Source organism: Eggerthella sp. BIOML-A1 (assembly GCF_009875595.1).
GTDB classification, from domain to species: domain Bacteria; phylum Actinomycetota; class Coriobacteriia; order Coriobacteriales; family Eggerthellaceae; genus Eggerthella; species Eggerthella lenta.
In genome coordinates, this window is sequence record NZ_WWRZ01000003.1 from 120344 (window position 1) to 351029 (window position 230686).

Sequence of the window (230686 nt, forward strand, 5' to 3'; positions counted from 1 at the left end):
AGCGCACGCTGCAGCGCGGTTACCGCGGCGCGTTCGCCATCATCGACCTCGACGACTTCAAGCAGGTGAACGACCGCTACGGCCACCTGTCGGGTGACACGGTGCTGGCCGACGTGGCGCAGCATTTGTGCGGTGCGTTCAGGAAGGGCGACCTTATCTGCCGCTGGGGCGGCGACGAGTTCGTCGTGTACTGCGAGGACATGGAGCGCGACGATATCGAGAGGCGCCTGGTCGAGCTGTCGGAAGGCCCTTGGAACGCGACGCTGCCCGACAACCGCGTGATCGAGCTGTCGGTGTCGACCGGCATCGCCATGGTGCCGCAGGACGGCATCGCGTTCAAGACGGTGTACGAGCGCGCCGATCGCGCGCTGTATCGAGCGAAATCGAAGGGCAAGGCGCACTTCTGCTTCTTCGAGGCGGACAAGGACTCCTAGACTTATACGCCCAGACCCACCGTCATGTGCATCATGTAGAACGCGAACCGCATGACGAAGATGCCGGCCAGCACGAGCACGGCAGCTCCCGCCGCGCGCCCGACCGACAGCCGAACCCGTCGAGGCCACAATTCGACGGCGTCCAGGCCAATGCCCGCCATGCCAAGCACGCCGAACGCGCATACCATCAAACCGTACGAGGGCACCAGTTCCGCCGCCGTAAGATACGAGTTCTCGATCGAGGCCAAATCCGCACCCTGCATGCCGAACGTCACCACGTTCACGGCCAACGCCGCAGCGGCCACCATCGTCAGCGCGCGTCCCATACGGCCTTCAACCGGCTCGTAGCCCGCGGCGCGCAGCCCCGCGATGGCGAGTATGGGGCCGCCCACCAGCGCGTTCAGCATCAAATTGAGCGGCACGTACACCGTGTACCACGACACTATGGTGTCGGCGGCATAGGCACAGCCCACCGCAGCCACGAACACCGCGCCCGCCAGCATGGCCAGAACGAGCCACGCTCGCTGTAACTGCGGTTTGGGATGCTCGACGAAGTTGTACAGCCAATACAATCCGGCCAGCGCCAGAAACACCACCGCGCAGAACACCTCGGTGGACAAGGGGCTGCGTCCCACCCCAAGGAACACGTACAGCGCGTTAGCGGGGTTGCCCAGGTGGGTGGCCGAGGCGACGAGACCCACCATGGCAACCACGAGGGGCAGCCCCAAGAACACGTTGAGCCGCTGACGCAGGACAACGGACGCGCCGCGCCCCAGCACGGGAAGCCCCATGCAGATGAACGCAACCACGCCCGACGGCGCCAACGTCGTGAACAGCACGAGCGTAATCTCGCCGAGCGCGGTATCGAATCCTGAAATCATACAGGCTATCCTAGCGGTAGAACCTCGGGTAGACGACGTCCAGGCCCAACTCGGCCTGAATGCCTTCGAGCGAAGCCTTCGTGAGACGCGCGAGACCTTCATAGAAGGGCTGGCCGGCCGCCTCGATCAGCTGGTCGAGGAAGTGCGACGACCAGGTGAGCAGATGCAGCCGCAGAAACTCGCCTAGATCCTGCGGCTGGTTGCGCGCGATCCAGGCCATGAGCACCAGCATGAGGCCCATATGGTCCTCGGGCGTCTTGTCGTCCGTCTGACGCGCGATGCCGTGAGAGCGCATCCACGCGCGCAGCTCCAGCGTGGTCGCACCGAACACGACGCATTCGCGATCCGTGTACACCGAGCCCCAAGGCGGCGCGGGCTTCGGCGCGGGACCGATGAACAGGCGGCGGTATTCCCACACCAGGCCGTCGGCGTCGATGCCTTCCGCCAACCCCGAGCGCATGAGATCGAGGTCGCACCGCGCCTCGGCTTCGTCGACGAACGGCCACTCCACGGCGGCCTGCGCAACGTCGATCGCGGCCATGGCCGCGAAGGCCGGGCCGGCATCGCCCTTCACCGGGTCTTGCAGGTAGAACGGCCCCAGCGTCTCGCCGACGAACGCGATGGCCTCGCGCACATCCTCGGACAGCGGTACGGTTGCTTCTTCGCTCATACCATGATCTCCTTATCGGTTGCCCGAAATCCAACTTCCAACAGGTTCGCCACGACGCCGTCCTTCGATTCCGCAGGACGGGCATCGGCGGACGGCTTGACGAACAGGTTCGGCACGGTCGCCTCGGGCCGGGGCAACGGCGCGATGGCCGCGCGCTCGCCGAGCTTCTTCATCTCGCCGACCGGCCCGAAGTCCAGCGCGCGAGCCGGGCAGGCCTCGACGCACACCGGCTTCTCGCCCGCGGCCACGCGTTCGATACAGCCGTCGCACTTCACCGAGTGCCCCTTTACGCGATCGACGCGCGGAGCGCTATACGGGCACGAAAGATGACAGTATCCGCAGCCGATGCAGTGCCGGTCGTTGACGCTGACCAGCCCGGTCTGCTCGTCTTTGTGCATGGCCTCGGTGGGACACACGCGCACGCACACCGGGTCGTCGCAATGGTTGCACGCCACCGACACGTTGTACGAGAAGCAGGTGGAGCCGAAGGTGCCGTCGCCGTTGCGAACCGTATCGCCTCCCGTGTATTCGAACACGCGGCGGTAGGCGGTGCCGACGTCGAGGTCGTAGGCGTCTTTGCAGGCGAACATGCACGTTTTGCACCCTGAGCAACGCGTTCCATCGAAGAAAAAAGCCTGCTGGGACATGTGGCGACCTCCTCTCGTCAACACGGAACCGCAAGCGCTCCCCCTATCCCAAAAAGCGGGGTACGCTGTATTTTAGCGTACCCCGCCAAGACGTGCTCCTCGCGCCGCAGATTGCCACGAGCCCCTCACGGAGGGAAGAGGGGCCGTGGCGTCGTACGCGAACAGTCCTGCTACGCGACCTCGAGCGGGTTGGCGATTTCCGCCGCGCCCACCGGCTGAGCGTCCGCGGATGCCTTGATAAAGATGTTCGGGGTGGTTTCGGACGGGTCGGGAAGCGGAGCGATGTTGCCGCGCTCGCCCATCTTCGCCATCTCCTCGGCGTCGCCGAAGTCCAGCGCACGAGCCGGGCAGGCCTCGACGCACACCGGCTTCTCGCCCGCGGCCACGCGCTCGGCGCACCCGTTGCAGCGAACCGCCTTCTTCTTCTCCTCGTCCACCTTCGGCGCGTTGTACGGGCACACGATGGCGCACGTTCCGCAGCCGATGCACTTCTCCTCGTCGATGGACATGAGGCCCGTGTCGGCGTCCTTGATGATGGCGCTCTGCGGGCACTTCTCGAAGCAAACCGGAGAATCGCAGTGGTTGCACGACATGGACAGCGGGTAGCTGACGCAGGTGGTGCTGAAGGCGCCGTCGGCATCCTTCACGGTGTCGCCGATGGTCACCTCGTACACATGGCGAAACGAGATGCCCAGATCGATGTTCTTGTAGTCCTTGCACGCCATCTGGCAGGTCTTGCACCCCGTGCAGCGCGTGCCGTCAAAGTAGAATGCCTGTTGAGACATGATATATCACCCTTTCTGCGGCTCGTCGCCCTACGCCTTGGTCACCTGGCAGATGTTGCTGTGCTGGGGGTTGCCCTTAGCCAACGGAGACGGACGATGCGTCGTCAGCGTGTTGATGCAGCCGCCCTTGTCAACGCGATCGCCGTACATGTCGGCGTCGTGCCATGCGCCCTGCGAGATGCACACCGTGCCGGGAACCACGCGCGGCGTGACTTTCGCCAGGATCTCGATTTCGCCGAACGCGTTCTTCACGCGGATCTTGTCGCCCTGCTTGATGCTGCGCTCTTTAGCGTCGGCGGGGTTGATCCACGCCTCCTGCGGGTTCACTTCCTTGAGCAGCTCGATGCCGCCCCACGAGGAGTGCGTGCGACCGCGATAGTGGAAGCCGCTGCAGCGCAGAGGGAACTCGTCGGTGGGCACGTCGGTCTCGGTGAAGCCGTGCGTGTACACCGGGATGGGCGAGATGAGGTCTTCCTCGCCAAGCTCCCAGGTGGAAGCGATGCCGGCCAGCGTCTCGGAGTAGATCTCGATCTTGCCGGTGGGAGTGTCCAGCGGGTTGGCCGCCGGGTCGTTGCGGAAGGCCTCGAACGCGATAGTCGCGCCCTTCGGGTTCTTGCGCGTGTAGACGCCCATTTCCATGGCCTCGTCGTACGTCGGCAGTTCGGTGTCCTTCTCGCGCGTCTTCTCGTAGAGCTCCTTGATCCACTCTTCCTGGGTCTTGCCCTCGGTGAACTGCTCCTTCACGCCCATCTTGTCGGCGATGAGGGTCAGGGCGTCGTAGAGGGTCTTGCGCTCGAACTTCGGCGTGGTGCACGGCTGGCCGCTGATCATGTACGCGTTGTCGCCGCCGGTGCCGATCTGCGACACCTGCTCGAAGCGGAACAGGTCGGGCAGCAGGATGTCGGCGTACTTGGCGGAGTCCGTCATGGCCGTCTCCCACACCACGATGAATTCGCACTTGCTCTCGTCGGCCAGGATGTCGTGCGCGTAGTTGATGTCGCCATGCTGGTTCGTCAGACAGTTGCCGGCGTAGTTCAGCATGCACTTGATGTTCTGGTTGAGCTTGTCCGCGCCCATCACGGCGGAGTTGAGCGCCGTCATCTCGGTGCCGTGGTCGATGGCCTCGGTGAACAGGAAGACGGGGATCTTCGCCTTGATGGGGTTGTCGCCGGCCGGCAGGGACGTCAGGCTGATGGAGAACGAGCCCTCGCGGCAGCCGTTGCTCGTGCCCGGCAGGCCGACCTGGCCGGTCAGCAGCGGCAGCATCATGATGGACCAGCAGTTCAGCTCGCCGTTGCTGCGGCGCTGCGGGCCCCAGCCCTGCACGACGTACAGCGGCTTGGCCTCGCCGATCTCGGCGGCCAGCTCCTTGATGCGGTCGGCGGAGATGCCGCAGATGGGGGCGGCCCACTCGGGGGTCTTCTCCACCATGTCGTAGCCGGTGCCCATGATGTAGTCCTTGTAGGACTTGTTCTGGCCCTTTGCGCTCTCGGGCATGGTGTCCTCGTCGAAGCCGACGCAGTACGTGTCCAGGAACTCCTTGTCCACCTGGTCGTTCGCGATCAGCTCATGCGCGATGGCGGAGCAGAGCGCGGCGTCGGTGCCGGGGTTGATGGGCTGCCACTCGGCGGAACGGCCCATGACGGAATCGTTCATGCGGGGGTCGATGTAGATCATCTTGCCCTTCGTGGTCTCGCGCAGATGCACCCAGTCGTAGTGCGACACGGCGCCGCCCTGGCGCGTCTCGGTCGGGCTCGTGCCGAACGCGAGGATGAGCGCGGCGTCCTCGGCGGCGTTGAGCGTGCTGCCGCTGAAGCCGGATGCGCCGTAGGTGTGGGGCACGATCATTTCCATCTGCATGGCGCTGTAGTCGCCGTACGACCCCAGGAAACCGCCGAGGCAGTTCATGAAACGCGGCAGCGAGCGCGCCGTCGTGGAGCTCACGCCCGTCGCGTAGGGAATGTACACGGACTCGTTGCCGTACTCGTCGATGATGCGCTTGAGCTCGCTGGCGATCGTGTCGACGGCTTCGTCCCACGAGATCTGCTCGAACTTGCCCTCGCCGCGCTTGCCGACGCGTTTCATGGGGTAGTTGATGCGATCGGGGTTGGCGAGCCAGCGGCGATACGTGCGACCGCGCAGGCAGGCGCGCGGCTGAACCTCGTCGAAGCCGGCGTCCTTGCTGGTGTAGGTTTCCACCCAGGCGACCTCGTCGTCCTGCACGTGGAACTTCAGGCTGCAACGGCCGGGGCAGTTGATGGCGCAGTGACCCCACGTCGTGGTCTCCTCGACGGCCTGCGTCGCAGCGTCATTGCCCTTCGCGCCGTCGGCGCTCGGCGAGCAGCCGAACAGCGACACGGCACCCGTGCCCATCGCGGCCGCACCCAGGCCGGCCAGCGCCGAGCCCTTCATGAACGTGCGGCGAGACACCTGAGCGTTCTCCAACATGTTCGTCATGGTCCCTCCCTCTTTCCTCTCTCGTCTGGCGCTCCGCTTCCCGGGCGGAACGCCTCGCATTGTGGCACTCCCCCGCGACCGCCGTGTCACATAAAATATGCGAACTTATCGTTTCCCCAGGTCACAAGACAGCACTTTGGGTAATGCGTCGCACGATACTTCTGACAATACCGTTATACTGATGCAACGGGAACAGTGTGCGGGAACGGAAAAACCGCATATGCGCGCGGTCTCGGGGGAGGATCTTTGAACGCAGCCACCATCGTCAGCATCATGAAGCCGAACATCACCTCGCTCGGCTACGGCTTGTTCTTGGCCATCAACGCCGCGGGCGTATGGGGCGGCGTGTTCCCGTTTCTTCCGATGGAGTTCCAAACCACCGAGATCGTGTTCTGGTTCTTCCTCGCGCAATCGCTCGTGTTCTCGTTCAGCTACTTCGCCAGCGCCCTGGGATCGTACTTCTTCCCCGGCCCCACGCGCACATTCATCGTGCGGCTGGCCACCATGCCCTACCTTCTGGGATGGTGCTGCCTCATCGCGGCCATCTATCTGGACGCATGGGCGCTGCCGCTCGTCGTCGGCGGCGGCGCGCTCCTGGGCCTGGGGTCGGCCGGTTTCTACATGCTGTGGCAACGCCTGTTCGCCAGCCAGGATTCCGACACCGGCAACCGCGACCTCATCAAGGGTACCCTATACGCGGCGGTGCTGTACTTCTCGCTGTACCTTATTCCGCAAGCGGTGACGGCGTTTCTCATCCCGCTCGTGTTCCTGCCGCTATTCGGGTTGACCATCGTGCTGAAAAGCCGCGAGATCGACCTCGATCAAGCCATGTTCCAGGACGTGCCGCGCGACCATCCGCTCGTGTACCAGCGCCTGGTGAACGACTACTGGCGAAGCGCGCTATGCGTGGGCGCGCTGGGGTTCTGCACGGGCATCATGCGCTCCCTGGCCATCGGCGAGCCGGCGGCGGGATCGCTCGTGAACGTGCTGTCGATGGGCGGATCGTTGACCGCGGCTATATCGCTGCTGGTGTTGTGGCAGTTCAAGAACCTCAGCGTGAACGTGGTGGGCGCCTACCGCGTCTTCTTCCCGTTCGTCATCACCTCGTTTCTGCTGCTGCCGTTTCTGCCCGAGGAGTACGCGCGCTGGCTGGCCGGCGGCCTGTACGCCGTGTACAGCGTGGCTATCATGCTCATGATGATTCAATGCGCGCAAGCTTCGCGCGACCGCGGCATCAACCCCGTGTTCATCTACGGGTTCTTCGGCGGCATCGTGTACGCGCTGCACGACGTGGGCTTCATCGGCGGCACGTTCGCCGAGCAGACCATGATCATCGGCATCGCGCCGCTCGCCGTGGTGGCGCTCGTGGCCGTGTACCTGCTGGGGCTCATGTACTTCATCGGACAGGGCGGGTTCCGCCGCATCTTCAAACACGACAGCGATGCCGCGGCCAGCATCGAGCTGGTCGCCCTACGCGCGCATGCGCCCGAGAAGAAGCCTGCAGGGGCGAACGCGGAGGGCGAAAAGCCCGACGACGCGGTGCCGAAGAAGGCGGGCAAGCGCGGCGATCGGCCGCCTCGCGCGAGCCGCAAGCCGCAGCGCGAACGCAAGCGCGAGGAGCGCGTGTACCTCGACCGCATCTCGAAGCAGGCGGCGCTGTTGCAGCAGCATTACCGTCTGAGCGAGCGCGAGACGGAGGTCATGGAGCTCATCGCGCGCGGCAACACCGTGGCGCGCATCGCCGAGGATCTCGTGGTCACCGAGAACACCATCCGCACGCACTCGAAGCGCATCTACGCGAAGCTGGACATCCACAAGAAGCAGGAGCTGCTCGACCTCATCGAGTCCTTCGACCCCAACGACTTGCAGGAATAGAAACGCTGCAGTGCGCGGAAGCCCGCTTCGAGACCCTTTGCCTAAGGTCGCGCGCGACCCCGATTGTTGTACATCGATTCTCCTTGCGGAGCACGGCCGTTTTTGTATAATAAGGGCGAGCCGCAGGGAGCGCTAACTCCCCACGGCTCTCGAACTCGCTTCGGCGGTTTGGGTTTACTGTGAGCGCTCCTTTCCCTTGCGGGTTTGGAGCGCGTCTCTTATCATCAGGAAAATCTCGATGATTCGGGACATCAGCCTCATAAGCACTTCAGCCAACACCAGCAAATCCAAAACGGTCATGGTCATCACCTCCAATCGTCTAGAATATTGAGAGGGAGAGGCACCAAGCCGCCGGATCGAATCCGTACCTATAAGTATAGCGACGCCGTCTCACGTTTCCATGGCACGCATCACCGTGGAAAACCTTCCCGACCTTGCCCGTTTCCAACGCCGCTCCCACGCGAATTCCATGCGCCTTGCCATCGTTTCCAACGCGGATTCCACACGCCTTGCACGCGGTTCCAACGCCGTTTCCACGCAGCGGGACGAACGCGCGAAAACGCACCGGGCGAGCTCTCGCGACGTAATCAAGACCGTCCCTCAGCAAAGTCTCACCTGATCGCATGCTATACTTCTTGCCATCTTGGTTCGCCGCACGTTTCCCTGATCGGAGCTGCCATGAACGCTGCATCGCATGTCGAATCGCCAATATCCGGACGGAAGCTGTGCGCATTCGCACTCGCCGCAGCGCTCGCGCTCATAACGGGAGCACAGTTCGTTCCCGCGCATTACGCCTGGGCTGAAGACGAGCCGGCGGCAACGGTTCAGGCGGATGCGACCCTCCCTGACGCGGCCCCGCTCGAGGAAGCCCTGCCCGAGGTGGCAGCCTTGGCGCCCGTAGAGAATGCGCCGCACCTCGACCTGGCGAACGGCTCCATCATCTTGAAGGACTCCGGCTCGAACCTCCAATACAGCCAGGACGACGAAGCAACGTGGACGTCCTATTCCGGCAACGTGACGATCGGTGGAACGGCAGGCAGCGGCACGAACGTGCAAGTGCTCAACGGAACCCATACGATACTTCTCAACGGCGTTACCATCAACGAGCCGCGCGCCAATCACGCGGCGATTGAAATCGGCAGCGACACGCAGGCTGCGCAGCTTACGCTCTGGCTGTATGGCTCGAACAAGCTTTCCGGTTCGAGCGGGTATCCCGCAATTTTCGCACCTGGTAAGGCTCATCTGATTTTCAAAGGCGATCTCTACGGCAGTCTGGAAGCGCAGGGAGGATACGAGGCTCCCGCCATCGGTGCGGACAGCGCGGTTTCAAGTTGCGGCACCATCGAGTTTTGGCAACCCGGCAACGTAACCGCGCGAAGCGGCAACGGCGCCCCTGCCCTCGGCGACCCGACCTCGAGCGCTGTGGATGCAACGGGGTCGGTGTCTTTCTTTTCGGGAACGGTGACCCTGCAATCCTCAGGCACCTGCGACGTTACCGCGAAAAGCATCGTCACCGGCGGCGGCAACATTCACCTCTCGCAGCGCCCGCCCGCCAACACGACGCTCGCCGTCGATCAGGGCGGCTCCTTCCCCGGTTCCGCGTATGTTCTGGTGTCGGGCTTGGCGGCAGGCGAGAATCTGCTCGGAGCCAGTTTTGATGAGAAAGGCCCTGTCTTTGTCAGAGGCGATCGGTGGGTGGATGCCAAGCATTACATCGTAGACGGCTTCGCCACTTGGATGGACGACGGCGATCTGGGACTTTTTCTCGACAGAAACCTGCTTAAGGACGGCAGCTCCGTCAAGATGAGCTTTAGCGAATCCGGCAACGTGTACGAAGGCACGATCAAGGGTTCTGCCGAAGCCGGATACACGCTTCATCTGGCCATTCCCGACCCGCCTGTTGAAAACCCCGTCGTCAGCATGCACGAAAAAAAGGGCTGCAAGCTCATCGTCGATGTGAGTTCGGAGGGCATTCCGCAGTACACCCTCGACGGGGGAGTGAGTTGGACGCGCTACAGCGGGTACCTGGCTGTCACGGGAGCCGCAGATTTCACCTCCTTCCCCGTAAGCAATCAGGTGATCGTAAGGAAAGGTACTCACGCACTGCGCTTTCAGGATCTGAGCGGCGTTGCGGCTTCAATCGAGGGATCCTCGAACGTGACGCTCACGCTGGTGGGAAGTAATTACATATGCGGCCACAGACTGGAGGCGTCGCCGGGGGTGGCGGTTCGAGGTACCTCGTCTCTTACCATCAACGGCAAGGGAACCTTGAATGCCGTGGGAGCAGGCACAGGTCGTCAGCCTTGCATCCTGGGAGAGCCGAACACGACCATCTCGATAGCGGGCGGCACGGTTCTCGCTCATTCGGGAGTAACGGGCGGTAATGGCATTACTGCAGGAAAGCTCGTTGTTTCCGGAGGCACTGTCGAAGCGCTCAGTCAGTCGAGTGGAAGCGCAGCGATCACGGCGAGCAAGTCCATCGCCGTCAGCGGCGGGTCGGTTACCGCCAAAGGCTCCAAGTTCGTCGCTGGCATCGGGTCGGACCATTACGGCTCGTGCGGCTCCATCACCATCAGCGGCGGCATAGTGAACGCGCACGGCGGCGACCTGTCTGCAGCCATAGGTTGCAGTGTCGGCGGCTCGTGCGGGGAAATCAAGATCAGCGGGGGCACCGTCAACGCCGTCGGCGGGCTGGGCACTCATGGAGCCGGCCGGGTCGCGGCTATCACAAGCTCCGTCAAGGCGCCCGTCATCACCGGCGGGACGGTAAAATGCAACGAGGCGGTTTCAACGAGGGCGGCGTCTTTGGCGTCGGCATCAGCTTCGCCGGCTCCGGCAGCGTTGAACTTCCTGCTCGCCTCCCCCGTCGCGCTCGCGTCCGACCTGGACGAGGAAGCAACGTCTCTTGCCTCCGAGGACGAGCAGCGCTTCGTCAACGAAAACAACGACGACCTCTCGCTTGTAACGATACACGGGCTTCCGGCGAACACGCCCATCTCCTCCTTGCAGATGCGCCTGCTCGACACGGAATTCGTGGAAGAGCCGACCGGCGGCAGCACCTACGGCATGCGCGACGTCCAGACCGACGACCAAGGAGCGCTCTACCTGCACCTCACGCCGCTCGAGGCGACGGACAAGCTGGTCGTCGCCTCGTGGAACGGCCGCGATTACAGCGGGCTGAGCGAGAGGAACCTGGACGGAACCTTCGCCATCGCACTCGCCCCCACCGAGGCCGCCGTGTACTACCAGTGGCACAGCTTCGAGGACGGCTGGGCCTACGAGGACGCCGGCGTCGATTGGAGCATCGACGGGCAGACGAGCGGAAACGCCGCCGGCCACGACGTGACCGCGCTGCGCATCGAGACGTCCATCGGCGGCTTGAACGTTTCCTACGCGGTCGACAACGGAAGCGGGTGGAGCCCGGCGGTTGAGAACGGCGACATCGCGGGCGAGATGGAGCAGCCCGTGCAGGCGCTGCGCGTCAGCCTGTCGGGCGACGAGGCTGCGCGCTACACCGTCTACTACCGCCTGTACGTGAAAGGCGTCGGCTGGATGGCTTGGGCGCATGACGGCACCGCCAACGGCACGTCGGGATACGGCTACCCCGTCAAGGCGTTCCAGGTGGCGATACTTCCTGCGGGAGCGACGCCCACGACCGGCGAGGCCAGCGCGACCGAGTACGCGTACCTGGTGAAAGACGGCCAAAGCCAGCCGGGGCTCATCGGCGAGAAGCCTTCCGCCGGGCATGAGGAACGCGAGGCTGCGCCCCCTGCGAAGGCGCTCGCCTCTACCGGCGACAGCCCGGCTTTCGCCATCGCCCTGGGCGCAGCCCTCGCAAGCGGCGCGCTGGTTCTTGCGTCGCGCGCCCGTCATCGCAGGTCGCTGTCCTGATCGGAGCTCCTGCCGCTCGCGCGAGACACCGCGCCCGCAGAGGGAGCATCGCCTCTGCGGGCGCGGCAGGGCTTCCGGGCGCAAGCGGCGCGACGAGCGTCACAGGTCGCCGTCTTCGGGCACGACGATGCAGTCGGTAGTCGTTCGGCCGTTCTTCATGGAGACGGTCACGGACTTGCCCGGCACCGTGTTCGAGGCCGCCGCCAAACGCTCCATGCTCGTACCGCCTTTGCATCAGAGGAGCCACCCCACCTGCACGGCGCGGGGAAGCCGATGTAGAAGATGGTTCCATGTTACCACATGATTACACCGTTTCGGACGCGCCGAGCCAAGGCCGCGCGCAAGGCGAAAGCGTGGGAAAGAGACGAAGGAACGGGGAGATCTCCCTCCCGCCATCCTCGCCCGGCTCCGGAATGCGCGTTTTTCACCTGTCTGTTGCGTCCCGATCGTTGCGCAACGATCCTCTTGGCGGAGCACGGTCGTTTTTGTATAATAAGGGCGAGCCGCAGGGAGGTGGTGCTCCCCACGGCTCTCGGATCGCTTCGGCGGTTTGGGTTTACTTGTGGCGCTCCTTTCCCCTGCGGGTTAGGAGCGCGCTCCTTATCACCAGAAACAGCTCGATGACGCGGGTAGCGAACTCCAAGAGCAAAATCACCAACGAAGCAATCCCCAAAACGGTCATGGTCATCACCTCCAATCATCTAGAATATTGAGAGGGAGAGGCACCAAGCCGCCGGATCGAATCCGTGCTTCTCAGTATAGCGACGCGGTCTCACGTTTCGTTTGCGCAGATCCAACGCGCGTTGCCGCCAAATCAAGCGCGTTTCCCACGTCGTTCCAACGCGGATTCCACGCGCCTTGCCGCCGTTTCCAACGTCGTTTCCACGCGTGTCACATCCCAATCCAGCGCCGATCAAACGCCGAAGCAGCGGACAACATGCGGTCGAAGGGCTAGCGCGAGCGAAGGGTCGCCGCCGACGCCCGATGAGGCGAAATTTCGTTTCCGAGGGTAAAACTGAGCCGGTTTGGCAATTTCGAGAGCGCGATTTCAGCCCGGTTGGCACCTATCTTGGGCTGAAATGTCAGGCGTGCTTTCAAAATGCCTGATCAGCGCGATGTGCTATTTAATGATTATATAGATCATAATTGCCAAACTGACTTGTTTTTACCGCTCCGCGGGACAATTTGCATCACCAGCGCGCCTGCCCCCTTCGCGCGCCCCCACCGCCACCGCGCGTGCCGCCGCGCGACACGCGCCGCCACGCGACAAGCTCAGGCGCGCGACAAAAACAAAAAAAGCCGCCGACGGCCTTTCGGGCGTCGGCGGCTTGAAGGTCTTCGAGGGCCGAAGCCTCTACACCTGCAGCGCGTAGAACATGAGGCGCGCCACGAAGATGCCGATGAGCACGGCCGCGTTGCCGGCCACGAGCAGCGGGATGGCCGAACGGACGCCCACGGGAGCATCAGCATCGACGTCCTCGCGATCGCGCAGCGGGATGGCCGCCGCAGCACCCGCCGTCCTTCCCATCGCCGCCACATTGCGGCCGCCGGGCATGAGCGTGGCGCGCAGAGTCGCCAGCATAACAACGAACCCCACGATGGATATCACGAGGTACACCCACGAACCGGGAAGCACGTCGGAGCCCGGAAAGAACGCGTTGAACGTGGACTGGGCGAACAGCAGCTGCGCGCTGACGGCGACGATGGCCGCCACCACGCCGATAAAGGCCGTGACCAGCGCTACCGTTGGCAACCGCGTCAAGCGCGCTTCGGGCATCCCACCCGCGAGAGCGACGACCAGCACGCCGAGCGGCACGCCGCCTGCGATGCAGAACCCGATGATGCCGAGCGGCACGAGCGGAGAGTTCCAGGTGAGCACCGCGGAGCCCATGTACATCACCCCGATGCTAAGCGACAGCAGCAGCGAAGCCGCGCCCACCACAGTGGCGAACACCTTGCGCGGACGCCCGTCCAGATTGCCCGTCATCGCGATGATCCAGTACACCACGGCCAGCGCGATTAACAGCATGCCAGCGATGCCCACGAAGGACAACGGCGCGATGTCGACGCCTTGGAACAAGCTCATCGAATACTGCGGCGACGAGAGCGCCACGAACGACGCGATGTAGCCCACGGCGAGGATCGCCATCGGAAGCAGCGTCCAGCGGTCGATGCGGGCGAGGCGCTCCTTGCTGAAACGCGTGGTCAGAAACGCCAGCGCCAGGCCGATGAACGCGCCCGAAGCCATCGGCACGAGCGTGGTGAACAGAACCATCGGCATTTGAAGCAATGCGAGATCCATACGATTTCACCTCCTCAGGATTCACGACGAATCCCCTAGCTGTCATATAAACAGCCCTCATCCTAGGAGCGCGCACAGGCAGGGCAGCTGACCCGCCGCCCCGTTTGAGAAGGTGTTGCCCGATCGTGACTTCGATGTCAGCGCGTCGCCCCCACCCCTGCAAGGCAAGCTGGTACCGTAGATGCTTCGACGAAAGGAGGGCCGCCATGACCCGCATCCAAAGAGGCTGGGCGGTGGCCGCCGTGCTGGCCGGCGCCCTGTTCGCCTGCACGATCGCCCTGTTCCTCGGTGGCACGATGCCGCTTGCGCCCGCGGCGGCGCTCGCGCTCATCGCCTGCGCCCTCTTCGTGACGGCCGCCCGCCAAGCCCGCCGCCCCTAGAAGGCGGGCGGTACGCTAACGCAGGTCGAACACGTCTTTAATGCTGTAAACGCCCGCGGGCTTTCCTTGGAGATACGCGGCGCAGTCCACGGCGCCGCGGGCGAAGCAGTCGTCGCTGTAGGAGTAGTGGGTGATCTCCAAACGCTCGCCCATGCCTCCGAAGTACACCTTGTGGTCGCTCGTGATATCGCCGGCGCGCAGCGAATGGAAGCCCACGCCGCCCGGCTTGCGCGCGCCGTGGCCCTCGCGGCCGTACTCGGCCAGCTCGTCGAGCGTGGTGCCCTTGAGCTCCGCGATCATGTTGCCGATGATGACGGCGGTGCCGCTGGGCGCGTCCAGCTTATCGCGGTCGTGCTGGTCGATGATCTCGATATCCGTCTCGTCCACGAGCGCCCGCGCCGCGATCTCCACCAACTTCAGCATCACGTTCACCATCTTCGAGGTGTTGCATTTGAAGATGATCGGGATGTGCCGGCCGGCCGCTTCGAATCGTTCGAACTGTTCGGGCGAGAACCCCGTGCTGGCCGTGACGAGAGCTTTCCCATGCGCCACGGCCAAGTCGAGCGTTTCGAGGCACTGCTCCACGCTGGAAACGTCAATGAGCGCGTCGCACGCGTCGATGACGGACGAGAGGTCGTCCGCCACGGGGATGCCCAGATCGCGTCCGAGGCCCACCACCTGGCCGAGGTCGCGGCCGATGTAGTCGCGTCCCGCAGGGCCCACGCCTCCCACCAGCTCCATACCCTCGCGCTCGGCGACGAATCGGCTGATGGGCTGCCCCATCTGCCCGTGGCATCCGACGACGATCACCTTCATGACGTTCTCCCTTCTCGACGCGCACCGATGCGGTTGATGCCGCCAGTATAAGCCCCGGCGCTACTCGGCGCTCGGCTCTTCCTCGCCGAACAGCACATCGAACAGGTAGCGGGTGATGGTGGCGCGGCGCACCATGCCGATGAGCCTGCCGTCCTCATCGATGACCGGCACCTTCTTGAACTTCTTCTTCGCCAGCACGTCGGCGATCTCGCCGATGGTCTGGTCGGCCGTGGCGCACAGCACCCGCTGCACGGCCAGCTCCATGACGTTGCGGCGCTTGAGCGCGCGGGCCTTCTCCTCGAAGGACTCGCTGTCGTACAGCACCATGTTGGAGTACCCACCGCTGAAGATGGAGCGCGTCTTCTGCGCGGCGACCGCTTTCATGATGTCGCCGTCGCTGATGAATCCCACCACATGGCGATCCTCGTCGATCACCACGAGCCCGCTCGTGCCCAGCTCGTTGAACAGGGTTACCACCTCGCCGAGGTTCTGGTCGTAGCGGCACGTGTACGCGTCCCGCTCCATGATGTCGCCGATCGTCCGATTCATCGTGCAGCTCCTTCCCGAGCTTCTTCCATTTCGATCTCAAGCGGCGCTTCGGCCCGGGATGCAGGCGAGGCGACCGCCTGCTTCTTGACGTTGCGCACCTTCAAGACGGCTATGACCAGCGCGACAGACGCCACGGCCGCGGAGATCCCGTACGCCACGTCGATGCCCGCCGCCGTGGACAGCACGGGGCCTGCCTCGGCGTTCGCCGCGGTCACCATGGTCATCACCGTCACGATGAGCGCCGTGCTCACTGCGCCGCCCACCTGGCGGCCCGTGTTGCTGATGGCGTTGCCGTGCGCGATCATGTCGTTCGGCAGCGCGTTGATGCCCCAGGTGGTGACCGGCATGTTCGCCAGCGTCAGACCGGAGGACTGGATGACGTAGAACGCTACGAGGTACGCGACCATCGTCTTGTCGTCGACGAGGGACAGCGCCGCCAGCGAAGCGGTGAGCCCCGTCAAGCCCATGATGGCTATGACGCGCGGCCCGAACCGGTCGAACAGCATGCCGCTGACCGGGCTCAGGAAGATGGTGGCCACCGCGCCGGGCGTCATGAGGATGCCGGTTTCGAACGCCGTCAGCCCCAGCACGTTCTGCAGGTAGATGGGCAGGATGACGCTGCCCACGGCCAGCGCCGAGTTGACCACCGTCACGATGACGGCCGAGTACGCGAACGTGGGGGTTTTGAGGGCCCGCAGCTGCAGCAGCGGCTCCTCGATATGCAGCTGGCGATGGATGAACCACGCGAGCGCGACCACGCCCACGACGATGCTGCCGACGACCACGGCGTTGCCCCAGCCCAGCGTGCTTGCACTGGAGAAACCGTACAGCAGGCCGCCGAACGCGAACGTGGACAGGACGATGGACGGCACGTCGAGGTGCGGGCGCTTGAGCTCCCCCACGTTCGTAAGTAGGAAGAAGCTCACCGCCAGCACGAGGATGGCCAGCGGGATCATCGCCCAGAACATCATGCGCCAGCCCCACGCGTCGATGATGCCCCCGGCCAGCACCGGGCCGGCCGCAGGCGCGCAGCTCATCACGATGCCGGCCATGCCCATGGCCGTGCCGCGCTTCTCGGGCGGGAAGATGAGCATGGGAACCACGCCCACGAGCGGCAGCTGCACGCCCGCGCCGGCCGCCTGCAGCACGCGGCCTACGATGAGCAGCTCGAACGTCGGGGCCCCCGCGCACAGCGCCGTGCCCACGATGAACGACATCAGCGAGACGAAGAAGAGCTTGCGCGTGGAGAAGCGGTCGATGAGGAACCCGGTGATGGGCACCATGATGCCGTTGACCAGCATGTAGATGGACGTCACCCACTGCGCGGTGCCGGCCGAGATGGAGAACGCGTCCATCAGCTTCGGCAGCGCGGGCGACAGGACGGTCTGGTTCAGGATGGCAAGGAACGCACCTGCCAGCACGATGCCGATGACGGTGATTTCCTTGCGGGTTACTTTGTGCTGTTCAGCAACCAATTGTTGTTCGTTCAAGAGCGCATCGACTTCCTTTGCGGACGCGTCGACAACCGAGCCCATCCCCTCGCTCGCGCGCAGGTAAGCGCACAAAGAGAACGGCCGGCGATCGATCGGGGAATATGAATGAGGAAAGCGAAAACGCGGAGGCCGTCGAACGAGGTCGTCCGCTTACGAGAGTCCGCTCATCGATGGCCTTGCCACACGCCAGGACCCACTTCGCCCGGCGCGCGGAACGCAGCCGTGCGCGAGCGTCGCCGCGAAAGCTGGCGAAGGCTGGTGTAGCGCTCGAATATGTACAGAAGCGATTTCACAGCGGGCAAGTATAGCGGAAGCCGAAACCCCCGTATCTTCGAGAAAGTGGCCCGCTCCAAGCGAAATTCACAAACCAGCTCGCGCCCAGCGCGCGGCTGCCGCGCCCTCCCTCATAGCGCATCCCCCTCCACGGCAGCGGCAGAGGTTCCGGGGAACCGAACGTCGCACGCCGCGCCGACCGCACGCCGCGCCCATCACGAATCGGCGCGGGGAAGATCGCTGGACCGCATGGCCTTCCCCGCGCCCTAGAGTGCGCCGAATTCCTACACCTTCCGCACGTCCACCCAGAGGTCGAACTGGGCGGCGCCGCCTCCAATAGGATCGGTCACGCCACCGCCTCCGGCAAGCGTTTCCTCGGGCAGCAGCTCGTTCATGCAGAAGCCGCGCCCCCGCCCGCCGGCGAAGCCGGTCTTCTGCTTGCCGGGCTCGTCGCCGTCGAGGATGCCCTCTTCTTCGAGGTAATCGGGAGCCGGGCCCGTCAACATGCCGTCGATGGTGACCGCGCGCGCGGCGTAGCCCTGCTGGCCGAACGAGTAGTTGGCCCCCACCACGCCGGGACGAATGCCCTCGGTCACGCGCACGTGACCGGAAAGCGTGCCTTCAGGCCCCACGACCTCCACGGCATCGCCGTTCTTCAAGCCGCGCTCGGCAGCGTCGGACGGCGACATCCATACGAAGTTCTCGGTGGTCGTCTCGCGCAGCCACGACGCGGCGATGGTGCGGTGCGTGCCGTTCGTGCGCGCTTTCCAGTTGATGAACGCGAACGGTCGGTCGGCCGGCCGCGCCATCGGCGTGCCGTCGGCGAAGGCGATCGGCGCCGTATGGGCCAATCCGTCGAAGTTCTCACCGGTCAACGCGTCTTTCAGCGAAGCCGTCTTCGGGTCGTAGAACGCGCACAAGCCGGCGTACTTCGTCTTGATCAGATCTCCGTCGTAACCGTCGCCCTTCGCAGGGTCGGCCGACGCGAACCGCCCGCCGCGGTTCAGCACGTACACCACCTTCGGCCATTCCTCTTCGGTGACGGCGGCTTTCCACGCCTCCAGATCGAACGCCTCGCCCAGCGCGCGCTTGCGGGCGCGCTCGAACAGGGCGAGCTCGTCGTCGTCGGCGTCCGGCACCGGCTTCTCGCCGGCGTAGGCGATGTTCGCGGCCATCTTCAACCAGTAGTCGTACTCGGTCGAAAGGGCCGCCGTGCCGCCGTCGCCGTCCTTGCCCACCGGCACGGCATGCTCGCCGACGCCCGGCAGCCCGAGGCGTTGCATGATGTCGAAGTACACGTCCTCCACCGAGCGCGGGCCGTCGAAGGCGCGCACCGCCGGCTGCCCCAGCTGGATGAGCTGGTACTGCTGGTTCGGATAGATGGATTCCTGGCTGAAGCGCTCGAGGTACACCTTGTCCGGTAACACGAAGTCGGCAAAGCGCGACGTGTCGCCTATCTCCACGTCGAACGACACCAGCAGGTTGATCTTGTCCTGGTCGCCCAGCACGTCGGCCAGTCGCCGCCCGCCGGGCGTGGAGTCCACCAGCGAATGGCGATGGATGAACAGCGCGCCCAAATGATCGTACACGTAGCCCGCGCGCAAGGTGGGCACGATCTCGTGCGACAGGTTGCCCGGCAGCGGGTACCACGGACGCGGCGCCGGATAGCCGTCCTGCTTGAAGTAGCTGGTCTTCTCGTACTCGGTCTTCTGGCGCGTGATGGGAATGCCCCATCCGGCATGCGCGTCCGGCACGGTCTTCAAGTCGTAGCGGCCCTCGAACGGCGCGAACTTCGCCGCGGCGGCGATGTGACCGCCCTTCCAATCGTGGTTGCCGATGAGGAAGTTGAGATACCCCACGGCGCGCACCGCATCGAAGCCGTTGGCGTGCATAGCCGGGCCGCGGTAGCTCATGACGCAGGCACGTTTGCCGTGCGACGTGAACTCGCGCGCCACCTCTTCCACCACGGAGGGCTCGATGCCCGCATCGGCGGCGTACTCCTCCAGCGTTCGCTCCTCGACGCGCTCTTTCAAAAGCTGGAACACGCTCTTCACGCGCGCAGGCTTTCCCTTGATGTCGATCTCTGCGTCCACTAGCAGATCGGCGGCGCCCTCGGCGGCATCGGCGAGAGTCAGCTCGCCGTCCACCAGCACGAAGCGCGCGTCGTCGGCCAGCGCCTCGCCGTTCGCGCCGACCTCGCCCGCGCGCCCCAGCGCCTTGGCCGTGACGATGGGCCGGTTCGGCAGGTCGACGGCCACGAGGTGCGTCGCATCGGACCAGGTGGGCTCGCCCAGCGCCGCGGCTGCCTTCTTCGAAGGCGCCGACAGGTAGGCCGCATCGTAGCGCTCGTTCGCGATGATCCACGACATCATGGCGAACGCCAGCTCGGCGTCCTTGCCGGGAATCACGGGCAGCCACACGTCGGCCTTCGAGGCGCTACGCCCCTGGCGCGGGTCGACCACGTACAGCTTCATGCCGCGCTCGCGCGCCACCGACAGGCGCGGAGCCAGCCACGACGGACCCTTGTTCGCCGTCATGGGCTCGGTGCCCCAGATGATAAGGCATTCGCAATGGTCGATGTCGGCGTACATGCGCTTATGGTTCGTCGTGGGGTGCGTGCGCACGTTGGCCATGACGCCCGTCATGCCGCACACGCCGCCGTGGTTGAAGTTGTTGACCGAGCCGAACCCCAGCTGCGTCAAGCGGTCCCCGATGAGGAACATGCGGTCGCCGCCGGCCGAGCAGAACAGGTTGGACTTGGGGCCCAGGTCGGGATGCTCCACGTCGATCAGCTTGTCGGCCCATTTCGCCGCGAAGGCGTCCTTGGTCATCTCGCCCGACTCCACAAGCGCGACATCGGCCTCCACCTGCTTCTTCGGCGCGTAGGCGTACCATTCGGCGATGCCCGGCGTGCCCAGCGCGGGCGACCCGTTCACGATCTCGTCGAGGGCCGTGTCCCAGCTGACCGTCTCCCACTCGTCCGACCCGCGCTCCCCCACGCGGCGCAAAGGCTGCGTGATGCGGAACCGGTCGTGCACGAGCTGAATGCCCACCTGGCCCTTGAGGCATATCATGCCCCCGTTCGAAGCGCGACCGGCCACGGCCATGTCGTCGCCGGGGGCGAGCGCTTCCTCGGGCCGCGTAGCGTAGGGGATCGGCGCGTAGGGCTGCGAGTTGAGCGGCGAGTACGGATTGCCCGCGATCTTGCGCACCAGCGCGGTGGCGCCGTCGTTCGCCTGCTTGCCGTCGGCCGCATCGGTCACGCGCACCTTGATGGTGCAGTAGCTGTTGCAGTTGTTGCACATGGACAGGATGACGTCGTCGGCCGCGCACGCGCCGGTGGCGTTGCCGCGCCCGTGAGGCTCGTCGGTCAGCGGGTCATCAGCGGCCATGTACGCGCCCAGCCCGCCTCCGGCGACCAAGGCGCCTGCGGCGACCGCGCAACCGGCGCCGACCACGGCGCGCCGCGAAGGCGTTCCGAACAAGCTCGAACGCTGAGGCTCGCTTGCGGCATCGCATCGCCGTCCGTCTTTATGCTGCGCTTCCATCGCGCACCTCCTTGCCCGTCGAAACCCCGCCGCACGACACGGCGGCCGAACCTGCGCCCTCGTAGGAGCTTTCCAACCGCGCCTCGCCCTCGCTCGCGCTCCTGCGCTCGAGCGGCAGCAGGCGCACAGCCAGTCCGTAGCAGCCGACGGCCAATCCCAGAACGAACAGCGTCACCATCGCCTCGCCCAAAGTGGGCACGTACGCAGGCAGGGGCATGCCGCCCAGAAGCGGAACCGAGAACCCTGCCACCACCAGCACGTAGCGCAGCGCCAGGATGCCCGCCATGGCGGAGACGGCAGCAGCGACCGTCCAAACGCCGCCGGCCGCGCAGCGCGAACGAAACGCCCCCACGGCCAACAGCGCCGCGGGCACCGCCAGTCCCAGGCCGATCTCGCCGATCCAGAACAGCGGCGCCAAAGAACCCGACACCATCACGCCCACGGCCGTCGCCGACGCCGGATCGCCCGACAGCAACGGCGGGGCGATCTGGAAGAACACGCAGAACGCCAGCGCGAACAGCGACGCCGCCAGCACGCGGTTCAGACCCACGAGCGCGCTACCGTCCGGCCGCGCCCCGCGCAGCCGCGCGAGCAGCCGATATGCGACGATCAGGAACGCGGCAGCCGTCACCACGGCCATGACGTAGAACAGCACCGACGTGATGCCGCCCTCCCACAGCCCGCGCGTCTTCACCGCAGCGAAGAACATGCCCGTACCGCCCGGAGGGCCCACGAACGACGTGGCCACGCCCACCCCGGCCAGCACGCGGATGGCCAGGTTCACGTTGCCGCGCCGCCGAAGCGATTCCATGCTGGGCTCGCCAGCAGCCTCGGCAGCTCGCTTGTCGTTCAGCAGCACGAGCACGAACTGTGCGACGGCCACGACCATGAAGAACATATACGCCTTGATCTCCCAGGCCAACGGCGACGACCAATGGAAGAACAGCAGCGTTCCCAGCGAATGCCGGATGGCGCCCAGGTCGATGCCGATGAATATCATCGACACGACAAGCGACACCACGCTCAAACCCAGCGCCATGCGCGCGACGGGCGCGAAGCGGGGAATCCTCAGCAGGTAGACCAGCGCCGAAAGGAGGTACAAGCCGCCCGCCAAACCGGAGAACCAGATGTAGACGACCACCCACAAGCCCCAGGGCACGGAATTCGTGGCTCCCGCCATGCCCAGTCCGTTCGCCAAGCGGTCGTACATGAAGTACGCGCCCGCAACCAGCAGCACGGCTACGATCACCGCCCACACGATGGTAGCACGGCGCGAGAACGGTGCCGGCAGCCAGCGCCTGCGCTTCGTTTCAGATGCCATAGATGCTCACCTCGCTCATTTCAGATAGTAGACGGACGGGTTCGTGCCCAGCTCCTCGCGCAGGCGGAACGCCCGCGGCGAAGCGGCCAGCTGCGCCACCTTCGACGACGGATCGTTCAGATCGCCGAAGTAGCGCGCGTCGCCGATGCACGTCTCGCAGCACGCGGGCGCCTCGCCCTCGGCGATGCGGTGCGCGCAGAACGTGCACTTGCGCACGGTGCCGTACGTGCCCCGGTACTTCCCGCGCGCGCCGTGGTCCACGCCGTACTCGGGCGCCGTCACCTGATCGGCCGCCTGCATCTCGACTGCGTACGACGAACCCTCGTCGGCCGAGCGCGCGCCGTACGGGCACGCGGCGATGCAGTATTTGCAGCCTATGCAACGGTCGGCGTCGATGACCACGATGCCGTCATCGCCGCGGTACGTCGCGCTCACCGGGCATACCGACACGCAGGCGGGGTTCTCGCACTGCATGCAGGGACGGGGGATCGCCTCGATACGCACGTTGGGATACGCGCCCGTCTCCTGTTCCAGCACCACGTTGTACGTGACGCCCGGAGGCGTGCGGTTCTCGGCCTTGCACGCCACGGTGCACGAATCGCACCCGACGCACTTCGCAAGATCGATGACCATGCCCCAATGCGGAACGTGGGATTCTTCCATAGATGCCACCTCGATTCGTCGGAATACAGACGGGCGCGGCGCGGAGGGGGAGTGCGCAGCGCCCATGAAAGAGGAAAAGCGGCCGGAAGAGAAAGGGAGGGGGAATCCGGCCGCCAGCGCCCCGCCAGGGGGTGGGCGGGGCGCACGGGTGAGCTAGAGGAACAGCACGGGCAGGGCGGCCAAAATCACCAGCAGGCGCAGCATGAAGCCGCCCACCAGCACGCCGGCCTCGCCGATGACGCTGACCACCATCGAGGTCGTCGACGTTTCCACGCGCTTGGCGATGAACACCGGGTAGCCCTCGATAAGGAACGGCGCGACAAGACCCAGAAGGACGATGCCGCCCCAGAACGCCGGAGCGTACTGCCCGGCCACGAGCGAGTAGACCGACGCGGCGCCTTCGAAGCTGCCGGCGCTCACGATGATCAGCATCGTGGCCAGCACGACCATTTCAACGGCGGACAGGATGACGTGGCTCTTCTTGATCAGCCACATCTGCTCGAAGCGCTCGCGATCCACGATCAGCCCCACGAGCGACGTGGCAGCGAGGCCCGCCGACAGCGCCGACACCACGAACAGGATGGGCAATATGGCGTTGTTCCACAGCGGGTACGCCTTGACCACGCCCAGCAGGAAGCCGGTGTAGGCCGCCACGGCGAACGCCGCGACGATGCCTATCCACGTGAGCCACTTCGGCACGCGCTTCTTGAGTATCTCGAGAACGGCCACGGCAAGCGCCACCGGCATGTACACGCAGATGAAGTACACGCCCAGCGTCATCACGGAACCGGGGTTCGAGATGAGCCAGAAGAAGCGCAGCGGGTTGTGCAGACCGGCTTCGGCGTCCAACATGAGCATGAGCAGGCCGATGCCGACGAAGATGGGAGCGATGATGCGGCCAGCGACGCGCATCTTCACGCTCTCGGGGTACTTGGCTTCGACGAACGCGGACGTCAGGAACGCTCCCGCCGACGCGCCGGCCAAAAACAGGTACCATGCGATCATAGGTCCCCAAACCATGGTTCATCACCTCACGTAGTAGATTTTCGAAACGGTCAGGTTGTCAGCGAGCGGCTGTGCGTGGTATTTCGCGATAGCCTGGTTGATCTCGCTATCCGGGTCGTCCAGATCGCCGAAGATGCGCGCACCCGAAATGCAGGTTCCCACGCACGCCGGCGGATTGCCCGGTTTTTCGCCGTCCCAGCAGAAGCGGCACTTCTCCACCACACCGGTCTTCTCCTGCACGATGCGGGCGCCGTAAGGACACGCAGCCATGCAGTACTTGCAGCCGATGCACTTTTCCTCGTCCACCAGCACCACGCCGGAATCGGTGATGTAGGTGGCATGCGTCGGACACACGGCAGCGCAAGGCGCGTCCTCGCAGTGCATGCACTGGGTGGGGACGATCTCGTTGTACACGTTGGGGTATTCCCCCGTCTCGATCTCGTGGTACTTGATGAACGATTCTTCGGGATCCAGATGGTTCTTCATCTGACAAGCAATGCGGCAGGCCGAGCAGCCGACGCACTTCTTCGTGTTGATCAGCATTCCGTAGCGGGTCATGTTACGCCTCCACTTTCTTCACCGTGACTGCAACTTCCTGGCTCATCATGGAGCCGACGCCCGGCTCCGCGTCCAGCGGGATGAAGTCGGTCAGGCTGATGCCGTAATGGTATGCGCGGGTTTGTGCAGGCGCGTCGCCGCCGTAGTGCGTGGGAAGGAACACGACGCCGGGCTTGAGGCGCTGCGTCACACGCACTTCCACCTGGCCGGTGTGCTCGCTCGACGACACCTCCACGGTGTCGCCTGTCTGCACGCCCAGGTCGGCAGCGTCTTTGGCGGCCATCCAGAGGCGCTCCATGTGGTATTCGCGCGAGATGGCGTGCAGGGCTTCGATGTTCTGGGTCATGGTATGGGAGTGGATGCCCTGCTTGCCGCCCACGATGGCGAACTCGCCGCTCTGGGGCGTCACCTTGCGCGGAATCCAGCCGATCACCGGATTGAGGCCGGCCTCGCCCACCTTGTCGGTTTTGAACTCGAACTTGCCCGACGCCGTTTTGAACGTGGGCACGCCGTACTCGAAGTGCGGGTCAGGCAGCTCCACCACGCCTTCCTTCTTCATCTGGTCAAGCGACACGCCCACGGTTGCCAGCTGCGCCTCAGCCCAATCCTCGGCGGTGAACTGGAAATACTCGCCCACGCCGCACGCTTCCGCCAGGCCGTTGAAGATCTCGTCGCACGTCCTCGTTTCGGGATGGATCTTCTCCAAGGCCACTGTTCGCATGCCGACGTAGTGCTTCTTACCTCCCACGAACTCCGGAAGCTCCAGGCGCTCCAGGTACGTGACCTCGGGCAGCACGTAGTCGGACTGCTGAGCCGTCTCGGACATCTGCACGTCGATGGTGACCACGAGGTCGGTCTTTTCCAGAGCCTCGGTCCACTTCTTCGGCTGCGCGTAGCCCTTCGCCGCGTTCGAGTTGTAGAAGAACAGGCCCTTGATCTCACCCTCGAGCGTCGCCTGCAACGCAGCCACGTTGGTGCCGGCGCTGGCCAGGACCAGCGGGTACTCCGCATCGCCGATGCGCTTGGCAGCGGGCTTCGCGGGCGCCTTGAAGCGGGCGTCCTCGATAGCGCCGGCCTTCGGCGAGGACGTGATCAGCGCGCCGCCCTTCGCGCCCCAGCAGCCCAGAAGCGAGTTGATGGCCGTGATGGCGCGCGCCGTCTCGAACGAGTTCTTGTACGAACAGCCGATGACCGAGCGCCAACCCGACTCGATGGAAGCCGCCGGAGCCGCTTTCGCCATGGAGCGGGCAAGCTCCTGGATGGTCTCGGCCGGGACGTCGGTGATCTTCTCGGCCCACTCGGGCGTGTACTCCTTGGCTTGCTCGGCGAACTCCTCGAAGCCGTACGTGTTCTGCTCCACGAAATCGTGGTCGTAGAGGTCTTCCTCGATGAGCACGTTCGCCATTGCCATGAGCAGCGCCAGGTCGGTGCCGGGGTTGATGGGCACCCAGTCGCTGGCGAAGATGCCGGAGTTGTTGAGGCGCGGGTCGACGATGACCACGCGGGTGCCGTGCTCGGCGGCGTCGGCCAGGCTCTGCACCGACGAGGGACGGATGCCGTCGCCGTAGCTGCGGCCGATGAACATGACCATCTTCGCATTGGCGAAGTCGTTCGAATAGCCGGTGGCGCCGATGGTCAGCTGGTAGGCGCTCTCCTTCGACAGGTTGCACGAAGAAGAGTGCGCGTACACGTTCGCCGAACCCAGCGCGTTCATGAAGCGGGCGGAGTACTGCTTGCCCGACGGACGCGGATCCTGGATGATAGCCAGCGATTCAGGCCCGTTCTTGGCGATGATGTCCTGCACCTTCGCGCCGATCTCCTTGAACGCGGTGTCCCAGTCGATGGGCTCGAAGGTGCCGTCGTCCTTGCGACGCAAAGGCTGCGTGACCCGCTCGTCGGAGTACGCCATCTGGGCAAGACCGTGGCCGCGCCCGCAGATGCGTCCCTTCGAGTACGGATGGACCTCGTTGCCCTTGAGCGTCCAGAGCTGGCCGTCCACCGTCGTGGCGATAAGCCCGCACTTGCTGGAACAACCGTTGCACAGCGACGGGGCCGTGGCCGTGACCGCCGGTTCGGCCGCTGCCGCGCGCTCGGCCTGCCATGAGCCAAGCGAGATGGAACCCGCGGCGCAGGCGAGCGCAGCCGTAGCGGCCGAACCCTTGAGAAACGTTCTACGCGATACCGTTGTCTCCCTCATTCCTTTCCTCCCTTTCTTATCGTTCACTCGTCTTGCTTGTTCACCTATGGGCACGGCGCCTGCTTGCAGCAGCGGACGCCGGGTAGGTCATACGGCGACGGCCTCTCCTTCGGCGGCGTTCGCGAAGGCGAGCGCTTCGCCCACCGTCCGCTGCGCGAGCGCCGCGAGAGCCCGCAAAAACGCGATGCCGTCCAGCAGGTTCCGGCGGCGCACCGACGGGAGCGCTTCGTTATGCGCCACTATGTCGGCGCGGTCGGCCAACGCAGCGTCGTACTCGTCAAGCCAATCGAGATGGTCGGCAGCCAGCTGGCGGGCGGCTTCTCCGTTGCCCGCGTCCAGCAGCAGCGCCAGCAGCTCCAGCTCCAGCGTCAGATGGTCCGGCATCGAGGCGAACTCCGCGGGGACTTCGATGGCCAGCTCTCGATACACCTGGGACAAATGCCGCGCAGGATCGCCTAAGTACAGCCCGCGCGTAGCGCCGAACGCGTTGCCCTGCTGCGTGGACCACGCCTTGTACAGCGACTCCACCGGCATAGCGGCCAGCGGCATGCCTGGCACCAGCAGTTCATTCTGAAACGACGAGCGAGCGGGCCATGTCGGAAGCGACAGTGCCTCTTGCAGCGGAGCGCCTGCCGCCGCGCGCACGTCCAGCCATGCAAGGTTTTGCTGCATGGAGACGTAATCCTCTTCTTTCAGGTAGGAAAAAAGCGGTGCAATGAGCGATAATATGTAGGCTACGTTCGTCATAACGGACACGATCCGTCCTTTCTCGTCATCGCCAATCCTAGGCGCGACCGGAACGGGTCGGGTAATCAGTTTCTGGTGATTTGAACGTTTTACCTGATGAATAGGGTCATCAGCACGGTTGTTAAGCGGCTTCGACACGGAACGGCTACCCGTTCGTCGACCGGGAAAGGGAGGAATGTGAGCACTCGGATCGCGGTCGCGCGCGACCGCCGCAGCATGCGGATGGTTTGGAAGACGTTGCGATTCCGTCACGTCGGCCTCGCCTTCTTCTGGGCGTGCAGCATGCTCACGTTCCGCAGTTCCATCCTGCTGCAGGGGCCCGCGAACACGCCCGAGCTCGAGACGCTCGTCGTGCTGGTCTCGTTCATCGCGAACATGACCACCTTGTTCGCCATCGCCGCGTTCATGGAACGCGATCCGCATACGTTCGACCGCCTTCCCGGATGGCTGTTCTGCGCGCTCATCATGATCGGTCTCGTGGTCATCGACGTCGCCGGACGCCTGGGAAGCGACGCGACGATGATGGCGCTGCTGGTGGGAGGATCGGTGCTGACGGGTGTGGGTTACGGCTATTACTGGGGAAGCTGGGCGGAGTACCTCGGGCGCATGCACCCCTCGCGCACGTCGTTCTACGTGCCGATGGCGTTTTTGCTGACAGCTGCGCTGTTCCTGATCATCTCGCTCTCGGCCGAATACGAAAGCGCCCCGCCGCTGCTGTTGATGCTGCCGCTTCCCGTGCTGTCGCTCGTCTGCCTGCGCCGGTGCCATGCAGAGGTTCCCGACGGGCGCTACGCGCGCACCGTGGATTCGAAACGCTACCTGACGGCGCTCGCCTCGCTGGTCACGCTCATCGTGGCCAGCCTCGTGCTATCGCTGCTGTTCGGGCTCGTGTGGGAGATGACGGTGTTGTCGGTGGGATCGGTGAACGAGGCGCACCAGGCGCCGCTCGTTGCGAACCTCGTGGTGGCCGTATGCCTGATCGGGCTTGTGCTATACGCCCACAAGCGTCTTGACCTGGCCTTGGCATACCGTGTCATCGTGCCCGTCATCGTCATCCTGTTCGCCGTGCTTCCGTTCTTCTGGGAGACGAGCCCCGTGGTGCTCAACGCCGTGATGAGCGCATGCTACGGGACGTTCGACGTGATCATCTGGTACATGGTGGTGTCGGCCTCCTACGACTTCGCCGTTTCGGGCTTCGTCATCGGCGCTCTGGTGCGCGGATTGTCAATCCTGGCGCGCCTGCTGGGAATCGGCATCGGCTATCTGCTCATGCTCGTGCCGGGAAGCCCGTCGTTGCTGATCGTTGGTATATCGGTGGGCGCAGTGTACGTGCTTGCCATGCTGGGACTGTTCTACCGCACGCGTCGCAAGGGCATGCCGATCGTGGTGGAGGACGAGCCGATCGAAAAGAAGGCGGCCGCACCTGCGACGAACGCACCGCCCGCAGAGCCGGCGAACGCGCCGGCCGCCGTCATCGCCCCCGTCGTGCAGGCGGCTGAAGCTCCCGCAGCCTCCATTGCCCCTGCAGCTCCCGAAACCCGGCCGGACGACGCGCCCCTCAGCGAAGAAGCCGTGTTCGAGCAGATCGCCGAGGACTTCAGCCTGACGCGACGCGAGGCCGAGCTGCTGCCTTTCATCGCGCGCGGCCGTTCGGCGCGCGTCATCGCCGATGCCCTGTTCGTGTCCGAGAACACCATCCGCACCCACACCCGCCGCATTCTGGAGAAAACCGACCTGCACTCCAAACAACAGGTCATCGACCTCATCGAGAAATACCGCTGACATCTCCCCCTCCCCGACGCCCCTCGACATCCGCGCGCCGTGGCTCGAAACGGTCGGTTTCCGCGACGATTCCGACCGTTTCGAGCGACAATCGACCCGCTGGATGCCGCGCGCAAAAAGAGACAGGCGCCGCGGAGGGGTGCGGCGCCTGTCAGGCAATGCTATGTCATGATGCCCGCTCGATACGGCGGCTTCTACAGGTACAGCACCGGCAGCGCCGACAGAACCACCAGCAGGCGCAGCATGAAGCCGCCCACCAGCACGCCCGCCTCGCCGATGACGCTGACCACCATCGAAGTCATCGAGGTCTCGACGCGCTTCGTGATGAACACCGGGTAGCCTTCGATGATGAACGGAGCCACCAGGCCCAGAAGCACGATGCCTCCCCAGAACGCCGGAGCGTACTGACCGGCCACGAGCGAGTACACCGACGCCGCACCTTCGACGCTGCCGGCGCTCACGATGACCAGCATCGTGGCCAGCACCACCATCTCGATGGCCGACAGGATGACATGCGACTTCTTGATCAGCCACATCTGCTCGAAGCGCTCGCGATCCACCAGCAGGCCAACCAGCGACGTGGCCGCAAGGCCGGCCGACAGCGCCGATACCACGAACAGGATGGGCAGCACCGCGTTGTTCCACAGCGGGAACGCCTTCACCACGCCCAGCAGGAAGCCGGTGTAGGCCGCCACGGCGAACGCGAACACGATGCCGATCCACGTGAGCCACTTCGGCACGCGCTTCTTCAGCACCTCCAGCAGCGCGGAAACCAGCGCCACCGGCATGAACACGCAGATGAAGTACACGCCCAGCGTCATCACGGAACCGGGGTTAGCGATGAGCCAGAAGAAGCGCAGCGGGTTGTGCAGGCCGGCTTCGGCGTCCAGCATCAACATGACCAGGCCGATCCCCAGGAAAATTGGGGCGATGATACGGCCGGCCACGCGCATCTTCACGCTCTCGGGATATTTCACCTCAACGAAAGCCGAGGTCAGGAAGGCACCTGCCGACGCGCCGGCCAGAAACAGGTACCATGCGATCATAGGTCCCCAAACCATGGTTCATCACCTCACGTAATAGATCTTGGATTCGGTCAGGTCGCCCGCGATAGGCTGGGCGTTCGTGCGGGCGATCTCGCGCGAGATGTCGCTGTCGGGATCGTCGAGGTCGCCGAACACGCGCACGCCCGAGATGCAGGTGCCCACGCACGCCGGCGGGTTGCCCGGCTCGCCCTCGTACCAGCAGAAGCGGCACTTCTCGATGACGCCGGTCTTCTCGATCTGGATGCGCACGCCGTAGGGGCACGCCGCCATGCAGTACTTGCAGCCGATGCACTTCTCCTCGTCTACCAGCACCACGCCGGATTCGGTGGTGTAGGTGGCGTGCGTCGGGCACACCTGCTGGCAGGGGGCGTTCTCGCAGTGCATGCACTGCACGGGCACGGTCTCGGCGTACACGCTGGGATACGTTCCCTGCTCGATCTCCTTGTAGCTGATGAACGCCTCTTCGGGTTCCAGCTTGTTGATCATCTGGCACGCCATGCGGCAGGCGTAGCAGCCCACGCATTTCTTGGTGTTGATGAGCATTCCGTAGCGGGTCATGTTACGCCTCCACCTTCCTCACCGTGACGGCCACTTCCTGGCTCATGGTGGCACCCGTGCCGGGCTCCATGTGGAACGGCACGAAATCGGTCATGTTCAAGCCGAACTGGTACGCGCGGCTCTGGTACGGCGACGATCCGCCGTAGTGCGTGGGCAGGAACACCACGCCCGGGCGCATGCGCTGCGTCACGCGCGCCGCCACCTGGCCGGTATGCTCGCTCGAGGCGATCTCGATCATATCGCCGTCGGCGATGCCCAGGTCGGCCGCATCCTGCGCCGAGATCCACGCGCGCTCCAAGCCGTACTCGCGCGAGATGGCGTTCATCGTGGCCACGTTCTGGGTCATCGTGTGCGAGTGGATGCCCTGCTTGCCGCCCACCAGGTAGAACTCGCCCTGTTTGGGCTCCACGAGGCGCGGCGTCCAGCCGATGACCGGGTTGAGGCCCGCCTCGCCCACCGCCTCGGACGAGAACTGGAACTTCTCAGTCGGGGTCTTGAACTTGGGGGTTTTGTACTCGAAACCGGGATCGGAAAGCTCCACGATGCCCTTCTCCTTGAGCTCGTCCAGGCTCACGCCCACCGTCTCAAGCTGGGCAGCCGCAAGCTCCTCCACCGTGAACGGAAAGTACTCGCCCACGCCGCACGCCTCGGCCAGGCCGGCGAAGATCTCGTCGCACGGCTTCGTCTCGGGGTGGATGGGCTCGAGCACCTGCGTGCGCATGGCCACGTAGTGCTTCTTGCCGCCGATGAACTCGGGCAGCTCCATGCGCTCGAGGTAGGTGCACTCGGGCAGCACGTAGTCGGACGCGAGCGCCGTCTCGGACATCTGCACGTCGATGGTGACCACGAGATCGGTCTTCTCCAACCCCTCGCGCCACACCTTCGGCTGGGCGTAGCCCTGCACGGCGTTGGAGTTGTAGAAGAACACGCCCTTCATAGCGCCGTCGAGCGCCGCCTGCAGCACGGCCAGGTTCGATCCCATGCCGCTGGGAGCGAGCGGGTACTCCTTGTCGCCCACGCGCTTGGCCTCGGGCTTCGGAGCGGAGGGGAACTTCTGCTTGTCGATGTCGCCCGCCTTCGGCGAGGACGTGAGCAGCGCGCCTCCCTTCGCGCCCCAGCTGCCCAGAAGCGCGTTCACCGCCGTCACCGCGCGGGCGGTGTCGAACGAGTTCTGATGCGCGCATCCGAACGCCGCGCGCCACGAAGCCTCGACGGCCGCGGCCGGAGCGGCCTTGGCAAGCGCCCGGGCGATCTCCTCGATGGTGGCCGCCGGCACGCCGCACTGCTGCTCGGCCCACGCGGGGGTGTACTCCTTGGCCTGCGCGGCGAACTCGTCGAAGCCCACGGCGTTCTGCTCGACGAACTCATGGTCGTACAGGTCCTCTTCGATGAGCACGTTGCAGATACCCAGCAGAAACGCCAGGTCGGTTCCGGGCTTGATGGACACCCAGTCGGTGGCGAAGATGCCCGAGTTGTTGAGGCGCGGATCCACGATGACGATGCGCGTGCCCTTGTCGGCCGCGGCGGCCAGGCTCTGCACCGACGAGGGGCGAATGCCGTCGCCGTAGCTGCGACCGATGAACACGACCATCTTGGAGTTGCCGAAATCGACCGAGAAGTTGCCCGTGCCGATGGTCTGCGCGAAGCCCGCCTCCTTCGAGGAGTTGCAGGCCGCGCCGTGCGTGTAGATGTTGGCCGAACCGAGCGCGTTGATGAAGCGCTTGGAGTACTCCTTGCCCGAAGGGCGCGGATCCTGGACGATTGCCAGGGCTTCGGGGCCGTTCTTGGCCAGAATGTCCTTCACCTTGGCGCCGATTTCGGAAAACGCGGTGTCCCAGTCGATAGCTTCGAACGAACCGTCGGCCGCGCGGCGCATGGGCTGGGTCAGGCGCTCGTCGGAATAGGCGATCTGCGCCACGCCGTGACCTCGACCGCAGATGGTGCCCTTGGCGTAGGGATGCACGTCGCTGCCGCGCAGCGTGAACAGCTGGCCGCCCAGCGTGGTGGCCACGAGGCCGCACTTGCTGGAGCAGCCGTTGCAGAGCGATGCGCCTTCTTTGCGCTCGTACGAGCCTTCGGCGTGAGCCACCTCGGCCTGCCATGCGCCGAGAGAGCACACGCCCGCGCCCGTCGCAGCCAGCGCCGCCGTGGCCGCCGACCCCTTGAGGAACGTCCGCCGTGTTACGGATGAGTTCATTTCGCTTCCTTTCTTTCCTCCCTTGTTGGTGCCGTTTTCGCCTCGTTCGGCGTCGGTGCGCCCTGCCCCGCATGTCGCGCGAGCTCGCCCAGAAGCGCAACGTACGCGCGCACCTGGCCGATGCCGCGCGCCAGAGCGGCGCGCTCCTCCTCGTCGAAGGCCGAAGCCGAGGCCGCCCGCTCCGCGCGCTCGTCGAGCGCCGCGTCGTAGGCGTCGAGCCAGTCGAAGTGATCCTGTGCAAGCAGGCGGGCAGCCTCCTTGTTGCCGGCTTCCATGTAGAGCGCAAGCAGCTCGCACAGAAGAGACAGGTGGTCGGGCATCGCCGCGAAACGCTTCGGAATCTCCACCTTAAGCGCTTCGTAGAGCGCCTGCACATGGCGCGCCGCATCGCCCAAGTACAGCCCTCGCGCTCCGCCGAACTGCGAGCCCGGCAAAGACGTCCACGGCTTGTAGAGCGATTCCACCGGCATGGCCGCAAGCGGCATGCCCGGCGTGAGCACCTCGCGCTCCACCATGCGGCGCGCGACGCTATCCACTGGATCGGGGGCGGTAAAGCCGTGAGCAGCGAGCAAGCGGCGAACGTCTTCGGACAGCCAATCGACTTGGAACCCGTTGCAGCACGAGCCCTCTTCGCCGGCCTCCGCTGCGTCGTCAATCGAGCCGGTCGCGAAAACCGGAGCGCACGCCTGTAATCCTATTACTATGGTATCATTTTGCCCGTCGATCATCGCAGCCCCCTTCCTTCGGCGTGGGCAATGCTATGATGAGGGTCTCGGGACAGTATCATCAATTATTGATGATTTGATTGTTTGCGCTGATGATAAGCTTTTCCAAGATGAAAGGGAGCCATGCGCCGTTCTCAGAGAAACAGGCGGCGCCAAGGACGAGGAGGGATTGTTCATGCCTGAACGCCTATCGCGCCCGCGCGATCGACGCAGCATGCGCATGGTGTGGAAAACGCTTCGTATACGCCACCTCGGCCTCGCTTTCTTCTGGGCATGCAGCATGCTCACGTTCCGCAGCTCCATCCTGCTGTCGGGGCCGGTGAACACCACGGGATATCAGACGCTCGTCGTGATCATCTCGTTCGTCGCGAACATGACCACGCTGTTCCTGGTGGCCTCGCGCACGGAACGCGACCACTCCTTCTACGACAAACTGCCCGCTTCGGCGTTCACGGTGAGCATCGTGACAGGGCTCGTGCTGATGACAGGCTCGGGCATGGCCGGAAGCGCCGGATTGCTGACGGAGACGATGGCCGTCGTCCCGCTCGTGCTGGGCTCCGTTCTAGCCGGCGTGGGATACGGCTACTTCTGGGGAAGCTGGGCCGAGTGCCTCGGGCGCATGCATCCGTCGCGCACTTCGTTCTATCTGCCCGTTGTGCTGTTGTTGACCGCGCTGTTGTTCGTCGCGTTCTCGTTCTGCTCGGAGGAGCTGGGGGTTCCGGCGCTGCTGCTCATGTTGCCGCTGCCCGTGCTCTCGCAGCTGTGCTTGACGCGCTGCAACCGCGAAGAAACCGACGATCGGCCCGCAATCACGGCCGACTCGGGGCGTTACCGCACGGCGCTCGGCTCGCTGGTCAGTCTCATCGTGGCCAGCCTCGTGCTGTCGTGCCTGTTCGGCTACGTGTGGCAGATGACCGTGGCTTCAGTCGACTCGGCTTACGAGGCTCACCGGCTGCCGCTTATCGCCAACATCGTGGCCGCCGTGGCGCTCATCGGGCTCGTGCTGTTCGCGCGACGCCGCACCGATCTGGCGCTTACGTTCAAGGTGATCGTGCCCATTCTCGTGGTGCTGTTCGCGCTCATGCCGATGTTCTGGAGTACGTACCCGGTGGAGCTCAACACGGTAATGAGCGCGTGCTACGGCGTATTCGACGTGATCATCTGGTATATGGTGGCGTCGACCGCATACGACTTCAGCGTGTCGGGCTTCGTGGTAGGCGGCATCGTGCGAGGGGTGTCCATCATCGCACGACTGGTGGGCATCGGCATCGGCTACGTGGTGATGCTCATCCCCGAAAGCCCATCCATGCTGGTCATCGGCGTGTCGGTGGGCGCGGTCTACGTGCTGGCCATGCTGGCGCTGTTCCAGCAGGGCGGCAATCGGTTCTCGTTTTTGAGCTTCGGCGCCAGCAAGGCGAAAGACGCCGAAGGGAAAGCCGCGGCCGTTTCGTGCGCAGCGGGATGCGGAGCCGCCTGCCCCCGCCAGCAGATCGCCTCCGCCGACGAAGCGCGAGGCGACGAATCCGCCTCCGAGCCCGACGGCGACGTGCTCGAGCAGATAGCCTCGTACTACGGGCTGACCCGCCGCGAAGCCGAGGTGCTCCCCTACCTGGCGCGCGGGCGCTCGGCCAAGGTGATCGCCGAGGCGCTGTTCGTGTCCGAGAGCACCGTGCGCACGCACACGCGGCGCATCCTGGAAAAGACCGCCCTGCATTCGAAGCAGGATCTCATCGACCTTATCGAAAAGTACGAGTGATCGCCATGGATACCGTTTTTCACCCCACCTGGACTGTAGGAGTCATCCGCGTCATCACGCAGGATCAAGAACAGGCTGACGCGCATGGGCTGCTCATCGAGCGTGCGTTTCCTCAGGTGCGCGTCGTGTCGCGCTGCATTCCCGATCAACCCGAGGGCGTGCACGATGCCGCTACGAAGCGCACTGCCGAACCTAAAGTGATTGCGCTTGCCTGTCAGCTGGTCGAACAGGAAGCGGACGGCATCATAGTGAGCTGCGCCGACGACCCCGGCGTAGCCGAAGCGCGCGCCATCGTGGGCGTGCCGGTGGTGGGCGCGGGCGAAAGCATGGCCACCGCCGCGGCGCTTCACGAGGGGCCGGTAGGCGTCATCGGCATCACGCCGGACGCGCCGCCCGCGTTCCCGCGCATCTTAGGCGAGCGTCTGTTGGCGAACCTCGTACCCGACGGCGTTCGCGACACGCGCGATCTGAACACGCCCGCAGGTCAACACGCCGCTGTCACGGCGGCTCGACGCCTGCGCGAAGAAGGCGCAGCGGTCATCGCGCTCGCCTGCACGGGGTTTTCGACTATCGGCTTGGCGCCGCAGCTCGAACGAGCCGTCGGCATCCCCGTCCTCGACCCGGTGACCTGCGAAGCGCAGGCGCTGTTGGCGCTGCTAGCGTGAGAATCGCGCGCCCCTGACGCACCTCTGACACTCCCCGTCAGCCCTCGGTGACGTCGCCGGACTGATCGAGGCTGATGGGGTCGCCCACGAACGTCGAAGGTACCTTGAACAGCGTCTTGAAGAAGTCCTTCGTGCGCGCGGGGATCTCGCGCAGATCGTACTGGAGCTGCTTGGAGTAGTCATGGTAGTCGCTGGCCACGCCGAGGGACTCGAGGCCAAGACCCTGCGCGGCGTACAGCGCACGATACAGATGATAGGTCTGGGTGGCCACCACGATGCGCTCGGCGCCGAACACGTGCTTCGCACGATACATGCTCTCGTACGTGGAGAAGCCTGCATGGTCGCAGAAGATGTCGTGGCTCGGCACGCCTTGGGAAATGGCGTAGTCCTTCATCACCTGCACCTCGTTGTACGACACCGTGCTGTTGTCACCGCTCATGATGAGCTTCGGCGCCACACCTTCCTTGTAGAGCGCGATGCCGTCGTCCAGCCGATCCCGCAAGATGCCCGACGGCGTGCCGTCGGCGAACACGGATGCGCCCAGCACAACGATCGCGTCGGCATCGAAGCCGACCGCCGATTGCGGCTCGACGATACGATCTTTGGTCGTGGCGATGGTCGCCACGTTCGTCGCCGCGAACACGGCGACGACCACGAGCATGCATCCGAGCATCAAACCCAGCATCGTCTTCAACCATCCATGTTTCTTGCGTCGCGTCATAAGCGTCGATGATAGCAAATCCCGCACCGAACCCGCTACGCATTCCGCGCCCGTCATCGAAACTTGAAGCCGATTACATGAGAATTGCGCGGGTTCGAGGAGACAAGGGAGACAAGGGAACGAGGTTTACGACTCGTCGCGGGCTATGAGTCGTAAACCCCGTTCCCTTGTCTCATTCCAAGATGCAGCGATGGCCCGGCATCGTGCTGCACTTATCGCACGAAACGCAGCGGGGCTTCGCCTGCGGATCGACCCGCCAGCGTCGCGCCAGTCGCGGTTCGCAGATAAGCGGCCGACAAAGACCGAAACCCGCTATGCCGCCGGCGCTTTCAACAACAAGGCGCTCCATCGCATCGAGCCGCCGATTGCCTCCGGTAAGGATCAGGGGAATGTCGACCTCGCACGCAAGCCGCTTCGCATAGGGAGCGAAGAACGGCTCTCCATCGAAGTCGCGCACACGGCAGTTCCGCCAGTTCCCGCTCACTTCTATAGCCGACGCGCCGTGAGCCGCCAGCAGCTTCGCCGCTTCAATGCTGTCGTCCTCAGTCAGGCCGCCCTCCACGCCGTCGGAGCTGTTCAGCTTTACGATCAGTGGGAACGTCGCGCCCACTCGCAAGCGCACAGCGTCGACGACCTCGACAAGGAAGCGGGCACGGTTCCGCAGGGCACCGCCGTACTCGTCGCGGCGCCTGTTGAGCAAGGGGCTCAAGAACTGGCTGAGCAGGTAGCCGTGCGCCGCATGCAGCTCGACGCCATCGAATCCGGCAGTTTGAGCACGGGCCGCCGCGTCGGCGAATGCTTGGGCGAGCTCATGCAGATCGGCAACCGTGGCCTCCACCGGCACGATGCCGGTCTTCGGGTTGGCGACGGCCGACGGCCCGAGGATGCGCCTGCTGGGCGGCTGGAGCTTCGTCGCCGAGCCGCCGTATACGATCTGCGATACGATAGCCGTCCCATGCGCGTGAGCCATGTCCGTCAATGCCTGGAATTCGGGGACGAACGAGTCGTCGTAGATGCCCAGCATCCGAGGATTCGGCTGTTCGTTTCGCATAACGCGTGCATACCCCACGATGATCGTACCTACCCCGCCATCGGCAAGCTCCTCGTAGATCGCCGTCAGCTCAGGAGTCATATGCCCACCGTCATCGGCTAACGCCTCGTAGGTGGCTGCTCGCACCAGTCGGTTTTTCGCCCGCAACGAGCCTATTTCCATCTCCTCGAACAACACGCTCATCGCGCATCCTCCTTGAGTGCGAATGTCTGCAACAACTCCGACCGCAATGCGCGGTGCTTGCGCGTGAAATCCGGGTCGCTGTACCGAAGCCGTTTGCCCGTCTGCTTGGCCAGCTGATGCGCCAAGCGATTGAACGCGCCGGCGTCCATCACCTGGCCGCGCGTCACCGTGACCACGGTGTAGCCCAACGCGATCAGCGTGCTGCGCCTTCGCGCGTCGCTGTCTTGCCGATCGGGGTCGACGTGGTACCGCGCGCTATCGTACTCGACGCACAGCTTCGCCTCCGGCCAGCAAAGATCGCATACGCAGTACGCGCGATCGGCCAGCCTTTTAGAGCTGGAAGGCACGTCGACACGATGGTTGATCAGCGGCTTCTCCAAACCGTAACCGCCCAGACCGTAGGGCAGGCACAGCATCATGGCAAGCATGGTCTCCATCGGCGAGGCTGCGCCGTCCTGGACGTACCGCACGGCACGAGCCGCCTTCTTGCAACCGCGCGCCCCGGATGACTGCTCGACAAAAGCAGCTAGCTTGGCCTTCGTCGTCAACGGGGCGGCACGGCGAACCGCCGGGGCGCTCCCGACGAGGGCGTACGTGCCGCACAACTCGAATCCCAGCTGAATCAGCTGGACGAGCGACAGGCAACCCGCCATCTGCAGGAAGCAGAATTCCGGCGCGCTCATCAAAAACCCCTCGCCCGCTTCGGCGAATGCGGTGTCGGGAAACGGGCTTCCCCAGGTATGCGTGACCACTCCCTCGGTTTCGGTGCGAACGCATGCATCGGCAATCAGCACGTGCAAGGGAAGGGCGCATCCTGCAGGACGCCGATTCCCTTCGCCTATGCGGGGCTTCTCCTTCGCCGCCATCACGGCGCGGGCCCGTCTCGTAGCGGCTCGGCGCTGGCGACCCGTTCGCAAGAAACGCTCGCCCACCGTGCGCCAATATTCAAGCGCCGATATATGTCCGATAAGCATATCCATGAACGCATGATACCACATTCTGGCACGAATTTGCGGGTAGGGGAATCATCCGGCCGCCAGATTGCCGGGCGCGAGGGGCCGACCTGGCCATACGCTCGTCCCACTCGCTCAAACCTGGCCGATTCGGCCCCTATCATTCCCCTACCCGTGAATTTGTGCCAAAATCAGCCAGCCCGCGTTCCGAATACAGCGAGGGCGGCCCGAATACCCGAGCCGCCCTCGCATTCCTATGTCACAACCCGCGCACCCGCAGGCGCGCCGCCCGTCCTCTACTTCGCGACGATGTTCACCAGGCGGCCGGGCACCACGACGACCTTCTTAACGTCCTTGCCCTCGAGCGCCGCTTCGACGGCTGCAAGGCCTACGGCCTTGATGTCGTCCTCGGCAGCATCGGCGGCCACCATGATCTTGGCCTTCACCTTGCCGTTCACCTGCACAGCCAGCTCGACCTCGTCGGCCTTGGCCTGCTCGGGGTCGAACTCGGGCCACGGCTGCGTGTGCACCGAGCCGTCCTTGCCCAGCACTGCATGCCACAGCTCCTCGGCCCAGTGCGGCGCGAACGGAGCCAGCAGCTTCACCAGCACTTCGGCCACATCGGCATCGACCGCGCGCGACTCTTCGCAGGCGGCGCGCTGCTCGGGCGAGCGCTTGCGCAGGTAGTCGCTCGCCGCGTTCGTCAGCTCCATGATGGCGGCGAGGGCCGTGTTGAAGTTGTTGCGGTCGAAGTCGTCGACCACCTTGCCCACCACACGATGGCGCTCGCGCACCAGCTGTTCGAGCGCTTTGATGCCCTCGTCCTCGGACGCGCCCGGCTGGAACAGCGTTTCCTCGTCGGCGGCTCCCATCAGGTCGTTCACAATGCGCCAAGCGCGGTTCATGAACTTGTAGATGCCCGCCAGGCCGCCCTCGTCCCACAGCAGGTCCTTGTCGGGCGGGGCCATGAACAGGATGTACGCGCGCACCGCGTCGGCGCCGTACTCGGCGATCATGTCCTCGGGGGCAATGACGTTGCCCTTCGACTTCGACATGGTCTCGCCGTGCTCGTCCTTCACCATGCCCTGGCACAAGAGGTTCGAGAACGGCTCATCGAACTCAAGCAGCCCCAGGTCGCGCAGCACTTTCGTGTAGAAGCGGCTGTACAGCAGGTGCAGGATGGCATGCTCGATGCCGCCGATGTACTGGTCGACGGGCATCCAACGGTTCGCCTTCTCGGGCGCGAACGGCAGCTCCTCGTTGTGCGGATCGGTGTAGCGCAGGTAGTACCAGCTGGAGCATGTGAACGTGTCCATCGTGTCCGTCTCGCGCTTCGCCGGGCCGCCGCATACCGGGCACGTCGTGTTCACGAACGCCTCGTGCGTGGCAAGCGTCTCGCCTGCAGCCAGGTCGATGTCCTCGGGCAGGCGCACCGGAAGGTCCTCCTCCGGCACGGGCACGAGACCGCATTCCGGGCAGTGCACGGCCGGGATGGGGTTGCCCCAGTAGCGCTGACGGCTGATCAGCCAATCGCGCAGGCGGAACTGCACGGTCTTCTTGCCCTTGCCCTCGGCCGCGAGGTCGCCGATGATCGCATCGACGGCGGGCGAATGCTTGCCGCCCACCATGCCGGTGTACTTGCCGGACTGCACCAGCACGCCTTCGGCATCGTAGGCCGCTTCCCAATCGACCGACGTCACGCGGCGCTCCTGCACGCCGTTGAGCTCGGGATACAGCGGATCGTCCTCGCCCAGGATGATGGGAATGATGGGCAGGTCGTACTTGCGCGCGAACTCGAAGTCGCGCTGGTCGCCGCACGGCACGGCCATGACCGCACCGGTGCCGTAATCGCTCACGATGTAGTCGGCCACCCACACGGGCACCTTCTCGCCGTTCACCGGGTTCACCATATAGCGGCCGGTGAACGCGCCGTGCTTCTCGCGGTCGCCCTGGGCGCGCTCGACGGCGCTCACCTTGGCGGCGCCTTCCACCACCTCGCGCACGGCGGCTTCGTACTCGGTGCCCTCCACCAGCTCCATGAGGCCCTTGTACTCGGGCGCCAGCAGGAAGAACGAGCAGCCGAACAAGGTATCGGGACGCGTGGTGAACACGGTGATCACATCGTCGGCCGTCGGTTCGGCCGGAGCCTCGCCGTCGGGCCCGCACAGCACGAAGTCGATTTCGGCGCCTTCGGAGCGGCCGATCCAGTTCGCCTGCATCTGCTTGACGCGCTCGGGCCAACCGTCCAGCTGGTCGAGGTCGTCCAGCAGCTCCTGGGCGTAGTCGGTGATCTTGAAGTACCACTGCGTGAGGTCGCGCTTCTCCACCGCGCCGTGGCAACGCCAGCACTCGCCCTCGGTGACCTGCTCGTTCGCGAGCACCGTCGCGCAGTTCGGGCACCAGTTCACCGGGCTGTTGCGGCGCTCGACCAAACCGCGCTTCCAGAACTGCAGGAAGATCCACTGGCCCCAGCGGTAGTACTCGGGGTCGCACGCCACCACGGTGCGGTCCCAGTCGTACGAGAAGCCCATGCGCTTGAAGCTGGCCTTCTGCGTGTCGATGTTGGCGTAGGTCCATTTGGCCGGATGGCTGTTGCGCTTGATGGCCGCGTTCTCGGCCGGCAGGCCGAACGCGTCCCAACCCATGGGATGCAGCACGTCGAAGCCGCGCATCTTGTAGTAGCGCGCGACGACGTCGCCGATGGTGTAGTTGCGCACGTGTCCCATGTGGATGTCGCCCGAGGGGTACGGGAACATCTCGAGCACGTACTTCTTCGGCTTCGAGGGATCCTCGGTCACCTTGTACAGGTCGGCATCGTCCCACTCCTTTTGCCAGCGGGGTTCGATCTCGTGCGGGTTGTACGGTTTCATGGTCATTGGTTTTCCTCGTCAGGCCGTCGCCCGCCCATGCGCGTCCGCACGGGTGGGCCAATTGTTCGCGAATGCTCCTATTATAGTGATATTGTCCGATGCGCGAAATGGCGGCTTTCACATCCACCCGAAAACCGCCGGGATTCGAAAGCTCGATGCACTCCGGCGTGCGCAACACGACAAGACCTCGTCGTCCATGGTGGTCCGCATTCGTCAGGCGATTCACGAGAACTTCTCGCAAAGCTTTGCGCTCAGAGGAGTCATCAATTCGAGTCAAAACCGTTTGTTTGATTATTTGAGGTTATGCATGGCTATTTCTGAACGAATACATAGCAATCGTCGGTCGACCGAGCGGGATCGAACGCGTAGCCGAGCGCATCGAAGGCTTGCAGGTCGGCAGGTTCTTTAATGGCGTTCTCGGCGCACCAGCGCACCATGGTACCGCGCGCGGCTTTCGCGGCGGTGGAGCGCTGCACGAGGCGATCGCGCGCGTCGACGGTGCCGAACAGGCAGGTGAGCACTCTTGCCCCGCAGCGATCCGCAGAGGGAACGACGGCCTTCGCGTATTCCACCGATGCCAGGTTCACGATGACGTCCGTTTCGGCCGCGAGCACGCGGCTCAGGCTGTCGCCCCAGAACTCGTAGAGATTGCGCGCGCCGTCCACCGCGAGCTTCGCCTGCATTTCCAGGCGGTACGGCGCCACGCCGTCGAGCGGGCGCACCACGCCGTAGAGCCCCGAGAGGATGCGCAGATGCTCCTGCAGGTAATCCAACTGCTCCATCGTCATCACCTGCGGCGCAAGGTTCTGGTACTGGATGCCCTCGTAGGCCAGCACCGCCGGCGTCAACGCGCCGGAGCGCACTTCGAGCGTGCGGAAGCGTTCGAAGTTGAGTTCGGCCAGCGCGTCGCTGCACTGCCACAGCGCCTTCGCCTCGTCGTACGAGAGCGCCCGCACCGTATCGGCCAGACGCGCAGCCCGATCCGCGAACATCGGCAGATCGCGCCATCCAAACGCATCGTCGACCACGCTCATCTTCTTAGCAGGAGAAACGATGAACCTCATATCCCACCTCACCTTGCATCCAGTTTCAGCAACACCGTTGTGCGGTACACGCCATCTTCCTGCACGGTTTCCAACGTGCCGTCGTGACGGTCGGCGAGGGTTTTGAGGATGTTCAGGCCCCAGCCGTGCTCGGGAAGGCGGTCGCCGCGCGAACGGCGCGGAGCGCGACGGGCCTCGCCAGGTTCAGCCGGCGCGCAACTGTTCTCCATCCGCACTGCCAGATAGCCGGCATCCACACGTGCTTTCAGCTTGATGAACCGCGCGCCCTCCGGCACCTTGCCGCATGCGCTGACAGCGTTGTCCAGCAGGTTCGAGAACACCGCGCACAGCTCCACGCTCGGCAGAGAGACATCGTCGGCCAGCGCCAGATCGAGCTCGAGTCGAATGCCTCGCTCCGCGCATACGGCAGCCTTCATCGAGACGAGGGCATCGACCACCTGGTGCTCGCACGAGCGCTTGCAGGACGAATCCATGATGCCGACCGCCTTCATCAGCCCCCGCGATGCCTGTTCGGCCTCTTGCCGTTGCAGCAGATCGTCCACCGCCGCTAGCTCGCGTGCGACGTCTTCGCGAACGCGGCGCGCTTCATCGATGTCCGCCGATAAACGCCGCAAATACTGTTCCTGCGCTTGCAACTGCTCTTCCAGCAGACGCACACGCTCGCGGGACAGCTCGCGCTTCTCGGACTCCTCCAACGCTTTGAACAGCACGAGATCGACCGGTCCGCACAAGGCGCCCACGACCGCGACCAGCGCGAACATCCAAAAAGGCAGCTCGTAGGCAATCGCATAATAAAAGAGGAACGCAACGATGCACAGCTGGCTGAACGGGAATAAAAGGTTAATCAAAAGACGCGTCGGGGGCACGCCGCGCAGCCGGCGCGCCAGCACCGCCATAATCGCGCACATCAGCAGCAGCACGCCTACCGCGATGATCATCCGCACGATCATAAGACTGCCTCCTCGCTTCGGCGGGTATCGTTAAGCACCTCGGCCATGCAGGCAAGATGTTCGTGGGCCTCTTGAAAGTTGCCGCGTTCCGACAGGGCAAGCACCACCTGTACGTGGTTGCCCATATCGTGCCGCACCTTCAAGGTATGCTCAATGTCCGAAACGAACTCCCCGCAACGCGCTAGATACCGATCCAGCTGCTCTTAGAGCATCGTCGCACGGACATCGTCGCGCCGCTTTTGGGCGAAGCGACCCATAGCCTCAAACAGCAGCAGATCGACCGCGAAACCGACAAGCGCCAGCACCACGCTTGCGCCGTAATACGTCATCGATTCCTGGATGTAGCCGAGCGGTAAAAGGATCATCACGTTCACCAGAACAAGCTGTACCAAGGAAAAAAGCACGGGCAGCCATTCGCCCATTCCCCGTTCCTGAGCGCTGCCGAAACGGTTAAGCAGCATGCAGAGCATCGCGAGAAGCGGAACGAGCAGAGCCATATGAGCCGCATGAGTCAGGAAAAAAGCGCCAAGATGCGTTCGAACGGCCTCGTAATCGGCGACCGGCGTGCCGGTCATCGACATCCACAGGGCGCCGCCGGGCAGCTCTGCGAAGAAAAGCACCAGGTGCGCCAGCGTCACGACGAGAATCCTGCGCGCGAGGCTTCCCTGCGATAGGAATATGGGAATGAGGGCGAGCGGCACGGAGGCCGCCAATCTGAACTCGACGCTCATGCTTGAACGAAACGAGGAGATAAGCAGCACGAAAACAAGTTCCAGCACCCAGAACAGGGAGAGCCTGCGAATATTGAGCATCTTGGTGAGCGCATAGGCGAACACCAATTGCACGGGAACGACCCCGATGATGTCGAGGAGAGCATCGGGCATACGAGAGTCTCGCCGTCCTACAGCTTGGATTGCACGCGCGAGAAGACAGCTTCGCGCACGAACTTGCGGCGCTTCTGGCTCACGGGCACAACCTGGTTCGACGAGAGCACCACGCTGTCCGCTTTGAGTTCCTTGACGTGATCCATGTTTACCAGGAAGCTCTTATGGCATTGGATGAACGAAGCAGGCAGCTCGGCAGCGAGGTCGGACAACGACGCGTACGCTTCGATCTCCTCGGCTCCCGCATGGATGCGTACTTTGCGCCGATCGCTTTCGATATAGCTGATCCTGCTCGGCTCGACAAGCACTACCCTGCTTCCAAGCCGAACGCTCAGGGGCTTGCTCGAGTCGGCCTCGAGCCGCTCGAGCACGCGGCTCAACGCGTCGTCCAAGTCGTCCTGCGCGAACGGCTTTACCAGAAAATACAGATGCTCTGTGCGGTACACGCTCGTGCAGTATTCGACGAAGCCGGTGACGTAGATCACCTGCGTGCCGCACCCTGCGGGGAAATACCGCTTCACGAGGTCGATGCCGTTCGCGTCTTCCGAGCCCAGCTCGATATCCATCACGAGAACGTCAATGGCCGGTTCCTCCGCAAGACGCGCCGTCAAAGATTCGGCGTCGACAACATGCTCGATGGCGAGCTCGCCGCCACGCGGGGAGCATTCGATCATGCTCCGGATGATCTCGGCTTGGGCGGCATCGTCTTCTACTATTACGACCTGGTACATGGCATCGGCTAACGTCTCTGGTTTGCATGGAGGGGATAAGCGTGCTGCGCTCCACGAGATTATATACGATGAAGCTTTTGCCCCTTCCGGGTTTTTCGGTCACTTCGGCAAATATAATGACCGAAACGATGATATATGATCACGGGCGCGCACATAGTCGCCTCTCTCGGCAAGCGCCATAGCCGCATGAGCCTGGTTTCGCACGTCGTGGCGCATCCTCGCCGTCTGCTCGACCTCCAAGACGAACGCATTGCACTGCGCAAGACACGCATCCAGCTGACCCTGCAACAGCGCGGCTCGCTGATCCTCATGCCGCTTGCGAGCGTAGCGGTCCATCGAAGCGAACAGCATCGCATCCACGACGAAGCACCCGATCGCAAGCACCGACATGCCGTAGAAGAGCACGCTGGAACCCAGGCGGGCATACACCCCTGCAATCAGGGGAACCGTCAGCAGAAGAGCCTGCACGACCGGAAACCAGAGGAACAGCCGCAAATTCATCGATCCCGCAGACTCGCCGCGTTGTAGAGCGAGGCGCAGCGCGGCGAACAGCGCTATCATCAAGACGAGATGGACCGCGTGCATGATCGCGAACTCTCCGAGATGCGCCCGCGTATTGTCGTAATCGATGATGTCGATTCCCGTCATGCCGTACCACAACGCCGTCCCCAGCACTTCGGCGATCATGATTGCCACGTTCATGAGCGCAATGACGAACACTTTTCGCGCAGGACGCTCGTCTGCCATGAGGAAGGGCAGCACGCCTCCCGTGAACACGAGGTAGGCGAAGCGCATCCCTGTTCCCGCATCGCCGCGCGTCAACACTACCACGAGCATGCAGCTTGACATAAGAAGGTAGAATGCGGCCCTGTTGCGCATATGCAGCACGCGGCTCCAGGTGTAGATGATGACCGCTTCCACCGGAGCAGTGCCCAGTACGTCGAGCATCGTGTTCGACAGATGCATACCCTCTAAGCCTCCAGAGAGGCGACAACACAAGGCACGACGAGGGTGCTCATTGTTCGCAGGTGGGCGGCTTTGGCGGATGCATCCGCGATCATCGAAACTCCTTCAACCGGGTCTGTCCCCAGCAGGGTACCACGCCAACAGCGCTATAAACTGATGCCGTAGGTCATATGCATCATGTAGAACGCGAAACGCATCACGAAGATGCCGGCGAACACCAGCGCAGACGCGATGGCGGCCGATGCAACCGAGATGCCGCGCCCGCGCATGAGCGGAAGAGCGTCCACTGCAACCCCGGCTACAGCAAGCAGGAAGAAAACCGTCGCCATCGCGCCATACGTCGGTACAAGCTGTTCTGCGGACACAAGGTAGTTTCTCATCGTAAGTACGCTCATGCCTTGGGCGACGTACACGCCCGCATTCGCTAGGAGAGCTGCGGACGAGAGGGCGAGCAGCATCCCGCCCACCCGGCTTTCTAACGGCGACCACCGCGAGAACCGCAAGCCGAAAAGAGTCAGAACCGGGCCGCCCACCAGCGCGTTCAAGCACAACGCGACGGGAACGAAGGGCGTGTCCCAGGTGACCACCGTCCTGCTGGCGTAGGCGAACGACGGCGAGCCTGTTTATCAGGACCGCATCTCCAAGCAGGCGGCCCGCATCTGCCAGAAGTTCCGCCTGAGCGCACGAGAAGCCGAGGTCATGGAGCACATCGTGCGCGGCAGTGCGCATCGCCGAGGAGCTGGTGATCTCCGAGAACACCGTGCGCATGCATTCGAAGCGCATCTACGCCAAGCTCGACATCCACAAAAAGCAGGACCTCATCGACCTCGTAGACTCGTTCGACCCCGAACCGTGAAGCTAACCGAGAACCGAAAACAGCAATCCGAACGTCCTTTTTAGTGCGCGACGGTTTGCACAGAATCGGCAACGGGCTTCACATCGAACGCGAGACCAAGGCTGTCGAGTATTTTCACAACGGTTTGAAATCGAGGATTCGAGTCGTCGGATAGGGTTCGATACAAGTTCTCTCTATTCAATCCCGTGGAAGCCGCAACCGAAGACATCCCTTCAGCCCTTGCCACGACACCGAGCGCATGCTCAAAATATCCAGGATCCCCGTCTTTGAGAGCCTCGCTGAGGTACTCGGCAATATCGTCAGGCGAAGCAAGATGATCTGCAGCATCCCACGTCCTCGTCTCAAGCATGTCGCTCCCTCCATTCGCTCAAAAGTTCTCGGGCTTTCTTGATATCGGCAGTCTGGGTCGATTTGTCGCCTCATTTAAGAGCCTTTGCTTGTTCGAGGCGTTGCTTGAGATATTCGTAGTGAGCGCTTTCTTCGGCGGTCCATGCTCCGAAGAGGATGCGTTCGAGCGCTTCGCTCGCCGGTTCTTCGTCGTCCGCGCTGGAGAAGAGGCGCTGCTCGCTGCGCGAGTACAGGCCTATATCGTCGAACATGCCCGACTCTTCCAACACCTTCAAATTGCCGACGATGCTCTTGACGATGGAAAGGTGGTGCGCCGGATCGACCGCGCGCGGCTCCGTTCCGGCGATGCGCATCTGCTCGTATCGCAACTGGCAGCTGATGAGCGATATCTCCGGCTTAACCGCCATGAGCGCCAACGATACGCTATACCCGCGATCACGTAGGAGCCGCGCAGTCTTCAGGGGGACTTCGGACGTGCGCAACGTCCCTTCGATAATGAGGTTGTATCCCATAATGGAGAGCGCATCGATAATCGCCTCGACCATCCGACCGGCCCACGCCGCCGTATGTGCAGGCGAGTCGATGCCGTATTGGGCGCAGATCTGTTTATATCGCGGATGAAAAGAACGGTACTCGTCACCGTTAACGACAATCACGTTACCGTTCATCGCATTGCGAAAGACGTTGTGAAGAGTCGTCTTCCCTGCTCCGCTCTGGCCGCCAAGCAAAATAGCTTGAGGCTTATCCGAAGGCGCAAGACACGCACCGACGACCGATGAGCTGACGATCTCCTGTATTCCTTCATAGAGTTCTTCATCCGAGTAACATTCGATGCTCTCCATGCTATGCGGCCTTCGCTTCGCGGCTCTTCGCCAAAAGCTCTATGCATTCGATTTGGCCCTTGATCTCCGATAGCCTCACCTTGTTCAAATGACCTTCGTCGATAATGCGTCGCTTGGCCAACGCCAGCTGCATGAACGCATCCTCGTACACCGCAGCAGAAATCTCGTCCCCTTTTTCCCGTGCGGCGGCACGCAAGCGAGAAACCTCCCCCAGTAACTGAGCAGCCTGTTCGTTCAGCACTTCTTGCTGCAAGGTGATTTCGTACATTTCGTTAATATCCATGATGTCCCCGTCCTCGTCGAAGGTTACCAGAGCGTAGATGATCTGCTCGGCCTTGCCGCGCTGCTCGTGCGACAGCAAATCTCCGTCGCGTTCGAAGCAATCCCGCATGAAGGCCGGGTTGTCGGCTGCGCGAATGAGGTTCGCGTTCGCCTTGCTGGGCGTCTGCCCGTTCTCGTAGCGTACGACGCTCGCCTCACCCAATCCAAGCAAACGAGCGAAACCCTGCTGCGTCAAGCCGTACTTCCTTCGAATGCGCTTGATGTCTTGAGCCGTCAAATCCTTCGACATGAGTCCTCCTATCAATCGTTTGATTGATAGGAGTATATCATATGATTTGTTTTGTATCCGATAGAATATAAAAAAGAAGGGCGCCGCTGCAAACGACGCCCTTCATCTTGCTCGTGCCGATATTGGGTCTCGCTACGCCCAGTCTCTCCGCATGACCTCCCACTTCGCGTCGCGGGCGGCTTCCACCTGGGCGATGTCCTCGTCGGTAAGAGCCTTGAAGCGGCCTTGACGGCGCAGGTAGGCTTCGACGCTGGCGAACTCGCGCGGGTTGCGGTTGAGCTTGAACGCCCCGCCCTCGTACTCGGCGAGGTACCACAGGCCGCAGTCGACGATGTCCTTCGAGATGTCCACCGTCTCGTCCACGCCGCAGCCCCACCCCGTCGGGCACGGGGCCATCACATGGATGTACTTCGTCCCACGGATCGTGGCGGCATGCTCCACCTTGCGGATGAAGTCGTTGAGGTAGCCGATGGACGCCGTGGCCGCATAGGGAATGCCGTGCGCGGCCACGATCTCGAACATGTTCTTCTTCTGCGTCAGGCAGCCGCGCATGTTCGACCCGGCAGGCGTGGTGGTGGTCTTGGCGCCGAACGGCGTGAGCGAGCTTTTCTGGATGCCCGTGTTCATGTACGCCTCGTTGTCGTAGCAGATGTACAGCACGTCATCGTTGCGGTCGATGGCGCCCGACAGCGCCTGGATGCCGATGTCGGCGGTGCCGCCGTCGCCGGCGAAGCCCACCACCGTGCAATCGTCGGGCTTCTTGCCCTGCGCGCGCAGGCCGGCCTCGATGCCGGTGAGCACGCTGGCCGTGGCCGCGAACGGCGTGATCATCGCGTTGTTGGCGAAGCTGAGCTGCGGGAAGTTGAAGCCGACGGCGCTCATGCAACCCGCAGGCAGCGCGCACACCGCGTTCGGCCCCAAAACCTTGAGCGCCGCGCGCACGGCCAACGACCCGCCGCATCCGGCGCACGCCTTGTGGCCGAAGAAGAACTCGTCGTCAGTGATGTTCTTGGCATTGACGGCCATGGCTACCGCCCCCTTTCCGACAGAGCTTCGGCTGACTCCGCACGAGATCCTTCGGCTCCGCGCTGCGCGCTACGCTCAGGATGACAATCCGCCGGAGAATCGATCCCGAGGAACGATACGCGCGGCAGGTCGTCCGCCCCTTCGGCCGCCTGCGCGAGCATGGCGTACATGCCCCTCACCTGCGCTTCCGATATATCGTCGCCGCCCAAGCCGCCCACGAAGTCATACGTGGGCACGCCCACGGCCGCTTGCTGCAGCGCGGAGTTCACATTCGTGAACACGGTGCCCTCGGCGCCGAACGACACGTCCTTCTCCAGCACTCCCACGGCCTTCGCGCCGCGCAGCGCCTCGGCGATGAGCGCGCTCGGCATGGGACGCAGGTAGCGGATGCGCAGCATGCCCGCGCGCACGCCCTGGTCGCGCAGCTGCCGCACCACCGAGCGCACAAGCCCCGCCGCCGATCCCAGCGTGACCAGGATCACATCGGCATCGTCGCAGCTCAACGCCTCGACCATGCCGGGATACTGCCGACCGAACACCTCGGCGAACCGCTGCTCCACCCGGGTGACCACGGCGGGCGCGTCCAGCATGTCGCGATGCTCCCAGTACTTGAAGTAGCGGTTGTACTCGGGACCGGCCGAGAAGCCGATGTTCACGGGATGCTCGAAGTCGAACCGGTTGCCCGCAGGCTCGTAGGGTGGCAGGAACGCGTCGGCCTCGGCGGGTTCGGGCACGTCAACCGTCTCGTAGGTGTGCGTGAGCGCGAACCCGTCGAGGTTCACCATCACGGGCGTTGCCACCGCAGGGTTCTCGGCCACCGCGTACGCCATGAGCGCCAGGTCGAGCGCCTCCTGGTTGTCTTCGGCGTACACCTGGATCCATCCATGGTCGAGCAGCGCCAGCGAGTCGCGCTGGTCGCCGTAGATGTTCCACGGCAGCGCGGTTGCGCGGTTCGCGTTCATCATCACGATGGGGAACCGTCCGCCCGCCGCGTAGGTCAGGCACTCGGCCATGTACAGCAAACCCTGGCTCGACGTGGCCGTGAACGTGCGCGCACCCGTAGCCGACGCGCCGATGGCGCACGACAGCGCCGAATGCTCGCTTTCAACGTGCACGTACTCGGCGGCCAGCGAGCCGTCCTCGACCATCTCGCTCAGTCGCTCCACCACCACCGTCTGCGGTGTGATGGGATACGCGGAAATCACCTGCGGGCGCGCCAAGCGCACGCCTTCGGCGAACGCTTCGTCGCCGGAAAGGAACCGTTTCATCGGGCATCCGCCTCGCTTTCAAGGATCATCGTGATCGAGTTGAACTTGCACGCCTTCGCGCAGATGCCGCAGCCCTTGCAGAAGTCGAGGTCGATAGCCACCGGCGCGCTCTCGGCGGCAGGGTCGGCCACCTTGTACACGGTGCCGTCGGGGCAGTGGAGGTAGCACTGGAGACAGCCGGTGCACAACGCGGGGTCGATCACGGGGCGCAGGTTGCGCCAGCCGGCGTTCTTCACCGTGAGGCAGCCGGCCTCGAAGCACGTGGAATGGGCGAAGTCGGAAGGGTCGAGGTCGGCGGAGCGCAGCGTGGGGATGCGAGACGCAGGACGCGGAGATACGACGACGTCGTCCTGAGCGGAGCCGCCGCAGGCGGTCAGACTCGGAGCGCTTTCAGCTGGCGCTGCATGGGCTCCTTCGACTTCGCGCGCCGCCTGGACTTCGCCCATCGCCTCCCGTGCAGCGTCCACGATGGCGATGTTCTTCGCGTGCAGCTTCGCTGGCATGTACTGGCGGATGGCCTCCTGCACGTTCTCGACGCTCACCCGATCGCACAGCGCCGACAGCGCACCGAGGAACACGGTGTTCGGAATCGACCGACCCAGAACGGCCGCCGAGATGCCGTCGGCGTCGAGCGCCACGATGCGCCGGTCGTCGAATACGCGCACGCTGTTCACCAGCACGACGCCTCCCGGCTTCAGCTCGTTTTCCCAGCCCTCGCCCAGCAGCGTATCGTCGAGGTAGATCACGTAGTCGGCCTTCGCCACGGCGCTGCGGTCGCCGATGGGCTCGTCAGACAGCTTCGTGAACGCCCGCATCGGCGCGCCGCGCCGCTCGGGCCCGAACGACGGAAACGCCAGAGCATGCCGACCGTCGTCGAGCGATGCCGCCGCGCCCAGCAGCCGCGCAGCCGTGAAGGCGCCCTGGCCGCCGCGACCGTGCCACAGTATTTCGATCATGGACTCTCCCCTTCGCATCTTTGCACGTTGGTCATGCAAGTATACCGCTGCGCACGAGCGCGGACGGCTTCGCGCTCGCCCACATGCCGTCAAACTCCCCCAATTGGGCAAAGCACCTCTCACCCCTCGCGCTTTCCGTCTCTTTCCTCGTCCGCAAAACCATTCTGGACGCAAAAGACGATCCATGACAATTTCGGAGGCCAAACAAGACGGCCATAGACGTATGGGATTGTTACGAGCTGGGAAAACAAGCAAACCTTTATCGCCATAACCGGAAAACGCCGCCTGAAATTGTCATAGCTTGCATTTTGCGTACACGTGCGCGCGCCATGGATTCGCTAAGCGGAGCGCTTCCGTTTGCTGCTGGTATGAATCTTGGCGTAGCGCCCACATGCGAACTATATAATGCTCCTTGAGAGAGAATGGGCATGCGACGCAGCGAAGGAGCCTGACGCGACATCATGGATCGCATTACGCGCAACGACACCAAACACGGTTCGCACGCAAAACAACCGACGGAGCCCTTGCACGACGACACCGTGATCGATGAAACGCCCGCGCCATCTGACACGACGCCGTTCCTCGGCGCTTCTTCGCGTGAGCGCCAGGCAACCAGCAAGCGGCGTAAGCCCAACTTCATCACGAAAGGCGTCAACCGCTGGTGCAACCGCTTGCTGGGCGCGGTATCCGAGCGCTCGCTTGCCGACCAGGAGGAAGAGTACGCCGCGCACCGCACCACGCGCGACTACGTATGGAACACGGTGGGCGTGGGCGCATGGGGCATGGTGTTCCCCATCCTCACCGTCGTGGTCACGCAGCTGGTGGGCGTGGAGCAAGCCGGCATGTTCTCGCTCGCATTCGTCACCGGCACGCTGCTCATGATCCTGGCGAACTACGGCGTGCGCACCTATCAGGTATCCGACGTGACCGAGGAGCATTCGTTCTCGGACTATCAGATCAACCGCCTGATCACCTGCGCATTCATGGTGTTGGTGGGCGTGGCGTACTGCATGGTGCGCGGCTACGAGAGCCAGATGTTCACCATCAGCTTGGGCGTGTACCTCTATAAAATGGTAGACGGCCTGGCCGATGTGTACGAGGGACGGTTGCAGCAGGTGGACAAGCTGTATTTGTCGGGCGTGTCGCAGGCATTCCGTTCCGTCGTGGTGCTGGTCGTGTTCTCGCTGTGCCTGCTGATCACGCGCAATCTGGCCGTGTCGTGCATCGTCATGGCCGTCGCGGCCATCGCTACGTTCCTGGTGCTCACGTTCCCGCTGGCGATGTTCGAAACGCCGAAGTCGAAGCGGTGGAACTTCGGCAGCATCGTCGAGCTGTTCAAACAGTGCTTTCCCCTGTTCATCGCGCTGTTCCTGTATGCGTTCATCGACAACATGCCGAAGTTCGTCATGGAGGGCGTGCTGAGCTACGACAACCAGCTGTACTTCAACGCGCTGTACTTCCCCGCGCAGGGCATTCTGCTGACCGTCGGGTTCATCTACAAGCCCCTGCTCGTGCGCATGGCGAACGTCTGGGCCGATCCGACGAAACGCAAGCGGTTCGACCTGATCATCGTCGTGATCATGGCCGTCATCGTCGCGGTTGCCGGCGTGACGGCGCTCGCGATGGCATGGATCGGCATCCCGGTGATGAGCTTTCTATACGGCGTGGACTTCGAGCAGTTCCGCGGACTGTGCTACATCATGCTGGCCGCAGGCGGCGTGACGGCGGCCATCGACTTCTTGTACCAGGTGATCACCGTGCTGCGCCAGCAGCGCGCCGTGACGAAGCTGTACGTGATCACGTTCGGATTCGCGCTGTTCGTGCCCATCCTTCTGGTGAACTTCACGGGGCTGCCCGGCGCCGTGATTGGCTACCTTATCGTGATGACCATCCTGTTCGTGCTTCTGATCTGGGAGTACCTGCGCATCCGCATGGCGCTGTCGCGCGATAACGCCGTCGCCGCCGAGATGCCCCACCCCATGCGCCCCAGCGAGGCGCGGGCCGAGCGCGCCCGTCGCGAGCAGGTGCGCGCCAAATGGGGAACCAGCACCGTCCCGCCCGTCAGCGACGAGGCGCTCGACCTGGCCGGCCGTCCCCGCCCCGCCGACTGGGACGAGGACGACGAACGCCAAGGGCTGGCGTAAGCTCGCGACGCACGGTTTGTTCATAGCAATGAACAAACCTTCTCGTTTCCGCATCTTGTCAATCGTAATGAACAAAAATGCCCCGCTTCGTAGGAAACGGGGCATTGGGTGAACATCGGCAGAAGGGCTCGCGCGAAGCGCGAAACAACCTACCGGGTTGGCGTAGCGAGTCAGCGAGGGCCGCTCTGGCGGCCCAGATTCGCGGGATCGCGCAAGCGACGCGTACTTATGGTACGCGAGCTTGCGGGATCGCGCGAAGATGGGGTGCCAGAGCGCCCCGCAGCGTCGGCAGCTTCCGGCGGCCGGCAAGCCGCCGAAACCCTAGAACCGGGCGTACTTCACGAGGTTCTTCTTGAGGGTGTCCACGAAACGCTGGCCGATGTCGCCCAGCTCTTCCCCCTTGCGCACCACGTAGCCAAGGTGCAGCTTCACGTCGGTGTCCAGCGGCACGGTGTTCAGACCCGCGCCGTCGGAGATGCCCACGAGGATGCCGCTGGTCACGGTGTAGCCGTTCAGCGCCACGATCAGCTCGGACAGCGACGCGCGGTCGGTGCAGGCGATGCTCTTGGCGCGCGGCACGCTGGCCAGCGCTTCCTCGGCGAACGCGACCGGCGAATCCTCGTCCTGCTCGAAATACAGGTACGGGAAATCCTCCATGTCCTCCAGCGACAGGCTGGAGGCGTTCACCATCGGGTGGCTCTTCGGCAGCGCCACGCGCGGAGCCGACTGGATGAGCTCGACGAATTCGAGGCCCGCGGCATCGAGCGCGGCGTTCACCTCGTCGGCCGTGGCCGACGTCTGGAACAGCACGCCCAGCTCGCTCCTCCCGCCGGCGACGTCGTCGATGACGCCCTGGGTGGTGCGGTCGCGCAGCGCGTAGGCGTACGCGTCGCCGCCCAGCGCCAGCACGGTGTGGGCGAACGTCTGCACATTGAACAGGTAGTGCTGCCCGGAAACGGCGAAGGTGGTTTCAACAGTCATAAGTGGTTCCTTCCCTAGCGCGTGACGCAGCCGCGCTCGTCGATGAAACGCGAGGCCTTGTGTTCGGACGACGTGCCCAGCTTGCCTGCATCATACACGATAACCTTGGCAGGACGCACGCCGGTGTGCGCCTTGAGCGCGGCTTCCGTGCGGCTTGCCACCTCGTCGTACGGCTCGTCGCTGCCCAGCGAGCGCTCGACGGACACTTCGTACTTGCAGGTGAAGTTCTTCTCGTACACACGGATGGAGTACTCACCCGTGAGACCGTCCAGACCGCGCACCACGTACTCGATGTCGCTGGGGAACACGTTGACGGCGCCCACGATGAACATCTCGTCCTTGCGGCCGGTCACGTGGATGCGCGCCAGCGTGCGACCGCATTCGCAGGTGTCAGTGCTCACGTAGCCGATGTCGCCCGTGCGGAAACGGATCATCGGGCGAGCCTTCTTGCACAGCGTCGTGTACACAAGCTCGCCCGTCTCGCCCGGGGCCAGCACTTCGCCGGTCGTCGGATCCACCGTCTCCACGAGGATCTGGTCTTCCACGATGTGCAGGCCGTCATGCGCCTCGCACGCGGCGGCGCAGGCGCCGTAGATGTCGGACAGACCGTAGAAGTCGACCACCTTCGCGCCCCAGAGGTTCTCGATGGCCTCGCGCGTGGACTTGATGGAGCCACCCGCCTCGCCGGCCACGATGATGGTGTGGATGTTGAAGTCTTCCTTGGGGTCGAAGCCCTTCTCCTTGGCGATCTCGCCGAGGTGCCACGCGTAGGACGGCGACGTCCAGATGATGGTGGGCTGGTACTGCTTGAGCACGAACAGCAGGCGGTCGGACGGCACGGCGCCCACCCAGATGGCCAGCGCGCCCAGGCGCTGCGCGCCGATGACGTCGGGGCCGCCCACGTACAGGGCGAAGTTCAGGCCGTGCACGTAGCGGTCGTTCGGGCGCATGCCCGCCTGCCAGAACAAACGAGCCTCGGTGTCCTGCCACAGGTCGAAGTCCTCCTGCGTGAAGGGGCTGACCGTGGGCACGCCCGTCGAGCCAGACGAGGTGGCCATGAAGATGACCTCTTCCTCGGGCACGGAGCACATCTCGCCGAAGAAGCTGCCCACATGCTGCGTCTCGCGCTCCGTCTTCTTGTCGCAGAAGGGGAACTTCGCGATGTCGTCGAGCGATTCGATGTCGCCCGGCTTCACGCCGGCCTCGTCGAACGCGCGCTTGTAGTACACTGTGTTGTCGTATGCGTAGGCCACCATGTCCTTCAGGCGCTCAAGCTGCAGCGCCTCAAGCTCCGGCCGCGGCATGCATTCGATCTCCGGATCATAGTACTTCTGATCGTAGGGGATGTCCTTCGCCATGGTTGCTCCTTGTTCGTTTGCGTTTCGCTTCTCGTGTCGCCGCTGCGGGCCGTGAGCCCGCAAGCTTTTGCGCGCCTGCACGTTCCGGGCGCGTTCGCACATGCGAGCCGCGCGCTTGCGCTCCGGCGCCCACCCTGCGCGCTTGGCCCCGCCGAGTTAAGCATCGCGAATGTTTCACATGAAACATTCGTTCGCTACCAGGGTTTATGCGCGCAATGCAGCGTATTGCATGAAACCACGAACGCGACTCAAACACAACCTTTCGGGTCATTCGATGTTTTGATGGTTTGCTATCGATGGAGCAGATAACTGGGTACAATAGGAGGAAGAACGTCGAGCAGGGACGAAGGGTTCGCGGCTGACGCCGCACGGGATCCTTCGACTTCGCGGCTTCGCCGCTCCGCTCAACAGAGTGGGCGGCTTGCACCCGCTCAGGATGACGGGGCGGGCGGCTTGCGTTCGCTCGCTTTCCACGACAGGATGGAGCCACCATGACCTTGCAGCAGCTGCGCTACCTCATCGCCATCGCGGAGTACGGCTCCATCAACGCGGCAGCGCAGAACCTGTACGCGTCGCAGTCGAACCTCTCGACCGCCATCAAGGAGCTTGAGCAGGAGCTGGGCATCACCGTGTTCACGCGCAGCAACCGCGGCGTGACGCTGACGAACGACGGCACCGAGCTTCTAGGCTACGCGCGCCAGGTGATCGAGCAGGCCGACATGCTGGAGATGCGCTACGCCGATAAAGGCTCCACCCACCTGCGGCTGGCCGTGTCCACGCAGCACTACGCGTTCAGCGTGCAGGCGTTCGTGAACGTGGTGGAAGGCTGCAAGGGCGAGGAGTACGAGTTCATCCTGCGCGAAAGCACCACGGCCGAGATCATCGACGACGTGCGCACGTTCCGCAGCGAAGTGGGCATCCTGTACACCGACGACTTCAACCGGCGCGTGCTGCAGAAGGCGTTCGACGACGCCGACGTGGCCTACGCTCCCCTGTTCGACGCGCGCGTGCACGTGTTCGTGGGCGAGCACCACCCGCTGGCGGGCGCCACGCTGCTGCGACCCGACGACCTGGCCGACTACCCGCGCTACTCGTTCGAGCAGGGCACTACGAATTCGTTCTACTATTCCGAAGAGCCGCTCAGCCACCTGCCGCACAAGCGCAACATCCGCATCTCCGACCGCGGCACGCTCACCAACCTGCTGACCAGCTACAACGGATACACCCTGTCCACCGGCGTGCTGTCGGCCGAGATGCACTCGGGCATCGCCAGCATCCCGTTGGACGTGGACGAGACAATGCAGGTGGGCTACATCATGCACAACGAGCGCCGCCCGAGCGACCTGCTGCTGCGCTACATCGACGAGCTGCACGCCATCATCGGCGCCGACCCCACCGTAGAGCCGCACCTTTAGCACAAGTGTTCCACATGAAACTCTTGTTACGCCCCCTCGCGGCCCGTGCGCACGCCCGTCCTCGAAGCCCCGGAGCATCGCAGCTGGGCGCGCTCCCATCGCGACTCGCGTGCGCTCCCGCCCCTCACGGCCCAACGAGCTCGGGCACCCTCGAAGCCCCCATCCCTCTCGGCACGCAAAAAAAACGCCGCCCGTTCGTCCGGGCGGCGTTTCCAGTGCGTGTTCCAAGCAGACAGGTTTAGTGGATGCTGCTGCTCACGTAGGGGGTCTTGTCCTTCAGCACCACGTCGTGGGCGCCGCCCTCGACGATGGACGTGGACGAGACGATGGTCAGCTTCGCCTTCTCCTGCAGCTCGGGGATGGTCAGCGCGCCGCAGTTGCACATCGTGGACTTCACCTTCGACAGCGTGAGGTCGACGTTGTCCTTCAGCGAGCCGGCGTACGGCACGTAGCTGTCGACGCCCTCCTCGAACGACATGCCCTTCTTGTCGCCGCCCAGGTCGTAGCGCTGCCAGTTGCGCGCGCGAGCCGAACCCTCGCCCCAGTACTCCTTCATGTAGGAGCCGTTGATGTTCACCTTGTTCGTGGGGCTCTCGTCGAAACGGGCGAAGTAGCGGCCCAGCATGACGAAGTCGGAGCCCATGGCCAGAGCAAGCGTCAGATGATGATCGTACACGATGCCGCCGTCGGAGCAGATGGGAATGTACACGCCCGTCTCCTCGAAGTACTCGTCGCGTGCCTTCGCCACTTCGATGGTAGCGGTGGCCTGGCCGCGGCCGATGCCCTTCTGCTCACGCGTGATGCAGATGGAGCCGCCGCCGATGCCCACCTTGATGAAGTCGGCGCCCGCATCGGCCAGGAAGCGGAAGCCCTCGGCGTCCACCACGTTGCCCGCGCCCACCTTCACGTCGTCGCCATAGTGCTCGCGGATCCACTCGATGGTGAACTTCTGCCAGTCGGAATAACCCTCGGAGCTGTCGATGCACAGCACGTCGGCACCGGCCTCCACCAGCGCCGGCACGCGCTCGGCGTAGTCGCGCGTGTTGATGCCCGCGCCCACCATGTAGCGCTTGTGCGCGTCCAACATCTCGTTGGGATTCGACTTATGAGAGTCGTAGTCCTTGCGGAACACCAGGTACATGAGGCAATCGTCGTCGTCCACCACGGGCAGGGAGTTCAGCTTGTTGTCCCAGATGATGTCGTTGGCAACCTTGAGGCTGGTGTCGGCCGGAGCCACGATCATCTTCTCGCGCGGGGTCATGAAGTCGGCCACCTTCGCGTCCATGGACATACGGGACAAACGGTAGTCGCGATCGGTGACCACGCCCACCAGCTTGCCGTGCGCCGAACCGTCGGCGGTGACGGGCATGGTGGAGTGACCGTGCTCCTCCTTGAGGGCTACCACGTCGGCCAGCGTCATCTCGGGAGAGAGGTTCGCGTCGCTGGTGACGAAGCCGGCCTTGTAGTCCTTGACGCGAGCGACCATAGCGGCCTGGTCCTCGATGGTCTGGGAGCCGTACACGAACGACAGGCCGCCTTCGGTAGCAAGCGCGATGGCCATGCCGTCGTCGGACACAGCCTGCATGATGGCGGACACCATGGGGATGTTCAACGAGATGGCGGGCTCTTCGCCGCGCTTGAACTTCACGAGCGGCGTCTTCAGGCTGACTTCGGCGGGAATGCACTGGGCCGAAGAATAGCCGGGAACGAGCAGGTACTCGTTAAAGGTTCGGGACGGCTCGTCGAAATAGTATGCCATGACTCCTCCATCTGCGGTCGGTGCGGTGTCGGGGTGCCGCGAAGCGCATATCGCTCCGCCGTGCATCCGTTACTCAGGTGTTACCCGCTATTATAGCCACGGGAGCCCCGCCCACGCGAGCAATCCCCAAGGAATATGGAGAAAAATATGCGCGCGGGGAAAGAGCGGGACGCTCGCGGGATGCGGGGGACGAAGACCGGGGGCGTGCGCCCCCGCGGCCCGCACCCCCGTGCAGGAACGCGCGCGACGAACCGCGCCCTCCTCACACCCGATCGGGCCCCACCCGCTTGAAGTCGTACACGGTATAGCTGACGCCCCACTTGAACTTCTACGGATGGTACGAGGTTTCGAACGCGCACAAGGTGACGCCGGGCACGACCTTCTCCGCCTTGATGTCGTGCACATCGCCGAGTATAGCACCCTTCGAAAGCACCCCGATGAGCGCCTGTCGCGCACGTGCGCCGAACGACGTTCGTCGCGGAAAAGCCGACGCTCGCAGGCCCTCGCCTCACGCACGCCCGCTCGCTACGTCCCTGTCGAACGCCTCCACGTAGGCGCGCACGCAATCGGCCAGCTCCTGGCGCGAGTGCACGTCGAGCTTGGCGTAAATATTGCGCGTGTGGGCCCGGGTAGTGTACAACGAGATGGTCAGCGCATCGGAAATCGACTGCGACCCGTAGCCGCGCGCCAACATGACCAGCACTTCCTTTTCTCGCTCGGTCAGCTGCCGCTCGTCGCCCAGCTGCATGCACAACTGCTTCCAGCGCCCGCGATGCTCTGCGGCTGTCGCGTCCTCGCCCTCCACCGCCGAGACCTCCGACGCATCAGCAGACGCCACGCCCTCATCATCCTCGTCCGGAATAGGCAACAACAGCTTATCCACCTGGCGTTCGGGAAAAACGAAAAACACCGCGATAACCGCCGCGAACAACAGCACGAACACTGCAGTTGCCAACGGCGCATCCTCAATCCCCATGCCGGCGCACCGCGCACCCAACGCGTCTCCCATCGTCACGCCCAACGCGATAATGGCGCGACCGAGCGCCACCACCTGCACCGCACTCGCCTTGGACTGATACACAATGTAGGAGAACATGTACCAGGTAACCACGTCGAACAGCTGAAATGCCACGCCCACCAGCACCACGCCCACCACGGCGCTGCCCGGAAAGAAAAACGTCACGGACAGCGACAAAATAATAACCAGCGCCATGGGATAGAGCAGATGCTCGAAGTTGAGCTCACGTCGCCGCAGCGAGATGAACAGCAGCAGCGCCACCAAGCACACCACCGTGAGCAACGTGGTGATGCTTCCGTCCTCGGCCAACTGCCCGGGCGACACGACAGCCCGATGCATGCCCTTGCCGAAGTTCGCCGCAGCGCTCAAAACGCATACCACCAGCAAGAACAGACCGAACGCCTTCGAGGGCTTCAAGCGCTGGCTCTCCTGCACAACCGGCTTCGCGCGCTGAGCCGAACCTACGACGAAGCACGCCGCAGAAAGCAGCGGCAGCGCCACGAACAGCGCCAAATCGAATGGATCCGGCAGCCCCAGCACCATGAACTGCAGCAAAGCAGCCAACAGCTCGCAATACAGAATGACACGCAAGGCCTGCCGGGGCCGAACCGCGCACAACAGCAATCCCGCGTTGATGCTGAGCGCCGCCGTTCCGATGCCCGTCAGACAGCTTCCCGCAACGAACAGCGCGGTCGACGACACCAGCAGCGAGCCCGCCTGCACCACGCACACGCAGCCCAACGCCGCCAGCGCGCCGGCGCTCGCCAAAAACCAGGGTCGATCGGCCACCTTCGACACCGCCTGGGAAAAGCATGCGCACGCCAGCAACGCCGTTGCATGGCTCAGAGTGGAGTACAAGAACATGTCGGACACGACCGAAGCCGTCTCCTCCGCGCCTTCAACCCACACGGAACTGGAGTAAGCCACGCTGAACCAGGCCACCCAACATGCAAATCCGAAGTATTTGAGCAGCGGCATATCGTCGTCAAGCCGCAACAGCATCTGCGTCCACGGCTTCTTCCCGAGCTCCCGCTCGCACCTGGTTTCCGACACCTGTCCCCCTCCGTCGTGCGCCGCCGCGCTCGCCCCTCGATTTGCGGCTATCCTAGCACAACGTCTCCGCCGCATCATCCATCATGTCCTCGTCCATGTGCACGAACCCACGCGTGAGCTTGGCAACTCCGCGATAGAAACGCGTTTGCGCGCAGCTTTGCAGACAGTCGCAGTACGCGTCAATCCAGTTCAGCAGATGGTCGCGATGAAACTCGCGCTGCGTCCGAAGGGCAGATGCCGCAGCCGCAGTATCGCCCGCATGCAAAGCCCGCGCCTGCTCGCCGGCCTGAGCAGCCATGAACTCGAACTCGAAACTCAGGTGATCTTCCGGGGTGCGCAGTCCCTCGTCCACCGCCACGCGAGCCTCGCAAAAACGGCGATACACGTCGTCGCGCGCCTCCTGCATCAAAAGACCACTCTCTGACGTGAATACGCTCTCGTACGGCGTCGCCCTGCGGTCGTCATACGACCCCGCCGCCAAAATGGCGCCCGCGAAATCGGTTGCCAACTCTTGCCGCGTACCGCCGTCGCGATGCTTCAAATAGGCCGCCATGTCGGCGTACCCCTCCTCCATCAACTCGTCATCCACGCCCGTCGCAGTCAAGTCCTCGTTCGAGAGCGCATCAATGCCCGCCTGGTCAAGTTCCTTGAAATAGAGCGAAGCCAACGTTCGGTAAAACGACGCACGCGTCTCCGCTTCCCGAGCCATGTCCTCATGCGTTTCCCTGTATGCACCCATCGGATCCCCGTCTTTCTCTCGCAAGCACGAATGAACCCAGTGTAAAAACCGAAGGACCGCTCCGGCATCGCGCGTTTCGTTCTATCTTGACCGCGCGTTGCGCACGGCCTAGTCAACGATTGACTAGACGCCCGGCAACCCTGCTGCAAGTTAGAACGCGGATGACGATGCCCTTCGCCTTGCCCAACCGTAGGCTGACTCCATCGAACGGTATCGAACGAGAGGGGGCGCCGTGGCGAATCCATCTGAGGAGTCCATTGCGCGGGTGGTGGAGTGCTTGTTCAACCACCCGCGCCATCGCGAGCTTTTGTATAAGGCGCTTGTCCACTGCCAAACCGAGCGCACGGAGCATGCCGCCGAAGAATTTCTGGCGCGGCAGCCCGAAGCGGCGCAAGCGCTGCAAACGCCGTACACGTTGCTTCGCAACTTGGCGGCTGCCGGGGGAGTCACCGTTATCGCCCACGATGCGCAAGGCCTCGCCCTCGATGAGACGCGCTGCGAACAGCTGCGTGCGGAAGGCCTCGACGACGACGCGCTGGCCGATCTTGTCGCCGAGCGTCGCGTTCTCACCACGCCGGCAGGATGCGCCGCATGCGAGTTGCTGGCCCCCGAGCATCGCACCCTCGCCGCCATCTACAAGGTGCCCGAGCGCCGCGCGACCTTCGTGCGCCTGCTGGACTTCTGCCGCACGCCGCGCAAGCTGGCCGACATCAATCAACTGCTCGCAGACGACCCCGCCCTGGCTCCCAGCCAGCGAACCGCGGGCCAAAAGCTGCACGCCTGTTACTTCATCGACCGCCTGGAAGAAGCAGGCGGCTTGGTGTGGGACGGATCTTGGGTCACTACCGATGCGGGGAAGCGCGCCCTTGCATCGGTCTGACAGGTTGGCGCTATTCCGCCAGCCCATAAAGACGAGTTAGAGAGAGAAAGAAGGAGGGAATATGTCACCAACGAACCTCACCCGACGCAGCTTCATGAAAGCATCGGCCTTAGCCGCCGGCGCTGCTGCACTGGGGTCTGGCGTTGCCACCGTGAACAATCTGGTCGAAAGCGACCAGGCGTACGCGGCTGACGAGGTCAAGCTCGTGCACACGTCGTGCCGCGCCTGCATCTCGAACTGCGGCATCATCGCGCACGTGCAGAACGGCCGCGTCATCAAGCTCGAAGGCGACCCTGCCGACCCCATGTCCGAGGGCCGAGTGTGCCCCAAGGGCCTCTCGGGCATTCAGGCGCTGTATCACCCCAACCGCAACAAGTACCCCATGAAGCGCGTGGGCGAACGTGGCGGCAACCAGTGGGAGCGCATCAGCTGGGAGGAAGCCATCGACACCATCGCCGACGCGCTCATGGACATGAAGGACAAAACCGGCCTCGAAGGTCTCCTCTGCTCCACGGGCGGCGGCGGCAACCCGCAGTTCTTCAGCCCGCCGCGTTTCCGCAACTTCTGGGGCGCGGGCAACGTGTTCGAGCCGGGTTGCGCGCAGTGCTACCTGCCGCGCAACTACACCATGCCGCTGATCAACGGCGTAAGTGACACCTCCATCGCCGACTCCGGCTGCGCCGAGCTGTACAACCCCACCGTGTCCATCGACACCTACGTGATGTGGGGCACCGGCCCGGCTCAGCATGCACCCTCTTCTGCCGGTCGTGCCGTAGTTGAGCTGCGCGCCGCGGGCACCAAGACGGTGGTCATCGACCCGCGCTACACCCCCGACGCTGCCCGCGCCGACGTGTGGTTGCCGGTTCGCCCCGGCACCGACGTTGCCATGATGCTGGGCTGGACGCGCTACATTATCGACAAGAAGCTCTACAACGAGGAGTTCTGCTCCAAGTGGACCAATCTGCCCTTCCTGGTGGACCCGAGCGACCCGGCAGGCGCGCTCTTGCGTGCCAGCAAGGTGTTTGCCGACGTCACCGCCGAGAACGAGGGCTATGTCTACTACGATGAAAAAACCGGCGAGGTAACCAAGGCGTTCGCTCTGGGCCCGGACAACGAGGCTTCCTATAACCCGGCGCTGTTCGGCGCCTACGATGTCACCTTGGCCGACGGCACCGCCATCAAGGCGAAGACTGCCTTCGAGGCCTACAAGGAGCAATCCGACGAGTTCACGATCGACCACGTGGCCGAAGTGTGCATGGTTGATGCAAGCGACTTGGAAGAGGCCATCAAGCTCTACGCCGAGTGCGAGTCGGGCGGCATCAGCCTGGGCGTGGCAACCGACCAATACCCGCAGTCAACGCAGGCTGCCATCGGCGCGGCGGCGCTCGACTGCATGATGGGCTACATCGACAAGCCCGGCAGCCCCGCCAACAGCCTCCCGCGCTCGGCGGAGTCCACCGTGTTCCCCACGGGCTTCTTTGGCGATTCGCCTTACCAGTTCCAGACGCCGGAGAACATCCAGAATCGCCTGGGCTACGTGGAGCACAAGGGTCTGGGCGGCTGGATGCACAGCCACATTCCCACCATCTTGAACGCCATCCTCACCGGCGAGCCGTATCAGCCGCACATCTGGATCGAACGCTCGGGCAACAAGATGGCCATGCTCGGCAACGCCGCGTCGTGGGTTGACGCGTTCCCCAAGCTTGACCTCATCGTGCACATGTACATGTATCCCACGTCGTTTTCCACCGAGGCTGCCGATCTCTTGCTGCCGACCGCCGAATGGCTGGAAACCGCGTTCATCCAGGGTCGTTTGTACGCGGTGCTCCTGCGCCAGCCGGTAACGAACCTGTTCGAGTGCATCGACGAGACGTTCATTTGGTCGATGCTGGCCAAAGCGCTTGCCGAGCGCGGCCACGAGGGCATGCAGAAGTCCTTCGACCAGGACGCCTGCGGCCCCGCCCCGGCGTACTGGGATTCCATGGAGGACTACTACGAGTGGGTTGCCTCTAACGTGAACATGACCTGGGACGAGCTGGTTGCGAAGGCGCCGTATAACGCCGTCGAGCCCGAGGAATACTGGAACGCCCCCTACGAGCAGGCTTACCGTGGCCTCTCAAGCGACGGCTCCTCCTACATCGGCTTCGCGGGCTGCGCCGCCCGCGACATCAAGGACAACCCGCTCAAGTGCGGCCCCTACGGCGACACGATGATCTACCTCGGCCGCCACGGCGCCGAAAGCTTCGAGATGCCGGCAGCCTCCGCAGAGTACCTGCCCATGCCCTACTTCCACGATCCGGACGATCGTCTGGAATACGGCAACGACTACCCGCTCGTGCTCACCGAGGGCCGCATCCCCTACTTCCACCACGGCACGCTGCGCAACAACCCCTACATCCGCGAGATCTACCCCGCGCCGGAGGTGTGGATCAGCCCCGAGTACGCCGAGGAGCACGGCATTGCCACCGGCGACTGGGTGAACGTGAAGTCGCCCCGCACCGACGGTTTGGACGTGTTCTCGAACCTCAAGACCGGCCAAGAGCTGACCGCCGAGGGTCAGAGCCTGGTCAAGGACGGCATCTACGGCGTAGCCCACGTCACCGAGGGCATCGCAAAAGGCAGCGCCTACATGGAACGCTTCTGGAACCCCGAGTTCTTGGAAGAGGGCCAGGACCCGCGCAAGAGCTGGACGCTGTGCAACATGAACGTGCTCACCAAGAACACGGGCTACTACAACCCCGAGTTCGGCACGTATACCCTGCGCGGCATCAACGTGAAGGTCGAGAAGGCGTCGCGCCCCGAAGGCGTGTGGCACGAGCCGACCGACTTCGCGCCTTGGTTGCCGCAACCGTCTGAGAACACCGGAGGAGGTGCCGCATAATGTCGCATTACGCTATCGTCGTCGATCTCGACCGTTGCATCGGCTGCCACGGCTGCGAGATCGCCTGCAAAAACGAGAACGAAGTGGAGCTTGGCTCGTTCTGGAACAAAGTGGTGCAGGTGGGCCCGTTCGGAGACTACCCGCATCTGCACCAGTACTTCTTGCCGGTTATGTGCCAGCAGTGCGACGACTCGCCGTGCACGCACGTGTGCCCCACCGGCGCCAGTTATCGCGATGAGAACAACGTCGTGCTGGTCGACAAGGAGAAGTGCATCGGCTGCAAGTACTGCATGATGGCCTGCCCGTACGGCGTGCGTTCATGGAGCCCGTCGGAACACGTGGTGGAGAAGTGCACGCTCTGCGGCCAACTGACCAGCGTGGGCGAAGAGCCCAAGTGCGTGGCGGCGTGCTGTGCGTCGGCTCGCTTCTACGGCGATCTGGACGATCCGAATTCGGACGCCTCCAAAGCGCTTGCCGCCGCAGGCGCCGACTCGGTTCATCGCCTGAAGGACGTGGGCAACGGCCCTCAGACGGCCTACATCCTGTCAGCCAAGTACGCTGAATGGAAAGAGGAGGTGAAGTAATGGACATCCAGTGGTCTCTCGTGCTCTTCACCGCCCTCACGGGCATGGGCGGATGGCTGTTCTTCTTCATCTGCCTGAACGTGTTCGTCCGCAAGACTGACAAGGGCGCGTTCGCCGGCACGGCGACGGCCTTGGCGCTGACCGTCGTAGGAGGCCTGGCTTCGGTCACGCACCTGTCCCATCCCGACCGCATGCTGGGCGCGCTGCAGCATCCTACTTCGGGCATCTTCACCGAAGCCTTGCTGGTGGGTCTGCTGGCCATAGTCATGATCGCGTTTCTGGTCATGCTCCGGCGCGGCATCGACGGCGGAGCCCTCAAAGCAGTGGCTGTCGTCGGCATGGCGCTCGGCGCGCTGATGTCGTTCATGGCGGGGCAAAGCTACCTGATGAGCGCCATTGCCGCCTGGAACACCGAGCTGCTGCCGCTCGGCTACCTGGGCACGGCGGCGGCATCGGGCGCGGCCGCCTACCTCGTGCTCATCGCCGCGCAGAAGGCCGACGAGAATGCTTGCAGCCTCTACGGCCTGATGACGCTGGCGGCCGGCTGCGTGGCGCTGATCACGGTCTTGGCGTACGGCGCGGTCGCAGGCGCATTCGCCGGAGACGCCGCCCCGATGACGATCGCCGCCGCAGCGTTTGGAGGCGTCGCGCCTATCGCGTGCGGCTTCCTTGCCCGGAAGAAGCCGGGCAGCGCCGTGGCGCTTGGAGCCGTCGCGCTGATTGCCGCCCTTATCGGTTCGATTGCTTTCCGTTGCGCTATGTGGGTTATCGGCGCCGGACTGTACGACTTCTTCGGTCTGATCTAAACCGGCCCGTCTCCTCGGTCGCGAGCCGGGGAGACGGGCGATGCCGAAGCGCTGTCCCGATCCCCCTCCCCGACAGCGCTTCGGCATCGGCTCGGTTGACCGCTTGGCCGCTTTGCCGCTGGACGACCGCTATCGTACCCACCCCAAGGAGCTTCGCCATGACCCTGTCGCTTTCTCGCAGATCGCTCGTAGCTGGCAGCGCGCTCGTCGCCGCCAGCTTCGCCGTGGGAAGCGCCGCTTCCGCACTCGACGGCGGCGCAACCTGCCTGCGGCCTCCCAGCGCCGAAGACGAGGAGCGCTTCCGCAGCCTGTGCCTGAAGTGCGATCGCTGCCGGTCGGCGTGTCCGCAGGGATGCGTTCGCACGGGCACGCTCGAGGACGGGCTGCTCAACTGGCGGACGCCCGTGATGGACTTTCACCGTGGGCTGTGCGACTTTTGCGGGCGCTGCGAGCAAACGTGCCCCACCGGCGCCATTCGAGACGTGGACGCGAAAGCGAACCGCATCGGCCTTGCGGTCATCGACCCGCAGCGCTGCATCGCTTGGATTTCGGGAAGTTGCCGCGTGTGCGTGGATGCGTGCCCCTACGAGGCGCTCTCGGCCGACGCGTCGGGGCGGCCCATTGTGGATTCGACCCGCTGCAACGGTTGCGGCATCTGCGAGTACCGCTGCCCCTCGAACACGTACCGGTCGTTTGCCGGCGGCACGCAACGCGGCATCAACGTTGAGAGGAGCGCCTGATGGACGAGCCCAATGAGGTGCTGTCGGAGAAAACCGGAGTCGCCGATTGCACGGAAGCTTCGCGTGAAGCCTCCGCGGACCACGACCGACAGGCAGAAGGCCGGACGCGACGCTTCCCCTTCCGCAAGGCGCGTGGGGCTGCTTTCGCGCTTGCCGTATGCGCAGTCGCCGCTGGCCTGACTTTCCGCATCGGCATCGGCACGCCTTCCGCGTTCGGTATCGAATCCATAGCCGCCATCTGCCCGCTCGGTGCACTTGAAACCATGTTCGGAGCACGCCAGATCATGCTTCAACCCCTGCTGCTGCTTTTGGGTATGGTGCTGGTGATAGCCCTGGTGGGCAAGGCGTTCTGCGCCTGGATGTGCCCCGCCCCCTGGCTAAAGCGACTCTTCAAGCCGGGTAAGCGCAAGGCCGCAGACGGCAGTGTCTCCGCCGCACATCACGCCTGCTCCCACGCTCGCGAAGACGGCCACCGCTGCGCCTCTTGCGCGCTCGCGCCCGTGGGAGGAGGGCGCGACGGCCTGCGCCTGGACACGCGCCATGCCACGCTGCTCGGCGCGCTGGGAGCTTCGGCCGTTTTCGGATTCCCCGTGTTCTGCCTCGTGTGCCCCATTGGGCTCACGTTTGCCACCTTCATAGGAGTGTGGCACTTGTTCCAGTTCAACGAGACGTCGTGGGGGCTAATCATCTTCCCTGCCATCCTCGTGCTGGAGATAGCGTTCTTGCGCAAGTGGTGCGCGAAGATCTGCCCTGTGAGCGCACTCGTGTCCCTGATCTCGGGCTTGAATCGCACCCTGCGGCCGCGCGTGCGCGCCGACGCATGCCTGCGCAGCTCGGGCGTGGATTGCCGCGCCTGCGTGGAAGCCTGCCCCGAGCAAGTGGATCCCCACAGCAAGCGTATCCCCGAATGCTCGAAATGCGGTGCCTGCGTGGAAGCCTGCCCCGCCCAAGCTATCCATATGAAGCTGCGCCCGTAGGAGGAGAACGTCCCTCCCCCGACTCATGCGCGCGCGTAGCGCTCGACGAAGTCGAGAAGCTCCTGCTTGCTGTGCACGTCGAGCTTGCGGTATATGTTCCGCCGATGCGTGATGGCGGTGCCTTCGGAGATGACCAGCTCGCTCTGCACGCGCGCGAGCGTGTTGCCCCGCCCCAGCACCACGAGCACGTCCAACTCGCGCGGCGTGAGCCCCCGGTCGAACGCGATGCGCCGGTACGCATCCTGCAGCGCATCGGGTGCGTCTCCCTCCCCGTGCGCCTCCGATCCGGAGAACGACCGCGGCGCCGGCATCACTTGCGTGATGCGACCGCGCGCGATGAGCTCCACCCGCCGCAGCATCGATCCGCGCAGCACCACGTTCGTCGCGCAAAACAGCACGATGAGCGCGAACGAGGTGACCACGCTCACCTTCACGATGCCGTCGGGAGAGCCGGAAGCCACCGTCTCGAAGTCGGGCGTCATCGTCCACCCGATGGCCACGAGCGCGCCCGCGGCAACGCCCAGGCAGAACGCCGCCGGCCCAAGGCCGCAAGGATCGCACCAAGGCCGAAGCGCCCGATTCACCCGCGATCCCATGACCAGGAGCGACCCCACGAGCGACCCGATCCACAACAGGCAGAACGCCACAGACACGTTGAGCGATATCGGCGTTCCCGGGTTGACCGGGAACAAGGCCAGCAGCGCCACCACGAACGAGAGGTGGAACACCAGCATGAAGTTCTGCTCGCGCTTGGGCAGCCACGCGCACAGCAGGACGAGCAGAAACACGGGAGCAACCAGCAGCAGCACCAGAAACGTATCGTCGGACACGACCGCGAACCGCGCGGAGGCGAATTGGATGAGCGCGAACGTGGTCACCGCCCCCGACGCCGCGAACGCTCCCGCGTAGCGCTTCAGAAACGAGGCCGTTTGCAACGTGAGCAGCCGGGTGACCACCACATCCTGCGCATCGGGCCGCAATGCACGAGGGCGCACGGCAAGCGAGACCACGCCTGCGAGTCCCGCCAGGCTCGCCCCCGAACCACCGCCCGCGAACAGGACGTACAACAGCGCCGACCACGATGCCAGCAGAGCGGCGGCGCACCCCACCATCCCCCGCTCCGACACGCCGGCCACGCTCCGCTCCCACCGAACGATGGCGAGCCCCATCGCGAACCCCGACAGCAGCATCGCCAGCACCTGCAACGCGAGGCTTGCCTCGCCCGCCGCGTACGCCAGCAGGGCGATCACGCTTCCCAGGCTCCCCGCGCTTGCCGCAAGCACGTCCCCCATGCGCGCGTACCCCGTACCGACGCGCTTCGCCAGCCGCAGCGCGGCAAGCGCCGCGCATGCGCACGCGCCGAAGAACAGGGCCGTCGCCAGCAACGGGGCCAGCAGAGCGCCTTGTTCCAACGGATGCGCGATCGCCGCAGCCCACGGCACCCAGAACCACAGCAGCGCCAGTCCTGCAGCGCAGCGGCCCGTGCGCACCGCTCCGCGTTCAACCCGGGCGCCCCGCGCGCCCTCGTCCCCTTGTGCCATATGCCCTCCAAGAACATGCAGCCTGTTTGAAAGCACCTTCATCATAGCTTGCTTCGCAGGGTCCGCACGGCCCACCAACAGGAAATACTCTGAAACAGATGAAGGGTTTTCGCCGCAAATCATATGTCGGAGGGGAGTTCTGCGCCCGCTTCTCCTGCCACCATGGAGCCCGTTGGAATTCACGCCACGGAAAGGAGGAACCATGAAGCTGAACAAAGGGGAAGCGATCGTACGCGCCAACGCAAAATCGGTCGTACTGCTGACCGTCTGCGCGAGCGTGCTCGCCTGCGCCGCGGGGCTGGGGTGCCTGCAGGGCTGCTCACCGCAGGAAGCGGCCTCTCAGGGAGCGGCGCCGAAGGCGGAGGCCGCAAACGGGTCCATCACGCTGACCGAGTGGACGACCGAAACCGATTGCAGCACCTGCCACGCCGACGAAGCGTCCTCGCGGCAAGATGCCGCGTGCACGGCTTCGAAGCACACGAGCCTGCAATGCGCCGACTGCCATACCGACACCGCGACCTTGGCCAAGCAGCATGAGGGCGCCTCGTCAGACGACCGGATGCCATCGAGGTTGAAGCAGACCACGGTTGAAGCATCAGTGTGCCTGAGCTGCCACGATCAAGATGAAATCGCAGCGGAAAGCAGCTCGTGCACCGCGCTCTCCGATGCGCAGGGCACCACCGTCAACCCGCACGAGCTGCCGGAAACCGACACGCACGGCCAGATCGCCTGCACCGACTGCCACAGCATGCACGAGGAGCAGACCGATCTGCAAGGGGACGCCAAAGCGTACTGCATGAGCTGCCACCATGCCGACGTGTTCGAATGCTACACCTGCCATGAGCATAGTTAGGAACCCGCTGCACGTGCAGCGAACCGCACAGGAAAGGGGATCGAGATGAGCTTGACACGACGCGACCTATTCAAGGGGGCGGGAATCGCCGCCGCGAGCGTTGCTGCCGCAGGAGCGCTGGGAGGCTGTGCGCAGAAAGCCTCCGCATCGGACGATTGGATGCCGTCAACCTGGGATTACGAGACGGACGTGCTGGTCATCGGCTACGGCGGCGCGGGCCTGTGGGCCGCCGTCACCGCGAAGGACGAGGGCGAGGCCGACGTGCTCGTGCTTGAGAAAGCTCCCTCGCGCGGAGGCGGGAACTCGTCCATCAACATGGGCGAGTACACCTGGGTCGACGACATCGACGGAGCCGTGCAGTACATCACCGGCTTCTCGAAGGGCCACACGCCTGAAGACATCGCGCGAGCGTGGGCGGAAGAGTGCTACCAGAACATGGATTACTGCGATTACTGGAACATCGACACGGAGCTCAAGAAGGGCACGAACGCCTCGGGCGGCACCTCCAGCTGCGAATATCCCTGGATCGAAGGCGCCGAGGCGATGCACGTTTGCTCGTTCGGTGATCCCACCAAGGGCGGCAACGCAGGCTGGCATACGCTTGACCAAGCACGTTCCGACCTCGGCATCGAAGTCGTTTTCAACTGCCACGACGAGGAGCTCATCCAAAACCCCGACACGAAGGAGATAGTCGGCTGCTACACGCTCATCGGCGACGACGAAGCACCGAAAGCCGTCAAAGCGCGCAAAGGCGTGGTGATGACGCTGGGCGGATTCGAGTTCAACGACGAGCTCAAGAACGAATACTGCAAATGCTACCCCATGAGCGGCTTCTACGGCTGGCCGTTCAACACGGGCGACGGCATCAAGATGGTGCAGAACGTGGGCGCGCAGCTGTGGCATATGAACAACATCATCGGCTCGTACAACGCCTACTTCAAAGACTTCGAGTGGCCGTACGCGTTCACGGTCACGCCGGGCGCGAACAACTACGTGATGCTCGACCGCCTGGGCAAGCGGTGGATCGCCGAGTCCACGTTCTTGAGCCCGCATGTGGGATGGCACGAATTCGAAAAGTTCAACGACTCGACGCTCGCCGACTTCGAGCGCATTCCCACCTGGGTGATCGCCGGCCAAGAAGTCATCGATGCCGGGCCGCTCGGTGCCGTGAAGGGCGGTGTGCTGAACACCCCCGGCGGTTCCACCGCCATCGGCATGGCACTCGAAGACATTCCCAGCGAGTGCGGAGGATTCGAAGGTTGGAGCGTCGACAACCAAACCGAAATCGAAAAGGGCTGGATCATCAAAGCCGACACCCTCGAAGAGCTTTGCACGAAGATGGCCGCCGTCGACAACGCCCCGGACGCCGCATCGGTTCAAGCCACGCTCGAAACGTACAACGCATACTGCGACGAAGGAAACGACCCTGCATTCGATCGAACCGCCGACACGCTCGCGCCCGTCTCGCTCGACGGCCCGTTCTACGCCTGGCCCCTGTACCCCGGCGGCTGCTCCACGCTAGGCGGCCCGAAAAAGAACACCGAAGCGAACGTCGTCGATTGCAACGACCAGCCCATCCCGCGCCTGTACGCCGCCGGATGCTTCGGCAACATGGCCGGCCACACGTACGGCATCTCGGGCGGAAACAACGCCGAGAACATGGTGTGGGGCCGCATCGCAGGACGAAACGCCGCAAGCCTCGAAGCGTGGGACGCCCAAGCCAAGTAGGCCCGCACCACCGTCACCCTCCCCGTGCGCCCCGGCTCCCTCCCTCAGCCGGGGCGCTTTTCGTTTCTAGCGGCTTCTTCCTTGCTGCTCGACGACGCTCATGAGCTCTTGTTTGGAGTGGACACCGGTTTTCGCGTAGACGCGCTTGATGTGGGCCCACGCGGTGTTCTCGGAAATGACCAGCTCTTCGGCGATGAACTTGGCTGTACGGCCGCGTGCCAAGTAGCCCAGTATCTCGCGCTCGCGCGGCGTCAGTTCGAACCGCGCCGCCACCGCGTCGCCGCCCGCGCCCAGCGCGTCGTCGACGGTGGGAACGGCATCCGCGCTCGGCGCGCCTTCCCCACCCTCCCCCGCCGCGGCGGAAGACGCGTCCTGCGGATGCGCGCGGCGCAACGCGACCACCAGCACGATGGCCAACGGGTAGATGGCCGCGAACGCGAGCAGCGTCAACAACGACAGCCCGTAATCGGCGCTGAGCGCGCCCAGAACGCCGCCTATGGACAGGCCGATCACCAAGAACAGACCCGAGCCGCCCAGGTACACGCTTGACAGCACATAGCTCGACATGCGCAACGTGCGTGCACGATCGACTATGAACAGCAGGAACACCATGCCGCACACGTCGTAGCACGTGATCATGACGAGACCGGCCAGCCCGCCGAGCGCTTCGCCGAAAAACGGCAGCAACGAGAGGATCGCCAGCATCGCGGGCAGACAACCCTTGTAGACGGCCGTGGGATCGGGATGTCGCATGGTGAGCCCTGCCACCAACGCGGTGATCGCCGTGGCCGCCACCAGCGGCATCCACATGTTCACATCGCCTACGATGCTCTCGGACTGCGAGCCCAGTACCGTGGTGTGCAGGATGCCCACAACGCCCACGAGCACGAACAGGCATAAGAACGCCTGCAGCAACGAGAGGCGATCGCCGCGGTTCGCCGGAAGAAGCTCGTCGCGCTCGGCAAACGAGAGCATGCGCTTGAGTCGCACGAGCAGGCAGGCCGAAACGACCACCGCCACAATGGAGAGCACGCTTGCCGCAAGCGACCCCAAAAGCGGTAGCACCGACACCAGCACGCATTGAACGATCAGCCCACCCACGATTTGGTAGACGCCGTAAGCGGCATCGGGCTCCGCAACGAACGCCTCGAGCCATGCAGCATTGAGCACCGTGAGCGCGAACCCGCACAGCACGCCGTAGAACACGGCCGTCGCCGCGAACGGCAGCCCCGCCATTACGCCGGTAGCGCTCAAAAAGAACCCGACGAGCAACGCGATCACAGCCGGAACTTGCGATAGCGCACCCGGACGAAGCCGTCCTGCGCGCACGAGCGCGATGATCGCAAGCGCCGTCGCAAACGAAATCGCGTTCATCGCGAACATGAAATCAAGCTCGGACACGAATCCGACAGTAGAGGACACCGAGCCCATCGCCGTAATGTAGGCAACCGAAATCGCGGTCTTGCACAGACCGAAACCGAGCGCCCCAAGGGCTATGCCTGCATGCTTGCTTGTCACGCGATTTCCTCCCGAACGCATTGTACCTTGTCTTGCGCGCGGCGACGGGGGCGTCGAATGGAAAACCATCTGCAGCCTTCATATACGAATGACATTGACCAGGCACGATGCAAAAAATAACCGAAAATGGGCGAGGCGGAAACCGTCCGTTTCGATACATGCACCGATAATCGGGGTCGACTCCGACAACCTCGCCTGGCGATACTCGCGTTGTTCATTTCGGCGAGGCACGGCGATCACGAAGCCACGCCGACCAATCGAGGAGGGAGCAACACTATGGAACTCAATCGCAGGGACTTTCTCAAGGGGTCGCTCGCATTCGGCGGCGTCGCCGCACTGGGCGGTCTAGCGGGATGCGCGACGCCGCAACAGGCGAGCAACGACTCGGCGAAAGACGCCAAACCGGAGAAGAAAAGCGTGCCCGACAGCTTCACCGACGGCAAATGGATAGGCTCGGCTATGGGCCACGACGACGACCTGTTCGTGCAGGTGACCGTCGCGGGCGGCGACATCGCAGGCATCAGCGTGCTGCGCTGCGACGACACCATCGGCATCGGATCCACGGCCGCTCCGATGATGGCAACGAGGATTCTCGAAGCCAAGAACATCGACGTGGACACAGTCACCGGTGCCACCACCACATCGATGGCCGTGCAAAGCGCTGTAGCCGACGCCATCACGAACGCCGGCGGTAATCCGAAGGACTTCCGCCTAGGCGCCGCAACCCCCAGCGGCGGCGCCGCGCAGACCGCCGACGTGGACGTGGCGTTCATGGGCGCCGGCACCGCAGGCCTCGTTGCAGCGACGCGACTGCTGGAAGCCGGGAAAACGGTGGTGCTCTTCGAGAAGCAGGACATTGCCGGCGGCTCCATGCCCATGACGTACTCGGGCGTCGCCGCCGCCGAATCGCAGCTGCAAGCGAACTACGCGCTCGGCAGGGCCGACGACAATCCCATGTACAACAAGCAAGCTATGTTGGCAGTCATGCAGAAGTACCTCGTTCCCGAAAACGACCGCTTCGACGGCGCGATGCCGTACCAAACGGCCATGTACTCGAACTCCGGACAACTGGTGGATTGGATGCACGGCATCGGCGTGGGCTTCTACAGCTTGGGCGTGAACAAGGCGTACGGCGTGACGCCGTATTTGGCTCCCGGCTGCTACATGGGCGGCTGCGGATACGCGAAGGACTACCTGGTCGATCGCATCGGTGCGCTTGGCGGACAGATCGTATACGCGACGAAGGTGACCGAACTCGTGCAGGATGCCGACGGTCGCGTGACCGGGCTCAAAGCTGAAGGGCGTGACGGCTCTACCTGGACCGTCACAGCGAAGGCCGTATGCCTCACGTCGGGAGGGTTCGCGGCCAACCCGGACATGATCAAGGAGCACTACCCTCAGTACGCCGACTTCAAGTTCAATTGCGCACCCGGCTCCACCGGCGATGGCATCGAGCTGGGACAGAAGGCGGGAGGCGCTATCGAGTGCATGGGTCGCGACCTAGGCGCATTCCTGTCCACCACGAACCAGGCCGGATCGAACTTCGAGATCGCCTTCTTGTACCAGACCACGCCAGGCATCCTCGTGAACGCGTCGGGCAAGCAGTTCGGCAATATCATGTCGGATAACCACGGCGTGCTTGGGCGGGCGCTTCTCGATGAAACGAACGGGGGGAAGTTCTTCTACGTCACCGACGAAGCGGGCCGCATCACCACGAACAAGAACGAGCTGTACGCCATGGATACCTACAAATGCCTCGAGCACCGCGGCGACATGGTGCACTACGATTCCGTGGAGGCTGCTGCCGAGGAGCTGGGGCTGACCGACCTCGCTGCCACTCTCGATACGCATAACGCCCACGCGCTCGCCGGCGAGGAAGACGAGTTCGGACGCAAGAAGCTGCCCTACCTCGACACGCATGATGGCGTTTGGGTAGTGTCCTGCATCCCCACGTTCTACCTGACCACGGGCGGTTTGGCCATCGACACCGAAGGACACGTGCTGAGCGACTCGGGCGAAGCCGTCGCCGGACTGTACGCGGCGGGCGACGTATGCGGATCCATCGAGGAGAAGGACGGCCGACCCTACGCGATGGGCTTCGACGCCGCCATGAACTACGGCTACCTCATGGCAGAAACCGTGAAGGGCGAGATCTAAGTTGCACCGAAACCTTTAGACTTCTCCCCGCTCCGCTCGGCCCGCGGCGCCCTCCCTCCGGCGCCGCGGGCCTACCCCAGCCCCAGCCAGGTTTGCACGATGGGTACGTAGCCGGCCACGAACACCGCCAGGATGAGCACGGGCAGCGCGAAGCGCACGTAGCCGCGAGCCCAGCGAGGAAAGCGCGTGCCCTCGCCCGTGTCGGCCTCGCGCAGAAACGCATCCCAACCCCAGCCCCGCTTGGACGTGCAGAACAGCAGGAACACCAGAGCGCCCAGCGGCAGCACGTTGTTCGACATGAGGAAGTCCTCGATGGCCTGGATATTGCCGATACCCGGCACCTCCACGCCCGCCCACACGTTGAAGCCCAGTACGCACGGCAGCGACAACAGCGCCAGCGCGATGCCGTTCACCAGGCAAGCGCGGTTGCGCGACCAGCCCCACTCGTCCATGCTGAAGCTCATGATGTTCTCGAACACCGCCACCACCGTGGACAGCGCGGCGAAGCTCATGAACAGGAAGAACAGCGTGCCCCACAGCTGCCCCACCGGCATCTGGCTGAACACGCTGGGAAGCGTGATGAACACCAGGCCGGGGCCGCTGCCCGGCTCCACCCCGAACGCGAAGCACGCCGGGAAGATGATGAGGCCCGCCATGATGGCCACGAGCGTGTCCAGCCCCGCGACGCGCAGCGCCTCGCCCGTAAGGCGGTAGCGTTTATCGATGTAGCTGCCGAAGATGGACATGGACCCCACGCCCACCGACACCGTGAAGAACGCCTGGCCCATAGCCGCGAACACGGCATCGACGAACGTCCCCCACCCGCCTTCGAACAGCTTCGCGAAATCGGGCATGAGATAGAACGACAGGCCCTCTTCGGCGCCCGGAAGCGTGACCGCGCGCACCACCAGCACGGCAAGGACGGCGAACAGGGCGGCCATCATCGTCTTCGTAATGCGCTCCACGCCGTTGCGCAAGCCGGCCCGCGTCACTAACACGCCTATCAGCACTACGACCAGCATGAACGCGACCATCATAAGCGGGTCGGCCAGAAGCCCGTTGAACACCCCTTCGACGGCGCCGGCGTCCAGGCCCTCGAACGTGCCCGCGCCGCTGAACGCCATGAACGCCAGCATCCATCCGGCAACCGTGGTGTAGAACATCATCAGCAGGTAATTGCCCGCAAGGGCCGCCCACTTGAACCGATGCCATTTCGACCCGGCCGGCTCCAGCTCGTCGAAGCTGCGCGCGACGCCCTTCTGGCTCGCCCGGCCCACCGCGAACTCCATCACGAGAATGGGCAGCGCGAACACCACCAAGAACAGCAAATACAAAAGCACGAATGCCGCGCCCCCGTACTGCCCCACGATGTAAGGGAAGCGCCACACGTTCCCCAGCCCGATGGCGCATCCCGCGCTGATCAGGATGAACCCTAAACGGGATCCGAATTTCTCACGTACCATACGTCCTCGCTTATCGAAAGCGCCCAGACTGAACAGTCCGGACGCGCAAAAAACAATGCGAGCAGTGTAGCGGAAGACGGCAATGAAGCCAATTGGCAGTTCGGCAGCGCACGGTGCACGGCCTGCCCTAACCGTGCACCTGCCCGCCCTTTACCTGCGTAGACGACTTTACCGTTAACCGAGTTATCTGTTTATCAGATGACTGCTGTCCAAAACTACGAATGACCAAACCCCTTGTTTCAATCTAGGCATCCGTTGATAATGCTTTCACCCCACTGAAGAGAGGAGAGCCCGTGCTCATGCGAATGCAATCGCCCCAACCCACGCGCCCTGGTGCCTGCCTTCATCTGCATTCAGTTCTCCCGCTGCCATAAGCGCGCCGAGAGCATTGCATGCGAAGACGGGAAGCCTATGGCTTCTTTTTTTACCCTTAGCACCCCTCATCGAGACAAAGGACCAAACCCATGACTATCCGCACCGCTTCACATGAAACCCCCGCCGGATCGCGCTCGTCGCGAGCCCGCCGCGCCGCCGCAGCCCTTGTCGCCTGCTTGGCCGTCGCCCTGCTCATCCTGCCCGGCTGTACGTCGACCGGCGGCTCCAATGCCGAAACTATCCGAGTCGGCGTGTGCGCAGGACCCTATCAAGACATGTTCGAGCAGGCCATCGAACCCTCTCTGACCGAGCAGGGCTACTCGGTTAAGTACGTCGAATTCTCCGACTACGTGCAGCCGAACAATGCTCTGGCCGACGGCGAGATCGACCTCAACCTGTTCCAGCATGCGACCTATTTGGAGAGCTTCTCCAAACAGCACAACCTCGACCTCGCATCCATCGTCGAGGTGCCCACCGCCGCCATGGGCGTGTTCCTGGGCAAAGCCGGCTCGCTCGATCAACTGCCCCCGAACGCAACCGTCGCCATTCCCAATGACGACACCAACCTGTCGCGAGCGCTGCGCGTGCTGCAGCAGGCGGGCCTCATCACGCTGGATGCCTCCGTCGACCCCGCGAAAGCAGGGGTGAACAACATCGCGGAGAACCCGCGTGGCCTTTCCTTCCAGCAGGTCAACGCTGAAGTGCTGCCCACCGTGCTGGACAGCGTGGACGTCGCGGTGATCAACGGCAACTACGCCATCGGCGCCGGCCTCGACCTTGCCGACGCGGCTTACGTCGAGCAGCTGTCCGAGGGATACTACAACGTCATCGCCGTGCAGGGCGCCGATGCCGACGCCGAATTCGCCCAGGCTGTGAAAGGAATCGTGCAATCCGATGCGTTCAAAAGCGTCATCGACGACCCCGACAACATCTTCGCCGGCTTCGGCAAGCCCAGCTCGTACTAGGCAATCGTCGCAAAGGAAGGTCGTTCCATGATAGAGCTGAAGAACATCCAGGTCGAGTTTTCCCGAGACGGGGCTTCCGCCACCGCGGCCGTCGACGACGTGAGCCTGACCATCCTGGAAGGCGAGGTGTTCGGCATCATCGGGTCGAGCGGTGCCGGCAAGTCGACGCTTGTGCGCACCATCAACCTCCTGCAAAAGCCCACGTCGGGAGATATCGTGATCGACGGCGCATCCATCGTAGGGCAGACCGGCGCCCGTTTGCGCGAAACGCGCTGCGGCATCGGCATGATCTTCCAGCACTTCAACCTATGGAATGCCAAGACCGTCTACGACAACGTTGCCTTTCCTTTGAAGTGCGCCCGTTGGAGCAAGCAGGACATCGAGGAGCGCGTCGTCGAGCTGCTGGAGTTCGTGAACCTGGAGGAGAAGCGCGACGCGTACCCCCAAACGCTGAGCGGCGGACAGAAGCAGCGCGTGGCCATCGCACGCGCACTGGCCGCCAACACGCGCATCCTCCTGTGCGACGAGCCCACCAGCGCGCTCGATCTCGAAACCACAAAATCGGTGCTCGACGTGCTGAAACGCGTGAACCAGCAACTTGGCGTGACCATCGTGGTCATCACCCACGAGCTTGACGTGGTGAAAGGCATCTGCGACCGCATCGCAGTGATGGACGGCGGACGCGTGGTGGAGCAAGGCGAAACCTACGAGGTGTTCTCCAACCCGCAGTCCGAGATGCTGCGAGGCCTGGTGCGGCACTCCCAGAACTTCGCCCTGCCAAGCGGCGCGTTCGAGCAAAACGGCTCTATCATCAAGCTCACCTACGCGGGAGAAAACGCCACCGAACCCGTGCTATTCGATGCAGGGAAGCTGTTCGACGTGCGCCTTTCCATCCTGCACGGCAAGATCGAGTACATCAACGAGAAGCCCTTCGGCATTTTGTACGTGCGAGCCGAGGGCGCCAACGACCAAATCGACCGAGCGACCGCGCATCTGAGAGGGCAGGTCGAGCATCTGGAGGTGTTGAAGCATGCCGGATAACATCAGCGAGATTCTACTCGAGGTGGGCAAAACGCTGGGAGAGACCGCGTTCATGTGCAGCATCGCGCTGGTCATCGCCATCGTGGCTGGCGGCGCGCTGGGCATTTTGCTCTACGCTTCCAGCACGCACCTGTTCATAAACAGCCCCTTGCTCAACAAGGTGCTGGGCGCGACGGTGAACGTGGTGCGCTCCATCCCGTTTTTGATTCTGCTCATCTTCCTGCTGCCGCTGTCGGCCTTGGTAGTGGGCACCAAAATCGGCACCGAGGCGGTGGTGATCCCCTTGGCCGTCGCGGCGGTGGCCTTCTTCGCGCGGCTGAGCGAGGCGTCGTTGGCCGAAGTCGACAAGGGCATGATCGAGGCCGCGTTCGCCAGCGGAGCCGGCAAGCTGAGAACGATGTTCTGCATCGTGCTGCCGGAAGCGCACGTGCCGCTGGTGAAAGACATTACGATCACCGCCATCTCGCTGCTGGGATTCTCGGCCATGGCAGGTCTTGTGGGAGGCGGAGGCCTGGGCGACCTCGCGTATCGCTACGGCTACCAGCGTTACAACATGGGAATCATGATCGCGTGCATCGCGGTGCTGGTGGTGCTGGTTCAGATCATCCAGGCAGCAGGAGACTGGTACGTCAACCGCATCGAGCGGAGACGCTCGTAAGAGCAAGCATAGCGAGACGGGCGGCGGGTGCGCGGACGGAACGGGGGCGGGGCGCTCGATGCGCCCCGCCCCCGTTCGCGATTCTGATGCTTCGTTGCCCGCAGGGCGTCCCTACGCGTTTTTCAGGAACGCTTCGTAGCCTTTGAAGGCCTCGTAGATGTCGGCTTTGCTGGCGACCTCCCACGGGGAGTGCATCGACAGCACGGCCACGCCCGAGTCGATGACGTCCATACCGTACTTGGCAGGAATATAGGCGATGGTCCCGCCGCCTCCCACGTCGACCTTGCCCAGCTCAGCGGTCTGGAACGACACGCCGGCGTCATCCATGACGCGGCGGATGCGCGCCACGTACTCGGCGTTCGCATCGTTGGAGCCGCTCTTGCCGCGGCTGCCCGTGTACTTGTTGAACACCAGGCCGCGCCCCAAAAACGCGGAGTTCTTCGCCTCGAACGCGCTGGCGTAGGCGGGGTCGAAGCCGGCGGACACGTCGGACGACAGCATGCTTGACGCCGCTAGCGCGCGGCGCAGCGGCAGCGGGCCGCCCTCGCCGGCAAGCTCCATGATCTCGGCCATGGTGTTCTCGAAGAACTGCGATGCCATGCCGGTGGCGCCCACGCTGCCGATCTCCTCCTTGTCCACCAGCACGCACACGGCCGTCTTCTCCGGTGCCTCAGCGAGCGCAAGTTGCGCCACGAGCGACGTGTAGGCGCACACGCGGTCGTCCTGCCCGTAGCCGATCACCATGCTGCGGTCGAATCCCAGGTCGCGGGCGCGTCCAGCGGGCACGACCTCGATCTCGGCCGACAGGAAGTCCTCTTCCTCGATGCCGTACTTCTCAGCCAGCAGCTTAAGCGCGAACGCCTTGACGGGCTCCTTCTCTTCTTCTTTACCAGCAGGAGCCTGGACATCCTCGGTCGGATCGCCGTCCACTGCAGATTCCCCGGGAGCCTCGGCGGCGCCCACCAAGCGAGTTCCGCACGAGCCGGACAGTCCAGCGGACCGTCCGTGCGAGCCAGGACTGCCGAGCGACTGGGTGCCGTCGAGGCTCCCGCCTCCGCAGGTCAAAGGGCGGTTGCCCATGAGGATGTCCAGGTCCTCGCCCTCCACCACCTCGTTGGCCTTCTTCGCCATCTGCTTGCCGGCCAGGTGGATCAGCAGGTCGGTGACGCAGAACACCGGATCGTCCGGGTCGTCGCCCACCTGGACGTCCACCACGGTGCCGTCTTTCTTCGCGATCACGCCGTGCAGCGCCAGCGGCAGCGTGACCCACTGGTAGTTCTTGATGCCGCCGTAATAATGCGTATCGAACAGCGTGAACCCGTTCGACTCGTACAGCGGGTTCTGCTTGAGGTCGAGGCGCGGGCTGTCGATGTGCGCGCCCAGGATGTTGAGCCCCTGCTCCAACGGCTTCTGCCCGAGATGCGCCAGGATGAGCGCCTTGCCGTGCGCCTGCGCCCACACCTTGTCGCCGGCCTTGAGCGTGCGCCCTTCGCGCACCGCCTGGTCAAGCGGCAGGTAGCCGTGCTCTTCCGCCAGCGCGACGGCCGAAGCCGCGCACTCGCGCTCGGTCTTGTTGTCCGAGATGAAGTCGATGTACTCGGCAGCCAGATGCTCCAGCGCCTCGAGGTCGGCTTCGTCGTATTTCTTCCATGCCACGTCGCGTTCCATGTCATGCGTCCTTTCGCCGCCGTTTTCTTATTCCGCCCCATTATCGCCAAGCCCAGCGCCAGCGAAACCCCGAAAGCGCAATCTCCCGCAAATCGTAAGCAAGCGGGCGCGAACCCAAAAGTAACCGTTCGGTAAACTCGGTGAAGATTGCTCTTTCCCAAGAAGGGAAAGCAGGAAAATCAACCATGATTAACGAAGCATCAACCATTGCGTAACACCTGCGTTTCGCCTCCTCGCGAGGAACGCACCGAAAGGCACCCCATGCTGCAACTGCTCAACATCTGCAAGTCGTACACGACGGCCGACTTCACCCAGACCGCGCTCGACAACGTGTCGGTGTCGTTCCGCGACAACGAGTTCGTGGCCATCCTGGGGCCCTCCGGCTCGGGCAAGACCACGCTGCTCAACATCGTGGGCGGCCTCGACCACTACGACTCGGGGAACCTCATCATCGATGGCATCTCCACCGAACAGTATAAAGACAAGGACTGGGACGCCTACCGCAACAACCGCATCGGCTTCGTGTTCCAAAGCTACAACCTCATCCCCCACCAGACGGTGCTGTCCAACGTGGAGCTGGCGCTGACGCTGTCGGGCGTGTCGCGCGCCGAACGCCACGACCGCGCGGTGGCCGCGTTGCAGCAGGTGGGCTTGGGCGATCACGTGAACAAGAAGCCCAGCCAGCTGTCCGGCGGCCAGATGCAGCGCGTCGCCATCGCGCGCGCCCTGATCAACGATCCCGAGATCCTGCTGGCCGACGAGCCCACCGGCGCCCTCGACTCCAAAACCAGCGTCCAGATCATGGACCTGCTCACCGAGATCGCGAACGACCGCCTGGTCATCATGGTCACGCACAACCCCGAGCTGGCCGAAGACTACGCAACGCGCATCGTCACGCTTACCGACGGCGTCATCCGCTCCGACACCGACCCCTACGAGCCCACCGCCGAGGACATGCGCGTGAGCGAGAAGCCCGCGCGCCGTACGAAGATGTCGTTCCTCACGGCGCTTTCGCTGTCGTTCAAGAACCTCATGACGAAGAAGGGCCGCACGCTGATGACGGCGTTCGCGGGCTCTATCGGCATCATCGGCATCGCCTCCATCCTGTCGTTGGCCAACGGCGTGAACAACTATATCAAGTCCGTCGAAGAGGAGACGCTATCGGAGTACCCGCTGCAAATCCAGAGCACCGGCTTCGACATGACCTCCATGATGCTGGGCGCGGCCACCGGGGCAGGCGGCAACACGGGGGAAACCGAAGGCGACGGCAACCAGGACAAAGTAGGCGTCACCGAGATGGTCACCAACATGTTCTCCAGCATCGGCTCGAACGATCTGGCGTCGCTGAAGGAGTACCTGGACAGCGGTCAGAGCGACATCGACCAGTACACGAACGCCATCGAATACACCTACAACGTGGCTCCGCAGATATACAGCTCCAACACCGATAAGCTTCGCCAGGTGAACCCCGACAAGTCGCTGTCCGCGCTGGGCCTGGGCTCAACGGCATCCTCGAACAGCCTCATGTCCATGTCGATGAGCACCGACGTGTTCTACGAGATGCCCAGCGACCCGAACCTGTACGAGAGCCAGTACGACGTGAAAGCAGGACACTGGCCCGAGAACCACAACGAGGTGGTGCTCGTGCTCACAGGCAACGGCAACATCAGCGATTTCATGCTGTACACGCTGGGTCTGCGCGACGCCAACGAGTTCGACGACATGGTTAAGAAGTTCGCGGCCGAAGAAGAGGTGACCACGCCCGACAACATCGAGCAGCCCACCTACGACGACATCCTGGGCATCACGTTCAAGCTGGTGCAGGCCACGGACTACTACGTGCACGACGACGAGTTCAACGTGTGGAAAGACAAGACGGACGACACCGACTACATGCGCAACCTGGTGAACAACGGCGAGGACGTGAAGATCGTCGGCATCGTGCAGCCGCGCGAAGACGCCACCGCCACCATGCTGAGCTCGGGCATCAACTACCCCTCCACGCTGACCGACTACGTGATCGAGCAGGCCGCCAGCAGCACCATCGTGAAGGACCAGCTGGCCCATCCCGACACCAACGTGTTCACCGACAAGCCGTTCGGCGAGGAAGACGACGGCGAGGGCTTCGATATGCAGTCGCTGTTCACCATCGACGGCGATGCCATCCAGGCGGCGTTCAAGTTCGACGAGAGCGCGCTGACCAGCGGATTGTCAGGCATGTCGCTGGACCTGTCGGGGCTGTCGCTGGACATGGGATCGTTGCCGGCGTTCGACGGCTCGTCCATCGCCATCGATCCCAGCAGCATCGACATGAGCAACCTGGTCGATTTCAGCGACATCAAGCTGGACCTGGGCGATGTGCAGCCGACCATGGATTCGGCGAAGATGCAGGCGGCCATGGAAGACATCATGGCAGGGTTCAACCCGTGGTACGCGAACTGGGCGCAGGAACAGGTCGCGCAAGGTAAGGTTCCCACCATGGAAGACGGAGCGAAAGCCTACCTCGAAAGCGAGGAGGTCCAGAAGAAGATCGCCGATGCCATCATGGGATCCATCGACATGAAGCAGGCCACCGAAGCCCTGCAAACCCAGCTGCAGCAGCAGCTGTCGGCAAAGATGCAGCAAGCCGTCCCCGCCATGGCGCAGGCGCTTGAGAGCCAGCTGCAGGCGTCCATCACCACGGCCATGAGCTCGTACATGCAAAACGTGCTGGGCGCGTACATGCAGCAGATGCAGACCGCGCTGGAAACGCAGGTGTCCGCTGCCATGCAGCAGTCCATGAACCAGATCGCCGCGAACATGTCTAACGCCATGAGCATCGATGAGTCGGCCTTCGCCAACGCGTTCCAGATGAACATGGACGAGAACGACCTCACCGAGCTCATGATGTCGATGATGGGCAAGGAGGACGCCTCCTACGACAACAACCTGAAGAAGCTGGGCTACGCCGACTTCAACAAGCCGAGCGGCATCGACATCTACCCCATCGACTTCGAGAGCAAAGAGAAGGTCATCGGCATCCTCGACGCCTACAACGACCGCATGACCGCCGACGGCGAAGACGACAAGGTGATCACCTACACCGACTTCGTGGGCACGCTCATGGCCTCGGTCACCGACATCGTGAACATGATCAGCTACGTGCTGGTGGCGTTCGTGGCCATCTCGCTGGTGGTGTCGTCCATCATGATCGGCGTCATCACCTACATTTCGGTGCTGGAACGCAAGAAGGAGATCGGCATCCTGCGCTCCATCGGCGCCAGCAAGGGCGACATCAGCCGCGTGTTCAACGCCGAGACCATCATCGTGGGCTTCACGGCCGGCGTCATCGGCATCGGCCTGACCATGCTGGCCTGCATACCCGCCAACGCCATCGTCTACTCGCTGTTCGACGTCGCGAACGTGGCCTCGCTGCCGTGGCAAGCCGCCGTCATCCTGGTGGCCATCAGCGTGTTCCTCACGTTCCTGGCCGGCCTCATCCCCTCCAGCGCCGCCAGCAGGAAAGACCCGGTGGAAGCCCTGAGGAGCGAGTAAGCGAAACTGCGCAGCACAAACCGAAGAAAGCGCTCCTGCTTATGCAGGAGCGCTTTCTTTTGCACTGCGACAGGGGAGCGCGCCTCGTCCCGATCGACTCCCCCAACGAAGGAAGCCTACTCCAGCAGGCCCAGCTCGCGGGCCTTCAGGACGGCGTCCATGGCGGTGTGCACGCCCAGCTTGCGGTAGGCGGCGGCCGTGTGGCTTTTCACCGTGGACAGCGACAGGCCCATTTCCGCGACGATGTCGGCGTTGCAGCGGCCCTGCGCCAGCAGCTCCAACACCAGCGCCTGCTGTTGCGACAGCTTCACGGGCTTCTTCTTCGGCACGATGTTCGCGGTCACGCCGGAGTGGCGCTGAGCGGTGGCATGGGCGGCCAACAGCAGCTCGTGCACGTAGGAACGCTTCAGCGGACCGTCGTATTCCGGCGCCGACGCCTGCTTGAGCAGCCGCTTGAGCACCGGTTCGACCGACGCGCCCTCGTCGGCCACGATGCGCACGAACCCGTACGGCGCAAGCGCCTCGAGCGCCGACGACAGCGCCTCGCAGGCTTCGGCCTTCTTCCCGTACGCCCACAGAAGCGCCGCCTTGAGCGCGCCCGCCTCGCCCACGTCGAGCGGGCGGTTGAATTCCCGGCCGAACCGATCCAGCAAGTCGAGCACGCGCAGGGCCTCCGCCCGATGTTCCAGCGCCAGATGAGCCCGCGCCGTCGTGAAATGCTGGGGCACGCGGTACAGCTCCACCCGCTCGACCTCGGTGACGAAGAACTCGTCGAGCCAGGTCCGCGCGACGCGCTTGTCGGCGTCGAGCAGCGAAAGCTTCGCCCGATGCGCCTTGAGGTTCGGCAGGAAGAACGGCGCCTCGCGCTCCACCAGGCCGTCCAGCTCGTCCAGCACGGCATCGGCCTCGTCCGTGCGGCCCAGCTGCCAAAGCGTCTGCTGGTACATGACGGCCACGCACAACCGCCCCTCCACCTTGTTTTCGGGGATCATAGCCGCCCGCGCGCGCTCGATGCCCTCCAGCGCCTCGTCCAGGCGGTTGCGCTCGTAGGCGAAGCACGCCGGGATGCCCGGCTCGATGTAGCGCCACTCCTGGCCCAGCAGCAGCGAGAAGTTGCCTTCCAGCTTCCGCATGCTGCCCTCCTCCAGCGCCAGATCGGAGTAGTCCAGGTTGCTGCGGTGCATGTAGGGGAGGTTGTGCGTGAACGACGCGATGTTCGTGGCCAGCCCCTCGGGCGTGAACCGCTTGATGAACCGGCCGAACGCGCGGAAGTGCTTCACCTTCTCGAGGATGCTCGTGCGATGGTCCACGCTGTAGGCCAGAAGCGCGTACTCCATGAACCGCGAGTCGGCACGCGCGATGCGCGGCAGGTTGCGGTACACCGCGTCCATGTGGCGCTCGAACAGCTCGCGTCGGCTGGTCAGGTAGGCGTGCCACGCTCCCAAGACGTGCAGCGGCGGGCATTCCTTGAACGCGCGCTCGGGAACCTCGTCCACGAAGAACGTGTTCAGGAAGTCGGCGTACTCGGCGATGTTGCCGCGGTTGTTCTCGAACAGGAACAACAGCAGATAGGCATCGATGCCGCGGTAGTCGCCGCTTTCCATCCAGAACCGCAGCGCGCGGGAGTAGTCGCGGTGCTCGCGGTAGTACGCGGCGGCCGCCTTGCACAGCTTCGGGCGGTCGATGCCGTCGGCAGCGGCCTTCTCGCGCAGGAAATCCTGGAACAGGTGATGGTAACGGTACGCGTCGCCATGCAGGCGGCTGAGGAACGTGTTCGTACGGTTGAGCTCGTCCATGACGGCGCGGGCGTCGGGACGCCCCGTCAGCAGCCGAGCGAGCTCCGGGTCGAACTCGTCCACCGCCGACGTGCGCAGGCAGAATTCCCGCAGGTCAGGATCCCACGCGTTCCACACCTGCGACTCGAAGTAGCTGGCGAACAGGTAGTGGCTGCTGCCGGAGTCGATCTTGCCCGTCTTCGCCACCGCGGCCACGCCGATGGCCCAGCCCTCCGTCGCCGCGAAGGCGAAGCGCGTCTCCTCGGCCGTGAGGGCGCGCCCCAGGCTTTTGAAATAGCGCCGGATCTCGTCCTCGGTGAAGCGCAGCTGGTCGGCCCCGATGAGCTGGGCCGGCTCGCGCACGACGCCGCGCAACTCATCGGGCAGCTCGTTGCGGGACAGCAGAAACACCGCGAACGCCCCGGGCAGCCGCTTGAGCACGGCCGGCAACGCCTTCATGATCTCGCGGTTCGTGACGAGGTGCACGTCGTCCAGCACGAGCGCGTAGCGCTCGGTTGGCGGCTGCATCTCGGCCAGCATCATGATGACGTGCTCGACGGGCGACGCGGAAAACGACGGGCTCGCGAGGACGCGGCGCATGCCCACGTTCTCCGGCTGCACCGACAGCAGGCCCGTGGCCAGCAGTTTGAAGAACACGGTGGGCGCGTTGTCGTAGCGATCGAGGCCGATCCACACCACCTTGCGCTTGCACGCTTTCAGCCACAGCAGCGTCGAAACGGTCTTGCCGCTGCCCGCCGGAGCCCCCACGTAGCCGAACCGCAGGGCGGCCGCGTCGTCGAACCGGCCGATGAGGCTGCGGCGCGGCGCGCACACCTCGGGCAGCGCCGCGGGCGTGAACTTCTCGCTCAGCATGAGCGAGCTGTCGATGGGGGCTTCTTGGTCCATGGGTTCGACCCGTCTTTCTTCGCGTACGGAGCCTCGATCGTGCTCAGCATAGCAAAAGCGATCGGGGGAACTTCGGGAAAACCCTCGTACCGGCCGATGTTTTCGCTGTTTCGATGCGCGTATCGTGATAGTGCTCCATTGCTGCGAACCGAGAGACTCTGCGAGGAAAGGGGAGGGGCCCTATGACCCGCCATCATCATGCACTTGACAGGCGCACGTTCGTGACCGGGGCGTTCGCCACCGGCGCGCTCGTGGCTGCGGGAAGCGCCCTGTGCGGCTGCGCTGCCGCAGGAGCCGGAACCGGTGACGACGCGGCCGCCGGCAAAGCCGCGCTCGACAACCTGAAAGCCGACGCGAAACCGGCCGCGCCGGCAACCGCGGCGGCCAACGAGGGCGTGTACGCCCTGCTCGACTTCTCCGACGAAACCGAGCGCGAATTCGCCGAGCGCGGGCTCATCGCCGCACCCGATACGCTGGAGATCACCGGCGAAGACGGCAAGGTGGTGTGGAGCCAGAAGGCCTACGCGTTCCTCGACGGCGCCGACGCCCCCGCCGATGCGCCCGACACCGCCAACCCCAGCCTCTGGCGCAACGCCCAGATCAACCACCTCTTCGGCCTGTTCGAAGTCGTGGACGGCATCTATCAGGTGCGCGGCTACGACATGACGAACATCACCTTCGTCCGCGGCGACACGGGCTGGATCGTGTTCGATCCGCTGATGAGCTGCGAGTGCTCGCGCGCCGCGTTCCAGCTGGTCACCGACAACCTGGGCGAGCGCCCGGTGATGGGCATCGTGATGAGCCACCCCCACGTGGACCACTACGGCGGCATCAAGGGCATCGTGTCCGAAGAGGAGGTCGCCGAGCGCTCCATCCCCATCATCGTGCCGCAGGGCTTCGCCGAGCATGCCGTGGCCGAGAACGTGTACGCTGGCAACGCCATGGGGCGCCGCGCGGGCTACCAGTACGGCACGTTCCTGGAAGCGTCACCCACCGGCAAGCTGTCCATCGGCATCGGCATGGGGCAGTCCACGGGCACCGTCTCCTACCTGGCGCCGAACGACATCGTCACGACGACGGGCGAGACGCGCACCGTCGACGGCGTGACCATGGAGTTCCAGATGACGCCCGGCACCGAGGCTCCCGCCGAGATGAACACGTGGTTCCCCGGCTACCGGGCGCTGTGGGTTGCCGAGAACTGCACGGCCACGCTGCACAACCTGTACACCCTGCGCGGCGCGGAGGTACGCGACGGCAACGCCTGGGCGAACTATCTCATGGAAACGCTCGCGCGCTACGGCAGCGAGACCCAGGTCACGTTCCAGGCGCACAACTGGCCGCATTGGGGCGCGGACTTCATCCGCGACTACCTCACGAACACCGCCGCCATGTACAAGTTCATCGCCGATCAAACGCTGATGTACGTGAACCAAGGCTACACGTCCAACGAGATAGCCCACATGATCACGCTGCCCGCAGCGCTGGAAAAGAACTGGTACACGCGCCAGTACTACGGCACGGTGTCGCACAACGCGAAGGCCGTATACCAGAAGTACATGGGCTGGTACGACGCGAATCCCGTGCATCTGGCCGCCCTGCCCCCGGCGGAGTCGGCCAAGAAGTTCGTGGAATACTTCGGCGACGTGGACGCGGTGCTGGCGAAAGCCGCGAAGGACTTCGAAGCGGGCGCATACCAATGGGTTGCCGAGGTGACGAACCTCGTGGTGTTCGCCGACCCCGGCAACCGTGCCGCCCGCCTGCTGTGCGCCGACGCGCTGGAGCAGCTGGGCTTCCAGGCGGAATCGGGCCCCTGGCGCAACGCCTACCTCACCGGCGCGAAGGAGCTGCGCGACGGCGTGGACGCCGATCCGAAGTACCGAACGACCGGCAGCTCCGACATACAGCGTGCCATGACGCCCTCCATGATGCTGGACTACCTGGGCATCCTGCTGGACGCGAACGCCGCCGAGAACCTGAACCTCACCGTGAACCTGGCGTTCACCGACGAGGATCCCTACCTACTGACCGTGCGCTCGGGCGTCGTGCTGTACGAACGGGGCACGCAGGCGGCGGACGCCGACGCAACGATCGCGATGCCGCGCCTGGGCATGTTCGCCATCCTCAACCGCGATGCCGACGCGCAAGCCGCCTCGATAGCCGTCGAAGGGGACCAGGACGTCGTCGCCAAGCTCACCGAGCACCTGACGGCATTCGACTTCTTCTTCAACATCGTGGAGCCGTAAGGAAGGTGCGGCGCGGAAGAAGCCGCTTTGTGGACGTTTCGCGAAATACCCGACGGCCATCGATTACCCCCTTGCGTCTCGTTCGGCTTCGGAGTATTCTACTTATTGAGATTGATTCTCATTAAGAGGGCACAGACGAAAACGTAAGACGAGAAGGAGTATCACCCATGAAGGTACGTTCCGAGATCCCCACCGCTGAGAACACCACGAACATGGACGGCTTCGGCACCTGCGAAGTCGGCACCACGCTTGAGAACCTGAAGGCCGCCATCGGCGGCGAGACCGGCGCTTCTGCCAAGTACGCCGCGTTCGCCCAGGCTGCCAAGGAGCAGGGCTACGAGCAGATCGCTCGCCTGTTCGAGGCCACGTCCGCTGCCGAGCAGATCCACATCGGCCTCGAGTACGCGCTCGTCGCCGAAGTCGAGCCCGACTTCGAGAAGCCGGCCGCCCCTGAGGCCGAGGGCGTGCAGACCGACCTGAACCTCATCATGGGCGCTCAGGGCGAGATCTTCGAGACGTCCGACATGTACCCGGCCTTCATCAAGAAGGCTCAGGAAGAGGGCAACACCAAGGCCGTGCAGGTGTTCACCCGCGCCAAGCTGGCCGAGTCCGTGCACGCCGAGCGTTACCTGGCGGCGTACAACGACATCGACGCTCCCGACGACGACAAGTTCTACCTGTGCCCCATCTGCGGTTACATCCACAAGGGCGAGAACTTCGAGAAGTGCCCCATCTGCTTCTGCCCGAAGGCCTCCTTCCGCGCGTTCTAAACCGACGCACCCAGCTTTTCCATCTGCCAGAAACGGTCGCCCTCGGGCGGCCGTTTCCACGTCTGCGACCTGCATCTTCACCGAATGTTTCACGTGAAACATTCGTTCGCACATTGCGCGGGAGCAGGTTGCGCTATCATAAGGGCTTCGGACGAAAGAAGGCTCTTATGGATCAGCAGCAGGCGACCATCTCCCCCACCATCGACGGCATCCTCGCGCACAACCGCGCGTTCGTGGAGCGCCGCGACTTCGAACGTTACACCACCGACAAGTACCCCGACAAGAAGCTGGCCATCGTCTCGTGCATGGACACGCGCCTCACCGCGCTGCTGCTGGCGGCGCTGGGGTTGAAGAACGGCGACGCGAAAATCATCAAGGTGGCCGGCGCCGAGGTGGCCCACCCCTTCGGCAGCGTCATGCGCTCGCTGCTGATCGCAGTATGCGAGCTGGGCGTGGAGGACATCATGATCGTGGCGCACACGAACTGCGGCGCACAGCACATGAGCGGCAAGGAAATGGTAGCGAACATGGAGCGCCTCGGCGTGTCGGCCGAGCGCATCGAGTTCGCGCGGCACTGCGGCATCGACTTCGACAAATGGCTGGCCGGCTTCGGCGACACCGAGGAAGCCGTGCGCAAGAGCGTCGACATGGTGGCGAACCACCCCGTCATGCCGCCCCACGTGCGCGTGATCGGCTTCATCATGGATTCCGACACCGGCAAGCTTTCGGTGGTTTGCTAAGCAGGCGACGTCGTCCAGACTCACCGTCGTCCTTGCTTTTCATTTGACTGTCATTTGCTTTTCTGGGCCCGCGAACTTCGGCCTTCGCTACCCCTTCGGGGTTTTCAGGGAGTCGGCCATGTTCTTCAGGGCGGCGTCGCTGAAGCCTTCGCTGTAGGCGCTCGGGATGACCACGGTGCCGCCGGAACCCTTCACACTCTCGTACAGCAGGTGCATCGTGCGCAGGCGCAGGGCCACCTCGTTCTCCTCGTACACGTGCGCGGCGTCCACCAACATGGAGGAGATGTCCTTCTCCACCTCGGCCAACACCATGCGGGCGTTCTTCTCGCGCTCGGCCTGGGCCTCGGTGGACATGACCTCTTGCAGCTCCTGGGGAATCACGATGTCGCGGATCTCCACCGACAGCACGGTGATGCCCCATAGCGACGTGCGCTCTTCGATGACCTCCTGCAACTCCTGATCCAGCTGGTTGCGGCGGATGGCCACCTCCGACACGCTGGCGCGGCCGATGGCGTCGCGCAGCGCGGTCTGCGCCACCAGCGACACGGAGTTGTAGTAGTTCTCCACCTCGAGACACGCCTTTTCGGCGTCCCACACCATCCAGAACAGCACGGCGTCCACGTTGATGGGAACGAGGTCGCTGGTCAGCGTCTCCTCGGCGCCGAACCCGGTGACCATGATGCGCTGGTCAGCCTTGAGGGCAGTCTGCTCGATGAAGGGGATGGTGAAGTACAGGCCGGGGCCCTTCGAACGGCTGAACTTGCCGAACCGCAGCACCACCACCTTCTCCCACTGCATGGCGATGTGGATGGACATCTCGGCAAGGCATGCCAGCGCGAAACCGACCAGCACCACCCACACGGTGAAGGCTCCTGTGATCAGGTAGCCCGCCGCGATGGCCAGCACGAGCGCCACAACGAACACGAACGCCGAGAACATGAGCGAGCCGTTCTGCGACGTGCGCCGATCGGTGCGCGAGTTGTACTGCTCGATGGAAAACGGCTTGGCGGCCGGCGCGTCAGTTTGATTCTTTCCTTTGCGATTTTTCATACAAGCCCCGTCTCATGCTCGCGCCCCCTTCCACGTCCTGCTGGACGCGATGGGCGACGTCGATCATCCTCAACATGATTTCATCAAGCGTCATGCCCAACGCGAGGCACCGCTTGATGCTCTCCTCGATTTCCGTATCGGCGATGGACTGCACGTCGTCGGCGGCCAGCTTGCCGATATCGCGGACGAACACGCCGCGGCCTCGAACCGATTCCACATACCCGTCGTGCTCGAGGTTGATGTACACCTTGCTCACCGTGTTGTAGTTGATGGCGGCTTCGGCGGCAAGCGTGCGGACGCTGGGCAGCTGATCCCCGGGCTGGTAGTGGCCGGTCTTGATCAAGTAGACGAACCGGTTGCGCAGCTGCACCCACACGGGCAGCCCCGACGACTCGTCTATCTCGAATAACGCCATGCCACTTCCTTATTCTTTCTGAGGGATCATCCGTTCCGCATTGTACAAGATAACCAGCTTGTACAGCGGCGGCAACCGCGCATCTTCAATGCATCCCCGACCAAACAACGCAGAATCGCAGCACCAGCCCTCCCGCGATGCACAGCAGGTCCACCGGCAGCGCGCGAACCAACCGCTTCGTCACCGTGACGAACACTTCGACGGCCAAGGGAACCAACAGCCCCAAGCCCACCAGCCCCACGACGAACCACGGGCCCAGCCCGCTCGGGTCGAACAGGATCGCCAGCGATTCGCGCGCGAAGGGGTTGGAGAACCCGAACGCCACGAACCCCGCCAGCATCACCAACTCCAGCACCAGCACCGCCAGATGGACGCGATGGAGCAGCAGCATCCATCCGCTCAAGCGCGTCACATCGCGCACGAACGGCGCGATCACGAACACCGTCGAGACGCCCGCCGACAGCGACGACAACGCGAACAGCGCAGGCGTGGCCGCGTTGTTCCACAGCGCAACCGCCTCGATCCACCCCACGTACACGCCGGTGTACGCCATCATGCACAGCGACACCGCCAAGCACGCCGCTTCGGCCGCCTTGCGCGCCCCGGCACGGACGAACGGCACGTACATGAGGTTCGCCACCGCCAGAAACCCGCTGACCAGGATGCTGGCCAGCAGCGTGAACGAGCCGAACGACAGTATCGACAGCGTGGGCCGCGTGAACAGCAAGAACGCCAACTCGGGGCGCCCCAGATCGAGCAGCAGGCACAGCGCCGCCAAGCACAGCATGACGAACCCGATGCCGTAGCACCGGGCCTTCAAATCGCCGAACGCCGCCGTTTGCTCCTGCGTGCGCGTGCGCGTCCGGTGAAACGCAAGCGACCAGGCCGCCGTCACGAACATAACGCCGGCTCCGCATCCTCCTAGGAACAGGTACAGCACCACAAGCGTCCCGAGCATCTCGTCCCCCTCTCGCCAGACGCTCAGTTCATGATAGGGCTTCGACCGCCCGATGCCTAGCTACTTCCGCTTGAACACCTGCCCTTCGCGGTCGAACGCCACGCCGAAGCGCTGTGCGTAGCGCGCGCACAGCCCGAACACGAACGCGCCTGCCCCGCGGAAGTAGTCGGACGACGCATGCGCATCGACGCTGTAGCGCCAGGCCGCAAGCCAGGGCAGCACGTGCTCGACCAGGAACGACTCCTGCTCGTCGGCCGCTTCGCCCGCCGCCGCACCGTCGCCGACCGCGAGGGCCTCGGCTTCGAGCCCGATCAGATGGCCGACGAAACCCAGCATGAGCCCCAGATGGTCATCGGGCTCCGCATACAGCCGCTCGATCTGCAACCCGTGGCGACGGTACCGCTCGCGCACTTCCAGCGTGCGCGCGCTGAACAGCTGGCTGTTCGGATCGCGGTAGAACGACTCCCAGCTGGGCGCATCGGGCGTTCCGGCACCCACGAACAGCCGCAGCCACTCGCGCCGAAGCGCGGCCACGCGTTCGTCGAAGCCCGCTTCGTCAGCCGCGGCGGCGACGCACCAAGCGTCCATCAGCGCCATGCCTTCGCGCACATCGGCATCGTCCATGCCGAACGGCGCGTTCTGGAACGGCCGCTCCGCCACCTGGTCGGCGACGACCTCGGCATCCGGCTCGCAGTACAGCAGCTGGGACGCCTGCGCGAAGCACGCCTCCGCAGCCGCAAGCACGTCCTGGTTGTACGGTGCGTTCATCGTTTCCCCTTTCCCCTCCGAAACAGCTGGACGGCCGACGAAGCGGCCGCCCAGCCTGATGCCGTTAGATCTCCTCTTCCAGGTTCACGAGCGCGCCGGTGCCGCTGCCCGACTTCTGGGCATCGCGATGCGGGTTCATGATGAGGTTCGGATGAGTCGTGTCCTTCGGCAGGGGCTCCACCTCGACGTCGCCCTCGCCGTACTTCGCGATCATGTCCTCGCGCGTGCCGAAATCGAGCGCGCGCATAGGGCAGCCGGTGACGCAGAGGGGCTTGCTCCCGCCCGCTTCCAGCTCGGCCTTGCACATGTCGCACTTCAACATGTAGCCCGCTTCGTCGTCGTACGTCGGCGCATCGTAAGGGCACACGGTCTGGCACGTCTTGCAGCCGATGCACACCTCGTGATCGGTCCACACGATGCCGGTTTCCTCGTCCTTCTGCATGGCGCCCGTCGGACAGTTCGCCACGCACGCCGGATCGACGCAGTGGTTGCACGCCATGGAGACGAAGTAGCCGAACACGCCGTTGGGCACGTAGCTGCCCGCTTCGTTGAGTTCCCAGGTGCCGCCCTGGTAGTTGAGCACCTTGCGGTACAGGTTGTTCACCGGCAGCTTGTAGGTTTCTTTGCACGCCACCTGGCATGTCTTGCAGCCGGTGCATTTGTTGGAATCAAAGTGAAACGCGTACTGAGCCATGATGCACCTCCCTTATTCCACGCCAACCGGCATGACGATCGGCCGATTCTTGTCAGGTTCGAGTGTCAGATCGCCTGTATACTTCTCCACCTGCACCAACGTACCCGTCCACGCTTGGCATCCTCCACCCGACGATTTCGGAGCCTGCAACACATTCGGGCATCCTCCCAGATCGATTCCCGTTTCTTCGTCGATCTGGAACCAAGCACCATCCTGGATGGCAACCGCACCCGGCACCAGCGTCGGGATCACCTTCGCCGGACGCAGCACCTTTCCGTGAGGGCTGGTCATCAGCACGGTATCACCGTTCTTGATGTCGCGCTCCCTGGCATCAACCTCACTGATGAAACATTCTTGGGGAAATGCTTCGCGCAAGGACACCACATTGTCGTTCACCGAGTGAGCACGACGCAGCGAGTGAGGCGTCCAAAGCAGCAGCGGGTACTCGTCGGTCTGCGTACCGGCACCCTGCTCGGGGTCGCCGATCTGGTACATGCCGATGGGGGCGATGGTAGAGTAACCCACCGAGTTGATCATGTAGGCAGCCGTCTCGCAGTAGATCTCGAACTTGCCGGAAGCCGTCTTGAGCGGACTTCCTTCCGGATCGGCTATAAAGGCCATATAGGGCTCGGGAATGAACATATCCTCGGAAAGCTCCGCCTTCAAGATGCCCTTCTCGCGGAATTCCTGGAACGTGAACTTACCCTCTTGGGGGGTGCCTTCGACGCCGGGGAAGAACTGGTCGATTTCTTCCTGCTTGATGGTCAGAAGCGTCGAAGACTCGAACGTCGTGCCGTCCATGTAGGTTGCATCGCGCACGGTCGCGTACGTACGCTCAGCATCGCTCAAGGTGTTGACCACCTTAGGGTCGAGCCCCAAGCGCGTTGCCAATTCCTCGGCGATCCAGCTTTCGCATTTCGCCTCGTACAGAGGATCGATGATCTTGTCGAACCACAGCGCGGAAGCGTAATCTCCACCGAACGCCTTGTTGGGCTTCTCCCAGAACGTCGCGCAGGGAAGCAGCACGTCGCAGTACTGGCGCGTCGAGTCGAAGAACGGGTTGACACCCCAGACGAAATCCATCGCACGAACTGCTTTGATGCCGTTCATGGTGTCGGGGATCTGGTTCAAGGTGCTCATATGGCCGCCGAAGTAGGCTGCGTGAATGTCGACCTTACGCTTTCCCGTCGGCCAGCAATCGCGACCGTATTCTCCGGAGAGAATAGAACGCCAGCATTCCGAAGGCTCCAAATTCAGCCAACTATCAGGGTCTTCCAGCGTCGGGAAGGACGGGATGGGATAGTACATGTACACCGGCGAGCCCGCAGGAGCCAAGGGGTTGGCAGGGTCGGCGGTGACCGGGCAATAGGCGCCCGTGCTGATGCCGCTGCTCATGAATTCCTTCACGCCCGACCAGCCGAAGTAATGCCCCGGGGTGCCGATGCCGCCGTGCATGAGTGCCATCGTGTAGAAGCTCTGGACGAACTGCTCGCCCGCGGGAATCTTGGATGCGGACTGCGCGCAGTTGAAATCAACCTTGTCCACCGACGCGATTTCGGCGGCAAGCGAGCGAATGGTATCAGCGGGCACGCCGCAGATCTTCTCGGCCCATTCAGGGGTTTTCGGCGTCATATCGTACCCGGTGCCCATGACGTAATCTTTCCAAGAGGCGTTTTCAGGGGCACCTTCGGGCATATGATCGCCGTCGAATCCGATGCAGTACGTATCGAGAAATTCTTGATCGTACGTTCCTGCGTTGATCCACTCGTAGCAAATGGCGATGACCAGCGCCGTATCCGAGCCGGGCAGAATGGGAATCCATTCGTCAGCAACCATCTGTGAGGTTTGGCTCAGCCACGGATCGATGACGATGACCTTGGCGCCGCGCTTGCGGCATTCTTCCAGATATAACGCGTGATTGCCGGCCTTGTTGGCCGCCCAGTTGCATCCGAACAGCACATGGAGGTCGCTGGTGATCAACTGCAGGTGATGCGGCGTGTTGGACATGCCGAAGCCACCGATCATATGGGTGTCAACAACCGACCAGGAGCCGAAAGACACCGTGCCAGCTTCCGCATGCACCGAGCCTCCCAGGGCGTTCAGCAGGCACACGTTCTGATCGTAGTACCCGTCGCCGATGTTGCTGGACGCGCCACAGAGTATGCCCGTCGGACCGTACTGGTCGTACATCTTTTTGATGCCCTCGGCCACGAGATCAAGTGCTTCATCCCAGCTGATACGCTCCCACTCGTCCTTGCCGCGTAGCTCTCCTTGAGGATTGTCCAAGCGGAAATTCTTGCGCTTCATTGGGTACTTGATGCGAGCCGGCGAGAGCACCTCACTGATTTTTGCACGACCACGCAAGCAAGAACGGCGCTGCGGCATGGCGAACATGTCTTCCGATTCCTCGTCGGTGCGAATTTTCAATGGGACGCCGTCCTCGACGTACACCCGGTTCAGACAGCGAGAAGAGCCGCAGCTGCAGTTGTTGTAACAAGGAGCGTTGAGCCACTCGCCCGCTTTCTGCTGAGTCCCCTCGGAAGCATCTTCGGCCTTGCCGCCGCCGGGTGCGCATCCGGTAAATCCAACAAGCGCTGTTGCACCAACCGTTGCGGTTCCCCACTTTACGAAACTTCGCCGTGTCAATGTGGTATCCACGCGTAACCCCCTCTAGATCGCATTCGGGAAACAAGCCCGTCCGAGATTGTCCCCCAACAATTCACCGTCGACCCATGCATGAGCATAACCGTCATATCCTAGTATGATAGCTATTGCGGTCATACTATCACCATGATATATGACAGTCAACGCAAAATACCTGTTCAAATGCATCTAGTTTAAGGATAATATATCGAATAGAACCCGAGTGTACTCTACGCAAGATCGTCAAGGCTGTTCAGCCTATACTATGATACTATGACAATATTGCGACTACAGAAGGGGGCTGGTATGAGGTTCTTGATCGCGCTTGTTTGCTGCATCGTCCTTATCGGGATTCTTGCGAAACCGCTGAAGCGACATCCCGTACCCTTCTACATCGTCGCGCTTGCGCTGGTGGGCTTGTACTGGTTCGGAACGACCACGAACACTGCGGGCGGGATGTGGCCGTACTTCATGCCGCTTATGCAGCGATGCGCGCTTGCGTTCGTGCTGTTCACCATCGTGATGTTCGTGGGCGTGCTCGACGAGAGCTCGCCGTTGCGGGCGCGGCTCATGCCCATCCGCCGCCAGCTCTCCATCCTTGGCTGCATCTTCGCGCTGGGTCACCTGGCGTTTTACGGGGTGTCGTACGTACCGCGGCTGGGCTCGGCGCTTAATGGGAACCTTGGGTTCTCGCTAGCGCTGGCGGCATTGCTGGTTCTTCTGATGGCCATCCTGCTGGTCACCTCGTTCCAGGTGGTGAAGCGCCGCATGAGCGCCGCGCGCTGGAAAGGGGTGCAACGTCTCGCCTACCCGTTCTACCTGCTCACGTACGTGCACCTCGTATTGCTGCTAGCGCCTTCCGCATTTGCAGGGCGCGAGACGGCCACCGTCAGCTTGGTCGTGTACTCTGTGGCAGTGGGCGCCTACGTTGTGCTGCGCATGCGGCGCGCGCTGCTGCACCATCGAGCAGCAGCCCCGAGCACGGCGCTCGCCAGCTGACAGCGCGTTCGACATTCCCTCCCTCCCCTGAACGGGCGCCCCTGCCGGGCGCCCGTTCGCATCCCCGGCAGCTTTCCTCGATGTCCCGCTTAAAGCACTCGTTTGCAAGAAAACATGGATGGCTCTCACGCATTGTCGCCCGAAAGCCGCGGAATCGCGCCTGAAAACGAGGCTTTCAGCGACAATGCGTATGGAATGCACCGGGCTTTTGCTTTACGCGCCCTCGCCCACCTCGAACACGGTCTGCCCGTCCAACGACGCGATGCGCACGCCCAGCACGCGCCCATCATCCACCAGCATGCGACCCGTGCACTTCGGAAACCCGCCGCGAGGCCGGAACGGCGCGCCGGGGCAGACGACGTACGATGCCGGACGCGCCTCGGGTCCGTACACCAGCTCGGGAACATGCGTGTGCCCGTGGACGCACACCTGCGGGATGGGATCGCCCGCCGCCAGACCCGCGCAGCCGTTGAACCCGATTTGCACGTCGCGCGGATAGTGCGCCACGAGGAAGCGCACCCCGTCGATCACCGGATGCGCGAAACGGCCCACGCGCGAGCCGTACTCGTCGAAGTCGTTGTTGCCCAGCACCGCCGTGGTCGGCGCCAACGCCTCGAGCGCATGCAGGATCTCGGGGCCGCCGATGTCGCCCGCATGGATGATATGGTCAACGTCCGCCATGGCCGCGAGCGCCTCGTCGGGCAACCGTCCATGCGTGTCGGATATGAGGCCGATAACGGTCATGACAAGCTCCTTCCTTGCATCAACCGATCGAATGGCAAGTATAGATCATACGCCGGCCTTCACGCGACCCATAAAACCATTGCCAAACTGCAAGCGGACGCCCGAAAAAGAGGGCGCGCCCGGATTGCGCGCCCTCCGATAAGCCCTCTTACGAGACCTGGAACAACAGCGTCGCCGCAAGCGGCGAAACCATGCCGTCTGCAGTTTTGGCACGCACCGTCATACGATAGTCTCCTGCATCCTCGAACGAAGTGGAGAACTGCCAATTCACCCATTTGTCCGCGGTTGCTCCCTCGGTCGCGCACGACGTCCAAGTAGCGCCGCCGTCGAACGAAAACTCGATAGCCTCGATCGGGCTTCCCAGATCGTCGGCAACGCCCTCGAACGTGATCTCGTCGCCTGCGACGAACGTGCATCCGCCGGCGTAGTTCATGATGTTGATCTTGTTGCGGTAGCACGGATCGACCTGCTGCACATCGGGTTCGACGTCTTCGCGCGTCAGCTCGATGTCGGTGATGTTGCGCGTGAAGTACCGCGCTACCGTCTCGGGCATCCACAGCTGCATGCTGGAACCGTCCGTCGCCGACGTAAGCTCCTGGCCGTTCACCTGGTAGACGAGCATCGCATCATGCTCCAAAGCGTAGCGCAGCGGCAAAGGCTGGCCGAACCCGTCGGCGCCGTACGCCGTCACGGTGTTCACGCCTTCCTCCAAATCGGCCATTTCCACGATGGACGCCAGCGGCACGCCGAGCACCGCAGCCTGTCCGAACGGAGAGCCGGTAGCGCACGAGCACGCCATGAGCGCCTCCTCGCTGGCATCTTCGGACAACTCGCTTACATCCACCGTGAAGTTCTTCTTGATATGACCCCCTACGTTCACGTAGAAATTGGCCACGCCGCCCGTCTGCGCTTCGAGCTCGACCGCAGGTTTAGAGCACATCGAGGTCAAAGCAGCACCGAATACGTTGAACAGCTCGTCGTTCGGGGTCGTTCCCAATTGGTTGAATACAAAGCTTCCCTGCACGTTCGGCACCCGTACGTACGAGCCGTCGTCGACGTTCACCCACGAAGCCTCAACCACGTTCTCGTTGAACGAGTGCGTCATCCCGCTCGCCGCATCGGATGCATCGGCGCTGTTCGGATTCAAAGCGTTCAGCGCCAAGCCCGACCCGGTGAGCAGCAGCGCAGCTCCGGCAACACCGGCGAACATTCGGGTATTTCGTTGCGTCATGTCTATCATCCTCGCTTACTGCTGATCGCCGGAAGCATCGCCGTTGGCCATGGCCGGATCGACGATCTTCCCTATCTCGGTGATCTCGTCTTCGGACGGCATCTCGTCCTTCGCGTTCACCAGCACCTCGTGGTTGCGGTAGCTCACTTCGCCGTCGACGTCCGTGCCGCGCACGCTCAGCACGTACGCTCCTTCTTTCTCGGGTGTGAACGTGAAGCTCCACCACAGCCATTTCGCCGGATCGACGTCTCCCACGTCGAACGACGTCCACGTCTCGCCGCCGTCCATGGAGAATTCCACCGTCTTCATGGGATGGTCGAACGCGTCGGCATAACCGTTGAACGTGAACGGCTTGCCGTTCTGGATGATGAGACCTTCGGGCACGCCGCACACCGTCACGTTGGGACGGTTCACATGGGCATCCTCTTGGTTGACCTGGCCGCACACACGCTCTTTCATGACATCGGACGACACGTGGTAGCCGTTGATCTGCTTCGAGAAGATCTGGGCATCGTAGGTCTCCTGCCAATGCATGACCGGGAAGCCGTGACGTGCGCTGAGGTATTCGCCATCGATCTTGTACACCAGATACCCTTTGTCCAAGACCGAGAGGTCGAACCCGCTGCGCGAAGACCCGTCTGCGCGAATGACGCGCACGCTGTTGGTGTCTTCGGTGTAGCCGCCAGCCTTCTCGATGAGCCAGCTGACCGGGATACCGGTGATCTCGGCCTGGCCGATTCCGCCGCCGCCGATCGGATTCAGCTCGCACACCATCTTCGAGGGCTTCGTGACCACCACGCCAGCGGCTTCAGCTTCGGCCACCAGCTCGGGCAGCTTCTTCGTGTAGGGCGCGTTCACGTTCCCGTCGACCGTGAACTCCCACTCGTCGAACATGCTCTGGGGCAGGTCGATGTCAAGCCCGTTAGGCCCGCATGCGTAACGCATATGGTCGTAATAGCCGTGAACGAAGTCGTAGCTGTACAGCTCGTCTTGCGTCTGCACCTTGTCCTGGGTGGATGCGAACTCGCCCTGCACGTTTTCAACCTTGTTGATGCCTTGCAGCGCCTCATGCTTCACGTTGTCCCACAGCTGCATGCCGTTGCCATCCGCAGTCGCGTCGTGACACGATTGACACGTGCCGTTCGAGCCCTCGGCGAACTTGTTCCCGCTGCGCTCGTTGTAGTGGATGGCATGTATGAGACGGCCGAAATCGTCGCCGTTGTCACGATGGCACGAGATGCACTGGTTCACGTCGCTGTACGTCTCGAGCGCTTTGTTGTCGATCGTGGCATGCTTGTACTCCATGTTCTCGATCATCGCATTCATATCAGCATGGCACGAATTGCACCCTCGGTTGTCCGCGTCGAGGTAGTACGTGTTGTACGAAATGGTCCAGCTTTGCTGCATCCAATGGGGGCACTCGTACTCGGTCGGGGTACGCTGAACCAGCTGCCCATTCGAATATCGGATGATCTCGGGCGCGTACTCCTCGGCGATCTTGTCCCACTTGTCGTAATTCTCGACGATATACTCTTTGCCGGGATACTGAACATCGCCGTCCGGCTCCCCTCCGCGCACTATTTCGTCTGCAGTCGACGCAGAATCGGCCGCAAGCGCCGGACCGACCACGCAGCAAGCTGCAGTCATCGCCAACACCCCCGCCATTCCAAGCGCGGCCTTCAGTCGCATGTTTCTCATGATCTCTCCTCCATCCTCTCTTGTCGTGCGTGCGGCAGTTCCGCCTTATCGCTTGCCCCTCCTTCCAACCTGGAACAGGCGCGCACGCCGCACACCCGGAAGATGGTAGAAGCACGGGATGTCCACCGCCATCGACGTATCCGGGTGAATATGACGAAGGGCTCGAACGGGTATCCCCCGGTTTGGTTGATAGAGGCGCGCCGGGTTTTCGCCTATCGTGAGAATCGTATATAATGGCCAGCTGTTCAGAGGACTTTCGAATATCTGCTCGCAACCGCGCCGGGAAGAGAAACAGGGGGATCGATCATGGAAACACCCGCCGGCGTGCGCGTCAACCGCAGCGCAGTTCTTGCCTCCTTGGGACTAAGCACGAACCTGCTCTGGTGCACGCTGGCCGGGCATACCGGAGGGTTCCCCTCCTCCCTGCACGACCTCGATCCCGCCGTCAATCCGCGTATCTTCTTCCTGCTGGGCATACTCATCGTGGGAGTTGCGTTCGCAGTAGGCCCCCGATGGCTCCGCGAACGCGACCAACCTTTCTCCTACGTTCTACCGCTTGCATCCTCGATAGGCACCGCGAGTTTCGCCCTCGCCTCCAATCAAAGCCTCTTCGACCCTATTTTCCTTGCCATCGCCGGCCTGATCATGTTCGGCGCGGGCTATTTCTGGATCGCCTCGCGATTCTATTTGCTGCTAGCCAGAACGCAGACTTTCGCCTGCACCGCTTGGTGCATCGTGGCGGCATTGGGTATGGAAACGCTCGTGCTTCCCATCGCCCGCTATGCGGTGCCTCCCGTCTGGCAGATCGCCGTCACCATCGCGCTGCCGCTCGTTTCCGCCGCGCTATTCAAAGCCGCCCGGAGCTCTGCGCCTACCGAATCCGCCCAGAATATAACCCGGCGCGCCGACCTCCCCGGAGCAAGGATGGAAGCGCTCGCGGCTCAACCTCGGCGCGCCGTGCTGCCGGCGGGAAGAGAGGGTCGAAGAAGCCTGCTGGTGCTTATCGCTGCAGCTGCGCTGCTACTTGCGACCGTACGGTCGTTCAGTTCGATCGGATTATGGGGCAGCGAGGCCGTCGCAGCGCAAGGGATCGCGGCAGAGGTCGTCTTCTCCCTCGTCTCAACAGCGTTTCTTGCCCTCTTCGCACTCGCCACACTGGTGAAGACAACCGGATGGCGCCTCGATTTGAGGTTTCAGCCAGCGTTCATCATCGTCATCGGCGGTCTGTTTCTCGTGGTGTCCCAAAACGCCGCCCCTGGGATACCCGCCGCTCTGCTGGACGCCCTCATGCGGCTGGACGACTCGTGTGCGCACGTGCTGTTCTGGATCGTCGTGGTCACCGCCATCGATGCGCTCACCATGCCCTCGTACCGAGTGATGGGCGTTGCAGCAGCCGTCTACGCGCTCAGCTCCGTGCTGTGGGTCGCCTTGCTGGGCAGCGGAGTGGCTTTCAGCAGCATGATCATGCTGGGCGCCGCGTACTCCCTCACGATCGCCGCCATTCTCAGCGAATGGATCGGGGCAAGGCGCCTGGAGTCGACGGAGAAGGAAAGCGCAGCGGGCAATCCCGAACCCACGACTGCGCACCCTTCAAGCGGCGATCTCACGGGAGAGCACGTATCACGCGCCATCGCGGTTCGATGCGAAGACATCGCAGTCGCGAACAAGCTTTCGCCCCGCGAAACGGAGATATTCATCCTCCTCGCTCAGGGAAGAACGCGAACCCTCATCCAGGAAGAACTGGTGCTTGCCGAGAACACGGTGAAAACGCACATCGCCCACATCTACGCGAAACTCGGCATCGGCAATCGTCAGGAGATGATGGACCTCGTCTTAGGCGCCACCGAAGAGGACGGCCGCGCGGCAAGCCCCCGCTCCTACATAACGAAAAAGTAACCATTTAGCACTCTCGGTTGTAGAGTGCTAAAACGCGTCGTAGAATACCAGGCATACCAAGCAAGGCGGCGTTTCGGCGCACCCGGAACCACCGCCTCCCCGCACGACTAGAGGAGATGATCGAACATGGCAATGATGGTACCCATGCGCAGGAACCGCAACCTGTTGAGCGAGCTGATGACCGACCCCTTCGACGCGTTCTTCAACGCCGCCTCGGCTCCCATGCAGAAGATGTCGCCCACGCTCATGCGCACCGACATCAAGGAGACCGACGCAGGATTCGAGCTGACCATCGACCTGCCGGGCTTCAAGAAGGACGACGTCCAGGCCGAGCTGAAGGACGGCTACCTCACCATCACGGCGCAGACCCAGTCCGAGTCCGAGGACAAGGACGAAGAGGGCACGTACGTCCGCAAGGAGCGCTTCAGCGGCAAGTGCAGCCGCACGTTCTACGTGGGCGACGACATCGAGGAAGACGACATCAAGGCGAAGTTCGAGGACGGCGTGCTGAAGATCGCCGTGCCGAAGAAGCAGGAGCAGCCCAAGCTCGAGGAGAAGAAGACCATCTCCATCGAGGGTTAATCCTTCGCGAAACGCAAGCGCACTGGAAGGCGGCCACCGTGGCCGCCTTCCTTGTTTTCACCCAAAGGCACGCTTCGTCGCCTGCGCTCGGGATGACAGGCGTTCAAGAGCAAAACAGGCCGATCAGAACGCATGTTTCACGTGAAACATCCGGACGCAAGAAGCGTGGTATCATGGGTCGAAACCGACAGGAGGAGCTATGGACGAAACCGTGCGCGCTATCGAAACGTTCCGCAGCTGGGTGGCCGACACGCCGCCGGGCGGCCTGGTGTTCTTCGGCGGCGCAGGCGTGTCCACCGAGAGCGGCATCCCCGATTTCCGCAGCCCGGACGGCCTGTACGCGCAGAAGTACCCCTATCCTCCCGAGCAGATGGTCAGCCGCAGCTTCTTCGACGCCAACCCCAGCGCGTTCTTCGACTTCTACTGCGACCGCATGCTGGCGCTCGACGCGCAGCCGAACCGCGCGCATCGCAAGCTGGCCGAACTCGAGCAAGCGGGCACGCTGGCCGCCGTGGTGACGCAGAACATCGACGGCCTCCATCAAAAAGCGGGCAGCAAGAACGTGCTCGAACTGCACGGCAGCGTGCTGCGCAACTTCTGCATGGCGTGCGGCGCAGCCTACTCGGTAGACAACCTGCTGGCCCTTCGCGCGCAGTCCGACGACAGCGTGCCGCGATGCCCCGCCTGCGGCGGCATCGTCAAACCCGACGTCGTGCTGTACGAGGAGCCCCTGAACGAACGCACGGTGCACGGCGCCGTGAATGCCATCGCGCAGGCCGACCTGCTGGTGGTGGCGGGAACGTCGCTGGCCGTGTACCCGGCGGCCGGCCTCATCGACTTCTTCACAGGGCGCCGCCTCGTCATCGTCAACCACACCCCCACCCCGCGCGACCGCCAAGCCGACCTCTGCATCGCCGCCAACGTCGGCGAGGTCTTCGACTTGTAAGCGCTCGCGCGCCGCCTATCAGCACCCAAGAACAGGAGCTTTCCCATGCAAGCCGTTCCCCAGCTTTCCAACATCCGCCAGGTTTCCGACGGATGGATCAAGAAGTACATGCTGGCCTACACTATGCCCGACGGCTCGACGTACGAATACGAAAGCGCGTCGCGCAAGAGCCTCGAAGCCTACCGCGCCGAGCTGGAAGGCAATGCCGTAGGTCGGGCGTGCGCGGCCGACGCCGTGTGCATCGTGCCGCAAACCGCCACGGGCGAGCTGCTGCTCATCCGCGAGTTCCGCTATCCGCTGAACAGCTGGTGCATCGCGTTCCCGGCCGGCCTCATGGAGCCGGGCGAGGACCTCGCAACCTGCGTCGACCGCGAACTGCGCGAAGAGACGGGCTACGCCCTGCGCGCCTATGCCGACGCCGACGCGCCCGCGCTCGACCCGCTGCCGCAAGCGGGTTACTCGTCCACCGGCCTCACCGACGAAACCGTGCACGTCGTGTTCGCCCAGGTGGAGAAGGTGGCCGACGCGCAGCCTGAGCCGGCGGAGTTCATCGAGCCGTTCTTGCTGCCCATCGCCGACGTCCCCCGTTTCCTCGCGGAGAACGAAACCCCCATCGGCACCCGCGCCCAGCTCGTGCTGGAAGCCTTCGCCCGCCGCCGCTAGCCGAACCGGGCTCAGGCCTTCAACAGGCCGCTAGGCCGCCGAAACCCGGTTGGTCACTTGGACCTGCAGGCCCTCCAGCACGTCGAGGGCCTTCTCGTTGAGGGAGTCGTCGAACGAAGCGGTGCAGGCGGCGTCCACGATGACGGGCACCTCGGGGCAGGCCGCTTTCGCCAGCACGGCGTTCGAGATCACGCAGATGTTGGACACGAGGCCCACCAGCTCGATGCTCTTGAACGGCGGCTGCGCTGCGCGCAACCATTCGAACAAGTCTGCCGAACCGAACGAAGGCTTCTCGAACACCTCGTCCGTCGGACGGATGAGCTCGGCGATGCGCCCGTACAGCGCGTGTCCGGGCGCGCCCTCGATGCAGTGCTCCACCGGCAGGTTGCGCCCTTCCTGGGTTTCCAAATAGTCGCAACGATGTGTGTCGAACGTGAACGCGATCACGTCGGCCGCGCTGCGGTACTCTTCGATTTTCGCGGCTATGGGCTCCTCCAGAAGCTCGGCACCGGGAAAGCCCAGCGATCCGTCCACGAAATCGTTCTGATAGTCCACTACGATCAACAGGCGCTTCATGCGCTTCTCCCCTCGTTTTCAGCTTGCCACCTTTTCAGTTTTCCCAGCATCAGCGCATAAGCGCTCTGCACGCGCTCATACGCGGCAGCCACTGGCTGGCACGCTGCGGCGACCGACAACATGATGGCATCGTAGTCGCGCGTCATGGTCTCGACCACGATGCAATCGATCTTGCCGGTCTCGACGTGCCAGGCCAGCAGCTCGAGCACCTTCTCCTTAGGATACGCCTTCTTGTAGCTACGCGTGCCCACAAGCGCGCTCACGATGTCGGCCACGGCTATGATGCGGTCGGGCATGGACAATTCAGCCGCATGAAGACCGCGCGGATATCCCGATCCGTCGAGTTTCTCGTGATGGCGGGCAGCCGCCTGCAACAGCACGGGCTCTATGCAACCCTCGAGAATATCCTCGGTCAGCTCCACGTGCGTCCGCATGACCTTCATTTCCTCGTCATCGAGCTTCCCCGGCTTCTCCAAAATGGACAGCGGAATGCCGATTTTGCCCACATCGTGCACAAGCGCGCTCGTGTACACGCGAGCAGCCGCGCGCTGGTCGCCGATCAGGCGCAACGCCAACTCATAGGCAACCCATGCCGTGGTCACCGTATGGGTGACGGTATGCCGGCTGCGAAAATCGATGACATGCACGAGCATGTCGAGGAACGAAGACGCCGAACCGGTACCGTCCGGATCGTCCACGATATGCGAGCGGTCAGGCTGTTTCACACCGCTCCTCAGACGAGCGAGCACGTCGAAACGCCGCTGCGCCTCGAAAAACAGGGCGACCGCCTCGGGCGAGAACGCGCCAGGTCGCGATGCAGCCAGCAGACGCTCTACCTCGACGACATCCGCTTGAGGACGCTCCAGCAGCAACACGTCCACCCGGTCGGCCACATGCACGGCCCCGGCCAGGAATTTTACGTACGGATCTTGGTCGGTGAACCGATCGTAAGGCAGGTGGTGGTACAGGATCACGTCCGCATAGGCGCCGAGCGGCGTAAGCTCTTTGAAGAACAGATATCCGTAAAACGAGTGCTCCCACACGCTTTCCGTTTCAAACGCCACCATACGGTCGATTTCCTCCGTGCGATAGGCGCCTACATCGTGCAGCAACGCCACGAGGTACGCTGCGCGGCGCTGCGTTGGATCGGTCACGCCCTTCGCTTCCAGCATGGCATCGAGCACCGCGGCCACCCGCAACCCGTGGTCGACAAGTCGAGGATCCACGCAGTTGAGAGCGCGCTGCACCATAATGGATACCGCGATGATGGACAAGCCGTCATCGAACCCCTCTGGATGCGAAAATCGGGACCGACGAGAAACCGTCGGTCCCCCTGCATAGGTTTTGCCGGACTCGCTCAATCGAGTTTCGCCATCTGGGCACGAGCCTTGTCCATCTGCTCCTGGATGTCGATGCCCACGATGTCCAGCCCCTCGGCCGCCACGAAGCGGACTTCGGGAATGCCGAACATCTTGGCGATGCCAACGATGTACTCGTAACCGAAGTTTGCACCCTCTACGAAGCCGCCGCACGTGGTGATGTACGTGATGCGCTTCGCTTTGCAGATGCCCTCGCAGCGCGCGTCCTCGGTGTAATGGAACGTCAACTCGCACACGCTGACATGTTCAAGGTACGTTTTAAACGCAGCCGGAAACGAAAGATCCCAGTACGGCACACCGATGACGATGTCGTCGGCTTCCGCGAACTGGCGCGATAGGCTGAAAATGGGATCGTCCCACTCCCCTGCCCTCTGCTTCTCCGTACGGTACGCCACACGATCGGCGTCGAACGGCTTGAGATCGAGCGCCGCAACGTCAACCTCCACGACGTCGTCGAAGCGCTCCAGATATTCGCGGCACAGCGCGAGCGTGCGCGATGCCTCGCCGCGCATGCACGCGTTCACAAACAGCGTGGTCACTTGGTTCTCCTTCTTATGCGAATCGGAGCGCATGCGTAAACCCGGCCCAGCTCAGCGGATCGGTATCGCGCACGCGCGCGCCAAACGTGGGGGCGTGAACGTAGTGCGTGCCCCCGGCATTGCAGGCGATGCCAGCATGTCCGTTGTACCCGTCGCCGTAGCTGATCCACAGCACATCGCCGGGTTGCGCTTCGGAGACCGGCAAACGCGCGGCGGCGGCATAGTACATCGACTCGGTCTGATGGGGCACCGAAATACCCACTTGAGCGTATGCCCACGTCACCAATCCGGAGCAGTCGAATTCGTTCGGACCGGCGGCACCCCACACGTAGGGGCAGCCGATGCGCGACAGCGCGTAGTCCACCACCGAGCCCTGGGACGGGATGGACGCGCTCGGCGTGCTGTAGGCGTACGTGCGCTTGACCTCGGCTGCCGCAGCGGCAGCTTCGGCAGCACGTGCCGCTTCCTGTTCCTGGACCAGCAGCGCCTGAGCCTCGGCGTCAAGCTGTTGCAGCGTGGCTTCCAGCGTTTGGATGGTCTGCTCTGCCTCAGCTTTGATGCGCGCCGCCTCTTCGGCTTTTTCGGCAGCGATACGCTCTTGCTTTTCGAGTTCGATCTTCGCCGCCTCCACCTCGGCGCGCAGGTCTTTCGTCTGCTGCACCATCGCGGCATCGTTGTCGTTGATATCGTTCAGCAAATCCCAGCTTGTGGCGAATTCCTCGAACGTCGTGGCTCCCAAGATGACGTCGAGCGCCGTGGTCTGGCCGCTGCGATACATACTGCGCGCCCGCTTGCTCAGCTTGTCCTGCAACTCGGCGATCTGGGCGTTCGCTTCGTCGATGCGCGCCTGAGCGTCGGCAACGGCTTGGACGGCCGCTTCGTGCTCGTCGAGCGCTTTGTAATAGTTCTCACCGGCGATGGTCAGCTGCTCCTGCATCTCGTTGATGCGAGCGCGAACGGAATCGGCCTCGGCGAACTTGTCTGCGGACGTGGGCTCGGCAAAAGCGAGCGTCGGCCGTAACAGCGTGGCCGCACCCAGGGCAGCCGCGCCAAATATAAACGTGCGGCGATCGAGGCCGCGCGTGAAATCAGTCATGCAAAACCTCCTCGAATCCGCCGCGTATGCCTCATGCTTGACTCTCATGCTCGTGTTTTGACGATTCGGCACCGCAGCGAACAACGAATTCGCAACAACTATAGCACGACCGGGTAACGGTCACGCGATCTCCACGCGCTGAACGTAGTCGCAGATGAATACACGATTTTGGCGTCATCTAAAAGAACAGGGGAGGTGTCTAAACCGATGCGCTGTCCTGCCGCTTGGCCGAGGCATCCAGCGCAAGCGGCTCCATGTCGAGGTGCAGCGTCTGCTCCACCACCTTCATGAGAGCCTCGTCGCTGATGTCGGGGTCGATCTTCACGAGGCCTACCAGCCCGAAGATCACCACGCAGAACATCTCGTATACGAATTCGATCTCCACCTGATGGTACTCAGCGTATTCGACCAGCACCCGACCGCTCAGGCAATCCACCGTCTCGCGCACCGCGCGCACGTCGAAGGCATCGCGCACGCCCAGCTCCTCCAACACGCGAATCATGGGCCGAAGCCCGTTCGCGTCGTACAGTGCACGGCGAAACGCCGCGATGCACGACCGCAGCGACCCTGCCGTGTCGCCGAACACGCGCGACTCGTTCCACACGAGCACGCTTTCCACGAGGTCCTCCACATAATCATCGATGACCGCATCGATGACGGCTTGCTTGTTCTCGAAGTAGTAGTACACCAGCTCGCGCGTGACGTTCGCCTCGGCGGCGATGTCCTTCACCGTGGTCTTCCCCACCCCGCGCCGTTCGAACAACGTGCGCGCCGCCAGCATGATCTCGCCCGCCGGGCCGCCGAGCCTCCTGCTTTCGACCGCAGAACGCTCGCGCCCCGGCGGGCGGATTCCCTGATTCTCTTTGTCGAGCCGCATCGCGCCCTCCTGCGTTCAGGCGCGCATGGACGCCGCGCGCAACGATTACGCTTGGCGTCCATTATACGGGGTTCTCTAGCGGTTTGCCTCTTCGAGCTCCTGATACGACTTCGTGTCGGCGTACAGCTCGTCCTTAAGCGGGTTCAACTTGAGCTTGCGGATCTTACGGAACTGGTACGCCGCCAACGCCACGTTCGACGCAAGCGCCAGGAAGCTGACCGCGAAGAACGCCGTAGGGTTGTGCGTGGTGGGAATGGGCGCCAGCACATCGGCGAACTGCGGAACGGTCATCACGAACATGATCCACAGCGCCAGCGTCTGCGCGCGATGCTGCAACCAGGCGCCCTTCTTGATGAAGAACGTGGGGATAGTGCACGCCAGCAGCAGCGCGAGGCCGGCGTAGGCCGAGTGGTCGGAGATGCAGTTGTACGTATAGGCGAAGTTCCACAGGTCGTAGGCGATGATCCACGCCCAGATCATGTCGGGCCAGATCATGTCCTTCGACGAATCCTTCGAGATGAAGATGCCGAACCAGCCGCAGATGGTGACGATGTTGAGGATACCGGCAATGCCGTTCATGATGTTCCAGGGACCCGACATAGTCCACAGGTTCTCGACCACGCCGCCTTGCCACAGGCCGAAGCTGAACACCTGGAAGTCGCGAACGACGGCCTCGGCGATGTTGACGGCCAGGATGAGCGGCGGAAAGCACAGCGCCCAGCGCTTCTCGTACAGGTGGTGCGTCGTGCCGTCCGCGCCGCGCCACTTCACGAAGCGCAGCGCCATGAAGCCCAAGCAGCCGGCAAGTGCCGAATATGTCTTCACCCAGTTGAACCACGTGCCCGTGCCGTACTCGTTGCCGGGAGCCGCCGTGATGGGCCACACGAAGACGGTCAGCACGATGGGAACAACCGCGAACAGCGCGATGCCTGCCCACAGCGACGTGCGTCCCAACTCGTTGAACGCCATAAGCGCGAACAAAATGAACAGCCAAATGACCCAGTACAGCGGGTCGGCCGCTTGGTACAGAATACCCATGATGAAGCCCCCTTCGCTCCCTCGTTTCCCGCCGTTGCCTGGCGGCAGTTCGGACACATGGCCCTCGTCCCATCGACGACGCACAGCGCCTTGAAGCGAGTATACGAAGCTCGGGCGTGGAAGTCTTTCACATCAAGAGGTCGTTTGTGAAAGAAGCGGCACCACCCCCGATGATAGACTGACAATAATAGCGCTACCTGGGGAAAGGGGTTTCTCATGACCGTGCCCGTCTGGATCACTCCCATATCGATGGTCGTGTACACCGTTCTGCTCATGCTGCTGACCGAGTTCATGCGACGGCACTATCGAACGTCCATGTGGGTGTGGGTGGTGTCGCTCGTCACCATTCCGCTATGGATCATCAACATCCCCGGAGACGATTGGTTCCGGTGGGCGAAAAACCTCTCCGTCATCCTGCCGCTCATCTTCGCAGGTCTGGGCCGCATCGCCGCCGTGCAGCAGAAGGACACGCCGTTCTGGCGGCTCATGCGCAAACGCTGGGTGCGCTGGACGCTGTACGGCATCGTGTTCTGCAACATTGCCGAGGCCACGCTGCGCGACATGCAGATGGGCAACATGATGAACGCGCTGGCCGGCTTCATCCTGTGCGTCACCATGCCGTTCGGCGACAAGTACTGGAAGTACGACACGTCCAGCCACGGCGAGATCCTGTCCTACACCGTCCCCATGTGGAACTTCCTGTACACCACGTGGAACGCGTGCTTCGTGTACGCCGAAGGACACGAGTTCTTCGCGTCCACCTGCTGCATCCTGGCTGCGGCCGAGCTGTACCCCATCATCATGCGCCGTCCCGAGCTGTACATCACCGGGCGCATCTACACGCTGGGCGCGCACCTCTTGCTGCGCAGCTGCTTCCCGCTGCTGTTCCCCACCATCATGAACTCGGCTGCATGGTTCAGCCCCGACGTAATGTACTGGTGGGGCATGGCGAACGGCATCATCGGCATCCCGTTCGTGTTCTGGTACTGCTACCAGCTGAGCTCGGGGAAGGCGCCCGTGACGTTTAGGCGCGGCAAGGCGCGCACAGCCTACATCGAGGGCCGTGCGAACGGGACGATCGACGAGTACGGCGATCCCGTGGCGCTGCCGGCGAGCGGGTCGAGCGACGGAAGCGCCGCGAAACCGCCCGCAAGGCCGGACGAGGACGCGGCGCCCGTCGCCGGGTGACGCGAGCCATTCCGCGCGCCGCAAGGTTCCATGTCATGGACGCAAAACGGCACCCATGACAATCCGACGCAGCAATCCCATGTCGTGGGCGCAAACGGGCACCCATGACAATCCGGGAGGGCGAAACGGCGGCCGCCCCCGCAGAGCAACTAGAGAAACCCCAGGTGACAGAAAATCCTTCCGCCGCCTGGGGCTCTTTTCTGCTCGCAAAATTGTCATGGGTGCCCGTTTGCGCCCAAATGCAGAATTCCGAAGCCGGGACGACGGCGGGGAGGGAGGGATTCCGCGCCCCAGCTTCGGAAGAGGGTGGGTTTACGCCTTCAGGAACTCCGCGACGTTGTTCGCGGCCTCGCGGCCCGAGTTCACCTGGTTGCCGAATGCGTGAGGCGATCCGTGACGGGAACCGGGCAGAATCGAGCTTGCGGCAGGATTCCGGAAGCAGGCGACCGCGCTAGCGGCGCTTCTTCTCGGCGTCGTCTAGGGCGTTCAGGGCGGCGTTGTAGCCGCCGGCACCGTAGCTCAGACACTTCGACACGCGGGCGATGGTGGTGGCCGACGCGCCGGTGGCCTCTTCGATGGCGGAGTAGGACTTGCCGGCATCCAACTGGCGCGCAACGGCCAGGCGCTGGGACGTTTCCTTGATCTCGCGAATGGTGAACAAGTCCTCCAGCAGGGAGAAGATCACGTCTTCGTCGTCAAGCGCCGCGAACACGCGCAGGAGGTCTTCGACTTCGGGCGTTCTGAGATCGCTCATGCTACTCCCCAATCCGCATCAGGCCGTACTCGATCGAGTCGACCAGCGCATTCCATGATGCTTCGATGATGTTCTCCGACACGCCCACCGTACCCCAGCTGCCGCGCTTGTCTCGCGTGGTGATGACGACTCGCGTGATGGCGTCGGTGCCCACGTTCTCGTCGAGGATGCGCACCTTGTAGTCAACCAGCTCGATGTCGGCCACTTCGGGGTAGAACGCCACGATGGCCATGCGCAGAGCGTTGTCGAGCGCGCCGACGGGGCCTGCGCCCTCGCCCGTGGCCACGAAGCGCTGGTCGCCCACGTGGATCTTGATGGTGGCTTCCGACATGGCGTCCTTCGCCAGCGCGCCGGTGTCCTCGTGGTCGTCCACGATGACGCGGAAGCTCTCCAGCGTGAAGTGCGGCCGGTACGCGCCGAGATGCCATTGCAGCAGCAGCGCAAGCGAGCCGTCGGCCACCTCGTAGGAGTAGCCCACCGCCTCGCGGCGCTTGATGTCGTCGAGGATCTCCTGCGTCTTGTCGGGGTGCTGGGCCAGATCGATGCCCAAGTTCTTCGCCTTCGCGATGAGCGATGCCTTGCCGGCCAGCTCGCTGACCAGCATGCGCTGCGTGTTGCCCACCGCCTCGGGACGCGTGTGCTCGTAGGCCTCGGGGAAGCGCGCGATGGCGCTGGCGTGCAGGCCGCCCTTGTGCGCGAACGCCGACGCGCCCGTGTAGGGATGGTGGTTCGGCACCGATAGGTTGCACGTCTCGGCCACGAACTGCGCCACGCTGGTCAGATCGCGCAGCCGCTCCTCGCCCACGCAGGTACAGCCCATCTTCAGCTCGAGATCGGCGATGACGGTGAGCAGGTCGGTATTGCCCACGCGTTCGCCGAACCCGTTCACCGTGCCCTGCACCTGAGTTGCGCCGGCGCGCACAGCGGCAAGCGAGTTCGCCACAGCGCAGCCCGAATCGTTGTGGCAGTGGATGCCCAGCTGCTGGCCGGGCAGCTCGCGCGCGACCGCGGCCACGACGGCCTCCACCTCGTGAGGCAGCGCGCCGCCGTTCGTCTCGCATAGGTCGATGGAGTCGGCGCCCGCCTCGCTTGCCGCGCGCGCGCACGCCATCGCGTAGTCGGCGTTCGCCTTGTAGCCGTCGAAGAAGTGTTCGGCGTCGAACACCACCGTGAGACCCTGCGCCTTGAGGTAGGCCACGGAATCGCGGATCATGCGCAGGTTCTCGTCGAGCGTGGTCAACAGCGCGCGCGTGACCTGCTCGTCCCACGTCTTGCCCACGATGGTGACCACCGGGGCGCCGCTGGCCACGAGGTCGGCCAGCCCGCGGTCGTCCTCGGCGGCGACGTCCTTCTTGCACGTTGAGCCGAACGCCGCGATGCGCGCATGCTTAAGCGGCATCTCCTGCACGCGCTGGAAGAACGCGATGTCCTTCGGGTTCGATGCCGGAAACCCGCCCTCGATGAAATCGACGCCGAACGCGTCCAAGCGCTCGACAATGCGCAGCTTGTCCTCAAGCGACAACGTGATGCCCTCGCACTGCTCTCCGTCTCGCAGCGTGCTGTCATACGTGAGGATTCGATTCACAGAGGCGCTCCTTCGCTCAAAAAGCGAAGCCCTCCGGCCGGCCGCAAGCAGCGGACGGTGGGGGCTTCGCGACATACCAAACTATGACTTAGATCTCAGTCAACCATTCCGAGTACTCTTCGATGTTGCCATAGCAGACGGCGAAGAAACGATCCTGCAGCAAGCGAGTGATCTCGCCCGGCTTGCCCACCACACGGCCGTCGACGCTGCCGATGGGCGTGAGCTCGGCGGCGGAGCCGGTCATGAACACCTCGTCGGCGATGTAGAGGTCGCTGCGCGTGAGGCTTTCCTCGATGGCGGGGATCTCCAGGTCGTCGGCCAGGCACAGCACCGTGTCGCGCGTGATGCCCTCCAGCAGTCCGTCGGACAGCGGCGGCGTGGACAAGATGCCGTCGCGCACGACGAAGAGGTTCTCGCCGGTGCCCTCGCACACGAGCCCCGCCTCGTTCAGCATGATGGCCTCAACATAGCCGTGCTCTTTCGCCTCGAGCTTAGCCAGGATAGAGTTCATGTAGGAAGCGGTGGCTTTAACCGCAGGCGGAATGGAGTTGTTCGTACGCTGGCGCCACGACGACACGCCCACGGCCACGCCGTTGTCGAGTGCACCGTCTCCCAGGTAGGTGTCCCACGGCCACACGGCGATAGCCACGTCGGTGGGGGCGCCGGTGGGATCGACGCCCATCACGCCGTAGCCGCGGTACACGATCGGACGGATGTAGCACGACGGCAGGTTGTTCTTGCGGATAAGCTCGATCGTCGCGTCGCACAGTTCGTCCACCGAGTACGGCAGGTCGATCAGAGAGATCTTGCAGCTGCGATGCAGGCGCTCCATATGGTCGCGCAGACGGAAGACGTAGCTCTTCTTCGTCTCGGGATTCTGATAGCAGCGGATGCCCTCGAACACGCCGGAGCCGTAATGCAGCGAGTGGGACAAGACATGCGTGGTAGCCTCGGCCCAGGGGATCATCTCCCCGTTCTTCCAGATGTAATCCACTTCGGTGATGTCTGCCATGTTCGCATCCCTTCTTGCATGGCGCCCGGCCCCAGCCTGACGTGCGGGTTCGTTCCTTATTCGTTCGCCCATTGTACTCCAATCGGCTAAAGCGCGCGAAGCTTTCCGGCGAAGGGTCACCGATTCGACGAAAGGAGCAAATCCTTCGGGACAAAACCGCGCAAGTGTTCCATACGACCGTCAGGCACCTCCAGAAAATGTTCCGATTAAGGAATATTTTTTCTACAGCATCTGAGAATTATTTATTCTTTGTTTGGTATAATTTTAGGAAATGAACGGATGGGAGGAGCCATGTACACGACCAAGGAAGCGGCGCAGCGTTTGGGCATCAGCATGAGGCGCGTGAACGCGCTTATAGCGTCTGGAGATCTCGAGGCCCAGCGGTTCGGACGATCTTGGATGCTTGACGAGCGCTCCGTCCACGAGCGAGCCGAGCGGGGCAGAACCGCAGGCCGCCCGAAGATGAACGAGAAGAACGAGCGCAACCTCGCCCCGTTCACGCTGATGAATCGCAACCATCCGGTGCTCGATTTCGTGTACAACCGACGCACGCGCGAAACGGCCGATATCGTGCCGCGCGAAGGAATCGCCTGGAAGCCATTAGGCATCGGCCTTCGAGAGCGAACGCCGAACCGATACGATTTAGCTGCATGGATCGCCTCACGCTCCATTCCCGACATGCGTCCGAACCTCGCCCCCGTGTTGCGCGAGCTGGCAGCCCGACATGGCATCGACCTCATGTTCGATTCCTGGGGACTCAATCTGTCCGATCAGTATTGGTTCAAGCCCGTTGACATCGACGTGGACTGGCATGACGTCAATTACTTCGAAAACGGTTACGAAGAAGCGCTGGGCGAAACCTTGCTCGGCGGCTCTGCCCCTGCAGGAACCTCGACCGCCCGCATAACCCACTCGCCCGACACCGCCACGCCTGGCATGCTGTCGAAGACATGGATTCACCGCGACGGAACGAACCTCCTGGTGAAAAGCGGAACGGGCAACGAGAACCGCGAGCCGTACAACGAGCTGTTGGCAACCAAGCTGCTCGCACGGCTCCTGGACGATGAAGACTTCGTTGCATACTCGCTGACCGAGCGGCACGGGCGCGCCTATTCGACGTGCCCAACCTTCGTAACGTCCGAAACCGAGCTCATCCCCGCAGCCGACGTGCTTACCGCCTTCGGAGTGACGGAGGGGCGCGACCTCCATCGCGGATACCTTGAAGCCGGGCAAGCGCTGGGCGTGTCGAACCTCGGACGCGCCGTGAGCAAGATGATCGTTGCCGACCATCTTATGGCGAACTTCGACCGCCATACGCACAATTTCGGTTTGATGCGCGAGGTGGAAACCCTCGATCGGTATCGGGTGGCACCCCTGTTCGACAACGGATGCGGGTTTTACAGCCGCGCGACCACGGACGAGCTGGAGCATGGGCGCTACTTGTGGGAGGCCCATCCGTTTCGCCCCTATCCTTCTCAGCAGCTGGCGCTCGTGGAGGACCTGTCGTGGTACGATTCGTCCTCACTCGACGGGTTCCTCGATGACATAGCTGACGTGTTGAGTCTCAACGCCCAGCTTGACGAGCGCTTCATCGAAGCCGTCCAACGTCAGACCGCCAAGCAGATAGAAACGGTGAACGATCTGGCCGCAGAACGCCGGCTGCTGTTTCCCGGACGATAACGCTTCCGCAAGGAGATCGGAACCATGAGGCGAAGCCCAGGATGCGGATGCATGGTCGGAACCTGCAAGCCCGCTTCGACGCCCTTGCAGGTTCCGATCGTAAGATTATCGCGGAATAGGCCTACGTCTTGCTCATGGCATCTTCGACGGCGGCGATAATCGCCTTGCTGGTGGTGGCCCGAAACCACATCGAATCGATCACGCAACAGATATGCGCGAAGCCATGATGTTCGAAGGCTAACCCACGGGATTTCCGAAATCCCGCACTACTAGAGATGGGCCAGCGATATGCGATAACGCAGACAAAGAGCCAGCTGTTCCTGAATTTCACACACCTGCGAACGACAAATGCAATCGGCTACCAACGGTTCGACCTTGAAAAATCTGGCACAAATTTACGGTTTGGGCAGAAGCGATTGGGGAAATTGGGCGGAGACGTTTTCGCGACCAGGCGTTTTGCTATTGCTTGCAATTCACGGCCTTACTCTTGCTGCAAAATCTGTGCCATACCCGTAAATTCGTGCCAGAATCGAGGAGGCAGACCGACGACCTCGCGCCAAAAACGGCGACCTCGACGAACACTCCGTCGGGGCCGCCGCTGGAACGGGTGCTGGCTACGCCGCCGCTCCGCCGCCGAAGCCGCTACCCGCGCCGCCGCGCATGCCGCGCTGGACGTCGCCGCCTTGGCCGGCGGACATGCCGCCGCCTCCTGCGCCGAGGCCGCCCATGCCGCCGGATGCGGTGGTTGACGCGGCGATCTCGGTGGTGGAGCCGCCCTCCACCGTGCCGGAGTCGGTGTAGCCGTCGGCGTTCGCGCCGGTCACGGTGCCTCCGATGACCAGCGAATACGTGCCGCCTTCGACGAACGCGGGGCTGGTGGCCAGCACCATGCCGAACTGCTTGGCCGCCGTGAACGAGGCGACCACCGTGCCGTCGGAGTCTACGACGGCCACGTTTTGGCCGGCCGAGCCGCTGACCGCGGCGAACGCGAAAGGCTGCTCTCCGCTGGTGAAGTTCTGCGCCATGCCGGTGGAGCCCACCATGAGCACCGTTCCGCCGGTCACCGTCGCCGTCAGATCGTAGTCGAACGCTCCGTCGCCGTTGCTCGTGGAGCCGCAGACCAGCAGCACGCCGCCCGTGATCTCCACCGAGCCGTTGCTGTCCACCCCATCGCCTTGAGCGTCGAGCACGGTGTAGCCGCCGTTGATCTGGATGAGGCAGTTCTCGTCGCCCATGCCCATGCCGCCCGCGCCGCCTTCGGCGAACGCGTTGTCGGGCGCGCCGCCGTTGAGCTCGCGCTCGTTGGCGCCCTCGCCGTCTCGCTGCGGAGCGCCGGACGGCGGCGTGCCGCCCGTAGCATCGGGAGACTTCGCGCCTTCGGGCAGTTCGGGAGCTTCGCCGCCCACGCCGTTCACCCCGTCCGGAGGCGTCATCCCGTCGGGAGCACCTTCAGGCGCCTCCATGCTGTCGGGCAGCGTCCCGCCCTCGTAGCCGGGCGCCTCGGCCGACGCATCGGCCGCAGCGTCGGCATCGTCGTCGCCGAGATCGGCGGCGGCCGCATTGATGGCGTCGTCGCTGGCCACGATATGGGTGTCGCCACCGTTGATGTACAGCTTCTCGGCTTCGTAGCCCTCGTAGCACGCCTTCACGTTCACCGCGCCGTCGTCGATGACGAGCTTCGTCTCGGCATGGAAGGCATCGTCGCCCGCTTCGATATCGAGCGTGCCGCCCGCCAGCAGGCCCTCGAGGTTGGAGTGCAGCGCGTCGTCCACCGCAGCGATGGAGATGTCGCCGCCCGCGATACGCAGGTAGGTTTGCGCCTGGATGCCGTCGTCGCCGGCCTCGATGACGAACGTGCCGCCGTCGATGGACACGAATCCCTTCGTGGCTTTCGTGTCCTTGTTCGATTTGATGCCATCGCCGCCCGCGATCAGCGTGAAGTCGCCGTCCGCGATCTTGACGCAGTCGCGGCCGCGCAACGCGTCCTCTACGGCATTCACCACGTAGGTTCCACCCGTGATCACAAGGTCGTCCTTCGAGCACACCGCATGGCGGTACGCGCTGGTCACCGTCAAGGCTCCCGTTCCGTTCAACGTGAGGTCGGCACGGCTGAACAGCGTGGCGTACGGCTCGTCGGAGCCGTCTTCGAGCACGTATTCCGCACCGTCGGTCAGCGCGTTCTGCGTCCCGTCGGCCAGCGTGATGAAGCACTTGTCGGCCTGCTTCACGTACACGGCGGGCCCGTCCTCGTTGTGAATGGTCGCGCCCGCAAGGACGATCTGCACCTTCGCGTCCTCAGGCGCCTCCACCGCCAGCTGCCCGTCGTCGAGCGAGCCCGACACCACGTAGACGCCCTCGGCCGTGATGGTCACCGTGGAGCCGTCAACCGTCGCGCCATCGCCCTCCACGCTGGCCGACCCCCCGCCCAGCACGATATGCACGGCGGAAGCATCGTCGTAAGAAGCATCCGTATCGCGCTTGCTGTAGTCGAGATCGAGCGCCGACGCGTCGAAAGCCGCCGCAACCTCGGCAAACGAAGCAGCCTCGCCAGAGTCGGAAGCAGACCCGGAAGAGTCCGACCCCCCACCCCCATCAACGGCCGCCCCAACAGCCGACTCCCCGCCCCCCAGATCCGACGAGCACCCCGCCAGGGAGCCAACCCCCGCTACCAACACGAAAGAAAGCGCAACCGCGGCCGCCTTTCGACCAGGCGCGTGGGGCGATGCCCACCAAGCGAGTTTCCCCTTCGGGGACTTGCTGCGCGGCGCCACAGCGCAGCGAGGACTGTCTGAGCGACTGGGCATCGCCCCACGCGCCCTCCGGAAAAGTCGCAACAAGATTGCTTTCGCCCCCTCCATTACAGCACATCCTTACTCGCAGCAGCGCGCCCGCAGGTGATCTTCAAGTTGCCGTTACGACAGCGCAGTTCGTCGATCATGCGCTTCTCCGTTCCCGGCTGCTTCATCCGCACCGCATATTCCAGCAGAAACAAGCTTCCCATGTTGGTGGTTTGCACCATCGTCAGCTCATGCTCGTCGGTATAGCGCTTCAGCACGTCGTCGAACACGCCGTCGTACTCCAAGTCGTCGGGGATGGTGATTTTCAGCGTCTTCTCCGGCTCTTTCTGCTTGCCGAAGGGCGACAGCACGTAGCCCACGTTTACGAAAGCCACGATGATGGTGAACAGCACGGCCAGCACGATGAAGCCCATGCCCGTGGCCAGGCCGATGGCCATGGCCAGAAACACGCTGCCGATGTCCTTCGCGCTGCCGGGGATGGAACGGAAGCGCACGAGGTTGAACACGCCCATCACCGCGATGCCTGCGCCCAGGTTGCCGTTCACCAGCGTGATCACCATCTGCACGATGAGCGGCAGCAGCGCCAGCGTCACCACGAAGTTCTTCGAGTACGTGTGGCGGAACATGTAGATGAGCGCCACCGCCGCGCCCAGCACGATGGACGCGAGGCAGCACAGCAGGAAATCAACGGTGGACACGCCCGCAACGAGCGATTCCGTCGATCCGAATATCGAGGTCAATGCAGTATCGAGCACAATTGGTTCCTTTCGGGTAGAGAGGGAGGGATTTTCGAACGGTCAGGCACCTCAGCAGCGCGTAGGCGTGTGCGACGGCGCACGGAAGCGACGAGGGCGGCGGCCGCGCAACGCCGCGGCGAACCGCTCGGCCTTCTGCTCGGCGGCCGCTTGAGACGCGCGCGCTGTCGCAAACGACGGCGCGGCGCGATGAGCGGCCGCGCACGCCCGGTACGCTTCCCCGTACTTCGAGAACGACGTCGGGTAGGCCTCGCACGCATCGAGCGCGCGAACGAGCCACAGCGGAAACGGGCCGGACGACTTGATCTCCATCACCGCGTCGCCGACGGGCAGCAGCGGATGCGCGGCGTCGGGACGCGCCGCGAACAGGTCGCCGTAGACGATGCGGGTATCGAAGGTGATGCGCAGGTCGTCCGGCACGTCGGTCAGCGCGCGCAAGCCGGTTGCGCCGTCGCCTGCCGCCGCGGCGATCGTCGCGATCGATGCGTACGCAACGCGCTCGCACTCGATGAGCATCGAAGGCCGCAGAGGCCGGTACCGCGCAATGAACTCGTCGATCTCGCGGGCGATCTGCGCGCTGCGCGGCGACAGCGACTCGGCGGCCATCGCCGGATCGGGAAGCGGGAATCGCATGCAAGCCTGCTCGTACGGCGTTCCGCCCAGATAGGCTTCGGCCGCAGCCAACGAGCAGCCTACCCGGCGCTTGTACACGATGCCCTTGTACTTCTTCTTGATCTCCACGAACACGCGGTCGTCGGCCTGCGACGACCCGTAGCTGCGCAAGCGCAGCTTCTCCTTGTACAGCGGCTTGTCCAGCGACCGCTCGATGAGCGCGCGCTCGGGCGTGTCGAAGTAGCGGCTGACGATGCGCGTCCGGCCGAACGCGTCGGGTGCCATGCGACCGCGCAGCGTGGCTGCCATCGCGCGGTGCTGGCGCGCATCCAGGCGGTACTTCACTTCCTTGCGTTCGAATACGTCGGTGAACGTTGTCATGGGATACCGGTCCTTTCCATCAGACACCGCATCCTAGCCGCGCTGCCTGAAAGTTCCCTGAAAGGGCCTGCCTCCGCCCGAGCGCTCGCGCAGAAGCAACACGCTCGCGAAAAGGGCCTTCGCCTGTTTCTTTCAGACGCTTTTCAGGTCTGACGGTACAATGGAAGCTAGGACGCGCGAAAGAAAGCAGGTCGCCATGCAAGTCCTCATCGTTGAAGACGACGTGCGCCTGGCGCAGGCGCTGGCGCACATACTCGCCGAGAACGGCTACCAGACGGACGTCGTGCACGACGGTGCCTCCGGCCTCGCCTACGCCGAATGCGGCGACTACGACGTGATCATCCTCGACGTGATGCTGCCGAAGATGGACGGCTTCGCCGTGGTGGCCCAGCTGCGCCGCAAAAGCATCAGCGTGCCGGTGCTGCTGCTCACCGCGCGCGACGCCGTGCCCGACAAGATCACCGGCCTCGACAGCGGCGCCGACGACTACATGACCAAGCCGTTCGCGCCCGCCGAGCTGCTGGCTCACCTGCGCGCGCTCACGCGCCGCCAGGGCGAAGTGCTGTTCGAGAAGCTGGCCGCCGGCGACCTCGTGCTGAACCTGGAAAGCTACGACCTGGCGTGCGGGTCGAAGTCCATACACCTCAGCTACAAGGAGTTCTCGCTGGCCAAGGTGCTCATGGCGAACGCCGGGCAGGTGGTGTCGAAGGACATGCTCATCGCGAAGGTGTGGGGCGTGGAGTCGAGCGCCGAAGACAACAACGTGGAGGCCTACGTGTCGTTTCTGCGCAAGAAGATGAAGTTCCTGGGATCGACGGCGCGCATCGAGACGCTGCGGCGCGCGGGCTACCGGTTCGTGGCCGATGCCGCGCCCGACGACGCCTCGGAAAGCGCGGGCCTTCCATGCTGAAGAAGCTGCGCGTCAAGTTCATCGCGCTCAACATGGCCACCGTTGCCGTGGTGTTGGCCGTGGTGTTCACCGCCATCTGCGTCATCGACTACCAGCAGAGCGTCGCGCGCGTGCACGAGACGCTCGACGCTGCTCTTGCCCACGCAGGCGACGCGGGCGGCGGCCCGTCGAGCGGCACCCAGCCCGGCGCCCAGGTGCCAGCGGACGCCGCCCGTGCAAACGGAATGCCCCCCGAGATCGGCGGCAAGCGCGGCGGATCGGATCCCGCCATTCCCGTAGCGGTGTTCTCGGTGGAGGCCGACGGCTCGCTGGCAGCCGTTCAAACGCGCACTACGGCGTCCATCGCCGACGACGTGCTGGCGCAGGCCGCGGCCGCGCTGGCCGATCAGCCCGACGGCTCCGGCAGCCTGGACGGCCTAGGGCTGTTCTACGAGAAGCGCACCGTGGGAGGCGCCGCGTACCTCGCGTTCGCGGACATGAGCGCCGCAAGCGGCTGGCAGACCCTGGCCGTCACACTGGCGGGCGTGGGCGCGGCGGCGTTGGCTGCGTTCTTCGTGATCAGCATGTTCTTCTCGCGGTGGGCGCTGGCGCCAGTGGATCGCGCATGGCGCCAGCAGCGCCGGTTCGTAGCCGACGCTTCGCACGATTTGAAGACGCCCCTCACCGTGATCCTCGCGAACACGTCCATCCTGCTGGAGCATCCCGAGCGCAGCATCGCCAGCCAGAGCCAGTGGATCGAGAGCACTCAGCACGAAGCGCAGCAGATGCAGGGCCTGGTAGGCGACCTGTTGCTGCTCGCGCAGGTCGACGAGGGCGCCGCGCCGCCGCCCATGGAGCGGCTCGACCTCACCGACCTGGTGGAAGGCGAGCTGCTGCAGTTCGAGTCCGTGGCGTTCGAGCGCGCCGTCGATTTGCAATCGCAGCTGGACGAGAGCGTCATGGTGCGCGGCAATGCGATGAGGCTGCGCAAGCTGGTGGGCACGCTGCTGGACAACGCATGCAAGTACGCCGACGACGGCGGCAGCGTGAACGTATCGCTGCGCCAAAGCGTGCGCCGCATCGAGCTGGCGGTGCACAACACCGGCTTCGCCATCGCGCCCGAGGATCTCCCCCACGTGTTCGACCGCTTCTACCGCGCCGACAAGGCGCGCACGCGCGACGACAGCGGCTACGGCCTGGGGCTGGCCATCGCGCACGCCATCGCCGAGGAGCACGGCGGCAACCTCGCTGCCGCCAGCGACGACGAGCGCGGCACCACGTTCACCCTCACGCTGCCCACCTTGCCCGCCTGACGACGCTGGCGAAGTCTTCTATACTGGAAGCTCAACCTGGACACACCTGCTTCGCAAGGAGATCTCGCACATGGCACTACACTCGTGGCTCGCACGGCCTCAACGGCGGTTGGGGCCGCTGGGGCTCATCGTGCTGCTGGTCATCACGTCGCTGGTCACGCCGCTTTCGCTGGACATGTACACGCCGGCCGTCCCGCACATGACCGAGCATTTCAACACGTCGGAGAGCATGGTGAACCTCACGCTGGTGGGCTACTTCCTGTTCTTCGCCGTCGGGCTGCTGGCGTTCGGGCCCGCAAGCGACCGCTACGGACGCAAACCCATGCTGCTGGCGGGCATTCTCACGTATGCGCTGGCCAGCGCTTTATGCGCGCTGTCAGTGGACATCGTCATGCTCATCGCCACGCGCATCCTGCAAGCCTTGGGCGCCGGGGCGGTGAGCGCGGTGTCCACGGCGGTGGTGAAGGACGCCGTCGTTCCCGAACGGCGCGAGGCTCTGCTGTCCGTCGTGCAGGTGATGTTCGTGGTAGGGCCCGTGCTGGCGCCGGTGGCGGGCGCGCTCATCCTGCAGGTCGCCGACTGGCGCATGACGTTCTGGGTGCTGGCGGGCATCGGCCTTCTATGCGCCGGGCTGGCGCTGCTGTTCGACGAGACGCTTCCCTCCGGCGAACGCTACGAGGGCACCGTGCTGGGAAGCGTGAAGCAGCTGGGCGCGGTGGCGCGCAACAAGGGGTTCTCGGCGTTCCTGGGCATCGTCGGGCTGTACAACCTGCCGTTCATGGCGTACATCGCCGTCGGTTCGTACGTGTACATCACGTTCTTCGGGCTGACCGAGCTGGAGTACAGCATGTACTTCGCGTTCGCCGCGCTGCTGACGGCTGCGGGGCCGTTCATCTGGCTTGCGGCCTCGCGGTTCATGTCCGCGCGGCGGTTCACCAGCATCCTGCTGGGCATCGCGCTGGCGTCCGGCGCGGCCATGCTGGCCGTGGGCCAAGCGAGCCCGCAGCTGTTCTGCATCACGTTCCTTGCCTTCGCGCTGACGGAGGCTGCCGTTCGGCCGTACAGCACCAACGTCCTGCTGTCGCAGCAGGAAGGCGATACCGGAGCTGCGTCGTCGCTGATCAACTTCGCGCACACCGCCATCGGCTGCGTCGGCATGCTTGCCGCCGTACTGCCGTGGCCGAACTACGTGGTGGGCGTGGGCGCCATCATCGTCGGTTCGATGGGCGTCGCCATCGCCGGCTGGGAGGCTCTGCTGCGCTCGAACGTGCCGCTCAGGGGCATCAAGGATGCAGGGAGCGAACCCGCCGCTGCCTCCGACAACGACCTTGCCCCACAAGAGCGATAGGCGGCTGCGGCTTCCGCATATCAGAAATCCACTACCTGATCACTCAGGAAATCCCTCATACCAGGCAGCTCGAAAGCCACCTTGCCCCTGCCGCGCGGCCCGATGACGCCGCGCTCGATGAGCCGCCTTCTATACTGAGCCGCGTAATTGCCACTTACCCCCATTCGCTCCGCAATGTCGGAAAGCCGACTCGACCCATCGTCATCGAGCATCGCCGCAAGAAAGCGAACATCACCATCCGACAGCTCGTTGAACGTCGCATCCAGCACGCGCGTCCGCATATCGTGCCAAGCCGCCTGCACACCGTGCTCAACCTCCTCGTTCCCTACCACGTCCTTCAAACCGGCTTCCTGCCACGAGCGATAACCGACAAGCTGCATCATGAAAGGAAACCCACCAATCGTCCGAACGGCCTGATCGAGCGCGCGCTCCTCGATGCGTTTCCCCGAGTCTTCTATAGTGCGCTTCATGGCGAGCGCAATTTCGTAATCCTCTATGCGGCCGAGATGATGTTGACATGCGCGTCTGAAAAAAGAAACCGATCTATCCTGAAGTAACGAAGACACCTCGCCGGGCAATCCCGCCAGCAGCAGAGCGACTTTTCGCCCCTCCCGAATAAAATGCTGATGCACGGAAACAAGCTGAATCAATTCATCAAGATCTGCTCGCACTTCGTCGACCGTGATAAGAAGACCGACATCGGAAGCGTTCAGCCCTTCGAGAATCGCGCTCATGCGCATGCGCCAATTCGGCTGCTCGACCGCATCCCTCTCCCATTCTATATCGAGAATTTGGGGAACCCCAACGCTTTTGATCTTCGCATGCGAGGAAACGGACACTATGCTGGAAGCAACGGCTTTCGCCTGCTGGGCAATGTCCTCAAGCATACCCGGAAGTGCAGAAACATTGACCGAAAGCCACCCGAAACCCTGCGCCTCATGCGCAAGCAGCGACATCAATGCGGTTTTGCCGGATCCCCTCGCACCGATAAGTATGGTCGACAGGTTCGGATCACCTACGCCGTTTTCGAAGGCGCGCATTATTTCGTCGATGACGAGATCACGACCGGCCATGTACAGAGGAATCTGGCCGAAGCTCGGAGTGAAGGGGTTCCGTATGCGAGCAGACATCTCGTTTTCCTTTCACTCCTTTTGCATCCTTTACTATTCTTTCATTTTCTTTCACTTTCTTTCACTTTGCAAGAGCAATATTTGACATTGCTGGCAGAAAAGGCGAAGCGCGCCGACAGGCATGTTCGCCCGAAAAACACGGAATCATGCCCGAAAGCGTGTTTTTCGGGCGAACATGCAAGCGGCCCCGGCATAGCCGGGGCCGCTGGAAGCGTTTCGCTTACACGTAGAACAGGATGTCGTTGTACGTGGGAACGGGCCAGTGGTCGCGATCGACGAGGACTTCGAGCCCGTCGACGGCGGCGCGCAGCCTGTCCATGACGGGGATGACCTCGTGCGCGTAGGTGTTCGCCTTCTCCTGCTCGCTCTCGATCTCCAGCGTCTCGTGGTGCAGCTTGCCCAGGGCGCGCAGCTGCGTGTCGATCTCCTTGATGCCCAGCAGCAAACGGCGCAGCAGCTCTTCCTGCTGGTCGGTGTCGGCACCGGCGCAAGCCGACCGGATGGCGTTGATGTGGCCGGCCACCTCGGCGGCGTAGCTGTTGATGGCGGGCAGGTAGGCGCGGCGCACCATGCGCTTCATCGTGCGCGCCTCGATGTTCAGCAGCTTGTTGTACTTCTCCAGCTTCACCTCGTAGCGGCTGCGCACTTCGGTTTCCGTGAGCACGCCGAACTCCTCGAACAGCGCGATGCTCTTCGGTTCGACGAAGCACGGCAGGGCGTCGGCCGTCGTAGGATGGTTCGCCAGGCCGCGGCGCTCCGCCTCCCGCGTCCATTCTTCCGAATAGCCGTTGCCGTTGAAGATGATGCGCTGGTGCGCCGTCAGCACGTCGCGGATGTAATCGATGGCGGCGGCTTCGAATTCCTCGCCGGCCTTGCCCTCCATCGCGTCGGCGAAGTCCTTGAGGCTCTTCGCCATGGCCGTGTTCAGGATCATGTTGCAATCCGACAGGTTCACGCCCGAGCCGGGCATGCGGAACTCGAACTTGTTGCCGGTGAACGCGAACGGCGAGGTGCGGTTGCGGTCGGTGTTGTCCTTGAGGAAGTTCGGCAGCACGGCCACGCCCAGATCCATGGCGACCTTCTCGGCGTTCGTGTACTCGTGGTCGTCGATAAGCGCGTCCACGATGGCGTCCAGCTCATCGCCCAGGAAGATGGAGATGATGGCCGGCGGCGCCTCGTCGGCGCCGAGGCGATGATCGTTGCCCGCGGACGCCACCGACATGCGCAGCAGCTCCTGGTAGTCATCTACCGCCTGGATGACGCCCGCGAGGAACACGAGGAAGCGCAGATTGTCCATGGGGCTCTCGCCGGGGTCGAACAGGTTCTTCTTGCCGGCAGACAGCGACCAGTTGTTGTGCTTGCCCGAGCCGTTGATGCCCTCGAACGGCTTTTCATGTTGCAGGCACACGAGGCCGTGATGGCTGGCCAGCAGGCGCATCTTCTCCATGGTGAGAAGGTTCTCGTCCACGCCGCGATTCACGTTCGTGAAGATGGGAGCCAGCTCGTGCTGCGCCGGAGCCACCTCGTTGTGCTTCGTGCGAGCCGGCACGCCGAGCGCCCACAGCTCGTTGTCCAGTTCCTTCATGAACTCGTTGACGGTGGGGCGGATGGCGCCGAAGTAATGCTCGTCGAGCTCCTGGCCCTTGCAGGGGGCGTAACCGAACAGGGTGCGGCCCGTCATGATGAGATCCTGGCGCTTGGCATAGGCCTTCTCGGACACGAGGAAGTATTCCTGCTCGGCGCCCAGCGTGGGCACGATGCGCTGACGCGGCTCGCCGAACAGGGCCAGCACGCGGTTGGCCTGCTCCTCCACCGCGCTCATCGAGCGCAAAAGCGGCGTCTTCTTGTCGAGAGCCTCGCCGGTGTAGGAGCAGAATGCCGTCGGGATGCACAGCACCTCGTCTTTGATGAAGGCGTAGGAGGTGGGATCCCAGGCGGTGTAGCCGCGGGCCTCGAAGGTGGCGCGGAGCCCCCCGGACGGGAAGCTGGAGGCATCGGGCTCGCCCTGGATCAGCTCTTTTCCGGAGAAGCTCATGATGGCGCGGCCGTCGCTGCACGGGTCGAGGAAACTGTCGTGCTTCTCCGACGTGATGCCGGTCAGGGGCTGGAACCAATGCGTGAAGTGGGTGGCGCCCTTCTCGATGGCCCATTCCTTCATGGCGTGGGCCACGACGTTCGCTACCTCGATCTCGAGGGGCTTGCCCTCTTTCATGGTTTTGATCAGGCTCTTGTACGTGGCAGACGGCAGACGCTCCTGCATCGTATGCTCGTTGAATACCATCGAGCCGTAGATTTCCGAAACCTTCGCCATGAGAATGAGCTCCTTACTCGTTGCGTTCAAGGCGGTGCGCGGCCTCCCGCGACGCGCGCGGATGAACCACCCGCATACGATAGCACGGCCGCAGGTCAAACCGCATGATCAATACGCCGTAATCAAACTAACGGCGAAATGTTTCAAGAAGTTTTCGGGAATGGCAGGCTTTCTTTGCTACCACTCCACTTCTTCGTAGTCCAAGCCCTGCTCGCGCAGACGGGCGAACAGCTCTTCGGGAGTGATGGCTTCGACTGGCGACGCTCCATAGCGATCCTTCAAACGCGCTTCCCGCAGCTCTTCGTCGGACATCGTCAAGGGGCGCTTCGTGTGCACCTGATCGAACGCCTCGATGCGACGGCGCAACTCGTCCCTATCGGGCTTCTCGCTCTTCTCGAAAGGAAGGCCGTCGTGTTTCACGGTGTATTCGAACAGGCGCCTGACGGCCGAGGACGGCGTGTAGCCTTCACGCCGCATGATCGCGGCAGCGCGCTCCTTCATATCGCCGTTCAACCGCACGGTCATAACCGACTCCATCGCGCCTCCCTTCGACGTATTACATGTACTACAGTATTGAGGGAAACGTCGTAGATCGCAAGAACTCTCCCTACCCGAACGCGTCCAGTTGGTCGAGGAGTTCTTGGCGGGAGTTCACATCGAGCTTGCGGTAGATGTGGGTAGTGTGGGTCTTCACCGTACCGGTGGTCACGAACAGGGCGTCGGCGATGTAGGGAAGCGTCCGGCCGCGCGCCAAATAGCCCAGCACCTCGGTCTCGCGATTCGTCAGGCCGTAGCTCTGCGCGAAACGAGTCGCGCGCTCGAGCACGACGGACTCCGGATCGGCGGCCACAGGCTCGCCCGGGTCGCCCGAGGGCTCGACGAGCGCCGGCGAGTCGGCCGAGGGGCGCACGCCTGCCGATTCTGCTTCGCCCGCACGCCGCACCAGCATGAAGAACAACGCCAGCAGCCCCAGGCCGCACATCACGTCCAGCACGAAATCGCCGGAACCGAACAGGGCGTACACCTGCTTGCCCACTACGTTGCCGGCAAACACCACTCCCGAAACGAGCCCCTGCCCCACGCTGAACGACAGCAGCGGCGACAGTCCCAGCTCCTGCGTGCTCTGGGTGATGACGAGGAACACGAGCACCTGGAGGAAGAACGCGCTGCCCTGCACGAGCGCTCCGCCCACGGGCACGGCCGCCGTCCCAAACACCATGATGGCGACAAGCCCCACCGCCGTGAACGTGACAGTGATGCGGTACACACCGTCAACCGAAATCGACGCGCGGCGCGCGGTCAGGGGCACGAGCATCATGGTCGCGATGCTCGCACACACCACGATGCCGCCGAAGAACAGGCTGTCCACACCCGCATACGAGCGCCCCATCAGCACCGACGCCATGAGGTTGCCGATGAACGTGGCCGCGATCAGCACGCTGACGGCACGCCACGGAAGCACGCGCGCCTCCCACGAGCCGGCCATCAACTCGCCGGGCGTCGCGGCTTCCCCGGCCGCCGCACGCGAGGGGAACACCTCCGACGACAGCTCATGGCGCATGACCGCATCGCTGCGCCACAAGGCCCAAGACGCCAGGGGCAGCGCGCAGACGAGCGCGATGCTCGTCGGACCGGGAATCTGCGCCACCACGAGGTACAGCAGATACGCCACCAGGAACGACAGCACCACGAGCGAGCGCATGCGCTGAGAGCCCAGCGAGTAGCGGGCGCCCCACGCCACGCCCAGCAGCATGACGGCACCGCCGTCAATCACCCCGCAAGCCACGATCACGGCCAGCGCATCCGCGCGCACCGCCCACGTCAGCACAAGCGTAGTCAGCGCAACCAGCAGCGCCGCGACGAAGAACGCCCCACGCTTCACGATGAAGCGCCGCCAGCGCGACACAAGCACCACGACGCCGGCGCATACCAGCACCGAGGCCTGCGACGCGAAGAACCCGTACTCCAAGCCGATGCTCGCATCGAGACCGCCGCGCTCGGGAAACAGCGCCGGGCTGAGAAAGCAGAGAAACCCCCACGCCCACAGCAGCGCCGAGCCTAAAACCACCCTCATGTTGTTTGCGCGCATCATGCGCCCCCTCCCCAGCCTCGCGCATGCCCATCAGATCGCTTACGGGTATCCTACCGCATGCATGCTCGTCAGGACGCGACAACAATTGATGCTCACCTGGGAAAATGCAAAAATCTACCGTTTCGTCAGATGCGGCTCGACCCGTCGTTTGCCATGCTGTGATGCAAGGAAGCCACGCCGAGGGGCACGAGGCCGAACACGTCGACCGCCGTTGCGGCTTCAATCGATCAAGGGAGGAACCATGAACCAGCCTGACAAGAGCACGCTCAGCCGCCGTTCGTTTTTGACGGGAGCGGCCGCCACGGCCGGCCTCGCCGCCTTCGCGGGACTCTCCGGCTGCGCGCCGCAAAGCACGACGGGCGATGCCGCGAACGCGGCAACCGCATCCGGCGCCTCGGCGTCCGGCAGCGCCTCGGCAGGCGCCATGCAGACCACCGACCCCGCCCAGGCCGTGTGGCCCGTGGTGGAAGAGGTGGAGGTGGGCGCCGCCGGCGAGGGCAAGATCGCCTTCGTGGCCGAGCCCATCGCAGCAAGCGATATCGTGGCCACGCACGACGTGGACGTGGTGGTGTGCGGCCTCGGCCCCGCCGGCGACGCGGCGGCGCTGGCCTGCGCCGAACAGGGCCTCAAGACGGTGGCCGTGGAGAAGCAGACCACCGGCAACTACAATTCCGCCACCATCGGCGGCACGAACTCCAAACTGCACGAGCATTGGGGCATGACCTACGACACCGATGCCTGGATCAGCGACGCCATGATCGACTGCGCTTTCCAGGGCGACATGGAGCTGTACCGCCACTGGCTGGAGAAGAACGGCGAAGCCGTGGACTGGTACATCAGCCACTTCGACAACCAGAACCTCGACGACTACCCGCTGACGTTCGCCGCGGGCGACTTTCCCGACTTCCGCGACGAATGGGACAAGACCTCTCTGTCGCGCTCGTGGAACACGTCGCTCAACCTGCCCTACCCTCCGGGCGAGCTGGCGGGCATCCTCGCCGGCATCCTCGAGCAGTCCGGCGTGGAAATCCGCTACAGCTGCCCCGCCTGCCAGCTGGTCACCGACGACTCGGGCAAGGTGACGGGCGTCATCGTGCAGAGCGACCAGGGATTTGAGCAGTACAACTGCGCGAAGGGCGTGGTGCTGGCAACCGGCGGCTACGAGTTCAACCAGCAGATGCTCAAGGAGCGCTGCCGTCCGCGCGGCGTGCCGGGCAGCTGGCTGACGGGCGCGTTCGGCAACACCGGCGACGGCCATCAGATGGGCCTGGCGGTGGGCGCCGCCGAAGACGAGTTCCCGCACGCCATCATGCTGGACCCCGAGCAGCTCATGCCGTATCTGCGCGTGAACAAGCTGGGCGAGCGCTTCACGCCCGAGTACGAGCCGTACGGGCATTTGGCGCTGGCCATCCAGGCGCAACCGGGCACGTACGACTTCTACGTGGTGGACAGCGCCATCGGCGAGAAGATCGACAAGATCTGGACGCCCAGCTCCTCGTGCTACGGCCCGAAGGAAGTGTGGACCGCGGCCGCCATGAGCGAGAAGGCTCTCAAGGCCGACACGCTGGAGGAACTGGCGAAGCTCATGGAGGTGCCCGAGGCCCAGTTCGTCGCCACCATCGAGCGCTGGAACGAGATGGCCGCCGCCGGCAAGGACGAGGACTTCAACTTCCCTGGCGAGATGATGATGACCATCGACACGCCGCCCTACTACGCTACGAAGGAGTTCGCCGACGGTCTGTGCACGGCAGGCGGCTTGCTGGTGGACACCGAGTGCCGCGTGCTCGACAAGGATCGCCAGCCCATCGACGGCCTGTTCGCCATCGGCCTCACGTCGGGCGGCATGTTCTTCAACACGTATCCGCACAACCTGAACTGCCTGAGCCACACCCGAAACTGTCTTATGGGCTACACCGTCGGCCAGGTGCTGGGCGACAAGGCGTAACCGCACGTTTCATCGCGCGTCCCCTCCCCGCGAAGGCTCCGCCACCAACAGCGGAGTCTTCGTCGTTTTCTCTCCGCGCTCGCTGAGCGTGCGGACGCAAAACCGGGCCTGTGACGATCTTCGACGCAGTTTGGAGCGCCTCGAGCCGACCGCGGGGAAAAGACCTCCCTATAAGGCCAGGTCACGAATTCCACCACTCGCAAAAAGCCAAGTTCTCCAAAACAAACTTTGTCATAGCTTGCCATTCGGGGACAACTCGGAGCGAGGGAGCGGTCGAAACGGGAGCGAGGCGAGACAAACCCCTCGCTTCGCTTCAAAAACCGACAGCCCGCCTCCGAGGAAGCGGGCTGTCGGTCCGTCTCGCATTATCAGCCTATAGGCAGTACCCTCCGCGCGCCGACCCGGCCACGACGGGATGGGTCTCGACGAGGTAGGTGTCAACCGAGCCGATGAACTCGGATCCATGAGCCGTCAATCGTTGGAATTCCTTGGAATCATAGAAGCACTCGAAGGCATCCATGTCCTCGAAATAGAACTCGGCCATGCCATCGCAGGGAAGCTTCTCGCTGGAAACACTCGCCCCGTCTACGAATCGGTCGATCACGAGGTTTTGATTGTAGCCCGCATGGCCGGGAACAGCCTCCACCAGCTTCGCGTGAGCATAACACCACTCTCGACGGAATTCGGCCACGCTCACCCCCTCCGCCCGATTCAAGAACGACACGCGATGAACCAGGTTCTTTCCCCGCAGATACGGAGGAACTTCGCGCACCACGTTGCGGGAAAACACCAGGATGTCGCACAAGCGCTTCTGCAAAAGGATCTCGGCGTCGTCGAGAAGGGCGTTACCGGTTTCGGCATCCAACGACTGAACCCCTTCGAGCATTTCGCTGTACGTATCGAAATGAAGCTCCGAATACCCGTCGATATCGATGGCGCCTCCCATAATCGGGTGACGATGCTCGTTGTCAATGACGAGATTCTGGTTGTAAACGCGCAGGTTCTTCATTCCCGCAGCAATCGGCCCGTGGATATGCAGCCAATGATGCGAGAACGATTCCTGGGTGAACTTGTCGTTCCTCTTAAGCAATCCGCACCGAACAATCACGTGCTCGCTCCCTTCGTTGGACAGGGTCTTCATCAAGCCAACCCTCACATCATGAAAACCTGGTAGGCGTTCGCGCAGTCTTCGTAGCGCTTTTTGATGTTCGCCTCGCCCCGCAGATACGTCAGCGACATCTTGGCGAAGTACCATCGTCCGTCGATCTTCACGTACTCGTTATCATAATGGGCACGGCCCACGAACTCGCCTCCGCGCTGCGCGTCGTACAGATCGTCTTGGAGCGACCAATGCGAACGCGCCGTTTCTTCGCCCGTCAGCTCGATCCAATGATGGTGTCCTTGATGGCTCGACGTAACGCCGTCTGCGAACTTGGCTCGCATCGTGGCGAGCATCCCCTCTCGTCCTTCGTAGAGCCCTCCTGTCGTGTTGTTGACGAACACGAAATCTTCCACAAGGCATGCCCTCAGGCCATCCCAGTCTTTGGCATCGAGGGTATCCCAATACTCGGCCTGCAACCGCTCGATCGCCCTCATGTCCTCCAAGTCCCCGATGCGCTTCTCAAGCTCCTCAACAGTTGCCATAACTCCCTCTTCCTAGGTCAAGCTGAAACCGCCTTCGTTGTAGATGGTTTCGCCCGTAATGAACGAAGCGTCTTCCGAAGCCAGGAACAGCGCGACGTCGACCGTCTCGCGAACTTCGCCGTAGCGTCCGAAGGGCATCTTCGCCAAGAACGCAGCGCTCCGCTCAGGATCGTTGATCGTCCCGGCGGCTATGCGCGTTTTCGACGTGCCGGGAGCTATCGCGTTCACATGAATGCCGTACTTCGCCAGCTCGAGCGCCATCACCTGCGTAAGCATTTTGACGGCGGCTTTCGAGGGGCAATAGGGGGTGATGCCGCCGATGGTCTTGCGGGAGCTGTTCGAGCTCGTGTTCACGATGTAGCCTTTCACGCCAAGCTCGACCATCGTGCGCGCAACAGCCTGGCCGACGTAGAATTCGCCGTTCAGATTCGTGGCCATCACATCGAGCCATCCCTCCTTGCTGCACTCCAGAAACGGCTCCCGATGGCAGATGCCGGCATTGTTCATCAAAACGTCGATACGCCCGTATCGATCGATGACCTTCTGCACGCTTTCCTGCACCTGATCGTAGTCGCGCACATCGCAGTGCACGCAGAAAACGTGATCGTTGCCCCCGAACACCTCTTCCATCGTATCGTCCTCGATGTCGAAGATGGCAACCTGGGCACCCTCCTTCACGAGTTGCTCGACCATGCCGCGCCCAAGACCGTTGGCACCGCCGGTTACCAGGGCTATCTTGTCAACAAACCGCTCTCTTTCCATTGTCGTCCTCCTAATCTAACGCACAGCTAGAGGCTCTGCCCACCATCCTCGAAGATGATCTCCCCCAACATGAAGGAAGACTCTTCCGAAGCGAGGAACAGCGCCGCATCCACGGCCTCCTTCACTTCGCCGTAGCGGTGCATGGGAATATCGTTCAAGAACTGCTCGTTCATGTGCGGGTTCAAACGCGTCGGCTCGCTCATGCGGGTTTTCGTCGTACCGGGTCCAAACGCGTTGACGCGTATATCGTATTCGGCAAGCTCTTTTGCGAACTGCTTGGTGAACACGGCGATGGCCGCCTTGGATGCGGGATACGCGCCAAGGTACTTCGGTATGAAACGGAAGGTGTTCGAAGACGTGTTCACGATAACGCCCTTCGTCTTCTTCGCCACCATGGCCTGGGCAACGGCCTGCGCCACGTAGAACGACCCGTTCACGTTGGTGGCGATCACACGATCCCAAGCATCTTTAGGACAGGTGAGCATACCGTACTTCTGCCCGTCCTTGATGCTGATGCCCGCGTTGTTCATGAGGATGTCGATGCGGCCGAAGCGTTCGACGGCCTCGTCGACCATGCGGTGCACGGCATCGTAATCGGTGATATCGCACGGTATGGTATGAACGCGATCCTCGTCGCCGAACGCATCCTCTAACGTATCGTGCTCGATGTCGACGGCAACCAGCTTCTCGGCGCCTTCCGCAAGGAAACACTTGACCATGCAACGCCCGATACCGTTCGCCGCACCCGTGACCAGCACGATCTTGTTATCGAACCGAGCCATGACACACCCCTTCTCCTTAATGAGTTACCGCGAGCGCGCCGATCGGCGTGCGCCAACCCTCCCCCTTTGGCGCACGCCTTCATCGACGCAGAACGCGCCGTTACTTTGCGTCGGCCGTCGCCAGATGAAGATACGTCGTGGCACCGCCATCGGCGGCAATGAACTCGCCGTTGATAAAGCTGGAATCGTCCGAAGCAAGGAACATGACCACTGAGGCAATCTCCTCGGGCAGCGCGTAACGCTTCATCGACGAGGCGTCCACCAGACCCTTGCGGTTCTGGCCGCGCGGCAAGGTCATCCCCGAAAGCACAAGGCCGGGGTTCACGGCGTTCACGCGTATGCCGTAGGTCCCGAGGTCGGTGGCGGCGGCGCGCGTCATGCCCATGACTGCGGCCTTGGCCATGGCATAGCCGATGAAGCTCCCGGGTCCGAAATGCGTGCCTTGGTAGGAGCACGTGTTGACGATGGTGCCGCCGCCCGCTTCGATGATGGCGGGTGCGCAATAGTGCATGCCGTTGTACACGCCCCAGCAATCCACGTCCATGATGCGGTTCAGGGACTCGCGGGTCTCGGTGAGGACGGTGCCGTTCTGGCACATCCCGGCATTGTTGACGAGCACGTCCAGTCGACCGCTCTCGTCCACGACCTTCTTCACCAGCTCCTGCCAGGAGCCTTCGTCGGCAACGTCCATCGGAAACGCCACGGCTTCTCCGCCGTCGGCAATGATGGCAGCCTCGACCCGCTTCAATCCCTCTTCTTCGATGTCGGCCATGTACACCTTGGCACCTTGCTGGGCGATCATCTTGGCTTCCATCTCGCCCTGGCCGCCCGCGGCGCCGGTCACGATGACCACCTGACCTTCGAATTTACCCGTGCCTTCCGCTACGCGCGGCCAACGTTTGGCCTGCGCTTCGGCGTAGATCTTCTCCTCGAAAGCCTTTTGATCAGGACCCGAGACAACGGCATCATCGAAAAACTCTGCTCGCTTTGACTTCATAGCAACGCTCCCCTTCCAAAAAGGACTGCATCACGCCGAGTTCGCGATGCAGTCCGAACTTCGTCTAGTTCTGCAGCTCCACAGGCACGGCTTCGACGAAATACGTCGTGACGGTGCCGATGAACTCCGCTGCGTGCACGCTCGCGCGCAGCTTGAAACCGACCGTGCTGTAGCACTCGTCGAACGCGTCCATGTCCTCGAACCAGAACTCCACCATGCCTTCGACCGGCAGGTCGGCGTAATGGACGGACGCGCCTTGGACCATGCGGTCGATGACCAGGTTCTGGTTGTAGCCGCAGTACCCGCTCATCAGCTTCACCAGCAGGGAATGGGTGTACCACCACTCGTCATGGAACGTCGCGGCATCGACGCCCTCCGCGCGATCGCAGAAAGACACGCGCTTGATAGCCTTGCCGTCGAGGTAGGCGGGAACGGGCGTGTCCACCTTCTTCACCGCAACCAGCGTGGAAACGGGCTCTTCCACGAGCGGCTCCAGAGCAGCCAGCAGAGCATCCCCCGCTTCGTCCATCGCCTGCTGCATGTCGCCGTAGCTGTCGAAGAACATCTCGATGAAGCCGTCGATGTCGATGGCGCCGCGACCCAGATGAGAGCGCTGCTGGCGATCGGTCACGAAATCGATCTCGCACTTCCGCAGCTGGGGCATGCGGGCGATCACGTCGCGCACATCCCCCATCATGCCCTCGCGAAACGCCTCTTCGGAAACCCCTTCTTTGCACTTCAGCAAGCTAATCCTGGAAATCATGTCCTACCCCTTCCTCAGATCGTTCGGGAATTTTAGTATCCGGCAGCTGTTGGGCGCCTTCAACAACGCACTTGAAAGTGCGCAACTCACTTATTGGTAAGATGCATCCGACCAGCACATACGCGTTTTACGCTTCAGCGGCGTCCTTAGCCTTCATCTTCTTGAAGAACATCCACGCCAGCGACAGCAGCACGAGACCGACGATGCAGAGGGCACCGAGGAACGGGAATGCAGAACTGTAGCTGCCCGTGGTGGCAAGCGCGTTGGCGGAAACCACCGGGCCGATGAACGAGGCCAGCGTGTAGCCGATGAACATGAAGCCGTAGTTCTGGCCCGCATTGCCGGGACCGTAGGCATCGGCGCATACCGACGGCATGATGGCCATGATGCCGCCGAAGCAGATACCCAGAATGCATGCCTCCACGATGAAGATCGCGGTGCTCGTTGCATTAGCGAACAGGAACAGGTGGATGACCGCCGTCACCGCAACGGCGACGAACATGGTTTGGAAACGCCCCAACTTATCGGAAATGGCGCCGAGACCCAAACGGCCCGTGCCGTTGGCGATGGCGAAGATGCCCACCATGAGCGCGCCCGTCGCAGCATCCATGCCGGCTTGGACCTGCCCCACCAGCGAAACCGTGGACAGCATCACGCAACCGGTGCAGGCAACGGTGCCGAAGAACAGCAGCAGCGTCCAGAAGAACGGGGTCTTCAGCATCTGACCGGACGTGTAGTTCTTCACGCGCTTCGTATCGCTCTCGGCCGGCGGATTCCAACCCTCGGGCTTGAAATCAGCAGCAGGCATCTTGAGGAAGCGGGACAACACGATGAAGCCGACGATGCAGAACACGCCCACGATGTTGAACGCGATGCTCACGTTGAAGTTCTCGATGATCATGTTGCCCATAGGAGCCGTGAACAACGGGTAGATGGCCATGATGGCCAGAGCCACGCCGTTGGCGAAACCGCGCTTGTCAGGGTACCACCGCGTAGCGATAGCGAGGGCAAGGTTGTAGCAAATACCGTCGCACACGCCTACCAGCAGGCCGAACGATATGTATAGCACCGGGATGGTGCTGGCAAAGCCCGTCAGGAACCAGCCCAGGCCGAAGCCGATGCCGGCAACGGTCATGATGATATGCGCAGGCGCCTTGCGCTGCAGCCATCCGCCGATGGGACCGCTCAAACCGATCATAGCGATAACGATGGTGTAGGCGAACGACACCGACTGAGGCGAGAAGCCATAAGCTTCCATCAGGGGCTTCTGGAAGATGCTCCAAATATTCAACGACGCCGTCAGCGCACCGCACAAGGCCGCGCAGATCAGGATGACCCCGCGACGATAAGTTTTAACCGACATTGTTCTTTCCTCCTTGTTTACCTTCGAAATTGCATTCCGAAACGAACAGCGGTCCGTCTCGTGCGAAACCCTGGCTTCGCCCGGCAGTCACCTCCCTCGGTTCGCGTCGCTTCCGGTTTCCCTTCATGCACTCCGTGTCCCGCCGAGTCGCGCGCATTGACACGACGGGACACGGGATGATGCCTTACAGAAGACAGCCCACGCGGCGTCCGTCGGCGAACGCATGCTTGAGGAACGCGTTCTCGCCGCCGAGCGTCGAGCCTATCTCGTACACCTCGTCGACGAGCGACGCGGCCATGTCGAAAAACGCCGGGTCGCGCTGCTCAGGCAGCATGACCATCATGGAATCGCACGGCACCAGCTCTTCTCCCCCCTGCGAGAACCTCAGCAGCGCCCCTTGCTTGCCGAATTCAGCCACCGTGGCATCGCGTACAACACGAACCCCTGCGCGATTGAACCACGGCTCGATACGTTCTTTGTACTTGAGCGGAATCAAACCGCCCACATCCCCATCTTCGGCGACCAGCACGATGTCCTTGCCGCGCTTGCGCATGAACTCGGCGCATTGAGCGCCCTCGGCGCCTGCACCCCAAATCACGATCCTCTTGCCTACGGGGAAGAACTTCTCGCTTATCGAAGCAAGCTTGTCCGGACCGAACATCTTGAGCGGTACCTGCGCAAGCTTCGACATCATCGGGATGGTGAACACGTTCTTGCGATGTATGCCCGGAATATCGGGGATGCGATACGGCGACGAAGTGGCCACGACCACCGCATCAGGAGCTTCTTGGCGGATGAGCTGCTCGTCAACTTCGGTTTTCAGCCTCACCTCGACGTCAGACTTCTCGATCATGGCGGTCAAGTGGTTGAAGATATGCATGACCTCTTCGCATCCGCCGCTCTTGATCATGGCCGCCAGCTTGATGCGTCCGCCCAAAGCGCCCGCCTTCTCGTACAAGGTCACCTCGTGCCCTCGTTCGGAGAGCGTGCACGCGCATTCCATGCCCGCCGGACCGCCGCCTACCACCATCACGCGCTTCTTCTTCGCCACCGGCTTGGCGGCTAGTTGGCGCTCTTGACCCAAGGTGGGATTCACGCGACAGATGCGCGGTTGCGTGACCGGATCTTCGCAGCTCGCGCAACGCGTGCAACGCATGATCTCGTCGATACGCCCCTCGTCCACCTTGCGCGCGAACCACGGATCGGCCCACAGCGTGCGGCCGAGCGCGATGACGTCGGCATCGCCGGCTTCGAGCACGCGCTCTGCCAAGTTCTCGTCCATGCGGCCCGCCGTGATGACCGGCACGTCCACAGCATCCTTGATCCGCCGAGCAACGGCCGTCCACAGACCCACCCCGCGGTACTCGTCCATGAAGGGCTCCATGAACGGATCGGGTTCCGGGTACGGGAAGTAGTCGGGGCAGTAGCGAAACGGCGTGGGACCGTACCCGTATCCGGCGATGCTGATGTACTGGGCGCCGGCCTCCACGAACGCTCGGGCGTTCTCGGCAGCTTGCTCGGCCGTGATACCCTGCTTCGTGGGATGGAATTCGCGCCCGTTCAGACGGCAGCCGATGACGAAGTCGGGGCCGCACGCCTCGCGGATGCCTTCGATGATCTCGCGCACGATGCGCGTGCGGTTCTCGACGTTCTGGCAACCGTATTCGTCATCGCGCTTGTTCCAAAGCGGGCTGACGAAGCTGTCGAGAAAGTACCCGTGAGCCACGTGCACCTCGACGGCATCGAACCCGCCCTTCTGCAGCCGCACGGCAGCCTCGATCTGCAAGCGCTGCTTCTCGTGGATCTCCTCGACCGTCAGGCCGCGAGGGGCTTGGCACCACGGCTTGGGAACCGGCATCTCGTCCTCGGACAACGTAGAGGACGAGATCGGGGGAGGCCCGTCAGGGGTCGGGCCGGCCGAAGGACCGATATGATGCAACTGACCGATGGTGAGGCACCCGTGCTTGTGAACGGCCTCGTTGAGCTCGATCATGCCGGGAATGAACCTGTCGTCGTAAGCGCCCAGGTAGATGCCTCCCGCAGGTTCCCACAGTATGGCCGCGACATCGATAGCCGCAACTCCCCCTTCCGCCATGTTCTCGTACATGGCGATGGCATCGCTGCCGTCGGCGGTGCAGTCCTCGTTCCAGCGCCACGACGACTGAGGAGCCTTGATCATCCGGTTCTTCAACACGAAATTCGGCGCTATCTCAATCGGAGACAAAAGCTTCTCGAAGCCTTTCATGCAAACTCCCCTCCCTTCGTCTCGCGATTACAGCTTCAGGGCGACGGCTCGGCCCTGGCCCACCGCGTCGACCATGAGCGTGGATCCGGGTCCCTGGCATGCGCCGATGGGATACACCTCGGGGGCCAGGTCTTTCAGCTGGTCGTACAAGCTCAGGCCGGAACCGGGAGACTTGAACACCAGGATGCTGTCGGCCTTGAGATAGCGCTCTTCGCCGTCCTTGACGTACGTGATGCCGCGCTTGTCGATCGAGCGGTACTCGACGCCGGTGATCGTCTCCACGTCGTTTTCCCGCAGCCACTTAAGCGACCTGCTCTTGTACCGCGGCGGCAACCCCTCTCCCACCGTGTCCAAATCTTCGAGCACCGTGACGTTTTTTCCGCGTTTGCGCAGGAAGATCGCGCCTTGCACGCCTTCGATCTGAGCTCCGAGGACGACGCAGTTCTTGCCGATGCCCGGCAGGGCGATCTGAGAGAGCTTGTTGATGGCGTTTGCGCCGAAGAGCTTGAGCGGCTTTTCGGCCAAGCGGGTGAGCTGGGGAACCGTGGAGACGATACCCAAGTCGATGCCCGGAACGTCGGGCGCGCCGTACACGCCTCCCGTCGCGACGATGACCGCATCGGGCTTCATGGCGCGCACGAAATCGGGCGTCACCGTCGTTTTGGTCTTGATGGTAAGCCCCGGCGTCTTCTTGGCCTGAGACGTCAGCCAATCGATGAGCGCAGGGACGTTCTCGCACACCGTGCCCTTCACCATGGTGGCCAGGTTGAGCTCGAGGGCCAGGACGGATTCCTTCTCGCACAGCGTGACTTCATGGCCGCGCTCGGCGGCGACGCGGGCAGCCTCGAGACCCGCGGCGCCAGCGCCTACCACCAGCACCTTCTTCTTAGTCTCCGCAGGCACGACGGCCATTTCCCGCTCGCGCAGGAACGCCGGGTTCACGCGGCAACGGCGGTGCGGCGTCTCGTTCATGCGCAGCTCGTCGCACGTTGCGCAATGGTTGCAACGGCGAATGTCCTCGGGTGCCCCTTCCGCGATCTTGTTGGGCATGTCGGGGTCGGCCCACAGAGCGCGTGCGAACATCGCCAGGTCGATCTCGCCCTTCTCAAGCGCCGCCTCGGCCTTTTCAGGCGTTGCGAAGCCGACGCCGAACACCGGAGCCGACACGGCCTGCTTGATGGCGGCAGCGGGGGGAATGGAGAGGCCTTCGCCGTCCAGACGATCGAGGAACTGCTTCATATCCTCGTCGGGAGACGGGTACATCCAGTAGTCCAGAGCGAACTGCATGGGAACCGGACCGTAGCCGTAACCCGTCACGCTGATGTAGTCGGCTCCGGCAGCATCGTAGAACTTCGCGATCTCCACGCCCTCTTCGATGGTGATGGCATCGGGATGCCCGTATTCCTGGCCATTCGTGCGAACGCCCACGATGAAGTCCTCGCCGCACCGCTCCTTCACGCCGCGGATGATCTCGCATACCAAACGCGTGCGGTTCTCGACGGACTGGCAACCGTACTGATCGTCGCGATGGTTCCATACGCGCGACACGAAGCTCAGCAGGAAGTAGCCGTTCGCCGCGTGCACCTCGATGCCGTCGAGACCGGCCTTCTTGGCGCGCTCGGCCGCTGCGAAGTAGCGATCTTTGAACGCCTCGATCTCTTCGAGCGAAAGGCCGCGCGTAGGGTTGCAGTACGGTTCGGGGCTCGGGAGCTCGTCTGCGGTCAACGTGGAAGAGCACCAGGCTCCGCCCTTGGTCTTGATGGCGGCACCGTTCTGGAATATCTGGGCGATGAGCTCGCATCCGTTCCCGTGCACGGCGTCGGCCAATTGAGAAAGGCCGGGAATGAACTTGTCATCGTACAAACCGCCCAGCGGGTAGGTTTCCACGGTGTACACGCCGCCGTCGGCATCGTCGATCAAGGTGGCAGGATCGTCGCAGATCATGCCGCCCAAGATGATCGCCGAAGCGCCGCCCTTGGAAATCGCATCGTACAGGCCGATGATCCTCTCGTTGCAGAACTGGCCCGGATCCCACGACATCGCGGACGACGGCGCTTTGACCATGCGATTTCTCCACTGGTGGGTACCGATGGTTATCGGCTCTAGCAACTTCTCGTAAGCTTTCATATCGTTGATCCTTTTTCTCGTGCTTCTTCTTTACTGAAACGCAGCTTTTTTGACGGAAGATCGCAGGCTCCTATGCAGACGGCAAGGCAACCGGATAGGTTTCGGTCAGGTAGGTGTTGATCGCCCCGATGAACTCCGAGCTGTGCGCAGAGGCGCGCGCGAATTCGGGGGAAGCGTAGTACTCGTCGAACGCTTCTTTCGTTTCGAACCACATCTCCACGACGCCTTCTACAGGAAGCTCCTCGTACGGAACGGATACGCCGCCGTCGATGCGGTCGATGACGAGATCCTGGTTGTACCCCACGCACCCGGGAACGGTCTGCACCAAGCGGTCGTGCACGTTCCACCATTCTTTGACGAATTGCTCGGAAGTAACGCCGTCGGCGCGACCGAGAAACGACACGCGCTTGATGAGCTTCCTGCCGCGCAGGTACTCCGGGATCCGAATGACTTCGCGCTTGGCCAGCACGAGAATTTGGCAATGGGGGTTGGCGAACATCGGGACATCGTTCGCTCCTTCGCCGTGCAGCGACTCCACGCCCTCGACCATGTCGCCGTAACTGTCGAATTGCAGCTCGGAATACCCGTCGATAACCACCGAACCCCGTCCGATAGCATGGCGATGCTCGGCATCGACTACGACGTGCTGGTCGTACTTGCGCAGATTCGCCATCTTGCTTGCGATGGGACCATGGACGTTCAGCCAGTAGTCCTTGAACTCCTCCATGCCCATGCCGTCTTTTTTCTGCATCAATCCGCATCTGCTGATCATGGCGATCACCCTCCTTGAATCGAACGTGCAAATGGCCCCGTGTTTCGGCAGCTCCCCTGCGCCTCGCCTGCATGAGCATCGCCGCTGTAACCACCGCCTACGAACTCCGCATAACCGCATACTATGATCATTTGAAATCAGCCTCAATAACGCACTTTAAAGTCATAAGGGCACTTATAAGTAAGCGGCAACCCCCTGCCAAAGCCTCCAATATCAAGCCTTTGATCAGCGGTTTCGATACATTTCCATGAAGGGGCGATCGCAATCGCCGCTACAGCAATCCACCCATCCTCGCCATGGTGAGCACGAGCACGAGCACCGCGGTCGCAACCAGCACGTACGGACCGTTCCACCGTAGGCTGACCTTGATCGGCGATTGCCCGACCATGTCGGAAACGGCCACGACATTCGCAGACGCAGGGCAAAGCGCATTCCCCATCGCCCAGCTGATCGACAAAACAAGAGCGAGGTAGATGGGCGAAACGCCCCATTGAGAAGCGCCCATCGTCCCTCCCACCACGGCAACGACCGCAATGGGGTGGATACCGACCGCCGACGTCGCAAGCGTGATACCGATGATCGCAACGGTCAACAACAGCACGCTTTGCCCCGTCATATGCAAAAGAGATCCGACCAGAGCATCACCCAGATGGGAATAGCCGATGCTCTGCGCGAAGAACCCAGCCCCGGCGAACAAGACGATCTGATTCTTCGACTGGGGAAGCTTGTTGTTGAAGTAGTCCCCCCTGAATTCCCGCGCATACGTCGGAAGGCGCCCGATGGCAGCCATCCATGCAACGGGGAAAACCAGCGATGCCATGGCAACGACGACAATGGCGGAAAGCCCGCCCAGCTGGGACGTCGCCGCTACGGAAACAACGAGCAAGAAAGCGAACGCGCTAAGCTCGACGACCTTCCCCGCATCAATCTTGCCCGCAGGCGCCTCCGCCTCATCCGAAGAGGCCTTCGCCGCCTCATCCCTTACGAACGTCATCAGAAAACCAACGGCGCCGGCGATAAGCGCACATGCGATAGCAAAAGGAAAGAACGCCACCCAATCGACTCCCGTCAGCTGGACAACCAAAGCAATCGTTGCCGACGTCGGCGCCCATATCATGCAGGTGATGAACCCTCGGCTGAGAGCCGAAGCCAGAAGCTTTTCGTCGTAGTTGCAGCCGCTCGCACGGGACACCTCATAGGTCAACGGAACCGCCGCGATGCTGATAAGCACTCCGACGAACGCAGCCATGATGCTTACCAGCGCGTAATAACGGCTGTCGGTGTTTGCGTAACGGACGAACACCTCGCGAAGCGACTCGCCGTATCCCCCATGCTGCACAGGAATGCTCAAAAGCGGCACCAGGACGAACATGGCGATGAGGTACGAGTTTTCCCGTAACGCCTGCTTCCACACATCAAGCGGCGCTTGCGAATGCAGCAACAAAGCTATGCTCGAACCGAAAAGCAGAATCCCGATGACTCTCGACGACCCGGTCGACGCTGCAAAGCTCAGCGCGATAACGCCAACCATCAACATCAAGTTCAAATCGTCGAGCATCGACGATGCAAAGAATACGTTTGCTATCAAGCTGACGCCCAAACAAAAGGTGGCTGCGCTTCTCGTCGTGCGAACGAGACCTCTCACGTCGGTCATGCCGTCTTCTTCCTAACCCGCCCCGACTAAAAAGGGCACGGGAGGGTCGCCTCCCGCGCCCTTCTCGCTAATCGGATACCCTCTTTCCCTTGACGTAATACCCTTTCAAAAGGAACACCGAGGTCAACAGCGTTACGAGAACGGATCCTATCATCAAGTAGGTGATGGACAGATTATCGCCCGTGGCAGCGATAAGCGCCGTTGCAGCAAGGGGCGCCAAACCGCCGAAGACCGCGGCCGCGATGTTGTAAGAGAAACCGATCCCACTGTTGCGAAGCTTGGTGGGAAACACCTCAGCCGAAACCACCACGATGGCGACAGCCAAAATCGTCTGGAATACGATGAGTATCCCCAGCAAACCGATCATCAAGACGGCGTTGGTCTGCTGAATCAAAATGTAGAACACCGGATAGGACAAGATAAGGAACCCGAGGCAACCGACGATCAGGCACCTCCGCCTTCCCACCTTATCGATGAGCATGCCCACGACAGGGCAAAGCAGCAGGTTGATCGCGATAACTGACGTGTTGACGATGAACGCGCTCGAGAACGAGGTTCCCATAAACTGCGAGATATACGTCGGCATATAGGTAATCAGAATATAGTAGGTCGCGCTCGAGCCGACCAGCAGCCCGATGACCGTGATGATGGACTTCTTGTAGCGCAGGAACAGCTCCTTGACCGGCGTATGGTCCTCTTCTTTCACTTCCGCCTTCGCCTTCAGGAACTCAGGGGAATCGGGAACGTTCTTGCGCATATGCATGCCGTAAAAAGCGATCAAGATGCCGAAAAGGAACGGAACGCGCCACCCCCAATCGTACAGAGCGGCTTCGGGCAGGAGCGTCGTGACGAGCAGACCGGCAGCGGAGCCCAAAAGCAGACCGCAGCCAACGCTGAACGGCTGCCAGCTGCAGAGGAAAGCCCGGTTGTTCGGCGTCCCGTATTCCGAGATGAACGTCAGCGAAGAGCCGAATTCGCCTCCCGTCGCCAAGCCCTGCAGCAGGCGCAGCACCGTGAGCAGGATCGGCGCCAGAATACCCACCTGGGAGTACGTAGGCAAGCATCCCATGAGCATGGTGCATACTCCCATGCATAAGATCGTCAACGTCAATGCTTTGATTCTTCCGTGCTTGTCGGCGTATGCGCCGATAAGGATGCCGCCGATAGGTCGGACGAGAAAGCCCGTTCCAAAGACCAGGAAGCTGAGCAGAAGGCCGACGATAGGATCGTCGGCAACGAAGAAATCTGCGGAAATGATCGCTGCAAAATACCCGTACAGCCCGTAGTCGAACCACTCCAGCATATTTCCAAGGCTCCCCGAGAACACCGCCCTGGCCAACGAGGTTTTTTTCTTTTCAGTTGCCACCATATTTCATCCTCTCCCGAAAAAGCCCGAGACGACCGCGTCGCTCGCAATGGGTCTGATGGCGCCCTTGCCACGATGCGGCGCATCTGCAAGAACGTCGGGTTGAGCGAACGCGGACAACGCTCGCTCCGGAGGTTCCCCTTGTACCTTTCGAAATATCCGGCATGGCGGCGGCCCTCATCGGGCACGCCGCCATAAAGCTCGACTAGGCCTGCTCCATTGCGATAGGCTTCGCCTCAACCAGGTATGTCGTGATGTTGTCGATGAACTCAGCTCCGTGCGCACCCGTGCGCTTGAACGCAGGAGTTCCGTAGCACTCGTCGAACGCCTTCATGTTCTCGAACCAGAACTCCACGACGCCCTCGATCGGAAGCTCTTCGAACGGCACGGACTCCCCGTCCACGATGCGGTCGATGACGAGGTTCTGATTGTAGCCTGCATAGCCCGTCATGGTCTTGACCAGCGCAGAATGCATCTGCCACCATTCATCCTGAAACACCGCCGCACTCACACCGTCCTTTCGCCCGAGAAAGGACATGCGCTTGATCAGCTTGACGCCGTCGAGAAAGGCGGGAACCGGTGTATCGACCTTCTTCACCGCCACGAGCGCCGGGATGTCGGGAGCCGCGAACTGGGCGTAATCGGCTGCAAGCGATTCCTCGAGCGCAGCCATGCCACGCACCATGTCGCCGTAGCTGTCGAAGAACATCTCCGTGTAACCGTCGATTTCCGTCGAGCCGCGATCAAACGGCGAACGCTGCTCGTTGTCCACCACCACGTTCGTCTCGCATCCCTTGAGGTAGGGCATCGTGGCCAGAAGCCCTGCGTGAGCCTGCGTCAGATACGCAGAGAACTCCTCAGCAGACAGCCCCTCTTTCCGTTTGAGCAAGTTGATTCTCGAAATCATGCCGATCATCCTTTCTGAAACGTACCCCGTCCTTGCACCGCAAGTCACTTCGAGATGCGGTTCCTACCTCGTATTCTGTTGACGCAGGGTTGTCAGCGCAATAATGCACTTATAAGTGCGCTTCTTACTTGAAAGTGAGGCAAACGGACAATCGAAGAGAACGAGGACAAGAACAGCAAGGCGGTCGGCATAATGCGAAAATTATTGAAGGCTTTCCCTTGTTTCGACAGGCGAAGATTACGCTTCGTCCGTATCTTCTTCGCCCGCGCTACCGCGCACGTCGAACGTAGAGGGGTCGAATTGCCAAATGATACGCTCGCCGCTACCTTGTTCGGCGTCGCTCGCGGCACTGCCGTACATCAGCACGCCATCACCCATCGTGCCTTTCGTGCGTTGCAGCGTCTCTGCGGAGAATCCCCCGTACGCCGCCCCCCAATCCCGGATGAAATACAAGACGTTCGCGAAGCTTACGCCCTTCGCCGTGAGAAGATAATCGACCCGAAGCGGCTTGACCTCCACGACGATACGCTCGATGATCCCCACTTGCTCCAGCTCGCTTAAATGCTGACTGAACATTTTGTGGGAGATATCGTAAGGGATGCGCTTTCTCAATTCGCTGTAGCGCGCCCTTTTGCCGGGAGCCATGCTCAGATACCACACGATAAAGGGCTTCCATTTACCTCCCAGTATCGAAGCGACATAGGAAAGGGAGCATGAAGTTAAATCATCCATTTTCTCGAGCATACGACCTACTTCCCTCGATTAACGATTCAACGGGCAACGTGGTTGATTATAGAGAAGACGGAGGATCGCCAAGCTAGCGATTCCGTCGGCAAGAAAACCGCACTATAACCGACAAGATGCCGGTTAAGCGAAAACGCGCTCTCCGGCTTTTCTCAAAGTTCCCCATCGACCGCCGACGTCTTTTCGCCAAGCGCTTCAGATCCCCGAGAAGGCGCGAGGCGACTTATAGATGTCCACTAGGACGCAAATCAAGGCATTACCATAAAGTAAGTATCTATAGCGAGCGCGAGCCGCGCAAGAACGCACTTGAAAGTAACCTTGCACCCGCAAGGACGGGGAGCAGCTGGTCCTGAATACGGTCGATCGGGAAAGCCGCCGACGCATAACGCGATCTTCTACACCGCGTACTCGTACATGACAGCGGAGCGGCCGAGGCGGTCGTAGAAGCCTTCGCAAACGCCGCAATTCGCGAAACCGCACGACTCGTAGAGGCTCTGCGCGCGCACGTTGGTAGTGAACGTGTCGAGACGCACGGCTCTCTTGCCAGCCGCCCGCGCGACATCGATGCACGCCTCCATCATAGCGCGCGCGAATCCGCGGCCGTGGTAGGCCGGCAGCGTTCCCAACACGTGCACCACCAGCACCTCGTCGGGCGCGGCCGCCACATGCCAGGAAACGCTTTCGTAACCGGCATCGCCTTCGCCGTTCAGCACCATGGCCGACGCGATGCAGGTCGCGCCCTCGCCGTCCTCAACCAACCCCACGTACACCTCTCCCGCATCCACCGATGCGCGCAAAAACGCCGACGACGGATGCACGTCGTGCTCCCAGCACACGTCGAATTCCGTGCCGCGCATCCCGTCGATCATGTTCGTGTAGAAGTCCAGCACCTGGTCGAACTCGTCGGCTCGCGCTCGCCGCACCTTCAGCATCGGACGTCCTCCCCAATCGCGGTTGTTCTTCTGCACATACGATACCAGAGGATCCCCCGTGATCCGTCGACCGTCGCCCGCATCCTGCCGAATTCAGCGCGCACGCTCCAGCGCCGCAGCGGTTTTCGACGCCCATGCGTAATCCGGAAGATACGGTCCCAAAGGCACGCCCTTCAAGGCGGAATCGCCTTCGAGCAGCCGGTAGTAGTCGCACTCGATCATCGAAGACCGCACCGAAAGATGGTTGCGACGGCGCACGACCGTCTGCTCCGCGCCCACTTCCCGCAGCGCCTTCATCATGTCCGCAATGATGGTCTGCAGCATCTTCTGATGCGAGACGTCGTAGTACACGTTATCCCACAACGCGCGCGCTATCTGCACGTTCGACGCTCCCGCACCGCGCCGGTCGACGAGGAAGGCGAACAGCTCCTTGCTCTTGCTGCGCTTGAAATGCACCGGCACGTCGCCTGCGTACACCTCGAATCCCCCGAACGTCTGCACGCGCACAAGCGCTCGTTCGGCAGGCGCTCGGCGTTCTCTCGCATGGGCGATCTCGCGCTCCAAGTCCTCGACGGAAACTGGCTTGAGGACGTACCCGTCCGCATGGATCCTGAACGCGTCGACGGCGTAATCGGCATACCCCGTGACGAACACGACGGCGCATCCGGGGCACAGTTCGCGCACGCGCTCGGCAAGCTCCAACCCGTCGGAATCTCGCAAGCTGATATCCAGGAAGGCGATGTCCGCGGCAGCGCCCTCGAGGAACGCGCACGCTTCCGCAGCCGTCTCGAACAACTCCGGCGCTTCAACGCCGTCGATGCGCGCCAGTTTCTTCGCCAAACTCTCCAAAGCGATCCGCTCGTCGTCCACCACGATGGGCTTGATCATCGCGAACCTCCCTCTTCCTCGCATGGAACCGTCATCGTCACGCTGGCGCCTCCGCCCGCTTCGTTCTCCACGCGCATCGTGCCGCCGCAGGTCGCGGCGACGCGGGCCGCGACGTTCGCCAGTCCGACATGGTTGCGCGCGGGCGCTTCGCCCGGCGGCCGATTGTCGGGTATGCCGACGTCGACGCCCTCCTTGAACCGCGCGATCGAGCGCTCGTCGAATCCGGGGCCGTTGTCGGTCACGCGCACGACGAACGACCGCCCCTCGCGCCACGACGAAACCTTCACGACGCCCTCGCCAGCCCGCCGGGAAGCGCCGTGCTTGATGGCGTTCTCCACCAGCGGCTGCACGCTTAACGACGGCACGAGAAAATCGTCCGCGCGCACGTCGTACTCCACCTTGATGGAAGGGTACCTCAGCTGCTCGATGGCCACGTAGTGGGCCAGGTGCTCGAGCTCGTTTCGGAAAGACACCATCTGCGACCCCATGAGCGAATCCATGTTGCCCCGCAGATAACGCGCGAAATCGTTGGTGGCGCGCGCCGCGACCGGCGGATCCTCCTCGCACAGGTACTCGATGGTGTTCAGCGCGTTGAACAGAAAATGCGGCTGGATCTGCGATAGCATCACAGCGATGCGCGATTGCAAAAGCTCGGCCTCCATGCGATGCGCGCGTTCCGCCTGAACGATCTGGCTGCGCGCGTAGGAGAACAGCGCAACGAAGCGCACCACCACGGCGCACAGGATGCCGGCGCACAGCCACAGGCCCGTGGTCACCCCGCCGAACAGGAACGACAGCCCCTCCACGACCGATCCGATCGTGCACGGGATCACGACCAGGGTCGCATCGACCGCCATCCGGTCGCGGCTCTCGCGCGCCTCGACGGCAAGCGCCAGCGCGGCGAAGAAGACGCCTATGACGAACAGCGGGATGATGACGACGTTCGCCTCGTACAGCGACGCCACCCCCGCGAGCCTCAAAACGATGCACACTCCCAGCATCAGGGACAACGCCGCCAGCAGCAGCGTGGCCAACCTGCGCGGGTATCCCGTGGCGCGCGAAGCGATGAACGACAGCTGCAGCAGCGCCAGCACGTCTTGCGCCAGCAAGCTCACCGTGGTGGTGAACGCAGGGAACGGGATGAGCAACGTGATGTAATCGAAACAGAAGAATATCCAAACGCCACCGATGAGCACGTAGAAGGCGAATCGCAGGCCGCCCGTTTCCTTTGGAACGCCGATAAGATAACCGACGCTGGCAATGAGCAGCAGGATCAGCCCCGCGATCAGCACCAGGATTCCCGAAACGAACATGGGCAGATGGCTGGCGACCGAGGCGACGAACAGAGCATCGGGCTCACCCGTGCACAGGCTGTCCAAAACGATGACGTAATCGCCCAGCACGCTGTAGGATGCCGCGCTGGAAAGCGCGATCTCCACTTCGTCACGTGTCGAGATGCCTGGCGAACGGAACCCGATCCAGCCGAGCAAAGGCTCGCCCGCAGGCTCCGAATCGCCGATACCGTCGAACGAGAACACCGTCTCGCCGTTGACGCGCACCGTGCACGCCGTGCTGCTCAGGCGCATGTTGACGAGCTCGCCTGCGGCGACGTCGTTTTCGAGCGTTCCGCGCACCGTCACCGCTTCCACGCCGATGCCCTTCGCATCAAGAGCTTGACGAGCCGCGTAAGGCCGCTCCTCGCCGCCGTCTACGGCGTACGACCCGCTCAGCGCCATCGGCTTCACCGCCCCTGCAACGGCGTCGGCGCATACATCGTCTGCCGACACCCGCTGCAAAGAGCTCGCCAAAGCTGCCGTCAACAAACCGAGCAGCAAAACGACGCACAAACCTGCGATCGCTCGGCGCGGCTGCTCGCGAAGCGTTCGCCGAGCGTTTTGCAGCAGGGCTTCACCTGCCTGTTCGTTATCCTGTTCAGCCATTCGCCCGTCCCCGCGTCGCGCTCTTATACGAGCACGACGTCAAGCAGCCTGCCCTTCCGCCGAACCGGTGGGAAGAATCTCGAGCTTGACGGTCACCGTCGACCCGCGATCGACCTTGGTGCCTGCCGCAATGCTCTGCTCGACGACCATGCCCTCTTCCTCCCCGGCGAACTTGCATGCCAGCCCTGCGCTTTCCAACACGCCTTGCGCCTGTTCCAGTGTCAGAGTTACCACATTCGGCACGGCCACCTGCTCGGTAGGCGCGGGAGCGGCTCCCTTCGAGAGGGTAATGGTCACCTTCGTGCCGCTGACGCACTGAACGCCTTCGCTGGGATTCTGGTACATGACCTTGCCGGCGGCGACGTTTCCACTGTACGCCTCGATGATGTCCACATTGAACGACGCCTTCTTCAAGGCATCGAATGCGCCGTCCCTATCCAATCCGATCACGCGGGGCACGATGGCGAAGTCCTTGCCCAACGCCGCGGTGAAGCTGACGGTCGAACCCTCTTCGACCTCCGTGCCCGCGGCCACCGACTGCTTGAATATCGTTCCGGGCTTCGCGTCCTCCGAGTACACCGGGTCTTCGGCCTTCGACACCAGCTTCAGCGAGGCCAGCACGTCCTCCGCCTGCGTTTGCGTCATGCCGATCAAGCTGGGCACCGACACGCGCTTCGCGGGCTTGTCCGATCCCTTCGAAACCGTGATACCGATGGAGCTTCCCGCCTTCGCCTCCGACTTTGCCTTCACGCTCTGGCTGATGACGGCGCCGGCGACCACCGTTTCGCTCGCCTCCTCCGTCTCCGTTCCCACGGCGAACCCGGCGTCCTTGATGACGCGCTCGGCGTCGTCCTTCGTCATGCCCACTACGTTCGGCACCGTTTTGGTGGCGTTTTTCTTGTCGTTCACCTGCTCCTTTTTCGCGTTGTCGTCGTCGGTTTTGGTCGAGGTGTTGCTGCAACTGCACCCGACCAGGCCCAACGCGCCGAAGGCCATCAGCGCGGCAATGCAGATCGCCGCGATCCGGCGCGCGCTTCAGCGCGAATGCGCTCGCGCTTTCCTTCTCGCCGTGCATGCTGAATCCGCTCATGTAAGCTCCCCTCCGTCGGCTAGCCAACGCTCACCGACTCGATCGCACCGTTCTGGCCCGTCTTCACCTGGAGAACGATCTTCTTGTCATCGTCGGTCTGCTCCCAAGAGCGCTCGTACGAAAGCGCGATGGTGCCGTCACCGGCGGCCATCCCCTTGAAGGAGAACAGATGGCTGCCTTCCGCGCCTACGCGGTTCGCGTCCTCGGTCGGATACGCCTCTTCGGCGCTGATGGATTTCTCGGTGTACAGCGCCAGCGTCGAACCCTCGATCGCCGACGTCCAGGAATACCCCGTGGTCGCGTTCTCGTCCAGCACGACCAGCAGGTTGGATTCCGCGTACATGACCCAGCCGCCATCGAGGTCGATCGTGGTTCCCTCGTCGGTTTCCGCGGGAACCGGCTTCTGCGCTTCCTGCTGCGTCGAAGAGCAGCTGCACCCGGCCAAGCATACCAGCAAACCGCAGGCCAGAGCGATGCTTGCAAAGCGGATCAGATGCTTCATCGATCCCCCTCCTTCTTGTCGGGAAACGGTATTCCACCAGCATATCATCTCCATTTCAATGCAAGCACACCAGGTCAACACCATAATTTGCATCCTGGTTGAAAAGCGGGAGACGCTTTGGAACCCGCGGATCAACCCGCGAGAGAAGGATTCTGCCAAGACGGTGCCGCACGCTTCCCGCCACGCCCGTTGCGGCTGCGGATCCATAGAAAAAGCCCGCCTCCGAAGAGACGGGCTTTGCAGAAAACGTGCTGTTCGCGAATGCGAGCGGCTGTTCCTAGCGCTTCGAGAACTGCGGGCGCTTGCGTGCCTTCTTGAGGCCGTACTTCTTGCGCTCCACCATACGGGAGTCGCGCGTGAGGTAGCCGGCCTTCTTGAGCTCGGCGCGGTAGTCGCCAGCAGACAGCAGCGCGCGGGAGATGCCGTGGCGCAGCGCGCCGGCCTGACCCGAGATGCCGCCGCCGTTGAGCGTGGCGATGACGTCGAAGTGATCCGTCGTGTCCGTGACCTTGAACGGCGTCAGAGCGTAGTTCACGAGCGCTTCGCGACCGAAGTACGCCAGCGCCTCACGGCCGTTGATCGTGACCTTGCCGGTGCCGGGAACGAGACGCACGCGAGCGACGGCGTTCTTACGACGGCCGGTGCCGTAGTACAAAGCTTCACCTGCCATTGTTTAACCCTCCATCTTGATCTCGCGAGGCTGCTGAGCCATGTGCGGATGCTCCGCGCCGGTGTACACCTTGAGCTTCTTGCCCATGGCGCGGCCGAGCGTGTTCTTCGGCAACATGCCCTTCACGGCGTGCTCGATGACGCGCTCGGGATGCTTGGCCATGGCCTCTTCGAAGGTCTCGGACTTCAGGCCGCCCGGGAAACCGCTGTGGCGGTAGTAGCTCTTCGTCTGAGCCTTCGTGCCCGTCACGCGGATCTTGTCCGCGTTGATGATGACCACGAAGTCGCCGGTGTCGACATGCGGCGTGTACTGCGGCTTGTGCTTGCCCTTGAGAATCTGAGCGGCCTTGGCAGCGACGCGACCGAGAACCTGGTTCTCAGCGTCGATCAAGACCCATTCGCGCTCAACTTCGTTGGGCTTCGCGTAATACGTCTTCACTATCTTCCTCCAAAAATCTTGTCCTACCCCGCCGTGCGGGGCGGGTCTCCGTCGCCTGTTGGCGGCTCGAACGATGCCGGGCCGACCGCGATGCGGCGAATGATCGGTTTCAAAAGTGCAGGTCGATCGGATGCCGGGTTCCTACGCCGACGCGCAACCTCGGGTCTGGACTCCCTCGTTCGCGCTTCCGCTTCTCGCTGCATGCACGGGGCTTTCGAAAGCGAACCTTTGCATTGTAAACAGCCAGAGGTCGCGAAGTCAACGAAAAACCGCAACGTTGCGCGCGATCTGCATAAAGAGTTCGAAAGTTCCGCCTCGTGGCGCACGCGCGCTTCGCGTGCAACGCCCGACTACGACCGCTACGTCGGCCTGCTCATCGACGAAGCCGTCGAGTACAACAAACAGCATCCGAAGACGTACAACTTGGAGGAAGCGAAAGTGGAAGTGCGCCGCAGGGTTGCGGAGAAGCTGGCCGACCATGAACTATGAAATCGAATTCGCAGAAGAAGCTATCGAGGACCTCTCGTTCTTGTCCGTCTACGAGATCCAATTCACGTTTTCGCCAGACCTCGCACAAGACCGCATCGACAAGCTCATGGAGTCCGTTGACCACGCTCTCAGCACCTTCCTTGCGCGCAACCCCGAGAAACCGTACGTGTTCACCGAGGCGTTGCGCTGGAAACTCGTCGTCGGGAAATACGCCGCTTTCTATTGGGTCGACGAGACCGAGGGCATCGTTCATGTCGAGGGCATCGTTCATGTCGAGCGCATCGTTCACTCAAAAGCCGATTTCACCCGCATCCACTTCGGCAACTGAGCAGCAACTCGAACGGATGCTCTAACCTCTATTTGGCGCATAGCGCCCGCCCCCCCCCCCATCGAAGGGTCTCCCTCCTCCATGGAGCGCCGTTGCACAAGGGCGCTTTCGCGCCCGGTCGCTCCGGCCGTGCCGTTTCCACCTCCCGATGTGCGGCAAAACCGTCGTTTTGGCAGCCGGAGCTCCCGGTTTTCCGCCGCGGAAAAACCCGACCTGGGGTTTTGCCGCCCGAAACCGTGGCGGCGGTGCCCTGTCACGGCGAAATCCGGGGAAGGACTGCCAAAACGACGGTTTTGCCGCACATCGGGAGGTGGAAACGTGACGGCACTCCTGCTTCCAACAGATGCCTCGACCGTTAGCGGAGGCATGGAACTCGATCCGGAATCATGCGCCAAACGGGGAGCTAGAACGGATGTTTCACGTGAAACATCCGGCGTGGAAGCGGCAAAGTGCGCGGCGGGAGCGGAGCGAGCGGGAAGCGGAAAAGCCCTGCGCCGGGAGGGAGGGGCGCAGGGCTCGGGGAGGGTTGCAGCGAGAGCGCTCCCACGGGACATAGACGGTGCATCGCACGCCGCACGGGTCAATCCTATGGGGCGCTCGGGCGCATGCATGATCCGTCGCGCCGCCGGGATGCCCCCGCAGAGCGCTTGGCGGGCGCATGATGCGCCCGCCCCGCGGGAGCGCTCCCGCGGGGCACTGGGGATCTTACGCGCCGGCCAGCTCGTGACCCAGCAGGTAGCCGTAGGTGATGCAACGGCCATGGCTGTTGCCGGCCACGTTGATGGGATAGTCGACGGCGCAGATATCGCCCTGCACGTTGCCAAGCGCGTACAGGCCCTCGATGGGCGCGCCTTCGGCATCGAGGCACTTGAAGTCGTTGTTCGTGCGCAGGCCGCCGGGGATGGCCAGCAGCGCGGGACCGACCTTGAGCGCGTAGAACGGTCCTTCCTTCACCGGGGTCAGGAACACGGGCTTCTTGTAGTAGTCGGTGTCCTCGCCCGCTTCGCACATGCCGTTGTAGCGTTCCACCGTGGCCTTGAGCACGGCCGCGTCGCAGCCGATCTGCTTCGCCAGCTCGTCGAGGGTATCGGCCTGGTAGGCGTTGCCCTGCTTGATGTACTCGGGGATCTGCGTCTCGAAGTACTGGGGAGCCAGTTCAAGGTCGCTGCCATAGGGGCGGAACGAATCCCAGAACATGCCGCCGCCGTACGGCAGGCCGTTCACCAGGTCGGTCTTCCAGTTGGCATCGAAGATGGACCACGCTTCGCCGTTCGGCTGGCGGTTGATGGCCAGCGACTTGCCCTGCACCCAGGTGTCCTCGCACATGAAGCGCTCGCCGTTGTCGTTCACGAACAGGAACGGGCCGTGGAACCAGCAGAACGCCTGCGGATGCATCATCGTGGGCAGCGGCAGGTCCTGCAGCTGCGCGCCGACCCACATGCCCATCTTGTGGCCGTCGCCCGTGTTCACGCCGAAGGGCGTGTACTGGCTGCGCGGCTGGCCGTACTCGGCGCAAATGGGAGCGTACGCCTTCACCATATCCAGATCGCCGCCAATGTCGCCCGTGCACAGCACCACACCCTTGCTGGCGTTGTACTGCACGTAACCGTCCTTGCTCTCGCAGATGCAACCGGTCACCTTGGAGCCGTCCTTCACCAGCTGCACGGCCGGGGAGTCGAACACGAACTCGGCGCCGTCCTTCACAGCATCGTTGTAGCACAGCTCGGCGCCGGCGAAGCCCGTCGAGGTGAGGCCGGCCTCCTCGGGAATCATGAGCATGTGGTAGCCCGGCTGCTCCGCGTACACGTCGTCATGGCTGTAGAACGCGCCCACCATGGCCGATCCGCCCAGCGCCTCGGCCTTGGCCAGCAGCCAGTTGGACGCCTCTTCGGAGTTGTTGAAGAACTTCACGATGAGGTCCTCGCTCGCGCGGCTGGCGCACTGGGCGATCCAGTGCTGCTTTGCGTTCACGCGGTCCACCTTGATGCCCAGCTCGTCCATGTAATGCGAGTTGATGGCGCCGAATCCGCCGCCGCGGCCGTTCCAGCTGGACGTCTTCTCGACCACGGTCACCTTGCCGCCCTTCTCGGCCGCCGCCGCAGCGCACGCGCAACCGGCCAGGCCCGCGCCGATGACGAGGATGTCGGTGTCCACCGTCGACTTGACGTCGGTGATAGGCTCGGGAGCGATCTCCCAGGAGTACTTCGCGTCGCCCGCGGCCGCGGGCGCGTCGCCGCCGGACTTCGCGTCGGCGCCCGAGCTGGCCGCAGGCGAGCAGCCGGCCAGGCCCGCCGCGCCGGCCGCGACTGCCGCGGTGGCGCCTAAGCCCAGAAACGCTCGACGAGACAGCCCGTTCTTCATGATATCGGTCATGGAAAACCCCTTCCTTCGATACGCGGAGTCCCTCGCCCCGCTTGCCTGCAATCCTGAATCAACCGATGCCCGCGGGTATCTGGCGAAGCGGCCCATTTTCGCCGCTGCCCCCAACATGGGCCATTGCGGCCCATACCGCGACCTGGGACGATGCAGAGCCCACCGCTCATATGCATATTCCCGCTTGCGCTCCCCCACCTGTTTTGCTAGGTTTGAAGCCACGCAACGAGGGAGGGAACGGGGAGCGATGCGTACGAAACGGCAGGACGACGCACATGCGGGTTTTTCCGGCTGGCGTTTGCTGGGGCTTGGGTTCTGGCAAGCATGGTGGATGATCAGCATGTGCACCGACGTGCTGCTGCCCACCACCGACCGCTACCCGTTCGCAGGCAACACCACGCTGTGGGTGCTCGTGCTGACCACCATCGGGTACCTCGTGACGGTGGCGCTCGCGCGGCGGCTCTCCCCCTTCCTCGCGCACCGGGCCAGCTTCATCGCCGCAGGAGGATTGACCGCCGCAGGAACCGTGACGCTGCCCGTCGCGCTGACGATCGGCTCGGGAATGCCCGGATTCGCCGCCTTCGTCGCCGGCACCGTATCGCTGTCGCTGGGCAACGCGCTGCTGCTCATCATGTGGGGCGAGCTGTGGAGCGCCCTGGCCACCGGGCGTGTGGGGCGGCACCTGTACGTGTCGTACACGTTCGCGTTCGTGCTGTTCTTCATCGCCTACGCGCTGCCCGAGGCGGTGGCCGTGGCGTTCACCGCCGCGCTGCCCATCGTGTCGGCCGCAGTGCTGGTAGCCTGCAAGCGCGAGCCGCGCCGCGAGCCCTCGGTGCTACCGCTGGACGTGCGCACCATTCCCGTGGCGCGCATTTTCGCCTGCATCCTCGTGATCAGCGTCGTGTACGGCGCTTCGCAGGGCATGGTGAACACGTTCGCCGAAGGTGATGCGACGTTCACGGCGAAGGCGCTGGTGCTGGCGGGCTGCGCGCTGGCGGCCATCACGCTGTCGATGGTGGTGGCGCCCTCGGCCGCTGAGCCCATCTCGCTGTACCGACCCGTCATCCCCGCCATGGTGGCAGGCCTCATCCTGCTTCTGCTGCTGCCCGCGCCGTTCCGGTTTTTGGGCGCGGGGCTGGTCATCATGGGCGTGTACTGCCTCGACATGTTCATGATGCTGGTGTCCACCGACGTGGCGTTCCGCGGACGCATCCCCGTGGCGCTGTCGTTCGGGCTGGTCATCCTCTGCGCCCGCACCGGCACGCTCATCGGCTCGTTCGCCGCCGACCAGCTTCTGCACGCGGAGCTGTGGTCGGAGGCGCTGCGCTCCGAGGTGTTCCTCGTGGGCGTGCTGGCGCTCGTGCTGGTAGGCATGCTGTTCTTCACGCAGACCGACGTGCAGAAGCTCTACGCCACCTCTCCGGCAGAAGCCGTCGATGCAAGCCTGGAGCAGAAGTGCGCCGCCATCGCGCGGATGTGCCGCCTGACGAACCGCGAGGCCGAGGTCCTAGCACTGCTGGCCCGCGGGCGCACGGTGCGCTACATCTGCGACGAGCTGTCCATCGCGCAGGGCACGGCGAAGCACCACGTGAGCAGCATCTACCGCAAGGTGGGCGTGTTCGACCGCCAGGGGCTGCTGGACACCATCGAACAAGGCGGCGTGGGGAAACCGGGATGGGAGTGACGGCCGGACGCTAGGACGCCTCGGCTCGATCGCAGAAGAACGCGTAGGAGCCGCCGCCCGCGCGTTTGGCGCGATACAGAGCCCTGTCGGCGTTTCGGTACAGCTCCTCGTAGGTGGCACCGTCCTGCGGATACAGAGCGATGCCCAGGCTGATGGAGACCGGCCCGTAATCCGCCTCGCCGCCGGCCGCCTTGCTCACCGCCGCGCACATGCGCTTCGCGATCGTCTCCACGAGCGACCGCGTCGAAATGCCCCGCAGACACACCATGAACTCGTCGCCGCCCACACGTCCCACCAGGTCGCCGTCGCGAACGGCACCCGTCATGCCAGCCACCGACTCGACGATCACGCGATCGCCGGCCACGTGGCCGTACCGGTCGTTCGTCATCTTGAAGCGATCGAGGTCGGCCATGATCAGCGCATGACCGCGACCGGCCTCGGCCCGCTCGATGAGCCGCGCGCATTCGTCTTCGAACGTCGCGCGGTTCAGCACGCCCGTAAGCGCATCTCGCTCGGCGCGCACTTTCTGCTCCCGTTCGCGCTCGAACTGTTCGGTGGTGTCGCCGAACGCGACAACAGCGTACACCGGGCGGCCTTCGCCGTCGAACACCAGCGAGTAATCGATCTGAAACCAGCGAAAACGCCCCGTATCGAAGTCTTTCATGCGCAGCGTGGCCGACCCGCACGGCTCCCCCGCCTGCATCTCTCTATACAGACCCAGGAGCAGATCCTCGTGCTCGGGCGCCACTACGCTTGCGGCGATGATGCTTTCTGGCACATCCGGCATGCGCACAGGCGCCCGCAAGAAACCCTCGACCGCCCCCTGCATGATGAGCGTGCGGTCGGCAAGATCATACGTGGCAATGTTCCTGCCGCTCATCCGAGCAGCGATGCGAAACGCATCCTCGCTCATACGCAGGCGCTCGGAGGTGTCCATCCACGAGCCGACGTCCAGCACGAGGCACGTGACGACTCCGCGCTGCGCATCGTGCCGGCACCGCGCCATCGTCCAAAGCAACGCGCCCGTCGCCGTCTCCTGCTTGACCTCGATCTCGAATTTGTCGATCCCCGCTTCGATATGCGTACGCAGTTGCTCGCAGAAGTCGCGCCAGCCACGCGATTTCTGCACGTCGAACGGATAGCGCTCGTCGGCGCCCCGGCGTCGGTAGCCTAACAGGTTGAAGAACTCGTCGTTGGCGTACAGCGGCTCGATCGAACCCGCCTCGTATCGCACGCGGGCCAGCCCTGCAGGGACTTCGGAGTCGCTCATCGTATCGTAAAGCAGTTCGCTCATAAAAGCAGTATACCCCCCCCCCAGGTCAAGGTAGCAACAGCAACCTTGACCTGAAAGCGCTACGCTACGGATGAGGGGCGATAAGGGAACTGCAGACTGCAAGGATCGCGGCCGGCAATTACCCGACGCGGTAGATTGCGCAGTTGTTAGGGGTTTCGTACATGTCCACCTGGGACACCGGAAGGCCCTGCTTCACGAGTCGTTCGCAAGCGTAGCGCGCCAAATTCTCGGCCGTGGTCCGGAACGGCAGAACGGTCAGATCGAAACCCTCGGTTTCAAGTGCGGCCAGCGTGGCGTCAGCCAGCGATCCCTCCTCCACGAGGAAGGTGTGGTCCAGCTCTTCGGCCAGATCGCGCACCGCGCGCTTGAACACGCCGAAATCAACCACCATGTCCTTCATCGTGCCGTCGGCTTGGAGGTCTGCCGTTTCGAGGTACACCACCATACGCCACCGGTGGCCGTGCAGGTTCTCGCACTTGCCGTAGTAATCGGTCAGGAAGTGGGCCGAGTCGAAGCTGGCCTCGGTTTTCAGTCCGTACATGATGGCTCCTTTGCATGGCCGCTGTGTTCGCCGCCATGATAGCACACTCGCGTGATCGCATCCCACCTGTGCGCATAGCACAAATGTTTCACGTGAAACATCCAAGAAGAGGGAGGGGACGGAGCATGCTTCCGGGGAACCGCGCCGTGTCGTCGCGCGCTGGATTCGTTTCGCCACGTTGCGGATCGACACGTTGAGCATCTAGCGCTTTTTCGAATCTGCGCTTGACGGAAGCGCACTGCTCGGATATATGTTATCCGAAGCTAACTTATAGACCCCGCACGAGCATGCGGAAGCGCAACTTAAGGGAGGCCGCATGGAAGAGACCGAACAAACGCTATCGCCCTGCGAGGCATTCGAGCGCAAGCTGGTGCACCATTGCACCCCCACGCTCGCTGCGCTCAAGCCCGCGAACCTGTTCACCTGCCGCAGCACCCTCTCCCCCGCGACGGACCGGTTCGCGCAGAGCCCGACTGCGGCCGCCTTGCGCGATGATCAGCTGTCCGTCGCGCTGCGCTCCTGCCGCGCCAAGCTGGCGCCGCACGGCGTGCGCATCGAGGTGCTGGCCCGTCGCACCAGCGGGGCTCTCGTATACGTGTACCGCCCGCGGCTGCTCACGCGCGCCATCCAACAAGAGAAGGTGGCCGCTTTCCTGGTCGCCGAAGGTTACGACCCCACCTCCCTGTCGGCATGCATCGAGAAGCTGCACAAGCGCATCTGCGGCACCGATCTGCAAAGCCAGTTGACGGGGCGTTGCTCGTTCCCGCATGAAATCGGTTTCTTCCTGGGCTATCCCTACGAGGACGTCGTCGGCTTTATCGACAACGAGGGAAGGAACTTCCTATGCAGTGGATGCTGGAAGGTATACGCGAAGGAGCGCGACGCGCAAACCTGCTTTTGCTGCTACAAGAATTGCACCACCATGTACCAGCAACTGTTCGACGAGGGCGTCTCTATCGAATGCCTCGCGTCGGTGGACGAGGACTTCCCCGCCGCCGAGGCGTTCCGCGCGACCGGCTAGCACGCGCTCAGGCGACAGGCGGAGTGAAACTCTGTCGAGCGGGGTGCGCGGCGCGGCTTCGCCGCTCACCCCGCTCGACAGAGAGCGCATGCGGCATACGTCGACACGAAGGAGAACCTATGAGCAACGTTGCAATCGTTTACTGGAGCGGCACCGGCAATACCGAGGCCATGGCCGACCTCATCGCGCAGGGCGTGCGCGCGGCGGGAGGCACAGCCGATCTCGTCCACGCTACGGACTTCGCCGCCGCGCGCGTGGAGAACTATGACGCCCTTGCCTTTGGCTGCCCCGCCATGGGCAACGAGGAGCTGGAAGATATGGAGTTCCTCCCGATGTACAACGAGGTAGAACCCCATTTGACCGGCCGCAAGGCGGTGCTGTTCGGCTCGTACGAGTGGAACGACGGAGAGTGGATGGAGCTGTGGGAGAAGCGAGCCGAAGAGGCCGGCGTCGATGTGGCCGACTCCGTGATCGCCTACGACTATCCCGACGATGAGGCCAGCGCCGAGTGCTTGCGCATCGGAGGCCTGTTGGCCGGTTAACAGGCGCACAACCGCCCGGAGCGCGTCGAATCTGCGCACCGGGCGGTTTTCGATACCGCGATCACGATTCACGCGGCCATGAACTCCGCCACGTCCGCGAGCGGGCTGACAGCGCCCTCGTCGTTCACCGAACGGACGAGCAGCCGATAGAGCCCGGGTCGTTCAGGCGTGTACGAGAACGTCCAGTGCACCCAGAGCTCGTCGGTGGAATCCGATACGTCATAGGTGGTCCAGTGCTCGCCGTCGTCCAGCGAGAACTGGACCGACACGATCTGCCTTCCGTAGTCCTCGGCATAGCCGCTGAACGTCACCCGCTTTCCCACGGACACCTGCATCGGAGCGATCATCGTCTTCCCCTAACCCTGCGTTCCTGCAAGCACGCCCGCGTTAGGGCTGTTAGGATGCTCGTCGGCCACGCCCGGAGCCTCAGGAACGACCTCTTCGGTGGACACCACGATCTCCACGACGTCGCGCACGAAGTAGTTCGCCGGCGTCTTCGTCATCCACAGCTGGTTGCTGCCCCCTACCGAGGCGGACAGGTCCTCGTCGTTGATCTCGTAGCTCAGCACCGCATGGCGACCGACCACGTAGCCTAGAGGAAACGTCTGTCGCGTGCCGTCGGCCGACACGAACGTCACCGCGTTCGCGCCCGGTTCCGCGCCCGCCTTCGCCAGCAAATGCTCTACCGGGATGCCCGTCACGCCGGCGGTTACGATGGCGCGCCCGCCGGCAGGATTGCCGCCGCACGTGCAGGTCATGACCTTGCTGGTTGATTCCTCGTTGGCAAGGTCGCCGACCGATGCGGTGAACGCCGACTCCACGTCGCCCGACACGCTCAGCTGCCAGCCCAGCGGGTTGTCGGCGACAAGCGGCACGGTAGCGCCGCAGATGGCCTGCGACACGCGTTGGAAGAAGTTCTTGATCACCTCGTTGGAGGTGATGGCGGTCTGATCGAACGAGAACTCGCCCTCCACCTGAGCCTGCATGACCTGCGGGCTTTTCACTGCAGTGCTGTTCGTTGCGGCTTCGGTGCCGTCGGCGGCCAAAGACCCGTCGACGGCAGGCTCTCCGGCCAACGCCACCGCCGGAGCGCCCGCCATGGAGGCGACCATGGTGAACCCTGCGAGGGCAGAAATCGTGGCACGACCGCGTTGCGTCGTTGTTTTCATTATCGCACCCCCTACTCTACCGTGAACATGAATTGGGTGTTGTACTGGCACACGCGGTCGGCGCCTTCGGGCGTGACGCTGGTGGTGCGGATGTCGAGCAGATACGCACCGGGCGCAGGCGGCGTGAAGTCCATCCGCCAGTAGGTCCAGAAATCGGCGTTGTTGTCAGGCGTGTCCATCGTGGTCCACGTCTCGCCATGGTCGAAGGAGAACTCCATCTTCTTAATGGGCTCGTCCCAAGCATCCGCGAAGCCCTCGAGGTGCACGGTCTTCGCCGCATCGCCCGACAGCACGATGCCGGTAGGATAGTTCAGCACGCCGCTGTTGGGTTTGGAGTAGATCTCGCCCGTGCGGTCGTCGGTGAACTGGCCCACGTACAGCTGCGAATCGATCTCGTCCTCGGGCAGGGTCATGAACATGAGGTTGGAGATGCGCTTGGTGAAGTTGCCGCCGGACGTCTTGTACACCCAGATCATGCAGGGGTAGCCCTGCGAGTTGGGCAGCAGCTCGCCGTCCATCTTCGTCACGATGAGGGCATCGTTCTCAAGCAGCCAATCGATGCCCATCTGCGCGTAATCGTAGCCGTCGCTGCCGATGGGACTCACCACGTTGGCGCCCGCCTTGGGCTTGGCGTAGTCGATGATGGCCTTCAGCGGAATGCCCTCGACCTCGCTCTGCATGATGGTGGCCTGGCCTACGCCGTTGATGGTGCAATCCATTTTCATAACTTGCTTCACGGTGCCGAACTTCTGCTCCATCTCGGGAAGCGTCATCTCGACAGGGTTCTCGCAATCGCCGTCGATAGAGACGACCCAGTTCTCGTAGATGGACTTATCCTGCTTGGAATCGTCGGTCAACCACTGGCTGGGCTCGTCTTTCACGGTCTTGAAGATGCGGTTTTCAGCCGGCGTGACCGTGGTCTGATCGTAGGAGACCGACGCCTTCAGCTCGTCGGCCTTCACGTCGGTGATGCCCTTGTACAGGTCGTACTTGACCTCGTCCCAGCGATCGAACACGCCGGTGTCGGGGTTGATGTAGTGGCACGACTGGCAGTTGCCGTCGTCGTCGTTCAGGAACATCGTGCTGTTCATATGCAGCGTGTGAATGGCATCGGCCAGCTTATGCCCCGAATACGAGTCGGAGTGGCACGCGATGCAGTTCTGATAGCCCTGCTCGGTGGGATACCCGAAGAAGATCAGGCGATGGTACGTAGGCAGGCTCATCAGCGCGTTCTCCAACGTGTGGCACGATGTGCACCCGCGTTTGTCGGCATCGAGGTACGTATTGTTCCATCCCAGTTCATCGGCAGGGACCGGTTGCACGAGGTTGCCGTTGCGGTCGGTATAGCGACGCGGCGCCTTCGCCTTCGCGTTGGCCTCGTTCTTCTCGGTGTTCTTGTAGAAGCCGGGGAGCGCGGCCACGTTGTCGATGAAGCGGCCTTCCGTGGGGAACCCGCTGTACGCCGCCAACTCGTCCACGCCGTCGCCGGCCTTCTCGCTTGCGGCGCTTTCCGCCTTTTTCTCAGGCGCTTTCGCGTCGTCGTTCGCGGCCTTCGGGCTGCAGCCCCATGCTGCGAACGAAGCCACTAGCGCAATCGCCAGCAGCGCAACCAGCACTTTCGTCTTGCTTGGACCGTGCGAGCACGATTGCCCGCTCATGATGCGTTTCATTGACCCTCCTTTGACAATGGAATCGGCCGTGCCCTTCCGAAATCCTCCTTCCCCTTCGCCCTCCGTCACTCGTCGTTCGAGCGGCGACGCCTCCGCGGACCGTCACAGTCGGCGATAGGCGTGCGCCGGAAGTCGTAATGCTCGATATAGGTCTTGTCCAGCAGGGACTTTTCATAGAATCCCACGCCCCGGTTATACTCAGCAGCAATGTCGTCCGGGCTTTTGCATTCGTCGCGCAGCGCCCCGTCCTCACGGTAGTATCGGTGAAGGGCTTCGGCGCAGCGCTCCCTCACATAGGTTGCGAACACATCCTCGAACTCGTCCGAGGCCACGAAGAAATGACGGATCCCGTCATCGTGCTGACGAAGGAAACCCTGATCGAGCAGACGGGCGAAATCGCTGCGCGCACACGGATACGACACGTCGTAACGCTGCGCATGGATGCCGTAGGTGAATTCCGCATTACTGTGCAACACGGCCTCCAGCAGCACTTCCTTCTGGCGGAAGTTCATGCTCTCGTCGGAATCGATGATGATGCGAAAACGTTCTCGACGGCGCGCCATGCCGTCCAGCTTGGTCATGACCCATCGCTGCCCCTCGACGAGCATCTGCACCGCCCGCTCGAAGAAGAGCGTCCAATCGCAGAAGCCATCGCACGGCACCACCAGCTCTTCGGGCACAAAGGGCGAATCGCAGACGCGATCGTCGTCATCAAGCGGGAACAACAGCTTGACGACGGGAACATGCGCCGAGAAATGATAGCCGGCACGATGCAACACGATGAAGTACAGCAAATAGGCGAGAACACCGTTCCCGGCAGAGAACAGGTGGAACGCTTTGAAATAGCAAAGCGCTATCAAAGCATCCACTAAAGTATGGCCACCGTCGGGCGCGCACACGTGAGCGCAGAACGACTCCAGCGCCTTCGCGCGCAGCTCATCCGCCGCGCTCTCGCCGCAGCCCTCGATCTCGCGCACCTCCTTGATGGAGATGCCTTCGACGAGCCGTTCGTGCAGACGCTCGATGAACGCTACGGTGAACGGCCCCTCCCGGTAGTCCTCGATGCTTATCAGTATCTTGCCGGCATTCGATACCAGCAGCTCGATGCCGTTGGCGGGCTCGCGCGCCTGCACGCACACGCGCCTGAGCCTCACCGCGTCGAGCTCGGCGTTCTCCAGACGAACCGCGCGCACCACTTCGTCGGCCGCAAGGTTCAACTCGAAGTGACCACCCTCGGGATGGCTCAAAATGCACCCGTAATGCACGGCCAATCCCTCGTTAACTTGGAACTCTTCAAGCAGCTTGCTCAAACGCCAAGTGGGGGCGTACCAGTTGCCCGAAACGGATCGAACGTCGGCCGGCCCCTCCGCAACCGCCTCGAAGGGGACGGGCAGCACGCGACCTTGGCATCGGCGCAGGTTGTTGAGCGCGAACCAACACAGCGACAGGTCCTCCTGACGCACGTTGAGCTCGGCCGCCAACGACTCGAGCGTCGGCGCCTTCTTCGCAGCCAGCGCCAAAGCGTTGCCCAACAGCGAGAAATCGTCCATTATGAGCTTCTTCATCATGAGCACCCCTCCCGGCCCTCACGTGCATGTTCGCAGATGCGGCGCATGCACTTCAAGGCATCGAGACGCGACTAGAAACTATTTACCACCGGACGTGAAAGGGCTTGCGTTTCGTGGAAAAGCGAAAAGCCCGCGCGCTGGGAAGCGAGCGGGCTCGAATGTCCGCGGCCGCGAGAGCGAACCGCATTTGGTCAGGTATTTCGTTCGTTATCGTAGCGCATATAACCGGGCACCCTATCCACCTTGCGCATCTCCACCAGGTCGCCCGCGCCGTAGCGGACGTACAGCGCTCCCGCCCCCTGGGCATCGGAGTACGCAAGATGGACCCAGCCGACCCCGTTGCCGCTCTCGTCTTCCAGCACGTAGATGTTCGGATCGACGGTTTCCTTGAACGCGCCTTTGACATGCGCGCCCGGAGCCTTCGACGCTTCCCACGAGGGCTCGCCGTCGAGCGTCTGAAATGCGATGGTGCCGATGCCGTCCCGGCCGGGATCCCCCTGATAGGTGCCTCTCAGCTCGAACCCTTCGTCGATGCCTCGTCGCATGGCGTTTGAATCGCCCACGGCATTCGCAACCGCGAAGATGCCGACCAGCAGCAACGCTCCCGCCACGCCTATGCCAACGCGCACGAAAAGCTTCTTGCGTTCCATGGGGCACCTCCGCGACCGAATTCCAAACCGGCTTTTCCGCTGGGGCTTCTCTGCGGGTCAGTTTACCATGCTTCGCTACACGGCCGCCAGCGCCTGGTCGATGTCGGCGACGAGGTCCTCGGTGGCCTCGATGCCGCACGACAGGCGGATGAGGTCGGGCGTGATGCCCGCGGCCGCAAGCTCCGCGTCGTTCATCTGGCGATGCGTCGCGTTGGCCGGATGCAGCACGCAGGTGCGCGCATCGGCCACGTGCGTGGCTATCTGCGCCAGCTTGAGGTTCGCCATGAACGTCTCGGCCGCGGCGCGCCCGCCGGCCACGCCGAAGCTCACCACGCCGCTGGCGCCGTTCGGCAGGTACTTCTGCGCCAGCTCGTACTGGTCGTCGCCCGGCAAGCCGGGGTAGCGGACCCAGGCGATCTTCGGATGCGTGGCCAGATGCTGCGCCAACGCCAGGCCGTTCTTGCTGTGCTGCGCCATGCGCAGGTGCAGGCTTTCCAGCCCCAGATTGACGAGGTAGGCGTTCTGCGGCGACTGGATGGCGCCGAAGTCGCGCATGAGCTGGGCCGTCGCCTTCGTGATGAACGCGCCGCCCAAGCCGAAGCGCTCGGTGTACGTCACCCCGTGGTAGCTTTCGTCGGGCTCGCACAGGCCGGGGAACTTGTCGGCATGCGCCGTCCAATCGAACTTCCCGGAGTCCACGATGGCCCCGCCCACGCTGGCGCCATGGCCGTCCATGTACTTCGTGGTGGAGTGCGTCACGATGTCGGCACCCCACTCGATGGGGCGGCAGTTCACCGGCGTGGGGAACGTGTTGTCCACGATCAGCGGCACTCCGTGCGCGTGCGCGGCGGCGGCGAAGCGCTCGATGTCCAGCACGGCCAGCGCCGGGTTCGCGATGGTCTCGCCGAACACGGCCTTCGTGTTCGGCCGGAACGCGGCCTCCAGCTCCTCGTCGGTGCAGTCGGGCGAGACGAACGTGCATTCCAGGCCCATGCGCTTCATGGTCACGGCCAGCAGGTTGTACGTGCCGCCGTAGATGGCCGAGCTGGCTACGACATGATCGCCCGCGCCGGCGATGTTGAACACGGCGAAGAAGTTCGCCGCCTGGCCCGACGATGTGAGCATGGCCGCCGTGCCGCCCTCGAGCTCGGCGATCTTGGCCGCCACGAAGTCGTTCGTGGGGTTCGCCAGGCGCGTGTAGAAGTACCCGGCCTCCTCGAGGTCGAACAGGCGGCCCATGTGCTCGCTCGTGTCGTACTTCCAGGTGGTGGACTGGTAGATGGGAATCTGACGCGGCTCGCCGTCGCCGGGACGGTAGCCGCCCTGTACGCAGGTGGTGCTGATGGATTCGCTCATGGATGCTCCTTGTTGCGGGATTGCGGATTGCGCTCTTGCGATCCGGCTCATTATGCCATCATGGTTTACGCGACGGTAGTTCTATCTTCCGATAGCATGTTATCGATAATTCAGATAAACCGGTCATCTGATTAAAAGGTATCATGATACAGACCGTTACGACCGGCACCAGCGTGCCCGCGCGATACCGCGACGATCTACGAAATGCGAGGTTTCCCATGCCCATCAGAATCCCCGACTCCCTGCCCGCGACCGAGGTGCTCGAGGGCGAGAACATCTTCGTGATGACCGAGTACCGCGCCATGCACCAGGACATTCGCCCGCTGAAGGTGCTGCTGCTCAACCTCATGCCCACGAAGATCGTCACCGAGACGCAGATCATGCGCAAACTGTCGAACACCCCGCTGCAAATCGAGGTGAGCCTGCTGCAAACGGCCAGCCACGAGGCGAAGAACGTGTCCGAGCAGCACCTCGACACGTTCTACACCACCTTCGACGAGATCAAGGACCAACGCTTCGACGGCATGATCATCACCGGCGCGCCGGTTGAGCTGCTCGACTTCGAGGACGTGGATTATTGGGACGAGCTCGCGCGCATCATGGACTGGTCCGCCACGAACGTGCACTCCACCTTCCACATCTGCTGGGGCGCGCAGGCCGGCATCTACCACCATTACGGCATTCCCAAGTACGAGCTGGAGAACAAGCTGTTCGGCGTGTTCGACCACGAAGTGGTGAAGCCGTCGTCGCCGCTGGTGCGCGGGTTCAACGACTCGTTCCGAGCGCCGCACTCGCGTTACACCGAGGTGCACGCTGCCGACATCGAGGCGCACCCCGACCTCGAGCTGATCGCCGTCTCCGACGAGGCCGGCGTCTACATCGCGAAGAGCACCGACAGCCGGCATTTCTTCGTGTTCGGCCACCCCGAGTACGACGCCGACACGCTCATGGCCGAGTACGAGCGCGATATCGCGAAAGGCCTGGACATGCCGCTGCCCCGCCACTACTTCCCGAACGACGACCCCGCGCAGACACCGCGCGTCACCTGGCGCGCGCACGCGCAGCTGTTGTACACGAACTGGTTGAACTATTATGTGTACCAGACCACGCCCTACGATTTGGCGAAAGTAGGCACCGAAGAGGATAGCGTCCATGAGTGATTCCCAGCGCAAACCGCGCTACATCCTGCGACCGGTGGTGACGCCGGTCGCAGACGCGCAAGCGTCGGAAAGCGCAGATCAAAAGCCCGAAGCGACAGCCGACCCGTTCCTGCGCCCCGCCCAGGAAGACGACGACGGCTACGACCCGTTCAGCGACCGCCCGCCAACCCCCGAGCCGACCTTCCAGGAAGACCCTTGGCGATAAGAGAACTTCCTCTTTCATTTGATCCTCGATTATGCTCTTTTTTCAGCTGTTTTTTATGCTATAATATCGGCATAGATAGCAACCGGAGAAAACCGAAAGGAGGAATCGCCATGCCCCTCACAGTCAAGGCATCGGAAGCCCGCGCGCAATTTCCGACCATTGCAAAGCGCGTGTATGAGGACAATATCGAGGTAACGGTCATCAAGGGAAGCAAACCCTATGTAAAAATCGTTCCCATCGACGACAATGCCTCGGACGGCGAGAATGGAACCATGTATTTAGATGCATACTTGGAAGCTGCGGACGAGTACCGCGATTTGTTTGAGGCTCTGTCGAAATGAGCGGGCGCGATCCTTCTCCCATACCCAAGCATATCGTGCTCGCCATTCATGAAGACCAACTGAAACGTAACGGAGGAATGCCAGGAGTTCGCGACGAAGGGCTTCTTGATTCGGCTCTAGCTCAGCCTTTCGCCTCTTTCGGAGGACAAGATCTTTATCCTTCCGTGCATGAGAAAGCGGCTCGATACGGCTACGGGGTCATCAAGAACCACCCCTTCGCCGACGGAAACAAGCGAACGGGAACGGCTCTCATCATCGCCTTCCTACACGGTAACGGAGTAAAGTTCAAGCCTCGTACGCAGGACTTCTTCGACACCGTCATCGCCGTCGCGAACGGTACTATGAGTTACGACGAGCTTGTCGCCTGGATCGAGAAGCAGATCTAGCGGGAACAAAACGGGGGGCGCTTCAAGTCGAAGCACCCCCCCCCCGCCTCTTTTAGTTCCAACCGAGGAACGTGTCGACGTCCAAATCCTCGAAGGTCGTGATGAACCGCTCGGCCTCGGCTGCCAGCTGCTCGCACGTGCCCGAGATATCGCAGTCGTAGATGCCGAGCGTGCGGTAGTTCGCGGCTTTCAGCGTGCGCACGGCGTACACCGAGTCCTCGACGCCCCAGGTAGTGGCAAGCGACGTGCCCATCGTCTCGCGAGCGCGGTCGTACACGGCGGGCTCGCGCTTCGACGCTCCCACGTCGTCAACCGACACGATGGCATCAAGGCACGGCGTGAACCCGCAGCGCTCAAGACCTGCCTGCAAGTACGGCTGAGGGCTGGACGACGCCACGCTCATACGCACCCCGCGCTCGGCCAGCGCCTGCACGAATTCAAGCGCGCCCGGCCGCGCCGCCACGCGCTCACGGTAGAACTCCAGCATCAGCTCGTCCATCATGGCCACCACTTCGTCGCCCGACGCGCCCAAGCCGAAGCGCTCGTGGAAGAACGCGCCGCACTCGGGGATGGTCATCGCAGTCAGCGCGTCGGTGTCGTTCGCCGTCAACGTCACGCCCGCGCGTCGCGCAAGTGCGCTTTCCGCCTCGCGCCACACCATCATCGAGTCAAGCAGCGTCCCATCGCAATCGAAAATAACGCCGATGCGAGATGCGTTCATACGATACCCCCTCAAGGCATGCCGAACGCCGCTAAACCGGCGCCCGGCGAATCGTCTTCTTGTTCCACGAAAGAGTATCAGAAACTTCGCATCCAAGTTTGACCAGGGTCTTGATTTTGCCCAGAGTTAACGCATCCGAGTGCGAGACGGCTACCCAAGATCCTCCACCAGATCGATCAGTTCTTGATGGGTATGGACATCCAGCTTCTGGTAGATATGTTTCACGTGCGCTTTGATGGTGTTGTACGACACGCATAGCTCGTGCTGGATGAACACGCCCGTCCTCCCGCGCGCCAGCAAGCGCAACACCTCGGTCTCTCGCTTCGTGAGCCCCTTCTGCTGCGAGAGGACCTCGCACCGCTCGTCAACGGTCAGAGCCTTCTCCTCGGATACATCGTCTTCATCTGCGCTGTCGACCAAAACAGGCGGAACGCTCTCGCGCACGCCGTTGATGGTTTTCTCGAAACTGAAGTGCTGCAGAAAAACCGACATGACGGCGACCAGGCAAAACACGATGCCAGCCACCGCCAGAACCACCACCTGTACGTCGCTCGTCCAATAGTGGTTCACGAAACGGCCGGCATTGGCCCCTAGGATAACGCCGATGGCATGCATCGCGGAGCCCCAAGCGAACACCGAAACGGCACCATGCATGTTGCGCCGGGCCAACGCTGTGAGCACGATCCACTGGAACACGTCGAACGCGGCGATCCCGCAGCTGATCAAACCGTTCGAGACGGAGAACCGAATCAAGTCCGAAGCGGGCACGAGCAGAAACCCCGCGATCGCAAGCAGCGCGGCCAGCTTCAACAGCGCATCGGTCGTCAACCGGCGGGGAGCGAGGCATGCGATGACAAGAACCACCGCCAAAATCGCGAGGCTCCAGATCGACGTGGCAGGAATGCCCCCGGTTTCCCCGAACGTGAGCATGAAGCCCTGGACCGCGCTGAACAGAAGGAGGCAGACGAACAGTTGATGGCCGAACGGTAAGAACGACGAAGGCTGCGTGATGGCCATATCGTGCGGCGATTCGTCGCGAGAGAGCCGTGCCATTGTTTCCGAAGCAGTCGGATTCGCCAACAACGCAGCTCCCAGCAAGAGGGTGGCATGGGCGGCAAGCGCGAACTCCGAATAGCCCACCGCGATCACCTGTTTCGCACCGGCGCATGCCAGCAATCCCGCCACGATGCAGACGGACGCGAGCTTCGTCGGAACAGAGCACAGGGCTATGCCCACCAGAATCGTGCACGCCCCCTCGGCAACGGATACCAGGCAGGCGCCCGCCAGCATGACGCTCATCGATCCCAGCCGATCACCCGCCCACACGAGCAGCGACCCTCCCATAACCCCGAGGATCGCAATGCCCATGAGCACCTGCCTGCGCAACGCACGCGGACGACGCACCGACACGACGGCGACAGCCACCAGCGCGGCGCCGTTCGCCAACGTGCACAGCTCTCGAATGAAGGACAGCTGCGTGTCGTACAGAGGAAACAGATGCGCGTTCAGCGACCAGCTGCTCAACGTCAGCAACGCCAACGCAAGGCCCTGCGCAAACGAGAACAAGCCCGCCTTCGGCGATGCACCCTTCCCGCCCCTCTGTTCACGCGATCGCAGCATATCCCTATTGTAGCCGAAACCCTTCATTCCCTCAGTGGACAAAACAAGTGTCTCACCTGGCATTACGGAAAAATTACCCACTGAGGGTGATGAAGTTTGCCCACGGCGACCCTAGGATGCACCCTCGAACCGCCGCAGCGCGGAGCACCGCCTGCACAACTCGCGAACAAGGGAGGGACCTATGAGCACCAAACACGCACAGGGCATATCTCGTCGAAGCTTCCTCGCAGGAACAGCCTTGGCAAGCACCGGAGCCGTTTTGGGACTGGCCGGATGCGCGCCGAAGGAGAACAAGGGCGCCGAAACGGCAAATGCGGACATCGCCGACGCATCGTCCGATTGGCTCGGCTCGGAGCCGACCGTTCAGGAAAGCGACATCGTCGAAACCATCGACACCGAATTCCTGATCGTCGGCGCGGGCACAGGCGGCCTATTCGCCGCATGCGCAGCCGGAGAAGAGGGCATCGAGACGTTCGTCTTGGAGAAGTACAACGGCAGCGTCGTGCGCGACGACGTCGGAGGCGTGAACTCTCGCCTCCAGCAGGAAAGCGGATACACGATGGATCTGCAGGAGTACCTGCTCGACATGAACCACTACGCCGCAGGCCAATGCAACCTCAACCTTCATAAGACGTGGTACGAAAAATCGGGCGAAACCATCGACTGGTACGAGACCCTGCTCGACCAGTACGGCGTAAAGCTCTGGCATGAAGCCGCCGAAGAAAAGCACGAGACGAACTACAAGCACTGGGCGACGGGCCATTCGCCCGCCTGGCCGGAAGACGACTCGCTTAACGGGTTCACCGTGCTGTCCGACTACGCCGAGAAGACCGGGCACGTAACGTTCCGCTACAACACGCCCATGGTCAAGCTGGTTATGGAAGGCGACAAGGTGGTCGGCGCCATCGGCAAGGGCGAGAACGGATACGTCCGGGTTAACGCCAGCAAGGGCGTGCTGGTGTCCACCGGCGGCTACGGCATCAACGTCGACATGCAGAAGGCGCTGCAGCCGCACACCACCAGCATATACGGGTTCAACTCCGCGCAGCCGGGCTGCGAAGGCGACGGCATCAAGGCTTGCTTGTGGGCGGGTGCGAAGATGGACGACACGCACTCCAGCATGCTGTTCGATCGCGGCGGCCTTCCGGCCGACTCGCTCGGCGGAGCCGACTGCGGCGTAGGCTCGCTCTTCTGGATGGGAAGCCAGCCTTGGCTGAAAGTGAACCTCGACGGCGAGCGCTTCTGCAACGAATCCGGCACGTACGACTTCGTGCTGCACTCCGACGCCCAGCAGCCGGGCTCCATCCACGTCACGCTTTGGGATGCCGATTTCGCCACCTACGCCGAGCAATTCGACATGCACGGATGCTCGCGCCTCTTCCCCTTCGACAACGGCGCCGCACCGAACATCCCCATCCAGGCGGTTATGGGCATGAACGAAGAATTGGCGGCCAAGGGCTACATCCAAAAGGCCGACACCTTGGAAGAGCTGGCCGAGAAGCTCGGGTTGCCCGCCGACGCGCTCATCGCCACGGTGGAGCGCAATAACGAGAACTACGATAATCAGGTCGACCTCGATTTCGGGAAAGAGCCGTTCCGCCTCTCGCCCGTGCGAAACCCGCCGTTCTACGGCATCCGCAATACCGGCATGCTGCTGTGCACCATGGACGGGATCGACATCAACACCCAAGGCCAAGCGCTGCGCGCGGACGGCAGCGTGATCGAGGGCCTGTACGTGACCGGCAACGACTCGGGCGGATACTACTCCATGACGTATCCGAACCTCTCGACCGGCAACGCCTGCGGCCGCACCGTCACGTTCGGCCGCATGATCGCGAAGAACCTGGCGAAGTAGACAACCCCTCAATCCCCTCCCCTCCTGAAAGGCCCGCTCGACGCGCATGATGGCGTCGATCGGGCCTTCGCATTCGCTTGGACGGGAACAGCTGAAGAAACCAGGGGGGTTCGGCTCAGCCTTACTTCACGCCGTACTGCTCGTAGTAGGCGTCCAGCGCCGCCTTCACGTCGTCGCCGATGACCACGCGCCCCTGCACTTCACGGTTGTGCAGGCATTCGGTCACCTCGGCCATGCTCACGATGGACGCGACGGGGAAACCGTACTTCTCCTGCACTTCCTGCTGCGCAGTCACTACGCCGCCTTTGCCCACTTCCATACGGTTGAGCGACACAATGAGGCCCTTGACGTCCACATCGGCCGCGCCCTTGAGCACGGGATACGTCTCATCTATGGACTTGCCGGACGTGGTGACGTCTTCCACCATGATCACGCGGTCGCCGTCGTGCAGCTCGCTGCCCAGCAGGTTGCCCGCATCGGCGCCATGGTCCTTGACTTCCTTGCGGTTGGAGCAGTAGCGCGCTTCCTTGCCGTACAGCTCCTGCAAGCCGATGACCGTGATCACCGACAGCGGAATGCCCTTGTACGCCGGCCCGAACACCACGTCGAAGTCCAGCCCGAAGTTGTCATGGATGGCGCGCGCGTAGTACAGGCCCAAACGATGCAGCTGCTCGCCCGTCACGTAGGCGCCCGCATTCATGAAGAAAGGGGACTTCCTGCCGCTTTTCAGCGTGAAATCGCCGAACTTGAGCACCTCGCTTTCAACCATGAACTCGATGAACTCTTGCTTGTACTGCTCCATGAGGGTCCCTTCCTTCTCTTTCACCGCGCAGCCGCGCGCCCGCTGCGAACCATGATACTAGAAAGCGCCGACAGCCGGAACGTGGGCGCAAAATGCAACCCATGACAATTTCGCAGGGGATGAAAGCGGAAATGGATGGAGGAGGTTTTCCGTCACCTGGGGTTTTGCGAGAGAAGGAAGCGAAACGGCGCGCGAAAAAGGCTCCCGATTGTCATGGGAGCCCATTCGCGTCCAAGATGTTCGCCTGGAACGATCCGTCCGCCTGTTGCTCGGACGCCCCCTACCCTTGCTTCCCCAGCAGCTCGCGCACATGGGCGCTCGATGTCCTCAAGCGCTCGGCAGCCGCCTTGATGTCGGACACGTTGTCAACCGACGCCGCCTCGGCCTCGCGCGCCTTCTTGCCGAAACCGGCGGGGCGCTTCGACAGCGCCTTGCGCAGCGTTTCGGCGTCGGCCTTGACCTGCTTCTTCTCGTCTTTCTCCAACTGCTTTCCAACCTGGCCGAGCGCCCGGTCCACCTCGTTCAGCAGACCCTGCGCCTCCTCGCGCGCCAGCATGGCCTCGCGTCGCTCGCTGTCCTGCGCGGCGTACTGCTCGGCATCGCGAATGGCGCGCTCGATGTCGTCGTCGGACATGCGGCCGGAGTCGTCGATGGTGATGGACTGCGCCTTGCCCGTGTCCAGATCCTTCGCCGACACGGTGAGGATGCCGTTCGCGTCGATGTCGAACGTCACCTCGATCTGCGGCACGCCGGCCGGCGCGCGCTTGATGCCCTTCAGCTTGAACGTGCCGATGGACTTGTTGTCCTTCGCCATGGGGCGCTCGCCCTGCAGCACGTGGATCTCCACGCTGGTCTGGAACGCGGCGGCGGTGCTGAACACCTGCGAGTAGTGCACCGGCAGCGTGGTGTTGCGCTCCACGAGGCGCGTCGCCACGCCGCCCACCGTCTCGATGGACAGGCTGAGCGGCGTCACGTCTAAAAGCAGGATGCTGTTATCGGCCTTCACCAGGCCCGTCGACGTGCCGGACAGCGTGGCACCCTGGATAGCGGCGCCCATGGCTACGCACTCGTCGGGGTTGATGGACGCGGACGGCTCCTTGCCCGTGAGCTTGCGCACATGGTCCTGAACGGCCGGAATGCGCGTGGATCCTCCCACCAGCAGCACGCAGCCCAGCTCGGACGCGGCGATGCCGGCGTCGTTGAGCGCGGTCTGCACGGGACCCGACGTGCGCTCCACCAGATCGCGCGTCATGTCGTTGAACGCGGCGCGCGTGAGCGTGGCCTCGAGGTGCAGCGGGCCCGACGGGCCCTGCGCCAAGAACGGGAGGTTGACATGCGCGGTATCGAGCGACGAAAGCTCCTTCTTCGCCTCGCGGGCCGCCTCGGTGACGCGCTGCATGGCCGCCTGGTTGCCCCGCAGGTCAACCCCATGCTCGCGCTTGAAGGCGTCCAGCAGGTGCGCAGCCACGCGCTCGTCGAAGTCGTCGCCGCCCAGATGGTTGTCGCCCGACGTGGCCAGCACCTCAATGACGTCGTCGCCGATCTCGATGACCGACACGTCGAACGTGCCGCCGCCCAGGTCGTACACCATCACCTTCTGCGGCGTGCCGTTGTCCAAGCCGTAGGCGAGAGCTGCAGCCGTGGGCTCGTTGATGATGCGCAGCACGTCGAGGCCTGCAATGCGCCCGGCGTCCTTCGTGGCCTGGCGCTGCGCATCGTCGAAGTACGCGGGCACCGTGATAACCGCCTGCGTGACATCCTGGCCAAGAAACGCCTCGGCATCGCGGCGCAGTTTGCGCAGGATCATGGCCGACAGCTCCTGCGGCGAGTAGGGCTTGCCGTCGATGTTGGCGCGCCAATCGCTGCCCATGCGGCGCTTGACCGACTCGATGGTGCGGTCGGGGTTCACCGCCGCCTGGCGGCACGCGATGGTTCCCACCAGGCGCTCGCCTTCCTTCGAAAACGCGATCACGCTGGGCGTGGTGCGCTCCCCTTCCGCGTTCGGCACGATAACGGGCCGGCCGCCCTCCACCGTAGCCGCGCAGCTGTTCGTCGTTCCTAAGTCGATGCCGATCGTTGCCATGAGTGCGTCCTTTCGGGTTGAGATTGCATAGGTGCAAGTGCGAAAACTCGAATCACCGGTAGTTCGTAGCGTCAGCGAGGGTTTCCGTGGTGCCCGAGATCGTGGGGAGGGCGAGGGCGTGGCGTACTTCGGTACGCGAGCCCTCGGCCTCCCCACGAGGTCGGGCGTCACGGGAAGCCGCAACGTCGAGCAGTTCCGACGGCCGGCAGGCCGCCGGAACCTAAAACGGCATCCCGCACAGCCGGCACAACGAGGGGCCCAGGCACCAGATGCCGCAGCAGAGGATGCTGGGGTCGATGCCCATGCTGAAGCCTTGCGATTGGCTTTCCTGCTGGTAGGTTTGGCCAGTCTGCTGGAACTGCCGCTGCGCGCGCTGGTAGTCCGGGTTGTTCGGATCCATGCGCACCGCGCGCCTGATCTGCTCGAGCGCCATCAGCGTGTTGCCCGCCGCGTCGTTGGCCAGCGCGCTGAGGTAGTACCAGCGGGCCGAGCGGCCGTCGCTGGTCACCGTGTTCAGGATGTCCACCGCCTGCTGACCGCGCCCGGCGTTGATGGCGTCGATGGCGTTGCGCATCTGTACGTTGTCGCCCGCGGCCGCCTCGGGATGGATGGGCTCGCGGCTGCCGTAACCTGCGCCGCCGAAGCCGAACAGGTCGTCGAAGTCGAACCCGAAGCCGCCCGACCAGCCGTACGGCCCCTCGGTCCCGTAACCCGAACCGCCCGCGCCCTGCCCCTGGCCTGCTCCGCCGCCTGCTCCGCCGTATCCCGCGCCGCCTCCGTAGCCCGCGCTACCCTGCGGCCCGGATGCCGCCCCGGCGCGACGGTCGCGCGCCGCGTACTTCTCGGGGTTGACGATGCGGTCGTACGCCTCGTTGATCTTGTTCATGCGATCCGCCGCCGCAGGATCGTTCGGGTTCAGATCGGGATGGTTCTCGCGAGCCTTCTTGCGGTACGCCTTCTTCACCTCGTCGGCGGACGCATCACGGCTCACGCCCAGCACGTCGTAGGGATTCTCAACCACGGCGCTTCTCCTTATCGTTTTCCAACGCGTAGTACTTCTGCCACACGCCCGCGTACACCACGCTGCGCAGCAGGCGCAGGTCGCGCTCCAGCGGCAAGCGCTCGAACGCCTCGGCCACGCCCGCCGCCAGCAGGTGCAGATCCTCGCGCATATCCTCCGCGCTCATATCCATAGCAACCAGCGGGTTATAGCTGCCCGATGCCCGGTCGTCCTCGTAGTCCATCACGGCGTCCATCACGTACACGAACTTGCCCAGACGGGCGCCCACCGTCCGCAGGTCGTCCGCCCAGTAATCGTCGGGACGGTACACGAACAGCTCGCCCATCAGCACGCCGAAGCGGTTGGCCGCCGCATCGGGAGCGGGCACCTCGCCGCCCGGAGCGGCGCCCGCTTCGCGCGCAGCGGCCTCGATGGCTCCGATGTCGGCCATGCCCGTCTCGACGGCCTCGCAGATGCGAGGGTTCCTTTCGCGGATGGCACGGTAGGATCCGGCCAGCATGCCCGCGAACGCCCGAGCCCGCACGCTGCGATCGTCGTTCCAGTCGTCGAGGCCCTTGTAGTACGCAAGCGCCACCGTCACGTCGGCCGCATAGTCGATACATGCCGAACGCACGAACCCGTGCGCCTTCACCGGATGGGGCGCGCAGCGTCCCTCGCCCTCGCGCTCCTCCGGCTCGTACAGCGAGCCCAGCAACAGCGCCAAAAACACCAGGTCGTACGTCAGCGCCAAGCGACAGTGCTGCCCGCATCGCTCGCCGATCGCGCGACACAACCCGCAGTACGCTCGATGGTAGCGTTCGCGCTCGGCTTCGTCCAAGCCCTCCAAACGGGGCACCACGTATCCGAACATCCTCAGCGCACCAGCTTTCCCGAAAAGGCGCTGAGCGCCTGGAAACCTTCGAGGATCGCATCGAACGTCTCTTGCGGCTCGGCCGAGAACGCCCTGCCGTAACGACGCTGCACCTCGCCGTCGACGCTGGCCAACAGCGCGCGGCCTTCGTCGGTGACATGCAGCCGCAGCGACCGGCGGTCGGTCTGGCTGCGCTGGCGCTCGATGAGCCCTCGATTCTCCAGCTTGCGGCACACGGGCGAGAAGTTCGTGCGCAGGATGCCGGCGCGGTCGCTCAGCTGGCCCGCGGTCAAACCCGGCGTGCGCATCAGCTCCACCAGCACGTGCATCTGCTGCAACGTCAGGCCGTGCTCCTGGCAGATCGGCGTCATCGTATCGTGCAGTATCTTCTGCAAGTCGTAGGTGATGGCGAACAGCTCGCGCTTGAAAGCTGCGATATCCACGGCGACGCCTTTACGACTTCAGCTTCGTCTCGGTTTTGCACTTCGGGCACACCACGCGCAGCGTGCCCTTGCCGCGCGGCACCGACAGCACCTGGCCGCAACCCTTGCACTTGAAGTAGCGCGTGGTTTTGCGATTCGTCCACTTCTTGCGCATCAGCGACAGCTGCTTGCGCGGCTTCTCCACGATGCGCTCGAACGTCGCGTTCTCGCGGTCGCGTGCGGCGATGTTCTTCGAGTAGCTGCGGAACAGCGAATACGCCAGTACGATCAGCGCCACCCAAGACAGCAGGTCAAGCCCGGGAATCAGCGAGGCGAACAGCAGCACGATGCCCGCTACCACCAAGAAGTTGGAGAACGTGTCGGCGCCGCGGCGCCCCTGCATCATGCCGGACAGCTTCCACTGCAACCGCTCCAGAAAACCCTTCACAAGAACCTCTTCTCATTCATCGAAGCGCCGCACCGCGTCGTCACGATGCAAACGCGATCACATGCCCGTCGCAAACCATTGCGCAATCCGCTTATCTCTCGAAATATATAGTATTAAAGTAAGATTATTTTTCAGCCACGGCGCGCCGATGTCATCGAACCGACATGATGCTGCCATAAAGCGCCCACAGCTGCCCTTCGCGCCGCACGTAAAAAAGCGGACGGCCCCTTGTGCAAAGAGGCCGTCCGGCGAAACCGTTCTACAAGCGCGATGCAAAGACGCGAAGCCTACTCCTCCACGCGGATGACGCTGGGCTCGTCGCGCAGCACGTCGTCGAGCTCGGCGATCTCGGCCAGCACGTCGCGCACGCTCTTCTCGCGCGCGGTATGGGTGACGTAGACGAGATCCACCTGGCCGCCTTCCTTCTTGCCACGCTGCACCACCGAGTACACGCTGACGTTGTGCTTGGCGAACACGCCGGCCATCGCGGCCAGCACGCCGGAGCGGTCGGCCACCTTGAAGCGGATGTAGTACTTCGTCTTGAGGTCGTCCATCGGCACGATGGGAAGCTCGTCGGTGCAGGTGCAGCCCACCAGCGGCCCCACGCCCAGCGTGACATGGCGCGCCACTTCCAGCACGTCGCCCATCACGGCGCTGGCGGCCGGGCCCGCGCCCGCGCCCTCGCCGAAGAACATCGTCTCGCCCACGGCGTCGCCTGTGACGTAGATGGCGTTGTACACGCCGTCAACGGTGGCCAGCTGGTGCGACAGCGGCAGCATCGTGGGATGCACGCGCACGTCCACGCCCTCGTCGGTGCGGTGCGCCAGCGCCAGCAGCTTCACGCAGTAGCCCATGTCGCGCGCCGCATCGAGGTCCATCGTGGTGACGTTGCGGATGCCTTCGGTGTGCACGTCGTCGATAGTAACGCGCGAGTTGAACGCGATGGACGCGAGGATGGCGATCTTCGCGGCGGCGTCGAACCCGTCCACATCGGCGGTGGGGTCGGCCTCCGCGAAGCCCTTCTCCTGCGCCTCCTTGAGTGCGGCGTCGTAGCTGAGCCCGTCTTCCACCATGCGCGTGAGCATGTAGTTCGTCGTGCCGTTCACGATACCCATGACCGAGCTGATCTCGTTGGCGATGAGCGAGTGCTTCATCGGGTCGATGATGGGGATGCCGCCGCCCACGCTGGCCTCGAACGCGATCTCCTTGCCAGCCTCGTCGGCCGCGCCCATGACCTCTTCGCCGTACGTGGCCATGAGCGCCTTGTTGGCCGTGACCACGTTCTTGCCCGCCTTGAGCGCGCCCACCACGATGTCGCGCGCCACGGTGGTGCCGCCGATCAGCTCCACCACGATGTCGATGTCCGGATCGTTCAGGATGTCCCGGTAATCCTGCGTGAAGATGCCCTCCACGCCGTGCGCGATAGCCTGCTCGGGGTTGCGCGAGCACACGCGCACGAGCTCCACGTCGATGCCGTAGTGGCGCTTGAAATCCTCGCGGTGGTTCTTCAGGATGTCGATGCACCCGCCGCCGACCGTGCCCGTGCCCACCAGTCCCAGTTTTACCGTCATGCTGCGCTCCCTTTTCCTAAATGTCTCGGCTCATCAGGTCTTCGTACGTTTCGCGTCGCGTGGTCACGCGGGCCTGGCCGTCCTTCACGAACACGATGGCCGGCCGCGGCTGGCCGTTGTAGTTGCTGGCCATAGTGTAGCAGTACGCGCCCGTGCCGAAGACGGCGACGATGTCGCCCAGGTCGGGGTGCTGCATCGGCATGTCGATGACCACGGCGTCGCCGCTTTCGCAGTGCTTGCCCGCGATGGTGACGATCTCGGTGCGCGGCTGACCCGCCTTGTTCGCGACGACCGGTTCGTAATCGGCGTGGTACAGCGCCGTGCGGATGTTGTCGGACATGCCGCCGTCCACCGCCACGTACTTGCGGATGCCCGGCAGCGTTTTCAGGATGCCCACCGTGTACAGCGTCACGCCCGCCGTGGCCACCAGGCTGCGGCCCGGCTCGGTGAGCAGGCGCGGCTCGGGCACGCCGAACTTCTCGCACGCCGCGTGCACCGCCGACGTGACCGTTTCGGCGAACTCGTCGATGGAAGCCGGCTTGTCGTCGGCCGTGTAGGCGATGCCCAGGCCGCCGCCCACGTCCAGCTCCTCTATACGATAGCCGTACCCTTCCTCGATGCGCGCCATGAGCTCCACCATGACCTCGACGGCCTCGGGGTAGGAATGCAGCGCGAAAATCTGCGAGCCGATGTGGCAGTGCAGACCCGCCAGCCTCACGTTCGGGGCCGCCAGCACGTCCTTCACGCACCCGTAGGCGAAGTCGTCGCGCATGGTGAAGCCGAACTTCGAGTCCTCGCAGCCCGTGCGGATGTACTGATGGGTGTCGGCCTCGACGCCCGGCGTGATGCGCATGTAAATAGGCTGCACGACGCCCAGCTCGCCCGCGATCTCGGAGATGCGCTTGAGCTCGATGCGGCTGTCGATGATGATGCGGCCAACGCCCGCCTGGATGGCTTCGCGCAGCTCGCGCGGCGTTTTATTGTTGCCGTGCATGAAGATGCGCTCGGTCGGGAAGCCCGCGGCCAGCGCGATGGCCAGCTCGCCGCCGCCCGACACGTCGAGGCACAGCCCCTCGTCGGCTACGATGCGCGCGGCCTCCTTGTTGAGGAACGCCTTGCTGGCGTACACGACATCGGAGTTCTGATAGCGGCTGCGGAACGCCGCGAGGTAGGTTTCCATGCGCGTGCGCATGTCCGCCTCGTCCATGACGTACAGCGCCGTGCCCTGCTCGCGCGCCAGCTCCACCATATCGACGCCGCCCACATACAGGTGGTCGTCCTTCACCTCGGCGGTCAAGGGAAGCACCGCGCCCAGCTCCATGGTGGTGCGGTTGTCCGGTTGTTTGCTCAAGTCGGCTGCGGGAAGAGACATGCGATTCCTTTCGTGCGTCCTGGGGATTCGCCTAGTCTATCATCCCCGCTCGCGCACGGCGACACCCTGATCGAAAATGTCGCAATCATCCACCCTGCGGCAGGCGCTAAACGGCTTTTGGAAGCCGGCCGAAGCGCCGCTCCATGCAGGGGGAACGTTATGGAAGGTCGACGGTTGCTTTCTAACCAACGCGCACAGATGTTTCACGTGAAACATCTTCGGATCCGCCCGCTCCCCGCGTTTCGCGCCCCATGTGCGCGTCTATGCTCCCCGCGCCTCGCGTCCCGCTCCCGCCCGCGCGTCCCTTCGCTCCCGCCCGCGCGTCCCTTCGCTCCCGCCCGCGCGTCCCTTCGCTCCCGCCCGCGCGTCCCTTCGCTCCCGCCCGCGCGTCCCTTCGCTCCCGCCCGCGCGTCCCTTCGCTCCCGCCCGCGCGTCCCTTCGCTCCCGCCCGCGCGTCCCTTCGCTCCCGCCCGCGCGTCCCTTCGCTCCCGCCCGCGCGTCCCTTCGCTCCCGCCCGCGCGTCCCTTCGCTCCCGCCCGCGCACAGATGTTTCACGTGAAACATCTGTGCGCGTCGAAGCGGGATGCAGGATGGTGCCCGTGCCGGCAGGGTCCCGCGATGGATCGTCTCCGCATGGCAGAGATCGCGCGCTATGTACGATTCTCCGCCATCCTCGTTTCTTCCGACCTGGGCTTTCCTTCTTCGCCTTCGAAGACGAGCCCCGATAATCGTGCATAGCGCGCGATCTCTGCCGCCTCGCTTCCCAATCCGCCGTCAGGTCGATGACGAAGCGAGCCCGCACGAGCCGTACGCGATGGCCGACGGCGGCAAGGCCCCTTCATGGCAACGTCTCCCACGATTCTCAATGGCGTATAATGGGGCGATCATCCTCGAGGAAGGGAGCGGCATGGCTCAGCAGGAACCGTCCATCGATCAATGGCTCGCGGAAGCGAAGCAGGATCCGAACGCCGCGCAGTGCGGCATGTACCTCACCCACAACGGCATCGTGCGCATCACGCCGAAGAAGCAGGTGCGCGAAGGCGTCGAGGGCCTGGGCGAGGTCGCCCAGGTGGAATTCTCCTACGACGCGGCCGGCGTGGAGGCAGCGGTGCAAGAGGCCCTCACCTGGCCGGGCGTATACTACGTGCGCACGTGGCTGAACGAGGGCGTGCTCAACGTGGGCGACTCCATCATGTACGTGCTCATCGGCGCCGACATCCGACCGAACTGCATCGACGCGCTGCAGAAGCTGGTGGGCAAGATCAAGAACGACCTCGTGGAGGAGAAAGAGATCTACGCGTAAAGCGAAGGCGGCGGACGCAACAGGGCAGCTCGGCGAAAAGGTCTCGTCGCGCGGAACCGCCAGAAAAGGCGATCCCGCGACATAAGGCCGCCCTTCGGCGGCGCTCACAGGCGGCGAAGCGGCGAGAAATCCCGCTTCGCCGCTTTTTTCTCATTCCGGGCACATTTCCGAAGCCGGTTTCGTGTTGGTGGCAAGGAGGCGATACCCCGTATGCAACCAACGCTCAGGCAGGACGACTTCATGGAGCGCGCCATGCGCACCTGGGGAAGCACCGTCTACCGCCTGGCCCTCAACCAAACGCAGTCCCCGCACGACGCGGAAGACATCTGCCAAGACGTGTTCCTGCGCCTGCTGAAAGACGCAACCGCTTTCAAAGACGACGAGCATCTCAAGGCATGGTTGCTCTGCGTCGCCATCAACCGCTGCCGCGACCTGCACCGTTCGGCCTGGAAACGACGCGCCGAACTCACCGACGCGGTTCCCGATGCGGGCCGCGAAGATCCTCGCAGCGACGATGCGGCACGCGCCCTGCAGGACAGCGAGCTCGGACGAGCGCTAGGACGCCTGCCCGACAAGATGCGCCTGATCGTGCATCTGCACTACTACGAGGGATTCTCGACCGAGGAAATCGCCCGCCTCGTGCACTGCGCGCCCGCTACGGTTCGCTCGCGCCTGAGCCGGGCTCGAACGCAACTCGGGAAGATGCTGGGGAAAGGGGGCATCCTTTGAAACGGACAGGACAATCACCCGAGCAGGACCAGTACCGCGCGCTGATGGACGACATCGAGATGCCAGGCCGCGTGCACGATCGCGTGATGCGCGAGGCGCACCGCCTGCGCACAGCGGAGGCGGTGCACGCGAAGCCTACCCGCCGACCGCGCACCTGCAACCAAAGCGGCTATCGTACGCGCCGCTTCGTCACGGCCGTCATCGCAGCCGCTTGCGTGCTCGCCCTTGCGAGCGGCGTCGCGTTCGCCATTTCGCAGCAACTCGACAATGCGACGGCGAAAAACTCCTTCGCCCTCGATGCGGGCACAGACGACTTCGGATACGGCGGCTTCACGAAAGTGTGGCGCAGCGACCCGGAGATAGATCCGAACAACGCCGACAACGCGCCCGACTCGGGGCAGCGCTACCTCTCAGTGGCCCATCTGTTCGACCTCGTATGAGCAGATAGATAACTGCCCGAAAAAAGGACATAAAAAAATCCCTCCAAATTTAAAAACAAATTCAGAGGGTAATTTAGGGTATAACAAAATAACCCACCCGAATATCGTTTTTTTTATTTGGTGAGTTTGTTCTTTCAAATACGAAACAAAAAGAGCCGATGATTCGTGAATTGTTCCACAATTTCATCGGCTCTGCGTCTTAAGCGTCTGGCTCTTTGATGACAGTTATCTTCAAGTTGTCAACTTTAATCAATCTTTCTTGTCTGCATTTTGGACAATAAAGGGGATAATTCTCCAAAACAGTGTCCTTCCTAATTTTATTACGGGTTTTGCTCCCACAAACAGGACACAATATCCATTCGCATTTCATCATAATTAGTCTCTAATCCTTTCAAATCTCATTTTATATGACTTTTGCAAGCTGTTAAGCTAACTTGTGGAACATATGCCGAACCTTATCTATACGGCTATTCGGGCGGCGGGGTTGGCAAATAAATTTACCAATAGCTGGCTGGTATCCTTTTAACTCTGTCAAGCAGACTCCCTGCCCATTTGTGAAATAAGTTAAATCGTTCCTGTATTCTTGAATACATCTAGCAGGGATTTCTCCTTTCAGAATGACCTCGTCATTCTTTATCTGAGTACTTACAATATCTGCACAATACCTTGGAGCATCATGATACGCCCGTGAGAGATATTCCTGCGGTGCATAAATTTCAAAGTGGAGATATGGCTCTAATAGTTCTGTCCCTGCTTTTTTTAAAGCCTGCTCCAATACGATAGGGGAAAGCAGCCGAAAGTCTGCGGGGGTACTTACAGGACTATAATACAATCCATATTCAAAACAGATTTTACAGTCTGTCACTTTCCATCCATACAGCCCCTGCTCGCAGCCATAAAGAACCCCCTCCATAACCGCATTTTGGAACGATTGATTTAAATATCCAAGTGAAACTCTGCTTTCATACTGCACTCCGCTTCCAATAGGGAGCGGCTCTATGGACAACCCGACAGAAGCCCAGAAAGGATTTGGCGGGACTTCTATGTGGATGGTATATTCTGCTTTTCTAAGCGGTCTTTCCATATATATAACAGTAGGCTCTTTTATTTCTGCCTCCACATGATATTTTTCCTCAAGGATGGCACAAATGACTTCCATCTGCACATTCCCCAAAAAAGAAAGTATAATCTCATGCGTTGTAGTATCCACATAATATTTTAAAAGAGGGTCGCCATCTGAAATTTCTGTAAGTGCCCCAAGCAATATTTCCCGCTGTTCAGATTTCTTTACTGCAATCGCTGTTTGGAGCATAGGGAGAGGATTTTCAATAAATTTTCTCTGCGGCAACAGTATTTCGTTCCCCAAAATACTGTTTAGCTGCAAAACATCATTTGGTAAAATTACAATATCACCAGAGCAGGCTGTATCGGATGAATATAATTCACCGTTTGTCGGAACACACATCTCTGTGATTTTTATTTTCTCTTTTTCAGATATTCTAATAACATCCCTCAAATGCAATGTTCCGCTATATATACGCACATAAACAAAACGCCGCCTTTTCTCTGAATATTCAATCTTAAAAACCTGCCCGCATAGTTCAGATTGACCTTCAGGCGTTGATGAATAAAATTTACTGGCAATTACTTCTATAAGCTGCCGAATCCCCAGATTGTTTTTAGCGCTTCCGTGATAAACGGGAAATAACGTTCCGTTTTGGAATCTCCTGTTTTCTTCCTGTTCCAGTTCTGACATTTTAAACGGTTTCCCTGACATATATTTCTCTAATAGTTCATCGTTTCCCATAATTACCGCATCCCACTGTTCCATATCGTCATTGTCCGTTACATTTATATGGGGATGCTGCCCAACCTTTTGCTTCACTATAATTTCCGAAGAAAGCTTTGCTTTCATTTCCCGATATACCATTGGCAAATCAATCCCCTCTTGGTCAATTTTATTGATGAAAAAAATTGTCGGAATCTTCATTATCTGTAGTGCATGAAACAGTATACGGGTCTGTGCCTGTATGCCATCCTTTGCAGAAACTAATAATACTGCTCCGTCTAATACGGATAAAGAACGGTATACTTCCGCCAAAAAATCCATATGGCCTGGCGTATCTATAATGTTGACTTTTACATCCTCCCACTGAAAAGATGTCACTGCTGTCTGGATAGTGATTCCCCTTTGACGCTCCAAATTCATTGTATCTGTCCTTGTTGTGCCTTCATCTACGCTCCCTAGTTCTGCAATTGCACCACTGGTATACAATAAACTTTCCGTTAATGTTGTCTTTCCTGCGTCAACGTGAGCCAGAATGCCTAAGTTAATTATTTTCATGTGATTTTCCTCCTATCAACACCCAAAAAAGGGCATAAAAATACCCAGTGATAAATACTCCTATCACTGGGTAAATAACTCCAATAGCCCCAAAACACTTATATGTTTTCGGGCATATAAAATTACATGATAAAAGTATTCTTAAACTGGGTACAAAAAACTAAGCCCCATATTAAAAGTGAAACGGAACTGCTACTTTTTGTTCCCACTATCAAATTGACAGTTTATTTAAGAATACCTTGCCGCATATTTATTAACTCCTTGTATAATACTGAATCTAATTATATTCCTTAACCCTTTATTTGTCAAGCTGACAAACTAAAGCAGAAAAAGCGGCAGGATTTCCCCCTGCCACTAATCATCTGTTTATGCAAAAATAATTTCCTTTTCCACAATCTCCCTCGCACAAGCCCTTATGTTATTGAGGCATCCTGTCCATTCTAAGGCGTTTTCTGCCTTTAGCTGTTCCGTTATGCCCTGTGCCTGTTTCATACCCTCTATGAGCCTTTCAAAGCGTTCCTGTGCCTGTCTGTTGATGTCGGCAAGGTAGGCGTTTAGCCTGCCGCTTGTAAGAAGATTGGTGTATGTAACTTTACGGTACTGTTTTAGATAATCTAAATGCCGTTGCCCCCAGATGCCTATTGCCTGTTCTTCTTCGGCGGGTACAGTTAAGCACGGTATCAAATAATCCCCTTGCCTTTCGTATTTGCCGCCCAGTTCCTCAAATAATGATTTTGCCATTGTCTGTTACCTCCACATTCTTTTTTATTTTGAATGTCCGCAAAATCCGTCCTACATCTCCTGCACGGGAACGAACGTCGCTTCGCTCACCTACACGGTGGAAGGCGACCGCGTGCTGTTCTACACGAACGCCCGCATGCCCGAATTCTCCTACCAGGAGGGCGACGACCCCTATACGGAAGATCGCACCACGAGCTTCACCGTGAACTACGACGAGCAGAACGCGAACAAGACCGAGATATGGCACGCCCTGCGCGTTTCGTTCCCGTTGGAGGGAGAGGTGGCGGAGCTGTACGATGCCACGACGGGAGAGTTCTACGGCGATCGTCGAAAATGGGACGTCAATATGCACGAAAACCTCAATGCGCTGCTCATCCGCAAATACGCCGACATGATCGCGCAGGCGCGTCTCAAGGTGACGGCCACGTACGACGATGGAACGACCGAAACGAAAACCTACGTCATAACCCCGGTCGACAACCTCGAGGAAACGCTGCGCGCCTACGGCGAAGCCCTGCGCGCGCAAGCCGCGGAAGAGGAGGCGAACCCCGGCCCGACCGAGCCCATAGCCCGTCCGCAGCTGTTCAGGTTCACGCAAATAGACTGACCCGAACCCCTTTACCGAGCCGTCGGACATGCAAAGGGGTACGGGTGCTCAACAACACGGCAAACGGCTGGCGGCACTTTTGCGCGGCCAGGCGCGCCCGTTGCGGCTTTCTTCTAGAGTAGTCCCACTCTATCCGGCAGCGCACCGCCATCGGGCGTGCGCATTCTAGAAGAAAGGCGGCATCTATGGGAAAGTTCAAACGCTTTTGCATGATCGTGTTCGTCGTTGCTGCCGTGCTGGGCATCGGCGTGCTCGCAGCCCTTTGGTTCGCCTGGGAACCGCTGTTCCCGGCAATCGCCTGGCTCATGAGCATGCCGTGGTTCTTCGTCGTCGAGGCCGTTCTGCTAGGCATCACGGCGCTGGGCCTGCTGGTCGTGTTGATTCGCGCCATCACTGCTCCGGGCAAGAACTCGCAGCTGGAGCTTGAGCGCGACAACGGCAGCATCGCCATCACGCAGAACGCCATCCAGTCCACGGTCAAGCACGTCGTCGAGAGCCATCACGGCCTGTCCACGGACAACGTCAAGGTTCACATCACGAACAAGCACGACCCGCGCATGAGCATCCACGCGAAGATCGATCCGGGTCGAAACGCCGAGCTGGGACAGCTGGGCGCGAAGCTGCAGGACGAGATCGCCGCGACGCTTGAAGCCTTCACCGGCTACCCCGTCGACTCCGTGCGCATCACGTTCGCAGGCGACGCCGACGTGGTTACACCCGCGTTCACGCAGCAGGCCACGAAGTATACCGACGACACGCGCCGTCAGCACCAGACCAAACCGGTGCCCGCCCACGTGGTCGAGTAGGTGATGCGACGATGACTCAGTCCACCATGCGCATCCACCCTGCGGCCACCCCGGCTCCGAAGTCGGCGCCCAAGCAGTCGCAGGCGGCGAAGCAGAAGCCGAAAACGACGAACGCTTACGCGTCTTCGAACCAGAAGCACGACGAGCAGAAGGCTCCGCAGCGTACGGCCGACACACCGTCCGACGTGCTGGCGAATGCAGCGGCCGAGACGAAGCGCGACAAGGGCGTGTACGCCAGCATGAAGCGCGCGTTCTCGCCGTACGTGGAGAACCACAGCCATGCGGTGCTGTACGGCATCATCGGCTTCGTCGCGGCAGCCCTCATCCTCATCGTGGGATTCTGGCCCACCGTGCTGCTGGCCGTGTTCGCCGCCATCGGCGTGGTCATCGGCAAGTACCGCGACGGCGACCGCAAGACGCGCCAGCAGATGAAACAGGTCCTCGAACGTTTCAACTAGCGAAACGCCTCGCGTGCCGCGCCCATCCCCCTGCGAGATTCGCGCAGCACGAGGCGTTCGCCCCCCCCCCCGATCCATCATGCTACAGAAAGGAACTACCATGACCCAGAGCACTATGACCAAGCCAGCAACCTCTTCCACCTACAACCCCTACTCCGATATGGACGCCGATAAGAAAAAGAGCGATGCCGCCACGGCCGACTCCGTCTCCGCCGAGCCGGTGTACAAACTGGTCATCGACGAGAACGTCGTGGAGAAGATCTCCTCCATGGCCGCTCAGAAGATCGACGGCATCATCGACATGAAGGGCAACGTTCTCTCCCGCATCCAGGAAGGCCTGGGCGGCGCAGACAAGACAAAGGGCGTGGACGCCGATATCGTCGACGACACGAACGCGAAGATCAACCTCGACGTGATCATGGAGTACGGCAAGTCCGCCCCTGAGATCTTCGACGACATCAAAAAGGTTGTCGGCGGCGACCTCAAGGACATGACCGGCCTCAACGTGGTCGAGATGACCGTGAACGTGGTGGACGTCATGACTCCGGAAGAGTACGCCCAGAAAAACGGGTCCAACAGCGACGACGGGCAGCAGGACGACTCGGCCAACTAGACCGGGTTCGCCCTCAGCGTCGTGTTGCGGAGCCGTCCCGTCCGCGCTCCGCACCCCGTGTTGCAAGCCCGTCGCGCCTCCCGCGCGGCGGGCTTTTTAACGAGCGGGGCCGGATTGCTCGCCTGCCCTCAAATATCATCCTGACCCTTTCGCTTCCCCTATCCGACATCCTACCGCGTCCGACATCCCGCTCCCCGCGCAGCGCGCGGCGTGCGTGCCCTTCTGCGGGCCATTTCGGTCAGCCCACCTGCCCTCCGCTGTCAAACCAGAATTGACATAGCCCGGGTCGGCCCGCCCCGCGAAAGCTCGCCGGCGGCTCGGAAGCCCTCTTCGGCCATCGGCCAGGAGCCCGTCCCGCCCGATCGCCAGCCGCCCGACAGGGGAAGCGGCGCGCGGCGGTGCATGTCGATCCTGGTTTAGCAGCCGATAGGGCAGCGAATGGCAAAAAGACATCGAATTCGGAAGCGATCGCGTCATCCGGGATGGGTCCGCCGAGCAGCGCCGGAAGCAAGCGATCTCATGACCTGGGACTATGATAGATTGGGATTACCAGCACGTCTGCGGTTCGCTACGCAATTTCCGAATTCAATGCTTTTTCGCCATCGGTGGCCTCGCCGGATGCACGAGGCACGGCGCTTTGAGAGACGCGGCGCCTAGGCGACACGCCGCGCGGCCGGAGCTTGCGCGTCAAACGGACAGCCAGAGCGAATGTTTCACGTGAAATATTCGAAGCCGAGCAACGCCGCGACGGCTTCGACAAGATCCACGCGGGAACGAAGGGCAAAGCGCGTGCAATCCGCGCGAGAAACAGCGGCAAGAAACGTGGAATCCGCACTGTAAACGCGTGGGATTTCAGTAAGATCGAGGAAGATCTGCGCTGGATGTGCGCCATGAAAACGTGAGATGGGGTTGTTATACTAAGAAGCACGAACCCGCCAGGCGGGGAGGATGACACACCCTCTTTACATCCATTTCCGAATTCTAGATATACGGAAGGGGGGTGTCCTCCATGGATGGTATTGTACTCAGCCTTACCGGAGTTATCTTGCAGGTTCTCGGCCTCGTAGCTGCTTTCGGCAGCTTGGCGGTCGGGGCGGCCTCGCTCGCGCTTCAAGCGTGGTCGAAAGACGAACCCCGGTCGTCCCAGAGGGACGAACCGGGCGCACAATAACATCCGAACCGCCGTAGCGAGTTCGAGAGCCGTGGGGAGTTAGCCGCTCCCTGCGGCTCGCCTGCTATTATAAGGAAGCAACCGCTCCTCCGCAACGGTGCCTAACGCGTTTTCCGCACTTCTTCGGTGATCTTCGCGAAGTCGCCTTCCGCGGCGCAGTAGCGCGCCAAGTCGCGCGTGTTCACGCTCTCGGCTCCGTCGATACGCGTAATCGCACCCAAGCCGAAACCGATCTGCGGCACGCCAGCGGCCGCCATCTGCGCGAAACGGTCCTCCTTGCCTGCGCGCGCAAAGCGAAGAGGCAGGTACTCCATGAAGCCATGCTCGGTCAACGCGCCGCGCATCTCGTCCAGCTGGCGCGCGACCTCGTCGCAACCCGCCGCCAGCTCATCGGCCACCCGCACAAGCTCCGCGTGGGTCGCATGCGAGCGCGCGGCCGCCAGCGCCGTGCGCCGCACGTTGAGCGCACCGTCCCCGCCCTCGGAAGCATCATGGCCGAACGCCAGCACCAGCCCCAACGTGTCGTTCGCGTACGAATGCAGGAAATGGTCGCAGATAATGGGCAGATCGTTCAGGTTGTCCACCCGATTGAGCCGCACGAAGTCGACGGGGTTGAGCGACAGCATCTCGAAGTCGAAGCGCGTCACCCCGGCGCGTCGGAAAAACGGCATGGTCGCCCCGCTCACGTTCGCAATGGACGAACGCATGGCGACGGGCGCGTCCTCGGCCACGTCGCAAACCTGCCGCACGGCGCGCACGATGCGCGCGATGTCCGCGCCCGCGTTCGATGCCACGCCGCCGCCCAGCTGCACGGCGCGCACCAGGCAATCGTCGAACTGCCCCGCGTTCGCCTCGATCTCGGCCACCAGCGCGTCGGCGTAGCGCGCCATGCGCGCGCTATCCCACCCGAGGATCATGCCCTCGCGGCGAAGCGCGCGATCGTCCACGCAAAACGGGACGGACACCTGAACGATCGCATCGCGTTTCTCTGTCATGATCGTTGCTCCTTCTTCTGCTCGCGCGGAGCGGCGGCCACTTGAAAGCAGCCGCCGCGCGCTATGGGCCGACTGGCATCGGGGAGGGAGAGGAGGGATACGCCAACCGGCCCCGAATCGGTTGCGGGCCGCTTTACGCCTTCAGGTCCTCGATGACGCTTTCGGCAGCGCAGTAGCCGGAGGTCAGCGCCGAACCGCAGCTATTGCCAGCCGTGGGCGTGGCGTACTGGATGCCGTAGCGCTGGCCACAGGTGTTGCCGGCGGCGTACAGGCCCGCAATGGGCTGCTTCTCGCCGGTGAGCACCTGGTAGCGGCCGTCGGTGCAGATGGCCGCATGCTGGCACAGGCCGCCGGAAGGATTGCCGCCCGTGGTGCCGAACGAGGCGAAGAAGGGAGCGTCCTTGATGGGCAGCAGGTTCTGCGGGTCGCAGCCCCAGTCGTCGTCGTGGCCCTTCGCGCACAGCTCGTTGTAGCGCTCCACCTCGGCCAGAAAGTTCGTCTTGGCCTCGCCGGTGTAGCCCACGATCTCGGCCAGCTCCTCAAGCGTGTCGGCAGCGTACACCGTGGAGTACTCTTTGCCGAAGCGGGAGAAGGCGCGCACGTCGAAGCCGTCCTTGCCGGTTTTGTAGTTCGCCATGTTCTCGCGCACTTCTTCCACCATGTAGTCCGAGCTGCGGTCCATCGTCTCGTGGCCGTACCCTTGGTGCGACAGGTACTCTTCCCAGTTCGCGTCGGTCACGTTCACCAGCAGCTGGCCCTCGGGAAGCATGTCCAGGTAGCCGTTGGAGCCGTGCTTCACCATGGTCTCGTTCATGAAGCGCTTGCCGTCGTTGCCGAAGCACGGCCATGCGCCGCCGAACGCGAAGCCCGGCACACCGTTGATGCCCGCGGCCTGGCCGGCGCGGGGGCCGCCCTCCATCGTGCCGCCGGCCCACATGCACATGCGGATGCCCGAGCCGTCGCGGCCCATGCCCCCGATGCTGGTGGCGTCGGTGCGGTCGTTGCCGTACGACCAGGCCAGGTTGCGCATCTGGTCGGACAGGTCGAGGCGCATGTCGGGGTTGCCGCCGAAGTCGCCCGCCGCCACGACCACGGCCTTCGCGTTGATCTGGTGGTACGCGCCGTCGACATCCTGGAAGACGGCCCCGGTCACCGCGTCGCCGTCCTGCACCAGCACCACGCCCTGGTAACCCCACTTGATGGTGCCGCCGGCTTCCTCGAACGCCGCGTGCACCGAGCGGATGACGAACGGCCACATGTTGATGTTGGATTCCTCGTCGCGCCACTGAGTCATGGCCGGCCACGACCTCTGCCCGCAGCACTCGCCGTTGAAGTTGTCGTTGCCCTTGTAGTTCGAGGTCTTCGCATACTTCTCCACGTACTCGGCGGGAATGTGCCCCACCATCCAGTCGAGCATCTCGCCCGAGCGCATGGCGTAGTCGCGCACGATCTTCTGGTGCGCATGGCCGCGCGAGAGGCGCATGTACTCGTTGAACACCTCGGTGGTGTCGATCTCGGGCGTGCCTTTGTCCAGGAACAGCTTCGAGTTGTAGCAGGCCATGTCGCAGGCGTATTCGTCGTACTCGTCGTAGGTCTGCATATCGGCCAAGAAGACGTTCGCGCCTTCCTCCTGGCAGCGCAGCGCCGCCACGGTGCCCGCGTTGCCCGCGCCGATGACCAGCACGTCGCAGTCCTCGGTATCGGCGATGTCGCTGACCACGGGCGCGTCGCCCAACCACGCCGGCTTGTTCAGCATGAAGTCGGCCGGCTTGATGCCCAGCTGCTCGCAGCCGCCGCCCGCGGACAGCACACCGTCGCCCTTGAGGGCGATGTACTCTTCGGGCGTGGTAGGCGCCTTCGCGCTGGCATTCTGGCCGCGGTTGAACGTCGACAGCTCCTGCATCACGTCGTACGTGCCCGCTTCGCCGGAATCGGCGGCCGCCGCCGAGGCGGTGGAGGCCGACTGCTGCGGCGAGCATCCGCCCAGCGCTCCCAGCGCGGCGACGCTCATCGTGCCGGCGGCCGCCCCCTTCAAGAAGTCGCGACGCGACCAGCTGTGCTTCGAGGTGGTTCCCATGTTCCCGCTCCCTTCAATCATGTGCCCATGTTCCGATCCCGGCGTCGCCCGCTTCTGTTGTGCGGCGCCGGACGTTCGGCTACACTACGGTGCAGGCCGGGGTTTCGCCATCACTGAAAGCGATGATTTCGGAATCCGCAGGGTGCGCCGCACGCGCCCACCCTATAGCTGAATTTGGTGATTTGCGCTATCTACGAGGGAAAACGCCGAGGCGTTGCAGGGAGGGCATGGAAAGCGCGCAACAACACGACTCGAAGCAGGCGTCTCCGGCGCCCGTCTCGTTCAAGCCCGCGCTGCTGGGCGCGGGACTGCTGTTCTCCGTCTTCCTCAATGCGATCCGCTTCTTTTCTGAGCACGGAACGGGCGCGACGCCCTCGCTGCACCCCTTCGCGGTGTACGCCGGCTGGGGGCTGACGGGCGCGGGCATCGTGCTCGCCGCGCTGGCCATGTTGGCCAAGCGCGCAGATCGACGCACGCCCGACCTCACCCGCACGGCGCCTCTGGTGACAGGCGCCTGCCTGGTCGCCATCGGAGTGCAGTTCATGCTGCCGCTGTACACGCAGCTGACGCTGCCGTTCGCCGAGCCCGCCATGTTCGGCCTGGCGTTCGGAGCGGGACTTGCCATGCTCGCCACGGCGTGGGGCTCGGTGTTCGCGCGGCTCGAACCGGAGAATTTGCTGTTCAACAGCGCATGGGGCATCGTGGCGGCAGCAGTCGTCCATTTCGCGGCCGAGCCGCTTTCCCCCTCTCCCATCGGGTTGGCGCTGATCGCATGCTCGCTTGTCACATCGGTGGCGCTGCTGTTCGTCGCCCGCACGTTCAACGACGAGACTGCGGCACCGCACCCCGCCGGCGCCGAAAGCGCAAGCGAGGATGACCATCGCATCCGGCTGCGCAAGGCAGCCGCCATATTGTGGATGCCCCTCGTAGGGGCGTGCATCACCTGCTTCATCTTCGGGCTCACCTGGGATCCCGTCATCTCGAGCGAGCAGATGCGCCTGCCCGATCCGCTGGGAGCGTGGAAATCGCTCATCGGGCCGTCGCTGCTGGCCATCGTCGTCGCGCTGTTCGTGCTGCGCAAGGCAAACTCGTCGCCGCTCAGATTGCTCAACCAGGCCGTGTATCCCATCGCCGTGGCGCTTCTGCTCGCGCTGCCCGTCATCAGCTCCGACAGCGATGTCGCAGCGGGTATCATCGACGTGCTCACCCAGGCCAGCTTCGCGGTGATCGCGCTGGCCATCTGGTGCAGCATGGCCAGCGCCGTCCGCAGCGTGCCCTTTGCCGCCACGTTCGTATTCCCGGCCTGTCTCGCGCTGCTAGCGCTCGCGTTCGTGGCCGGCCTGTGCGGCATCGCCGTCATCGGCACCGACGGCCGCACGATCTGTCTCATCATGCTCACCGTGTACCTGGCGCTCATCGCCATATCGTTCGCGCAAGGCTCGCGGCAGCGCGAAGGCCGGCGCACCGAGCCTCACGGCGCGGACGACTCGCGCACGTACATCCACCGCCGCTGCGACACGCTGGCAGCCGAACGGGGGCTGTCGCCGCGCGAGCGCGAGGTGCTGTACTACCTGGGACGAGGCTACAATCACGGCTATGTGGCCGAGAAGCTCTACATCTCCGAGAACACCGTGCGCACCCACGTGCGCCACATCTACGCGAAGCTCGCCATCAACTCGCGCGAGGAGCTACTCGCCATGATCGACGACGAAACGCCGAGAGGTTGAAGGTCGGCAGATTGAAGGCCGGCAGCGCCCGAGACGCGGTATGATGAGAGGCGACGCAGGCGGTATCGGATGCTAGGAGCGCTGCTGCATGAACATTCTCGACTATCTCGGCACGGAGTTCGCCTCATTCGAGGAAAAGCCGTTCAACCCGGTCGATTCGGCGGCGCTTTCCCAGTTCTGCATGGTGCGCGCCGAAGGGATCGTGCCGCCGCTGCGCGAGCGCAAGGCGTTCGGCAGGCTCGGCACCATCGTGAAGAACCTGCTATCCCCTTCGGGACGCCCCGCCCACTTCCTCGATACATTGCGTGCCGAACACTATGAGCATATGTTCTCGGGCCTCATCCCTGGCCGCGTGAAGGAAAATATGCTGGCACTCGCCGCCAGCCCGCGGTTTCGCGACATGGTCATCCGCGATTACCTCAGCCTGTTCGATACCGAGCGGCAGACGCAGTTCGCCGCCATGACGTTCGTCTACAAGAAGGAATTCGCCTACGTGGGCTTCCGCGGAACCGACACGTCCATCACCGGCTGGCGCGAGAACTTCAACATGTGCTACACCGCGCCCGTGCCCGCCCAGGAGCAAGCCGCGCGCTACCTGGAGGCCGTAGCGCCGCACCTGCCTCGCCGGCTGTTCGTGGGCGGCCACTCGAAGGGCGCCAACCTCGCGCTGTACGCCGCGCTGAACGCGTCCGCCGCTGTGCAGGACCGCATCGAGCGCGTGTACACGCACGACGGCCCCGGTTTCAAAGCGGGCGCGTTCTCGCCCGATGATTGGAGAAAGCTGGACGGCCGCATCCACCGCACCGTCCCGCAGGACTCCGTCATCGGTATGCTCATGGAGTCGCACACCCCGCCGCTCGTGGTGCACAGCACCGAGCGCGGCCTTTTGCAGCACAGCCCGTTCTCGTGGGAGGTCGACGGCGACGATTTCGTCTACCTCGACAACCTCACCGAAAACGCCCGGTTCACCGACGCGCTGCTCACCGAATGGCTGGCGCGCTACTCCGACGAGGAAGCGGCGGCCATCGTCGACGCGCTGTTCAAAGCCGTCGAGGCCTCGGGCGCCCAGAACGCCACCGAGGTCTTCTTCGGCGGGGCGAAAACGGTGGCCCTGCTGAGCGAGGCGGCCAAGAACATCGACGGGACCGCTCGCGAAACCCTGGTCGGCGCCCTCGGCTCGCTTGCCGAGCTGGCAGGCCACCGCGTCACCCAGGGCATCGTCGAACGCATCGTCCCGAAGAAAAAAGCGCGCTCTTAGAACGCGGGCTCCTCCGCCTGCACCGCGCCGCTTCGCACGTGCGCGGCGCCCATCAGGCGCTTTGCCGCAGCCATACCCACCAGCAGCAGCGCGGCGCTCGCAACGCCCGTGCCAATGCCCAGCATCAGGCCGGGATCGTACGAGCCGAAGCGGTCGAACAGGAACCCATACACCGAAATGCCCAGCGAGCCTACCAGCGATGTGCCGATGCTCACGTACGAGAACAGCGTGCCGTAATCCTTCGATCCGAACGCGCTGCGCACCAGCAGCGGCACGTTCACCGTCACCATCGCCGTAAGCACGCCGAACAAGGCGGCCGCCACCATGACCATCCCCACGTTGCCGTTCGAGGCTAGGAACAGCGCGAACGCGGTCACGCCCACGCCGAAGCCGCACAGCGTCGCGTTGCGCGGCCCCACGGCGTCGGCCAGCCACCCCAGCACCAGCTTGCCCACGATGTTGCTGATCATGGCGATGGAAGGAAGGAACGCTGCGACGGCGGCGAGCCCGACGGTGCCGGCGTACGTGGGCATCAGCTGCAAAAACGCGCTCTCGAGCGACAGGAATCCCGCAACCAGGAACACGCACGCGAACGCCAGCGAACGCACGGCGCGAGCCGCCGAGACGCCGGACGCCGTTTCGGCTCCGCTGCTCGCCGGGGTGTCTTCCACCTCGTCGGCTCCATAGGCATCGCGCGGGTCGGCCGGCTTGAACTTCATCACCAGCAGCGAGAACGGCAGCACCAGCACGGCTGCGATCAGGGCGAGCACCGCATAGGTGGGCCGCCATCCCAACGATTGGATGAGCGCGCCGCCCAACGGGTTCATCACCGCCCCGCCGATGCCCGAGCAGGCCATGGCGATGCCCATCGCAAGGCCCGCCTTCTTCTTGAACCAGTTGCCTATCATGACGGGTGCCGGCAGCAGGAACGCGAACGCGGCCGCCACGCCCAGCACCGCCCCCGCCACGTACCACTGCCACACCGCGTTGAACTGCCCCATGGACGCGAACGCCAGCGCGGCCGCCACCATGCCGACGCTCACCAGCACGCGCATGCTCACCTTCGGCAACAGCTTCCCCGCCACGGGAAGCGCCGCCGTCATGCACAAACCCTGGATCGTGAAGTACAGCATGAAGCTGCCCTGCGAGAACTGCAGATCGCCCAGCACGGCGGGAACCATGATGCCCGCCGCGTTGTTGATGGTGCCCATGCCTCCCGCTTGCAGGAAGCAACAGGCGATGAGGATGAGCCATGCCGGATGCAATCGGCGCGAACGCCGTTCACCGCCTGTTTGGTTCGTCGTGTGCTGCCGCATGCGCATACTCCCTTCTCCGCTCTGGGGCCGCCAGGCCTTCGAGCGTTTTCGGTTAAAAGATGCGCCATTCAATCACGGAACCGATGCCGCCGAAGCCGACCGATGGCGGGCGTAGCGCCTCGCTCGGTCAGCGAGCAGCAGAGAACGAAAGCGACCCGCAAGCGGCGGCGAAGAAGCACGCGAGCGGCAAGCCCGATCGCGCCCGAACGAAGCCGCCAACATACGGCGAACCCGCGCTGCGCAGAGCCGACGAGCGCACACGGGCGATGCCGCTCGCCGGCGATTCGCGCCCGGAGCTTGCAGCGAAGAGTGCGAGGATGCGAACCGCTGTTGGACGTCCAGCGACTCCTACGTGCTCAATGGGCTGGGGATGTCCGACGGCGAAGGCGCGAGAGCAGCTCCTGGGTGCTGACATCGCTCAGGGCGGTGCTGCTGGACATCCCCGCCTCCAGGGCCTCGACGTCGCTCAGCGCATCGGCAAGCATGTTGAGCACCAGCTCGAACGCGCGATCGATTCCCTGTTCGGGATCGACGGTTTCCTCGATGCGCTCGGCGCCAACCTGGGCGAGCCATAGCTTGAAAGGCTCGGCCTTCGGAGAGGGAACGGACTGGATGATGCGCAGGACACCGTGAGTTGTCGCGTCTGCAACGCTCCTATTTCTTGAGGATCCTCTTGAGGTACGTGGTATCCAGAACGTTCACCGTCTCGAACTTCCCTTTGTAGAACACGCCCCAGTTGTTAAAGACGCCGGGCAGCTCCTTCGCCTTTTGCAGCGAATCCACTTGGATGAGCGTCAGCGGCACGTCGTTCGCCTCGCAATACCGCCGGATCGCCTCGATGCGCTCGGGCACGTAAGGGCACTGGAAATCGTAGTAGATCGTCAGCTCGTCGCTGTCGATAGCCTGGGCTTTCGCGTGCGGCGCGAACCGCGGCACCGTCCCGTCGAACGACAGAGCCAGCAACTCGTAGCCGTCGTCGGTAGCGTCGACCACTTCGAAGCCGAACTTCCGCGCGAACGCCTGATCGGTCAGCCACGCCTTCTGCTTCTTCGCCCCCAGCAGGCACACGCCCGACTTGCCTTGCACTCGCGCGTCGGCCAGGCAGTACTCCATGAGCGCGCGCCCGTAGCCTTTGCCCTTGCCGGCACCGTACGCCCAGAGGCAGTACACGTACAGGTAGTTGTCGCCCAGCACGGGAACCCACGCCGTTTCAAGCGGCGCGTACTCGATGAAAACCGGGTCTTTCACCTGCAGCTTTCGGAACACATGGCCTTCGCGCAGCCGATCGGCGAGCCATTGGCGCTTCGCCTCGACGCCGGGATGGGGCTTCCTGACGCGAATGATGCAGGAAAGATGCTCGTCGGCAAGGTTCTCGGGGGTTAGGTTGACGAATTCGGGATCCATGCTCCTCCTAAAGAAACCATTCCAAATGACCGCAGCTTTGGCATACAAGCACACGCGCGGTCGCGTTGGCCCAATCGAGGTTGAGAAGCGACGCGCCGGCTGTGTTCAATTGCCCCGAGCGCTCATCGAATTCCTCGCCGCCGCAATGCGAGCAGACCACCGCCTTCCCCGCGATCTCGTAACGGTAATTGCCAGACAACCCGCGCTCGAACCCATCCATGAACCCCATGAGAGCCGCCTTTCCGATCAGGCTTACAGATCGCGCATACACTCCTGCTTTTTCAACGCGTACTCTTCTTCGGTGATGGCGCCGCGTTTATACAGGTCGTCAAGCTGCGAAAGACGCTGGTAGGCAAGCGCGCTCGCGCGCTGGCGCTCATCGGGCAAAGGCTGTTGGCTGCCGGCGCGCTTCGCCAACACCACGATGAGCGCGACCACGAGTGCGACGGGCACCAGCAACATCAGCATGATGAGCATTTCCGGAACACCCAAACCCAGTATCTTCATGAAGCCGCCTTTCCGCGAGGCCTTTTTCAACCAGTATAGCAAGCGCGGCGCACCCGAAGATGCGCCGCGCGAGAAAACTTGATGCGAGAAGCCCCTAGTCCGTGAAGTAACCCACGCCGCCCTCGAACAGCTGCTGGTAGCGGTCGCCAGGGACGTTCTGGTACAGACCGTAGCCGCGGCGCTCGCTGTGGCCCATCTTGCCGAGGATGCGGCCGTCGGGGCTGGTGATGCCCTCGATGGCCAGTACCGATCCGTTCGGGTTCACGTCAAGGCTCATCGACGGCACGCCCTGCTCGTCCACGTACTGCGTGGCGATCTGGCCGTTCGCAGCCAACTGGGCCGCCAGCTCGGGCGACGCGACGAAGCGGCCCTCGCCGTGGCTCACGGGCACCGTATGGATGTCGCCCACCTCGCAGCGGCTCAGCCACGGCGACAGGTTCGATGCCACGCGCGTGCGCACCAGACGGCTCTGATGACGACCGATGGTGTTGAACGTGAGCGTGGGGCACTCCTCGTCCATGGGGCGGATGTCGCCGAACGGCACGAGACCCAACTTCACGAGCGCCTGGAAACCGTTGCAGATGCCCAGCATGAGGCCGTCGCGGTTCTGCAGCAGGTCGCGCACCGCTTCGGTGACGGCCGGAGCGCGGAAGAACGCGGTGATGAACTTGGCCGAGCCGTCGGGCTCGTCGCCGCCGGAGAACCCGCCGGGGATCATGATGATCTGGCTGTTCTCGATGGCCTTCACCAACGCCTCGGTGCTCTCGGCCACCTTGTCGGGGGTCAGATTGTTGATGATGAGCGTCTCGGCCACAGCTCCCGCCTGCTCGAAGGCGCGCGCCGAATCGTACTCGCAGTTGTTGCCCGGGAACACGGGGATGATGACGCGCGGGCGCGCGATGGTGCCGTTGTACACGAGCGGCGCAACGCCGTCGAAGGACACCGTTTCCACGGCATCGCCCTCGGCGCGGTACGGGAACACCGACTCGAGGTGGCCCTCCCACGCTTCCTGCAGCCCGACCAGGTCGATGACCTCGCCGCAGGCGGCGAACTCGTAGGCCTCGGTCGTCTCGCCCACCTCGTCCACGCGCACGGCGTCGGACGCATGCGGCAGCTCCACGCACGGAGCCAGCTCCACGAGGAAGCTGCCGTACGACGGCGCGAACAGCTCGTCGGCCGTCACCGAATCGGCCAGCGTCACGCCGATGCCGTTGCCCACGCTCATCTTGAACAGAGCCTCAGCCGTCGCGCCGTATCCCGGCGTGGACACGGCCAGCGCCGCACCGTCGCCGATCAAGCGCTCCACCAGCTCGAACGCCTCCACCAAGCCGGCGGCGTCGGGCGTGACACCGTCGTACGACGCGGGCGCGATGCGCACCACGCGGCTGCCCGCCTGCTTGAACTCGGGCGACGTCGCGCGATCCACCGAGCCGATGGCCGTGGCGAACGACACCAGCGTGGGCGGCACGTCCAGCTGCTCGAAACTGCCCGACATGGAGTCCTTGCCGCCGATGGAGCCGATACCCAGGTCCACCTGCGCCATCAGCGCGCCCAGCACGGCGGCGGCGGGCTTGCCCCAGCGCTCGGGCTCGTCGCGCAGCTTCTCGAAGTACTCCTGGAACGTCAGGTACATGTCCTTGTGGAAGAAGCCGGCGGCCACGAGGCGCGCCACGCTCTCCACCACGGCGATGTACGAGCCGGTGAACTGGTTCGCCTCGGTGAGGTAGGGGTTGAAGCCCCAGGCCATGCCGCTGACCGTGGTGGTCTCGCCGAACACGGGCAGCTTCGCCACCATGGCCATCGCCGGCGTCAGCTGGCGCGACCCGCCGAACGGCATGAGCACCGTGCCCGCGCCGATGGTGGAGTCGAAGCGCTCGGACAGGCCCTTGTTCGAGCACACGTTCAAGTCGGTGACCAGCGCGTTCATGCGCTCGGCCAGCGTGTCGCCCGCCCAGGTGCGCTCGTACGTTCCACCCGGCAGCACGCGCACGTCCTGGTGCTTCGCCGCGCCGTTGCTGTTGAGGAAGTCGCGGCTCACGTCCACGATGACGGCGCCGTTCCACTCCATGCGCACGCGCGCCTCCTCCGTCACCGTGGCGATGGGGGTTGCTTCGAGGTTCTCCTCGTGCGCGTAGCCGATGAACTCGTCCACGTCCTCGGCCGCCAGGGCAACGGCCATGCGCTCCTGGCTCTCGGAGATGACCAGCTCGGTGCCGTCAAGGCCGTCGTACTTCTTCGGCACCTTGTTGAGGTCGATGTGCAGGCCGTCGGCCAGCTCGCCGATGGCCACGGACACCCCGCCCGCGCCGAAGTCGTTGCAGCGCTTGATCAGCTTGCAAGCGTCGCCCCGACGGAACAGGCGCTGGATCTTGCGCTCCACGGGCGCGTTGCCCTTCTGCACCTCGGCGCCGCAGCTTTCGAGCGATTCCAGCTTGTGCGCCTTCGAGGAACCCGTGGCGCCGCCGATGCCGTCGCGGCCGGTGCGGCCGCCCAGCAGCACCACCACGTCGCCCGGAGCGGGCGTCTCGCGACGCACATGCTCGGCCGGGGTGGCGCCCACCACGGCGCCGATCTCCATGCGCTTCGCAGCGTAGCCGGGATGGTACAGCTCGTTCACCTGGCCGGTTGCCAAGCCGATCTGGTTGCCGTACGAAGAGTAGCCCGCGGCCGCGGTGGTCACCAGCTTGCGCTGCGGCAGCTTGCCCGGCAGCGTCTCGCTCACGGGAACCAGCGGGTCGGCCGCGCCCGTCACGCGCATGGCCTGGTAGACGTAGCTGCGGCCCGACAAGGGGTCGCGGATGGCGCCGCCCACGCAGGTGGCCGCGCCGCCGAACGGCTCGATCTCGGTGGGATGGTTGTGCGTCTCGTTCTTGAACAGGTACAGCCAGTCCTGCTCCTCGCCGTCCACGTCCACCTTGCACTTCACGGTGCAGGCGTTGATCTCCTCGGACTCGTCGAGGCCGGTCAGCACACCCTTCGCCTTCAGCCAGCGCGCGCCGATGGTGCCCATGTCCATGAGGCACACCGGCTTTTCGTCGCGGCCCAGTTCGTGGCGCATCTCGAGGTACTTCTCAAACGCGGCCTGCACGGCCTCGTCCTCCACCACCACGTTGTCCAGCACGGTGCCGAACGTGGTGTGGCGGCAGTGATCGGACCAGTACGTGTCGATCATCTTGATCTCGGTGATGGTGGGGTTGCGCCCCTCTTCGGCGAAGTACTGCTGGCAGAACGCGATGTCGGCCAGGTCCATGGCCAGCCCGCGGTCAGCGATGAACGCCGCCAGGCCCGCCTCATCCAGCTCCAGGAACCCGCCCACCGTCTCCACCATGCCCGGCACGGGCTGCTCCATGTGCAGCGTCTCGCGCACATCAAGCGACGCCTCGCGCGCTTCGATGGGGTTGATCACGTAGTGCTTGATGGCGGCGACGTCCTCGTCGGACAGCGCGCCCTCCAGCATGTACACCTTCGCGCTGCGCACCTCGGGGCGCTCGCCCTGGCTGATCAGCTGGATGCATTCGCTTGCAGAATCGGCGCGCTGGTCGAACTGGCCGGGAAGGTACTCCACGGCGAACACCGCCGCCCCGTTCGCCTCGGGCATCTCCAGCGTCGCGATGTCGGACTGCGGCTCGCTGAACACGGTGGGCACGCACTGAGCGAACAGCTCGTCCGAGATCCCCTCCACGTCGTAGCGATTCACCATGCGGAGATTCTCAAGCGCGCCGACGCCCAGCAGGCTGCGCAGCTCCTCTTTCAGCTGCTTCGCCTCCCCGTCGAAGCCGGGCTTCTTCTCCACGTAGACACGAGAAACCATGGTCCCCACCTTACTTCGTCGAATCCTTGTCGGAAGTTTTCGCCTCCATCGGCTCGGCCTCCTGCTTCTTCGGCAGGCGGAACCCGTTGCCGAACAGGCCGCGCTTCTTAGGCGCCTCCTCCACGGCCGGAGCCTCCTCCACCTTCTGCTTGGCGGCGCGCTGCGCGGCCTTCTGCTGCTTTTCTGCTGCGCGCATCTCCTTGGTTTTTTTGGACATCATCTCTTCCTGATAGGCGCGTCGCACCTTGCGGATTTTCGAGAAGTCCACGTATAAGGCGCCGATGATGCACACATAGGCCAGGCCCAGCACCACATAGGTTCCCACCTCGGGCAGGAAGGCGCGGCCGAACCACGACATAGCCGTCATCACGATGGCGCCGATCAAAAGACCCCACCAGATCTTGCGAAGACGCTTGTATTCCGGCGTGGGCGGGTTGTAGTACTGCCGATCGATCTCGGTCTGCTTCGCTCGTGCGGCCTTCTTGTCAGCCTTCTTCTGCTGCTTCGTCTTCACGGTGGGCTGGATGCGCACCGACGAAGCCGCCTTCGTCTTCGGCTTCATGGTGGCCGCGCTCTTGCGCGTCTGACCGCGATGCTCGTCGGTCTGGTACCGGTCGTTCATAGGGTTGCGCTGGGACATGGGTTATTGCTCCTTGTTGATTGCCTCGAACCTCGCAGGTCCGTCAAAGTCAGCGAGAGGCGTTGAGGTGCCCGGAATTGTCGTGAAAGCTTTGCGAAGCGTGCTTTTGCACGTGAGCGAAGCTTGGAGCGGCAAGGCCGGACGCCTCAACGCCTCGCAGCGTCGAGAAGTTCCGGATGCCGTTAGGCAAACGGAACGAAAGTTCTACCCGTGATCTTCTCGTAGGCCTGGATGTACTTCTCGCTGGTGCGGTCGATGATGTCCTGGGGCAGGCGGGGCGGGTTGCCCTGACGATCCCAGTTGGCGTTCAGCCAGTCGCGCACGAACTGCTTGTCGAAGCTGGGCTGGTCCTTGCCCTCGGCGTACTCATCGCCCGGCCAGAAGCGGGACGAATCGGGCGTCAGCACCTCGTCGGCCAGGATGATCTGGCCGTTCAGGCGGCCGAACTCGAACTTCGTGTCGGCGATGATCACGCCGCGCTCGGCCGCGTGGTCGCGCGCCGTGGTGTATACCTTCAGCGCAAGGTCGCGCAGCTGCGAAGCGTCGTCCTCGCCGATGATCTCCACGAGGCGCTCGTAGCTGATGTTCTCGTCGTGGTCGCCGATCTCGGCCTTCGTCGAGGGCGTGAAGATGGGCTCGGGAAGCTTCGACGAGTTCACCAGGCCCTCGGGCAGCTGGATGCCGCACACAGTGCCCTGCTTCTGGTACTCTTTGAGGCCGCTGCCGGCCAGGTAGCCGCGCACAATGCACTCGGCGGGGAACATGTCGGCCTTCTTCACCAGCATGAAGCGGCCGCGCAGGTAGTCGGCGTACGGCTGGAACTGCTCGGGCAGGTCGGCCACGTCGGAGGAGATGAGATGGTTCTCCACCACGCCGTCCAGAAGCTCGAACCAGAAGCACGACAGCTGCGTGAGCACCGCGCCCTTGTGGGGGATCTCGTCTTCCAGGATGTAATCGAACGCCGAGATGCGGTCCGTCGCCACAAGCAGCAGCTTGTCGCCCAGATCGTACAGATCGCGGACTTTCCCTTGTGCATCAGGCTTGATGTCGATTCCGGTCATGCTGGTCCTTTCGTTGCTCTCTCGAAACGCCGCTCTGCGGCACCCGGCGCTCCCCTTCTCCGTCGGCGCGCCCTATTATCGTCTATTTCTGGTCTTTACGCGACTTCCCACGCGATTTTTGCGATTTCTGCCCGCGCTGCTGCTCGTCGCCCTGGTACAGCGGGATGTGAATGGTGAAGCATGCGCCCTCTCCCTTGCGGCCTTCCACCTGCACCCAGCCGTTGTGGCGCTCGACGATCTCCTTCACCACGGACAAGCCGATGCCCAGGCCGCCGCTCTCGCGCGTGCGTCCCGCGTCGGCGCGCCAGAAGCGCGAGAACACCATCTTCGCCTCGTCGGGCGTGAGGCCGATGCCCGTGTCCTGCACGCTGATGGACGCCATGATGTCGCCGCGCTTCACGCGCACGGTAACCAAGCCCCCTTCGGACGTGTAACGAACCGCGTTCGAGATGAGGTTGGCGGTTGCCTGGCGAATCATGTCCGCGTCGCCTAGCACGCGCACGCCTTGCTCCATCTCGTACTTCAGCGTGAGGCCAGAATCGGCTACGAACGCCTCGTGCGTGGCCACGATGCCGGCGATCAGCTCGCCCACATTGACCACTTCCTTCTTCATAGGCGTAGAGCGGCTCTCCAAACGCGAAAGCTTCAAGATGGCGTCTACCAGGCGGCTGAGGCGCTGCACCTCGGAGTTCACGGTTTCCAGGCGCTCCTCGTCGGCCTCGAACACGCCGTCCACCATCGCTTCCACAGTGGATTGGATGGCCATCAGCGGCGTACGCAGCTCATGCGCCACGTCGGTGGTCAGACGGCGCTCCAGCTCGCGGTCGCGCTCGATGGAGTCGGCCATCGCGTCGAACGTCTCGCCCAGGTGCGCGATCTCGTCCTCGCCGTGCAGTTCGGTGCGGGCCGACAGGTCGCCTTCCTTGATGGCCTTCGCCGTGGTGGTCATGCGGTTGATGGGGCTGACCAGCGTACGCGCGAACAAGAAGCCGATGCATGATGCCAGCACGATGGCGAGCGCCGTCGCGAACACCATGGCCTGGTACGAGTTGTTACGGAATTCCTCGTCGGTCTGACTGAGCAGCGCCTCGGAGCCGTACACCCACATGTGGACGGATCCGACGGCGACGTTGTCGGTGATGATGGGGGCGATGGCCAGCTGGTCGCTGTCTCCGGGAGGAGGCGCGAGCGATCCTCGACTGTAGTCCTTGCCCGGCATATCATTTCCGTTTTCGCTGGGCGGAATCGTGGAATCGTACACGACGCTGCCGGTTTGGTTGTCGAAGATCTTGACGCCCACGCCGTTCAGCTTTGCCGCATAGCCCGCAACCGTCGCGATGCCGACGTTGTCGAGCGTGCCCGTATCCGAGTAGATCTCCGCGATCTGCTCGGCCGTGGATTCGGCGAGTTTATAGATGTTGGCCTGCGTATACGTCTGGAAGTGCTGCTCCCACACGAACGACAGCACGCCGATGGCCACAAGCGCGGTCATGGCCGCGATGAAGGCGAACGCGGCCGTGACGCGCGTGGTGTACGTCAGGTTGTCCCAGCCGAAACGGATGCCGCGGCGCTTTTTGCCGTCGCTCTCGTGCGGCACGACGATGGGCCCCGTGGTGCCCGTATCGGCTTCGACCGTCAAACGCTCGACGACCGGGGTGTGCGATGCGGTTTCTTGCGCATCGGAGGCTGGCGATGCAGCCTGTTCGCTTGCGTCTCGCACGTCGGTTTACTGCGCAACTTTCGTGGGATCCTCGAAGCGGTAGCCCACGCCGTGAACGGTGTGCAGCCACTTCGGGCTGCGCGGGTTGTCGCCGATCTTCGCGCGCAGGTTCTTCACATGCGAGTCGATGGTGCGCTCGTAGCCCTCGAAGTCGTAGCCCAGCACCTTCTCCACCAGCTCCATGCGCGAGTACACGCGACCCGGGTAGCGGGACAGCGTGGTGAGCAGCTTGAACTCGCTGGCGGTGAGATCGATCTCCTCGTTGTTGACCAGCACTTTGTGCCCCGACACGTCGATGGTGAGCTCGCCGAACTCCAGCACTTCGCGCTGCGGCTCGGAATCGGCGTGCACGCGGCGCAGAAGCGCGCGGGCGCGAGCAACCAGCTCGCGGGGGCTGAACGGCTTCACCAGGTAGTCGTCGGCGCCCAGCTCCAGACCGATGATGCGGTCTTCCACCTCGCCCTTAGCGGTGAGCATGATAATGGGCACGTCGGAGTTGTCGCGGATGGCGCGGCAGACGCGCTCGCCCGGCACGCGGGGCAGCATGAGGTCGAGGATGACAAGATCGAAGTGGTGCTTCGAGAACTCCTCGAGCGCCTCCTGGCCGTCGCCGACCGCCGTCACCCAGTAATTCTCGCGTTCAAGATAGGCCGTCACGGCGTCGCGGATGGCCTTTTCGTCTTCAACCAAAAGGATGCGTCGTGTTTCGTTGCTCATGGATCACTCCTCAAGCTCGCTGACATCTCGGACAATGCGCGCCCGCGTTCCCTACGCGGACCAGTTCCGAGCGTATTGGTCGTGTTTGCGTTTATTGTAGCAATTAGACCGAAGGGCGCTTTAACCTGTGCGTGAAATGACACAATAAACACCATGGTAACCCGCAGATCAACACACGCGAATCACGCGAAACCGACCGTTGCTAAGAAACGCCTTGCGAACAGGCGCGCAGCCTCCCGGGGAGGCGCGCTGTACGCCGGCGGAAAACCGAACGCGCGCGGTGGGCATGTGGGAAACGTCGCCGGATACGGCGGAGCACACGGCGGCAGCGGTCGTCGCGGGGGCTCCGCAGACGTCGGCAACGTGGCGGGGTACGGCAGCGCCAGCGCCATGGGCTCGGTCGGCGCGCATCGCCGCTCGTCCTCCGCATCGCCCTCCCCATCGTCCCCCGCTCCGCGCGGCACCTCTAACGGCAACGCCGGCGGCAACGGCGTTCGCGTTCCCACGCCGAACGGAGGCGAGGTTCTGCTCACCCGCCGCCACTTCCTGTACGGAGCGTTGGGCGTGGGCGCTTTGGCGGCCGTGGGCGGCGGCGCATCCGTCGTAATCGAGCAGACGAAGAACGACCCAGATGACAACCTCGTAGTGCTCAAGGTGCCCGAAGACGCGGTGCTGTCGTCTGCGTCCGACGAGTTCACCAACACGTTCGTCCAGGCGGAAGATCCAACGACGCTCATGAACCAGGTGGGGAATTACGAGCTGCCGTACGGCTCGCTCGTCTGGGCGAACGACGACGATTTGGCCGCATGCCTCTTGCCCACCGACACCGGCAAGCCGCTGACCCAGGTGGCGCTGCTTTCGCTGAGCTCGGGAAACTCCACCGTGGTGCTGGAGCAGGCCGTCGGATCCGACGAAGGCTTCGAAATCTACGACGTGCGCGCCACATCCTCGGGTCTCATCTGGGCCGAGGCGGACATCCTCGACGGCGTCTGGCGCATATACACCGCGCGTACCGATGGTGCGGCTCTGGGCAATCCCGCGCTGGTGGAAGAAGGCGACGGCGATTGGGAGATGCCCACCATCGCCGCCGTGGGAAACCGCGCATTCTGGCAGGTGTTGCCGAAAGCGAGCGGTCCGAAGAAAACCGAGCCGTCGCTGTTCAAGCGCGCCACCATGGGAGCGAACGACATCGAGACGCTGTGGACCTCGATCGGCCGCATGGCGACGGCTCCCTACGCCACCGGCGACTCCGTGGTCATCACGCCGCGCACGGACACCTCGTCCATCCACTACCAGCTCGTGCGCGTGGATGCCAACACGGGCGAAGCGCTGGACACCATGGCGCTGCCCACGTCCATGAAACCGCTGGAAGCCGGCTACGGCAACACCGGGTTCATGTTCTCGTTCGATGCCGGCTACCAGTACGGCGGAGGTATCGCCAGCATCGGCACGTACACCCCGGCCAGCGCCGTGACGAACGGCGACTACAGCAACGCGCCGTGGTTCCGTTTCAGCCGCAACCCTACCGCGCCGCCTGCCTGGTGCGGGTCGTACCTCATGGTGAAGTCGCGCACGCAAGTCGTGGGCATCAACTTCGACACGAACGACTGGTTCGCCTTCGACGTGAAAAGCGGCGCTGACGATTACGGCGAGTACCTGGCGTCCACCGGCTCGCGCGATGCCGTGGTCACGTACACAAACATCGACGACAAGCCCCTCGACGGCGAGGCCAGGAAGTACTGCCTCGTAAGGGTATGGACACCAGCTTAAACGCCTTCTCCGTCCCAGACCATCTGCGTAAGTCGGCACAAAGATATCGCACCCATCAAAAACAGGAAGCCCCGCAGGACGGGGCTTCCTGATGCCTCTACGTAAGGTAGGCGGCAGCTTTTAGAACTCCAGCTCCTTGAGGCGGTCGAATACCACGTCTTTACGGGTGAGGAAGTCCCAAGGGTCGAAGATCTCGTCCAGCACCTCGGCGCTGAGGTTCGCCTCGGGGTCGGCTTCGAGGTTTTCGCGATAGGTGGGTCCGTCCACGGCGTTCTGGATATCCTCCCACACCTTCATGGCGTTGCGTTGCACGATGACGTAGGCGTCCTCGCGGCTGATGCCGGTGTCCACCAGGGCCAGCAGCACCTTCGAGCTGAAGATGAGGCCCTTCGTGCGCCACAGGTTGTGCTCCATCTTGGCCGGATAGGTTTGCAGGCCGTCCAGCATCCACTGCATCTTGCCGAACATGTAGTCCAGCGCGATGAAGCTGTCGGCCAGCGCGACCCGCTCGGCACCGGAGTGGCTGATGTCGCGCTCGTACCACAGCGCCACGTTGTCGAAGGCCACCTGCGCGTTGCTCTTGACCGTGCGGGCCAGGCCGCAGACGCGCTCGGCCGTGATGGGGTTGCGCTTGTGCGGCATGGCGCTGCTCCCCTTCTGCCCCTTCGCGAACGGCTCCTCGGCCTCGATGACGTCGGACTGCTGCAGCAGGCGCACCTGCATGGCGATGGACTCCAGTGTGGAAGCCGTCACAGCCAGGCCGGCCATCACCTGCGCGTGACGGTCGCGCGCCAGCACCTGCGTGGACAGCGGGTCGGCCGCAAGGCCCAGGCGCTCGCACACGTACTGCTCGACGAACGGGTCGATGCTGGAGTACGTGCCCACCGCGCCGCTGATGGCGCCCGTGGCGGCCACCTTGCGGGCTTCCTCCATGCGCGTCTGCGCGCGCTTGAGGGCCCAAGCCCAGCTGCCGAACTTCATGCCGAACGTCATGGGCTCGGCGTGGATGCCGTGCGTGCGGCCCACGCACAGCGTCTCCTGGAACTCGAAGGCACGGCGCTTGCACGTCTCGCCCAGCTGCTTGATGTCTTCCAGGATGATATCGATAGCCTGCGTGATCTGGTAGGACAGCGCCGTGTCGCCCAGGTCGGACGACGTCATGCCGTAGTGCACCCAACGGCTGGGCGGCTCGGTGCCTTCCGGCACGTCGGCGTCGATGTACTCGGCCATGTTCGTGGTGAACGCGATGACGTCGTGGTTCGTCACCTTCTCGATCTCGTCGATGCGCTCCACGGTGAAGTCGGCATGCGCGCGGATCCACGCGGCCTCCTCCTTCGTGATGCCGGACTTGCCCAGCTCGGCCTGCGCCTCGCAGGCCAGCACCTCGATTTCCTTCCAGATGTTGAACTTGTTTTCCAACTCCCAGATGGCGCCCATCGCGGGGCGCGTGTAACGGTTGATCACGCCGGTCCCTTTCACCCTGTTCTGCCTGATGGCAACCAGCATACCGCAAACGGACGGCAGCGCGGCGTATTTCACGGAAAGCGCCGAGCAGCCAGGGCGGCGGGCTGCGCGGGCGCAAAGCGGCCACTAGGCCGCTTTGCGCCCGGACGGATCAGCCTTCCCGAAGCGCGCTTCAGAGCGCGGCTTATTGCTTGACTTCTCTATTCTTGTTCGAGTAGTATATTTCCCATTATTATGCTAGGTTTTAGGGAGGAACCGCGGTATGGAGCAAGCACGGAAGCAGCAGATCGTCGCACGCGGACGAGTCCGCTCGATCAACGTGTCGAAGCGCAAGGGAACGCGCAAGATGCCGTGCGAAGGCGGCGCGACCGTCGTCGCGCATCGGGGCCTGGACACCGACGCACATGCCGGCGATTGGCATCGCCAGGTGTCGCTGCTTGCTTGGGAATCCATCGAGAAAGCGCGCGCGACCGGCCTCGACGTGGTTGAGGGCGACTTCGCCGAAAACGTCACCACCGAGGGCATCGACCTGTTAGCGCTGCCCCTGGGCACGCGCGTGCGCATCGGCGAGGACGTGCTGTTGGAGCTATCGCAGATCGGCAAGGTGTGCCACACGAAGTGCGCCATCTACCACCTGGCAGGCGACTGCATCTTCCCGCGCGAGGGCATCTTCTTCGTGGCGCTGGAAGGCGGCGCGATCAACGTGGGCGACCCGGTGGAAGTCGTCTCACTCGGCGACGGCACCTGCGCTTACACCCCGCCCGAAGCGCTGGCAGAGCTGGCCGCCGCGACTCGATAGCACCAAGACGATACTTGTCGCCTCGTGGACGTCCGGCCTAACAAGAGGCCGAACGTCCACCGGCAACACCTCAATCCATGCGCAATGCATCGTACAGCATTTTCGGCGCTACGCGCGCAAGCCTCTCGACAGCTTCCTGCAGAGGGGGCACCGTGTCCAGGCGATACCACTCAGTCAGAATATCCGTCTCGGTTTTCACCCAGCTGTCCAGGCAAAACATGAGATCGTCATCAAGGGCTATATGCTTGTAATCCTGCAGCGTCTCGAGCAGTGCGCACTTGCGATAGTGAGGCATGATACTGCGCTGGCTTGGGAAGTTGAGCGTATACTGCGTTGCGACCTTGAAGAATTCGCTCTCGAGCGAAAGCAGCTTTAGATGATGGAAATAGCCTGTTTCCCAATCCATTGTCCGGCCCACCTCTATCAAGTAAAACTTGTGGACGTGCATCGGCCACCACCAATGCAGACTGTACTTGCTATCGAAGTACCGATAGAACATTTGGCGAGATATACCGATTTTTTCACATAAGTCGGTCACCTTGATCTGGTCGAGAGACTTGTCTACAGCGTGCATGATCCGCAACCGCATCCGCACGTCTTCATCGTCGAGGATCCCCTTCGGCTCCCACTCGCCCATCTCTACCCCCCTTCCCGCATCCCCATACGGTTTTCTCAAAGAGTACCCTTCCCCACGCTGCCGATCGCTCCTTAGATGCCGACCGGCTTCAACCCTTCGGCAGAGGCCGCGGTGCGCAAATCCTTCCAAACCGACAAATGGTCGATCTCAAGAGCCTTGCACACCGTATCGCACATACCGCACTCTATACATTCCCACAAGCCATTTTGCACGGCTTGGACAACGCGATCCCCCTGATCGTAAGGATCGTAAAAACGATTGGCAATGGCTATCATTCCAGTTGGGCCGATATAGGACTTAAACCCCTTCTGCTCGACAACGGGGCACGCCGCCGTGCACACGCCGCAACGTGCGCAGTACTCGAGCGGCTCGAGCTTCTCGGACAGACCAGCGTCGACCGGAGCCTTAATCTCATCAAGGTTTAGGTCAAACGCACGTTGACGAGCGAGAATACGGCTCACTTTGTCCGTAACCTTCGTCTTGTCGACAATCAGGTCGCGCACCACCGGAAAATGCTTGAGTGGCGTGACTTCGTTCTTGCCCGCATCCTCAACCAGGGTAACGCAGGCGAGACACGGTGTGCCGTTGAGCGTCATGGCGCAACGGCCGCACACGCGCCCGCGGCAGCTGTAATCGAATGCGATAGGCTCGATGGTGTCGTTGATGACCACCAGCGCCTCGAGCAGGGTCATGTGCTCGGTGTGCTCGATCTCGTATGTACCGAAATAAGGCTCGGCGTCAACCGAGGGATTGTACTTTTGCACGCTGATCTTCATAGCGCCTCCTTGTGAGTCCGTGAGCGGTCGTGGTTAGTCGAGCTCGACGACGGGAACGGTTTCGAGCTTCATCTCGCCGTTCACGTTCCTCGCGACAATGTTGCACGTCCAGTTGGCTGGATCTTCCTGAGGGAATTCCGGACGATAGCTGTGGCCTCGGCTTTCCTCGCGCATGAGCGCGGCTTTCGAACTCGCCTCGGCGATGTCGAGCATGTTGTAGGCTTCGATGGCCGCCTTCCAATCGGTGTTGTAGGTAAGCGTCGCGTCTCCCAGCCTCATCGCGGGCATTTCCTCCTTGCGAATTCGCTCTAGTTCGGCAACTGCCTCCTGCATCGCAGGAGTCTCTCGCGTGGGCTGGCATGCCCGATAGCAAGCGCGCTGTATCATACGGGTAATTTCCTGAGGCCTCTTACCATCCGTCTGACGGATGCGTATCTCGTGCAAACGGTTAATCTCCTCTTCAACCGTATCGAACGTGAACGCCTTCGGCTTGTCTTTGCCCGCGCCCTCGGCATACTCGACAGCTTGCATCATGGCGTATGAGCCGTCTCGATAAGCAACGTTCACCGATGAACCGCCTTGCGCTCCGTATACTCCGCCACCGCGAGCGCAGAACAATCCAGGCAGGCCCTCCACCATAAGCTTTTCATCAACGCGCGGGTTGCTACCGTGCTCATAAGCCTCAAGCGCGCATTCGAGCTTAGTGGATGCCACATCTATGCCGAACACCTCTTTCCACAACTCGACGTTACGGCGATACACCTCCCCCATGGCCGCAAACGCCTCGGGATTGGAGAAATCCACGTACACTCCGCCATTCGGCGATCCACCGCCGTCGTGAATTGCCTTGGCGATTGTGCGCGTGAACGTGATGCGATCGAGCGTGGAGTAGTCCATGCCACGGAAAAAGTAATTGTCGTTTGCATCGCAGATGTATTCGCAGCACAGATTGTCAGCGCCGATGCCTCCTACGAACGTCGCCGCAAGCCCCGTCGGATACATGCTGATGAGGTCGAATTGAAAAAACTCCGAATCCTGCAGAGCCGCACCGCGTCGAAAAGCAGCTGCATCTACATCTCCTGTGTTGTCCGGTGAATTGATGGAAGTGGGAGCCACAGTATTCCACCCGTAAATCCACGAACTTGCACCCGTGCAAGATACGGTCGACTTTGCACGAAAAACGCGCACCGTTCCCGTGGGCACATGCAGCCCTACCGCTCCAATGCAGGCACCGTCTTCGACTACGATGTCGGTGATCATGGTCTGGTCGAAGATGCGAGCGCCCGAACGCTCCACGGAATCGGTAAAGTATCGCGGGAAACCGTTGAAGATGCCGAAAAGCGGATAGCCCGGGATATCGAGGCCCGGCACAAACGCACCTGTTTCATCGCGCATGAACAGGTTGTTGCCTTCTTGGGCGTAGCGCAGCAGCAAATTGCGCTCCTCCACAGTAAACGCTTCATGGGTCGCCTTTGCGATCTTCTTGTTCGTCAACTCGTTCAAAACGAAGTCCTCGGATTGATCCCACGGCGTGTCAGCCTGAATGAAGTTCACCCAGTTGCACCAGTTGTAGCCGCAAGCACCGCCGAAATGGAAGGCAGCCTTCTCAACGACCGCAACGTCCTTTCCCTGCTTGTAAGCCTGCAATGCCGCATGAGACCCCGCAAGGCCGCCGCCGATGATAAGAATATCGGTATCGTAGAGCTCGTAAAGTACCTGCTCGCTGTTTGCAGACGCGCCCGCGCCCCGCCCTTCGGATGTTTCCGGTGCCGAACAAGCGCCCATCGCACTCGAAAGCATCACCGTGCCAAACGCCACCGCGCTGCCTCCGAGAAACGCCCTACGAGACATGCTCTTCGTGCTTGCCGATTCGTTGCTGAAATTACGTTTCATGCGAACCCCTCCTCGCTCCGTCCTCTTCGACCGATGGGGTCGTCCCCTTCGGCAACCCCATTGTCGCAAAGCAAAAAAATGGGTTCAAAAGACGAAACAAGGCAACCGTACGCTCTGGAAAACATAAAGCGAAGTTGTCCGACCAGGTCGGACAACTTCGCTTTATGGCTTGGCGCTGTCTAGCCGCAAGGCCGACGGAACCTACAGCCCCTTGAACAGCGCCCGGACTTCGTCGAGCACTTCGTTGTCGGCCACGACGATGGCCTTGTCGCCGGGATACAGCACCGTCTCTTCGCTGGCCACTTCCACGTTGTCGTCGTCCTTCGGCGACACGGCCGCGATCAGGCTGTTCTCGGGCATGGGAACCGACGACACCAGGATGCCGGCCTCGTTGGAATGATGGCGCATGCGCGGCACCACGATCTCGGTAAGCGTAACGTTGCCGTGCGTCAGCGACGAGGCCACGCTCACGCTGCCCAGCAGCGTCTCTTCCTCGATGAGGTTCGCAATGAGCGTGGTGGACGACACGCACTCGATGCCCACCTCCTTGAAGATGCGGAGGTTCTTCGGGCTGTTCACGCGCGCGATGCAGCGCGGCACGTTGAACACGCGCTGCGCGATCTCGCACGACACGAGGTTGTCGTCGTCCTGGCCGGTGGTGGCCACGAACACGTCGGCGCGCCGGATGCCCGCGTCCTCCTGGTACTTCGAGTCGCAGCCGTCGCCGTGGATGACCAGGTAGCGCCCTTGAAGCGCCACCGACAGGCGGTCGGCCGTGGCCAGATTCTCCTCGATGACGGCCACGTCGTTGCCGCTTGAAAGCAGCACTGAAGCCAAGTATTCGCCGATCTTGCCGCCGCCAGCGATAACGATGTACATGCTCCGTCTCCCTTAATCTTGGATATAGCGCGAGAACGATTCGATCAGCTCATGGCGCACGCAGGCGAGCACCGAATCCCCGTTGTAGAGGATGGAGTCGCGCGTAGGAATAGAGCTGGCCGAGCCGTCGCTGCGCTCGAACGCGATGATGCGGACGTCGTGATCGCGCTCCAGCTCGCCCACGCGGATGGTGCGCTTGTCGGTGGAGCTGAGGTCCAGCGAGAAGCGCAGCACCTCGAACTCGCCGAACGTGTCGAGATGGGCGCCGTGGCCCGACACCACCTTGCTGAACACGTCCTCGGCCACCAGCGACGTGCCGCACACGTAGTCGATGCCCAGCTGCATGTACGCGCGCTCGTGATCGGGGTTGTACAGGCGCGCGATGACGTGCGGCACGCCGAACAGACGGCTGCCCACTTCGGCGCACATGAGGTTCGTGTTGTCGAACTGGGTGACGGCGGCCATGACGTCGCAATCTTCGACACCGGCTTTGACGAGGGTTTCCTCGTCGAAGCCCACACCCTGCACCGTGGAGCCGTTGAAGTTGCGCCCCAGGTTCGCGAACGCGTTCACGTTCTTGTCGATGACGCACACGTTGTTGCCGTTATCCGACAGCATGTTCGCCAGCTGGGAACCGACGCGGCCGCAGCCGACGACGATCACGTTGCTCATACCGATCCTTTCACCAGGCACCCGCATGGTGCCGATTTCTTGCTGCGCTTAGCATACTGCATGGATGCGGGCACGACCAGCGTCGCCATAGAACGGCGACAAAGGCGTAACGTGGCAATCAGGCACTTAGGAACGAATGTTTCACGTGAAACATTCCGCAAGGCCATCGTCTCGAACGCATGCGGAAGAAGGATTCGACGATGGAAAAGGAACCGCCGGCTCGTGGCCGGCGGAACGTTTAGATCATCTTCATTTGGCCGATAGTCGCCTTGAACCAATGATCCGTATTAGGCGGACAGTACTTGGCAGCGTTCGCATACGTGATGGAGTAGCCGTAGCCGTTTGCCAGGCCCGCTACGTGAGCGTTGATAGCCTCTTCCCAGCTGGACCAACTCTTATCGCCCCAGCCCCATGCGTTGTACGGCAGGAAGCAATGCGCGCCCTTGGAGCTTTCGGTGTTGGATATGGCAGGCGACCAGCGCGGGTCGACGCCGTTGCTCCAGGCAGCTTCGGCGAACGTGGCACCCTGCCCCGCCAAGGGCGAGCCGGCCAAGTATGCATTGATACGGGAGGTCCACTCGGAAACGAAAGCCTCTTTGCCCACGGAGAAATCAACTTCGGGAAGCGAGGCGACGGCATCGGAGGCTGCATCGCGCGCAGCGGCGGCCTCCTGCTCGGCCTTCGCCTGCTCGGCGGCGGCGATACGAGCCTCCTCCTCGGCACGAGCGGCCTCCTCCGCGGCGATGCGAGCAGCTTCTTCCTCGGCTTCGATAGCTTCGATGCCTTGCGAGATGTCGCGCGATGCGGTACTGGTAAGCACGGTGGACTCGCGGGTGGAACCCTCGGATACGTTGGCGAAGTCGGCAGAATCGGCAATGGCGACATTCGCGTCCGCACCGCCGATGCCGAAAGAATCGATATCGTGCACGGCGCCGCTTCCAGCAGAGGCGAACCCGAAGCCGATGCACCCGGTCAGCACGCACGATGCGCAGCCGACCGCGATAATTTTAGCAGCCAGGTTCGACTTCTTTTGTATATAGCGCTTTTTAGCCAAAACGTCAGTTACCTTTCGTTGAACAGCACACGACCCAGCCGCCGAAGCGGTTGACAGCGTAGTAAATTGTGTGAGGGTTTGCTGCCGAAAGGGCGATATGCTGTTGTGACAAAACGTATTTTAACGGACAAGGGGGTCCGAGGGCAAAATTTTATGGAGACGCCCTACACGATTTGTTCGCTTGACAGTGAATGAAAGCGCATTTCAGCAGGTGGTTCGCCTTAGTTGCGGACACGGAAAAAGCGAACGAACTATGTGCTCTGTAACGCGACAAGCACGCTCATTCGGTTATCGAGATCACAACGGACTCGTTTAGACCGATGTTTTCCCACGGCTGCATGTCGAAACGATACTCGCGCCCGTACGGCGCCGAGAAAACCAGCTCTTCCGTCGCTCCCGGAACCGAGTACCACAGCAATCCCACCACGCAGAACGCCACGAAGCACAAGCCTGCCAGCAACGTAAGCAGCGGCGACTTGAGCGCGCCTCCCAGAAGCAGCAGCCCAACCATAATAAGCAGCAGCGGCCATAGGCCCACCAACATGAACTCGATGGAGCGCCACCCGATGACATCGAGGCTCATCAGCACCAGCACCACTCCCGCGGAAAACGTGATAAGGGAGTCCACGAACTGGCGCATGCGATGCCCCTCTTCGCCGGGGACTACCATACCGACGATGCCCAAGATAACGAAGATAAGCGGCCAATACTGCCACCACACCACGCCTTCGACCATGCTCGCCACCATAGCGGACATGCCGAAAAACAACAGGAACGACCCCGCGAACAGAGCAGCCTTCACGCCCGAGCGCGACGACTTCGCCGGCGGCTGCTGTTGCGGCGCGGCATGCATCCACCCTTCATGCGAATGGCTCGCCGGAGGCGCATACGAACGAGAAGCATCGGCAGGCGCAGCGGCAGAGGCGCGCGATGCGCCTGCCGGGGGCTCGGGCGGCACATGAGCGGCCGAGGCGTACGGGGGATGCGCATAGCGCCAACCGGCCGCTTGCGCGGGATTGGGCGCATTTTGCGCCCCCGACTCGGTTTTGCGCGGGGTGTCGCCGAATTCGAACGTCCCGTACGTCTCGGAATGCACCGACTGGGGGTGCACGTCGAGCGGCGCCTCCTCCTTCGGCTCGAGCGGCAGCACGATCCACAGCAGGATGTATGCGATGCCCAGCAGCCCGCCCGAGGCCAGGGTGAACACCACCATGATGATACGGACGATGACAGGATCGACGTTGAAATAATCGGCCACGCCCGCGCAGACGCCGCCTATGAGCGCCTTTCGCGAACGGAGCAGCCGTTTTTCACTCGTCACGCTTCCTCCCGGTCGATCGCCTCGACAGCGTCCACGCATGATGGGGAGGGATCGTCCAGTCGTTCCACGCGCACCGTCGAAATGCGACGGCGGCGCATAGCCTGAATCTTGAAGCGGTATCCGTCGAACGCAAGTTCCTCGCCCACCTGGGGCACCGAGTCGAGCATGCTCATGAGCCAGCCCGCGATGGTCTCGTAGTCGGCCGAATCCTCCACCGGCCATCCAAGCTCTGCGGCATCTTCGACGGGGAATCGCCCGTCGACCACCCAGACGTTCTCGCTTTCCTGCTCGATGAACGGATTCTCTCGATCCGTCTCGTCCACGATCTCGCCGACGACCTCCTCTACGATGTCCTCAACGGTAATTAAACCATCGGTGCCACCGTACTCGTCAACGACGATGGCCATCTGTTGACGATTCGTTTGCATCTCGGCGAGCAGCGGGAACAGATCCTTCGTCTCGGGCACGAACATGGCCTCGTAGGCATACTCGGCCACCGGCTCGTGCTCCTTGCCGTCCATGAGCGGCGCCACGAGGTCCTTGAAGTGGACGATGCCCACGATGCGGTCGATGTCCTCGTGATACACCGGCAGACGCGAGTAGCCCGTGCCGCGCATGCGCTCCACCGTCTGGCGCACCGTGTCGGTGTCTTCCGCGAACATCACGTCCACGCGCGGCGTCATGATCTCGTGCACGGTCATGTCGCCCAAATCGAGGATGTCGTGGATCATGCGCTTCTCGTCCTCGAGCAGCTCGTCGTTGTCCGTGACCATGTACTTGATCTCTTCTTCGGACACGTTCTGGCGCTCGTCGGCGTTCTTGATGCCGAACAGGCGCGACAGCCCGTTCGCGGACGCCGAGGTCAACGCCACCAAAGGCGAAGCGATTTTCTGGAACACCATGAGCGGTCCGGCCACCATCTTGCTGACGCGCTCGGCATCGGCCAGCGCGATGCGCTTCGGCACCAGCTCGCCCACCACGATGCTGAGGTATGACACGATGAGCGTGATGACCACGGGGGCCAAACCGGGCGCGATAACGGAAAGCCACCCGATGTTGAAGCCGGACAGCCACTGCGCCAGCGGATCGGAGAGGTTCGTGGCGGCAGCCGCGGAGGCGAAGAACCCGACGAGCGTGATGGCCACCTGGATGGTGGCCAGGAACTGCCCCGAATCGGCGGCCAGACCCAGCGCGCGTTGGGCGCTTTTATCGCCCTCGTCGGCATCGTGCTGCAGCAGTACGTGGCGCGCGTTCACCAACGCCATCTCCGACATCGAGAAATAGCCGTTCACCAGCACCAGCACGAACGTGACGACGATGCTAATCCAAATATCCATGGTACTTCTGCAACTCCTTCGACAAGCGGACGATGCGCAACCTCTGCGCTTTGGCCGCGCGGAGAGGCGCTTTCGCGCTGCGTCCTCGCGGCACCCGTGGGGCTGTCATGCCCGCGCGCTTATGCACGCGACCGCTTACATAACGTACAAGAAGATGGCCAGAAACTGCAGAACGCTTCCGGCGAGTACCCAGAGATGGAACAGGGAATGCATGTACGGCACCTTCTTCAACACGTAGAAGATGCACCCGATGGAGTAGCAGATGCCGCCGCCCACGAGCAGCCACAGGCCCGGCCCGGGGATGGCCTCGATGAGCGCAGGGAGGAACCAGATGACGCACCAGCCCATGAGAAGATACAGCACGGCCGACACCCAGCGCGGACGAAACACCCAGAACGCCTCGCAGGCAACGCCCGCCAACGCAACCAGCCACACGAAGGCGCACAGCCACACGCCGCCGGAATCGGCAAGCGAGATCAGGCAGAACGGGGTGTAGGATCCGGCGATGAACAGGTAGATGCAACTATGGTCGAGCACCTTGAACACGCGCTTCGCACGGTCTACCGCGATGGCATGGTACAGCGTGGACATGGTATATTCCAGCAGCATCGTGAGGGTGTACACGAGCGCGGCGAACAGGTAGATGCCGCCTCCGTCGTCGAGCGCGCGCACCACGAGGATGGGGATGGCCGCAATGGCCAACAGCGCCCCCAAGCCATGGGTGACGGAGTTCGCGATCTCCTCCCCCAGCGTGTACTCGCGGATGTCGCGAGCTTTGTTCGTGGCGCTGGCCGACGTATGCGACACCTCGTTGCGCAGCGCGTGCATGCTGGCGTAGTCGTTCGGCTTGAATTGCGAAGGCGTCCAACCGGGAGCGGGCCGGTGCTCTGTTTCGGGCACGACCGAAGAAGGGCTCTCGGCACTGCGGCCGGAGCCGGTACTTCGAGCGCCTTTGGCGTCGGATGTAGTTGATGCGTTCATGGTGCTACTGTATCACATTTCCGTGGGGCTTGAGCCAAGCAAGCCACGCACGGGCATCATCCTCTCGGGCATCGATAAGCCTGATGGTAGTGCCTCCAACCCCTGCTGCAGTGCGCGCGTTGACCGTAGCGGTGCCGGCATTGCGTTGAAAAGGATTCGTCTTCGTGTAACCGAACTGTATCTTTTTGCGCGGGAAGCTGATGGTCTCGCGAGCGAACCCGCCGTTGCTCACCTGCATGAAACGCTCGTTGTACGCAAACCCCGAGCCACGGAACCACAGCACGGCTCCTACCGCGTCGAGAACGAGCAGCACGACCGCAAGCGCATAGCCGAACAGCGCGCCGTTGTTGACGAAGAACAACGTCATGGCTCCGTCAGGCACGGCCGGATCCGCCAGGAGGTTCACCGCGATCTGCCCTGCCGCCACGAGGACGGCCAACCAGAAGCCCGTCCCCTGGATGATGCATCGGCGGATGAGGGCGCGACGCAGCCCCACGGGCGCCACCGGGATGTTCTCGGTGGGAACGTCGGCGAACTCGGGAACGATGCCCGCGAGAATCTCGGGCACGCGGGACATCTTCACGAAGGGATGGATCACGAGCCCTTGCTGGCTGAGGCCTTTCTGCTGGTCGTCGGAGTTTTCAGCCGCCGCATCGATCTTGCCCAGCGACAGCTCGCAGTAGCCAAGCAGACGGCGGATGAAGCTCTGCTTCACCATCACCGACTGCACGCGGTCGACGTCGACGCCCTGGAAGCGGTGCTGCAGCAGGCCGTGCTCGACTTCGATGCGGTTGTCGCGGCGACATGCGCGGAAGCCGCCGTACGAGACGCAAGCGCCGATGGCAGACAGCAGCCACAACACGAGCGACGCAGCGAGGAAGGTCGCCACGCCCGCGGCGATGAGGCTGCCCCCGAACAGCCGAACGCTCGTGGCTACAACGTTGCCAACGAGCGGCTCCATCGAACCGGAGAGGATGGGCGCCATCTGACCCATGAACTGGGAAACGGCGCCGACGATGCCGACAACCACGACGAAGAACGCCGTGTTGTTCGACAGGCCGGTGAACACGAGCTCCTTGTTGGACATGCCGTACTCGTAGGTCACGCGGCCCGTATCCACCGCGGCGCCACCGAACACGCCGCGCACGTCCTGCCAGATCTCGGCGGGAGCGTCCAGCACATTGGCGCCCTCGTGCAAGGCTTGCGCGGGAACGCCCGCTGCAGAGGCCATCGCCGCAACGGCGGCATCGGGCGCGGCACCGTTGCGCACGGCTACGGCGTACTGCTTGCGCGCGAACAGCTCGCGGCGCAGCTCCTCAGCTTGCGTCTTCTGCACATACGGCACGATGACGGCCTTGTTCGCCGCGCCGCCCGCCGTGTCGATGCTGACGCTGCACACGCCGAAGATGCGCTGGATGAGCGTGGCGTGCTGGTCGACGGACTGGATGCGCTGGTAGGGCACATGCACGCGCTTCTTGTTGAGTATGCCCGAATACAGGTTGAATTCCTCGGGCCCTAGCTCGTAGTACAGATGCTTGTACGAGATCACCTGGTAGACCGCCACAAGCGCCACCAGCACGACGATACCGGCGATCACGGATCCGATGACGATGAAAAGCATGGGGATGTCGCCGCGCGTGATGGCTTCGCCCTCGGAGATGGCGCCGATGATAGCCGAGAACGAGGAGAAGACCACGATGGCCAGCAGCATGAACGCCGTGCGCAGACTGCCCAACCAGATATAGCTATGATGGACATGGCTCCCCCGCGGCCCTTCAGGCTGCGGCGCAGCAGGCTGGGGTTGGGGCGCAGCGGGCCGAGGCTGGGGCTGCGGAGGTTGGGGCGGTTGGCGATAGTCCGTCATCACACGTCCTCCTGGGCCAGGCGCGCAAGCTCGGCCGCGCGATCGCGCAGCTGCTCGGCGACGTCGGCGCCGAGGCCGGGGATCTCATGCTCGCCGGCCGCCGTGGCCACCGTCACGCTGGACAGGCCGAACGCACGTAAGATGGGACCCTGGCGCGTGTCGGTGTTCTGCACGCGGATGAAGGGGATGACGAAACGCTTGCGCCACACGATTCCCTTCGCGATATCGAGGTAGTCGCTGGAAAGCTCGTAGCGCCAGCGCATGAAGCGGATGGGCGGCAGCACGATCAACCACACGATCAAGCAAGCTGCGTACGCAACGGCGACGGCGACCAGGACGACGAACATCCA

At 63.0% G+C, this 230686-nt stretch carries 196 protein-coding genes and 1 pseudogene (2 of these 197 cut by a window edge); 59 read left to right on the forward strand and 138 right to left on the reverse strand.

Features of this window, described 5'->3' with window-relative positions:
• A protein-coding gene (locus GT590_RS04075; RefSeq protein ID WP_009306097.1) for an EAL domain-containing protein crosses the window boundary here: on the forward strand, positions 1-434 show its 3' portion. Its footprint begins 3358 nt before the window's first position; only the last 434 of its 3792 coding nucleotides appear in the window; the start codon falls outside the window, past its left edge; it ends in the stop codon at positions 432-434.
• Between the two features lie 2 nt (positions 435-436).
• On the opposite strand, the gene GT590_RS04080 is transcribed toward GT590_RS04075, so the two are convergent.
• From GT590_RS04080 to GT590_RS04100, 5 genes are all read right to left on the reverse strand, one after another.
• Complete coding sequence (locus tag GT590_RS04080) at positions 437-1315, reverse strand: DmsC/YnfH family molybdoenzyme membrane anchor subunit (protein WP_114516390.1); 879 nt, start codon at positions 1313-1315, stop codon at positions 437-439.
• A 10-nt stretch (positions 1316-1325) separates the two neighbouring features.
• Positions 1326-1985, reverse strand: a complete 660-nt coding sequence (dmsD, locus tag GT590_RS04085; protein WP_009306095.1) for a Tat proofreading chaperone DmsD — start codon at positions 1983-1985, stop codon at positions 1326-1328.
• Complete coding sequence (locus tag GT590_RS04090; protein WP_009306094.1) at positions 1982-2632, reverse strand: DMSO/selenate family reductase complex B subunit; 651 nt, start codon at positions 2630-2632, stop codon at positions 1982-1984. Before GT590_RS04090 ends, dmsD begins: the two co-directional genes overlap by 4 nt.
• A gap of 170 nt (positions 2633-2802) precedes the next feature.
• On the reverse strand, positions 2803-3417 hold the full coding sequence (locus tag GT590_RS04095; RefSeq protein WP_009306093.1) for a 4Fe-4S dicluster domain-containing protein: 615 nt from the start codon (positions 3415-3417) through the stop codon (positions 2803-2805).
• Between the two features lie 30 nt (positions 3418-3447).
• Positions 3448-5874, reverse strand: a complete 2427-nt coding sequence (locus GT590_RS04100) for a DMSO/selenate family reductase complex A subunit (RefSeq protein ID WP_114516389.1) — start codon at positions 5872-5874, stop codon at positions 3448-3450.
• 246 nt (positions 5875-6120) lie between these two features.
• On the opposite strand from GT590_RS04100, the gene GT590_RS04105 reads away from it, so the two are divergent.
• Both GT590_RS04105 and GT590_RS04110 read left to right on the forward strand, forming a co-directional pair.
• Positions 6121-7749, forward strand: coding sequence for a LuxR C-terminal-related transcriptional regulator (locus GT590_RS04105; protein ID WP_161170923.1), 1629 nt, complete (start codon positions 6121-6123; stop codon positions 7747-7749).
• Positions 7750-8427: 678 nt separating this feature from the next.
• The gene (locus tag GT590_RS04110; protein ID WP_192925284.1) at positions 8428-11640 is read left to right on the forward strand and encodes a peptidase; all 3213 of its coding nucleotides are present in this window, start codon (positions 8428-8430) and stop codon (positions 11638-11640) included.
• Positions 11641-12994: 1354 nt separating this feature from the next.
• Here GT590_RS04110 and GT590_RS04115 read toward each other — a convergent pair.
• A complete protein-coding gene (locus GT590_RS04115; RefSeq protein ID WP_009306089.1) occupies positions 12995-13942 on the reverse strand; it encodes a DmsC/YnfH family molybdoenzyme membrane anchor subunit in 948 nt (315 codons plus the stop codon).
• 206 nt (positions 13943-14148) lie between these two features.
• Here GT590_RS04115 and GT590_RS14295 point away from each other — a divergent pair, with 206 nt between their 5' ends.
• Positions 14149-14322, forward strand: a complete 174-nt coding sequence (locus GT590_RS14295; RefSeq protein ID WP_009306088.1) for a hypothetical protein — start codon at positions 14149-14151, stop codon at positions 14320-14322.
• 15 nt (positions 14323-14337) lie between these two features.
• Here GT590_RS14295 and dapB read toward each other — a convergent pair whose 3' ends face one another.
• From dapB to GT590_RS04165, 10 genes are all read right to left on the reverse strand, one after another.
• Complete coding sequence (gene dapB / locus GT590_RS04120) at positions 14338-15138, reverse strand: 4-hydroxy-tetrahydrodipicolinate reductase (protein WP_009306087.1); 801 nt, start codon at positions 15136-15138, stop codon at positions 14338-14340.
• Between the two features lie 60 nt (positions 15139-15198).
• Positions 15199-15687, reverse strand: coding sequence for an HPP family protein (locus GT590_RS04125; RefSeq protein ID WP_009306086.1), 489 nt, complete (start codon positions 15685-15687; stop codon positions 15199-15201).
• Positions 15684-17177, reverse strand: a complete 1494-nt coding sequence (locus GT590_RS04130; protein ID WP_229041097.1) for an MDR family MFS transporter — start codon at positions 17175-17177, stop codon at positions 15684-15686. The genes GT590_RS04125 and GT590_RS04130 overlap by 4 nt, the downstream gene beginning before the upstream one ends.
• Positions 17178-17737: 560 nt before the next feature.
• Positions 17738-21001 (reverse strand): molybdopterin dinucleotide binding domain-containing protein, encoded by a 3264-nt coding sequence (locus GT590_RS04135; protein ID WP_114527021.1) that lies wholly within the window; start codon positions 20999-21001, stop codon positions 17738-17740.
• Complete coding sequence (nrfD, locus tag GT590_RS04140; RefSeq protein WP_009607940.1) at positions 20985-22322, reverse strand: NrfD/PsrC family molybdoenzyme membrane anchor subunit; 1338 nt, start codon at positions 22320-22322, stop codon at positions 20985-20987. The genes GT590_RS04135 and nrfD (GT590_RS04140) overlap by 17 nt, the downstream gene beginning before the upstream one ends.
• Positions 22323-22337: 15 nt before the next feature.
• Positions 22338-22985: a 4Fe-4S dicluster domain-containing protein gene (locus tag GT590_RS04145; protein ID WP_009608127.1), complete on the reverse strand. Its 648-nt coding sequence runs from the start codon at positions 22983-22985 to the stop codon at positions 22338-22340.
• A 153-nt stretch (positions 22986-23138) separates the two neighbouring features.
• On the reverse strand, positions 23139-24005 hold the full coding sequence (gene nrfD / locus GT590_RS04150; protein WP_009608189.1) for an NrfD/PsrC family molybdoenzyme membrane anchor subunit: 867 nt from the start codon (positions 24003-24005) through the stop codon (positions 23139-23141).
• 6 nt (positions 24006-24011) lie between these two features.
• Entirely contained in the window at positions 24012-24548 is a 537-nt protein-coding gene (locus GT590_RS04155; RefSeq protein WP_009306074.1) for a 4Fe-4S dicluster domain-containing protein, read from the reverse strand.
• Position 24549: 1 nt separating this feature from the next.
• Positions 24550-26745, reverse strand: coding sequence for a molybdopterin-dependent oxidoreductase (locus GT590_RS04160; protein WP_015759988.1), 2196 nt, complete (start codon positions 26743-26745; stop codon positions 24550-24552).
• Between the two features lie 87 nt (positions 26746-26832).
• On the reverse strand, positions 26833-27417 hold the full coding sequence (locus GT590_RS04165; protein ID WP_229026908.1) for a molecular chaperone TorD family protein: 585 nt from the start codon (positions 27415-27417) through the stop codon (positions 26833-26835).
• Positions 27418-27669: 252 nt separating this feature from the next.
• Here GT590_RS04165 and GT590_RS04170 point away from each other — a divergent pair, with 252 nt between their 5' ends.
• Complete coding sequence (locus tag GT590_RS04170; RefSeq protein ID WP_009608191.1) at positions 27670-29274, forward strand: helix-turn-helix transcriptional regulator; 1605 nt, start codon at positions 27670-27672, stop codon at positions 29272-29274.
• Between the two features lie 194 nt (positions 29275-29468).
• On the opposite strand, the gene nrfD (GT590_RS04175) is transcribed toward GT590_RS04170, so the two are convergent.
• The 4 genes from nrfD (GT590_RS04175) to GT590_RS04190 are packed head-to-tail and all read right to left on the reverse strand — an operon-like array spanning position 29469 to position 33803.
• Positions 29469-30335, reverse strand: coding sequence for an NrfD/PsrC family molybdoenzyme membrane anchor subunit (gene nrfD / locus GT590_RS04175; protein ID WP_009306066.1), 867 nt, complete (start codon positions 30333-30335; stop codon positions 29469-29471).
• 6 nt (positions 30336-30341) lie between these two features.
• On the reverse strand, positions 30342-30878 hold the full coding sequence (locus GT590_RS04180; protein WP_009306064.1) for a 4Fe-4S dicluster domain-containing protein: 537 nt from the start codon (positions 30876-30878) through the stop codon (positions 30342-30344).
• Between the two features lies 1 nt (position 30879).
• Positions 30880-33075 (reverse strand): molybdopterin-dependent oxidoreductase, encoded by a 2196-nt coding sequence (locus GT590_RS04185; RefSeq protein ID WP_086414993.1) that lies wholly within the window; start codon positions 33073-33075, stop codon positions 30880-30882.
• A complete protein-coding gene (locus tag GT590_RS04190) occupies positions 33072-33803 on the reverse strand; it encodes a molecular chaperone TorD family protein (RefSeq protein WP_009306060.1) in 732 nt (243 codons plus the stop codon). Before GT590_RS04190 ends, GT590_RS04185 begins: the two co-directional genes overlap by 4 nt.
• A gap of 172 nt (positions 33804-33975) precedes the next feature.
• Between GT590_RS04190 and GT590_RS14740 the strand changes: the two genes are divergently transcribed.
• The gene (locus GT590_RS14740; RefSeq protein WP_086414994.1) at positions 33976-35556 is read left to right on the forward strand and encodes a response regulator transcription factor; all 1581 of its coding nucleotides are present in this window, start codon (positions 33976-33978) and stop codon (positions 35554-35556) included.
• Between the two features lie 5 nt (positions 35557-35561).
• Positions 35562-36221, forward strand: a complete 660-nt coding sequence (locus GT590_RS04200; protein WP_156996094.1) for an aspartate/glutamate racemase family protein — start codon at positions 35562-35564, stop codon at positions 36219-36221.
• Between the two features lie 37 nt (positions 36222-36258).
• Here GT590_RS04200 and GT590_RS04205 read toward each other — a convergent pair whose 3' ends face one another.
• The 11 genes from GT590_RS04205 to GT590_RS04250 all read right to left on the reverse strand — a co-directional run bounded on the left by GT590_RS04205 (position 36259) and on the right by GT590_RS04250 (position 47181).
• Complete coding sequence (locus tag GT590_RS04205; RefSeq protein ID WP_050784832.1) at positions 36259-36906, reverse strand: vancomycin high temperature exclusion protein; 648 nt, start codon at positions 36904-36906, stop codon at positions 36259-36261.
• 208 nt (positions 36907-37114) lie between these two features.
• Positions 37115-38176 carry an NADH:flavin oxidoreductase gene (locus tag GT590_RS04210; RefSeq protein ID WP_161170924.1) on the reverse strand — a complete coding sequence of 354 codons (1062 nt, stop codon included), beginning with the start codon at positions 38174-38176 and terminating at the stop codon, positions 37115-37117.
• Complete coding sequence (locus GT590_RS04215; protein ID WP_226844277.1) at positions 38173-39156, reverse strand: endonuclease domain-containing protein; 984 nt, start codon at positions 39154-39156, stop codon at positions 38173-38175. Before GT590_RS04215 ends, GT590_RS04210 begins: the two co-directional genes overlap by 4 nt.
• A 269-nt stretch (positions 39157-39425) precedes the next feature.
• On the reverse strand, positions 39426-41999 hold the full coding sequence (gene leuS, locus GT590_RS04220; RefSeq protein ID WP_035578867.1) for a leucine--tRNA ligase: 2574 nt from the start codon (positions 41997-41999) through the stop codon (positions 39426-39428).
• A gap of 311 nt (positions 42000-42310) precedes the next feature.
• On the reverse strand, positions 42311-43063 hold the full coding sequence (yaaA, locus tag GT590_RS04225) for a peroxide stress protein YaaA (protein ID WP_009306045.1): 753 nt from the start codon (positions 43061-43063) through the stop codon (positions 42311-42313).
• A gap of 8 nt (positions 43064-43071) precedes the next feature.
• On the reverse strand, positions 43072-43983 hold the full coding sequence (locus GT590_RS04230) for a sensor histidine kinase (protein WP_226844274.1): 912 nt from the start codon (positions 43981-43983) through the stop codon (positions 43072-43074).
• A 26-nt stretch (positions 43984-44009) separates the two neighbouring features.
• Positions 44010-44138: a hypothetical protein gene (locus GT590_RS14660; protein WP_255458508.1), complete on the reverse strand. Its 129-nt coding sequence runs from the start codon at positions 44136-44138 to the stop codon at positions 44010-44012.
• Positions 44139-44216: 78 nt separating this feature from the next.
• On the reverse strand, positions 44217-44897 hold the full coding sequence (locus GT590_RS04235) for a hypothetical protein (RefSeq protein ID WP_205289552.1): 681 nt from the start codon (positions 44895-44897) through the stop codon (positions 44217-44219).
• A gap of 17 nt (positions 44898-44914) precedes the next feature.
• On the reverse strand, positions 44915-45628 hold the full coding sequence (locus GT590_RS04240) for a LytTR family DNA-binding domain-containing protein (RefSeq protein ID WP_009608014.1): 714 nt from the start codon (positions 45626-45628) through the stop codon (positions 44915-44917).
• Between the two features lie 99 nt (positions 45629-45727).
• Positions 45728-46594, reverse strand: coding sequence for a hypothetical protein (locus GT590_RS04245; RefSeq protein WP_009607931.1), 867 nt, complete (start codon positions 46592-46594; stop codon positions 45728-45730).
• Positions 46595-46740: 146 nt separating this feature from the next.
• On the reverse strand, positions 46741-47181 hold the full coding sequence (locus GT590_RS04250) for a DmsC/YnfH family molybdoenzyme membrane anchor subunit (protein ID WP_114516388.1): 441 nt from the start codon (positions 47179-47181) through the stop codon (positions 46741-46743).
• Between the two features lie 28 nt (positions 47182-47209).
• Here GT590_RS04250 and GT590_RS04255 point away from each other — a divergent pair.
• Positions 47210-47450: pseudogene (locus GT590_RS04255) on the forward strand (response regulator transcription factor); the annotation flags it as partial.
• Positions 47451-47490: 40 nt separating this feature from the next.
• On the opposite strand, the gene GT590_RS04260 reads toward GT590_RS04255, so the two are convergent.
• The 6 genes from GT590_RS04260 to GT590_RS04285 form a co-directional block, all read right to left on the reverse strand.
• A complete protein-coding gene (locus GT590_RS04260; RefSeq protein ID WP_009306030.1) occupies positions 47491-47799 on the reverse strand; it encodes an addiction module antidote protein in 309 nt (102 codons plus the stop codon).
• Positions 47800-47869: 70 nt separating this feature from the next.
• Positions 47870-48640 (reverse strand): zeta toxin family protein, encoded by a 771-nt coding sequence (locus GT590_RS04265; RefSeq protein ID WP_009306029.1) that lies wholly within the window; start codon positions 48638-48640, stop codon positions 47870-47872.
• A 1-nt stretch (position 48641) separates the two neighbouring features.
• The gene (locus tag GT590_RS04270; protein WP_009306028.1) at positions 48642-49211 is read right to left on the reverse strand and encodes a helix-turn-helix domain-containing protein; all 570 of its coding nucleotides are present in this window, start codon (positions 49209-49211) and stop codon (positions 48642-48644) included.
• A 132-nt stretch (positions 49212-49343) separates the two neighbouring features.
• Positions 49344-50237 (reverse strand): thiamine pyrophosphate-dependent enzyme, encoded by an 894-nt coding sequence (locus GT590_RS04275; RefSeq protein ID WP_114516387.1) that lies wholly within the window; start codon positions 50235-50237, stop codon positions 49344-49346.
• Positions 50238-50239: 2 nt separating this feature from the next.
• Complete coding sequence (locus GT590_RS04280; RefSeq protein ID WP_240129879.1) at positions 50240-51505, reverse strand: transketolase C-terminal domain-containing protein; 1266 nt, start codon at positions 51503-51505, stop codon at positions 50240-50242.
• On the reverse strand, positions 51502-52461 hold the full coding sequence (locus GT590_RS04285) for a 2-oxoacid:acceptor oxidoreductase family protein (RefSeq protein WP_161170925.1): 960 nt from the start codon (positions 52459-52461) through the stop codon (positions 51502-51504). Before GT590_RS04285 ends, GT590_RS04280 begins: the two co-directional genes overlap by 4 nt.
• A gap of 461 nt (positions 52462-52922) precedes the next feature.
• Between GT590_RS04285 and GT590_RS04290 the strand changes: the two genes are divergently transcribed.
• Positions 52923-54605, forward strand: a complete 1683-nt coding sequence (locus GT590_RS04290; RefSeq protein WP_229041088.1) for a lipopolysaccharide biosynthesis protein — start codon at positions 52923-52925, stop codon at positions 54603-54605.
• Positions 54606-54926: 321 nt separating this feature from the next.
• Here GT590_RS04290 and GT590_RS04295 read toward each other — a convergent pair whose 3' ends face one another.
• Complete coding sequence (locus GT590_RS04295) at positions 54927-55586, reverse strand: LysR family transcriptional regulator substrate-binding protein (protein ID WP_161170926.1); 660 nt, start codon at positions 55584-55586, stop codon at positions 54927-54929.
• 14 nt (positions 55587-55600) lie between these two features.
• Positions 55601-56944: a phenylacetate--CoA ligase family protein gene (locus GT590_RS04300; RefSeq protein ID WP_009306018.1), complete on the reverse strand. Its 1344-nt coding sequence runs from the start codon at positions 56942-56944 to the stop codon at positions 55601-55603.
• Between the two features lie 491 nt (positions 56945-57435).
• Between GT590_RS04300 and GT590_RS04305 the strand changes: the two genes are divergently transcribed.
• Positions 57436-58359, forward strand: a complete 924-nt coding sequence (locus GT590_RS04305) for a LysR family transcriptional regulator (protein ID WP_009608146.1) — start codon at positions 57436-57438, stop codon at positions 58357-58359.
• 238 nt (positions 58360-58597) lie between these two features.
• Here the strand turns inward: GT590_RS04305 and GT590_RS04310 are convergent, their stop codons facing one another.
• The 3 genes from GT590_RS04310 to GT590_RS04320 form a co-directional block, all read right to left on the reverse strand.
• Complete coding sequence (locus GT590_RS04310) at positions 58598-60118, reverse strand: IMP dehydrogenase (protein ID WP_009306016.1); 1521 nt, start codon at positions 60116-60118, stop codon at positions 58598-58600.
• 508 nt (positions 60119-60626) lie between these two features.
• Entirely contained in the window at positions 60627-62189 is a 1563-nt protein-coding gene (locus GT590_RS14745; RefSeq protein ID WP_021409750.1) for a LuxR family transcriptional regulator, read from the reverse strand.
• 52 nt (positions 62190-62241) lie between these two features.
• Entirely contained in the window at positions 62242-62898 is a 657-nt protein-coding gene (locus GT590_RS04320) for a molecular chaperone (RefSeq protein ID WP_035584839.1), read from the reverse strand.
• Positions 62899-63160: 262 nt separating this feature from the next.
• On the opposite strand from GT590_RS04320, the gene GT590_RS04325 reads away from it, so the two are divergent.
• The 6 genes from GT590_RS04325 to GT590_RS04350 all read left to right on the forward strand — a co-directional run bounded on the left by GT590_RS04325 (position 63161) and on the right by GT590_RS04350 (position 69796).
• Positions 63161-63808, forward strand: coding sequence for a hypothetical protein (locus GT590_RS04325; protein WP_057384975.1), 648 nt, complete (start codon positions 63161-63163; stop codon positions 63806-63808).
• Positions 63809-63869: 61 nt separating this feature from the next.
• Positions 63870-66689 carry a molybdopterin-dependent oxidoreductase gene (locus GT590_RS04330; RefSeq protein WP_021409747.1) on the forward strand — a complete coding sequence of 940 codons (2820 nt, stop codon included), beginning with the start codon at positions 63870-63872 and terminating at the stop codon, positions 66687-66689.
• Positions 66689-67273, forward strand: a complete 585-nt coding sequence (locus GT590_RS04335) for a 4Fe-4S dicluster domain-containing protein (protein ID WP_021409734.1) — start codon at positions 66689-66691, stop codon at positions 67271-67273. The genes GT590_RS04330 and GT590_RS04335 overlap by 1 nt, the downstream gene beginning before the upstream one ends.
• Complete coding sequence (locus GT590_RS04340; protein ID WP_021409746.1) at positions 67273-68079, forward strand: DmsC/YnfH family molybdoenzyme membrane anchor subunit; 807 nt, start codon at positions 67273-67275, stop codon at positions 68077-68079. Before GT590_RS04335 ends, GT590_RS04340 begins: the two co-directional genes overlap by 1 nt.
• Positions 68080-68237: 158 nt before the next feature.
• Positions 68238-68819, forward strand: a complete 582-nt coding sequence (locus GT590_RS04345; RefSeq protein WP_021409751.1) for a 4Fe-4S dicluster domain-containing protein — start codon at positions 68238-68240, stop codon at positions 68817-68819.
• A complete protein-coding gene (locus GT590_RS04350; protein WP_052106104.1) occupies positions 68819-69796 on the forward strand; it encodes a 4Fe-4S binding protein in 978 nt (325 codons plus the stop codon). Before GT590_RS04345 ends, GT590_RS04350 begins: the two co-directional genes overlap by 1 nt.
• Positions 69797-69819: 23 nt before the next feature.
• On the opposite strand, the gene GT590_RS04355 is transcribed toward GT590_RS04350, so the two are convergent.
• Positions 69820-71337, reverse strand: coding sequence for a response regulator transcription factor (locus tag GT590_RS04355; RefSeq protein ID WP_057384972.1), 1518 nt, complete (start codon positions 71335-71337; stop codon positions 69820-69822).
• A 202-nt stretch (positions 71338-71539) separates the two neighbouring features.
• Between GT590_RS04355 and GT590_RS04360 the strand changes: the two genes are divergently transcribed.
• Both GT590_RS04360 and GT590_RS04365 read left to right on the forward strand, forming a co-directional pair.
• A complete protein-coding gene (locus GT590_RS04360) occupies positions 71540-72190 on the forward strand; it encodes a cytochrome c3 family protein (RefSeq protein ID WP_021409737.1) in 651 nt (216 codons plus the stop codon).
• A 45-nt stretch (positions 72191-72235) separates the two neighbouring features.
• Entirely contained in the window at positions 72236-73918 is a 1683-nt protein-coding gene (locus GT590_RS04365; protein WP_021409735.1) for an FAD-binding protein, read from the forward strand.
• A 66-nt stretch (positions 73919-73984) separates the two neighbouring features.
• Here GT590_RS04365 and GT590_RS04370 read toward each other — a convergent pair whose 3' ends face one another.
• The gene (locus GT590_RS04370; protein ID WP_161170927.1) at positions 73985-75436 is read right to left on the reverse strand and encodes a helix-turn-helix transcriptional regulator; all 1452 of its coding nucleotides are present in this window, start codon (positions 75434-75436) and stop codon (positions 73985-73987) included.
• A 276-nt stretch (positions 75437-75712) separates the two neighbouring features.
• On the opposite strand from GT590_RS04370, the gene GT590_RS04375 reads away from it, so the two are divergent.
• Positions 75713-77593 carry an FAD-binding protein gene (locus GT590_RS04375; RefSeq protein WP_009306014.1) on the forward strand — a complete coding sequence of 627 codons (1881 nt, stop codon included), beginning with the start codon at positions 75713-75715 and terminating at the stop codon, positions 77591-77593.
• Positions 77594-77664: 71 nt separating this feature from the next.
• Here the strand turns inward: GT590_RS04375 and GT590_RS04380 are convergent, their stop codons facing one another.
• Complete coding sequence (locus tag GT590_RS04380; RefSeq protein ID WP_009306013.1) at positions 77665-79056, reverse strand: sodium-dependent transporter; 1392 nt, start codon at positions 79054-79056, stop codon at positions 77665-77667.
• A 464-nt stretch (positions 79057-79520) separates the two neighbouring features.
• Between GT590_RS04380 and GT590_RS04385 the strand changes: the two genes are divergently transcribed.
• From GT590_RS04385 to GT590_RS04395, 3 genes are read left to right on the forward strand one after another with little or no spacing between them, the layout of a single operon-like run.
• Positions 79521-80396: a MetQ/NlpA family ABC transporter substrate-binding protein gene (locus GT590_RS04385; RefSeq protein WP_009608184.1), complete on the forward strand. Its 876-nt coding sequence runs from the start codon at positions 79521-79523 to the stop codon at positions 80394-80396.
• Between the two features lie 27 nt (positions 80397-80423).
• Positions 80424-81437 carry a methionine ABC transporter ATP-binding protein gene (locus tag GT590_RS04390; protein ID WP_009306011.1) on the forward strand — a complete coding sequence of 338 codons (1014 nt, stop codon included), beginning with the start codon at positions 80424-80426 and terminating at the stop codon, positions 81435-81437.
• Positions 81427-82095, forward strand: coding sequence for a methionine ABC transporter permease (locus tag GT590_RS04395; RefSeq protein ID WP_009306010.1), 669 nt, complete (start codon positions 81427-81429; stop codon positions 82093-82095). Before GT590_RS04390 ends, GT590_RS04395 begins: the two co-directional genes overlap by 11 nt.
• Before the next feature lie 111 nt (positions 82096-82206).
• Here the strand turns inward: GT590_RS04395 and GT590_RS04400 are convergent, their stop codons facing one another.
• Entirely contained in the window at positions 82207-83763 is a 1557-nt protein-coding gene (locus tag GT590_RS04400) for an aminopeptidase 1 (RefSeq protein ID WP_161170928.1), read from the reverse strand.
• Positions 83764-84024: 261 nt separating this feature from the next.
• Here GT590_RS04400 and GT590_RS04405 point away from each other — a divergent pair, with 261 nt between their 5' ends.
• Positions 84025-87297 carry an ABC transporter ATP-binding protein/permease gene (locus GT590_RS04405; protein ID WP_161170929.1) on the forward strand — a complete coding sequence of 1091 codons (3273 nt, stop codon included), beginning with the start codon at positions 84025-84027 and terminating at the stop codon, positions 87295-87297.
• A 116-nt stretch (positions 87298-87413) separates the two neighbouring features.
• On the opposite strand, the gene GT590_RS04410 is transcribed toward GT590_RS04405, so the two are convergent.
• Positions 87414-89978, reverse strand: coding sequence for a LuxR C-terminal-related transcriptional regulator (locus GT590_RS04410; protein ID WP_157003787.1), 2565 nt, complete (start codon positions 89976-89978; stop codon positions 87414-87416).
• A gap of 182 nt (positions 89979-90160) precedes the next feature.
• Between GT590_RS04410 and GT590_RS04415 the strand changes: the two genes are divergently transcribed.
• The 3 genes from GT590_RS04415 to GT590_RS04425 all read left to right on the forward strand — a co-directional run bounded on the left by GT590_RS04415 (position 90161) and on the right by GT590_RS04425 (position 93731).
• The gene (locus GT590_RS04415) at positions 90161-92221 is read left to right on the forward strand and encodes an alkyl/aryl-sulfatase (RefSeq protein ID WP_157003788.1); all 2061 of its coding nucleotides are present in this window, start codon (positions 90161-90163) and stop codon (positions 92219-92221) included.
• A gap of 167 nt (positions 92222-92388) precedes the next feature.
• The gene (ngr, locus tag GT590_RS04420) at positions 92389-92991 is read left to right on the forward strand and encodes a nigerythrin (protein ID WP_009608073.1); all 603 of its coding nucleotides are present in this window, start codon (positions 92389-92391) and stop codon (positions 92989-92991) included.
• A gap of 167 nt (positions 92992-93158) precedes the next feature.
• Positions 93159-93731 (forward strand): carbonic anhydrase, encoded by a 573-nt coding sequence (locus GT590_RS04425; RefSeq protein ID WP_009608001.1) that lies wholly within the window; start codon positions 93159-93161, stop codon positions 93729-93731.
• Between the two features lie 87 nt (positions 93732-93818).
• On the opposite strand, the gene GT590_RS04430 is transcribed toward GT590_RS04425, so the two are convergent.
• The 6 genes from GT590_RS04430 to GT590_RS04455 form a co-directional block, all read right to left on the reverse strand.
• A complete protein-coding gene (locus tag GT590_RS04430) occupies positions 93819-94781 on the reverse strand; it encodes a slipin family protein (RefSeq protein WP_009607938.1) in 963 nt (320 codons plus the stop codon).
• The gene (locus tag GT590_RS04435) at positions 94750-95196 is read right to left on the reverse strand and encodes a GntR family transcriptional regulator (protein ID WP_009608161.1); all 447 of its coding nucleotides are present in this window, start codon (positions 95194-95196) and stop codon (positions 94750-94752) included. The genes GT590_RS04430 and GT590_RS04435 overlap by 32 nt, the downstream gene beginning before the upstream one ends.
• Before the next feature lie 85 nt (positions 95197-95281).
• Complete coding sequence (gene nrfD / locus GT590_RS04440; RefSeq protein WP_009306003.1) at positions 95282-96154, reverse strand: NrfD/PsrC family molybdoenzyme membrane anchor subunit; 873 nt, start codon at positions 96152-96154, stop codon at positions 95282-95284.
• A gap of 60 nt (positions 96155-96214) precedes the next feature.
• Positions 96215-96922, reverse strand: coding sequence for a molecular chaperone (locus tag GT590_RS04445; protein WP_009306002.1), 708 nt, complete (start codon positions 96920-96922; stop codon positions 96215-96217).
• A gap of 64 nt (positions 96923-96986) precedes the next feature.
• Positions 96987-97616, reverse strand: a complete 630-nt coding sequence (locus tag GT590_RS04450) for a 4Fe-4S dicluster domain-containing protein (RefSeq protein WP_009306001.1) — start codon at positions 97614-97616, stop codon at positions 96987-96989.
• Between the two features lie 12 nt (positions 97617-97628).
• On the reverse strand, positions 97629-100274 hold the full coding sequence (locus GT590_RS04455; RefSeq protein WP_009306000.1) for a molybdopterin-dependent oxidoreductase: 2646 nt from the start codon (positions 100272-100274) through the stop codon (positions 97629-97631).
• Between the two features lie 291 nt (positions 100275-100565).
• On the opposite strand from GT590_RS04455, the gene GT590_RS04460 reads away from it, so the two are divergent.
• The gene (locus GT590_RS04460; RefSeq protein ID WP_009305999.1) at positions 100566-101258 is read left to right on the forward strand and encodes a ferric reductase-like transmembrane domain-containing protein; all 693 of its coding nucleotides are present in this window, start codon (positions 100566-100568) and stop codon (positions 101256-101258) included.
• Between the two features lie 213 nt (positions 101259-101471).
• Here the strand turns inward: GT590_RS04460 and GT590_RS04465 are convergent, their stop codons facing one another.
• The 3 genes from GT590_RS04465 to GT590_RS04475 form a co-directional block, all read right to left on the reverse strand.
• Complete coding sequence (locus GT590_RS04465) at positions 101472-102002, reverse strand: metallophosphoesterase family protein (RefSeq protein ID WP_009305998.1); 531 nt, start codon at positions 102000-102002, stop codon at positions 101472-101474.
• A 148-nt stretch (positions 102003-102150) separates the two neighbouring features.
• Entirely contained in the window at positions 102151-103233 is a 1083-nt protein-coding gene (locus tag GT590_RS04470; RefSeq protein ID WP_035576716.1) for a molybdopterin-dependent oxidoreductase, read from the reverse strand.
• A 15-nt stretch (positions 103234-103248) separates the two neighbouring features.
• The gene (locus GT590_RS04475) at positions 103249-104931 is read right to left on the reverse strand and encodes a molybdopterin-dependent oxidoreductase (protein WP_009305996.1); all 1683 of its coding nucleotides are present in this window, start codon (positions 104929-104931) and stop codon (positions 103249-103251) included.
• 306 nt (positions 104932-105237) lie between these two features.
• Here GT590_RS04475 and GT590_RS04480 point away from each other — a divergent pair, with 306 nt between their 5' ends.
• From GT590_RS04480 to GT590_RS04495, 4 genes are all read left to right on the forward strand, one after another.
• Positions 105238-106827 (forward strand): helix-turn-helix transcriptional regulator, encoded by a 1590-nt coding sequence (locus GT590_RS04480; RefSeq protein ID WP_035584210.1) that lies wholly within the window; start codon positions 105238-105240, stop codon positions 106825-106827.
• Positions 106828-106953: 126 nt separating this feature from the next.
• On the forward strand, positions 106954-107409 hold the full coding sequence (locus GT590_RS04485) for an Hsp20/alpha crystallin family protein (protein WP_009305994.1): 456 nt from the start codon (positions 106954-106956) through the stop codon (positions 107407-107409).
• A 199-nt stretch (positions 107410-107608) separates the two neighbouring features.
• Complete coding sequence (locus GT590_RS04490; protein ID WP_086415003.1) at positions 107609-108355, forward strand: NAD-dependent protein deacylase; 747 nt, start codon at positions 107609-107611, stop codon at positions 108353-108355.
• Positions 108356-108400: 45 nt separating this feature from the next.
• The gene (locus tag GT590_RS04495) at positions 108401-109018 is read left to right on the forward strand and encodes an NUDIX hydrolase (RefSeq protein ID WP_086415004.1); all 618 of its coding nucleotides are present in this window, start codon (positions 108401-108403) and stop codon (positions 109016-109018) included.
• Between the two features lie 30 nt (positions 109019-109048).
• On the opposite strand, the gene GT590_RS04500 is transcribed toward GT590_RS04495, so the two are convergent.
• The 6 genes from GT590_RS04500 to GT590_RS04525 form a co-directional block, all read right to left on the reverse strand.
• The gene (locus GT590_RS04500; RefSeq protein WP_015759955.1) at positions 109049-109594 is read right to left on the reverse strand and encodes a cysteine hydrolase family protein; all 546 of its coding nucleotides are present in this window, start codon (positions 109592-109594) and stop codon (positions 109049-109051) included.
• The gene (locus tag GT590_RS04505; protein ID WP_009608177.1) at positions 109591-110868 is read right to left on the reverse strand and encodes an HD-GYP domain-containing protein; all 1278 of its coding nucleotides are present in this window, start codon (positions 110866-110868) and stop codon (positions 109591-109593) included. Before GT590_RS04505 ends, GT590_RS04500 begins: the two co-directional genes overlap by 4 nt.
• 83 nt (positions 110869-110951) lie before the next feature.
• Complete coding sequence (locus tag GT590_RS04510; protein WP_086415005.1) at positions 110952-111512, reverse strand: NAD(P)H-dependent oxidoreductase; 561 nt, start codon at positions 111510-111512, stop codon at positions 110952-110954.
• A 13-nt stretch (positions 111513-111525) separates the two neighbouring features.
• Positions 111526-112608, reverse strand: a complete 1083-nt coding sequence (locus GT590_RS04515) for a C40 family peptidase (RefSeq protein WP_009305983.1) — start codon at positions 112606-112608, stop codon at positions 111526-111528.
• A 199-nt stretch (positions 112609-112807) separates the two neighbouring features.
• Complete coding sequence (locus GT590_RS04520; RefSeq protein WP_035584220.1) at positions 112808-113485, reverse strand: TetR/AcrR family transcriptional regulator; 678 nt, start codon at positions 113483-113485, stop codon at positions 112808-112810.
• A 75-nt stretch (positions 113486-113560) separates the two neighbouring features.
• On the reverse strand, positions 113561-114523 hold the full coding sequence (locus GT590_RS04525) for a DUF5692 family protein (RefSeq protein ID WP_009305981.1): 963 nt from the start codon (positions 114521-114523) through the stop codon (positions 113561-113563).
• Positions 114524-114739: 216 nt separating this feature from the next.
• On the opposite strand from GT590_RS04525, the gene GT590_RS04530 reads away from it, so the two are divergent.
• Positions 114740-115711 (forward strand): hypothetical protein, encoded by a 972-nt coding sequence (locus tag GT590_RS04530; RefSeq protein WP_009305980.1) that lies wholly within the window; start codon positions 114740-114742, stop codon positions 115709-115711.
• A 451-nt stretch (positions 115712-116162) separates the two neighbouring features.
• Here GT590_RS04530 and GT590_RS04535 read toward each other — a convergent pair whose 3' ends face one another.
• From GT590_RS04535 to GT590_RS04545, 3 genes are all read right to left on the reverse strand, one after another.
• On the reverse strand, positions 116163-116465 hold the full coding sequence (locus GT590_RS04535) for a YerC/YecD family TrpR-related protein (RefSeq protein WP_009607988.1): 303 nt from the start codon (positions 116463-116465) through the stop codon (positions 116163-116165).
• Between the two features lies 1 nt (position 116466).
• Positions 116467-118050 (reverse strand): citramalate synthase, encoded by a 1584-nt coding sequence (cimA, locus tag GT590_RS04540; RefSeq protein WP_086415007.1) that lies wholly within the window; start codon positions 118048-118050, stop codon positions 116467-116469.
• A gap of 88 nt (positions 118051-118138) precedes the next feature.
• Complete coding sequence (locus GT590_RS04545; protein WP_009305975.1) at positions 118139-119062, reverse strand: branched-chain amino acid transaminase; 924 nt, start codon at positions 119060-119062, stop codon at positions 118139-118141.
• Positions 119063-119353: 291 nt separating this feature from the next.
• On the opposite strand from GT590_RS04545, the gene GT590_RS04550 reads away from it, so the two are divergent.
• Entirely contained in the window at positions 119354-120742 is a 1389-nt protein-coding gene (locus GT590_RS04550) for a helix-turn-helix domain-containing protein (protein WP_158539333.1), read from the forward strand.
• A gap of 614 nt (positions 120743-121356) precedes the next feature.
• Here GT590_RS04550 and GT590_RS14665 read toward each other — a convergent pair.
• From GT590_RS14665 to GT590_RS04565, 3 genes are all read right to left on the reverse strand, one after another.
• Positions 121357-123417 carry a carbohydrate-binding domain-containing protein gene (locus GT590_RS14665; protein WP_256185505.1) on the reverse strand — a complete coding sequence of 687 codons (2061 nt, stop codon included), beginning with the start codon at positions 123415-123417 and terminating at the stop codon, positions 121357-121359.
• Positions 123418-123599: 182 nt separating this feature from the next.
• Complete coding sequence (locus GT590_RS04560) at positions 123600-124295, reverse strand: DUF4956 domain-containing protein (protein ID WP_114551918.1); 696 nt, start codon at positions 124293-124295, stop codon at positions 123600-123602.
• A gap of 51 nt (positions 124296-124346) precedes the next feature.
• Positions 124347-125288 (reverse strand): polyphosphate polymerase domain-containing protein, encoded by a 942-nt coding sequence (locus GT590_RS04565; protein WP_114558051.1) that lies wholly within the window; start codon positions 125286-125288, stop codon positions 124347-124349.
• Positions 125289-125484: 196 nt separating this feature from the next.
• Here GT590_RS04565 and GT590_RS04570 point away from each other — a divergent pair, with 196 nt between their 5' ends.
• The 3 genes from GT590_RS04570 to GT590_RS04580 all read left to right on the forward strand — a co-directional run bounded on the left by GT590_RS04570 (position 125485) and on the right by GT590_RS04580 (position 128838).
• Positions 125485-126198 carry a response regulator transcription factor gene (locus GT590_RS04570; protein WP_009305970.1) on the forward strand — a complete coding sequence of 238 codons (714 nt, stop codon included), beginning with the start codon at positions 125485-125487 and terminating at the stop codon, positions 126196-126198.
• Entirely contained in the window at positions 126192-127490 is a 1299-nt protein-coding gene (locus GT590_RS04575) for a cell wall metabolism sensor histidine kinase WalK (protein WP_009305969.1), read from the forward strand. The genes GT590_RS04570 and GT590_RS04575 overlap by 7 nt, the downstream gene beginning before the upstream one ends.
• Positions 127491-127560: 70 nt before the next feature.
• Positions 127561-128838 (forward strand): MFS transporter, encoded by a 1278-nt coding sequence (locus GT590_RS04580; RefSeq protein WP_035584229.1) that lies wholly within the window; start codon positions 127561-127563, stop codon positions 128836-128838.
• 20 nt (positions 128839-128858) lie between these two features.
• Here the strand turns inward: GT590_RS04580 and GT590_RS04585 are convergent, their stop codons facing one another.
• The 4 genes from GT590_RS04585 to GT590_RS04600 form a co-directional block, all read right to left on the reverse strand.
• Positions 128859-129968, reverse strand: coding sequence for an ATP-binding protein (locus GT590_RS04585; RefSeq protein WP_035584232.1), 1110 nt, complete (start codon positions 129966-129968; stop codon positions 128859-128861).
• Between the two features lie 220 nt (positions 129969-130188).
• Entirely contained in the window at positions 130189-132279 is a 2091-nt protein-coding gene (locus GT590_RS04590; protein WP_009305965.1) for a glutamine synthetase III, read from the reverse strand.
• Between the two features lie 177 nt (positions 132280-132456).
• Entirely contained in the window at positions 132457-132816 is a 360-nt protein-coding gene (locus GT590_RS04595; protein WP_021410089.1) for a type II toxin-antitoxin system RelB/DinJ family antitoxin, read from the reverse strand.
• Between the two features lie 70 nt (positions 132817-132886).
• On the reverse strand, positions 132887-134371 hold the full coding sequence (locus tag GT590_RS04600) for a LuxR C-terminal-related transcriptional regulator (protein WP_114513456.1): 1485 nt from the start codon (positions 134369-134371) through the stop codon (positions 132887-132889).
• 241 nt (positions 134372-134612) lie between these two features.
• Here GT590_RS04600 and GT590_RS04605 point away from each other — a divergent pair, with 241 nt between their 5' ends.
• Entirely contained in the window at positions 134613-136316 is a 1704-nt protein-coding gene (locus GT590_RS04605) for an FAD-binding protein (protein WP_114513457.1), read from the forward strand.
• Positions 136317-136689: 373 nt separating this feature from the next.
• Here the strand turns inward: GT590_RS04605 and GT590_RS04610 are convergent, their stop codons facing one another.
• The 21 genes from GT590_RS04610 to rplM form a co-directional block, all read right to left on the reverse strand.
• Positions 136690-137571, reverse strand: coding sequence for an EthD domain-containing protein (locus tag GT590_RS04610; RefSeq protein ID WP_226844259.1), 882 nt, complete (start codon positions 137569-137571; stop codon positions 136690-136692).
• Complete coding sequence (locus GT590_RS04615) at positions 137469-137960, reverse strand: nuclear transport factor 2 family protein (protein WP_015759936.1); 492 nt, start codon at positions 137958-137960, stop codon at positions 137469-137471. Before GT590_RS04615 ends, GT590_RS04610 begins: the two co-directional genes overlap by 103 nt.
• Positions 137961-137972: 12 nt before the next feature.
• Positions 137973-138722, reverse strand: a complete 750-nt coding sequence (locus GT590_RS04620) for an SDR family NAD(P)-dependent oxidoreductase (protein WP_009305958.1) — start codon at positions 138720-138722, stop codon at positions 137973-137975.
• Positions 138723-138748: 26 nt separating this feature from the next.
• Complete coding sequence (locus GT590_RS04625; protein WP_009305957.1) at positions 138749-139504, reverse strand: SDR family NAD(P)-dependent oxidoreductase; 756 nt, start codon at positions 139502-139504, stop codon at positions 138749-138751.
• A gap of 100 nt (positions 139505-139604) precedes the next feature.
• On the reverse strand, positions 139605-140501 hold the full coding sequence (locus GT590_RS04630; RefSeq protein WP_009305956.1) for an SDR family NAD(P)-dependent oxidoreductase: 897 nt from the start codon (positions 140499-140501) through the stop codon (positions 139605-139607).
• A gap of 64 nt (positions 140502-140565) precedes the next feature.
• Positions 140566-141264, reverse strand: coding sequence for an EthD domain-containing protein (locus tag GT590_RS04635; RefSeq protein ID WP_009305955.1), 699 nt, complete (start codon positions 141262-141264; stop codon positions 140566-140568).
• Positions 141265-141391: 127 nt separating this feature from the next.
• Positions 141392-142627 (reverse strand): OFA family MFS transporter, encoded by a 1236-nt coding sequence (locus tag GT590_RS04640; protein ID WP_009305954.1) that lies wholly within the window; start codon positions 142625-142627, stop codon positions 141392-141394.
• Between the two features lie 184 nt (positions 142628-142811).
• Positions 142812-144872: an FAD-dependent oxidoreductase gene (locus GT590_RS04645; RefSeq protein ID WP_161170930.1), complete on the reverse strand. Its 2061-nt coding sequence runs from the start codon at positions 144870-144872 to the stop codon at positions 142812-142814.
• 27 nt (positions 144873-144899) lie between these two features.
• Entirely contained in the window at positions 144900-146999 is a 2100-nt protein-coding gene (locus GT590_RS04650; RefSeq protein ID WP_015759934.1) for an FAD-dependent oxidoreductase, read from the reverse strand.
• A gap of 70 nt (positions 147000-147069) precedes the next feature.
• Positions 147070-147771 (reverse strand): EthD family reductase, encoded by a 702-nt coding sequence (locus GT590_RS04655; protein ID WP_015759933.1) that lies wholly within the window; start codon positions 147769-147771, stop codon positions 147070-147072.
• A 271-nt stretch (positions 147772-148042) separates the two neighbouring features.
• Positions 148043-149425 (reverse strand): C4-dicarboxylate ABC transporter, encoded by a 1383-nt coding sequence (locus GT590_RS04660; RefSeq protein WP_009305950.1) that lies wholly within the window; start codon positions 149423-149425, stop codon positions 148043-148045.
• 67 nt (positions 149426-149492) lie between these two features.
• The gene (locus GT590_RS04665; protein ID WP_009305949.1) at positions 149493-150794 is read right to left on the reverse strand and encodes an MFS transporter; all 1302 of its coding nucleotides are present in this window, start codon (positions 150792-150794) and stop codon (positions 149493-149495) included.
• A 202-nt stretch (positions 150795-150996) separates the two neighbouring features.
• Positions 150997-151698, reverse strand: coding sequence for an EthD domain-containing protein (locus tag GT590_RS04670; RefSeq protein WP_009305948.1), 702 nt, complete (start codon positions 151696-151698; stop codon positions 150997-150999).
• A gap of 237 nt (positions 151699-151935) precedes the next feature.
• On the reverse strand, positions 151936-152442 hold the full coding sequence (locus tag GT590_RS04675; protein WP_009305947.1) for a helix-turn-helix domain-containing protein: 507 nt from the start codon (positions 152440-152442) through the stop codon (positions 151936-151938).
• A gap of 395 nt (positions 152443-152837) precedes the next feature.
• Positions 152838-153374 carry a GNAT family N-acetyltransferase gene (locus GT590_RS04680; RefSeq protein WP_009608154.1) on the reverse strand — a complete coding sequence of 179 codons (537 nt, stop codon included), beginning with the start codon at positions 153372-153374 and terminating at the stop codon, positions 152838-152840.
• A gap of 93 nt (positions 153375-153467) precedes the next feature.
• Entirely contained in the window at positions 153468-154262 is a 795-nt protein-coding gene (locus GT590_RS04685) for a response regulator (protein WP_009608138.1), read from the reverse strand.
• On the reverse strand, positions 154259-156202 hold the full coding sequence (locus tag GT590_RS04690; RefSeq protein ID WP_057385092.1) for a sensor histidine kinase: 1944 nt from the start codon (positions 156200-156202) through the stop codon (positions 154259-154261). Before GT590_RS04690 ends, GT590_RS04685 begins: the two co-directional genes overlap by 4 nt.
• Positions 156203-156241: 39 nt before the next feature.
• On the reverse strand, positions 156242-157111 hold the full coding sequence (locus GT590_RS04695) for a PASTA domain-containing protein (protein WP_233789653.1): 870 nt from the start codon (positions 157109-157111) through the stop codon (positions 156242-156244).
• Between the two features lie 200 nt (positions 157112-157311).
• Positions 157312-157794 carry a protease inhibitor I42 family protein gene (locus tag GT590_RS04700; protein WP_009305942.1) on the reverse strand — a complete coding sequence of 161 codons (483 nt, stop codon included), beginning with the start codon at positions 157792-157794 and terminating at the stop codon, positions 157312-157314.
• A 277-nt stretch (positions 157795-158071) separates the two neighbouring features.
• The gene (gene rpsI / locus GT590_RS04705) at positions 158072-158464 is read right to left on the reverse strand and encodes a 30S ribosomal protein S9 (RefSeq protein ID WP_009305941.1); all 393 of its coding nucleotides are present in this window, start codon (positions 158462-158464) and stop codon (positions 158072-158074) included.
• A gap of 3 nt (positions 158465-158467) precedes the next feature.
• The gene (rplM, locus tag GT590_RS04710; RefSeq protein WP_009305940.1) at positions 158468-158902 is read right to left on the reverse strand and encodes a 50S ribosomal protein L13; all 435 of its coding nucleotides are present in this window, start codon (positions 158900-158902) and stop codon (positions 158468-158470) included.
• Between the two features lie 228 nt (positions 158903-159130).
• Between rplM and GT590_RS14480 the strand changes: the two genes are divergently transcribed.
• Positions 159131-159391, forward strand: coding sequence for a hypothetical protein (locus tag GT590_RS14480; RefSeq protein WP_021410103.1), 261 nt, complete (start codon positions 159131-159133; stop codon positions 159389-159391).
• Complete coding sequence (locus tag GT590_RS04720; RefSeq protein WP_161170931.1) at positions 159381-159719, forward strand: type II toxin-antitoxin system RelE/ParE family toxin; 339 nt, start codon at positions 159381-159383, stop codon at positions 159717-159719. The genes GT590_RS14480 and GT590_RS04720 overlap by 11 nt, the downstream gene beginning before the upstream one ends.
• 705 nt (positions 159720-160424) lie before the next feature.
• Here GT590_RS04720 and GT590_RS04725 read toward each other — a convergent pair.
• Positions 160425-162092, reverse strand: coding sequence for an FAD-dependent oxidoreductase (locus tag GT590_RS04725; RefSeq protein WP_161170932.1), 1668 nt, complete (start codon positions 162090-162092; stop codon positions 160425-160427).
• Positions 162093-162339: 247 nt separating this feature from the next.
• Here GT590_RS04725 and GT590_RS04730 point away from each other — a divergent pair, with 247 nt between their 5' ends.
• Positions 162340-163776, forward strand: coding sequence for a response regulator transcription factor (locus GT590_RS04730; RefSeq protein ID WP_057385089.1), 1437 nt, complete (start codon positions 162340-162342; stop codon positions 163774-163776).
• A 10-nt stretch (positions 163777-163786) separates the two neighbouring features.
• Here GT590_RS04730 and GT590_RS04735 read toward each other — a convergent pair whose 3' ends face one another.
• Together GT590_RS04735 and GT590_RS04740 are read right to left on the reverse strand one after the other, a co-directional pair.
• The gene (locus tag GT590_RS04735) at positions 163787-165070 is read right to left on the reverse strand and encodes a GGDEF domain-containing protein (protein WP_157003574.1); all 1284 of its coding nucleotides are present in this window, start codon (positions 165068-165070) and stop codon (positions 163787-163789) included.
• 118 nt (positions 165071-165188) lie between these two features.
• Positions 165189-165611 carry a 6-carboxytetrahydropterin synthase gene (locus GT590_RS04740; RefSeq protein ID WP_114533972.1) on the reverse strand — a complete coding sequence of 141 codons (423 nt, stop codon included), beginning with the start codon at positions 165609-165611 and terminating at the stop codon, positions 165189-165191.
• A 316-nt stretch (positions 165612-165927) separates the two neighbouring features.
• Between GT590_RS04740 and GT590_RS04745 the strand changes: the two genes are divergently transcribed.
• Both GT590_RS04745 and GT590_RS04750 read left to right on the forward strand, forming a co-directional pair.
• Positions 165928-166632 carry a DUF3793 family protein gene (locus tag GT590_RS04745; protein WP_021410055.1) on the forward strand — a complete coding sequence of 235 codons (705 nt, stop codon included), beginning with the start codon at positions 165928-165930 and terminating at the stop codon, positions 166630-166632.
• A gap of 119 nt (positions 166633-166751) precedes the next feature.
• Positions 166752-167174, forward strand: coding sequence for a flavodoxin (locus GT590_RS04750; RefSeq protein ID WP_157003573.1), 423 nt, complete (start codon positions 166752-166754; stop codon positions 167172-167174).
• A gap of 68 nt (positions 167175-167242) precedes the next feature.
• Here the strand turns inward: GT590_RS04750 and GT590_RS04755 are convergent, their stop codons facing one another.
• The 6 genes from GT590_RS04755 to GT590_RS04780 form a co-directional block, all read right to left on the reverse strand.
• Positions 167243-167521 carry a molybdopterin-binding protein gene (locus tag GT590_RS04755; RefSeq protein ID WP_157003572.1) on the reverse strand — a complete coding sequence of 93 codons (279 nt, stop codon included), beginning with the start codon at positions 167519-167521 and terminating at the stop codon, positions 167243-167245.
• 9 nt (positions 167522-167530) lie between these two features.
• The gene (locus tag GT590_RS04760; RefSeq protein WP_157003571.1) at positions 167531-168343 is read right to left on the reverse strand and encodes a molybdopterin-dependent oxidoreductase; all 813 of its coding nucleotides are present in this window, start codon (positions 168341-168343) and stop codon (positions 167531-167533) included.
• Positions 168344-168354: 11 nt separating this feature from the next.
• A complete protein-coding gene (locus tag GT590_RS04765; protein ID WP_157003570.1) occupies positions 168355-170013 on the reverse strand; it encodes a molybdopterin-dependent oxidoreductase in 1659 nt (552 codons plus the stop codon).
• 65 nt (positions 170014-170078) lie between these two features.
• On the reverse strand, positions 170079-171581 hold the full coding sequence (locus GT590_RS04770; protein ID WP_139911989.1) for a Fic family protein: 1503 nt from the start codon (positions 171579-171581) through the stop codon (positions 170079-170081).
• A gap of 191 nt (positions 171582-171772) precedes the next feature.
• On the reverse strand, positions 171773-172231 hold the full coding sequence (locus GT590_RS04775; protein ID WP_009305879.1) for a hypothetical protein: 459 nt from the start codon (positions 172229-172231) through the stop codon (positions 171773-171775).
• Positions 172232-172306: 75 nt separating this feature from the next.
• A complete protein-coding gene (locus GT590_RS04780; RefSeq protein WP_139911988.1) occupies positions 172307-173587 on the reverse strand; it encodes an O-acetylhomoserine aminocarboxypropyltransferase/cysteine synthase family protein in 1281 nt (426 codons plus the stop codon).
• Positions 173588-173805: 218 nt separating this feature from the next.
• Between GT590_RS04780 and metA the strand changes: the two genes are divergently transcribed.
• From metA to GT590_RS04800, 4 genes are all read left to right on the forward strand, one after another.
• Positions 173806-174747: a homoserine O-succinyltransferase gene (gene metA / locus GT590_RS04785; protein WP_139911987.1), complete on the forward strand. Its 942-nt coding sequence runs from the start codon at positions 173806-173808 to the stop codon at positions 174745-174747.
• Positions 174740-174952: a hypothetical protein gene (locus GT590_RS04790; RefSeq protein WP_139911986.1), complete on the forward strand. Its 213-nt coding sequence runs from the start codon at positions 174740-174742 to the stop codon at positions 174950-174952. Before metA ends, GT590_RS04790 begins: the two co-directional genes overlap by 8 nt.
• 110 nt (positions 174953-175062) lie before the next feature.
• A complete protein-coding gene (locus tag GT590_RS04795) occupies positions 175063-175293 on the forward strand; it encodes a prevent-host-death protein (RefSeq protein ID WP_009305875.1) in 231 nt (76 codons plus the stop codon).
• Positions 175290-175679: a type II toxin-antitoxin system death-on-curing family toxin gene (locus tag GT590_RS04800; protein WP_139911985.1), complete on the forward strand. Its 390-nt coding sequence runs from the start codon at positions 175290-175292 to the stop codon at positions 175677-175679. The genes GT590_RS04795 and GT590_RS04800 overlap by 4 nt, the downstream gene beginning before the upstream one ends.
• 52 nt (positions 175680-175731) lie before the next feature.
• Here the strand turns inward: GT590_RS04800 and GT590_RS04805 are convergent, their stop codons facing one another.
• A complete protein-coding gene (locus GT590_RS04805) occupies positions 175732-176400 on the reverse strand; it encodes an HAD family phosphatase (RefSeq protein ID WP_139911984.1) in 669 nt (222 codons plus the stop codon).
• 150 nt (positions 176401-176550) lie between these two features.
• Positions 176551-177966, reverse strand: a complete 1416-nt coding sequence (locus GT590_RS04810; RefSeq protein ID WP_227791335.1) for a helix-turn-helix transcriptional regulator — start codon at positions 177964-177966, stop codon at positions 176551-176553.
• Positions 177967-178258: 292 nt separating this feature from the next.
• Between GT590_RS04810 and GT590_RS04815 the strand changes: the two genes are divergently transcribed.
• Positions 178259-179875 (forward strand): FAD-binding protein, encoded by a 1617-nt coding sequence (locus tag GT590_RS04815; protein WP_229068577.1) that lies wholly within the window; start codon positions 178259-178261, stop codon positions 179873-179875.
• Positions 179876-179996: 121 nt separating this feature from the next.
• On the opposite strand, the gene pyrE is transcribed toward GT590_RS04815, so the two are convergent.
• From pyrE to lysA, 8 genes are all read right to left on the reverse strand, one after another.
• Positions 179997-180677, reverse strand: a complete 681-nt coding sequence (gene pyrE / locus GT590_RS04820; protein ID WP_157003567.1) for an orotate phosphoribosyltransferase — start codon at positions 180675-180677, stop codon at positions 179997-179999.
• A 280-nt stretch (positions 180678-180957) separates the two neighbouring features.
• Positions 180958-182760 (reverse strand): molecular chaperone DnaK, encoded by a 1803-nt coding sequence (dnaK, locus tag GT590_RS04825; protein ID WP_009608198.1) that lies wholly within the window; start codon positions 182758-182760, stop codon positions 180958-180960.
• Positions 182761-182980: 220 nt separating this feature from the next.
• Complete coding sequence (locus GT590_RS04835; protein ID WP_009305868.1) at positions 182981-183781, reverse strand: J domain-containing protein; 801 nt, start codon at positions 183779-183781, stop codon at positions 182981-182983.
• On the reverse strand, positions 183774-184619 hold the full coding sequence (locus tag GT590_RS04840) for a DUF5685 family protein (protein WP_231566061.1): 846 nt from the start codon (positions 184617-184619) through the stop codon (positions 183774-183776). The genes GT590_RS04835 and GT590_RS04840 overlap by 8 nt, the downstream gene beginning before the upstream one ends.
• A 14-nt stretch (positions 184620-184633) precedes the next feature.
• Complete coding sequence (locus tag GT590_RS04845; protein WP_009305866.1) at positions 184634-185074, reverse strand: MarR family winged helix-turn-helix transcriptional regulator; 441 nt, start codon at positions 185072-185074, stop codon at positions 184634-184636.
• 10 nt (positions 185075-185084) lie between these two features.
• Positions 185085-185501 carry a hypothetical protein gene (locus tag GT590_RS04850; RefSeq protein WP_114550429.1) on the reverse strand — a complete coding sequence of 139 codons (417 nt, stop codon included), beginning with the start codon at positions 185499-185501 and terminating at the stop codon, positions 185085-185087.
• A 287-nt stretch (positions 185502-185788) separates the two neighbouring features.
• On the reverse strand, positions 185789-187072 hold the full coding sequence (locus GT590_RS04855; RefSeq protein ID WP_161170934.1) for a homoserine dehydrogenase: 1284 nt from the start codon (positions 187070-187072) through the stop codon (positions 185789-185791).
• Positions 187073-187088: 16 nt separating this feature from the next.
• Positions 187089-188444: a diaminopimelate decarboxylase gene (gene lysA / locus GT590_RS04860; RefSeq protein WP_161170935.1), complete on the reverse strand. Its 1356-nt coding sequence runs from the start codon at positions 188442-188444 to the stop codon at positions 187089-187091.
• Positions 188445-189351: 907 nt separating this feature from the next.
• On the opposite strand from lysA, the gene GT590_RS04865 reads away from it, so the two are divergent.
• The 3 genes from GT590_RS04865 to GT590_RS04875 all read left to right on the forward strand — a co-directional run bounded on the left by GT590_RS04865 (position 189352) and on the right by GT590_RS04875 (position 190916).
• A complete protein-coding gene (locus GT590_RS04865; protein ID WP_009305861.1) occupies positions 189352-189747 on the forward strand; it encodes a molybdenum cofactor biosynthesis protein MoaE in 396 nt (131 codons plus the stop codon).
• Positions 189748-189957: 210 nt separating this feature from the next.
• Positions 189958-190476 (forward strand): RNA polymerase sigma factor, encoded by a 519-nt coding sequence (locus GT590_RS04870; RefSeq protein ID WP_009305860.1) that lies wholly within the window; start codon positions 189958-189960, stop codon positions 190474-190476.
• Positions 190473-190916, forward strand: coding sequence for a hypothetical protein (locus GT590_RS04875; protein WP_227791334.1), 444 nt, complete (start codon positions 190473-190475; stop codon positions 190914-190916). The genes GT590_RS04870 and GT590_RS04875 overlap by 4 nt, the downstream gene beginning before the upstream one ends.
• A 199-nt stretch (positions 190917-191115) precedes the next feature.
• Here GT590_RS04875 and GT590_RS04885 read toward each other — a convergent pair whose 3' ends face one another.
• The 3 genes from GT590_RS04885 to GT590_RS04895 form a co-directional block, all read right to left on the reverse strand.
• Positions 191116-191289, reverse strand: coding sequence for a cysteine-rich KTR domain-containing protein (locus GT590_RS04885; RefSeq protein WP_002779755.1), 174 nt, complete (start codon positions 191287-191289; stop codon positions 191116-191118).
• A 51-nt stretch (positions 191290-191340) separates the two neighbouring features.
• The gene (gene tet(O) / locus GT590_RS04890) at positions 191341-193260 is read right to left on the reverse strand and encodes a tetracycline resistance ribosomal protection protein Tet(O) (RefSeq protein ID WP_114526251.1); all 1920 of its coding nucleotides are present in this window, start codon (positions 193258-193260) and stop codon (positions 191341-191343) included.
• Between the two features lie 366 nt (positions 193261-193626).
• A complete protein-coding gene (locus GT590_RS04895) occupies positions 193627-194001 on the reverse strand; it encodes a TnpV protein (protein ID WP_001129922.1) in 375 nt (124 codons plus the stop codon).
• A gap of 112 nt (positions 194002-194113) precedes the next feature.
• Between GT590_RS04895 and GT590_RS04900 the strand changes: the two genes are divergently transcribed.
• From GT590_RS04900 to GT590_RS04915, 4 genes are all read left to right on the forward strand, one after another.
• On the forward strand, positions 194114-194608 hold the full coding sequence (locus tag GT590_RS04900) for a hypothetical protein (protein WP_227791333.1): 495 nt from the start codon (positions 194114-194116) through the stop codon (positions 194606-194608).
• 185 nt (positions 194609-194793) lie between these two features.
• The gene (gene amaP / locus GT590_RS04905; RefSeq protein ID WP_009305858.1) at positions 194794-195414 is read left to right on the forward strand and encodes an alkaline shock response membrane anchor protein AmaP; all 621 of its coding nucleotides are present in this window, start codon (positions 194794-194796) and stop codon (positions 195412-195414) included.
• 11 nt (positions 195415-195425) lie between these two features.
• Entirely contained in the window at positions 195426-195872 is a 447-nt protein-coding gene (locus GT590_RS04910; RefSeq protein WP_009305857.1) for a DUF2273 domain-containing protein, read from the forward strand.
• A gap of 100 nt (positions 195873-195972) precedes the next feature.
• Positions 195973-196485, forward strand: a complete 513-nt coding sequence (locus GT590_RS04915) for an Asp23/Gls24 family envelope stress response protein (RefSeq protein WP_009608111.1) — start codon at positions 195973-195975, stop codon at positions 196483-196485.
• Between the two features lie 1272 nt (positions 196486-197757).
• Here GT590_RS04915 and GT590_RS04925 read toward each other — a convergent pair.
• Positions 197758-198651 carry a hypothetical protein gene (locus GT590_RS04925; RefSeq protein WP_009305853.1) on the reverse strand — a complete coding sequence of 298 codons (894 nt, stop codon included), beginning with the start codon at positions 198649-198651 and terminating at the stop codon, positions 197758-197760.
• A gap of 133 nt (positions 198652-198784) precedes the next feature.
• Positions 198785-200728 (reverse strand): FAD-binding protein, encoded by a 1944-nt coding sequence (locus tag GT590_RS04930; protein ID WP_009305851.1) that lies wholly within the window; start codon positions 200726-200728, stop codon positions 198785-198787.
• Positions 200729-200955: 227 nt separating this feature from the next.
• On the opposite strand from GT590_RS04930, the gene GT590_RS04935 reads away from it, so the two are divergent.
• Together GT590_RS04935 and GT590_RS04940 are read left to right on the forward strand one after the other, a co-directional pair.
• A complete protein-coding gene (locus tag GT590_RS04935) occupies positions 200956-202455 on the forward strand; it encodes a helix-turn-helix transcriptional regulator (protein ID WP_009305849.1) in 1500 nt (499 codons plus the stop codon).
• Between the two features lie 88 nt (positions 202456-202543).
• Positions 202544-203713: an Mbeg1-like protein gene (locus GT590_RS04940; RefSeq protein WP_009608095.1), complete on the forward strand. Its 1170-nt coding sequence runs from the start codon at positions 202544-202546 to the stop codon at positions 203711-203713.
• Here GT590_RS04940 and GT590_RS04945 read toward each other — a convergent pair.
• The gene (locus GT590_RS04945; RefSeq protein WP_226844242.1) at positions 203710-205029 is read right to left on the reverse strand and encodes an MFS transporter; all 1320 of its coding nucleotides are present in this window, start codon (positions 205027-205029) and stop codon (positions 203710-203712) included. The genes GT590_RS04940 and GT590_RS04945 overlap by 4 nt on opposite strands.
• 83 nt (positions 205030-205112) lie before the next feature.
• Between GT590_RS04945 and GT590_RS04950 the strand changes: the two genes are divergently transcribed.
• Positions 205113-205604, forward strand: coding sequence for a hypothetical protein (locus tag GT590_RS04950; protein WP_035576727.1), 492 nt, complete (start codon positions 205113-205115; stop codon positions 205602-205604).
• Between the two features lie 79 nt (positions 205605-205683).
• On the opposite strand, the gene GT590_RS04955 is transcribed toward GT590_RS04950, so the two are convergent.
• The 8 genes from GT590_RS04955 to GT590_RS04990 form a co-directional block, all read right to left on the reverse strand.
• Positions 205684-206433 (reverse strand): YoaP domain-containing protein, encoded by a 750-nt coding sequence (locus GT590_RS04955; protein WP_009305837.1) that lies wholly within the window; start codon positions 206431-206433, stop codon positions 205684-205686.
• Between the two features lie 7 nt (positions 206434-206440).
• A complete protein-coding gene (locus GT590_RS04960; RefSeq protein ID WP_009305836.1) occupies positions 206441-206662 on the reverse strand; it encodes a hypothetical protein in 222 nt (73 codons plus the stop codon).
• Positions 206663-206685: 23 nt separating this feature from the next.
• Positions 206686-206940, reverse strand: coding sequence for an SHOCT domain-containing protein (locus GT590_RS04965; protein ID WP_009305835.1), 255 nt, complete (start codon positions 206938-206940; stop codon positions 206686-206688).
• Positions 206941-207034: 94 nt separating this feature from the next.
• On the reverse strand, positions 207035-210751 hold the full coding sequence (locus GT590_RS04970) for a phosphoribosylformylglycinamidine synthase (protein ID WP_161170936.1): 3717 nt from the start codon (positions 210749-210751) through the stop codon (positions 207035-207037).
• A gap of 10 nt (positions 210752-210761) precedes the next feature.
• A complete protein-coding gene (locus tag GT590_RS04975; RefSeq protein WP_009608199.1) occupies positions 210762-211391 on the reverse strand; it encodes a hypothetical protein in 630 nt (209 codons plus the stop codon).
• A gap of 182 nt (positions 211392-211573) precedes the next feature.
• The gene (locus GT590_RS04980; RefSeq protein ID WP_009607933.1) at positions 211574-212452 is read right to left on the reverse strand and encodes a phosphoribosylaminoimidazolesuccinocarboxamide synthase; all 879 of its coding nucleotides are present in this window, start codon (positions 212450-212452) and stop codon (positions 211574-211576) included.
• Between the two features lie 82 nt (positions 212453-212534).
• Entirely contained in the window at positions 212535-214172 is a 1638-nt protein-coding gene (locus GT590_RS04985) for a cell wall metabolism sensor histidine kinase WalK (RefSeq protein ID WP_009305831.1), read from the reverse strand.
• 6 nt (positions 214173-214178) lie between these two features.
• A complete protein-coding gene (locus tag GT590_RS04990; protein ID WP_009305830.1) occupies positions 214179-214889 on the reverse strand; it encodes a response regulator transcription factor in 711 nt (236 codons plus the stop codon).
• 288 nt (positions 214890-215177) lie between these two features.
• On the opposite strand from GT590_RS04990, the gene GT590_RS04995 reads away from it, so the two are divergent.
• Entirely contained in the window at positions 215178-216659 is a 1482-nt protein-coding gene (locus GT590_RS04995; protein ID WP_015759899.1) for a twin-arginine translocation signal domain-containing protein, read from the forward strand.
• A gap of 120 nt (positions 216660-216779) precedes the next feature.
• On the opposite strand, the gene purB is transcribed toward GT590_RS04995, so the two are convergent.
• Entirely contained in the window at positions 216780-218123 is a 1344-nt protein-coding gene (purB, locus tag GT590_RS05000) for an adenylosuccinate lyase (protein ID WP_009305828.1), read from the reverse strand.
• Positions 218124-218385: 262 nt separating this feature from the next.
• Between purB and GT590_RS05005 the strand changes: the two genes are divergently transcribed.
• Entirely contained in the window at positions 218386-218922 is a 537-nt protein-coding gene (locus GT590_RS05005) for an MOSC domain-containing protein (RefSeq protein WP_015759897.1), read from the forward strand.
• A gap of 70 nt (positions 218923-218992) precedes the next feature.
• On the opposite strand, the gene GT590_RS05010 is transcribed toward GT590_RS05005, so the two are convergent.
• The 11 genes from GT590_RS05010 to GT590_RS05060 form a co-directional block, all read right to left on the reverse strand.
• Complete coding sequence (locus tag GT590_RS05010; RefSeq protein ID WP_009608117.1) at positions 218993-219559, reverse strand: TetR/AcrR family transcriptional regulator; 567 nt, start codon at positions 219557-219559, stop codon at positions 218993-218995.
• A gap of 71 nt (positions 219560-219630) precedes the next feature.
• Complete coding sequence (locus GT590_RS05015) at positions 219631-220335, reverse strand: succinate dehydrogenase/fumarate reductase iron-sulfur subunit (protein WP_009607943.1); 705 nt, start codon at positions 220333-220335, stop codon at positions 219631-219633.
• A 33-nt stretch (positions 220336-220368) separates the two neighbouring features.
• Positions 220369-222228, reverse strand: coding sequence for an FAD-dependent oxidoreductase (locus tag GT590_RS05020; protein ID WP_009607984.1), 1860 nt, complete (start codon positions 222226-222228; stop codon positions 220369-220371).
• A 201-nt stretch (positions 222229-222429) separates the two neighbouring features.
• Complete coding sequence (locus GT590_RS05025; RefSeq protein WP_009608210.1) at positions 222430-223107, reverse strand: TrkA family potassium uptake protein; 678 nt, start codon at positions 223105-223107, stop codon at positions 222430-222432.
• A gap of 12 nt (positions 223108-223119) precedes the next feature.
• Positions 223120-223779: a TrkA family potassium uptake protein gene (locus GT590_RS05030; RefSeq protein ID WP_009305825.1), complete on the reverse strand. Its 660-nt coding sequence runs from the start codon at positions 223777-223779 to the stop codon at positions 223120-223122.
• 238 nt (positions 223780-224017) lie between these two features.
• Positions 224018-224833: a hypothetical protein gene (locus GT590_RS05035; protein WP_009608045.1), complete on the reverse strand. Its 816-nt coding sequence runs from the start codon at positions 224831-224833 to the stop codon at positions 224018-224020.
• A 280-nt stretch (positions 224834-225113) separates the two neighbouring features.
• Positions 225114-226154, reverse strand: coding sequence for a PspC domain-containing protein (locus GT590_RS05040; protein ID WP_009305823.1), 1041 nt, complete (start codon positions 226152-226154; stop codon positions 225114-225116).
• Positions 226151-227491: a hemolysin family protein gene (locus tag GT590_RS05045; RefSeq protein WP_009305822.1), complete on the reverse strand. Its 1341-nt coding sequence runs from the start codon at positions 227489-227491 to the stop codon at positions 226151-226153. Before GT590_RS05045 ends, GT590_RS05040 begins: the two co-directional genes overlap by 4 nt.
• Positions 227492-227626: 135 nt before the next feature.
• Complete coding sequence (locus tag GT590_RS05050; RefSeq protein WP_009305821.1) at positions 227627-228391, reverse strand: hemolysin III family protein; 765 nt, start codon at positions 228389-228391, stop codon at positions 227627-227629.
• A gap of 85 nt (positions 228392-228476) precedes the next feature.
• Positions 228477-230336: a PH domain-containing protein gene (locus GT590_RS05055; RefSeq protein ID WP_015759895.1), complete on the reverse strand. Its 1860-nt coding sequence runs from the start codon at positions 230334-230336 to the stop codon at positions 228477-228479.
• Positions 230336-230686, reverse strand: partial view of a PH domain-containing protein gene (locus GT590_RS05060; RefSeq protein ID WP_009305819.1) — the 3' portion only. It continues 138 nt past the right edge of the window; only the last 351 of its 489 coding nucleotides appear in the window; its start codon lies off the right edge, out of view; the stop codon is at positions 230336-230338. The genes GT590_RS05055 and GT590_RS05060 overlap by 1 nt, the downstream gene beginning before the upstream one ends.

Coding starts and splice junctions, on each gene's coding strand:
- GT590_RS04390 (WP_009306011.1), top strand. CDS start 80,424: ATGATAGAGCTGAAGAACATCCAGGTCGAGTTTTCCCGAGACGGGGCT.
- GT590_RS04360 (WP_021409737.1), top strand. CDS start 71,540: ATGAAGCTGAACAAAGGGGAAGCGATCGTACGCGCCAACGCAAAATCG.
- lysA (WP_161170935.1), bottom strand. CDS start 188,444: ATGTCTCTTCCCGCAGCCGACTTGAGCAAACAACCGGACAACCGCACC.
- GT590_RS04090 (WP_009306094.1), bottom strand. CDS start 2,632: ATGTCCCAGCAGGCTTTTTTCTTCGATGGAACGCGTTGCTCAGGGTGC.
- GT590_RS04425 (WP_009608001.1), top strand. CDS start 93,159: ATGGATCAGCAGCAGGCGACCATCTCCCCCACCATCGACGGCATCCTC.
- GT590_RS04485 (WP_009305994.1), top strand. CDS start 106,954: ATGGCAATGATGGTACCCATGCGCAGGAACCGCAACCTGTTGAGCGAG.
- GT590_RS04770 (WP_139911989.1), bottom strand. CDS start 171,581: ATGATGAAGAAGCTCATAATGGACGATTTCTCGCTGTTGGGCAACGCT.
- GT590_RS04945 (WP_226844242.1), bottom strand. CDS start 205,029: ATGCGGCAGCACACGACGAACCAAACAGGCGGTGAACGGCGTTCGCGC.
- GT590_RS05020 (WP_009607984.1), bottom strand. CDS start 222,228: ATGAAACGTAATTTCAGCAACGAATCGGCAAGCACGAAGAGCATGTCT.
- GT590_RS04200 (WP_156996094.1), top strand. CDS start 35,562: ATGGATACCGTTTTTCACCCCACCTGGACTGTAGGAGTCATCCGCGTC.
- GT590_RS04565 (WP_114558051.1), bottom strand. CDS start 125,288: ATGACAACGTTCACCGACGTATTCGAACGCAAGGAAGTGAAGTACCGC.
- GT590_RS04465 (WP_009305998.1), bottom strand. CDS start 102,002: ATGACCGTTATCGGCCTCATATCCGACACGCATGGACGGTTGCCCGAC.
- GT590_RS04530 (WP_009305980.1), top strand. CDS start 114,740: ATGACCGTGCCCGTCTGGATCACTCCCATATCGATGGTCGTGTACACC.
- GT590_RS04915 (WP_009608111.1), top strand. CDS start 195,973: ATGACCCAGAGCACTATGACCAAGCCAGCAACCTCTTCCACCTACAAC.
- GT590_RS04950 (WP_035576727.1), top strand. CDS start 205,113: ATGCCGCCGAAGCCGACCGATGGCGGGCGTAGCGCCTCGCTCGGTCAG.
- GT590_RS04345 (WP_021409751.1), top strand. CDS start 68,238: ATGACCCTGTCGCTTTCTCGCAGATCGCTCGTAGCTGGCAGCGCGCTC.
- GT590_RS04775 (WP_009305879.1), bottom strand. CDS start 172,231: ATGGAACGCAAGAAGCTTTTCGTGCGCGTTGGCATAGGCGTGGCGGGA.
- GT590_RS04580 (WP_035584229.1), top strand. CDS start 127,561: ATGGCACTACACTCGTGGCTCGCACGGCCTCAACGGCGGTTGGGGCCG.
- GT590_RS04305 (WP_009608146.1), top strand. CDS start 57,436: ATGACCTTGCAGCAGCTGCGCTACCTCATCGCCATCGCGGAGTACGGC.
- rpsI (WP_009305941.1), bottom strand. CDS start 158,464: ATGGCAGGTGAAGCTTTGTACTACGGCACCGGCCGTCGTAAGAACGCC.
- GT590_RS04625 (WP_009305957.1), bottom strand. CDS start 139,504: ATGGCTCGGTTCGATAACAAGATCGTGCTGGTCACGGGTGCGGCGAAC.
- GT590_RS04135 (WP_114527021.1), bottom strand. CDS start 21,001: ATGGAAGCGCAGCATAAAGACGGACGGCGATGCGATGCCGCAAGCGAG.
- GT590_RS05015 (WP_009607943.1), bottom strand. CDS start 220,335: ATGAAGATCAGCGTGCAAAAGTACAATCCCTCGGTTGACGCCGAGCCT.
- GT590_RS04475 (WP_009305996.1), bottom strand. CDS start 104,931: ATGAGAAACATGCGACTGAAGGCCGCGCTTGGAATGGCGGGGGTGTTG.
- GT590_RS04080 (WP_114516390.1), bottom strand. CDS start 1,315: ATGATTTCAGGATTCGATACCGCGCTCGGCGAGATTACGCTCGTGCTG.
- GT590_RS05030 (WP_009305825.1), bottom strand. CDS start 223,779: ATGAGCAACGTGATCGTCGTCGGCTGCGGCCGCGTCGGTTCCCAGCTG.
- GT590_RS04605 (WP_114513457.1), top strand. CDS start 134,613: ATGAACCAGCCTGACAAGAGCACGCTCAGCCGCCGTTCGTTTTTGACG.
- amaP (WP_009305858.1), top strand. CDS start 194,794: ATGGGAAAGTTCAAACGCTTTTGCATGATCGTGTTCGTCGTTGCTGCC.
- GT590_RS04245 (WP_009607931.1), bottom strand. CDS start 46,594: ATGCATCTGTCGAACACGATGCTCGACGTACTGGGCACTGCTCCGGTG.
- GT590_RS04795 (WP_009305875.1), top strand. CDS start 175,063: ATGCCCCTCACAGTCAAGGCATCGGAAGCCCGCGCGCAATTTCCGACC.
- GT590_RS14740 (WP_086414994.1), top strand. CDS start 33,976: ATGCCTGAACGCCTATCGCGCCCGCGCGATCGACGCAGCATGCGCATG.
- GT590_RS04550 (WP_158539333.1), top strand. CDS start 119,354: ATGTACACGACCAAGGAAGCGGCGCAGCGTTTGGGCATCAGCATGAGG.
- GT590_RS04410 (WP_157003787.1), bottom strand. CDS start 89,978: ATGGACCAAGAAGCCCCCATCGACAGCTCGCTCATGCTGAGCGAGAAG.
- GT590_RS04645 (WP_161170930.1), bottom strand. CDS start 144,872: ATGAAAGGCTTCGAGAAGCTTTTGTCTCCGATTGAGATAGCGCCGAAT.
- leuS (WP_035578867.1), bottom strand. CDS start 41,999: ATGAAACCGTACAACCCGCACGAGATCGAACCCCGCTGGCAAAAGGAG.
- GT590_RS04570 (WP_009305970.1), top strand. CDS start 125,485: ATGCAAGTCCTCATCGTTGAAGACGACGTGCGCCTGGCGCAGGCGCTG.
- GT590_RS04525 (WP_009305981.1), bottom strand. CDS start 114,523: ATGGGTATTCTGTACCAAGCGGCCGACCCGCTGTACTGGGTCATTTGG.
- GT590_RS04125 (WP_009306086.1), bottom strand. CDS start 15,687: ATGAATCGGACGATCGGCGACATCATGGAGCGGGACGCGTACACGTGC.
- GT590_RS14295 (WP_009306088.1), top strand. CDS start 14,149: ATGACCCGCATCCAAAGAGGCTGGGCGGTGGCCGCCGTGCTGGCCGGC.
- GT590_RS04965 (WP_009305835.1), bottom strand. CDS start 206,940: ATGAAGATACTGGGTTTGGGTGTTCCGGAAATGCTCATCATGCTGATG.
- GT590_RS04155 (WP_009306074.1), bottom strand. CDS start 24,548: ATGACCCGCTACGGAATGCTGATCAACACGAAGAAGTGCGTCGGCTGC.
- GT590_RS04495 (WP_086415004.1), top strand. CDS start 108,401: ATGCAAGCCGTTCCCCAGCTTTCCAACATCCGCCAGGTTTCCGACGGA.
- GT590_RS04975 (WP_009608199.1), bottom strand. CDS start 211,391: ATGTCCCAGCGCAACCCTATGAACGACCGGTACCAGACCGACGAGCAT.
- GT590_RS04265 (WP_009306029.1), bottom strand. CDS start 48,640: ATGGAGAGCATCGAATGTTACTCGGATGAAGAACTCTATGAAGGAATA.
- GT590_RS04960 (WP_009305836.1), bottom strand. CDS start 206,662: ATGGGGTTCATGGATGGGTTCGAGCGCGGGTTGTCTGGCAATTACCGT.
- GT590_RS04700 (WP_009305942.1), bottom strand. CDS start 157,794: ATGAAGCATCTGATCCGCTTTGCAAGCATCGCTCTGGCCTGCGGTTTG.
- GT590_RS04210 (WP_161170924.1), bottom strand. CDS start 38,176: ATGAGCGTGTTGTTCGAGGAGATGGAAATAGGCTCGTTGCGGGCGAAA.
- GT590_RS04690 (WP_057385092.1), bottom strand. CDS start 156,202: ATGGCTGAACAGGATAACGAACAGGCAGGTGAAGCCCTGCTGCAAAAC.
- GT590_RS04145 (WP_009608127.1), bottom strand. CDS start 22,985: ATGGAAGAATCCCACGTTCCGCATTGGGGCATGGTCATCGATCTTGCG.
- GT590_RS04990 (WP_009305830.1), bottom strand. CDS start 214,889: ATGAGCAACGAAACACGACGCATCCTTTTGGTTGAAGACGAAAAGGCC.
- ngr (WP_009608073.1), top strand. CDS start 92,389: ATGAAGGTACGTTCCGAGATCCCCACCGCTGAGAACACCACGAACATG.
- GT590_RS04490 (WP_086415003.1), top strand. CDS start 107,609: ATGGACGAAACCGTGCGCGCTATCGAAACGTTCCGCAGCTGGGTGGCC.
- GT590_RS04745 (WP_021410055.1), top strand. CDS start 165,928: ATGGAAGAGACCGAACAAACGCTATCGCCCTGCGAGGCATTCGAGCGC.
- GT590_RS04520 (WP_035584220.1), bottom strand. CDS start 113,485: ATGCGGCTCGACAAAGAGAATCAGGGAATCCGCCCGCCGGGGCGCGAG.
- yaaA (WP_009306045.1), bottom strand. CDS start 43,063: ATGAGGTTCATCGTTTCTCCTGCTAAGAAGATGAGCGTGGTCGACGAT.
- GT590_RS04660 (WP_009305950.1), bottom strand. CDS start 149,425: ATGACCGACGTGAGAGGTCTCGTTCGCACGACGAGAAGCGCAGCCACC.
- GT590_RS04780 (WP_139911988.1), bottom strand. CDS start 173,587: ATGAGCGAATCCATCAGCACCACCTGCGTACAGGGCGGCTACCGTCCC.
- GT590_RS04435 (WP_009608161.1), bottom strand. CDS start 95,196: ATGGCGTTATTCGAGATAGACGAGTCGTCGGGGCTGCCCGTGTGGGTG.
- GT590_RS04215 (WP_226844277.1), bottom strand. CDS start 39,156: ATGGATATGCTTATCGGACATATATCGGCGCTTGAATATTGGCGCACG.
- GT590_RS04240 (WP_009608014.1), bottom strand. CDS start 45,628: ATGTACCAGGTCGTAATAGTAGAAGACGATGCCGCCCAAGCCGAGATC.
- GT590_RS04725 (WP_161170932.1), bottom strand. CDS start 162,092: ATGACCGATATCATGAAGAACGGGCTGTCTCGTCGAGCGTTTCTGGGC.
- GT590_RS04290 (WP_229041088.1), top strand. CDS start 52,923: ATGGATCGCATTACGCGCAACGACACCAAACACGGTTCGCACGCAAAA.
- GT590_RS04930 (WP_009305851.1), bottom strand. CDS start 200,728: ATGGGAACCACCTCGAAGCACAGCTGGTCGCGTCGCGACTTCTTGAAG.
- GT590_RS04615 (WP_015759936.1), bottom strand. CDS start 137,960: ATGGCAACTGTTGAGGAGCTTGAGAAGCGCATCGGGGACTTGGAGGAC.
- metA (WP_139911987.1), top strand. CDS start 173,806: ATGCCCATCAGAATCCCCGACTCCCTGCCCGCGACCGAGGTGCTCGAG.
- GT590_RS04855 (WP_161170934.1), bottom strand. CDS start 187,072: ATGACGGTAAAACTGGGACTGGTGGGCACGGGCACGGTCGGCGGCGGG.
- GT590_RS04755 (WP_157003572.1), bottom strand. CDS start 167,521: ATGATCGCTCCGATGCAGGTGTCCGTGGGAAAGCGGGTGACGTTCAGC.
- GT590_RS04730 (WP_057385089.1), top strand. CDS start 162,340: ATGCGTACGAAACGGCAGGACGACGCACATGCGGGTTTTTCCGGCTGG.
- GT590_RS04450 (WP_009306001.1), bottom strand. CDS start 97,616: ATGGCTCAGTACGCGTTTCACTTTGATTCCAACAAATGCACCGGCTGC.
- GT590_RS04095 (WP_009306093.1), bottom strand. CDS start 3,417: ATGTCTCAACAGGCATTCTACTTTGACGGCACGCGCTGCACGGGGTGC.
- GT590_RS04800 (WP_139911985.1), top strand. CDS start 175,290: ATGAGCGGGCGCGATCCTTCTCCCATACCCAAGCATATCGTGCTCGCC.
- GT590_RS04180 (WP_009306064.1), bottom strand. CDS start 30,878: ATGACCCGCTACGGAATGCTCATCAACACCAAGAAATGCGTGGGCTGC.
- GT590_RS04415 (WP_157003788.1), top strand. CDS start 90,161: ATGACCCGCCATCATCATGCACTTGACAGGCGCACGTTCGTGACCGGG.
- GT590_RS04595 (WP_021410089.1), bottom strand. CDS start 132,816: ATGGAGTCGGTTATGACCGTGCGGTTGAACGGCGATATGAAGGAGCGC.
- GT590_RS04405 (WP_161170929.1), top strand. CDS start 84,025: ATGCTGCAACTGCTCAACATCTGCAAGTCGTACACGACGGCCGACTTC.
- GT590_RS04480 (WP_035584210.1), top strand. CDS start 105,238: ATGGAAACACCCGCCGGCGTGCGCGTCAACCGCAGCGCAGTTCTTGCC.
- GT590_RS04670 (WP_009305948.1), bottom strand. CDS start 151,698: ATGATTTCGAGAATCAACTTGCTCAAACGGAAAGAGGGGCTGTCTGCT.
- GT590_RS04160 (WP_015759988.1), bottom strand. CDS start 26,745: ATGAGGGAGACAACGGTATCGCGTAGAACGTTTCTCAAGGGTTCGGCC.
- GT590_RS05005 (WP_015759897.1), top strand. CDS start 218,386: ATGGAGCAAGCACGGAAGCAGCAGATCGTCGCACGCGGACGAGTCCGC.
- GT590_RS04940 (WP_009608095.1), top strand. CDS start 202,544: ATGAACATTCTCGACTATCTCGGCACGGAGTTCGCCTCATTCGAGGAA.
- GT590_RS04375 (WP_009306014.1), top strand. CDS start 75,713: ATGGAACTCAATCGCAGGGACTTTCTCAAGGGGTCGCTCGCATTCGGC.
- GT590_RS04870 (WP_009305860.1), top strand. CDS start 189,958: ATGCAACCAACGCTCAGGCAGGACGACTTCATGGAGCGCGCCATGCGC.
- nrfD (WP_009608189.1), bottom strand. CDS start 24,005: ATGGTTTGGGGACCTATGATCGCATGGTACCTGTTTTTGGCCGGCGCG.
- GT590_RS04260 (WP_009306030.1), bottom strand. CDS start 47,799: ATGCTTGAGACGAGGACGTGGGATGCTGCAGATCATCTTGCTTCGCCT.
- GT590_RS04395 (WP_009306010.1), top strand. CDS start 81,427: ATGCCGGATAACATCAGCGAGATTCTACTCGAGGTGGGCAAAACGCTG.
- GT590_RS05055 (WP_015759895.1), bottom strand. CDS start 230,336: ATGACGGACTATCGCCAACCGCCCCAACCTCCGCAGCCCCAGCCTCGG.
- GT590_RS04735 (WP_157003574.1), bottom strand. CDS start 165,070: ATGAGCGAACTGCTTTACGATACGATGAGCGACTCCGAAGTCCCTGCA.
- GT590_RS04970 (WP_161170936.1), bottom strand. CDS start 210,751: ATGGTTTCTCGTGTCTACGTGGAGAAGAAGCCCGGCTTCGACGGGGAG.
- GT590_RS04685 (WP_009608138.1), bottom strand. CDS start 154,262: ATGATCAAGCCCATCGTGGTGGACGACGAGCGGATCGCTTTGGAGAGT.
- GT590_RS04165 (WP_229026908.1), bottom strand. CDS start 27,417: ATGCAGCAAAACCTTGCATGGCTGGACGTGCGCGCGGCGGCAGGCGCT.
- GT590_RS04635 (WP_009305955.1), bottom strand. CDS start 141,264: ATGATTTCCAGGATTAGCTTGCTGAAGTGCAAAGAAGGGGTTTCCGAA.
- GT590_RS04750 (WP_157003573.1), top strand. CDS start 166,752: ATGAGCAACGTTGCAATCGTTTACTGGAGCGGCACCGGCAATACCGAG.
- GT590_RS04275 (WP_114516387.1), bottom strand. CDS start 50,237: ATGGCCGTCAATGCCAAGAACATCACTGACGACGAGTTCTTCTTCGGC.
- GT590_RS04400 (WP_161170928.1), bottom strand. CDS start 83,763: ATGGAACGCGACGTGGCATGGAAGAAATACGACGAAGCCGACCTCGAG.
- GT590_RS04720 (WP_161170931.1), top strand. CDS start 159,381: ATGAACTATGAAATCGAATTCGCAGAAGAAGCTATCGAGGACCTCTCG.
- GT590_RS04115 (WP_009306089.1), bottom strand. CDS start 13,942: ATGGATCTCGCATTGCTTCAAATGCCGATGGTTCTGTTCACCACGCTC.
- GT590_RS04895 (WP_001129922.1), bottom strand. CDS start 194,001: ATGGCAAAATCATTATTTGAGGAACTGGGCGGCAAATACGAAAGGCAA.
- GT590_RS04205 (WP_050784832.1), bottom strand. CDS start 36,906: ATGCTGGGTTTGATGCTCGGATGCATGCTCGTGGTCGTCGCCGTGTTC.
- GT590_RS04385 (WP_009608184.1), top strand. CDS start 79,521: ATGACTATCCGCACCGCTTCACATGAAACCCCCGCCGGATCGCGCTCG.
- GT590_RS04600 (WP_114513456.1), bottom strand. CDS start 134,371: ATGATGCGCGCAAACAACATGAGGGTGGTTTTAGGCTCGGCGCTGCTG.
- nrfD (WP_009306003.1), bottom strand. CDS start 96,154: ATGCTCGGGACGCTTGTGGTGCTGTACCTGTTCCTAGGAGGATGCGGA.
- GT590_RS04935 (WP_009305849.1), top strand. CDS start 200,956: ATGGAAAGCGCGCAACAACACGACTCGAAGCAGGCGTCTCCGGCGCCC.
- GT590_RS04885 (WP_002779755.1), bottom strand. CDS start 191,289: ATGATGAAATGCGAATGGATATTGTGTCCTGTTTGTGGGAGCAAAACC.
- GT590_RS04355 (WP_057384972.1), bottom strand. CDS start 71,337: ATGGCACAAGGGGACGAGGGCGCGCGGGGCGCCCGGGTTGAACGCGGA.
- GT590_RS04675 (WP_009305947.1), bottom strand. CDS start 152,442: ATGCTCGAGAAAATGGATGATTTAACTTCATGCTCCCTTTCCTATGTC.
- GT590_RS04590 (WP_009305965.1), bottom strand. CDS start 132,279: ATGGCGAAGGTTTCGGAAATCTACGGCTCGATGGTATTCAACGAGCAT.
- GT590_RS04805 (WP_139911984.1), bottom strand. CDS start 176,400: ATGAACGCATCTCGCATCGGCGTTATTTTCGATTGCGATGGGACGCTG.
- GT590_RS05025 (WP_009608210.1), bottom strand. CDS start 223,107: ATGTACATCGTTATCGCTGGCGGCGGCAAGATCGGCGAATACTTGGCT.
- GT590_RS04545 (WP_009305975.1), bottom strand. CDS start 119,062: ATGGCAGACATCACCGAAGTGGATTACATCTGGAAGAACGGGGAGATG.
- GT590_RS04765 (WP_157003570.1), bottom strand. CDS start 170,013: ATGAAACGCATCATGAGCGGGCAATCGTGCTCGCACGGTCCAAGCAAG.
- GT590_RS04665 (WP_009305949.1), bottom strand. CDS start 150,794: ATGGTGGCAACTGAAAAGAAAAAAACCTCGTTGGCCAGGGCGGTGTTC.
- GT590_RS04185 (WP_086414993.1), bottom strand. CDS start 33,075: ATGAACTCATCCGTAACACGGCGGACGTTCCTCAAGGGGTCGGCGGCC.
- GT590_RS04100 (WP_114516389.1), bottom strand. CDS start 5,874: ATGACGAACATGTTGGAGAACGCTCAGGTGTCTCGCCGCACGTTCATG.
- GT590_RS04630 (WP_009305956.1), bottom strand. CDS start 140,501: ATGAAGTCAAAGCGAGCAGAGTTTTTCGATGATGCCGTTGTCTCGGGT.
- dnaK (WP_009608198.1), bottom strand. CDS start 182,760: ATGGCAACGATCGGCATCGACTTAGGAACGACGAACAGCTGCGCGGCT.
- GT590_RS04460 (WP_009305999.1), top strand. CDS start 100,566: ATGAGGTTCTTGATCGCGCTTGTTTGCTGCATCGTCCTTATCGGGATT.
- GT590_RS14660 (WP_255458508.1), bottom strand. CDS start 44,138: ATGGGCAACCACGTACAGGTGGTGCTTGCCCTGTCGGAACGCGGCAAC.
- GT590_RS04235 (WP_205289552.1), bottom strand. CDS start 44,897: ATGCCCGATGCTCTCCTCGACATCATCGGGGTCGTTCCCGTGCAATTG.
- GT590_RS04865 (WP_009305861.1), top strand. CDS start 189,352: ATGGCTCAGCAGGAACCGTCCATCGATCAATGGCTCGCGGAAGCGAAG.
- GT590_RS04585 (WP_035584232.1), bottom strand. CDS start 129,968: ATGTCTGCTCGCATACGGAACCCCTTCACTCCGAGCTTCGGCCAGATT.
- GT590_RS04445 (WP_009306002.1), bottom strand. CDS start 96,922: ATGAACGCACCGTACAACCAGGACGTGCTTGCGGCTGCGGAGGCGTGC.
- GT590_RS04640 (WP_009305954.1), bottom strand. CDS start 142,627: ATGTCGGTTAAAACTTATCGTCGCGGGGTCATCCTGATCTGCGCGGCC.
- GT590_RS05010 (WP_009608117.1), bottom strand. CDS start 219,559: ATGGGCGAGTGGGAGCCGAAGGGGATCCTCGACGATGAAGACGTGCGG.
- GT590_RS04350 (WP_052106104.1), top strand. CDS start 68,819: ATGGACGAGCCCAATGAGGTGCTGTCGGAGAAAACCGGAGTCGCCGAT.
- GT590_RS04365 (WP_021409735.1), top strand. CDS start 72,236: ATGAGCTTGACACGACGCGACCTATTCAAGGGGGCGGGAATCGCCGCC.
- GT590_RS04680 (WP_009608154.1), bottom strand. CDS start 153,374: ATGCTGAAGGTGCGGCGAGCGCGAGCCGACGAGTTCGACCAGGTGCTG.
- GT590_RS04610 (WP_226844259.1), bottom strand. CDS start 137,571: ATGGTACTTCGCCAAGATGTCGCTGACGTATCTGCGGGGCGAGGCGAA.
- GT590_RS04980 (WP_009607933.1), bottom strand. CDS start 212,452: ATGACCGGAATCGACATCAAGCCTGATGCACAAGGGAAAGTCCGCGAT.
- GT590_RS04330 (WP_021409747.1), top strand. CDS start 63,870: ATGTCACCAACGAACCTCACCCGACGCAGCTTCATGAAAGCATCGGCC.
- GT590_RS04320 (WP_035584839.1), bottom strand. CDS start 62,898: ATGGCTCGGGAAGCGGAGACGCGTGCGTCGTTTTACCGAACGTTGGCT.
- nrfD (WP_009607940.1), bottom strand. CDS start 22,322: ATGGCATCTGAAACGAAGCGCAGGCGCTGGCTGCCGGCACCGTTCTCG.
- dmsD (WP_009306095.1), bottom strand. CDS start 1,985: ATGAGCGAAGAAGCAACCGTACCGCTGTCCGAGGATGTGCGCGAGGCC.
- GT590_RS04925 (WP_009305853.1), bottom strand. CDS start 198,651: ATGACAGAGAAACGCGATGCGATCGTTCAGGTGTCCGTCCCGTTTTGC.
- GT590_RS04910 (WP_009305857.1), top strand. CDS start 195,426: ATGACTCAGTCCACCATGCGCATCCACCCTGCGGCCACCCCGGCTCCG.
- GT590_RS04620 (WP_009305958.1), bottom strand. CDS start 138,722: ATGGAAAGAGAGCGGTTTGTTGACAAGATAGCCCTGGTAACCGGCGGT.
- dapB (WP_009306087.1), bottom strand. CDS start 15,138: ATGAAGGTGATCGTCGTCGGATGCCACGGGCAGATGGGGCAGCCCATC.
- GT590_RS04340 (WP_021409746.1), top strand. CDS start 67,273: ATGGACATCCAGTGGTCTCTCGTGCTCTTCACCGCCCTCACGGGCATG.
- GT590_RS04110 (WP_192925284.1), top strand. CDS start 8,428: ATGAACGCTGCATCGCATGTCGAATCGCCAATATCCGGACGGAAGCTG.
- GT590_RS04280 (WP_240129879.1), bottom strand. CDS start 51,505: ATGAAACGGTTCCTTTCCGGCGACGAAGCGTTCGCCGAAGGCGTGCGC.
- GT590_RS04430 (WP_009607938.1), bottom strand. CDS start 94,781: ATGAAAAATCGCAAAGGAAAGAATCAAACTGACGCGCCGGCCGCCAAG.
- GT590_RS04285 (WP_161170925.1), bottom strand. CDS start 52,461: ATGATCGAAATACTGTGGCACGGTCGCGGCGGCCAGGGCGCCTTCACG.
- nrfD (WP_009306066.1), bottom strand. CDS start 30,335: ATGGTTTGGGGACCTATGATCGCATGGTACCTGTTTCTGGCCGGCGCG.
- GT590_RS04300 (WP_009306018.1), bottom strand. CDS start 56,944: ATGGCGAAGGACATCCCCTACGATCAGAAGTACTATGATCCGGAGATC.
- GT590_RS04740 (WP_114533972.1), bottom strand. CDS start 165,611: ATGTACGGACTGAAAACCGAGGCCAGCTTCGACTCGGCCCACTTCCTG.
- GT590_RS04310 (WP_009306016.1), bottom strand. CDS start 60,118: ATGGCATACTATTTCGACGAGCCGTCCCGAACCTTTAACGAGTACCTG.
- GT590_RS04335 (WP_021409734.1), top strand. CDS start 66,689: ATGTCGCATTACGCTATCGTCGTCGATCTCGACCGTTGCATCGGCTGC.
- GT590_RS04955 (WP_009305837.1), bottom strand. CDS start 206,433: ATGGATCCCGAATTCGTCAACCTAACCCCCGAGAACCTTGCCGACGAG.
- pyrE (WP_157003567.1), bottom strand. CDS start 180,677: ATGGAGCAGTACAAGCAAGAGTTCATCGAGTTCATGGTTGAAAGCGAG.
- GT590_RS05045 (WP_009305822.1), bottom strand. CDS start 227,491: ATGGATATTTGGATTAGCATCGTCGTCACGTTCGTGCTGGTGCTGGTG.
- GT590_RS04650 (WP_015759934.1), bottom strand. CDS start 146,999: ATGAAAGCTTACGAGAAGTTGCTAGAGCCGATAACCATCGGTACCCAC.
- GT590_RS04380 (WP_009306013.1), bottom strand. CDS start 79,056: ATGGTACGTGAGAAATTCGGATCCCGTTTAGGGTTCATCCTGATCAGC.
- GT590_RS04575 (WP_009305969.1), top strand. CDS start 126,192: ATGCTGAAGAAGCTGCGCGTCAAGTTCATCGCGCTCAACATGGCCACC.
- GT590_RS04760 (WP_157003571.1), bottom strand. CDS start 168,343: ATGAAAACAACGACGCAACGCGGTCGTGCCACGATTTCTGCCCTCGCA.
- GT590_RS04270 (WP_009306028.1), bottom strand. CDS start 49,211: ATGTCGAAGGATTTGACGGCTCAAGACATCAAGCGCATTCGAAGGAAG.
- GT590_RS04470 (WP_035576716.1), bottom strand. CDS start 103,233: ATGACGCAACGAAATACCCGAATGTTCGCCGGTGTTGCCGGAGCTGCG.
- GT590_RS04500 (WP_015759955.1), bottom strand. CDS start 109,594: ATGAAGCGCCTGTTGATCGTAGTGGACTATCAGAACGATTTCGTGGAC.
- GT590_RS04655 (WP_015759933.1), bottom strand. CDS start 147,771: ATGATCAGCAGATGCGGATTGATGCAGAAAAAAGACGGCATGGGCATG.
- GT590_RS04535 (WP_009607988.1), bottom strand. CDS start 116,465: ATGAGCGATCTCAGAACGCCCGAAGTCGAAGACCTCCTGCGCGTGTTC.
- GT590_RS04515 (WP_009305983.1), bottom strand. CDS start 112,608: ATGACTGATTTCACGCGCGGCCTCGATCGCCGCACGTTTATATTTGGC.
- GT590_RS04295 (WP_161170926.1), bottom strand. CDS start 55,586: ATGACTGTTGAAACCACCTTCGCCGTTTCCGGGCAGCACTACCTGTTC.
- GT590_RS04190 (WP_009306060.1), bottom strand. CDS start 33,803: ATGATCGACGGGCAAAATGATACCATAGTAATAGGATTACAGGCGTGC.
- GT590_RS04790 (WP_139911986.1), top strand. CDS start 174,740: ATGAGTGATTCCCAGCGCAAACCGCGCTACATCCTGCGACCGGTGGTG.